Below are 181,319 nucleotides of genomic sequence, written 5' to 3'. Positions count from 1 at the left end.
TTTAAAACGACGCTCATAGTTTTTACCGAAGGTAGAGAAGTGAGGAACTTTATCATAAAATCCATATCCTAAAAACCAGCGATAAGCCATGTTTGTTTTTAGTTCCTCAATGGTTTGGCGCATGGACCGAATACCGAAGGTATATTGAATAAAAGTAAGCTTTATTAAAATTACCGGGTCAATACTTGGACGACCTACTTCTGAATATGTATCTTTCACTAAATCATAAATGAAGGAGAAGTCAATTGCAGCCTCCATTTTTCGTACTAAATGGTTTTCAGGTACCAGTTGATCTAACGTAACCATTTCAAGCTGATCACGTTGAATCGAATTATGTTTGGAAAGCATCTTTCATCACCTCTAACCTTATTCTCCTTTTATTCTAAAACAAAAAAGACTGTAGGCAAACTCGATTTTCATCGAGTTTGTCTACAGTCTGGGAATCCTTTAAAAGGATTCTTTTTTTCTTTATATTTATATTGTCAAAAATAAGTTGTTTATATTGTTTGGTAGAATATCAGAGAAAAACTTCAATAAATGAAGGAAACAATATATTTAATCGCTTACACCAAACTTGTAAATTATCAATTGTATGATATGATACATATGTTTTTAACGGCCCCGACGTCGATGAGAGTTCGACGTCAACTAAATAAAAAGTAAGTGTATGTGAGAAGCACCATTTTAAGGAACTTAACTATCTTTATACTGACAGAAAGTATAATTGCAAAGCTAAACCTAATCGTTGCCTTGCAGGCTAGTCTTTATGTTCAATTTTAAAAAGCAAAAAGAGTGCTTTTAAATGGACTTAAATGCCGTGATCCTTATTATGACAGCTAATCTAACACTGAGTTTGCGAATAAAGGGTGCAGCACTTTTTTCTTCTATGAAAGGTGTTGTTATTTTGTCTGTTCGCTTTTTTTGTGCTCTTCTTTTATACACTTACAATTAAAAAAATGAGGTGGAATATTGAGAGTATTATCAATGAAAGAACAATGGTTTGGAAATGTGCGAGGAGACATTTTGTCTGGAATTGTTGTTGCGCTTGCCTTAATTCCGGAAGCAATCGCCTTTTCAATTATTGCGGGTGTTGATCCGATGGTTGGCTTGTATGCTTCTTTCTGTATCGCTGTCACCATATCGATCGTCGGAGGCAGACCTGGGATGATCTCCGCTGCTACCGGAGCAATGGCTTTATTAATGGTAACACTTGTTGCTGATCATGGTTTGCAATATTTATTTGCGGCAACGGTTTTAACAGGTGTCCTGCAAATTCTGTTTGGGGTATTTAAGCTTGCGCGGTTTATGAAGTTCATTCCCCGTTCTGTAATGATCGGTTTTGTAAATGCCCTGGCGATTTTAATTTTTATGGCTCAGCTCGAACAATTCGTAGATGCAACCTGGGTCATGTATGCTATGGTAGCAGGCGCTTTGGCTATTATTTATCTTTTCCCTAGAATGACAACGGCGATCCCTTCGCCGCTAATGGCCATTGTGGTGATTACCATTATTGCGCTTATGACAAATAGTGATGTACGTACAGTTGGTGATATGGGCGCTATTACTTCTTCACTTCCTGGTTTTCTGATTCCAGATGTGCCATTTACTTTTGAAACACTGCAAATTATTTTTCCTTACTCGATTGCATTGGCAATTGTTGGCTTGCTGGAATCTCTTCTGACGGCATCAATTGTTGATGATATGACAGATACAGCAAGTGATAAAAACCGTGAAAGCCGCGGACAGGGAATTGCCAACATTGTAACAGGCTTTTTCGGAGGCATGGCTGGCTGTGCGATGATTGGCCAATCTGTAATTAATGTAAAATCAGGGGGAAGAGGAAGACTTTCTGCCCTCGTCGCCGGGTTGTTCTTAATCTTTTTAATCCTTGTACTTGGTGATATTGTTGTACAAATTCCAATGGCGGCACTAGTAGGTGTTATGTTTATGGTTTCAATCGGAACCTTTGATTGGGCTTCACTTAAAGGGCTTGCGAAGGTACCGGTAACTGACTCGATTGTAATGGTAACAACAACTGTCACGACAGTTGTTACACATGACCTTTCAAAAGGGGTATTAGCTGGTATTATTCTAAGTGCGATTTTCTTTGTAGCAAAAATCTCAAAGGTGCAAGTAAACTCCACAGCTCAAGGTGTGAAGAAGCTGTACACTGTTACTGGCCAGGTGTTTTTTGCTTCAGTTGATGAACTAGTTGCATCCTTTGATCTATACGATGAGATGAAAGAAGTCGAGATCAATTTCAGCGGTGCTCATATATGGGATGATTCTGCGGTTGCTGCGATTGATAAAATTGTCATTAAACTGCGGGAGAATGGAAAGCAAGTACAATTAACTGGCTTGAATTCACCAAGCATGAAGTTAATGGAGCGACTTTCTATTCAGCATAATCCAGGTGCTAAACTGTCTGGACATTAAAACACGCGTCTTAGCGTGTTTTTTTGCGGTTAAAGGATAAAACGATTCATATACTGCCTGCAGGTTGAGTTCAGGTCACCGATGTTGTTCTAGTTGTAACGAAATTAACAAAAAAAACGCAAGTAGCCTTGGTGGCTTCTTGCGTTTTCTCTAAAAAGAGTATTAAGCACTCTGGGAATCGAGGCTGTTTTTCTTAGCTGATTTTCCGCTAAACTTATCTGCAAGCACCGTTAGTGCACCGTCCCCTGTCACATTACAAGCTGTACCGAAGCTGTCTTGTGTCAAATAAAGAGCGATCATTAATGCAATCATTGTTGCGTCAAAACCTAGCATGGATTCAAGCAATCCAAGCGCCGCCATAACCGCACCGCCAGGAACGCCCGGTGCAGCAATCATCGTAACACCTAGCATCAGGATAAAAGGCAAAATCTCGATAAAGGAAATGCTTTGTCCCTGAAGCATGATTACAGCAATGGCACAGCTGACAATTGTAATAGTGCTCCCTGAAAGGTGAATGGTTGCCAATAAAGGAACAGAGAAATCAGCTGTTTGTTCACGTGCCCCAATCTTTTTCACTTGCTTTAAAGTGACTGGGATTGTTGAAGCAGATGATTGGGTGCCGAGTGCTGTGAAATAGGCTGGAAGCATTTGTTTAATCATAATGAATGGATTTCTTTTTGCTGCAGTTCCGGCAGCTGTGTATTGAATGAATAAAATGATAAGATGAAGAGCGATAATCATGATAAATACTTTTGCGAACACACTCATGATTGTTCCGATTTGTCCGCCTTGTGTCATGTTTGAAAAGATTCCAAAGATATGGATCGGCAATAATGGAATGATGATTTTTTCGATTAGTTTCTCAACAATTGCTTGAAAATCGTTTAATGCATTCTGTAATGTGCTTCCCTTAATAGAGGCAAGACCTAAACCTAATGTAAAAGCAATTAGCAGGGCAGTCATTACACCCATAATTGGTGCCATTTCAACTGTGAAAATTGGCTCAAGCAAAGCTTCCTCAGGATTATCGAATTGTGTAAAGCTTTGGTTCTTTAACATCATAGGATAAAGAGAGCTTGCAGCAATATAAGCTAGAATACCTGCTGCAATGGTTGAGATATAGGCAAGGCCAGTTGTAATCCCAAGCATTTTCCCTGCCCCTTTGCCCATAGAACCAATTCCTGGGGCAATAAAACCAATAATAATAAGCGGTATGGCAAATCCAAGAAAGTTGCCAAACAAACTGTTAAAAGTGGCAAACACCCTAATTGCAATTTCTGGCAAAAAGGTGCCGGCAATAATTCCTAAAATAATAGCAATAATAATTCGCGGCAATAAGCCAAATGTCCTCATCCTTCTGTCCTCCTCTAAAATACAATTGTTTTTAATAGGAGGATTATAACGCATGATTTACAAAAAGTTAATAGAAATAAATTATTTTAGAATAATAAAATTATTCCATATATTCAGATTAATAAAATGTAACCGAAAAATAGGCTCAATGTAACTTTTCTTTAATGTTGTCATGATTTAATAGGGTAAAATGAAATAAAATCATTTAGAAAAGCTACATTTAATACTCTGGTTCATACATATACGTATAGGCGAATATTCACTTTTCAGTAATGAGCAAATAAAGTGCCATACTTGCTCTAAAACAATTGTAAGCTGACCTTCTTTAACAGCAGGTATCAGATGGAACTTTTACGCTCAAAAGTGTAAAATGATTTTGTGCGATTTAAAAATGGAGGTTCAACAAAATGAAAACTAAAATTGGCTTGTTATATGGCGGCAAATCTGCGGAGCATCAAGTTTCTATGCAAACAGCGCTGGCTGTCATTAAAGCTTTAAATCCAGATAAATTTACAATTCATCCTATTTATATAACTGAAGATGGCCGCTGGGTCAAAGGGAACGAGTTAATTGGACCTGTTGAGGAAGTGAAGGAGCTTGCGTTTGAGCAAGGAGAAGCCTTGACTCCCACAGCATTGGCACCAACCCTGTTTAAAGCATCTGATGAAGATGCAGGGCCATTTGATGTGATTTTTCCGTTATTACATGGACCAAATGGAGAAGATGGTACTGTTCAAGGAATGCTTGAATTGCTGAATCTTCCTTATGTAGGAAACGGTGTACTTGCTTCATCTGCCGGTATGGATAAAGTGATTATGAAAAACATTTTTGCCCAAGCAGGATTGCCGCAAGTAAAATATGTTTGGTTCATTCGCAGCGAGTGGAAAAAAGCCGAGGAAGCTGCATTTGAGAAGGTGGAAACAGAAATAGGATATCCTTGCTTTGTGAAACCTGCAAATCTTGGATCAAGCGTGGGAATCAGCAAGTGTGAAAACCGGGAAGAACTTTCGGCCGCATTTGAAGAAGCGTTTCAATTTGACCGGAAAATCATTATTGAAGAAGGAGTAACGGCTCGCGAGATTGAAGCGGGAGTTATGGGCAATGATGATCCCGATTGCTCTGTTGCAGGTGAAATTATTCCGAAAGCATCTTTTTATGATTATAAAGCGAAGTATCAGGATGGGGATACAGCAATGATGATCCCAGCTGAAATTACTGACTCGGAATATGCCGCGCTGAAGGAAATGGCCATAACAGCGTTTAAAGCCCTTGATTGTTCAGGATTGGTAAGAGCAGACTTCTTCTTAACAAAAGAAGGTCAATTTTATATTAACGAAGTAAACACAATGCCTGGATTTACTCCGTTTAGCATGTTCCCGCTGTTATGGAAGCATTCTGGAGTAGAGTATCCCGAGCTTATTGAACGCCTTGTTCAGCTTGCGCTGGAGCGGCATGAGGAAAAACAGCAGATTAAGCACACGATGTAATCTGGGTGTTTGTGTTTACTGAAAAAACTAATAAATAGTGAAGCATTGCGCCTCCCTAAACTGTCTACTGCACTATAGACCGATGAACAAGGCGTGTATGCTTTCTACATATGTTTATATTGATAGGCATACACAAAGTAGATGATCCATGAAAATAGGAGGCAGGCCATGATAAAGAGAACCTTACAAGAGATAGCCGGTATGATTGGGTTGGACGATTTCGAATCCCAGCATTCGAACGTGCATATTACCGGGGTAACCATAGATACAAGAAAAATTACAGCTGGAAATTTATTTGTTCCTTTTAAAGGTGAGCGTGCTGATGGGCATGCATTTGTTGAGGAAGCTATAAATCAAGGAGCAGCCGCTGCATTGTGGCAAAGTGATGTTCCTAATCCGCCAATGCATTTGCCGATTATTCTCGTAGAAGATACATTGCTCGCATTGCAGGAACTTGCCCGCAGCTATCGAAAACAGTTAAATGTAAAAACAATTGGGATCACTGGCAGCAATGGAAAAACAACAACCAAGGATATGACTGCTAGTCTATTATCGCTGAAATACAAAGTGCAAAAGACAGAAGGAAATTATAATAATCATATAGGCCTTCCATTAACCATCCTCAGCCTTGAAGAAGATACTCAGCTGGCCGTTTTAGAAATGGGGATGAGCGGAAAAGGGGAGATTGATTTTCTCAGCCGTCTTGCCCAGCCAGAGGTTGTTATGATTACAAATATCGGTGAAGCCCATCTTCAGGATTTAGGATCCAAAGAAGGGATTGCACAAGCGAAACTTGAGATCATTAATGGTCTAAAAAACGATGGATGTATTATCTATATTGGAGATGAGCCGCTCCTGCAGCAATACTTTGAACAGTATAATGGCGGAGCAGTGCTGAAGACCTTTGGTTCAAACACTTCCAACGATTTATATCCGACACATATCAGTCAAAGTGATGATGGAAGCTGCTTTAAGGTGAATATCTCAGATAGAGAATTCCAGCTCCCGGTGCTGGGTACTCATAATGTTCTTAATGCTCTTGCAGCCATGACAGCAGCCTCTTTTTATGATATTTCCTTTGAGGATATGAATGAAGGACTATCCAAAATTAAGCTGACCAATATGAGAATGGAACTTTTACAAGGAAAGAAAGGCGAGCGAATCATCAATGATGCTTACAATGCAAGCCCAACATCCACGAATGCAGCGATTGAATTGATTGCGAACCTTCCCGGATATCAAAATAAGATTCTGGTCCTAGGCGATATGCTGGAATTAGGCGATGAGGAAAAGGAATATCATATCAAGGTTGGCGAGTCTATTGATCCTGATAAAATTAGTGCTGTCTTCACATATGGAGAACTTGGACAATACATTGCAGAAGGTGCCCGCCGTGTTTTCCCGGAAGATAGAGTATATTCATTTAAGGAAAAACAGCCGCTTATTTTGCAATTGCAAAAGCTGGTGAATCAAGAAACAATCGTACTGGTAAAAGCATCAAGAGGTATGAAGCTAGAAGATGTTGTAGCAGGTCTTCAGGAATAAACTGTACTGCTGATGTTTAAGGATTCATAGCAACAGATATTGAGGCAATGTACGTAAGCTTTGGTGAGCAAGAATAACTAAATAATCTGTTCTACTGGAAAAACTACCCTGTTTCATGTGAAACAGGGTAGTTTTTTTATTATTCATAGGTTTTATTGTGAAAGTGTTTAAGTGGTAAGGAGAAAAGGGTTAAAACTGTATCCCAATCATAGAGTTAACCTGAACAAAAGTTAGAGAAGTGCATGATGAAATAAGCCTTCAAAGTATTGATTTTTAGCGCTAATACATTAGAAGTCCTTGTCGAATTTTTAAAAATCATCTTAATTGACACTAGTGTCACTTTGAATAATAATAAACTTACATTTTATATTTTAATACGATTTTCCTACCCAACTCATCCTTACCACAAAGTAGAAAACATTAAACCTAAAGGAGTTAACTATGAGAAAAAAAGTAATTGTGATTGGTGCAGGGATTGCTGGATTGGCCAGTGCCATTAGACTTCAGCATGCAGGTTATAACGTGGAAGTTATTGAAAAAGGGAAACTGCCAGGTGGGAAAATGAACAGAATTGAAAAGGACGGCTATTCATTTGATTTAGGTCCAACACTAGTCATGATGCCTGAATTGTACAGAGAAGTGTTCGAACTCGCTGGAAAAGATCCTGATGATTATATTCCGATGCAAAGGCTTGACCCTATGTATTCGGTATTCTTCGGCAATGAAAAAGAGGATCGTTATGAAATCTCATCTGACCTGACGCATTTAATGGAAACATTAGAAACAATTAGTGATCGTGACGCGCAGGGCTTCTTAACATATATTCAAAAGATTTATGAGCGTTTTATTGTTGCAAAGGAACACTTCCTTCAGCGTCCATTTCGTCATGCGAGCGATTTTTATAACCCATTTATGCTTCGGCAGGCGATGAAGTTAAGAACGTTAAGCAGTGCTGACAAATTTATTGGCAAGTATGTCAAAAATGAAAGATTAAAGCATATGCTCAGTTTTCAAACTTTATATATAGGTGTTTCACCCTATAATGGGCCATCATTGTATTCCATCATACCGATGATTGAACTTCTTTATGGTGTTTGGTTTTTAAAAGGCGGAATGCATACAATGGCAAAGGCTCTTGAAAAACTGTTTGTCGAATTAGGCGGAAAGATCACCTATCAAACGGAAGTTGAAGAAATACTGATTAAAAATGGAGCGGCAAGGGGAGTCAAACTTAGCGATCAAATCATCCACAGTGATTATGTAATGTGTAATGCTGACTTTCCCCATGCAATGAAGAACCTGGTGAAGGATCAGAAGGCAAAAGGCAAGAAATACACAGATGAAAAGATTGATAGAATGAAATATTCATGCTCTTGCTTCCTCATGTATCTGGGAATGGATAAGAAGTATGATCAGGTTGATACGATACACAATTTCTTTTTCAGTGAACATTTAAAGGAAAATATTGATCAAATCTTCTCTGGAGAACGCATCGAACACCCTTCTTTTTATGTGTATATGGGTTCAAAGATCGAGCCTTCGATGGCCCCTGAAGGCAAGGATGGTTTGTATGTTCTTGTGCCTGTATCTGATTTATCAACAGGCGATGAAAAATGGGATGAGGAAACGATCAGCTATTATCGCACAAAGGTGCTGGATACGCTAAAGACCATCGAGGGATTCGAAAATATTGAGAATGAAATAGTTTCCGAAAGTTATATGACGCCAGTGGACTTTAAAGAAAAACTGAATGCCTATAATGGAGCCTGTTTTGGGTTAAGGCCGAACTTAATGCAGAGCAATCATTTACGCCCTCAAAGCAAGGCGAAAAATTGTGAGAACCTCTACTTTACCGGAAGCAGCACCCATCCAGGAGCCGGAGTGCCAATTGTATTGCTGTCTGCCAAAATTGCAGCAGATGAGCTGATGCTTGATGATGGAACACTCGGCAGTGCTTTAACTGAAGGAGGTGCCTGAAGTGATTAGCCAAATGAAGGTACAGCTCGATCAAGATTACAACTATTGCGAGAACATTATCAGGCAATACTCGAATAGCTTTTACTATACCTTTAAACAGCTGCCGGAAGAAAAGGCGAGAGCGGTCTTTGCTATATATGCGTTTTGCAGGAGTGCAGATGATATTTTAGATCAAGCGCTTTTGACTAAGGAAGAAAAAGTACAGCAGCTGCAGCAGCTTGAGAATGATCTTCGCTCCTTTGAACACTTCGAGGAAAAAAGCACGCCATTATGGCGGGCGCTTCGTGATGTGTTTAATCGTTATCCTATGAAAATAGAACCTTTTTATCATCAAATTCAAGGTCAGAAGATGGATATCCATTTTAACGCAATGAACACCATAGATGATGTCGAGATATATAGTTATCTTGTTGCAGGATCTGTAGGATTAATGCTTCTTCCTATTCTGACAGACGAGGTAAAGCCTGAAGCGGAGAAAGCGGCAGTTCAATTAGGCATTGCCATGCAGATGACAAACATTTTAAGAGATATCGGCGAAGATTTCGATATGCTCGAGCGTGTCTATCTGCCAGTAAGTGAAATGAATCGCTTCCACTATTCAATGAGAGAATTAGAGAAGCATATTATTAATGATTCATTTATTCAGCTATGGGAAAGATTAGCGGGGAGAGCTGAGGATCAATATGATTTTTTTGAAGATCATATCTCCCTTTTCGCAGCAGATAGCCGCTTTCAGGTTTTAATGGCAGCGCGTGTTTACCGGCAATATTTATCCATTATTCGTCATAAAAACTATAATTGCTTCACTGAAAAAAGTTCAATTAAACGGTCAGATGTTGAACGAATTGCGAGTTTGACTATGATCGAGTTTGAAAGCAAGCGTGAACGGAGCGGGTCAAGATGATGAAAAAAAAGGTGATTGTCATAGGAGGCGGATTAGGGGGCTTATCCGCAGCAATTTCTCTTGCACAAAGTCATTACGATGTAACACTTCTTGAACAAAACATGCATATTGGCGGAAAGCTGAACCGTTTGGAGATGGAAGGATTCGGTTTTGACTTGGGGCCAAGTATTTTAACCATGCCGCATATTTTTGAAAGGCTTTTTAGCAGCAGCGGCAAGGATATGAAGGATTATATTACTATTCAAAAAGTTGAACATGAATGGAGAAGTTTTTTTCCGGATGGTGAAATCCTCGATTTATATGGTGATTTAAATACGATGGCAGCCGAGAATCAATTTCTAACGGAGAAAGACATCCAAGAATATAAAAGATTTTTAGATTATGCCAAGGGCTTATACGAAATGACGGAAGAAGGGTATTTTAAAGATGGACTGGATACGACACTCGAGGTAATAAAAAAGCATGGACTATTTAAGTCTATGAAAGGGTTTGATTTGTTTTCAACCATGTCAGAGGCAATTGACCGTTATATCACCAATAACAATTTAAAAACCATGCTTTCTTATTTTATTAAATATGTCGGTTCTTCACCGTATGATGCACCTGCCATTCTAAATATGATGATTTATATGCAGCATGCTCAGGGAGTCTGGTATGTGCCAGGCGGCATGCACCGTATCGCAGATGGCATGGTGAAGCTGGCGAAGGAAATAGGAGTCGATATTCAGCTTGGCAAGAAGGTCGCACAGCTCATAAAGAATTCCAACTCTATTGAAGGTCTGCTCCTAGAAGATGGAACCAAGTATAAGGCAGATTATTATATCTCCAATATGGAAGTAATTCCGGCATATGAAAAGCTATTAGGCGAGTCAAAAAGCTATATAAATAAATTAGAAGAAAAGTTTGAGCCGTCCAGTTCAGGGCTTGTTCTCCATTTAGGAGTAAGAGGGCATTATCCGCAGCTGGCACATCATAATTTTTTCTTTTCCAGTAATTTAAAAGAACAAATGGATAAGATTTTTCATCAAAAGAAACTGCCAGATGATCCAACGATCTATTTGGTCAACGTGAATAAAACAGATCCAGCCCAGACATTGCCAGATCATGAAAACCTGAAAGTGCTTCCCCATATTCCTTACATTCAGGATCAGCCTTTTACTGAGAGTGATTATAGGAATCTCCGCGAGAAGGTATTAGTGAAGCTGGAGCATATGGGGTTAACGGATTTACGGAAGAATATTGTCGTTGAAGATATGTGGACACCGCATGATATTCACAGGATGTATGGATCTCATAGAGGTTCGATTTATGGTACGGTCTCTGATAAAAAGAAGAATAAAGGCTTCAAGCATCCTAAGAAAAGCCAGTTATACGATAACCTTTATTTTGTAGGTGGAACCGTCAATCCAGGCGGTGGGATGCCGATGGTTACGTTAAGCGGCCAGCAAGTCAGAGATAAAATCATACAGGCTGATACCAGCTCGTTCTAAAGGGGTGTATGGATGCTGACAGTTCTTATGTATATTAGCCTCACTCTTGCGGTCATTAGCCTTTTAGCAGGGGCACTTATGTTATGGCGTATTCCTGCGATTCCACCTGGTCATAAAGAAAAGCAAATGCCAGCGGTTTCCCTTATTATTCCTGCCAGAAATGAAGCGGTACGGATACCGCCGCTGCTGGAAAGCATCACTAAGCAAGAAGGAGTACGCTTTGAGCTGATTGTAATTGATGATGAATCGACTGATGATACAGCAAGGATTGCGAGAGAATATGGTGCTTTCGTTTTTAACAGTTCAGAAATAGAGGGAAGCTGGAAAGGGAAATCAGCTGCCTGCTGGCAGGGTGCACAGAAAGCTGGGTTTCCTCTTCTATTATTTTTGGACGCTGATACGCAATTCGTTCATGCCAATAGTTTAAGAGATTTAGTGCAAGAATATGTGATCAAAGGGAGCAGGGGTATTTTATCCCTGCAGCCTTATCATGTTATGAAAAAAGGCTATGAACAATTATCTGCTGTCTTTAATATGATTGTTTTTGCAGGGATGAATACGTTCACTCCCTTTCAATCGAAGCTGAAAAGTGCTGGTTCGTTTGGACCGTGCATTTTAACGAATCGGGAAGATTATTTTTCTGCCGGCGGACACAAAGAAGTTGGAGATGCAGTAATGGATGATCTTGTATTAGGAGAGTTATACATGTCATCTGGTTATCCTGTAAGATGTGTAAGCGGAAAAGGAACAATCCTATTTAGAATGTATCCAGAAGGAATGCGAACGTTGGTTGACGGGTGGTCAAAAAGCTTTGCAACAGCATCTAAATCAACACATCCATTGGTAATCACGCTCATCAGTATTTGGATTGCAGGGGCGTTTGTGTCAGCAGCGTTATGGGCTTCATCACTGTTTCTTATATCATCGGCATGGATTATCATCTCAACCGTGCTGTATGTTTTGTATACTATGCTTTTATACTGGCATGCCAGAAGGATTGGATCCTTTCATTGGCTTGCGATCCTTTGCTATCCGCTCCTGTTTATCTTTTTTACATGTATTTATATTCGTTCCTTTTATTTAACGAATATAAAGCATGCTGTGGAATGGCGGGGAAGAAAAATTCGAGTGTAGGTGAGGGGACATGCCGATTGTAGAGTTACCTTTATTGTGGCTTTTGGTGATCAATATTCTTGCATGGGCGTTTATCCATATTATTCTTTCGTTATGGACCGTCACCATTCCGATTGAAAAATTTATGAAGAATAATGATTTATATAAGATTCAAAACTGGGAACGTTCTGGCGCATTTTGGGATCGCTATTTTCATGTGAAAAGGTGGAAGGATCGCATACCAGATGGTACAAAGATTATTGGACAGGGGTTTGAGAAATCAGCCATAATAGGCAAGTCAAAAAATCACCTGCGTTTATATGTTTATGAATCGCGGCGGGCAGAGTTTAATCACTGGCTTTCCATGCTTCCTGCTCTTTTGTTCTTTCTATGGAATCCTTTTTGGGTAGGAATGCTAATGATTGTATATGCATTGGTTTTTAATTTACCGATCATCATCGTACAGCGATTTAATCGTGCGAGATTAGAAAAAGTCTTAAAATTATAAGCAGAGCCGATGGCATAACCATCGGCTTTTTCTTATGTTTTTCGGCCCTTAATAAACTTCAATTTTCTAAAAATATCAAAAAGGGGGTTGATAACTGTTATTATTTTTCATATACTGTGTATATAGATATAAACAGTATAACAGTTAAAGCAAGGAGGTTTTTCGATTGGTAGAAATCAAGCAAGCTTGGTGGCTCGCAAAATTCGAGGTGAAAGAAACAGCAAAGAGGCTCTGGCTCATGCTACCCTTTGCACTTATATTTGGATTTTTTTTCACGGTAGCAATTGAGGAAGAGATGAGCTTTTTGTATGACCTATTCTTTATTATTAATTTCTGGTGTATGACCTATTGGATGAGACCGAAAGAGATTCAGTTTCAGAAAGTAGATGAAGGTGTCTATGCTGCGCCTTACTTCTTAATGCTTAATCAACTCGCGGTTAAAAGAGAAGCATTGATTATCAGCCGTTATCTGGTTTACTTCATCTTTGCGATCCCGTTTAATATCGTTGTTCTGACCATTATGCTTGTTTTCTCGGACTTTTATCAAGCTGAATTGCAAGGAGCTTCAGCTGCAGCATTTTTCATCATGTGGATTAGTTTTGGGATTATAGGAGGAGCCCTTTTTCCTGCAAGTGATGTTGGAGATACAACAACAAAAAACAAATGGTTTTATGCAGCATATACGATCCTATTCTTTGGCAGTTTGCTTGGCGCTATATTCGGAGTCCATTTTTGGGCGGGGAAGGGCATTGTGTTTTTAAGTATAGAAGCTGCGCAAAAGTGGCCAGCAGTTTCTATTATAAGCAGTGTGATCCTTTCAATCGTTTCAATCAAATATTTTAAAAACTATGCTGAAAAGCAAATTAGAAAAATGAATTACTTAAAATAATGAATGCAGATGGAAGGGGGCGAAGGAGTGCAATTACCAATTCGTCTTTCAAAAGATTCCAAAACACCGATTTATCATCAAATTGAAGAGCAGGTGAAAGCGTTAATCGCCGGCGGGCAGCTGCCTGCAGGAACACCGCTTCCCTCTATTCGAGCTTTGTCAAAAGATCTTGAAATCAGTGTGATTACAACAAGAAGAGCCTATTTAAATCTGGAGCATGGAGGCTTTATTCAAACATCACAAGGAAAAGGGACATTTGTAGCAGATGTTTCTGCTTCCATTAAAGAGGAGGTTAAGGTTTCTGCCGTGTATAAAGCAATTGAGAATAGTGTTGAAACAGCGCTTCGTCATGATTATACATTAGAACAGATTGAAGAAGTATTTAAGGAAGTCATAGCAGTTTTGAAAGAGAAAGGAGTGAGTTAGGCATGAATGATGTAAAGGTGAAGGCGGCAGTTAAAAGAATAGATGATTTTCAGCTTGGACCCATTGATCTGCAATTTGAGACAGGAACCATTACCGTTATTGCAGGTGACAATGGAGCAGGCAAAAGTACGCTATTAAAAATGCTGATGAATTTAGCACCCGCTGACAGCGGTTCGATTGAACTTGGCGGGCAGGCTGTCAGCTTTGAAAATGAAGAGTGGAAGCAGCTTGTCGCTTATCAGCCGCAGACAGTAATAGGCTGGGATCTTTTTCGGGGAAGAGAGCTTGTTTCTTTAATGGCAGGCCTTTATCCAAGCTGGGATCAGAGCTTTTTTGACAAAATCGCAAAATCTCTAAAACTTCCGCTGGATAAAAAGTTTGCAAAGCTTTCGCAGGGAGTGCAGCAAAAGCTTTGTCTTGCTCTGGCTCTTGCACGTGATACAAAATTTATTATTTTGGATGAACCAACCGCACATATTGATATCCCAGCGAAAAGAACTTTACTGAACTTCTTTATTGAATGGATGGATCGCGGAGATAAAGTCATGATCATTTCCAGTCATCAGACAGAGGATATCCGCAAGCTGGCGGATTATATAGCCGTCATGAAAAACGGCCAGCTTATCGGTCATTATGTAAAGGACGAATTAGACGGTTCATACAGACGCTACTGGCTTGAAGAGCCACTATCAAGCTATCTGCCGGGAGAAGTGAATCGCGAAAATGATAGAGTCATATGCGTCAGCGAACCGGAAAAAGCTGAGCAATATATGACGGCAAAGGGAATCAATTGGCTGCAATCAGAACCACTGGATATAGAGGAAATCATTTCGTATATACTTTCAGAGGAGGCGGAATAAAGTGACTGCAGAAACATTAAGAGTCGAAGGTGTAGGAAAATCGTTTAAAGATAAACGAATCATTAAGGACATTTCATTTGAAGTTAGAAAAGGAGAAATCCTTGCTATTCTCGGACCGAACGGTGCAGGTAAATCTACAACCATTCGAAGTATTGTAGGCATTATGTATCCTGATGAAGGCTCTGTTACGTACCAGGGAATGAAAACTGGAGAGATCCCTAAAAATAAAATTGGCTATCTGCCGGAAGAGCGCGGTTTATATAAGAAAGTGTCAATTATGGATATCATTCTTTATTTTGCAGAATTAAAGGATTATCCCAAAAAGAAGGCTAGAGAGAGAGCTTTATATTATTTAAAAAAGCTAGGTTTGGAAGGGAAAGAGAAAAGCACGATTGAGGAATTTTCTAAAGGGATGGGTCAAAAAGTTCAATTTATCGCTTCGATTATCCATGAACCTGAGCTGCTGATCCTCGATGAACCGTTCTCTGGTCTAGATCCGGTCAGCCAAGATGTGATGAAGAACGAAATTAAAGAACTGGCTAAAGCCGGTACGGCCATATTGCTGTCTGCACACCAGATGAATGTTGTTGAAGAGCTATGCGATCGCCTTTTCATGATTCACCGCGGTGAAAAAGTAGTGTATGGCAAACTTGATGAAGTTAAGGCGCAATTCGGCAGCTATAAGTGCACATTGAGAGGTCAGAATACGATCGCTAGTCTGGAAAAGCTGCCGCAGGTAAACAGAGTAGAACAAAACGGGGAAACATCTGCTCTTTATCTGCAGCAGGATATCAATCCGGCTAAGTGGCTGCGTCAATTGCCTGAAACGATAAACATTCAGGAGCTTTCCATCAGCCGTACTTCCCTTCATGAAATCTTTATTGATATTGCAACGGATAAAAACTTACTGGAAAGGAATGATCAGCATGCGTAACAGTATGAAAGTGGCTAAGTGGGAATTTAAAAAGAATGTTAAAAATAAATCCTTTATCATTTCTTTGCTGATTACTCCACTTATGTTTATCATATTTTACTCCCTTCCCAATCTATTAGATTCATTTGAATCTGAACCAGAGGCTCCAACTGTTTATATCCAGGATGATTTGCAGATTTGGGAGAGTATGGGTGCACTTGTTGAGGCACAAGGCATTGAATGGGACACTGAGATTACCTCGGAGAACCAGGAAAGCATTTTAGATGAAGTTCAAAATAATGAAAATACAGCCTATATTGTGTTTGATGAACAAGCTTTAGAAGAAGGTTTACTGACCGTTTACACGAACGAAAGCATGGAAGGCGAATTCAGCCAGGAAGTAAATATTCTGCTTCAGCCGCTCCAGCAGTTCAGGATTAGTCAGTTAGAATTATCTGATGAAGAAGCAGCTTATATTGCAAGAGATATATCGATCAATCAAACTGAAATGAGCCAAAATACAGATGAGGGAACAGATCCTATGACACGTTTAGTGCCAGGAATATTTGGCGGTGTCATCCTGTTTTCGATCGTCATGACAGGAATGATGGTTTTCCAGAGTGCTTCACAGGAAAAAAAGGAAAAAGTAGCAGAGATTATCCTTTCTTCCTTAAAGCCGACAGAGCTTATGCAAGGGAAAATCATTGGTTATTTCGCAGTTGGCATGTCACAGGTGCTTGTATGGGTGATTATTCTTCTTCCGTTCTTACTGTGGAAATCAGATTTTCCGATTGCTGAATATTTATTTGTTCCTGAGACATTGTTCTTCGTCTTTATCTCTATTCTGGGCTATCTGCTGTTTGCAGCGATTTTCGCAGGAATTGGCGCTACATTTGAAGATGTTGATACGACAAGTAATTTTCAAGGATTTGTTTTTATGCTGCCATTTGTGCCACTGCTCTTTATCGGTCCTGTATTATCAGATCCAAGCGGAATCATTGCCCAAATCGGCACGTACTTCCCGCTTTCTTCACCAGGTGTATTGCTTATGAGACTGTCCATGCTTGACAGCTGGCCTTGGGTCGAGATCGGTATTTCACTTGCCATCCTGATCGCAAGTATCTGGATTTGCATGAAGTTAGCTGGCAAGATCTTCTCCATCGGAATTCTGATCTATGGCAAAAATGCTTCATTAAAAGAAATGGTGAAATGGTTAAAATACTAGCTCGACCAAAGATCCCCTTAGGCAGGGGATTTTTTTGTGCGACTAGGAGGCTCAGCACTCGCCATGCGGGAATGTGAGTACCATGGGGTGGAAATCACTTGCAAACTTAAATGGGTTTCAGTAGTAAGAAATAGAGGAAAGAGATACAATAATAACAATTATGGAGATAGGCGGGTGGCTTAAGGTGATTGGATGTATGTGTATTCATGGATTTACAGGTGCTCCATTCGAGGTAGAACCGATTGCTGCTTACTTAAGAGAGCATACGGATTGGGAGATCGCTGTTCCTACCTTGCCTGGGCATGGAGAAAGCTTGGCGCTAAAAGGTATTGAATATAGTAAATGGATCCAGCATGCTGAAGATGAATTGGAAAGATTAAGTGCAAAATGCGACAAAGTGTATGTAATCGGTTTTTCAATGGGCGGTTTAATCGCCAGCTATCTGGCTGTAAATCATAAAGTGGACCGTCTGATTCTGCTTAGTGCAGCTGCTTATTATGTAAATCCCCGGCAGCTTTTGAAGGACGTTCGAGAAATGTTATCTGATGCATTTCAAGGAAAACTGCTTAAAAATGAAATGTTTGTCCGCTACTCCAGGAAAATAAAGGCTACACCCATAACAGCTACACTTCAGTTCCGCCGTCTTGTTGGAGCTGTAAGGCCGATCTTAAATAAAGTGCATGTTCCTACCCTAATTGCTCAAGGTGAAAGTGATGGTGTTGTTCCTCCTAAAAGCGCTGAATTTCTATATCGCCATATAGGAACAGAAACGAAAAAATTAATTTACATTAAAGACTCAAAACACCTTATATGCCATTGCAGTGAGAATGAGAAATTGTTTGAAGAAGTATTAGAGTTCTTAGAAAACAAGGGAGAAGACGTGAAAACGTCTTGATTGCGGCGACCATATCATTGCAATGAACCATTATCGGTGATAAGATTAAAGTTATAGTTTTCACAGGACTTCTCAGAAACCCGGACATACTCCAGTATTAGGAGAATGTCTTTTTTCATGAATAACGGTCTAGGATGACAAACGTCTTCGTGTTATAAGTTAGGTAAAATTGATCGGTTAAAACCGGTTTCTAAACAATAACAAAACTGATAAAAGTGCTTTCTGCATAAATTTGAAAGGACCTTCGTTTCCTCATCCTTCCTCAAGCGGGTTTCAGTGATCGGCAGCATCCACATGGGAGCGGCTGTCTTATGAGTGTTAATCCTGCATGCATCACAGAAAATATTTTTCAATTGATAGAAGGAGAATGAATATAGTGACAAAGTTTCAAGATTTGGGCATAAGCCCAGCTACAATGAAGTCTTTAAATAGAATGGGATTTGAAGAGGCGACGCCAATTCAAGCGCAAACCATTCCACTTAGCCTGGAAAATAAAGATTTAATCGGTCAAGCCCAAACGGGAACCGGGAAAACAGCTGCATTTGGAATTCCAATGATTGATAAAATTGATTATGAAAAAAATGTAATCCAAGGAATTGTCATTGCTCCAACTCGTGAACTGGCGATTCAAGTATCTGAAGAACTGTATAAGATTGGCTTTGGAAAACGCACAAGAGTTCTTTCTATATACGGCGGCCAGGATATCAACAGACAGATCCGCGCTTTAAAAAATAAGCCTCATATCATTGTAGGAACACCTGGACGTATTCTGGATCATATTAAGCGCAAAACACTTCGTTTAGACAACGTGCATACTGCGATCCTTGATGAAGCGGATGAAATGCTGAATATGGGCTTTATTGACGATATTGAAGCGATCCTATCCAGCATTCCTGAAGAACGTCAAACACTTCTATTCTCAGCTACAATGCCAGAGCCGATCCGCAAAATGGCAGCTCGCTTCATGAAAGAACCGCAAATTGTTCGTGTAAAAGCAAAAGAAATGACAGTATCACTCATCGATCAATATTACATTGAAGTGCAAGAGAAGAATAAATTCGATGTGCTGACACGACTGCTTGATATCCAGTCACCAGAGCTTGCGATTGTTTTTGGACGGACAAAGCGCCGGGTTGATGAGCTTGCAGAGGCTTTGACGCTAAGAGGCTATATGGCTGAAGGAATTCACGGTGACTTAAGCCAAGCAAAACGAATTTCCGTTCTACGCAAGTTTAAGGAAGGTTCTATTGACGTTTTAGTTGCTACAGACGTAGCTGCACGCGGCTTGGACATTTCAGGGGTTACGCATGTATATAACTTTGATATTCCTCAAGATCCAGAAAGCTATGTCCACCGTATTGGCCGTACAGGGCGTGCTGGCAAAGAAGGTGTAGCAATGACGTTCATCAACCCGCGTGAAAAATCCTATTTGCATGTGGTTGAGCGAACAACAAAGCGTAAAATGGAACGCATGGATGCTCCAACACTTGATGAAGCGTTGGAAGGCCAGCAAAAGGCTGTCGTTGAAAAAGTGGCGCAAACAATTGAAGAAAACAACCTTTCTTATTACAAGCAAACAGCAGAAGAATTACTGGCAAATCAGGATGCTGTTGCAGTTGTTCAAGCAATGCTTAAGATGCTGACGAAGGAACCGGACACAACACCTGTTAAATTAACAGAAGAAAAGCCGCTGCCAATGAAGCGCGACAGAAAGCCTTATGATCGCAGTAAAAGTTATAATGGCGGACAAAGAAACCGTTCAAATGGACAATATAAACCTCGTCAGGGGCATGCAGGCAAAAGATCTAATTATAATAACAGTAATAATAAATCAAATTCAAATTCAAATTCAAATACGTATCGTTAAAGCGGAGGGCCTTTTGGCTCTCTCTTTTTTTAGGATTTAAAAAGTAAAACGATGTTCGCATGCTTAGGATAAGAGATAGCTGCATTAAGTGATCATTCTGCCTTTTATGCGTATAATAAAATTCAATAAGAGAAATTCCACTTAAAGGAATACAACGAACTTACATGTCATGTATACTAAATGTATTAATGATCAGACTTTCAGGAGGTACCGGATGATTACAAAACCGCAAAAACGCATTTCAAAGAGAGGCTTAAAGGTTTGGCGAATTGCGGGCGCCATTCATTCCATCCTTGCTTTTTTAGCTGCCGGGGGAGCAATTGCCCTAACCATTATATTTGATTGGCCTTTTTGGATTATTGGAGCAGCGCTTATTTTTTTCGCTGCCTATGCTTATGTGTTTATTATGTTAATTCCAAGTTTAAGGTGGAAACGCTGGCGCTATGAAGTAAGGGAAAATGAAATCGAGATTCAGCATGGTGTATTCGTTATTAAAAGCACATTGATCCCAATGATCCGTGTGCAGCATGTAGATACACAGCAAGGTCCTATTCTGCGCAAATACCGATTAGCTACAGTAGCTATTTCAACTGCGGCGACTGTTCACGAAATACCTGCCCTTGATGTGGATGAAGCAGAGCAGCTGCGATTTTTCATTTCAAATTTAGCGAGGGTGGCAGCAGATGATGTCTGAACCAAAAAGACTTCATCCGGTTGCCGCAGTGGCTAATTTTTTTCAGAGTCTTAAGGAATTGCTGCTGCCCGTCTTTGTTCTTATTATATTTGGGGGTGAGGGAGGATTCTTCCAATTCATTACCTCTGGAATTGTGATTCTCCTGCTATTGCTTTCAGGTATTATTACATGGCTGCGGTTCACTTATCGAATTGAGGAAGGTGAACTGCGCATAGAATCAGGGGTTTTTGTCCGCAAGAAAAGGTATATTCCGTTTGAAAGGATCCAAAGCCTGGATACATCAGAAGGCATTCTTCAGCGTCCATTTAACTTGGTCAAAATGAAGGTGGAAACAGCAGGCTCAAGTGGAAAAGGTGATGCAGAGGCGGTTTTAACAGCCATTAACAAGCAGGAAGCTTCGCTCATACAGCAGGCTCTTCTGCATTCTAAAAGTCAAGCATCGGATGCGGATGATGACAGGGATCTGTCCGCAGAGCCTAAAGAAGATATTGTTTACAAAATTTCACCAGGTGAGCTGCTGCTGCTTTCATCTACTTCTGGCGGTGCAGGGGTAGTAATTTCGGCTGTAGTAGCATTTATCCTGCAGCTGGATGAAGTGCTTCCGTATGAACGGATTTTTGCTCAATTTGAACATTTTATTAAAAACGGAATTCTTTTTATAAGTATTGTCATTTTTATTATTTTCTTTATCGCATGGCTAATTGCACTTATCGGTTCTTTATTTAAGTATGCTGATTTTACAGTGAAGAAAGTGGATAATGATTTAATTATTACAAGAGGTTTGCTGGAAAAACGGCAATTTACAATTCCGTTTAACCGGATTCAAGCAGTTAAGATAACGGAAAACTTACTGCGGCAGCCTTTTGGATTTGCCAGTGTATATGTGGAAAGTGCAGGGGGTTCACTGCAGAATGCAAGCAGTTCAAGTGTTTTGCTTCTGCCTATTACAAAAAAAAGCCGCATTGCAGACATCTTAAAACCATACCTGACAGATTATGCTTTTGAACCTATATTAACGCCGGCGCCTCGCAGATCGTGTGTACGGTACCTTTTTCGCGGGTTCCTGACATCTATTTTGCCAATGGTTTTGCCGCTTCTTTTTTTCAGACCTTGGGGGTATTTTGCTCTTCTTTTGTTGCCGTTCTCCCTTTTTCTTTCTTATTTAAAATATAAGGATGCGGGATGGGGAATAGATGGGCAGCAATTAACATTGCGGTACCGCGGTCTCCTTAAAAATACGGTATTTATGAAGAAGAATCGTATTCAAAAGCTATCAATGGAACAGAGTTATTTTCAAGAAAGAGCCGATTTGGCAACTGCGGATGCAGCAGTCATGTCAGGTTTTGGCGGAAGCGGCGGCACTGTCGCTGACTTGGAAAAACGAGATGTACAGCAGGTATACGAATGGTATTCGTATACTGAAAAAGCGGAGGATCGATTGTAATTTACACTAAAAATGATGCTGAAACACAAAAATACCCGAGCGAATAGAAGATATTTTCAAGTCATCTCCTATCTTGCGTTCGGGTATTTTTGTGATTAAAGTGGAGCAAGTGCGCCCATTAATTAATTTGAGCTTTGCTGAACACGGCTATTTTTTTAGAGTAGCAGCGCCAATTAAAAAGCCTGCAAGCAGCCCGAATAAATGCCCGGTAATATTGATGTTTGACTGCATGAACGTCATAATGACAGCAATAACAGTGATGGTAATAATCAGCTGTTTATTTTCATTTGATAAAAGATCTTTACGGAAAGCGATGATCGATGCGAAAAAGCCAAATAAGCCAAAAATGGCTCCGCTTGCCCCAACATGTATATACGTTAAAGGCTCAATCAGCAGAGTGGCGAGGTTGGCTGCAATTCCAGCCGTCAAATATAAGAAAACAAACTTCCCTTTCCCAAGCATTCTTTCTAATACAGGTCCGAATAGAATAAGAGAAAAACTATTGAATAGGACATGAGCAAAGCCGCTATGCATAAAAATGGGTGTAAGCAGTCGCCAATATTCGCCGTTTACAATATAAAGATTTACTCCAGCAAAGCGTTCCATCAGCCAGCCGGGTGGAAAAATCGGCAATGCTGTCAGAAGATAGAGTACAATGTGAATGGCAATAATAGTTGAAATGACAGGATAGTAGCGGATAAATTCTTTAAAGCTTTCCGTTCTTACAAACATGAATAGCCCCCTTAAAATTCGTTATGAGTCCTTAAGTGATTTAGTATCATAATAGCCCGAATTGGCTGTTTCAGCACCTTTTTTGCATGAAGAACAAGGAGGAAAAAAGATGATAACAGGAATCGGCATAGATATTGTTGAATTGCATAGAATTCAAAAGCTGGTGGACAAGCAGCAAAAATTTGCACTGAGAATCCTGACCTATTCAGAATATCAGCAATTTGAGCAGCTGCACGGTAAGCGTCAGGTTGAATTTCTGGCAGGCAGATTTGCTGCTAAAGAAGCATATTCTAAGGCAATCGGAACAGGGATCGGCAGTGACCTCTCCTTTCAGGATATAGAAATAGCCAAAGATGAAAGAGGTAAACCATCCATCATGAAACCGATTCAGCATGGTGTCCACCTTTCTATTTCTCATAGTAAAGACTATGCAGTCGCACAGGTTATTATTGAAGATTAATGATGAAAATAAGGATGATCTAAAAAAGTCTCCCATTTTAAATGCTAAGTTTGAAACAAACTCCATGAAAAAATAAAAGCTTGTCATTCCTCCTAGCATATTTCCTAAGGTTGTCTCATATATTCGTAGTGCGTAGAAGAGACAAGGCCAAGGAAACGCATAAGGCGAAAAGCCGAATCGAGACAAAAGGGGTTGAAGGAATGAAGAAGAGGTTGTTGCTGCTGCTTGCCGGTCTAGGTATTGTTTTGACTTTAGCAGCCTGTGGCACGAAATCACAGGAGGATGTTACAAAAGATCTTAGCAAAAAAGTGGAAGAGGCTGAGAGCTATAAGGCAAAAGCGAAGATGACACTGCAGATGGGCACAGATCCGCAAACATATGACATTGAAGTTTGGCACAAAGATCCGTCCTATTATCGTGTGAATTTAGTCAATGCCCAAAAGGAACAAAGTCAAATGATCCTTCGCAATGATGAAGGGGTGTTTGTATTAACGCCTGCCTTGAATAAAAGTTTCAAGTTCCAAAGTGAATGGCCTGAAAACAGCAGCCAAGCGTATTTATATGAGTCACTGGTCAAGGATATTTTAGAAGATCAGGAAGCTAAATTTACGGCTAAGGAAGATCAGTATGTTTTTGAAACAAAAACAAGATATCAAAACAGCCAAATGCTTCCGACTCAGGAAATTACTCTAAAGAAGTCAGATTTATCACCAGTGAGTGTTAAAGTAATGGATACAGAAGGAAATGCCCTTGTAACAGTTGATTTCACAGAAGTGAAATTCAATGAAAAACTAGATCAAAGCGACTTTGATATGCAGAAGAATATGACTCGTGCTCAGCTTAATACGGTTCCAGTTTTAGCAGAAAATGAGTCTGATGAGTTTTCTGTTATGTATCCTGAATATGAACTTTCAGGTGTCGAGCTTCAGGAGACAGAAGTTGAAACTGAGGATGGAAAACGGGTTATCTTAACCTATAAAGGCGAGAAATCCTATACGTTAATCCAAGAAAAGGCAGTTGCTATGGAGACATCCAGCATGGCGACTTCCGTAAGTGGAGAGCCTGTTGATCTTGGCTTTACAATCGGCGCGATGACTGATAATACAATCTCCTGGACCTATCAGGGAGTTGAATATATGCTTGCTTCCAATGATTTAACGGAAGAAGAAATGCTTTCAGTTGCTCAATCCGTTCAAGGGGACGTAGTAAAATAAGAAGGCAGGCTGATTTCAGTCTGCTAAAGCAGACAGGCTGTTTAAAAGCAGCCTTTTTTTTCTGGTGCGCCCGGCATGGGTGCAATCTATAGGGTGCAAGTCCCGAGCCACGAAGGCAGTAGTAGTGGTTAGCTTAACGCAAGGGTGTCCGCGGCGACGCGGAATCTGAAGGAAGCGAGCGGCAAACCTCCGGTCTGAGGAACACGAACTTCATACAAGGCTAGGTATCATTGGATGAGTTTGCCAGACAAAACAAAGTCCTTACTGCCGAAGGTGGTACAGAGTAAATGGAGCAGATAGATGGAGGGAAAGATTGTACTCTTACCCGGGGAGGTCTGGTTGGTACGCCAAGTACACTTGGTAACCTATCTAGAAATAGATAGCTGAACAACCAGAAGTCAGCAGAGGTCATAGTACCTTACCTACTCGAGACGGTAAGGGAAGGACTGAACAATTAGGAAGAACGAGAACTAGGCATACAATTCCTGTGTAGAAGCAGACAATCCGAAAGGACTTACTTGAAGGAGGAAGTGGTGAATCCACAGGGGACTTCATGAGGGTGGAGCAGGAATAACATAATTAGACTTCTACGTTCACGTCGAAAGGAAATATCACATGTTAATGAATCTGATTCTGTCACGGGAAAACTTAATAGAAGCACTTAAACGTGTGGAGAAGAACAAAGGAAGTCACGGCATAGATGGAATGTCCGTAAAATCCCTACGAAGACATCTCTATGAAAACTGGGACACCCTATGTGACTCTTTAAGGAAGGGTACCTATCAGCCTACCCCAGTCCGTCGAGTCGAAATCCCGAAACCGAACGGTGGAGTAAGATTACTAGGAATACCGACCGTGACAGACCGGTTCATTCAACAGGCAATTGCCCAAGTTTTAACCCCACTTTTTGACCCAATCTTCTCAGAACATAGTTATGGGTTCAGGCCAAGCCGAAGAGGCCATGACGCTGTTCGTAAAGCAAGGGGATACATAAGTGAAGGTTATAGGTGGGTGATTGATATGGACTTGGAGAAGTTCTTTGACAAAGTGAATCATGATAAGTTGATGGGGATATTGGCAAGCAGAATCCAAGACCGATTGGTCTTGAAATTAATACGGAAATATCTCCAAGCAGGAATCATGATAAATGGTGTAGTCTACGATGCAGAAGAAGGAACACCACAAGGAGGCCCCCTGAGCCCTCTTCTTTCGAATATCCTTTTGGATAAGCTTGATAAAGAGTTAGAAAGGAGAGGTCACAAGTTTGTCCGCTACGCCGATGATTGTAATATCTACATGAAATCGAAGAAAGCTGGAGAACGTGTGATGAACTCGATTACATGTTTTATTGAGCAGAAATTAAAGCTCAAAGTGAACAGGGATAAATCAGCGGTTGACCGCCCGTGGAAACGAAAGTTCCTTGGCTTTAGCTTTACGATTAATAAGAAACCGAAGGTTCGAATAGCCAACGAAAGTATTAAAAGGCTTAAAGCTAAAATACGAGAGTTAACCTCCCGTTCCAAATCCATTTCCATGGAAGGTAGAATTGAGAAACTAAATCAATATCTAACGGGATGGTGTGGATATTTTGCATTAGCCGATACACCTAGCAAATTTAAAGAATTTGATGAGTGGATTAGGAGAAGACTTCGTATGATTGAATGGAAACAATGGAAGAATCCGGGGACAAGAGTAAGAAAACTCAAGGGCTTAGGTGTTCCAGACCAAAAGGCATACGAATGGGGAAACTCCAGAAAGAGATATTGGAGAATAGCCTCTAGTCCGGTTCTAAACAAAACCCTCAATAACTCTTATTGGAGTAATCGAGGGCTCAAAAGTCTATATCAAAGATATGAATTTCTACGTCAAACTTAATTGAACCGCCGTATACCGAACGGTACGTACGGTGGTGTGAGAGGTCGGGGGTTAGTCACCCCCTCCTACTCGATTGCATAAATAAGAAGATTCCTTATCATTTCTTGACATTCCCCCTGCAAGAGACTGATAATTTAACATAATATTTTAAGGGGAGAATGAGGAAGTGAAGGTATAGAAATGGATAAGAATCAATTTTTCAGAGATACTTGGGCAGAAATAAATCTTGATAAGATAACATATAATGTAGAGGCAATGAAGAAGCATGTTCAAAAAGGGACGAAAATAATGGCGGTTGTTAAAGCGAATGCCTATGGGCATGGAGATTTAGCGATCGCTAAAACAGCCTTAAAGGCAGGTGCCGAATATTTGGCTGTTGCAACACTGGATGAGGCATTTGCTCTTAGAAAATCAGGCATTACAGCACCGATCCTTGTATTAGGCGCAAGCAGGCCGGAACATGCATGTTTTGCGGCAAAGGAAAATATTGCTCTTACCATTTTCCAAAGCGACTGGCTTCAAAAAGCAAAAGCCTATTTAGATGATTGTCCTTCTCTTCGAATTCATGTCAAGTTTGATACGGGGATGGGGAGAATAGGCATCACTTCACAGGAAGAATGGGCAAAGATCGAGAGTGTGCTGATGGATGACGATCTGTTTACATTTGAAGGTATTTTCACGCACTTTGCCACGGCGGATGAACTGGAGACAGAATATTTCTCAAAGCAGCTGCAGCAATTTGATGAGATGCTCTCATGGATAAAAGATCTTCCTCCGCTGATCCACGCAAGTAATAGTGCAGCGGGATTAAGATTCGCCCGAGCTCATTTTAATGTAGCTCGATTAGGGATTGCTATGTATGGACTGACACCTTCGACAGAGATGGAAAAGGTACTGCCTTTTCCTTTAAATGAAGCATTTTCACTCCATAGCAAGCTAATTCATGTCAAAAGACTGAATAAAGGTGATAAAGTAAGCTACGGAGCGACTTACACGGCAGAGCAGGATGAGTGGATTGGCACGCTGCCAATTGGCTATGCAGACGGCTGGATCCGGAAATTACAGGGGCAGGAAGTACTTGTAAATGGGCAAAGGGTTCCAATTGTTGGAAGGATCTGCATGGATCAATGTATGGTGAGACTGCCATATCAAATGGAAGTTGGCACCACGGTCACCTTGATTGGCAAGCAGGGAGATGAAATCATTCCGGTGAATGAAATCGCTGCAAAGCTTGATACCATCAACTATGAAGTTACTTGCTTAATTTCAAGAAGAATCCCAAGAGTGTATAAGCAAGAGGGAAGCATCATAGAAATTAGAAATGATGTTTTATTGTAAGGAATGACTTTATTTTTCTATTTCCCTGAATAAAATCTTATTTTCTTAGCAGATAATACAGTAGAATTGATGAATAGTCTTTGCAACTGCCCGGAATAATGGTACTATTAGAAATGGTAGATATAAAATGGTGTAGCGATGGTGGAGGTGTATGTTTGTGTCTGAGTCCAGCACAACAACAGAGATTATGGTGGAGCTGCCGCAGCAGCTTTTGACCGAGTTAGACGGCTTTGTAAAGCAGGAAAACGTTAATCGGAGTGAACTCATTTATCAAGCGACCAAAATGTATTTGCGTGAACGGAAAAAAAGACAGATTCGCGAATCCATGAGACGCGGCTATATGGAAATGGCAAAAATAAATTTGACGATTGCATCTGAAGCATTTCAAGCGGAATATGAGGCAGAACACACAGTTGAACGTCTTGTAAGCGGAGGCTAATAAATTGATTGTCAAACGTGGTGACGTTTATTTTGCAGACCTATCCCCAGTTGTTGGTTCCGAACAAGGCGGCGTACGTCCAGTATTGGTCATCCAAAACGACATCGGGAATCGGTTTAGTCCCACAGTAATTATTGCAGCAATAACGGCCCAGATCCAAAAAGCAAAGCTGCCTACTCACGTTGAAATTGATGCGAAACGTTATGGGTTTGAAAGGGATTCAGTCATCCTCTTAGAACAGATTCGTACAATTGATAAACAGCGCTTAACCGATAAGATTACCCATCTCGATGACGAAATGATGGAGAAAGTGGATGAAGCCCTGCAAATTAGTTTAGGACTCATCGAATTTTAATTATAAAATGTGATCGCTCCATAGCAGGGGGCGATTTTTTTTTCAATGATTTAAAAATGAAGGTTTTATAATAGGAAGAAAAGAATATATGGTTAGAGATTTCTGAGCCATTTCAGTAGAATGTAAGTAGAAGAATGAGAAAAAATAGTTTGATTAAAAGCTGTTTGAGAAAATAAAACAAAATAGGTTTAACCTATAAGTAATGCGGGTATATAAAAAAGTCATATATATCATTTTTTTTATTTCTACTTACGAAATATAAGTAATAACTTTGCTATAAAAACTACATATATGTTTATTTTTTTACAAACTTTGAGTTTGTTTTACAATGCTAAGTATTGGGAATGTGCATATTCTTTATATGATAAAATGGGGAGGACATAATGAATAGCGTAATCTTAAATTATATTCAAGAAAACAAAGACCAGATTTTTAATGAATGGATAGAGTCCTTGAAGGAAAATGGCGATGAACGTGTTGTAAAAGTTGTCTCTGATCAAGTATTCAATTCAACCAGCTATGAATTTATAGATGTTATTATCGCGAGTGTAAAAAACTCGACGGAAGAATTCACTTCCAGATTATCGGATTTTTCAGAAAAAGTAGTACGTCTTGGCTGGCCGCTCAGCTTTGTAACAAAGGCCTTAAATATTTTTGGGAAAATTGTTTTCCAAAAGATGCAGGGTGACGGTTTAGTCAATAATGAAAATCAAATGGATACCGTTTTTGAATTTGATCGCTGGATGAACCCAATGGTTAACGAGATGGTTAATATGTACTCTTCGACATGGGAAAGAACGGTTTCAATGCAAAAGATAGCTCTTCAAGAGTTATCAGCTCCGCTTATTCCGGTATTTGACAATATAACGGTAATGCCTTTAGTTGGAACGATAGATACTGAAAGAGCGAAACAAATTATGGAGAATCTTCTCCAAGGAACAGTCAAGCACCGTTCAGAAGTGGTGTTAATCGATATTACGGGTGTACCTGTTGTAGATACAATGGTGGCGCATCATATTATACAGGCTGCAGATGCAGTAAGACTTGTAGGTGCAAAGTGTATGATCGTCGGCATCCGTCCTGAGATCGCCCAAACGATTGTGAATCTTGGAATTGACTTAAATCAAATTACGACTAAAAATACACTCAAAAAAGGTGTAGAAGCCGCACTTGAGATAACAAAAAGAAAAATTGTTAAGGTGGAGGAAGCAGAGTGAGAAGTCCGAGAATTCCTATTTTAAAACTGCATAACTGCCTGCTTGTATCCATTCAATGGGAGCTGGATGATAAGACAGCACTGCAATTTCAGGAAGATTTACTGAATAAAATTCATGTCACAAGCGCAAATGGGGTTGTTATTGATTTAACATCCATTGATTTTATAGACTCTTTTATTGCTAAGGTACTTGGCGATGTAATAGATATGTCCAAACTGATGGGAGCTAAAGTTGTCATAACTGGCATTCAGCCTGCTGTTGCTATTACGCTCATTGAACTGGGCATTGGATTGAATGATGTCCTGACTGCCATTGATCTAGAAAAAGGTTTGGAGAAACTACAACAGGAATTGGGGGAGTAACCATGGAAAACCAATCCTGCGTAAAGATCATAAACGAATGGGACATCGTTGCAGCAAGGCAGCTGGGACGTAATGTTGCAAAAGACCTTGGCTTTGGTACGGTCGATCAGGCGAGGATAACAACAGCAATCAGTGAGCTTGCACGGAATATTTATTTATATGCCGGCCAAGGTCAAGTGTGCATCGAAAAGATATACGACGGGGGAAAAGCAGGGTTGCAGATATTGGCAGCGGACAGCGGTCCCGGGATTAGTGATTTGCGTCAAGTTATGGAAGATGGTTATTCCACTTCAGGTGGACTTGGAGCTGGACTGCCTGGAGTAAAGCGGTTGATGGACGAATTTGTCATTGACTCAGAACCTGGAAAAGGTACAGATATAAAAGCAACCAAATGGCTCCGTTAGGGGGAGTATAAATGGATTTTCGAGAAATAATTGCGGATAAATACCGAGATATTCTCGTCAATTATCTTAAAGACCAATCGGAGCAATCATTATATAGCAGTCAAAAATTCAGCCGGAAATCAATTGAACATATGATTTCGCCTGAGGAAATAATAAGCATTCATAAGCAGCTAATCGTTGATCTATTCCCAGATATGCAGCCGGAAATTGCTCATTCATTTGATATTCTTTTAGAGGTAATGGTTGGGTATGGATTTGCGCTACGGGAGCATCAAAATTTAAAGCATATCCAGCAGGAGCTTAGAAGTGAAATGGAAATTGCTGCAAATGTGCAGAAAACACTATTGGGAACATCGATCCCAAACATTGATTGTCTTGATATCGGGGCGATTAGTGTGCCTGCCAAACATATGAATGGAGACTACCATCATTTTGTACAGGATGAAAACAATAGTGTCAGTATTGCCATTGCAGATGTTATTGGGAAAGGTCTCCCGGCTGCATTGTGTATGTCCATGATAAAGTATGCGATGGATAGTTTACCTGAAAATAGAATGAATCCAAAGGATGTCCTCGAAAATTTAAATCGCGTTGTTGAACAGAACGTTGATCTAACGATGTTTATTACCATGTTTTATGGAATATATGATACGGAAAAACATGTGTTTTCATATGCTTCTGCGGGTCATGAACCTTGTTTATTTTACAATGCTGAAAGTGCTGAGTTTACTGAGCTTCCTGCAAAGGGATTGCTGCTGGGGATTGAAAAGAAGACGAAGTACAGACAATATGAGCGAACAGTCGATGTTGGAGATATGATCATTCTTATGTCTGATGGTGTGACGGAATGCCGAACCGAGGATGGTTTTATAGAAAGAGAATCGCTGCTTGAACTCATTAAGAAATTCATCCATTTAGATGCACAGGACATTGTGACTAGTGTTTATAAAGAGCTTGAGAAAATGCAGGATTTGCAGCTGCGTGATGACTTTACTTTAATTATTTTTAAAAGAAAGGTTTAACGCAGCCCGGATCGGGGTAATTAAGAGCATGGAGAAGACATGTATAAAGGTGGGTCTAGTATGAATATTTCTATAGACGTTAAGGAAAATGAGAAGCTGGTTGAAGTAAAAGTAAGCGGAGAAATTGATGCATATACAGCACCTAAACTTCGTGAAAACCTCTTTCCGCTAGCTGAAAAGGAAGGCGTCCAAATGGTTGTGAACTTATCGGATGTTTCCTACATGGATAGTACAGGTTTAGGCGTTTTTGTTGGTGTTTTTAAAAACGTCCGTGCAAATAATGGAGAATTTAAGATCATTGGTTTATCAGATAGGCTAAAAAGACTTTTTGAGATTACTGGCTTAGCCGACATAATTGATATTAACACCCAGATTGAAGGTGGAGTACAATGAACGAACCATTCGATTATATTGAAATGAGAATCCCTGCAAAACCAGAGTTTGTTGGGATTATACGTTTGACGTTATCAGGGATTGCCAGCAGATTGGGCTTTTCCTATGATGAAATAGAAGATCTAAAGATTGCAACGAGTGAAGCCTGCACTAATGCAGTGCAGCACGCATATAAGCAATCTGACGAAGGGGAAGTCCTAATTGGATTCGGCCTATATAATGACAGGCTTGAAGTTATGGTGGCTGATAATGGAAAAAGTTTTGACTTTCAGCAGGCGAGAGAAGGGATCGGCCCTTATCATGAGACAGATTCAGTGGAATTTTTACGTGAAGGGGGACTGGGCCTATATCTGATTGAAACATTGATGGATGAAGTTCGAATTCATCATAAAGAGGGTGTTACGGTCTTTATGACTAAGTACCTAGAGGGAGAGCAGGTGGAGAGGGATGCAGAAACAATCTCAACCTAATCACAGAACCAAAGAAGAAATTAATCAGCTAATTAAATCCTATCAAGAACATCAGGATGAAGTTGCCCAGAATACACTCGTATTACAATACAAAAATTTAGTAGAGTCGATTGCCCGAAAGTATTCTAAGGGAAGATCTTATCATGAAGATATCGTACAAGTCGGTATTATTGGTCTGCTTGGTGCGATCCGCCGCTATGATGAATCTTTCGGAAAATCCTTTGAAGCTTTTGCAGTTCCAACAATTATCGGTGAAATTAAACGATTTCTCAGGGATAAAACCTGGAGTGTCCACGTACCGCGTCGTATTAAAGAATTAGGTCCAAAAATTAAAACGACAGCTGAAGAATTGACCATACAGCTTCAGCGTTCGCCAAGAGTAGATGAAATTGCTGATTATATCGGGGTTTCAGAAGAAGAAGTATTAGAAGCAATGGAGATGGGAAAAAGCTATCAGGCGTTATCAGTTGATCATTCAATTGAAGCAGATTCAGATGGCGGAACCGTTACGCTTCTTGATATTGTCGGAAACGAAGATGATGGATATGAAAAAGTGAATCAAATGCTTGTTTTAGAAAAAGTCCTTCATGTTTTATCTGAACGGGAAAAGCAAATTATTCAATTTACTTACTTGGAGAACTTAAGTCAAAAAGAAGCCGGGGACAAGCTTGGTATTTCGCAAATGCATGTATCAAGATTGCAAAGGAGAGCAATAAAAAAACTCCAAGAGGCAATTCATGCAGAAGCGGATAATTCGGAGTGCCTTTCATGACAGAAATGTTAAACGATAAGGTTGAAGTCGTTGCGTTTCAAACGGCAAAAAAAGGCAAGGATTATTGTGGTGACAGCTATTACTATGTAGCTACTGATGAATACTATATATGTGTACTGGCAGATGGCCTTGGGAGCGGACAGTATGCAAATGAAGCTTCTGCGGCTGTAACAGATATAGTAGAAAAACATCACAACTTGGATGTTGATTCATTAATGAACCTCTGTAATCAGGCACTGCTTCAAAAAAGAGGAGCAGCTGTTTCAATATTTAAGTTCTCTTTTGCAGAGAAAGAACTTACATACAGCTGTGTAGGCAACATTCGCTTCTTTTTGTATTCTCAATCCGAGAAACTCACGTATCCATTGCCAGTGACGGGGTACTTGTCAGGCAGGAAACAAACCTTTAATACGCAGCGTTTTAAATACGAAAACAAATCCAAATTTCTTGTATACTCAGATGGAATTAATATAACTGGAGTCAAAGATTTGCTCAAACCATTTGTGCCGATCTGCCATATTGCTGAAACAATAAAAAAAGAAAGTGCCACAAATGATGATGATGCAACATTTATTATTGGAAGCCTGCTCTAATGGGAGCAGGTTTTCTTGTGTAATCAGAAGGTAATGTGAAGAGTGAAATGTATGTCCAACTATGCCCAGCCATCCACTTTGCAGGTTTGTCAGCTGGCAGTAATCTGTACATTTAACTTAAAGCTATAAAGCACACGTATACAGGGAATGTATGAAATCCACTTCATCTTTTGTTAAAATAAATATTAAAAGCAAAATGTGGAGGAATGGAATTGGAAAATCGACAAGAAACCTTGCAGCAAATTGTAAAAGAAGAAGGACTAACCAATAAACAGGTCAACAGTACAATTGCCCTTCTGGAAGAGGGTAATACAGTTCCTTTCATTGCACGTTACCGTAAAGAAATGACCGGAGCCCTTGATGAGGTGCAAATCCGCAACATTATGGAACGCTGGCAATACATACAAAACCTGCAGCAGCGTAAGTCAGAGGTCATTAGATTAATTGATGAGCAAGGTAAGCTTACAGAAGAACTTTCAAAATCAATCCAAAAAGCTGCAAAGCTTCAAGAGGTAGAAGACCTTTATCGCCCCTATAAACAAAAAAGAAGAACGAAGGCAACCATCGCAAAAGAAAAAGGATTAGAGCCATTTGCGGAGTGGCTTGCTGGTTTGCCGCAAAATGTGCAAATAGAAGAGAAGGCAAATGAATTCCTGTCAGAGGAACATGAACTGCTGACAGTTGAAGATGTGCTGGCTGGTGCAAAAGAAATTATTGCAGAATGGGTTTCAGACGATGCTGAGAGCAGAAAATGGATACGGCAGGAAACGGCTAAGAACGGAAAAGTTGAATCTAAGCTTAAGAATCAGGAAAACGATGAGAAAAATGTGTTTGAAATGTACTATGAGTACGAGGAGCCGATCAGCAAGATTGTTCCCCATCGTACATTAGCGCTAAACCGCGGTGAAAAAGAAGATGTGCTGCGAATTAACGTTAAGCCGAATGATGAAGTGGTTGTCGGATATCTGTTGAAGAAGTGGATAACTGATGACCGGTCTCCTGCTGCAATCTATCTAAAAGAAGCGGTTGAGGAAAGCTATAAACGATTTATTCAGCCATCCATCGAGAGAGAAATACGTGCAGAGCTGACAGAAAAAGCAGAAGAGCAGGCAATTCGGATTTTCTCAGAGAATCTTCGCAAATTATTGCTGCAGCCGCCGCTAAAAGGAAAGGTTGTCCTGGCGGTTGATCCAGCTTATCGGACAGGATGTAAACTTGCAGTGGTCGACGAAACCGGCAAGGTATTAAAAATAGATGTCATTTATCCGCATCCGCCTGTTTCTAAAAGAAAAGAAGCAAGTTCTAAAGTCGTTGATATCTTAAAGACATTCCATGTAGAAATGGTTGCGATTGGTAATGGAACAGCTTCAAGGGAAACAGAGCAATTTATTGCCGATATTTTAAAGGAAATAGATGAAGAAATCTATTATTTAATAGTAAATGAAGCAGGGGCAAGCGTTTATTCCGCATCAGATCTTGCGAGAGAAGAGTTTCCTAATCTGCAGGTGGAAGAAAGAAGTGCAGTATCCATTGGGCGCCGCCTTCAAGACCCCCTGGCAGAGCTGGTGAAAATAGATCCGAAATCGGTTGGTGTAGGCCAGTATCAGCATGATGTTTCACAGAAGAAGTTGAGTGAATCTTTAACATTTGTAGTTGAGACAGCCGTTAACCAAGTGGGTGTTAACGTCAATACAGCCTCTTCTTCATTGCTTCAGTATGTTGCAGGTCTTTCCAAAACAGTAGCAAACAATATCATTAAAAAGCGAGAAGAAGAAGGGAAGTTCCTGCAGCGAAGCCAGCTGAAAAAAATCCCGCGTCTGGGAGCGAAAACGTATGAGCAGGCGATTGGGTTTTTGAGGATCTTAGATGGTTCTGAACCTCTTGATCGCACAAGTATTCACCCGGAATCCTATCCGGAAGTAATGAAATTACTGAAGAGCTTAGGCTTTTCAACTGCAGATCTTGGTTCAACGGAACTTGTTAATGAATTAAATGCAATAAATATTGAAAAGACTGCTGGTGAATTAGGGGTAGGTGTGCCGACACTTAAAGATATTATTGAGGCACTTGTACGTCCTGCCAGAGACCCAAGGGATGATTTGGCAAAACCATTATTGAAAAAAGATGTTCTCCAGCTTGAGGATTTGGAAACAGGGATGGAACTCCAAGGTACAGTCCGCAATGTGGTTGATTTTGGTGCATTCGTAGATATTGGTGTAAAACAGGATGGGCTTGTTCATATCTCAAAGCTCAGCAAACAGTTCGTCAAGCATCCGCTTAATGTTGTTTCTGTTGGTGATGTTGTGACGGTTTGGGTTGATTCTGTTGATAAAAATAAGGGCAGAGTTGCTTTAACAATGCTTAAGCCTTAATGAAAAGGAGGGTGATTCTGGGCGGTTTGCTTAGGATCACCCTCTTTTCTGATAGTATAAATTAGCAGTGTCGTTTTTGCTGACATAAGGGTAAAAGATATAAACGCAGCTAGTTGCTTGAATGTCTCTGCGAATGCCTATCTTATATGATGAACTTTAAAATCTATTAGTACTGTGTAAAATCGAGATAGCAAAAGAATGCAAGGTACTATTAACTGTACTTTTTCCGATAAAAGTACCAGCACTGATTTAATAACTTTATCTGGGACCGATCTTTTTCATAAAAAGCTCGCTGAATTTGATTTTGAAACCATACAGGCATGATGATTCCTCCAATATGTTTCATTCGCAGTTCTCTGGGGTCTTATAATGTATGCTATAATAGGTTGTCATGTTTACAAGTTTAAAAGGGGATTTTCAAATGGAACAAGCAGAATTGCAAAAGCTGGTTGAAACGATATCACTTGAAAGTTTTCAAAAGCCATTTCGGCATAAAGCTTTTTTTAATAACCGCCTTCGGACAACAGGCGGGAGGTATATGCTGAGGGATCATCGAATTGAATTAAATAAAAAGTATCTAGAACAATTCGGTGTCGAAGAATTAATTGGGATTATCAAACATGAACTTTGCCATTATCATTTGCATTTAGAAGGCAAAGGGTATAAACATCGAGATCAGGATTTCCGGGCATTGATGAAAAAAGTAGGAGCTCCGCGGTTTTGTTCTACTTTACCTGTGCATACTAGCAAAAGCAGAAAACAAGTTTTATACCGCTGTCAGAATTGCGGTCACTTATATGAAAGAAGACGAAAGATTGACACACGGAAATATGTTTGCGGCAAATGTAAAGGGAAGTTAAGCTTCGTTAGGGAGAATATTTTAATTGAGCAATAATACTATGAAAACAGTCAGGTGAAAGTTTCTTCAAAACATGCTTGACTTTTAAAATACCGGTCATTATAATGTAAAGAGTCGATAAGATGATATTGTTATTCCGCAGTAGCTCAGTGGTAGAGCATTCGGCTGTTAACCGAACGGTCGCAGGTTCGAGTCCTGCCTGCGGAGCCATTATGGGGAAGTACTCAAGTGGCTGAAGAGGCGCCCCTGCTAAGGGTGTAGGTCGCGTAAGCGGCGCGAGGGTTCAAATCCCTCCTTCTCCGCCAGTTTATTTTTTGGCCCGTTGGTCAAGCGGTTAAGACACCGCCCTTTCACGGCGGTAACACGGGTTCGAATCCCGTACGGGTCACTTTAATATACCTGATATATCACAGGTTCCATGGTGTAGCGGTTAACTTACCTGCTTGTCATGCAGGAGATCACGGGTTCAATTCCCGTCGGGACCGCCATTCTAATATTGGGCTATAGCCAAGCGGTAAGGCAACGGACTTTGACTCCGTCATGCGTAGGTTCGAATCCTGCTAGCCCAGCCATTATTTTTGAGCCATTAGCTCAGTCGGTAGAGCATCTGACTTTTAATCAGAGGGTCGAAGGTTCGAGTCCTTCATGGCTCACCATTTTCATTTTAATATGCGGGTGTGGCGGAATTGGCAGACGCACCAGACTTAGGATCTGGCGCCGCAAGGCGTGGGGGTTCGACTCCCTTCACCCGCACTTCTACTTTAATCTTAAAAAAGTGCTTGCGCTGGATAAAACATTGTGTTATGATTGATCTTGTCGCTCTTAATGAGCGGTCGTGGCGGAATGGCAGACGCGCTAGGTTGAGGGCCTAGTGGGAGTTAATCCCGTGGAGGTTCAAGTCCTCTCGGCCGCACCAAAAAAAGTTGTTGACAAGAACAAAACGATGTGGTAAGATATAAAAGTTGCTTTAGAAACATATGCGCCCGTAGCTCAATTGGATAGAGCGTCTGACTACGGATCAGAAGGTTATGGGTTCGACTCCTTTCGGGCGCGCCATATATACGGGGAGTAGCTCAGCTTGGTAGAGCACTTGGTTTGGGACCAAGGGGTCGCAGGTTCGAATCCTGTCTTCCCGACCATCGAGTCTTCCTAATAATATCATTATTATAATGCGGGTGTAGTTTAGTGGTAAAACCTCAGCCTTCCAAGCTGATGATGAGGGTTCGATTCCCTTCACCCGCTACAAAAATTGCTCTTTGAAAACTGAACGAACAATAAAACGTCAACGTTTAAAAAAGATTCTTCGGAATCAACAATGTACATTATGTACACAAGAGCTAATCAACTCTTTCTTGGAGAGTTTGATCCTGGCTCAGGACGAACGCTGGCGGCGTGCCTAATACATGCAAGTCGAGCGGACAGATGGGAGCTTGCTCCCTGAAGTCAGCGGCGGACGGGTGAGTAACACGTGGGCAACCTGCCTGTAAGACTGGGATAACTTCGGGAAACCGGAGCTAATACCGGATAATGCTTTTGGACTCATGTCCTTAAGCTGAAAGATGGTTTCGGCTATCACTTACAGATGGGCCCGCGGCGCATTAGCTAGTTGGTGAGGTAACGGCTCACCAAGGCAACGATGCGTAGCCGACCTGAGAGGGTGATCGGCCACACTGGGACTGAGACACGGCCCAGACTCCTACGGGAGGCAGCAGTAGGGAATCTTCCGCAATGGACGAAAGTCTGACGGAGCAACGCCGCGTGAGTGATGAAGGTTTTCGGATCGTAAAACTCTGTTGTTAGGGAAGAACAAGTACCGGAGTAACTGCCGGTACCTTGACGGTACCTAACCAGAAAGCCACGGCTAACTACGTGCCAGCAGCCGCGGTAATACGTAGGTGGCAAGCGTTGTCCGGAATTATTGGGCGTAAAGCGCGCGCAGGCGGTCCTTTAAGTCTGATGTGAAAGCCCACGGCTCAACCGTGGAGGGTCATTGGAAACTGGGGGACTTGAGTGCAGAAGAGGAGAGTGGAATTCCACGTGTAGCGGTGAAATGCGTAGAGATGTGGAGGAACACCAGTGGCGAAGGCGACTCTCTGGTCTGTAACTGACGCTGAGGCGCGAAAGCGTGGGGAGCGAACAGGATTAGATACCCTGGTAGTCCACGCCGTAAACGATGAGTGCTAAGTGTTAGAGGGTTTCCGCCCTTTAGTGCTGCAGCAAACGCATTAAGCACTCCGCCTGGGGAGTACGGCCGCAAGGCTGAAACTCAAAGGAATTGACGGGGGCCCGCACAAGCGGTGGAGCATGTGGTTTAATTCGAAGCAACGCGAAGAACCTTACCAGGTCTTGACATCCTCTGACACTCCTAGAGATAGGACGTTCCCCTTCGGGGGACAGAGTGACAGGTGGTGCATGGTTGTCGTCAGCTCGTGTCGTGAGATGTTGGGTTAAGTCCCGCAACGAGCGCAACCCTTGATCTTAGTTGCCAGCATTCAGTTGGGCACTCTAAGGTGACTGCCGGTGACAAACCGGAGGAAGGTGGGGATGACGTCAAATCATCATGCCCCTTATGACCTGGGCTACACACGTGCTACAATGGATGGTACAAAGGGCTGCGAGACCGCGAGGTTTAGCCAATCCCATAAAACCATTCTCAGTTCGGATTGCAGGCTGCAACTCGCCTGCATGAAGCCGGAATCGCTAGTAATCGCGGATCAGCATGCCGCGGTGAATACGTTCCCGGGCCTTGTACACACCGCCCGTCACACCACGAGAGTTTGTAACACCCGAAGTCGGTGGGGTAACCTTTTGGAGCCAGCCGCCTAAGGTGGGACAGATGATTGGGGTGAAGTCGTAACAAGGTAGCCGTATCGGAAGGTGCGGCTGGATCACCTCCTTTCTAAGGATGAAATGAAGTTTATCTTCATTAAAAGACGTCTTTATTTGTTCGTTCAGTTTTGAGAGAGCAATCTCTCGTTATAACTTGTTCCTTGAAAACTAGATAATGCAATAGAAGAAGATTACCAAGTAATCGCCATCTTAGTTTTTTCTCTCTTATTTATTTTAAGTAAGAGTAATAACCACGAGCGTAAAAAGTATGTGTTACCAACTCATCTTTTTACCAAACCGTGAGGGAAGCGAGAAGCAAGTATATCAAGGAAGCGACCGAACGAGCACCGGAACGTACGAAGTTGGTACGTGAGGAGCACAGTGAGAGAGCTGACGCAGAGATACGCCGCTTATCGATTTCCGAACATTGGTTAAGTTAGAAAGGGCGCACGGTGAATGCCTTGGCACTAGGAGCCGATGAAGGACGGTACTAACACCGATATGCTTCGGGGAGCTGTAAGTAAGCTTTGATCCGGAGATTTCCGAATGGGGGAACCCATCATCCGTAATGGGATGATATCTTTACCTGAATACATAGGGTATTGAAGGCAGACCCGGGGAACTGAAACATCTAAGTACCCGGAGGAAGAGAAAGCAAACGCGATTCCCTGAGTAGCGGCGAGCGAAACGGGATTAGCCCAAACCAAGAGGCTTGCCTCTTGGGGTTGTAGGACACTCTACACGGAGTTACAAAGGAACGAGGTAAGTGAACAGGTCTGGAAAGGCCGGCCAGAGAAGGTAAAAGCCCTGTAGTTGAAACTTCGTTCCCTCCAGAGTGGATCCTGAGTACGGCGGGACACGAGAAATCCCGTCGGAAGCAGGGAGGACCATCTCCCAAGGCTAAATACTCCCTAGTGACCGATAGTGAACCAGTACCGTGAGGGAAAGGTGAAAAGCACCCCGGAAGGGGAGTGAAATAGTTCCTGAAACCGTGTGCCTACAAGTAGTCAGAGCCCATTTACGGGTGATGGCGTGCCTTTTGTAGAATGAACCGGCGAGTTACGATTACATGCAAGGTTAAGTTGATAAGACGGAGCCGCAGCGAAAGCGAGTCTGAATAGGGCGAATGAGTATGTGGTCGTAGACCCGAAACCAGGTGATCTACCCATGTCCAGGTTGAAGTTCAGGTAACACTGAATGGAGGACCGAACCCACGCACGTTGAAAAGTGCGGGGATGAGGTGTGGGTAGCGGAGAAATTCCAATCGAACTTGGAGATAGCTGGTTCTCTCCGAAATAGCTTTAGGGCTAGCCTCATGTAGTAAGAGTCTTGGAGGTAGAGCACTGTTTGGACTAGGGGCCCTCATCGGGTTACCGAATTCAGACAAACTCCGAATGCCAAAGACTTATCCATGGGAGTCAGACTGCGAGTGATAAGATCCGTAGTCAAGAGGGAAACAGCCCAGACCACCAGCTAAGGTCCCAAAGTATACGTTAAGTGGAAAAGGATGTGGAGTTGCTTAGACAACCAGGATGTTGGCTTAGAAGCAGCCACCATTTAAAGAGTGCGTAATAGCTCACTGGTCGAGTGACTCCGCGCCGAAAATGTACCGGGGCTAAACGTATCACCGAAGCTGTGGATGGACACCATTAGGTGTCCGTGGTAGGAGAGCGTTCTAAGGGCGTTGAAGCTAGACCGTAAGGACTGGTGGAGCGCTTAGAAGTGAGAATGCCGGTATGAGTAGCGAAAGATGGGTGAGAATCCCATCCACCGAATGCCTAAGGTTTCCTGAGGAAGGCTCGTCCGCTCAGGGTTAGTCGGGACCTAAGCCGAGGCTGAAAAGCGTAGGCGATGGACAACAGGTTGATATTCCTGTACCACCAAAATCCGTTTGAGTGATGGGGGGACGCAGGAGGATAGGGTAAGCGCGCTGTTGGATTAGCGCGTCCAAGCAGTTAGGCTGCAAGTGAGGCAAATCCCGCTTGCATACGGCTGAGCTGTGACGGCGAGGGAAATATAGTACCGAAGTTCTTGATTCCACACTGCCAAGAAAAGCCTCTAGCGAGGATTAGGTGCCCGTACCGCAAACCGACACAGGTAGGCGAGGAGAGAATCCTAAGGTGAGCGAGAGAACTCTCGTTAAGGAACTCGGCAAAATGACCCCGTAACTTCGGGAGAAGGGGTGCTCATTAGGGTGTTAAAGCCTTGATGAGCCGCAGTGAATAGGCCCAGGCGACTGTTTAGCAAAAACACAGGTCTCTGCGAAGCCGCAAGGCGAAGTATAGGGGCTGACGCCTGCCCGGTGCTGGAAGGTTAAGAGGAGGGGTTAGCGCAAGCGAAGCTCTGAATCGAAGCCCCAGTAAACGGCGGCCGTAACTATAACGGTCCTAAGGTAGCGAAATTCCTTGTCGGGTAAGTTCCGACCCGCACGAAAGGCGTAACGATCTGGGCACTGTCTCAACGAGAGACTCGGTGAAATTATAGTACCTGTGAAGATGCAGGTTACCCGCGACAGGACGGAAAGACCCCGTGGAGCTTTACTGTAGCCTGATATTGAATTTTGGTACAGCTTGTACAGGATAGGTAGGAGCCTGAGAAACCGGAGCACAAGCTTCGGTGGAGGCGTCGGTGGGATACTACCCTGGCTGTATTGAAATTCTAACCCGCGCCCCTGATCGGGGCGGGAGACAGTGTCAGGTGGGCAGTTTGACTGGGGCGGTCGCCTCCTAAAAAGTAACGGAGGCGCCCAAAGGTTCCCTCAGAATGGTTGGAAATCATTCGTAGAGTGTAAAGGCACAAGGGAGCTTGACTGCGAGACCTACAAGTCGAGCAGGGACGAAAGTCGGGCTTAGTGATCCGGTGGTTCCGCATGGAAGGGCCATCGCTCAACGGATAAAAGCTACCCCGGGGATAACAGGCTTATCTCCCCCAAGAGTCCACATCGACGGGGAGGTTTGGCACCTCGATGTCGGCTCATCGCATCCTGGGGCTGTAGTCGGTCCCAAGGGTTGGGCTGTTCGCCCATTAAAGCGGTACGCGAGCTGGGTTCAGAACGTCGTGAGACAGTTCGGTCCCTATCCGTCGTGGGCGCAGGAAATTTGAGAGGAGCTGTCCTTAGTACGAGAGGACCGGGATGGACGCACCGCTGGTGTACCAGTTGTTCTGCCAAGGGCATCGCTGGGTAGCTATGTGCGGAAGGGATAAGTGCTGAAAGCATCTAAGCATGAAGCCCCCCTCGAGATGAGATTTCCCATAGCGTCAAGCTAGTAAGAACCCTGAAAGATGATCAGGTTGATAGGTCAGAGGTGGAAGCGTGGCGACACGTGCAGCTGACTGATACTAATCGTTCGAGGACTTAACCACACAATGGCATTACTGTTTTCTTCTTCTAACATTATCTAGTTTTGAAGGAATAACTTTTCTTCAATTAAATAGTCCGGTGGCGATAGCGAGAAGGTCACACCCGTTCCCATCCCGAACACGGAAGTTAAGCTTCTCAGCGCCAATGGTAGTTAGGGGCTGTCCCCTTGTGAGAGTAGGACGTTGCCGGGCTGTTTATTTTAATAAATGTAGTTAATAATATTATCGCGGGGTGGAGCAGTCTGGTAGCTCGTCGGGCTCATAACCCGAAGGTCGCAGGTTCAAATCCTGCCCCCGCAATCGTTAAATGGTCCGGTAGTTCAGTTGGTTAGAATGCCTGCCTGTCACGCAGGAGGTCGCGGGTTCGAGTCCCGTCCGGACCGCCATTTTTCATAGATTCAAAGTGAAAGATCGAAACAGTGTTTCGGCTTTTTTTATTTTATACAGATTTGATCATTAACATAAAAAGTGAATGTTTTTTAACACCTTTAGTTGTTTTTGCCCAATGACTGTAAATCATGTACACTACATATAAAGAGTAATCCTTAGGATCAATCCTAAGGATTTTTTTAAGAGAATAAATAGAGTACAGCCAGCTATTCCGCTGCTGTACCAAAAGATAAAGACTGAAAATGTTAGTAGGTGCTGAAATAGATATGAATCAATTTCAATTAAGCTCTCTTAAACCGGAAGATACAAACAGATTGGCCATAAAGCTTGCAGAAATTCTTCAGCCTGGTGATGTCATAGCATTAGAAGGTGATTTAGGAGCAGGTAAAACCACTTTTACTAAAGGATTGGCAGTAGGATTGGGCATCACGAAAACCGTTAGCAGCCCGACCTTTACCATAATAAAAGAGTATCGAGGCAGATTGCCTTTATACCATATGGATGTCTATAGAGTTCAAGACTCATTTGAGGATTTAGGTTTTGACGAGTATTTTTATGGAGACGGTGTGACCGTTGTGGAGTGGGCTCACTTAATAAAAGATCAGCTTCCAGACGAGCTGCTTACAATCAACTTGTATCATAGCGGGGATGAAGAGAGAAGAGTTGAATTCTCTCCAGCCGGAAAAAGATACGAAGTTTTATGCAAGGAGTTACTAACATGAAAATATTAGCGATAGACACTTCAAATTATCCTTTAGGTATTGCATTGCTTGAAGATGATAAAGTACTGGGAGAGTATATAACAAATATCAAGAAGAATCATTCCATCCGGGTTATGCCGGCCATTGAAGCACTGCTGAAGGATTGTGATACAAAGCCCGCTGATCTGACTAAAATTGTTGTCGCAAAAGGGCCAGGATCTTATACTGGAGTTCGTATTGGCGTTACGATTGCTAAAACTTTAGCCTGGTCATTAAATATTCCTCTAACAGGAATTTCAAGTTTGGCTGTGCAAGCTGCTTCAGCAGGGAAATACTTTAATGGGTATCTTTCCCCTTTATTTGATGCCAGAAGAGGACAAGTGTATACTGGCTTATATCGTTATGATAATGGAAAGTTAATGAATATTAGAGAAGATCAGCTGCTGCTATCGAAAAATTGGGCTGAGGAACTGACTCAGCAGCCAGAAAAGATTCTATTCCTAGGAAACGATGCATCTATTCACCGTCAGCAGATAGAGGACATCATGGGTGAACAGGCAATCTTTAGTGGTATAACGGAAATGAATCCGCGTCCTGCTGAATTAGCATTGATAGGGAAAGATATGGAGCCTGAAGATGTTCATACCTTTGTACCGAATTATATTCGCCTGGCAGAAGCAGAAACAAAATGGCTGGAAGAGAATAAGAAGCAGAAGCTTTGAATAAATGGGGAAGTGTCAAAATGAATAAGTCGTTAACATTTCGGTTTATGAAGGAAGAAGACATAGAGGATGTTTTACAGATTGAACAGGCCTCCTTTACAACCCCATGGACGCGAGAGGCTTTTTATCATGAAATGACTCAAAATCGTTTTGCGGTATATGTTGTACTCGAAGAAGATGGAAAGATCATTGGCTACTGCGGCTCCTGGGTGGTTGTGGATGAAGTGCATATCACCAATGTTGCCATTCATCCTGATTACCGCGGCCAAAAGCTTGGAGAGGCATTAATGAGAAACATGATTGAAGTGGCGATTGAACTTGGTGCCGTATCAATGACACTTGAAGTGCGTGTCTCCAACCATATTGCACAAGCACTTTACCGCAAACTTGGTTTCCAAGATGGAGGCATTCGCAAAAATTATTATACAGATCTTCAAGAAGATGCTTTAGTAATGTGGGTGAACTTATGAGTGAGCAAAATCAATGGATAATGGGAATTGAAACAAGCTGTGATGAAACAGCTGTAGCAATTGTGAAAAATGGAAAAGAGATCGTTTCGAATATCGTCTCTTCTCAAATAGAAAGTCATAAAAGATTTGGCGGCGTAGTTCCGGAAATTGCCTCCAGACATCATGTTGAACAAATGACAATTGTCATTGAAGAGGCGATGAAGGAAGCAGATATTACGTTCTCTGACTTAACAGCCATTGCTGTCACGGAAGGGCCTGGGCTGGTGGGTGCTCTGTTGGTAGGAGTTAATGCGGCAAAAGCTCTGGCATTTGCACATAATATTCCGCTTGTTGGTGTTCACCACATAGCAGGTCATATTTATGCGAACCGCTTATTGACAGAGATGAAGTTTCCACTGCTGTCACTAGTCGTTTCTGGAGGACATACAGAGCTTGTTTATATGAAAGAGCACGGTCATTTCGAAGTAATCGGTGAAACACGAGATGATGCTGCTGGTGAAGCCTATGATAAGGTAGCGAGAACATTGGATCTGCCTTACCCAGGCGGACCTCATATTGACAGGCTTGCACAATTAGGCGAGCCAACAATTCCGCTGCCGCGTGCATGGCTGGAAGAGGATTCATATGATTTTAGCTTTAGCGGTTTAAAATCAGCAGTTATCAACACTGTCCACAATGCAGAACAGCGGGGAGAAAAAATAGAACCGGAAGCATTAGCTGCCAGTTTTCAGCAAAGTGTGATTGATGTACTTGTCACAAAAGCAGCAAAGGCAGCAAAGGCCTATAAGGTTAACCAAGTTTTATTAGCTGGGGGAGTAGCTGCTAATAAAGGCCTGCGTGCAGCCTTACAGGAAACCTTTGAACCTCTTGAAGAGATTGAACTGGTCATCCCTCCTTTATCATTATGTACGGATAATGCAGCAATGATTGCAGCTGCTGGCAGTATTTATTATGAAAAAGGGATAAGATCACAGTTAAATCTCAATGCTAATCCTGGTCTCGATATATCTATCCACAATTCTTAAACAGTAGGAAAAAGTCCCTGTTCATACAGGGGCTATTTTTTGTGGATAAATAAATTAATTTTCAGAAAAATATAGTGGATATGTGGATAAGTGAACAACTTTTTGTGGATATTGTGGAAAAGTGTGTGGGATACTTATTTTTCAAGGGTTGATTTGTTAATAAAATTGTGGATAAAAAAGAACCGAGATGACAATAGTCCCGGTTCTTTTTTAGAGAATATAAATGTCTAAAGGGGGTACGATAATTAATCTGCTAGCTCAGTCCATTCTTCAAGAAGGGTCTCAAGCTCAAGTTTTGCCAGATCATTATCTGTTGTTATCTTTAGTACCCTCTCATGGTCCTGATAAACCTCAGGATCACATAAAAGTTGATCGAATTCTTCTATTTTGAGCTCAAGCTGCTCGATTTGTTTTTCGATCTCTTCTATTCTTCTTTTTCGCTGCCGTTCCAGTTTCTTGGCTTCTTTATCTAATTGATAATTATTTTTTTCAGTCGAAGATACAGATTCAGCAGCTGCAGAAACAGCATCAAACTTTTCAAGCTCTTCCTGCTCCTTCTTTTTATCCACATAATAATCGTAATCCCCGAGAAACTCCTCCGCACCCTCTTTTGACAGTTCAATTACTTTTGATGTAATGCGGTTAATGAAATAGCGGTCATGAGAGACAAATAAGATGGTACCGGGATAATCAATTAAAGCATTTTCCAGAATCTCTTTACTGTCTAGGTCCAGGTGATTGGTAGGCTCGTCCAGTATTAGAAAATTAGATTTTTGCAGCATTAATTTGGCTAAAGCAAGACGCGCTTTTTCGCCGCCGCTTAACGTAGACACGGTTTTTAATACATCATCTCCTGAAAAAAGAAAGTTACCTAAAACGGTTCGGACGTCTTTTTCCAGCATTTGCGGATAATCGTCCCAAAGTTCATTTAAAACACGCTTATTGGATGTAAGCTCGGCCTGCTGCTGATCATAATAGCCAATCGTTACATTGGAACCGTGCAGGATCTTCCCTTGTAAGGCTGGAAGGTTTTCAATAATCGTCTTCAGCAAAGTCGATTTTCCAATCCCATTGGGTCCCACTAAAGCGACACTATCTCCTCTAGTAATCCGGAATGAAAGGTTTTCAGAAACTGCTTCACCTGCATAGCCAATAGCGAGATCCATAACCTGCAGCACATCATTGCCTGACTGCCTGTCAATTTGAAAGCCAAAAGATGCTGATTTCTCATCGCCAAGGGGACGATCCATTACATCCATTCGTTCTAATTGTTTACGGCGGCTCTGTGCTCTTTTAGTCGTAGAGGCACGTGCAAGGTTCCGCTGAATAAAGTCCTGTAGCTTTGAGATCTCTTCCTGCTGCTTTTCATACTGCTTCATATCACGTTCAAAATCTGCAGCTTTCTGATCTAAGTAGCGGCTGTAGTTTCCGGTAAACTTTTTGATCTGATGACGGGAGATTTCGTAAACCTGCGTAACAACCTTGTCAAGGAAGTACCGGTCATGCGAAACAATTAAAATAGCTCCTTCATAGCTCTGCAGGTAAAATTCGAGCCATGAAAGGGTCTCGATGTCCAAATGGTTTGTTGGCTCATCAAGAATGAGCAGATCAGGTTTTGTTAAGAGCAGCTTACCGAGTGCTAGCCGTGTTTTCTGTCCGCCACTTAAAGATGATATTTTCGCATCATATCCTATGGTGTGAAAGTTCAGGCCGTGTAAAATCGAGCGGATATCTGCTTCATACTGGTAGCCGCCATTCTCTTTAAAGCTGACCTGAAGGCGATCATACTCTTTTAAAATGCGGTTATACATTTCTTCATTGCTCATTGCGTTAGGATCAGACATTTTCACTTCCAATGAACGCAATTCTTTTTCCTGCTGCTGCAGAGAAGCAAAAACGGTCAGCATTTCATCCCAAATTGTCAGCTCAGACTCAAGTCCAGTATTTTGCGCCAAATAGCCGATTTCTACTTCCTTTGGCTTCATGATTTCTCCGCTGTCATAAGAAATATGGCCAGCGATTATTTTTAATAAAGTCGATTTGCCTGCCCCGTTTCGTCCAACGAGCGCAATGCGGTCTCTTGTTTGCACTTCCATTTTTATATTCGTTAAAATTGGATCAGCACCAAAGCTTTTATTGAGCTGATTAACTTGTAATAGTATCATGATTTTCACCTCTGCAATATAAGACAAGTGTATCGTATTCCGCTTAGGTTCGGCAATAAACCGACGTTATTTGAAGAAATTTGCAAATAAATATGTGAATATCAATACAAACTATACACAAATGCACCTAAAATAGTGTATGATTCTGTTGTGAGGTGTTAGTATATGGGAGATTTAACGCATTTTAATGAAGAAGGCAGAGCTAAGATGGTTGATATTGGCGAAAAAGCCGAAACCGTTCGCACAGCTATTGCCCATTCAAGCATAAAAGTAAATGAGGTCATATACGACAAGATTACGTCTAACAGTATGAAAAAAGGAGACGTATTAGCCGTTGCACAAGTTGCCGGAATTATGGCAAGTAAAAAAACATCTGACATTATTCCAATGTGCCACCCAATTATGCTTACAAGTGTGGACATTTCTTTTGAATGGAAGCTGACAGATTCTGATCATATTCTGCAAATTACGGCTACTGCCAAAACAAAAGGAAGCACAGGTGTTGAAATGGAAGCGTTAACAGCTGCTTCAGCTTGTGCGCTGACTGTATATGATATGTGCAAGGCCGTCGATAAAGGGATGATCATAGGGGAAACCTACTTATTAGAAAAAACAGGCGGCAAAAATGGGGATTTTAAAAGAACGGAGTAGGACGGAGAATACGGAGGTACAATGATGTCAACAGAACAAACCAAAATTCCGCAGGCTACTGCAAAGCGATTACCGCTGTATTATCGATTTTTAAAAAATCTGCATGCATCAGGTAAGCTTCGGGTTTCGTCTGCGGAATTAAGTGATGCTGTAAAAGTTGATTCTGCCACGATCAGAAGGGATTTTTCTTACTTTGGAGCACTTGGAAAAAAAGGCTATGGCTACAATGTGAATTATCTGCTGTCCTTTTTTAGAAAAACGCTCGACCAAGATGAAGTAACAAAGGTTGGTTTAATTGGTGTTGGTAATCTGGGGACTGCTTTATTAAACTATAACTTCTTAAAAAACAACAATACAAAAATTGAAGTGGGCTTTGATGTTTCGCCCGATAAAGTTAATCAAAAAATTGGGGATGTATCCGTTTATCATATGGACGATCTTGAGAAGGTCATTGAAGAAAATGACATCCAAGTTGTGATCTTAACTGTACCTTCACAGCATGCCCAAACGATTACAGATAGAATTTCACAAAGCACAGTAAAAGGAATTTTAAACTTTACTCCTGCTAGATTAACTGTGCCTCCAGCAATCAGGGTTCACCATATCGACTTAGCCGTGGAATTGCAATCATTAATATATTTCTTAAAACATTACCCGGCAGATATGTAGGAGATCCCTCCAGGAAAGCATGTCTTATTCAAAATAAAAATGAGCCCTAATAAAGGCTCATTTTTTGTTTTCAAGATTTTTAAGCTTAAAGTGGAAGCTGATCATTTTGAGGCCAGCTCCAATGTCAAAGGTAGCAATGATAATGAGAAGGTTTGTTATGAATCCCCACTCTCCGTTTTGCTGAAGACTTTGAATAGCGATGTAGACAAATAGTATTCCAAGGATCAAATAAATGATGCCTGAAAACAGAGGAGTTCTTCTCATAGTACCCCTCCAATAAATGCGGCCACTTGTTCCATTTCCTCCAGCCATTTTTCGATTTCTTCCATATTAAGCTGCATGACGACTACAAGAGAATTCATGGCCACGTGAGCAAAGATCGGCACAAGGATCCGCTTTGTTTTTACATATAGAAAGGCAAACGTGAACCCCATCGCTGAATAGAGAAGCAGATGTTCAAATTCAGTATGTGCTGCCGCGAAGATGACAGAGCTAAGGAGCGCTGATATGAAAAAGTTAAAGCGTTTATGCAGGCTGCCGAAAATAATCTTCCGGAAAATGATTTCTTCCAAAATCGGTCCAATAATCGACACAACAATGATAACAATTGAAGACGTTTCAATGATACTCATGATTTGCTGTGTGTTCTCTGACCCCATTTCGATGCCAATCATATATTCAATATTTGCAGCAACAGATTGTGCAATCAGTGCTAAAAACACCCCGCCAATGGCCCAGGCAATCGATTTTACAACGGATGATTGCTCAGATAAACTCCGTTCCACTTTCATATCTTTTCTCAGCAGGAAAAGAATGATGATGAGCGCTAGCGAAAAGCTAATCACAAGCCAAGAAGACACGGCCGCCCCTTCATCCATTCGAGTGCCAGTTATAAGCTCACTTCCAAATACCATAAGCGGCAAGCCGACAATGGAGGAAAGCTGCATGGCAATATACACAATTAAAATAATCCAGTATTCTTTTTTCAAATGATGATCTCCCTTATGACATAGAATCAAGCAAATGCTCTTTTAACCATTTTACTCATAAAGAGGGGCTTCTTTCAAATAGAAGGATACCTTGAACAGCCTTTATGCATAAAAAGAATGGGAATGTATATAATGAAGAGGTTGCCAGAAATAGATCTCTCTGGACTCTGGCGCAGGCAATAATAGACTTCCTTTTTAAGACTAAAATTTTTTATGAAAAATACAGCATCATGCTTGCAAATAAAAGTCAGAACTATTAATATAATAAATGTGTTAGCACTCAAGTCGATAGAGTGCTAATAAATAAATCACTACATAATGATTGAGGAGGTTGTTTCACTTGTTAAAGCCACTAGGTGATCGAATTATTATCGAGCTTGTTGAAACTGAAGAAAAAACTGCAAGCGGTATCGTGCTTCCAGACTCTGCAAAGGAAAAGCCGCAGGAAGGCAAAGTCGTAGCGGTTGGTACTGGACGCGTGCTTGAAAATGGTGAGCGTGTTGCATTGGAAGTTGCTGATGGCGACCGCATTATCTTCTCAAAATATGCTGGAACTGAAGTTAAATACGAAGGCAAAGAATATTTAATTCTTCGTGAAAACGATATTCTTGCAGTAATCGGATAAATCAAAAATAGACTTAGACTTATATTACTTAAAATCTTTGAGGAGGTTATTACAAATGGCAAAAGAGATTAAATTCAGTGAAGAAGCTCGCCGCTCTATGCTGCGCGGGGTTGATACACTTGCAGATGCAGTAAAAGTAACTCTTGGACCAAAAGGACGCAACGTGGTTCTTGAGAAAAAATTCGGTTCTCCGTTAATTACAAATGACGGTGTGACAATCGCGAAAGAAATCGAACTTGAAGATGCATTCGAAAATATGGGTGCAAAACTTGTTGCAGAAGTAGCAAGCAAAACAAATGATGTTGCTGGTGACGGTACGACAACTGCAACGGTTCTTGCTCAAGCAATGATCCGCGAAGGTCTTAAAAACGTAACAGCTGGTGCAAACCCAATGGGGATCCGCAAAGGAATGGAAAAAGCGGTTCTTACAGCTGTTGAAGAGTTAAAAGCTATTTCTAAGCCAATCGAAGGCAAAGAGTCCATTGCACAGGTTGCTGCAATCTCTGCTGCTGACGAAGAAGTTGGCCAATTAATCGCTGAAGCAATGGAGCGCGTTGGCAACGACGGCGTGATCACAATTGAAGAATCTAAAGGCTTCACAACTGAGCTTGATGTGGTTGAAGGTATGCAATTTGACCGCGGATATGCATCAGCATACATGGTAACTGACACAGATAAAATGGAAGCTGTTTTAGAAAATCCATATATCTTAATCACTGACAAGAAAATCTCCAGCATTCAAGAGGTTCTTCCTGTACTTGAGCAAGTTGTACAGCAAGGCAAGCCATTATTACTAGTTGCTGAAGATGTAGAAGGAGAAGCACTTTCTACTCTTGTAGTAAACAAACTTCGCGGCACATTCAACGCAGTTGCTGTTAAAGCTCCTGGCTTCGGTGACCGCCGTAAAGCAATGCTTGAAGATATCGCAATTCTAACTGGCGGTGAAGTGATCACTGAAGAGCTTGGCCGTGATCTGAAATCTGCTGGTATTGAAGCTTTAGGACGCGCTTCTAAAGTAGTTGTAACAAAAGAAAACACAACAATCGTGGAAGGTGCTGGAGACAGCGCGCAAATCCTTGGCCGCGTAAACCAAATTCGCACTCAAATGGACGAAACAACGTCTGAATTTGACCGCGAAAAATTACAAGAGCGCCTTGCTAAATTAGCTGGCGGTGTAGCAGTCGTGAAAGTCGGCGCTGCAACTGAAACTGAACTAAAAGAACGCAAACTTCGCATCGAAGACGCCCTAAACTCTACGCGTGCAGCAGTAGAAGAAGGTATCGTTTCCGGTGGTGGTGTTGCCCTTCTAAACGTATACAACAAAGTGGCTCAGCTTCAAGCTGAAGGCGACGAAGCAACAGGCATCAACATCGTTCTTCGCGCTATGGAAGAACCAGTTCGCACAATCGCACACAACGCAGGTCTTGAAGGCTCTGTTATCGTTGACCGCTTAAAGCGCGAAGACGTAGGCACAGGCTTTAACGCAGCAACAGGCGCTTGGGTTAACATGATCGAAGCTGGTATCGTAGACCCAACGAAAGTAACTCGTTCTGCACTTCAAAACGCAGCATCTGTTGCAGCTATGTTCTTAACAACTGAAGCTGTAGTTGCTGACAAGCCAGAAGAAAACGCTGGCGGCGGAATGCCTGATATGGGCGGCATGGGTGGAATGGGCGGCATGATGTAAGGTTTTAAGCCTTCATCTTGAGAAATAAGTTAATACTATTTCTCACCCATTATGACTAGTCATGTAAATGATTATTTTTTAAAGTATAGACTACTTCCTGATATTTAGGAGGTAGTCTTTTTGTGTTGAGAAATATGCCTTTCAGGTTCATGAACGATAGACATTTAAAACAGACTTTACTTGGGGAGTTTTGTAATAATAAAAGAAGTGTGGAGAAGATTTACTTGTGTTTTCCGTCCTCTGACATTTCAAAATAGGTCTCACTAAGCATTAGTATAGAAAAGAATTGTTATGCAGCAGTTTAGCTCATTGTTCTGGCATTGGTAAAGTAGGTTTACTAGAATAAGACGCTTTTTTTAGTAAATTAATGAGCAGCAGGAAGGACAAAAACCATCTCGTGTATAATTAAACCATAATACAGGAAAAGTGAACGCGTACCTTACTATAACCAAGGGGGAAATAGAATGCGGAAAATCATCTTATCGACCGAAAGTGGTGCTGACATCCCGGGTGATTTAGCTGAAAAGTACGATATTCAAGTAGTTCCGATGCACATCATTATGGATGGAAAAGATTATTTAGATGGTGATCTGCCGGTCCAGGAGATTTATGAATACTACGGACGTACGAAGAAAATACCCTCTACTACCTCCACAAATGCTCATGAGTATCAAGAATTCTTTACAAAGATTAGAGAGAATTTCCCTGATTGCATCATTGTACATATTGGTTATACATCAAAAGCTTCTTCTTCTTTCCAAAATGCTGTCATTGCTGTTGAAGAATTTGAAGATATTTTTCTAATTGATGCCTTGAACGTTACTGGAGGATTAGCGGCGATTGTACTGTATGCTGCTGAGTTATTAGAAAAAGAACCACACATTGACCCGGAGCATTTAGTTGAAAAAATAGAGTCAATTGTTCCTAAGTCAAGACTGGCTTTCATCCCAGGCAGTCTTGAGTTCCTTAAAGCGGGAGGACGAGTAAGCAATATGGCTTCTCTGATTGGAACTTTGTTGAAAATAAAGCCATGTATAGAGTTGAAGGATGGAAAGCTGATGTCGACCAAAAAGTACCGCGGGAAAATGGGTGGAGCTGCTGAAAAACTCTTGAGTGATTACTTAACTCATTTCAACATCGATAGAAAGCAGCTTTATTTTATTTACTCAGTAGGGCTTGAAGATAGCATTAAGCAGCGGATGGATGAGCTTGCCAAAGAAAATGGATTCCACAATATAAGATGGATTCAAGCGGGCGGAATGATTTCCACTCATTCTGGAGCTGGGGGATTTGGGGTAGCAGGATTAGAGCAATAGTACAGGGAAGAATATAGATTAAAGGTTTTAAAATGAAAACGCAGATGTAGAAAAAAGTGGAGAGAGGCCTATTCCCTTTCTTATTTTACGAGCGGTATTTCCCTCGGGCATTAGTTGGAATGAGTAAAATAAAAAACGAATTTCCAAAAAGGAATTCGTTTTTTATTGTTCTTCTTTTATGTTTACTTCGCAAGTACCCATTTCACTCTAAAGAATAAAACGCGTCCAATGATAAAGATGATGAGTGCTACTAATAGGTTTGATGTGATCGCTGTTAGTATATGTTCGATATTGACGATGCCGAAAAATAGTTCTTTAAAGACGGCGAAAATATTCATTACAGGTACCGCGAAATGTGTAAATGTTAACTCGTTGATGCCGACATTGTACATGAGCATGGACGGAAGAAGAGTTAGCATGGTAATCGGTGTACTATAGGTTTGTGCTTCTTTTATGGTTTTTGCGAAAATGCTTGTGACCATTAATGCAGAGGCCAAAATAGCTGAGTAGCTAATAATGACGGATACTGAAACAAGTGCAATAGGAAGCGCGTTGCTGCCAAATGAGATGCCCGCTTTTAAGGTTTCTGTAAAGAAATGAATTTCAACAAAAACGATGGTTAATGTAATGATTCCTGTCATACTTGCAATGATCACCATTGTTAACCATTTTGCCACTAACAGTGAACGATGATTTACAGGTGTCATTAATAGGGCTTCCATTGTTCGGCGTTCCTTTTCACCAGCAATTAAATCAGCGGCAGAAGTGGAAAGACCTAGGCCGACAGATAGGGTGAGCATTAAAGGGATTAAAAAAGCAAGCATGATGATGGTTAGATCACCTTCCACAATTTGCACCTGTTCGAGAGTAAACGGTGTAAGAATAGCTGTGTCGATGCTTTGTGCTGCTAATTGCTCTGTGACAATCCTCTGGCTATATTGCATGAAAGAAGCCTCAATGGCACTTGTAGCAAGGGTACTATTTTGACTATTGAGATCGTTTAAGATTTGTACAGAGGGTGTTGCTCCTGCTGCCATTTTTTCTTCAAAATCAGCGGGGATGACAATCCCTGCCACAGCATTTCCTTCTTCAATGGTTTCTTTCACATTGTCCACTGCAGATATATGTAAGTTTTCGTTGTCTGCTAATAGCTTTTGTACAAGTGGATATTGTGCATCCTGTACAGCAACTTCGTATACGTCTTCTTCGTATGGTGATAATAAATTTTCATTGAAAAACACTAGTCCGGACATTAAAACAAGTGGTAATAATACGGTAAGCAGCAATGTCCGCTGGTCGCGGAAGCTATCCTTTAATTCCTTTTTTAGTATATTAAGCATACTCATTTTCCCCCCGTGCTAATTTGCTCATAAAAATGTAATTTAAGTCTGTTGAACCTTCTTCCTCATATAATTTTTCAAGTGTTCCTTCGTAAACAAGCTCACCTTGGTGAATCATTGCCACGCGATCACATAGCATCTTCACTTCTTCAACGATATGACTGGAGAAAATAATCGTTTTGCCTTCTCGTTTTAATTGATGTACAAGCTGACGGAATACATTTGATGAGGTAATATCAAGGCCTGTTGTTGGTTCATCGAATAAAATAATGTCAGGATCATGCAGGATTGTGCGAGCAATTGCCACCTTTTGACGCATTCCTTTTGAAAAGCCGCCAACACGGCGATCTAAATAATCCCTCATGCCAAACATTTTGGCCAGCTTATCAATTCGCACCTTTGTTTCATGCTTGCCTAACTTGTAAAGTGAAGCGAAATACTCTAAATTTTCCCGTGCAGTTAAGCGGTCATAAAGACCTGTTTCACTGCCGAATAATACACCAAGTCGCTTTTTTACATCTTCTGCTTCTTGCACCGTGTTAAATCCGGCTACTTCAATGGTGCCGCTTGATGGTTCAAGTAAAGTGGCAATGGAACGAAGCAAGGTTGTTTTGCCGGCACCATTTTCCCCGAGTAAGCCAATGACTTCTCCTTCGTGAATATTTAATGAAACATGCTTTAGGGCAGTTATATATTTTTTCTTATCCTTAAATTGCTTTGTCACTTCATGAATGGTAATCATGTCTGTCACTCCTTCGCGTTAATTGCTGTCTTAATAGTACAAAGAGAGCGGCAAACTGTCTGCCATATTGTCGCGAAAATGCCCTTTTCTGTTGTGAAAAGGGAAGATGATTGTCTATCTACTCAGAAAACCTGAAATGCTGTACACTTGTATGTATATAGAGGTGAATGAATTGATCAGAGTAGGGCTTGTGGATGATAGACAAATAGATTTAGATAAGTTAATCGCCATCATTGAGAAGATCGAGCAGCTTGAGCTTGTATTTTCTACAACAAATGCAAATGTGGCATATGAAGAAATTAAGAAGCAGTCGATTGATTTACTGATTGCGGATATTGAAATGCCCAATTTATCGGGATATGAGTTAGCAGATATTATTTATACTCATGCATTGCAAATAAGGGTGATCTTTGTAACAGGAAATAGCGGCTATGCTGTTCATGCTTTTGAGTTAAATGTGCATGATTATATAATGAAGCCTTATTCAAAGGAGCGTTTAGTATCATCCGTGGAACGGCTGCTTGCCAAGTATCAAAAAGCGGAGTTAAATGGTCGATTATTTATTAAGCAAAAAGCAGATATACATATTGTGCAAAAGAAGGATATTATTTTCATTGAACGGTCTGGGAGATCAACAACTATTTACACAAAAAACGGTCCGATCCAAATCTACCAAACATTAAATGAGCTAGAAGGGGAGTTGCGTGAGCGATTATTTATTCGTTCGCATCGCTCGTTTATTATTAATATCCACTACATTACAAATTTCTCCTTATACTCAAAAAATTCTTATCTTGTATTTTTTGAAGGCATTGAGGAGAAAGCGATGATTACAAAGGAAAATTTAGATTATATTCAACAACATTACTTCTGAGGTGACGTTTTTGCGGACAAGAATCGTATATACAGGCTTGTGCATAACCCATATTATGCTGGCAACAAACGGGCTGCTGCCATTTTTGCTATCTAGTATTCTAGCCATTGCGGCAGCAGTAGGTACATGGAAGTTTGTAAAGCTTGATCAAAGCATATGGATTCAGTTACTCATTATAGTAGTTTATCTAATCAATGGTCCCAAAATAGAAAATATCGTTTTGTTAATAGGCGGTGCACTCCTTTTTATCTATAGTACAACAATGCAAAAACGATTAATCATCCGTACTTTAAATCCAGATATGAACAAGCAGCTGCATCAATTCAACGAAACGTTTCAAATGGTTCGGAAAGAGCGACATGATTATTTGAAACATGTTGCTGCCATACAGTATTTACTGGAAAAAGAGCAGTTTAAGGAAGCGAAAAGTTATATGGCCAATCTGTTAAATCGCTATGAGGAGACGAACTTATCCATTAAAGGGGAGCATGGTGCTATTGCGTCGGTTCTTCATACCCATTACAAAGAAGCACGATCAGAAAACATGGCGATCAATTATCAGCTTGACGTTCCAATCTCTCAATTACCGATTGAATCAGCAGATCTGGTAGAGTTAGTTGGCAATATTCTTGAAAATGCAATTTTTGCCTGCCGTGAATGGCAATGTGAACGGGGAGAACAGGGCTTTGTAGAGCTTAGTTTACAAAAGCGCAGCGGGTTGTTTCTGCTAACATGCAAAAATAGTACACTTCCTTTAGAAAGAGAAGTTGCGGATCAGCTGTTTGTAACTTCGGGAATTTCAACCAAAGAACATCATACGGGGCTTGGGACAGCAATTATTCAAGAGATTGTTCATAACCACAAAGGGTTTTTAGATTTTAATACAGAGAAAAATACATTTGTTATCACATGTAAAATTCCAAGTGTTGTTTGAGATTTTAAAACCGCCTCACCTAAAGGCATCTTCCGGGCGTAGATACTAAGGTAACCCATTCTATTTTTAGAAGCATGAATAAGGTTTTATTCCTTTTTTATAGAAGGATATTACTTCTAATCTATTGAATATAAAAAGTTTAGAAAGGTTAATAGATCTTCCTATCTTTATGATTATTTTCAATATGGAGTGGTTCACTTGAAATGGACAGATTTTACAAATGAATGGCAGGAATGTTTTCAAATAGCATGGGAGTCGTTCCAAGAAGGTTCTAAACCGGTCGGGGCAATAGTTCTTGATGACAAAGGGAATATTGTTTCAAGAGGGAAATGTGCGACGTTCAATCAATTATCGAATACGGTTATATCCCATAATGAATTGGCACATGCAGAGGTAAATGCATTATTAGAACTAGACAACAGAATACATAAGAATGTTAACGCTTATGTATTATACTCAACCTTAGAGCCGTGTCCATTATGTTTTAGTGCATTCTATATGAGTGGAATCCGCAATCTTAAATATGCTGCGAAGGATAAATATGGCGGCAGTACAAATTTAAAAGATACAACACCATATCTAAGCAGAAAGCCAATAAATATAGAGGGACCAATCATGTATCTTGAACAATTATCAATCCTCCTTAATGTGTACTTTGATTTAAGTATTGATTACGAAAAAGCGAAGCCTGTTCACCAATTAATGTCAGAGGATTACCCGCAGATCATTAAAATGGCGGAAGAGTGGGTGGAGGCAGAAAAATTAAAGAACGCACGGAATTTAAAAATTGAAGATGTTTTCAATATGTTTATAAAAGACTTCCATCAAATCATGCAAGTCTAGTTTATGTTTGAAGAGGTTAAATTAATTAGGAAGCTTCCCATGAGTTTAATAGATTTGTGGCAGGCTTCTTTTTTTTGCGCAAGTTCATCATCAAAATGTTATTAGCAAACCCCTCGTAATTGCCAGCTCTAACAACTAGTTCCCCTTATGCTTCTCTCTCCTTTTCAATTATTTTTCTCGCCCTTACGGAAATACAGCTCAAGTCGTAGTAAACAATCAGTCTTAAACATCTGTACCCAATAAATACCATTTCGTATGATTACTACAGCATTATGAATTATCATCATGGAACCTAAGAGAACAGTTAGAAGAAAAAGTGTTGAAGGGGAAAGCTCGAATCCAGACAAAGGTGAAGGAGGGAGAAAAGTTAATGTTTCTAAAAATGATCAAGAACGATTTCAACCGAAATAAGCTGGTTACGATCACGGTCTTCTTATTTATTACAATGGCTGTTATTTTGGCAGCCAGTGCAACTAATAACATTGCCAATCTGATTCAGGGGATATCAAGTTTTCAGGAACGTGCAGTGCCAGCAGACATTACGGTGATGCATGCCGGGGATTTTGATCAGGCAGAGATCGATCGATTCACCGAACTATATCGTGACCATATTGCAATGCAGGAAACAATGGTGCTTCAGAATATTGATGGAAGCAATATTCATTTCGGTCAAAATCAAACGATGGCCGGAACGATACAGGATATTTCTTTTGTGGTGCAAAATAAGCATTTTGATTTTATCTTGGATCTTGATAATGAAAAGCTGGATGTAAAGCAAGGTTCCGCAGCTGTTCCGATCTATTTTATGGAACAATATGATTTAGAAATTGGTGATCATATTGCAGTGAAAAGCGGCGGGTATGAGAAAGAGTTTCTCATTTCAGATTATGCAAGGGATTTTGAGATGAATTCTCCTCTTACTTCTTCGAAAAGATTTGTGATTCATCAGGATGACTATAATGAAATGCTGAAAATGCAGGCTGGGGAATTGGAATTTCTGATTGAATTTAAGCTGAATGAAACTGGTGATTCTGCTGCTATTCAAAATGCCTATCAGGAGGCTGGCCTTCCGGCAAACGGTCCGATCATTGAAGGAAAGATCTTTATGTTGTTTAATGCCATGTCGGATATGATTATTGCGCTTGTTATTATATTGATCAGTATTCTTCTTATCGTGATTGCTTCACTTTGCATCCGGCTTACATTTCTGGCAACGGTTGATGAGGATATTAGAGAAATCGGTGTGATGAAAGCCATAGGGCTAGCCAAAAAAAATATTCAAAAGGTCTATCTTAACAAATACAGATTCATTTCCGCAGCTGCCGGTATGGCTGGGTATCTCATTTCCTTTGCTGTCGTAAATCTATTAAACAGTCATATGAGACTCTATATTTCCTCTGATTTAACAGGGAGTTTAAAATACATCCTTTCGCTTATAGCTCCATTGCTTGTCTATTTCATGATTGTGATGTACTGCAAATCAATACTGAAAAGAATCGATAAGATCTCGGCAGTGGAGGCGTTGCGTGGAGATATCACGGAGTCCGGAAAGACTCGGAAATACAGCTTTCCGCTGCTAAATAACAAGTTCTTCAGCACGAATATTTACATGGGACTGAGGGATATAGCAAAGCGCTTCAGGCTATATAGGCTGCTGTTGGTTATTTTTATTACATTATTATCATACTCCCTGTAAATATTTATAACACGATCCATTCACCTCAGTTCTCCACCTATATGGGGATCGGAAAACAGGACGTGAGAATCGATCTTCGCAGAACAGATACCATTACAGAAGACTTTATCAAGCTGCAGGAAGAGTTGAAAAATGATCATGATATAGAAAAGTTTGCACCCTATATGACAAGCTCTTACCAGGTGAAAAACGCAGACGGTTCCTGGAACTCTATGAATATTGAAACAGGGGATTTTTCTTTGTTTCCATTAACATTTCTGGAAGGCAGGGCACCGGAGAGAGAAGGAGAAATAGCGTTATCATTTGCAAATGCTGCAAAAGACGGATTAAACAAGAAAGTGGGAGATGAAGTAACTGTCAGGACTGGCGGGAAGGAGCAGATGCTAACCGTTACGGGGATCTATCAGGATATTACGAACGGAGGAAAAACGGCAAAGGCGCATAGCAGTCTTGGCGTAAATGAAGAAGCTGTTCTTTGGTATATTGTCAGTCTGGATTTGGCTGAAGGCGTTAATATACAGGAGAAAATGGACTACTACCAAAATGCTTATAGCTCAGCACAGGTAAATGATATTGAAGAATATACGCAGCAGACGCTTGGGAATATCATCGATCAGTTGGGTATCGTGGTAATCGGCGGAATATCCATCGCTATGATCATAGCTGTTTTAATTACGGCATTATTCCTTCGAATGCTCTTATCAAAAGATATGTCTCAGATTGCCATTATGCGAAGTGTGGGAATAACGCTGAAACAAATTCGCCATCAGTACATGGCAGGAACTTTAATGGTACTGCTATTGGGGATCACAATAGGTGTTCTCGCTTCGGATTTCCTAGGTGAATGGCTTGTAAGTTTGGCTATGTCTACTATGGGAGCGGCAAGAATTGAATTTGTTCAGGTATTATGGCAGACGTGGCTTCTTTGTCCTTTAGCACTGCTTATAGCCGTTGGATTTACAATATATGTATCTTGTAGGGTTGCTGTAAAAGGTGATTTATCGGTTGTTTTAAGAGGTTGATATTGCTAGCAGAGAAGATGGGGAGGAGAGAGGTAGGTCTTTTACACTTTGCGTTTGGAAGATGTGGTCGCGAGGAGGGCGGGAACACCTCTTTATAATCCGGATTCTGGAAAATGGAGTCGCGAAAAGGGGAGAAACACCCCCGTGTAATCCAGAAACTGGAAAATGGAGTCGCGGAAAGCGGAGAAACACCCCCGTGTAATCCAGAATCTAGAAAATAGAGTCGCGAAAAGGGGAGAAACACCCCCGTGGAATCCAGAATCTAGAAAATAGAGTCGCGAAAAGGGGAGAAACACCCCCGTGGAATCCAAAATCTAGAAAATAGAGTCACGGAAAGGAGAGAAACACCCCCGTGGAATCCAGAATCTAGAAAATAGTGTCGCGGAAAGGAGAGAAACACCCCCGTAGAATCCAGAATTTAGAAAATAGAGTCGCGAAAAGCGGAGAAACCCCCCGCGAAATCTAGAATCTACAAAATAGCATCACAAAAAGGAGAGAAACACCCCACAATAATTACAGGACTCGCAGGAAAAATGGCATAGGAGGAATAGTAAATGACCAATATACTTGAAGCAAGCGAGATGACCAAAAATGTAGAGTTAGGAAAGGGAAATGAGATTCATATCTTAAAGGATATAAATCTGGAGGTAGAAGAAGGCGAGTTTGTATCGGTTATGGGGCCATCCGGAAGCGGGAAGTCAACACTGTTATACAATATAAGCGGAATGGATCGTATTTCGTCTGGCAGTGTGAGGTTTAAAGGCCGGGAAATCAGCAGTCTTAAAGAAGAAGAATTGGCAAAGATCCGACTGAAAAAAATGGGATTTATCTTTCAGGATATTAACCTATTAAAGAACTTGTCCCTGATTGACAACATTATGTTTCATGCACTTGTAGCAAAAGGGGCTGATAAAAATGCAATAAATCAAAAAGCAAAAAAACTGATGGAGATGACTGGGATAGAAAAACTTGTAGACCATACGATTACACAAGGCTCGGGCGGACAGCTGCAGAGGGCAGGTATATGCAGGGCATTAATCAATAATCCGGATATCCTTTTTGGAGACGAACCGACCGGAGCATTAGACAGCAAATCAACTGACGAGATTATGGCCATTTTGGCTGAGATTAATCATAATGGAACAACGATCATGCTCGTTACGCACGATGTAAAGGTAGCTGCAAAAACAGAAAGGATCCTGTTTATGACAGATGGAAAGATTGTTTCTCAGAAGAAAATGCGTAAATATGACGGACAGCAAGACGATAGTAAGAGAAGAGAAGAAAGCATTATGAAATGGTTAGTGGAGAATGGGTTATGATTTTTTTATCGGAATATAGTTCTGGAAATTAACTGATCTAAGCAGATTCTATAAACAGATCATGAGATTGCTTTCCCCAATACATTAAATGAAAATGCCTCCTTTCAAAGGGAGGCATTTCTATATCTAATACGATTAGTTAAAACTCAACAACGGCTCACAGCACTTCTTATATTTTTTCATACTTCCGCAAATACAATGATCATTTCTTCCAGGCATCTTATAACCAGCATTAATAAGGTCTTGGATTCTCTTTTTCTTTACATTGGATGCGACAATTTGCATTCTTTCATGTGCATAGCGGTACACTTGTTTGTGGCTTTCACAAAAATACTCGACGCCGAATTCGTTATTGGATTTGATTCTGTTGCGAGGACAGCCTCCATGACATAAATGAAGGAATTCACAAGACTTGCATTGGTTTGGTAGGTTGGGCTTTAGATCATGAAAATTCTTCATCAATTCATTTGTAAGCAGATCTTCCAGTGAATCAACTCCAACATTTCCTAATCGGTACTCTTCATGTATAAAGAAATCACATGGGTATGCGTCACCGTTTTGTTCTAAAACAAGGTGTTTGGGACAGGTTTCAAGGTGAGAGCATAGGCCGGCATGCTGATTCAGGTACACTGCTAACATGTCATCAAAGAAACGGATGGATGTCTGAGGCATACCATCGTTATACCACACGTCAAAAATATCGCATAAAAAATCACCATATTGTTTAGGAATAATCAGAAAAACACCTGGTTTATTAATTTCCTGTGCACGAAAATCCATGCAGGGAATGAACTGAACAAAAGGGAAATTTTGTTGCTGATAAAATTTCATTAGATCAGCTGCTCTTGTAATATTATTCTCATGTAAAACGGTTAGGATATTAAAGTCTGCATTTGCTTCTTTAAGATACTCAATTCCGCGCATTATTCTTTTATAGCTTCCTTTACCAGAACCCGTGACCCGTCTGGCATCATTAATGTCTTCTGGTCCATCCAAGCTTACGCCGACCAGAAAATTATATTCCTTAAAGAATGAAGCCCATTCTTCATTTATTAACGTACCATTTGTTTGAATGGAATTACTGATAATTGTGTTTCTTGGTGCATATTTTGCTTGTAAGTGAACCACTTTTTTGAAGAAGTCTAATCCTGCTAATAATGGCTCCCCGCCTTGCCATACAAACGATACATACCCTTTTGATATATTCATATATTCAATAATGAATTTTTCTAATACAGTGTCATCTATACGATCAATATTCTGCGGCATCCCATTGCACTGACTGTAGTAACAATAGTCACATGCTAGGTTACATGCTTCAGAAACGGTTTTCCACATTACGGATGTTAATGCAGGTTTGAGTGTTGCAGTTCCTCCATAAGCCATCATCTTCTTCTCCTTTATAAAATCAGGTTAAGAAAAAGGTTAGGTGAAAGGAGGGAGTTTGTCTGTGATATTAATCATATGGCTATTGATGAGGTTAAATTTATAAAGTTAAATACGAGTATAAAACAAAGAGACAGGCGCATAAACAACCTGTCTTTTTTGGAGCTTTGTTTGCGAGGTATTTAAGTACAGTATGATTTGTTACATTCGCAAACCGCTATCTATAACGGAATATCCAATCACTTATTCTTATACAGCTCAATAATCTGATACATCTGCTCAGCCATAACATCTTGAGCAGCGGTCATTAAATTGCTTAAATGAATTTGCGGCTGAGCCTGCAGCTGAGTTGCCATTTCAGTCACAGCAGCTAATGATACTTCTGTATTCACATTGATTTTTCGTATACCTAGATTGATCGCTTTTAATAATTGATCCTCAGGTGTTCCAGAACCTCCATGCAGAACGAATGGGATTTGAATGGATTCTGCAATCGTTTTCAGCAGCTGGTGGTCTAATTTCGGCTCGCCTTTATACATGCCGTGTACAGTTCCGATGGATGCGGCTAGGAAATCTACATTGGTTTCTTTTACAAACGAAATTGCTTCGTCGGGATCCGTTAATCTTCCGTCTCCTTCTTCCTCATCGGAAAAATCTCCTTTTGCCATTGATCCGATCTCAGCTTCAACAAATACGCCTGCAGCGTGTGCCATCTCAACAACATGTTTGGTTGTTTTCACATTTTCTTCTAAAGAGAGAGCTGATCCATCGTACATAACAGAAGAAAAGTCTGAAGCAATAGCACGTTCAATTGTAGAAATTTCATAGCTGTGATCAAGGTGAAGTGCGACTGGAATTGACGCTTGATCTGCCAGCGATTTTGTAAATGCGGCAAAGGCTTCCAGATTCATATAATCCTTGTATCGTTCACCGTAGGCAATGATAACCCCTTTGTTTGCTCGTTCGCCAGCCTGAATGGCTGCTTGAACAGTTTCAGCATTATAGCAATTAAAAGCGGCAATTGCGCTATTTGTTTCTTCTGCTAATTGAAGTAACTTTTTAGTTGTAGTAAACATTACAAATCTCCTTATTATGTAGTTTAATTACAAGAATATCGTAATATATTACTCTATTTTTGTCGATATTTTGAACAAAAAGTGATAAAAATCACTTTTTTCTATTGTGAAAGCGTTTTTTATGTAGTATTATTACTACAAACTTATATGGAGGTGTGTGGATGTTAAGTTTTCAAGAGCGAATTCTTCAAAAAGAAGATTCCCTTACTGCCTCAGAAATAAAAATTATCGATCAACTTAAGAAACACGATAAACCATTTTTATTATCAATGAATGAGCTTTCTTTATTAAGTAATGTAAGCGAACCCAGTATCATCCGCTTATATCGAAAGCTTGGATATACGAGTTATCAAGAGCTGAAGGTTACCTTGGCTCAAGAACTTGCCAATCAGCACTCTAATTTAGCAGGAAATGAAACCGCAATCTTGGAGGAAGATTTAGCTGACACCGTGTTTACGAAAATAGGGGATCAGTTTTCGGCGGCGATGTCGATGACAAGAGAAAAGATTGTAGTAGAAGAAATGGAAGAGGCTGTTAAGCTCATCGCTGAAGCTGGACGAATTTTCTTCTTCGGCCAAGGGCTCTCAGGTACGATTGCTGAAGATGGCGCTCATAAGTTTATGAGAATTGGCGGCACTGTTTTGGCAGAGAAAGATCCGCATTATCAGGCGATATATGCAAGCCAAATGACAGAGAATGATGTTGTCATTGCTATTTCGCACTCTGGTGAAACCGTCAACATTATTGAGGTGGTTCATATGGCTAAGTCAAGTGGTGCGACTGTCATTATGATTACGTCAAATGAAAATACGACACTAGCAAAAATGGCGGATATTTTACTTTTGACACAGGCACAAGAAACAGCAACGCGATCGGATGCGATGACAAGCAGACTCGTGCAGCTTGCCTTTTTAGATACTCTTTATACAAGAGTTGTAGCGGTTGGGGGAGACACCATAAAGAAAGCGGTTAATAAATCAAGATTAGCTGTTACGAAAATGAAAAAATAAAAAAGTGAAACAATTGAAAACGCTATCTGTTCAATGTATTCACTAAAGGGGAAACGTATATGTTAACAGGAAATGCTTTAATTATTGCCTTTATTATTGCTTTAGCTGCATTGTTTTTACTCATTATTAAATTCAAGTGGGATGCATTTGTCTCTCTTTTAGTTGTTGCTTTAGGTCTTGGATTTGTATCCAGTATACCTGTTCGTGATGTAGCGGGTATTATGGCAAGCGGATTCGGGAGTACTTTAACGGGTGTTGGTATTCTAATTGGTCTCGGAATTATATTTGGTCAGTACTTAGCTGCTTCCGGGGCAATTAGTAAAATTGCTTCGGGGATGCTTAAAGCATTTGGAATTAAAAAATCTCCTTACGCTTTAGCGGCAACATCCATTACCGTATCCATTCCTGTATTTTTTGATGCAGCATTTATTATCTTACACAAATTAATTCAGAGTCTTTCAGTGAAAACAAAGATTTCACTTTCTGCTTTTGTGGCAATCTTAGCAATTGGACTTATTACAGCACATAGCTTAATTATCCCAACTCCAGGTCCATTGGTTGTAGCAGACCAAACAGGTTCTGATATTGGAGTATTCTTCTTATACGGACTTCTTGTTTCAATCCCGGCGGTTCTTGTTGGAGGAGTGATCTATGGGAAGTTTATCGGGAAGCGCATTACAAATGAAGGACGCCTTCATGATTCAGAAGTTTCTGATGATATAGTTACAGAAGACAACACTGGAAGAAAAGAAATCTCAACAGGTCTTTCTTTTGCTATGCTGGCTCTTCCGATTGTCTTAATCTTATCAAATACGGTTGTGAATCTGTTCTTTGCTGATAATCCTGAGCATGCTGTTCCAACGTTCTTTGCCATTATCGGTGATAAAAACGTCGCGTTGTTAATTAGTGTGATTGCCGCTATGTTTGTTCTAAAACCTTATATTAAAGAAGATACAAAAACGATTTTTTCAGATGCGTTTGATCAAAGTGGTATGGTTCTTCTTATTACAGGTGCCGGTGGTGCATTTGGACGTATTGTACAAGAAACAGGGTTAGGCGATTTAATTATTGATCTAATGCAAGGACTAAGTATTCCAGCATTATTGCTTGCTTTCTTATTCTCACAAATTCTTCGAGCATCCCTTGGTTCTGCAACGGTGGCCCTTGTAACCACATCAGCAATCTTAGGGCCAATGGCAGTAGAGCTTGGTGTATCGCCAGTTTTACTAGGATTAGCAATTTGCGCAGGCGGAATTGGATTATCAATGCCAAATGACTCTGGTTTCTGGGTAGTAAGTAAATTCGGGCGCTTATCAATGACAGAAACATTAATGGTATGGAGCTTAGGCGGATTCCTGTCAGGTGTAACTGCATTAACAGCTGTTTATATTTTAAGTATGTTCCAAGGGTTTTTACCAGGACTATAAGACTTTTAGATACTATTTGATTAACTAGAAATGGAGATGACTAGAATGACAAATAAAGTTGGATTTATCGGATTAGGAATTATGGGATTGCCTATGGTGCGCAACCTTTTGAAAAACGGAAACACTGTAACGGTTTTTGATATAAACAAAGCAGCGGTAGATACTCTAGCGGCAGAAGGAGCTCAGCCAGCTTCTTCAGGCAAAGAAGTAGCAGCGGCAAGTGATGTTGTGATTACGATGCTTCCAAAAGGAGAACATGTTCGTCAAGCGGTATTCGGAGAAAACGGAGTAATGGAAGGCGCACGTGAAGGAGCGATTATCATTGATATGAGCTCTGTCTCACCTGTCGAGTCAAAGGAAATGGCAGACATGGCTGCAAAAGGTGGAGCACGGTTCCTTGATGCGCCAGTGAGTGGCGGAGAACCAAAAGCAATTGATGGAACACTGTCCATTATGGTTGGCGGAGACGAAGAAGCCTTTGAATCTGTGAAAAATGTACTTCTTGCAATGGGTACAGATATCGTACGTGTAGGAGATTCAGGCTGCGGAACAACTGCGAAGCTGGCGAATCAAATTATCGTAAACTTAAATATTGCAGCCGTGTCCGAAGCGTTGATTTTAGCAGCAAAAGCGGGAATTGATCTTGAAAAGATGTACCAGGCAATCCGCGGAGGACTTGCTGGAAGTACGGTTATGGATGCAAAAATTCCAATGATTTTAGAACGTAATTTTAAAGCGGGCGGCCGTGTGGATATCAACATGAAAGACTTAACAAATGTAATGAATACAGCTCATGAACTGGCTGTTCCGCTCCCTCTTTCCAGCCAGCTGCTTGAAATTTTCCATAGCTTAAAAGCGGATGGCAAAGAAGCACTAGACCATGCAAGCATTGTTCAGCATTATGAAAAGCTTGCGAACATCGAAGTTTCTAAAGAGGTGAAATAACAATGGATACAGTAAAGGCTTCAGCATTACTATCGAATCTTAAAGAACTTAATCGAACTGACATCCAGGCACGCTTAGAAGCTGAACAAACGAATTTTAAGCACAAAGTTGTTGTACTGGACGATGATCCAACAGGCGTGCAAACAGTGCATGGAATCTCAGTTTATACAGATTGGACAAAAGAAAGCATTGTAAAAGGCTTTCGAGAAGAAAATCGTATGTTTTTCCTGCTGACTAATTCTCGTGGTTTCACATCGAAGGAAACGAAGATCGCCCACGAGGAGATTGCCCAGCGTGTTCAGGAAGTTTCCGAAGAAGAAGGTATTCCTTATATCCTTATTAGCCGTGGCGATTCAACGTTACGCGGTCACTATCCATTAGAAACAGAAACGCTGAAAACAACGATTGAGCAGCAATCAAGCACTGTATTTGATGGAGAAATTATTATGCCATTTTTCAAAGAAGGCGGCCGTTTAACGATTAATAACATCCATTATGTCCAGTACGGAGATGATCTTATTCCTGCTGGAGAAACAGAGTTTGCTAAAGACCGGACATTCGGCTTTCAGTCCTCGCATTTAGGTGAGTGGATTGAAGAAAAAACAGAAGGTGCGTATACAAAAGAAAACACCATCTACATCAGCCTAGACGATCTTCGCTCAGGCAATAGTGATGCTGTAAAACAGCAATTAATGAGTGCGGCAAACTTCCAAAAGATTGTTGTGAATGCTGTTGACTATGTGGATGCTGAAGTGTTTGTCACTGCGTTATTACAAGCATTAAAAGAAGGAAAAACCTTCTTATGCCGCAGTGCTGCTGCTCTCACAAAAGTTATAGGCGGAGTATCAGATAAGCCATTATTATCGAGAGATGAGCTAATCACAGAAGATACAAACCATGGTGGCTTAATTGCTGTAGGATCGCATGTACAAAAAACAACAGAACAGCTGAACGAACTATTGGCAAGCGGACTAGTAACACCTGTTGAATTTGATGTGCATCTTGTCCTTGAACCAGAAAAGTTTGAAACAGAAATTAAACGGGTTCGTACAACATGTGAAGATTTAATTAAACAAGGAAAATCAGTTGTGTATTACACACGCAGAGAACGACTTGATTTAGGCGAAAACAAGAAAGAAGAAGAACTGCAGCTTTCTGTTAAAATATCCGATGCGGTCACAAGCATTGTTCGTGACTTAGAAGTCCGTCCGAATTACATCGTGGCAAAAGGCGGAATTACGTCATCCAGCATTGGCACGGTTGGGCTTTCTGTGAAACGAGCGGAAGTTGCCGGCCAAATCAAAAAGGGAATTCCTGTTTGGAAAACAGGCGCAGAAAGTAAATTCCCAGGCGTAGCTTATATCGTTTTCCCAGGGAATGTGGGAACAAAAGATACATTAAAAGAAGCTGTTGAAGTATTAGAAGGAAGTAATGTAATATATAAGAATAAATGAAGGAGAGGCTTCTCAATTGAGAAGCCTCTCCTTTTTCCATCCTACAAAAATGCAACCTTTACAATATTAAACAAGTTAATAAATATAATAATAAGAATGGCGATATTAAATATCTTTTCGACCTGGCTATTTGTGATTTTGGTGACAATGTTAGATCCGATCCAGCCGCCTAATATACCTCCTGGAATCATCACATAAAGCATGGATAAATCGTAATCTCCAAAGCCGCCTGAAAAAGCAATTAGCAATAAAGCTGACAGCTGTGAAAAGAAAATGATAAAAATAGAATTAACACCGGCATTCTTTGTGCTCATTGAGAATAGAATGCATAAGATCGCTACATTTAATGGTCCTCCGCCAATTCCCAGAAAGGCTGAGAGAAAGCCGAGAGAACCGCCAACAAGAAAAATAATGACCCCATTCTTTAGTAAGTAAGATTTTAGATTATGTTTCTTTTTAAAATAAATAAGAATTAGGGTAAGTAAAATGGCTAATAAAGTGGATTGGATAATCGCTGTGATGGTTGGAACGTTCAGAGAGATAGCGATAACGTTAAAAACGGCCTTACCTGCAAGTCCGCCTAAAATGGATCCTGCCGCGAGGATCGAGCTTGTTCCTTTATCAATCTTTACTTCCTTATTTCTCAGTTTAATCAATGACACAGCAGCCATTGATAATACGGTAGCGGCTGATAATACACCTATCGTTGGCAAGTCAAAGTCACCGAATAGGTCAAGCACAGGCTTGATAATCACTCCGCCCCCGAGTCCAGCAACAGCACCAAATACTGTAGCAATAAGACCAATAGCAAAATATAAAATAAACATAATCTTTCAGCCCCTAGTTTTTTCTTATGTCAGGATAACGTTCATGTATATATAGGATAGCAGACATCCTTTACTTTAAAAAATTCCATTATAGAATGAGGTATAACGAGAAGTTATACATAAACTAACCGTCCGGTAAAGTGGGATACAGATGATATAATAAAACAATAAAATGGAATCGTTTGGGAGGATCAGAATTGAACATTGATAATTTAAAAATGTTCTGTGCAGTGGTGGAAGAAGGAAGTATTACACAAGCTGCTAAGAAGGGTTATGTCTCACAGCCAGCTGTGACGAAACAAATCCGCCAGCTTGAAAACGTATATGGTGCAGCATTATTTGACCGATCAGAAAATAAGTTAATTCTTACTGAAGCTGGAAAGGTATTATATCCGTACGCAAAAGAAATGGTCTTACATTATCAGAAATCGAAGGATGCCATCCACTACTTGATGGAAGAGCAGGATATTAAGCTTAATGTTGGCGCAAGCTTAACAATAGGAGAGTATATCCTCCCTGAGTTGCTGAAGCGTTATTTACATAGCCATGAGAACATCAAGTTTCATTTGGCGTTGAGCAACACACCTGATATCTTAGCGAAGCTTAAGATGAATGAGATTGATGTGGCATTAGTGGAAGGCATGCTGGAAAAGGATAAAGAAGATCAGGAACTGCTGACTGAAAAGTTTTCAGAAGATGATTTAGTGTTAGTCACCTCGTACGACCATCGCTGGAAAGATCGAACTGAGATCAATTTAGAAGAGTTAACTGAGGAAAAGATGATTTGGCGGGAAGCAATATCAGGCACTAGGGGTTTAGTGGAGCAATATCTTCACGAACGGGGAGTTTTAGTCAATATCCAGGCTTCCATTGAATTAGGCAGTTTGCAAGCGATTAAAAGCTCGGTTGAAGCAGGGCTCGGGATCAGCATATTGCCGAAATTAACAATTGCAAAAGAATTAAAATACAGCTTATTGAGAGAAGTGAAGCTTAAAGATTTTCACCTTAAAAGAGACTTGTATGTAGTAAGGAAGAAGACACGTTTCAGCCAAGCGGGATTGGATCCGTTTGTTGACTTTATTAAAAAAAGTTCGGATATTCCGAAATGACGAATGTTCCATTAGTTTTCTGCAAGAGGCGTTCTATCAGTTGAAACAGCTGATCGGATAGCCTCTATTTTTGATTGCCACACCCTCTATATTTTAGCTGGAATATTCTGTTGTATTAATCATGTTCAACTCTAGAAAAGAAGATCAATCATTTCAAGTAAACCTTAATAGTGAGTATTTTTCTTACACATTGCAGCCAAATAGCGCTGTTACATTTAAATGGGATTCTTAAATAGGATTATTCAACTATTATTTAGGTATAGTAATATGGCAGATAGGAAATCGATCTTTTCAGAATAATATATTTGTATTTATAACAGGAAGTTACAAAGACCTTTTATCAATTTTTAAGGCTATAAGAAAACTTTCTTTATCCTTAGATATGATCTGTACTCGCCACACCTTTAAATTTCTTTAACAATGTAATGAACTTTTAACATTTGAAATACAATCAAATCTATAACTTTTCTTTGATGAAAATTTAGTATTACAGAAATGCAGACTTTCTTTAACGGCCCTATTTAGCTGTAAACTTAAGTCATATTTTAATATATATTTTCTTTAAAATGATCTCTTAAACAATTATAAATTAGGAAAAAATGGTTAATTTGGCCTATTAATACCAATAGATCATACTGTTATATTGGTAATGAAAAAGTCAAAAATGTAAGAAATATTGAAAAATTGAAAAAATAAGGGAGGCGAAATCCATTTTGATGTTAGAAATTCAAGATATTAAAAAACGTTTCGGTAAAAAAGAGGTTCTTAAGGGTGTTTCTTTTCAAGTTGAGAAGGGTGACTTCCTCGCGATTATTGGAAAGAATGGAGCGGGCAAAACGACTCTAGTTAATATTATTTGCAAACTTCTTAAGCAAGACAGCGGGACAATATCTTATAGCTTTCACGAAGGGCAATTATACAATAAAATTGGTGTTCAAACACAAAGTGGAGACTTTGATGACCGTTTAAAGGTTCAGGATATGTGTGAATTATGGAGAAAAATACATAAAGTTGAAAAAGAGCAAGTAGATCAGCTGCTGGAAAAGTTCGATTTGGCAGAAGTGAAAAAGCAATATATTAAAACATTGTCGGGAGGACAAAAGCAGAAATTAAATATTCTTCTAAGCCTAATCAATGACCCAGAGCTTTTAATATTAGATGAGCTGACAACCTCATTAGATGCAATTAGCAGACATGAGATGAGGAAATATTTAAAAATGCTTAACAGCCAAGGGAAAACAATTATCATGGTTAGTCACTATATGGATGAGGTAGAGGAATTATGCAATAAGGTTGTGCTGATGCGTGACGGGATGGTTGAGAGCACCTCTACGCCAAATGAGCTTGTGGGGAACAGCTATAGTAATTTACAAGAATATTTCGTTAAAAGTGTATAAAAGAGGAGGAAAATATGAATACAGTAAATGCCTTGTTTGAATTAGAAGTAAAGAAGCTATTAAGAACATGGATTATATTAGGGTTTGGAGTAATTGCGCCTATCTTTTTCTTAGTTATGCAAACAGAAATAAGCAATAATACTTTAGAACTTTATGGAATGGAAGTTGCTGCTATAGATTTCACGTTTCCCATGTTTGCGTTCCTGAGTATTGTGGTTCTGGCAATAGGAAATGTTGGAATTGGTTTTTCCTATATGAGAAGTATTTACTTTTTCAGAAGGTTGCGATTAGCCTCAGTGAAAAGCATACAGTTCATTACGGCTAATTTTTTTGTGCAATTTCTCTGTGCATTATTTACATTAATTGTATTAATTACCGTTGCGGCAACTAGATACTCACTCACACTTGAAGGCAAAAACCTTTTAAGTTTTGGATTAATTCTCGTCTTATCTTTTATGATGTGCTATTTTATTGGCGTATTTATCGGGAACCTGACAACAGACCCAAAAACGAGCCAAACTCTGTCAATGGCTGTATACTTTGTGATCATCTTCTTAGGCGGTGTTACTTACCCTGTCGAGCTAATGCCTGATTTTATGCAAAGCATCGCAAATATTTTGCCAACAACACATGCTGTAAAAGTGCTTCAAATCTCGTGGAATGGCGGCGATATTTGGGAAGAGATTCATCTAATCTATATTATGGTGACGACAGCTATATTCGCATTACTGTCTGTCAAATTCTTTAAGTATGACTAAAACGATCAGAAAAGAGACTGTTGATTTGTTTCAGCCTTCCTTACATGGAGCTGAACAAATGAGATTTGATAAACTGCCAGTGTTTTTAGTTAGAAAGAATAATATTCCGATTCGCTATATACAGAAATTTAGCTCCCCAGGACTACACCGCAAGATTCAAATCCACCAGGAATCTCAGAATAAATTAAAAGGTTATATTGATCACTTTATTAAAAATATTGAAGTTGTAATAAAGGAAGTTCACGATAATCAAGAGCGTAAAAAGCTAATTAATTTAAAGAGAGATATCTACAATTTAAGACCTCGTTTTGTTAATAACATTCAAAAAAACAAAGAAATTCTTTTGCAAACCAGCTTATTTGAACAAGCAGATGCGATACAGCAAGAATATCAGCTCTGCCATTCTTTACTTGAAGAAATAAGAGAGTATTTCGAAGACAAGAAACAAGCGGAACGCTCTGCTCTTTATGAGGCATTTTCCAAAGAGTCTACATTAATGAACACACTTAAATTTATTCAGCCGACAATCATGGAAAAGGCAAGGAGCTACTTTGATCTGCCGGTTGAAAAACATGGCGTTAAACAAAGAAAACTGGATTATACCCTTTTAAAACTATTAACTCGAGCCACTCTGAAAACCAGCCCTTTTAGTACCCTTACAAAAGTTGGCTCAGGTGAGTTTAGTGATCGTTTACCCATGTCTAAAGAGATTTCAGAAGGGCGGCAGTATACGGTAACCAATTTAAATATTACTTATATGCTGCGCTTATTTGAAAAAGTACTCTTAAGGCCAAGTGTTATAAAGAAACTATCATTTCGATTTAATGAGACTTTAACGGTATTGGAGAATCATTTTTACTGGACCACATTGGCTGATTATCCGCAAAAGAGGAAGAAAATATATCGAACAGCAGATACCTTAATTAAGATTAAATATAATCCTTTAATGGGTTCTATTCATGAGAGGCTAAAAGACGAGGAACTTGTTTCATATGAAGAGCTGGAAAGTGTCTTTGCTGATTTAGGAATTAATAAACACCAAGCCCTGCAATACATTACGAAGCTTGCAAGTAATGATTTTTTACAGCCTGCAAGAATGTTAAAGGAACAAAGCAATCACGTTTTAGCTGACTTTCTAAAACAGATAGATGAGTTAGAAGTCAAAGGTGAAGATGAAACAGTGTTTAAAGTGTATCAGGCGCTATCTCAAATAAAAAATGAGTTAGAGGCGTTTGATCAGTTAGATGTAAAACAAAGCTATATCAGCTACCAGAAAATAAATCAGTTATTTAAAGACGTTTCAGCAGAATTGCAAATGCCGCTGCTGGATGAAAAATTACTGATTTATCAGGACTTTTTATCAGAGGAAAAACAGTACATAAATCAGGAAGATTGGACAGAACGGGATCAACAATTAGTAACCTTTCAGCATCTTACTGTCCTATTTGATGCTGTCTTAAGACTGCAATATATATTAGGCAGAAGTGTATTCGAAAAATATGGTGATATGCGGGTTTCTCTCAAAAGCAATGAGCAGGAGGATGTCATTGAGGAATTGCTAAATGCCATATTAGAGCATGCCGGAGAAATATGGGGCAGTCAGTTTACCGAGACCGCTCTTAATTCTGACATTGAAGAAATCAATGAGCTGGATCGGGCAAAAAATAATTTTATCCAATATTTGAAAAGGCAGGCAATAGAGGAGGATCAGGAAGGCATTATCATTACGAATAGGTTCGTTCAGGAATTAATTGAGAGTATCTCTGCGGATTTAAGCAACTATGTACAGTCCAATAGCTTTTTTATACAAGAAGAAGGCCCAAAAGGACAAATGGTCATTAATAATATGTATGGCGGTTATCTTTCGTACTTTTTAAGATTCTTTCATAACATGGAGGGAATTGCAGATTCTCCTAAAGTATCTCAATATATCAAAAAGAATGTTCATGCCAGGAATATAATCGACATTTATAAATCGTATGGCTTCAATGCAAATGTTAGGCCAAAAATCACCGAATATAGCATTGATGTGCCAAATAGCAGGGTTTCTGACGTGGAAGGATTTACAGGCATCTTCAGCTGGAAAGACCTTGAGATTCAATACAACCAGAAAACAAAGAAAGCGGATATTTTTGCAAAAGGGCAGCAAGTCAATATTTTATTCCTGGGTTCATTAATGACTAGGCTCATTCCGTCTATAAGTGCAATGCTGCATGCTTTTTCTGCAAATGGCGTTTTGTTTAGGGATGTTGGATCTATTTTATTAGATGATTTTCTGCTAAATACAGATGGAAGTTTTACAGTTAAGGTGTTTCCGAGAATTACACTCGAAGAAAGCACGGTTTTAAGCAGAAAAAGCTGGCTTGTAAATACAAATGCAATAGCAAACCACTCTGATGATGATATGGAAAACTATCTCAATTTTATTAAATTTATTGACTATTATCAAATTCCTCATAGAGTATTTCTGCGCAAAAAGATCGGACAAGCTGATGAATCAGGTGAGAACGAAGAAAATGCAGATGGAGCATTTGAAAAACCGCAATATATTGATTTTACTAGTCCGCTGTTATGGAATTTATTTAAAAAGGAAATTGAAGGGTCACCCTATTTTCTGTTAACGGAAGTATTTCCGGATTTTAAAGACAAAGAGAATGAATTTGTTGAAGAATATTTAGTTGAATATACATCAAAAGGAGTTAATTGATGAAAGAAAAAGAATTTCAGCTATTAAAAATTTATATTTATGAATCGCCCAATCTAAGGAAGTTATTTTATGAGCTATTAGAAATACTTCATAATGAAAATCACCTGTTCCGTCAATGCATCCTGTTAAAAAGCTGGGTTCAAGGACAGCACTTTCAGCTTTATTATCAGGTTCCAAGTGAGGAATATCCAGAACGAGTGAATAGCAGAATAGAAGAGTTAATACGCAAAAAACTTTCAAGCTATGAAGATACATACACAGACGAGCATTATGAGAAATATGGGCAGATTTCAGAACGTCTTGCTTTAGCAGAGCGCTACACTGGTGATTATCTGCCGCTCATGAAAAATCATACAATTGAACAAAGTACAAGTGATTTATCTCATATTCATTCTGTATACGACCTTGATCTATACAAACAAATTGAAATACTGAAAACAGCATTCTTTATTTCAAACTACAGTGAACTATCAAAGCTTAATGATGAGCAGAGAGAATTGCTGTGTTTCAAGTTTATGATCATAACTGCAGATCAATATGAAATTTCATTTGGAGATGAAACATATAAAGGAACAAAGTACGGATATTTATCCTTTAAGTCACATTATGAAGGATTCTTAGCTCAGCTGCAAAATGTGGATGAAGTTAAAAAAGACGCTATTTTACAAAAGATAAATGACCGATCAGCCATAATGGATCAGTTTCTTACTGAAGAGTTTTCTTCCTTTGTAAAAGACGTTGAGGCAGGATTACCACATGATAATCTTGCAGATTTCCATGTTTTGAACGAATGGAATGAATTGGTAATTAAGCTGAAAGAAAGTATTAAAATCGCCTTAAATTCTAACAAGGTGAAATTAGAGGAATATCATGATATTGCCTCATTTTTAAATAGTTCTAAGGAGATAAGTCAATTTCATGATGAATTTGTAAAAGATGATGCGTTTAGATCTTTCTCTCAGTCAAAAGGATTTTTAACATATCGGCTGCTCGTTAACTTTTTGTATCAATTGTTTCCATTTTTTAATATATCACCATTACAGAAAAATAAGCTCTGTAAGCTTATAAGTGAGAATGCACAAAATCATTACGATTTCTCATGGCAGGACTTAAAGAAACTTAGAGGCGATTCATACGAAGGTGATGATATTTACCAAAATATCGGAAGTGAGGAAGGGTAGGAGGCGAGAGATAATGACTCAGCTTATTAAGGGGGATATTTGGCTAACAGGCCATAGTGACAAAATAGATATTAAGACAAAAAACAAACGATTTCAGATAAGTGATGCAAAAGCCGTCACTGCTTTAAATAAAGTGTTTCCAGATATGAATAAGATGATACTTTCACGGAGGGATATCGCTAATCTGGAGCATGATCAAATAAATCTTTTCATGAATAAGTTTCTAAGTGCTAAGGGAACAGACTCGCCGATGCAGCCTGCAGATTATGAATATATCAATATGTTGGAACAGGCATCAGATCATGAGAATGCGTTAGAGGCTATTCATAAAGCAGATGGGACTAGTGATCTTATAGTGGTGCTGCCGATACAGAATGTCCCATATATCTTTATTGGAACGAAACAATCAATTATAAGTTTTATTTTGAGCAAAGATTTGCAGATAAGAAGCGGAAATATTCAGCCGATTCATTCTATGAATTTAAAAAACTCTATAGACTATTGTTTATTAGGTCAGATTGATCAATCGAAACTGCATGTATTTACTGTGAATGATGATGATTCTGATCGATTTACCCCGGTGAATATAGTAGATGATCTTGTCAGTGTGGGGGAAATGGAGAATCAGCAAGAACTGCTTCATTTTAAAGAGAACAAATTTTTACATGAACCTATAAAAGAATTAGTGAATTTTATAAAGCAAACTCCCTATTTGTTCGGGGGCTTTGGATATGGTGATTTAAAGCAGGTGCCGTTTAATATTGCACAATTTACATACATGAAGGAGCACAAAGAAGTCTCTCATTTATACAGTGATACTTATCCTCTCCATGCATTGTTCCATGTATTTAAAGAGGGGATGAGCAAAATGTTAAGTGAAGCTGAACCTGACGGTGAAGATTGTCATTGGCTATGCTGCTCTAATGCGGAAGAACTATATAGTAAAGGAGTTATTCCTTTAATCTTCCATTATTATAGAAATCACTTCCCGGCTCAACTAGAGAGTGTTCATACTAAGTTAAATGAACAGGAACTGGATTCTGAAATATTAAATATGATTCTTAATGTTCATAAAGATCATGCTGCGGCACAGGATGTTCAAATCGTACTGGAACATATACAAGGTACAAATTTTTATTGTATACAGATGACTGCAAATGGGTACGTCCTGCTGACCGATTATGATGTGAACGCTAATAGGTTATTGAATAACGGTGTACAGCAATTTTATGCAAAATTTATTCAGAACAAAATGAGCATCAAGGAAGATAATCGAAAATTCGATTTTAATCACGGTGCCATTATAAAAAATATTATGGCAGAATTCAGTGTTCCTGATCATTCCGAGGATGTAGGAACAGAGACAGAAAATTTCCTGCGGGCGAACAACTTAACGATTCATCTATCACCTTGGATATATAACCATTACCTTGAAAAAGCAAATCTTAAATGTTTGAAAATAAAGCTGGGCAGCTTTCAAAATGCTTATGGGGAAGCGGGAGGTGAATAGAAGTGCAGCTTTTTATATTAGACCGCGAGTCTGTACTGCAAAATGAGTTCCTCTATCAGTTTAGGATGCAAAACGATCTTCATGTTGTGAAAAATGTAAAGGATGTTAATCCCAATAGTATTCTGATCGGGCTATATGACTTTTTTGACTATGATTATGAAAAAGAAGCTGTAAAGTACTGTCAGGAGCATGGGATTAGCTACCTGCGGGCAAATTTATTATTTGAAACAGCAACAATTGGTCCCTTTTATACGGAAAATAGCAGCTGTATTGATTGTTTGTATGAACGCTTGTCTGTCAACCAGCCAGAAGAGCTGATAGTTTTATATCGCAATTATGATTATAGTGCAGATTTTCTTGGTGAAAAGCACTTAATCTGGAGAAAGGAATTCATCACCTTTGTATGTCAGGAACTGATCTCTTGGCTGCAGATTTTTCTCCAGAGCCCAAAAGAGATCACAAATAAAATCGTTGTCATTAATGATGACAAGAAAAGTATTCAAGAGCATCAAATAAATAAAAATGAATATTGTGATTCATGTTTTCATCTGCCGGACGATTCCGAGGAGCTTGGAGCCATTCACTTAAAAAGCCGCTTAAAGCCTGCGAAAGACAAATATCGATTACGGGAAGACTTTGATCCAAAGGTCTTTAAGGAAAGAATGGTCGATTTAAAAACAGGTAAAACGATGCATAGTTACTTTGAAGTAGAGTCTAAATATGTTCCGATGGTGGGAACTGAAAATTATATTGAACAAGGTGCAAATGAAGGAGCATTTGGACGTACCTTTGATTTTCAAAGCTCAGAGTTATCCGCCTATTTAGAGGCTTTAGAGCGATATTCAAATGTAGTAAACCGGAAATCCTTCAGCACAATTTATGCTTCTTATAATGAAGTAAAAGAATATGCTATAAATCCTCATGAATTTACATTGCATGATGATGTGTTAAAAAATGAATACTTCAGGCTGCACGATTATACTGACGATTTAAAGTTCCACTGGGTATGGGGATACTCATTTAAGAAAAAGAAGTCTGTTCTGATGCCAGAGCAAATGGTGTTTTATAAGGATGAATTAGTAAGAGATAAACCGAAGCGTTTTGTGTATGAAACATCGAATGGGTGTGCTTTAGGATCAACGATTGAAGAGGCAGTCCTTTATGGGTTGTTTGAAGTAATTGAAAGAGATAATTTTCTGGTTTCCTGGTATAACCGATTAGATCTTACTGAAATAGACATTAGCGGGTTAGACGAAGATTTTCAAATCTTACATGGACTTATTGAGGCAGATGGCTATAGAGTGAGATTTTATGATACGACGATGGAGCTGGGCATTCCTTCTGTGTGGGCTTTTATGGTGAATGAAAATGAAGATGCAGTTGTTAAGACGTATTCAGCTGCAGGGTGTCATTTTAATCCCGAAAAAGCTTTAATGAGTGCATTTATTGAAGTCGTTTCGTCAGTGCCTGTGTACAATAAAGTGTTTGGGGAAGAGCATTTAGTTGAAAGGAAGAATATGATCTTTTCGAATGGAGACAAAGCGACTGAATTTCAGGATCATGTATTGCTCTATTCACACCCTGAAGCATTGGAGCGGCTAGACTTTTTATTAAATAGTACACAAAAGAAAACATTAAATGAATTATATCCAGAATGGTATACAGCAGATCATTTTAAAAATGCTGATTTAACAGCTGATTTAAATGAGCTGATGGATCGTTTATTTGAGCATTATGATGATGTATATGCAGTTGATATTTCGGGTGATTTTATCAAATCATTTGATCTTCGATGTGTAAAAGTATTTGTTCCTGGCATGTTAACAATGACTTTTGGACATCAATATCGCCGTTTGAACATGGATCGAATCATCCAGGGTCCTGTAATGGCAGGACGAGTACATCAGCCAATTGATGAGAGGGATGTTAATCCATTTCCGCATCCATTCCCTTAAAAGGAGGATTGTATGAATAACAAATGGGTTTCCTTGCATATTTTTGACCATGATATGAGAAATTATGATCCTTTCATTCTATCAATATATGAAAAAATGACGGATAACAAAAATTCTGGACTGGTACAGAAATGGTTTTTTATAAGATATTGGGAAGGCGGACCACATCTCCGCCTCCGATTTATAACGGAACAGCAGGATTTGCTGATTGGGCAAATCGAAAATCATGTAAGGTTATACTGGGCAAACACACCTGATGAAAAGCCTTTAACTAAAGCAAATTACTATCAGAACCATCAATTTGACGGTGAAACCATTTCGATGGAAGAACTGCCCTGGTATGATCATCGGAGCGTGCAAAACATCCCGTACATGCCGGAAATTTCCCGGTATGGCGGAAAAGAGGTTATGAGTTATTCAGAGTCCATATTTATGCACTCAAGCGAGTTAATTTGCTGCTTGCTGAAAACATTAAGGCCAGACCCTGCTAAAAAGTTTATCGCAGGACTTGCGATGACAAGGATCTTAATAGAAGAACTGCTGGAGTTCGAGGACATGGAAGATAATAAACAATTTACGATCTTCTATAAGAAATATTGGGAATCATTTGCCGCTGGCAATGAAACAAATGATGTGATGGAACTTTTTACTGCTAATGAAAATAGTATATCCAAATTTTACAATGCACTAAATAATAATGGCACTGTAAAAACATATATTCACCTAATGAAAAAAGAACTGGCACAAGTAAGAGAAGCTGTAGATGATGAATTATATATTCATAGAATTGCTGCTTCCCATATACATATGACAAATAACCGCTTTGGGATTTCTCCGTTTATTGAATACTGTATCAGTGATTATTTAAGTCAGCATTTTAGCAGTAATCAGTCCGGGATAGGAGGGGCTGTCCTTGAAAACCCTGCGGGAATATAAATCTAAAATACATTACTCTTTCTTTGACTCTGAACTTTTTCAGCAGATGGAGCAGCAAAGTAAAATCATCCATGATCTCTGGGAAGAGCAAAGGCCAAACCACCACTATGATTTTCCGGCACATCAATTACAAAGGGAATCAGCTGACATAATCGAAATACCCCTGCTGAAAAAAGAGAATGTGGAAGAAAACGCTAGAGTTTTCTTCGAACGGCGCACGCATTCACTAGCTGAATTTGACTGCCAATGGTCGGAGGATGAATTGTTTAAATGGATGAGCCTCTCTTTTGGTGTATCGGGAGAAAAAGAAATTCCCTATTTAAATAAAAATGGAGAGCCAGCACATAAAACATTAAAGCTTAGAACATATCCATCAGGCGGATCGATGCTGCCGATTGAGATATACCTATATTTAAAGGATGTTGAAGGAATAGAAGAGGGTTTGTATAAATATCATGGCGACGATCACTTCATACAGCGTTTGAAAGGGAAATCATCACTGGAGCAGCTTGAAGAGCTCTCACCAATAACGAACTTAGACCTTGAATTTCCTTTTTCATTTAAGGACACGAAAATATTAACTTTCATGGTTGCTAATTATAAATGGATATTTGCAAAGTATGGACTCTTAAGTAAACGGCTGGCGACTATTGAGGCTGGGCATATTGGACAAAACATTCAATTAGCTGCGACGATTTTACAAAAAAAATCTTTGCCAATGTGCGGCTTTTATGAAGATAAGGTAGAAGAATTTTTAGAAATTGATCATCGGGAGAACAGTTGTATTTATATGGTTGCGTTAGGATAGATAAAGGAGGGGTTCATTTGGCTGCAGCACAATTAGCAGATAATCTTATTTCCATTAATCATAGAATTGACCCATATTATGATCTGCAGCTAAAGGATAATCATTTACTCATCATAAACAAAAGCTCCAAACTTCCAAAGTATAAAATACCTGTAAATACTTGGCATTCTGAAGAGCTCGTTATCATTCAAAAATGGTCCAGCGGTTTAGCCGTTGAGCACCAGCTGAGGGAGATTGAATTAGCGGGCAGGCAGTCTAATTTACTGGCTCTGATCAGACATTTAAAGGACAAGATCTTCATTGAGCTTAAAAACTATAAGATTAGGAATTGGCTTTATAATGGTTTATCCCGATATCAAGACATGATCAGCCCTCGGGAGCATTATCATTTATATCAGAATCTAATGAAAAAAACAGAGAACGATCATTTTCATTTCATATTCTCCCAAGAATTTATAGATCTTCCATTTACAAAAAGGCTGATGGAAATTGGCAGCTTCTCAAAGTTGAATGAGGATGTATTCCATCAAGAAATAAAAAACCGATGGGTCATTATAGCAGCTAAACAAGAGCTGAGCTATTTTCAGAAGGAGCAGATATATAGACTGGGTGAATGGAATCCATTTATTTTGGCCTTTACCTTAGACTTGAAAAAACAAAGAATGTTAATGGGGCCAAGACTAAATCAAAAAATTCATGGGTGCCTCCATTGTATTGATTCAATTGATGAAAAATTAATTGAACATAGTGCCAGCTCTGATAAAACAGATGATGAATTAAAAGATTATTTTTTTAGAACAATTGAATCTGAGATGCTGGATTTAATGATCGATGAATCTTATCAGTACAATAGCGGCTTCTCAAGTATTATAGGAAAGCAATTTATTTTTGATTTACATAAAAATTATGTTGCATACAAAGAGATCAGAAAAAATATAGCTTGTCCGGTTTGTATGAATATGACTTGAAGGGAGGTGAAAAAGATGAAAAACGAATTAAATTTAGATTTGGATTTTGAAGTAATTGAGCTTGATGATGTAACTGCTCTTCCAGAAACAGCTGCATCAAGCGGTAGCTCAGGAGACAATGTGTACTCAACATGCGGCTCCAGCTCTTGCTGCTCTTCTTGCTGTACTTGATAAACGCACCAGAACAATTAAGGAGGTGAAAAAAGTGAAGGTGGATGTGAACTTAGATTTAGATTTTGAAGTAATCGAACTTGATGATGTAACTGCTCTTCCAGAAACAGCTGCATCAAGCGGAAGTTCAGGAGACAATGTGTACTCAACATGCGGCTCCAGCTCTTGCTGCTCTTCTTGCTGTACTTAATGAAGGAATCGAATCATCACATCAAATTTTAGGAGGTGAAAAAGATGAAAAACGAATTGAATTTAGATTTAGATTTTGAAGTAATCGAACTTGATGATGTAACTGCCCTTCCAGAAACAGCTGCATCAAGCGGAAGTTCAGGAGACAATGTGTATTCAACATGCGGCTCCAGCTCTTGCTGCTCTTCTTGCTGTACTTGATGATTTGACTGATCAATGGACACTGGGAATGTTCATTGATCAGTCTCCTCTTTCAGAGAGTATCAATTACTGCTTAATGATGTAACTGCCCTTCCAGAAGCAGCTGCTTCGTAATCCGCTATTCACATTATATGCAAAGCGGATTATGATCATACATCTTAAATAGGTCATCATACGTCTCATAAAAGTAATCTTATCATAAATCTGCAAAAACAAAAATCTAATGTGGATTATATGCGAGCTATAAGAGAGTCTCTAAAAATATCGTTATCTTTTTTATTTACTTATTATGAAGGAGTTAAACCATGGGGAAATACTTGGTAAATATTAATCAAGAGGCCAGCGGATTATTTGACATTAATTTAACATATAAAGAACACCTTCTTTTAAGTAAGGAAGAAAGGAAAATAAAACTTCACTCGTATCAGCAGCTGATCACATTTCTTACCAAAGACAGATTTAGTGAATACATCTTTTATAAAAACAAAGCAAATGGAAGAATAATCGATAGGATATTACAGCTTGCAGAAGATAGAAGTTCCTCTTTAGGCAATATCCATGTTATCGAGCAAACAGTTGAGCCAGCCGATGAAAGTCAGCTCATAAACTCTCTGTTAAATGGCTTCAAAACCTTTATTACAGGTATGTATCCGCCGAATTTTCGTTATACAAAATTAAAGCATCTTTTCTTAGAAACAGCAGATATAATAACGCATCACGAGACACAGCAGCGCTTATTGCACTCTAGTAATATTAACTCTTCAATCATTTTCCGCGCCGAAGAACGAACCCATCATCCTGATTGGTTTGGTATTGCACAATTGCATATTCAAGAGATTGATGATGGTTTCTCTGTCAAAATACATACTCAAAACCAAATATATAACCAGAATTTTACCGTCCTTGGCTTTAACGAATATTTCAGCAGCCAAACAAAACTTAACCATACCGGCGAGCCAATATTCTTAACAATGGATACAAACGAAGACTTTGAGATATTTTCGAATCTTTTGAACGATTTCTATAATGGCGGTTTAATGTCAGTGAAAGAAATACTGCCGCATATAAAAGATGAATGCATGTGGGCACAAAAATCGATGTGCTCCTTAAAAACAGGAACGAGAATGGCTTTAGGAGACGGAGAGAAGGTTTTACATTCACCTGTTTGTTATACCGTTCAGCCTGATCAAATCATTCACCAATCAATAAGTGATTTATTTGAGGAAAGTTATTCAAAAGCCTTTATTTTATCTAATTGCAGCAGATGCCCCGTGGCTCATCACTGTCCAAGCTGTGTCAAAATGACGGCTGAAACAGAACTAAAGGAAAAATACTGTCAGATCCGCCAGCAGCAAGCCTTTGTTCCAGATTACATAAGAATCAGAAATATATTAAAAAGTTTTGTGAATAGCAGATTAAATCAATTAGCAGAATCAGATATGATTCAATTTTCCACCAAAGAAAAAAAGTTATTTTACCAAGGAGATCATATTCAAGACCTGCCTGTTGGTTATCAAAATTTTTTTCTATTTTTAGTAAATAATGAAGTTTATGTATTTATAAATCACTCTATGAAATTCTATAAAATAAATAGCCCGCTTGCTGTTATCCTAGAAGGATCTCTTTTTGAAGAGAGCAGAGAAGATATTGAAGCATATATGGCGAAAACGTACGGGTTCAACGGAAACTCATTTGAAAAGCTTTTATCCATGGCTAACTTATTTGGTGAAAAGGCTGGAATTAGGATAGACGTTAAAAGAGTGGAGGAGCATGCAAATGGACGATTATAGAATCATACATCCAATACTGCCTCGTAAAGATTATGGAAAAATAGAGAATGTGATAAAAGCAGAGGGTGTCTATGTATATAGCAAAGACAAAGAACTATTGGACGGGATTGGCGGCTTATGGAATGTGATTTTAGGACATGGAAATAAAGAGATCGAGCAAGCGATAGCAGAACAAATGGCGGAAGTTGGCTTCATTAATCCTTGGACATGCTGTACAGATGTTGTGTATAAGTTAGCAGACAGATTAATACACTTTGCAGATGGTGATTTTGCTAAAACCATGTTTACATGTACAGGTTCAGAAGCTGTAGAACTAGCTATTAAACTGGCTAGAAGGCATCAGGCTTCAAAGGAGAAGCATGAGAAAAAATACATTGCCGTATTTGAAACCTCCTATCATGGAACACATTACGGTTCAATGACCGCAACGGGTGTTGATCGGGAATATTATGGACCTTATGGGCCGATGCTGCAGGGTTTCGCTTATCTGCCAATTCCGTTTGAGTCAAAGCAGACAACACAGGCTGCTATACAATCTTTAGAAAAGTTCTTCACTAAGTACGGAGAAAAGTTAGGAGGGTTTCTGCTTGAACCGATCCTTGGGGTATCCGGGGTTGTGAAATTACCTCAGTCGTATGTTAAGAGGTTAAAAGAATTGTGCCGAGAGTATGAAGTACTGCTGATTTTTGATGAAATTAGCACGGGTTTTTACCGCACCGGACCTAAGTTTGCTTATCAGGAAATGAACATAAAGCCTGATATATTATGCTTATCAAAAGGGATGAACAATGGCGTTTTGCCGCTTGGGGCAGTCCTGATTGGCAATGAAGTGTCACAAATGATCAAAGACCATGACTTTATTAACCATTTTTCGACGCAGAATGCAAACCCTCTTTGCTGTGCAGCAGGTGTTAAAACAATCGAAATCTTAGAGAGAGAAAATTATGGTGAAATTGTTAACCGCAAGGGAGCTTATTTTAAACAAAGGCTAGAGGCATTGAAAAAGGAAGTTTCCTTTATTAAAGAAGTAAGAATACACGGTCTGATGATTGGAATTGAATTAGAGATGGAAAATGATTTTTCCAAGGTCCTTGAGTTTGTTACAGACTTAAAGGAAGATGGCTTGCTGTCTTATCCCTATAATAATAAATATTCAACAGGCATTATGCTGCTTCCGCCTTATATTGTAACCTTGGACCAAATCGACTCAATGGTCACTATTTTAAAAAATACCATCGTAAAACAAATTCAATACAGTTAAAATGGGTGAAAAGACTATGGCTAAGACTGTTTTAATCACAGGGGCGGCGAGCGAAATTGGGCAAGAAATTCTTTCAGTGTTTTTAAATAGGAATTATAAAATAATAGCTACTGAGATCTCCAGCGAAATGGCTTCTCTAAAAGAAATGATTAAGCATGAAGAAGGAAGGGTCAAAACATTTGTACTTGATTTAGAAAATGATGAAGACATAACAGCTTTCACTAAGTCGGTTCTCGCCAATTATCCTATCCATGACTTAGTAAACGTTGCCGGAATCAATATTTTAAGAAACTTCTTTGAGTGGACCGCTGATGATTTAAGGAAAGTCATGAATATTAATTGGGTGGGGACATTTTTGCTGTCGAAGGCTGTCGCAGAAAATATGATTCTTCATTCTATTAAAGGATCCATTACAACCATTTCATCGCAGCATGCTGTTGCTGCCAACAAAGAGAGAGTGCCATATTGCGTAAGTAAAGCCGGCCTGGTTCAACTGACAAAAGTTCTTGGATTAGAGCTGGCACCATATAAAATAAGAGCCAATTGCGTTTCTCCTACATTTGTTCTTACAGAGAAAAATAAACATTTATTGTATAGTAATCAATTTTTGGATCAGGAATTAACAAAAATCCCATTAGGTTCTTATGCTGAACCAAAAGATGTTGCGAATGCAGTTGAATTTTTGAGCTCTGATTCCTCCAGTATGATTACCGGGCATAATTTAATTGTTGATGGAGGCTGGACAATTCAATAGTCCACATACTTTAATAAGGGAGTTAATTGGATGAGGAAAATAAGTTCTTATGTATTTTTAGCTGCCGCTGCCTTTATATTAACTGGCTGCCAGCCGTTTGAAGGTGAGAAAATCTCCCAATCCTATCAATATAGCGAAGAGGAAATTAAAGATATTCATACCATCAATATCGATGCACCAAGTACAAAATTAATTGTAGATACAGTGGATGATAATAAGATTTCGGTTCATTTAAATGGGACCTATGCTGGGAAAGAGGAAGATAAGGACGGTATTCTCGAAACGGGGATAGAAGAAAGCACATTCCATGCTGCACTTGCAGAACAAATCAGTACGAAATGGGTTGAATCTGGCCTCGAGCTTACTGTACAAATACCGGAAAAGCAATATGAACAAGTAAACATCAATGTAACTAGCAAGGAACTTAGCACGTCTCCCATTGAGGCGAAATCCTTCAATTTAATCTCAACATCAGGTAATCATAATATTGGCGGATTTATGGGAGAGAAGTTTACTGTTCAGGCTACCTCCGGGGACATCAAAATGTATAATATCAGCGGTCAAGGTGACATAGAAATGACTTCTGGCAATCTTATGATGGAAATGGGAGAATTGAAAGATAACCTTTCTATATCCAATACTTCTGGAGATATAACGATCCTGTCACCACAGGATGCATCCTTTTTTATTGAGACAAATGTAAATACCGATACATCCAGTGTTGATGATCAGTTTGATCTTCAGCTGGACGATGGAGATATTTTATCCGGGCGGATTAATAACCCAGAAGAAACATCTCCGATAATAAAAATGGATACTAACTCTGGTAAAGTGAAAATTGAAACTTATTAATAATCTTATTCTAAAAATTGGTTTACCAGTTAAGTAGATGAGAACTAATTTATTTGCCGTTTAAAGAGTTAATAAAGTATTTTTTCGAAGTATGACATTAATTAGACATGTATAGTATGAATTCAATAAAAAAAGAAGTCTATTTTAAGTTACTCGAGCTTTGGAAGGCTGCTTTTATTAATTTATGTATTATAAATCTGAATGTTAGTGAGATATTAGATGGAAATGTTAGTGAAAAGGCTGCTAAAAATGCAATTTCCTAGTTCATTTATCTCCCCTAGTATCTGTTATAATAATCCTATTGGTTTAACACTATAGGATGGTGCACAATGGAAAATCTATCTAAAGAGAAAGCGCATTTTTGGACTGACGAAGCAACATTAGATACAGAAGGAAATAGTCTATATTACAACCCGGCAGCACGCAGAATGCTGGGAATCAGTGAAGAACAATCGGGCAGTAAAACAGCGAAACAAAGATGGGTAAATGAGACAATTAAACATAATGGAATTCCAGCTGCCATGGCGAATGGGCATTGGAAAGGAGAAACCTCCATTCTTAGAAGTGACGGGGAACAGGTACCGGTGTCACAAATGATTGTGGCACATAAATCTGACAATGGAAAGGTCGAATTTCTTTCTACAATTGCGCATGATATAACAGAAAGAAAAGAACTTGAAAGAGTGATTGAATACCAGGCGTATTATGATGTATTGACGAATTTGCCGAACAGGCGCTCTCTCTATAAAAAAGTATCGGAATTAATGAATGAGATGATGGAACACAAAAATGCAGCTGTATTGTTTATTGACCTTGATAACTTTAAAGATTTTAATGATCAGTTTGGTCATGAAACAGGAGACCTCATTTTAGTAAGAACAGCAGAACAAATTAAAAAGTGTGTTGGGAAAACCACTTTTGTTTGCCGCTATGGAGGCGACGAGTTCATTGTTATTCTAGAGGATCCAGACAATGAATTGGCAGTAAAGGCAGAGGCAGTGCGAATCTTAGATTCACTGCGGCAGCCTATTGTGCTTAATGGTCATGCGTTTCAAGTGACTGGGAGTATCGGCATCAGTATGTATCCAGACGATGGCACAGATGTGGCCACATTAATCAGTAAAGCAGATCATGCTATGTATGAGGTTAAAAGAGATGGAAAAAACAATTATACAGGCAGCTTTTAAAAAAGACCTGTGCTGTTTTTCCATTTGTTGAGATCTTTTTATAGTACATTAGCTATGATTTGATCATAACTGGTGCATGCTAATTTTTGGATGAACATTAAAAAGGTTATCAAAATCAAATTTTTTAAGTCCTACCATTATAGGAGGTAATAAGATGCTGTATGAAAAAGGGTTTCCAGAACATTTTCTATGGGGTGGAGCCACTGCGGCTAATCAAATAGAAGGCGGCTATCTTGAGGGAGGAAGAGGTCTGAATCTCGCGGATGTCCTGCCTGGCGGACCAGCTCGATTGAAGCTTTTGTCGCAGGCTGGTTTTGACTTTGAAATGGATAAAGAGAAATACTCCTATCCCAACCATGAGGCAATTGATTTTTACCACCGATATAAGGAAGATATTGCTTTGTTTGCGGAAATGGGTTTTAAGGTATTTCGTCTGAGTATTGCTTGGAGCCGCATTTTTCCGAAAGGTGTGGAACAGGAGCCAAATGAAGAAGGTTTAGCCTTTTATGACCGTGTATTTGATGAACTTGAAAGGTATGGCATTGAGCCGCTGGTAACCATTGCCCATTATGAAACACCTTTACATTTGATTAAAGAATATGGCGGGTGGAAGAACCGAAAGCTAATTGAATATTTCGAGCGCTATGTTACGGTTATATTGAACCGCTATAAGAATAAAGTGAAGTATTGGTTAACGTTTAATGAGATCAATAGTGCTACACATTTTCCGCTCTTTGGTCTGGGTTTTTCTGCAACAAGTGATGAAACCCGTTTACAAGAAAGCTTTCAAGGTCTTCATCATCAATTTGTGGCAAGTGCGATCGCCGTAAAACTTGCCCATAAAATAATTCCAGATTCACAAATTGGCTGTATGCTTCTTTACGCACCGACCTATTCCTATGATAGTAATCCGGAAAACGTTATGTACGCACTAGAAGAAGGAAGAGTCTTTAATTTCTTTTGTGGAGACGTACAAGTCCGCGGGGAATATCCGACATTTATTCAGCGGTATTTCAAGGAAAATGATATAAAAATTGATATGCAGCAGGGTGACTTAGAATTAATTAAAGAAGGGACAGTTGATTTTATTTCCCTTAGCTATTATATGTCCAGAACAGAGAAGAAAGAAAAGAAAGCAGAAGAGATTGGGGAAGGAAACCTAATTGGCGGTGTGAAAAATCCATTCCTTCAATCAAGTGATTGGGGCTGGGAAATCGACCCAGCTGGACTGCGGATCGGGTTAAATGAGTTATATGACCGTTATCAGAAACCTCTAATGGTAGTTGAAAATGGGCTGGGAGCATACGATAAGGTTGAAGAGGATGGCAGTATTAACGACGATTATCGCATTGACTACCTGCGGGATCATATAAAAGCAATGGCAGAAGCAATTGAAGATGGTGTCAACCTAATTGGTTATACTACTTGGGGCTGTATTGACTTAGTGAGCAATTCTTCCGGACAATATTCAAAAAGATATGGCTTCATTTATGTGGACAAGCATGATGATGGAAGTGGTACGCTAGAGAGAAAAAGAAAGAAATCTTTCTATTGGTATAAAGATGTTATCAGCTCCAATGGGAAAAATCTTTAATTTTTTATAGGAGATATGGGACCGTAAAGTAACTTTAAAAATGGCCATATGTTATAAAAGCCCGGCTGAAATGCCGGGCTAATTGTATTTATAGTAAATTTATTCAATTTCATCAGCAGGTCCAAAGAATTCAAAATGCATTTGTTCTGATGGCACTCCCCATTCTTTAAGAGCAGCATAGATCATTTTCATAAAAGGCACAGGGCCGCAGAAATAAAAGTCGGCCTGAGAAGTTCCGGCGATTGATTTAAGCCACTCTGAATCTATGAAACCTTCTTTATCATAATTCTGACTTTTTCGATCCTGTTCAGATGGATTGGAATACGCAACATAACTTTTCACATGCTTTGATTTACTTGCAGCCTCTGTCACTTCATCTCTTAAAGCATGGACATTACCGTTCAAGGCACCATGAATAAACGTAACCTCTCTGTTAGGTTGTTTTTGTATAATGGTGTGCAGCATGCTGACCATTGGAGTCAATCCGACACCGCCGCTGATTAAAACTGCTGGAAGTTCGTTTTGTTCCAGCATAAATTCACCAGCCGGAGCACTAACTTCCAAAACATCTCCTTCCTGAACATCCAGATGAAGATAAGAAGACACCGCACCTTGTTCTTCACGCTTAACACTTATGCGGTAATAGTCTTTTTCGGGTGCAGCAGATAAGCTATAATGACGGATATGGGTATATGGATCTCCGTCAGGCTGAACTCTTACAGTAAGATACTGGCCGGCTTGGTAAGAGGCAATGTCCAAGCCATCCTCAGGCTTTAAATAAAACGAAGTGATGACATCACTTTCTTTTACTTTGCGCTCAACAATGAAGTTTCTAAATCCAGCCCATCCGCCTGGCTGTTCCTTCGCTTCTTTATACATTTCTGCTTCAATGCCAATAAACGCATCAGCAATCACTCCATAGGCTTCTGCCCACGCATGGATGATCTCATCGGTAGCTGCATCTCCTAATACAGCTTTAATGGCAGCTAATAAATTTTCTCCTACAATTGGATAATGTTCTGGCAGTACGCCAAGTGCTCTATGTTTTTGTCCGATTTGCTTAACAACAGGAATAATTGCGCCTAAGTTATCAATATTTGCAGCGGCTGCATAAACAGTATTTGCTAAAGCAGTCTGCTGACGGCCTTCCCTTTGGTTAGCATGATTAAAAATGTTCAGTAATTCAGGGTGTTTAGATAACATTTGACTGTAAAAATGAGTTGTAATTGCTTTGCCGTGTTTTTCAAGAACAGGAACTGTACTTTTAATGATTTTAATCGTTTCTTGGCTTAACATAATAACATCCCCTCTGGGTTAACATGTATTTTATATGCATGTTTATAATATAATAATAGTGGCAATAAAAGATATATTTTATATACATCTTTTGAAAAGTTGTCACATTTAAGAAGGGAATTTGAAATATTATACTGGTTTGAAGTATGAAGAACCATTGCTTCTGCGATCAGAAATATTGGGAAACCAGACAAATATCAGATTCGCTGCGCTTGCCACTTGTCTGCTTTTCTAGATATAATACTAGGAAACGAATTAAGGAGCATTAACAAGGATGAGACTAACAAACTATACGGATTATTCTCTCCGTGTTTTAATATTTTTAGCTCTAAAGGGATCTGAGAAATTAAGCACCATTCAAGAAATAGCGGATTCTTATAATATCTCCAAAAATCATTTAATGAAGATTATTCATCACTTAGGGCAATTAGGATATGTCGAAACTATACGCGGACGAAATGGCGGAATTCGTCTTGCTAAAGACCCAAAGGATATTAATATTGGAAAGGTAGTCTACGAAACAGAAGAAGACTTTCACATTGTTGGCTGTTTTAAACAGGGAGAAGGCTATTGCTCCATTTCACCGGCTTGTAAATTGAAAAACGCCCTATACGAGGCATTGCAAGCTTTCCTGAATGTTTTGTACGGATATACATTAGAAGATTTTGTTTTAAATAGAATAGAATTAAATCATTTATTTGGAAATAGAGATGTCTGACCATGTAGCTGCTGCTTTTGGGAGGCATTTTTTTTACGCGTTGGATAGGTATGATTACCTAAATTAGAGGAGAAACCTGTCTCTCTAAGCAACGCCAAACCGGGTCTATGGACCTGTCCCTAAAACCCACAACCCCTTCTGCACTCGAATTTGTGTAAAGATTGTTAATCTATAGTTACAATTATCGACAAAACTTGCCAGTTTCTATATAATAAAGTAGGATATTTTCATCATGATATAAGTACTATTTTCTGAATATGATAAAGGCAAACTTATCGAAAGGTAAGGACGCAAAGCTACGAGTCTAACATCCGTATGGATAATGATAGTCGGGTTGCCAAAATTAATGTAAAGTGATTAATTGGCTATCCTTGTCTAGGATAGCCTTTTTTATACTTATAAAAAGTATAAATGAGCAGCGCAGAAGAAGGCTCGATGCAGTGGCTGGTTTTAGGACTGTAGTATAAGTGCAACTAAGCCTCTGTCTGTGTCCTTTTAGGACTTGTCACTCGGCAAGTTTTCTTTATGTTTATTAGGCTCAGGTTGGAAAAGAGTGCAGTACACAGCAAAGTAGAAAACGACAACATAAAAAGGAGATTTAGAGGATGATTGTAGTAGATAAAAAGAAATATATGATGGCCATTAATGAGAATCAGAAGGAAGTTCATGTCCAGGTGCGTGCAGGCGCAATGAGAGAAGAAGATGCAGCAGAGTATATGGGAGATTTGCAGGAAACAATTAATCGGGTGCCAAGACAAGAGTACACATTTGTTATTGATGCAACGTATCAAAAGCCGACTCCATCAAAGGTTGTTCCACAGATGGAACAAACGATGAAGTTTTATAATTCCCTAGGATTTAAAGATTTCCTCGTTCTTAAGCCAACTTCTAAAATTGCTCAGGTTCAAATTAGAAATGTTTTAGAGAGAATTGAATTTACCGGTACTTTTGTGGATCAATTACCTCATTCGATTAAAAGGTAATTCAGCAAACAGCAATCAATCTGAATAAAGGGAGATAGCATATGCAAACGACACAATCACTATATACATACCGTATAGTAGAGCAGGAACAGACAGATTTGATTTCAAAGACAGCTGAATGTTTGGCACGCTCTTTTTTGGGTGTTGATGTTTCAGGGAAATGGGTGCAGGAGCCTATGGTTGGCCAGCTGAATTTTGAATATGAAGACCTTTACGATTTTATTCATGGCTATTTAACTTCTGTTGCTGATCAAGGATATTGTGCAGTGGCTATGGATGAGCAGGACCAAGTAGTAGGAGCTCTTGTTGGCGATACGAATGCACCTGAAATTATCGGAGAAGATATTTTCGAAGGATCTTTTTCTGATATGAATATTCTTCTTAGTGTGCTCGAAGATGTGGACAAGCGTTTTATGGAAGATTTTCAAGCGCGCCATGGCAGAGAGATAGCAGATGGTGAACTGTTGCACCTTTTTATGTTAGGAGTCAGAGCTGAACATGGGCGCCATGACATTATTAAGCAGTTAGGTGCTATGCTGATCGATAAGGCAAGTACAGAAGGATTAAATTTTGTCCTTGGTGAAGCGACAAATCCTAAATCCATTCGTGTGATGGAAAAGTATCATAATATGACCAGATACAAAGATCTTGGCGGAAATTATATTGTTTATGAATATAAAAACCATGATCGATTAAAGGGAATTCCTTCAGAGGTAGCAGACGGAACATATATCCTTGTGAAGGAACTTTAGGATTTCATCTTAGCATACAAGCTCCTTGTAAAATTTATTGTTAAATAGTAAACAAACTTGCATAAGAACTTATTAAATATAGAGTCAGGAGAATTAATTGATTATGGAAGCTATTTTAATTGGAATTATTGTGGTCTTATTGGTAACAACCGTTTATTTTGCTTTCCGCTATTTTTCACTGAAACGCCACTCGCATATTCATAGTGAAATTACAAAGGGCATGAAGGAACTATCAGCTGGAAAGATGATCAGCAAAGTGGATGAAAAAAGTGAAACTCATGCTCACTTTAACCAGCTGATTGAGTTTTTAGCTCATGCCAGAGAAAAGTTTTCTGTGTTTGCAAAAGATGTTCATACGACTTCGGAAACCCTTGTTGAAAGTGGTGAATACGCTGCTGAAAAAGCTGATATTGTACGAGCGGCCATTGATGAGGTAGGCAGAGGACTTCAAAAACAATTAATTTCTACAGAAGAAAGCTCTGTTTCCATGGAAGATATGGCACAAGCTATTGAAGATTTATCAATCCGCTCTAACCATATCTCTGAACAATCAAACACTACCGTGGAATTAACGCAAGAAGGCAATGAGAAGCTAAAAGATTCATTAAAGAAGATGGAAAAATTCAATCAAACGGTCAACGTTACCTATGATGCCATCCAAAAGCTTGGTGAAAAATCGTATGAAATCGGCACCATTGTAAAAGTAATTACAGGTATATCTGAGCAAATCAATTTGCTGGCTCTAAATGCAGCAATTGAAGCAGCACGTGCAGGAGAGCATGGTAAAGGATTTGCGGTTGTGGCCGATGAAGTCAGAAAGCTTGCTGAACAATCCCGCCAGTCTTCATCAGAAGTATCAGACATCGTGAAAAATATTCAGGAAGAAACCACTATTGTTGTAAAATCAATGGAACAGGGAACTTCTGAATTCACAGATACGAACTCTACGATTATCGAAGTTGGAAACATGTTCGAGAAAATTTTAGAAACGACAAAAATTATTGCTGATAATAATGTCAATTCTTCAGCGAGCACAGAAGAGATCTCATCCAGTTCACATCAGATCATGTCAACGATTAGAGAAATCGCAGCTATTTCACGTGAATCTGTTGAAATGTTTGAAGAGCTCATTGAAATCAGTGATGATGAACTGCAAACAATGCAAATTCTTGTGCACGAAGCAAATAATATTAAAGAGTTAAAAAACGAAGTTGAAGAAATTATAGCTGCCTGGAATCAACGTGGTGAAGAGACAGCAGCAGAAAACATAAAAGAAACTGCAGGGAATGTAAGTGCAGCGGCAGTGTGATTTATAAAAGGAGCATCCATCAATGAACAGATGGATGCTCCTTTTACTATGTTGTTCAGGACCCAAGCTCCTTTTCATCTGTTCCTAAAGCTGCGCCAATACAATTGATGTATTAAGAGAAAAATTCATGCAGTTTTCAGGATGCATACCATGCTGTCTAATGGTTAAGCTAACTGAAAAAAAGGAATTAGCACTTATGTCTAATTTTTTGTCATTTCTCATATTAAGATTAATTATTGTGCCCATTTTGGCTTATTGTCTGAATGCTTTTACTTTTTTATTTCTGTTGAGCTAATAGATCAAACCTATTAAGATACTTTCGAGATCCATTTCTTCTTGCTACTTTTAAATGAAATTAGTTAACTTATTGTTTTCTAATCTCTTACTGAAATATCACTAAAATAGTGTTTCTTCTATAATATATGTGCAGAAAAGGCAACTGAATACACGGCCTTCAAGCAAAGAAAACTTCAGGACACGCTATAACTATTCATGAGCTTATAACAAGGCTCATGTTCTTTATATCAATTTCATATTTAAGAATTAACAGAATCTCATAATTAATCTATTTTATAAAATAGATCATTTATGAGACAGTAAGATGTCTCTAGCAGATAAAAATTTGTGCTAAATTCTCCACATTCTTCCTTCCTGCTACATGCTATTCTATAAATGTAATGGTTTGCATTTGCAGATTAGGAGGAGACAGTATGAGGAAAAAGGCAATCATATTGGGAATGGCCTTAGTGGCAGCTGCTATTATTTTTTTAGTTTCTAATGTTGAGTATGAAGTGAAAGAGGAAACGATAGACATAAAAGAACTGGTAAAAGATTATAGCACAAGTGATATGGGGAAAGATTCGGCTTCGATTACTTCACATGATTTAATTGTTGCGAAAAGTGATGGAAGTGAGCATAGTTATGAGCTGCCGAAAGATGAGTTCTTTGTATCAATTGCTCCATATTTAAATGAAACACATCCATGTTCTCTTCATAATTTAACCGGATGCCAAGGCGAAATGGCGAATGAAGAATTTGCTGTATATATCGAAGATGAGGAAGGAAATGCGGTTGTAGATGAAGTAATGAAATCTCAAGATAACGGCTTCATTGACTTATGGATTCCAAGAGATCAGACATATAAAATTTCTATTGCATATAAAGGCAAAAAAGCAGACTCAACCATTTCCTCTTTTAAAGGAGACGATACTTGTATTACTACCATGCAGCTTTCATGATTTTAGGTATATTAAGAGCTCTTCCGCCCAATGGCAGGAGAGTTTTTTTGTAGATAACCATAGATTGGTGAGTAGTTAGTAAGATTCAGAGTTGATAATGATCTTCTAGATATGCAGTGTTTCTTGAATATAAAAAAAGAGCTAATATGTTATAATTTTCTATATATCCTTAAGCGTTTTCATGAAGATGCTAATAGGATTAGAGAGGCGGGGGATAAGGGTGAAACCAAAAGTTTTTATCACAAGGCAAATACCTGAAGCAGTTATACGAAAATTGGAAGAAACATGTGAAGTGGCAGTTTGGAAATATGAAGATACTCCTGTGCCCAGAGATGTTTTGGAAAAAGAAATTACTGAAGCTCATGGATTATTTTGCATGCTTACAGACAGCATTGATGCTGCCTTAATTCAGAAAGCGAACAAACTTAAAGTCATCAGCAATCTAGCTGTTGGCTACAATAATATTGATATAGAAGCTGCGAGTGAGAAGGGGATTAAGGTAACGAATACTCCTGGTGTTCTAACAGAGACCACTGCAGACTTAACGTTTGCCCTTCTTATGGCGACAGCGCGAAGAATAACGGAAGCATCTGACTTTCTAAGAGCTGGAGATTGGAAAACATGGTCGCCAATGCTGTTGACAGGTCAGGATATCTATAATCGTACATTAGGGATCATTGGACTTGGAAGAATTGGAGAAGCAATTGCAAGAAGAGCAAAAGGATTCAATATGAATGTAGTGTATCATAATAGAAGCAGGAAGCCAGATGCGGAAGAGTCGATTGGTTTGACCTATGTATCAATGGATGAACTTCTTCAGACTTCCGATTATGTTTGTATTATGACGCCATATACAAACGAAACGAAAAATCTCATTCATGCTGAACACTTTAAAATGATGAAAGAAAATGCAATTTTAATTAATACAGCACGCGGTGGAATTGTAAATGAAAAGGATTTGTATGACGCCCTTAAAAATGGAGAGATATGGGCTGCTGGCTTGGATGTATTTGAAGAAGAGCCTGTTCCGCTAGATCATCCATTACTGACATTGCCAAACGTTGTCACACTGCCCCACATTGGAAGTGCTAGTATAAGTACGAGAAATATCATGGCAGAAGTTGCAGCGTCCGATCTTCTAAAAGCCGTGAATGGAGAAACGCCTGTTCATTTAGTGAATCCATAAGATAAAAGAAAGAGCCAGGGATGCAGATAACAGCATCCCTGGCTCTTTTAAATTCTCTATTTAAGCAAAACTCTTCTTCACCTTTTCTGCACTTTCCGCGGTGTTTCTCATATAAGAAGCAACCAAATGCTGATCTTCGGTAAGTGTTTCTATAGATGCTCCCACTTGTTGAAGACTGGCTGTTGCCTGTTCAATGAGAGCGGCAAATTCATTTGTAGAAGATTCTACCTCTTCGCTATTTTTCCCTACAACGCCAGCCAGCTTTGCAAACTCCATGAATTTTCCATTGATGCTTTTTAACATGACATTAAGCTCACTAAAGGTTGTGCTGACTTCATTTGCAGATTGAACACTCTTAAGCAAGCTGCTGCTGCTTGTTTTCATATTCTTTTGGGCTAATTCGTTTGAATGGTTAACATCTCTTAAGTTATCAGTAATTTTAATAGTTGTTTCTTTGGTGATATCTGCAAGCTTTCGGATTTCCTCTGCTACTACAGAGAAGCCTTTCCCAGCTTCGCCGGCACGTGCCGCTTCAATAGAAGCATTAAGAGCAAGCAAGTTGGTCTGTTCTGTAATTTGCCCGATATCATTAGCAAATTGATTTGTTTCTGCTATTTTTTGTGCCAAGGTTGTAAAGTTTTCCTGTAAATCTGTAATTACGCTTTGGAGCTGATGCATTTCCTGTGATAATTGTTCAGCTAGATTGTGGCCACTTTCAGCAAAAGCACTCGATTGAAGTGAATCTTGTATCAGCTGATCAGTAGCTTGATTCATTTCGGTAATCGTTCGAACATTTCTATGTGCATTATCCGCAATCGAAGAAATCTGTTCACTCTGTGCAGCACTGCCGGATGAAACTTCATTAATAGCAGTTCGCATTTCATCCTGAGCATGTACGCTATATTGTACCTTTTCGTTTACCTTTTGTATGCTCTCCACAATCGTTGACATTTCTTTTTCTAACTGAAGTTTTTGCTTTTCTTTTAAGTCTGCTTCTGTACTTGCATTCTCCAAGAATAGTTGAAGCTGTTTAAATTGTTTTTGATTCATATAGATTAAAACCGCTAAAATGATGCCTGATAATAAGAATAAAATAAAGAACCCAATAAATTCGTCTTTTAGATAAGAGTAACCCTCTGCTGGAAAAAAGCAGTTGAGGCTAATGGTGATCAGGCCGAAAAATAGCCCAATAGCATAAAGGATTTTTTGAAAGGGAATTGCTGCAAATACTAGAAATAGGAATACCGTAATAACTCCTGTTAAATTCCCTTTTTCAATCATGAAAGTAAAGAGGTTAAAGATATTCATTCCTATTATAATAATATATGGAAAAAGAAGATCTTTTTTTACTTTTTTCGTTATAAAGTAAGCTAAAGCATAAGCGAAAATTTGAAAGAGTGTAAAATAAGTCAATAAAGTAAAACTGCTCAATGCGATTAGGCTAATAATGACTAAAGATGAAGAGCCTAAATAGCTGAAAAGCATAAGCTTGTTCTTGCCTTGTAAATCTTCAAGCCTCATTTGATCAATTGCGTTCATAATTCTTCCCCCGTGTTATTCATTCTCTTAAATATATCGGTTGTTTTTCCGCAGAATGAATAGGTTTTAAGGGGGATTAAAAATATTTATTTATTATATGTTTACAGCCTCAGAACCCGGGTATGTAATTGGAAGAGTTATTATAATTGAAGTGCCCTTTGCATCGCTGGAAAGATGAAAGCGGCCGCTGTGATTTTCAATAATTTGCTTGCTGATCATTAAACCTAATCCAGTGCCCTTTTCTTTTGTCGTAAAAAAAGGTTCTTGCACACGATTGAGTAAATGATCTGGAATTCCTGGTCCATTATCACGGAAGGCAATTTGGATAGAACCCTGTATAACCTCCAGACCAATGATGATTTTTCCGCCATCCGGCATTGCTTCAATACTATTTTTTAGTAAGTTGATAAAAACTTGTTTTAGCTGGTTTTCGTCACATTCAATAGAAGGTGTACAGGAACTCATATTTGTTATAATTTCAACATTGTTTAGGATGGCCTGTGTCTCTATTAAGGTAGTTACATCTTCAAGCAGCTCCTTCACCTTGTTAATAATTTTAAACTTCATTTCTTTTGGCTTCGCCAAAGTTAACAACTCAGACAGTATTAATTCGATTCTGTCTATTTCTGCGTGAATAATTTCAAAATATGGCTTTGAATCGTTATGCTGATCTTCAGTTAATTGAAGAAACCCTTTTATGGCTGTTAATGGATTGCGTATTTCGTGAGCAATGCCAGCAGCCAGCTGACCAGCGGCCATTAGTTTTTCCGTTTGCAGTAAAAGTTCTTCTGTTTTCTTTCGTTCTTTTGTGTCTCTAATTAGGAGATAAACAGCTTTTTCTTCTTGGAATATTACGGGAATTGCTTTAACCTCTGCTTCAAAGCAATCTCCTTCATGCCGGTAAAATATAAATTCTTCAAAATTAACGGTGCTCGCTTGTTTCTGGTTCAAAAGCAATTGTTGAAACGGGAGCAGCGAAGCAGGTGATACAGACATAAAAATATTGCTGGCCACCAGTGCGTTTTTGTGGAGAAATCCAAACAAATCCGCAGCATGTTGATTGTTATAAATAATCATTCCGTCCCGTAACAGCATGACCGGATCAGGAGAATGATCCACGAGACTTTTAATCACTTCTTCTCCTATTTTGATTACCCCCTTATATTTGCTTACTATCTGTGGTTATTTGCACATCAACTCAAAAGATTCCTTTATAGGAAAAATAGGGAAACGGTATTACCCCTTACCCCGCACTTATTTAAGTTAAACCTCTTTTTTATAAGTTTTATAAAAAATATTTTATTTTAACGCCTGCAAATATTTCAGTATTTCTAAAACAATAAGAAGCTTGTCCGCCTAATTTCTCATAAACTTTCCGTTCTTTAATAAGAACAAATACCCTAGAAGTGAAATATTACTCTTAATTCAAACTATTTATCCACGAACAATCACATTTCAAAACACTTGATTAAAAGGAAAATAAGAAAAAATAACTACTATTTGTAACATTTGTAATATAAGAAAAGGAAAATTTAAAATTGTCTTTAAAAAAATATCAATGCTCCTATTATTTGCTGGGGAAATGGTACCAAGTAAAAATCTCGATTTTGAGAGAATAATAGGGAATATTTATCAGACATATTTCGACATTGTCCCAGAGAGTTTGACGGAAATGTGAACGCGTGTTAGTTAATATATAGCATCAAAGAAGAAAAATTTTCTAAAAGCATAGGTTTATTTGATCTTAACCGAGGTATAAGGTAGGGAAAAGTTTTCCAATATTTCTTATGTTTTGAAAATGAAAACAGCTGAACAAACGATATAGAGAACAAGAGCTATTTTCTTCTCAAAATATAAGAGCTGCTGACCAGCTTAACGCGTGGGCAGCTGAATTGCTTTCTAAAAAAACAAAAGAACTACTGTGGGAGAGAAGAAACAGGATGTTAGAGTCGAAGAGAAGAGCCGCCATATTTTTATTGCTTGCCTTTCTGTTAGCAGCTGGAGCGGGATATCTTGTTCTGGATAAGGTAAGAGATCTGAATGCTGAATTGGGAGGGATGACGAAAATATATATTGCGAATGGCAATATCCCTGTTAGGACATTAATTGAGGGCAGTCAAATTAGAACGATGGACATCCCGAATAAGTTTCTGAATGATGCGCACATAACAGATAAAGATGAAATTATCAATAATGTTTCTGTAGTGCCATTAGCAGAAGGAGAAATCATTACTAATAATATGTTAAAGCCGTTTACTGAATTGCGGGATGAAAACAATCGTCTTGTCGCTATGTATCCTTCTGAAAAGGTTCAGTTTGATCAAGTGGTTGAGACATTGGATCGTGTCGATATCGTTGTTTCAACAGACAATAATGGTGAGCAAAAGACAGAAGTGTTCATGAGAGATGTACCTGTTGCCTTTGCACAGGGAACGGAAGAGGACTTCGCTGGTGTGGCGCTTGAAGTTAGTATAGAAGACGCTCCTAGACTCATACATATGCAAAATTACGCCGACAAGGTAAGAGTCTTAAAGGCCAATGTAGGAAAAGAGGATATATCTCCAGCTCAGCTGCCAGATCAGCCAGATCAAGACACTGTGGAGGAAGAACAGCCGCCAGAGAAGGAAGAGGAAGCAGTGAATGAAGAAGCTGAAGCCGAAGATGGTGCAGCTGATTCATCCGAAGAGAGTGAAACAGAAGCCGATCAAAATAATAACTAAGAGGGAATCGTATGGAGTCGAATCTAAAAGTATTATTAGTCAGTGATGATGAGGTCATTCATAATCAGATTTTAAATGCCATGTCAGGAAGCTACTCGGTTCAGCTGATTGAATCAAGGGATGTTGTCAGAGAAATGAACCGTGAAGATCGGGACATTGTCATTTTTGTACAGCCTGACAGTGATATTGCGGTTGAAAGTATTGAATATATAAAATCGGTAAGCCCGACGACATTAGTCATGTTTATTGCAAAAAGTTCCGACTTTAGCCAGCTCCGCAGTATTACGAAGGCGGGTGCTTCTGAGTTCTTTGTTTACCCGGAAGAACATAGTTTATTCATCAGCAGAATACCTACTATTTTTCAAAGCTATGAAGCTAATAAATCAAAACAAACCGAAACGTTATCTTCTTTTACAAGAGGAAGAGGGCAAATCTTTTCGATTTTCAGCGGAAATGGCGGAAGCGGCAAATCTAACTTGGCATCCGCATTTGCTCAGACGATTAAGGTCGAGTCAACAGCAGAGGTAATTCTGATTGATTTGAATTTACAATTTGGCGGACTTGAAACATTAATGGCCATTGAGTCTAACCGCTCTATAGCAGATCTTATGCCGGTTGTAAGTGAACTTAATGAAAGTCATATCCGGAATGTCTCACAAAAGCTTGAAAGCTCTAAGCTAGAGGTGCTGATCAGTCCTTGTGATGCTGAGACTGCAGAGAAAATAACAGAGGATTTTGTAGCTAAATTGTTGAGAACATGCAGACGAAGCTTTGATTTTGTCATCGTTGATCTGCCTTCTTATATGAATAACCATGTTGTAACAGCACTTGAAGAATCTGATCGTATTTTTTATGTGTTAACACCAGATACACCATCTTTAAAGGTGCTAAAGCAATTTGAAGAGCTTGCAGTGAGACTGGGAATTGAATTGCCGTCACGCACTTCCATTATTTTGAATAAAACAAGCAAAGATAATGAGGTGCAGGTAAAGGATATTAAAAATGTACTAAGATTTCCGCTCGCAGCAACTGTCAGATTGGATAATAAAGGACTACAGCCTTTCTTGAATAAAGGAGAGCCAATTAGAAAAACAGCGAAGGAAAGAAGGCTCATTCCATTTGCAAAAGATGTGAAGAAATGGGGACTTTCTGTACTGGAATAGGAGGTTTGGCGAATGGCATCCTTATTTGATAAAAGAAAAGAGAAAATCATCAGCTCAGCCAAACTGCAATCCTACCAATATGAAAATCACTTAGTGGACGAATTGGTTGAGCATTACAAGTCCAGGCTGCTTCGAGATACGAATTTAGAGGCGCTGACCAAGCTGTCCCAAGGGGAAATGCGTCTTAGCATTGAACAGTTTGTGAGCCAATTCATGGCAGAGGAGAAAGTGATTATTTCCCGCCATGATAAAGAGATATTAATTACAAGAATACTAGATGAATCGGTGGGTTATGGACCGCTGGAGCCTTTAATAAATGATTCATCCATTACAGAGGTCTTAATCAATGGCTTTGAAGAGGTTTATGTTGAACGCTTAGGGAAGCTGGAACTGACGGATGTAAAATTTCGCGATGATGACCATGTCAGACATATTGTTGACCGAATCGTAGCTCCAATCGGGAGAAGAATTGATGAAAGCTCTCCAATGGTTGATGCCAGACTGCCGGACGGAAGCCGTGTCAATGCCGTAATACCGCCAATAAGTCTGAATGGCACATTGGTATCGATCCGTAAGTTCCGGAAAGAGCCGTTTACAATGGATGATCTATTAAACTTCAATGCTCTTAATTCTGCTATGTCCAAATTTTTAGATGGTGTTGTAAAGGCAAAAATGAATACGTTAATTTCCGGAGGTACGGGAAGCGGGAAAACAACGATCCTAAACGTATTAGCAGCATCAATCCCGCATGGAGAAAGAGTTGTAACCATTGAGGATTCAGCCGAATTAAGGCTGAACCGCCCAAATGTAGCTGGTCTTGAAGCACGTCCGGCCAATGTGGAAGGAAGCGGAGAGGTAAGTATTCGTCAGCTTGTGAAAAACGCACTCCGGATGAGACCGGATCGTATTATTGTCGGTGAGGTCAGAAGCGGTGAGGCTTTCGACATGCTCCAGGCAATGAACACGGGACATGAAGGCTCGCTAACGACTGTACACGCCAATTCACCGGATGACGCTTTAAGAAGGGTAGAAGCAATGGTTGTTATGGCCGGAATGGAGCTGCCAAGTCATATTGTCCGGGAATATATCGTCGGTGCACTCGATATCATTATTCAAGCAACCCGACTAACTGATGGAACTAGAAAAATTATCTCTATTTCTGAAGTGGTGGAAGAACAGAATGGTTCACATTCTGTAAAAGAAATATTCCATTTTAAAAGAACAGGCATGTCATCAGATGGAGCAATTGAAGGCTTTTATACACCGACAGGTTACATTCCAGCATCACTTGATAAGTTAAAGGTCTTTGGAATAAACATCCCTGAATCTTCCTTTACGCCTGTTTATGAGGAGGTGAAATAATGGCCGAGTTTTTTCTATCCATGTTTGCTGCTCTTATGTTGATTATCTCCATCTATTTCATACTCGATTACCGGATGAAAAAACGGGAGTGGCGCAAGGATGTTCATGAGTTTTACAACGATGGAGTGAAGAGAAAAAGTGTTATTGTTCTGCTCGGCACGAAGTTTGATCAAACGGAAACAGCGCAGCCGATCTATGAAAAGCTTCGCAGTGCCAATATTCCTTTAACACCGTCTGAATACCTTGGAGCACATGTTGTTATTTTTATGGGAATTATTATCGCCTTGCAGAACTTCTTCGGCATTGGGTTTCCAGTCAATCTTCTTGTTGCTGCATTAGTGCTTGAAGGAGGCAAAAGGCTGCTGTTTTTAATACGAAAAAATTATATGAAGCAGCGTATTGTTGAGCAGCTTCCTGAGATTTGCAGAACATTGGCCAACTCCAGCCGGTCAGGTATGACATTGACGCAAGGAATTAACCTCGTTGCACAGGAAGTGAGTGAGCCAGCTAAAAGTGAATTTCGCAGACTGGCTCAGGAGCTGTCACTAGGAATCGATTTTAATGCAGGTCTTAAAGCAATGGAGAAACGTATTGACAGCAGAGAGTTTCAGCTCTTTGTCGCCACTATGCTGATCCAAAAGAAGGCTGGAGGCAATCTCTATGCTGTTCTTGATGAAATGAGTCAGACGCTGGAAGATCGAAAAATCCTGCAGCAGGAGATCAAAACAATGACTGCTGAACAGAGATATGTTTCTTATATTGTTCCAGTGATTCCTATATTTCTAGTGTTAATGATGAATAATGTCATCGATGGATTTTTAGATCCGTTATTTTCTGGATTGGGACTCTTCCTGCTCGCATTTTTCGTAGCTGGAACCGTATTAACGTTCATTCTAGTCCGAAAAGTGACGAATATTAGGGTGTGAAAAGATGGATGGATTAATCCTTATTGTTGTTAGCTTATGTTTAATCTTTGTTGCCCTTTCTTTAAGAAGCTTTTATAAATATCTCACCTCAAAAGAGAGACTTAAAGAGGAAATAAAAGAGAAAACATTTATCTATAATTCATTTGAAAAAAAGATCACAAGAAAAGAAAAAATGATTTCGAAAATGCTGCAATATGCTGATGACTTTTCTGGCATTGGTCAGAGAATCAATTTCTTTAGTGAAAATGAAGAAATAAAAAAACAGCTAATGCAGGCTGGCTTTCCATATGGATTGACAGTAGAACGATTTCAAGGTTTGAAAATCTTTTTACTTATTATTGGTGTTATTGCAGGTGGAGTATCACTTGTACTCCGACTGCCCTTTGCGGAGGTTTCCCTCATTCTGCTGCCTGTAGCCGCCTATATGCTGACGATATTTTGGCTTAAGAAAAAGGCAAAGCAGCGCCAGGCGGAGCTTTCCTATCAGCTTCCGGATTTTCTCGATACGATGAGTGTAACTCTGCAGGCAGGTGTCGGCTTAGATCAAGCTCTTAGAGATATCGTTCCATACTTTGAAGGACCTGTTAAAGATGAATTTGGCCGATTTATACAAGAAACAGATGTAGGAGTGCCAAGGGCTGATGCCTATCGAGAACTCTTAAAGCGTAATGAAAGCAGAGAGTTCCAGATGCTGATTAAATCATTAATCCAAGGTGAACGACTAGGTGTTCCGATTTCTAAGACCTTTAAACAGCAATCCGAAGAAATGCGGAAGATCAAGAAGGAAAAAATTAAAGAGGAGGCAGCAAAAGCCTCGCCGAAAGTCACCTTGATTACCACTTTTATTGTTATGCCGTCTGCCATCATTTTAATTGGCGGCCTGATGGCTATCAATATGTTTAAAGATAGCAGTAATTTATTCAACTTATTTAACTAAAAAAGGAGAGATTTACAATGAAAAACATGATGATTAAAGCATGGACAAAAGTTATGAATCCAGTGAAGAACGAAAAAGGAGCACAATCACTCGAGTGGTTAGGAATTGCAGCTTTACTTATTCTTGTATTAGGGATTGTTTCAACAGCGGTTAGTGATCAGAGTGAAGGAATTGGATCCATCATCTCAGGAATTATTGATCAGATTTCACAAATGGTAGGCGGCTGATTCGTCACATACAAACTGGCGTCTTGCCTGAGACGGCAGGACGCTCTCTTTGCTTAAGTTTTATAGAAATAAACGTTTTGAAACTCTAGGGGTATTCTTATTTGTAAGGTGGTTAAAAAATTGACATATACCAAAAGGATCCTTCCCATTCTCATAATCTTTATCCTTTTTTTGGCTGCCTGCAGCAACAATCAAGATGAGCCAGATCAGGTTAATTCCGATAATGATGATGCGCAAGTTTCTGCTAATGCAGAAGATGACGAGAAAGATGATGCATCAAATAAGTCTGATGAAGAAGAACCTGAATTAGATATTGAACCTCTTCCTGAAACATATGAAGAGTTAGCTGCAAAGCCAGTCGGTGAACATCATGATTTCACATTTAATTTAAATGATGAAGATATTCAAAGAATGCTAGATACATTCAATGACCTTCCGGAACTGCCAGAAGATGCATCGAATGAAGAGTTAGATTATTACTATCAAGAGCTTCTGAAAAAGGTTCAGCAAGAATACAAAGGTCCAGAAGAAGCGATTAAACAGTTGCGTTTTCAGTCTATAGGAAATCCAGAGCAGGCAGATTCAAGATATCAGTTTAAAGAGAATCTAAATGTTGAAATTCTTCTGGATGCTTCGGGGAGTATGGCAGCAGAGGTTAATGGAGATGTAAAGATGGACGCAGCTAAAGAATCAATTCTGCAGTTTGTTGAGTCACTTCCTGAAGATGCAAAAGTAGGTATTAGAGTTTATGGTCATGAAGGAAGCAGCAAAGAAGCAGATAAGCCATTATCATGCAGCAGCAGCGAGATTATTTATCCGATTTCATCTTATGAAGAATCCTCATTTCAAACAGCTTTGGATGGAGTTACTCCAAGTGGATGGACACCAATCGAATTAGCGTTAACAGAAGCACAGAAAGATCTATCAGAGTTTGATGGAGCAAATAACACAAATATTGTTTATTTGGTCAGTGATGGTGTGTCTACATGTGAAGACCAGCCAGTAGAAGCAGCAAAGCAGCTATACGATTCTAATATTGAACCAATTGTGAATGTCATTGGGTTCGATGTTGATAATGAAGGTCAAAATCAGCTTAGAGAAATTGCTGATGTGACGGAGGGTATTTACACTTATGCTGCTGATGGAAATGAGTTAAGCGATGAGCTTGCGAAAGTAAGTGATTTGGCAGAGACATGGGAAAAGTGGAAAGAGCAGGGTGAGCAAAGCCTTGATTACAAAAGGGTGAATAATAGTCTTGATATATTTGTGTATATCACTGAGGAAAAATCCAAAACAACAAGAGAGAAATCCATTATAAATCTTATTGTTTCACAGATGGCGCAAAATGAAAAAATAAGCAATGAAGCAAGAGATTATTTACAGCAGAAAAACACGGAATATCATGATTGGATCAGAGAAGAAATTGATCAGTTTAATGAGGAGCTCAAAGCCTTAAACGAAAAAAGCTATAGTGAAGCATTACAAACACTAGAGGAAAAATATCAGACTAATGCTCAATAAGTGAGGTGAGTATTTTTGGGAGAAAGAGTGTTTAATCGTGTTGCCGCATTGCTTATGATTGGTGTACTCATCTTTTGGAGCGCCTTTCCGGCAGTTGCAGGAGCAGCTGGCTTTATCTCACCTGGAACGCCGATTTCACCAGGGAAAAGTATTTCTCCAGGTAAGCCAATTTCAGGAGGGACTTTTATTATTCCCGGTAAGGCATATGATCCAGGAGATCCAGTAAATGGTGGAAATGCTGGTGGAGTATCAGGGCAGCCTATTTTACCGGGTTCACCACTGAATCTTGGGTCATTTATGATCCCGAATGCACCTCCAGCACCGCCAAGTTCATTTTATTGGCAGGGAAACCCAATTAACGCTGGTAATGCCGTTCAAGGTGGCAACGCCATTGCAGGAGGCGACCCAGCGAACGGTGGCGACGCGGCGAATGGCGGAAATGCAGCCAACGGAGGCGACGCAGCGAACGGCGGAAATGCCGCTAACGGAGGCAACGCAGTAAATGGCGGAAATGCCGCTAACGGAGGCGATGCAGCCAATGGTGGAAATGCCGCTAACGGAGGCAACGCAGCCAATGGTGGAAATGCCGCTAACGGAGGCAACGCAGCCAATGGCGGAAATGCCGCTAACGGAGGCGACGCGGCGAACGGCGGAAATGCCGCTAACGGTGGCGATGCCGCTAACGGAGGCGACGCAGCGAATGGCGGGGATGCCGCTAACGGAGGCGACGCAGCGAATGGTGGAAATGCAGCCAATGGTGGCGACGCAGCGAATGGCGGAAATGCCGCTAATGGTGGCGACGCAGCCAACGGAGGAAATGGTGCTAATGGTAACGCAGGTAATGGCGGAAACGCGCCAATGGGGAATTCTTCTGATGCAGGTGATGTTCCTCCTTGGTATAATGTCATATTTAAATCAACTGATGGCTCTAAAGGAGTTTTTAGTCATGTGACTGGAGCGATTGGTGACTTTAAATCATTTGGCTTAGGTTTTCTGAATCGGGATGTAGCTGGTGCAGTATTATCTATGGCTGCTGGATTTAAATATGCTCCGATTCCGGGAACTTCTAACTATGCGATCTATGGGAAAAATGGCTATAACAATAGCTTGCTTGATAATTTATATCAGAGATATAAAAATTACACCTTTAATGGGGAAGAGAGAAATCTCGGTCCAAACTCAAGAAGAATTAGTGAAACAAGACTGAATGCTTTTTTGGATAGCAAAAAACTGAGACCGACTGATAGAGGCTTTTGGAGCCATGTTGGAAATTCAGTCAAAAATTCGATTAAAAACAGCTGGAGCCCGTTCAGCAGCAAAGTTTTCAATCCAAAAAACTGGCTGAGCACAAGTGTGTTTAATAAAGATTTCTTTGCCAAGAGCAATATGCTAAAGCTGAGCGGTCCTGTCGGCTATATTACTACAGCTGCAAGCAGTGTATATGATTATGGCTGGGGATCTAAGAGTGATATTGGTCTTGCTTCTACCAACTTTGCTGCCGATTTAACTACAGATGTGGCTGTTGGTGTTGTATCAACTGGTATCGGAAGTGTGGCTTCCAGTATGGCAGCTGGTGCAGTCGCTGGATCGGTTGTCCCAGGACTTGGAACAATTGTTGGAGCAGGAGCTGGTTTACTGGCAGGTATAGGAACCACTTATTTAATTAATGGAACAGCTACCGGCCGAAAGGTAAAGAAAGCTGTTTCAGATGGAATTAAAAAAGCCTACGATTGGGTTGGCGGTGGCTTGAAGAAACTGGGTGGTTTATTTGGTTAAAGATGTAGAGAGAACAGCAAAGAAATTCTTTGATGGAAATGGCATGTATTTATTAGGCTCAAACCTCTTAATGGGGACTATTTTGAGCCTAATCCCCTCGGGGTCACTTAATATCTTTTTGTTATTCATGCTGATTACAGCGATTGAGACTGTGATCGCCTGGACTTGGTGGAAGAAGGATATGGAGATTGTCCGGTTTAATTCCTTAACAGCTTTTTTACTCGTAGCTACATTGGGATTATTTGCGGTGTTCCCTTTATTCCGTTTAACAGAGGGCGTACCATTTTGGCTAATCTTGATCGCATACTTGCTTGTAGTCGCATATGCGCTTTATAGGAAAGAAGTTATTTTTCAAGCCTTCTATAATCCGCAGAAGTCCAAATTATATCTCGGTGTCATGCTTGTGCTGGTGATCTTTTTGATTGTTGGGGCTTTCTCCTTCCGATATGGCCAGGAGATGGTTATTTTAGCGAGCATGAATGATCATTCGGGCGCCTTTTTTGTTGCAACATTTGCTTATTTGCTGGGTTTATTACTGACTTTTGTGTCAACAGCATTATTAAAAAAGCCAGCTGAATTAAAATAGGTGCTATTAAAATCAAAACCTGGAAAAGGAGTGGTGTTTAAGGCGTAATCGAGACATGAAACACCAACACCTGGGAATTGGAGTCATGTTTAAGGCGTAATCGATACAGGAAACACCAAAACTTGGGAATTGGAGTCGTGTTTAAGGCGTAATCGAGACATGAAAAACCAAAACTTGGGAATTGGAGTGGTGTTTAAGGCGTAATCGAGACACGAAACACCAACACCTGGGAATTGGAGTCATGTTTAAGGCGTAACCGAGACACGAAACACCAAAACCTGGAAAAGGGAGTCGTGTTTAAGGCGTAATCGAGACACGAAACACCAAAACCTAGAAAAGGGAGTCGTGTTTAAGGCGTAATCGAGACACGAAACACTAAAACTTGGAAAAGAGAGTCATGTTTAAGCGGTAATCACGCCTCGAAACACCATAAAATGGAAAATAGAGTCATATTTAAATCGTAATAAGCTGCAATAATTAGGTGCAGCCAGCTGTTAGGTGAAAATTTCTTTGAATACGGGGGTGTAAGAGATGTTTAGTTTCTCCGGTTTTTTAAAAACGTTAGGCATTGTTTTACTTGTGTTTATCGCCCTTTCCTTTGTTTTGGGTTTCGTGGGACTTAATCATATGGGAGCTTTGCTGGCTATAATGTATTTCTTTTGTTATCTGTTAGCCGGAGTATTGGCACCTATGTGGAATAAAAAAACGCCGTATTTTTCAAGTTTTATGCTAAGTGTCACGTTAACAGTTTTAAACTTAGTTGCCGCCATCTATTTGCTGGATGTTATGGTTTTGGCTGACCCAGCTGAAATCAACAGCAGCCTGGTTTACAACACAGCATTGTCACTGCTGGCAACATTCGTAACGGTAAAAATAATGGAGAAGAGAGGGGGAGAAACCTATGCTTAGAGATGTAGCGGACCTATACAATCGAAATATCATCAATATACTGCTGATATGTTTAATCTTAGTTGTGCCAATTACGTTCTTTAACTATGCTGCGATTGTTTACATAATGAATTTAAATACACTGGAATATGCAAACATTCCTGCTTTAGCATTATGGGTTTTAAACTTCACTATTTTATTCCCTCCCTTTTTTCTCATAGCTAAAATGGATCGAACTGAACAAGAGGTGAATTTAAAGCAAATTCTGTCTTTTTTTATCATGAAATTCGGATTTGTGGCTGCCATTACGATTGTATTTTTCGCAATTGGAATGTTCGGATCCCTACTCCTCTTTATTCCAAGTTTAATAGCAGTGCTGATTATTCTACTTTTTCCATTATATGCGGATCGCGAAAGTATTAAGGATGCGATGCAAGGGGTTTGGGAGATTATTAAAAGAGAGCATATATTTTTATTTATCGATGTTCTCATTATTGTTTCCTTGAATGTGCTCGTTTGGTCAGGATCGTTATACTTGCTTGGAGGCTTTGAGAATAACACACTGGTCTTTATTGTTCTTCGTGCCTTAATTAATTCACTCATTTTTCCGGTAGTATATTTCTATTTAACGTTTAAATATCGAAAAGATTTTGCGTAAAGAAGGTGAAGAAAATGACAGAAACAGAACAAACAGAAACCGGGTTTAAACAAGTGCATGTTGCGTTAGTTGTATTATTTTCAATTTTAACTCTAGGTGTGTATTTAGCCTACTGGTTCTTAAGCAGACGCCACGCCATAAGAGAGTATGAAGGTTCTGGGTATATCCCGTTTAAGTGGTGGGGAGTCTTTCTTGTTCTTCTCTCATTATCCTTTTTATATAAGTTTATTGGTCCAATTTTTCTGACACCATATGGAGTAGCCCTTTTTGATTCAATTGATATGATATTTTCCTATTATTTCTTAGGAATACTCTATTATTCTGTCTTTCGTTTAAAAACAATTATAGAAGATGCATATGAGGAAAAATTATTTGCCTCTTGGCTTCTTGTATTATTTCATGTTTGGTATATCCAGTATAAATTGAACAGGTTAGGGGACGTTGATATCAATGAAAAAGCTCTTGCGCCCCAAATGGCAAAATGAGGATGGGGCAATTAGTTTAGAATTCTTAGGGATTTTGCCGTTTTTCTTTCTATTCTTCTTGCTCCTTTGGCAAGTGGTTGGCACAGGTTATGCAGTCTTCACCGCTAAAACGGCAGCGAATGACGCAGCGAAGACCTATGCAGCTACCAATGATCTTCAGGAAGCAATTCAAACAGCGCAGGAATCAATTGGATCCAGCAGTGTTTTATCCTATAAAAATTTAATTCGGGAATATTCGAATAACGGTGATTTCAAGCTTGTTCTGTACACAGAGCACAAATTAAGCTTTGTACCGGATCGGTGGAGGGAGCAGGCAACCTTCGACCTAAATGAAGAAGCATTTGGAAAGGTTTTGTATACAGAATGAAGTGGCTGAATAATGAAAGAGGAAATGCCGCGATTTTCATGCTGTGGCTCCTTGGGATCGTGGCAATCATATTTGTCCTGACGATTAATATAGTAAAAGTCTATATTGTAAAAGAGCATAGCAGTCTTTCCGCAGAGCAGGCCGCTTTAGCAGGAACGGCAGTACTCATAGAAAATACAGCACAAGCCATTGAGAACTATGAAAGAAATCCGAACTACTTGTTAATAAGAGAATTGCATGAAAATGAATTAGCAGATGGAAAGCCGATCTCCGCCTTAATTGAAGAGAAAAAGAATGAATATGTAAACAGCGGCCGTGATGAGTCGGCTGCCTATATTGAAGCGGCAAACGATATTTTGACAAAAAGCAGGTTAAATTGGAATGGTTTTTTAAAACAAGAATTAAGAAGAGAATTATCAGAAACGAAAGTTGGTGCAGAAGCTTTAGTTCGTTCGGCTGTCATGAATGTTATTAACAGTAATCATGCCAGAACAGAGGACACAGTGATCTCATTTTCTCTTGATAAATGGCGTGTTGAGGTGGAATCAACGGTTCGATTTGAATCTGTTTCGGATAATAAGTATATTTCCAGATTTATAGAAGATATTCCGCAAAAAGGGTATGGACCAACTCTTGCTTATATGGAAAATGTATATGCAAGCGGCATGAGCTTCCCAGAAATCCCTGAAGAAGAATCAGAATAAGATCAAACGGAAGAACTGACCTTTATTTGCAGCAGGTTCAGTTCTTTTTTCACATTCAGTGTCCTTTCTATTAGCGGATCGCTAAACAGTCTGGCTGTCTTTTTTAAGAAAATAGAGGTGTTTATAGTGAACTTAGGAGCATTCCGTGAGGTTCCGCTGGCTGATAATATAATCTATCTATGGATCTTACCAAGTTTAGCGATTTTAGGTTTTATGTTCTATCCAGAAGCAGAGCCCCTTGCCGTGGTTATTGGCAGTGCAGTGATCTTTTTGATGATTGTATTATCAGTTTTGATGAAGATAAAAAAGTGGCATTATTATTTAGGGTTTAGAGGATTGGCTGCAGTAATTTATCTTGACCTTACTTCTGTGTTTATGGCTTTGACGATCATAAGAGCCGGCGGTGGCGTCGTGATTTCAAGCATGTTGCTCGTGATGTTAATCTTAACCATTTTTATTGCACTTAGATTCCCGAATTTTGTCCTAACAGAAGCAAATGAACCTCGTACGAAGATTGGGAAGACGATTGTTTCCTTTGCCTATTTGGGAAGCGCGGCGGCTGCGGCGATTGGGTATTGGTCTGTAAATGGTTTCGGGGCAAGCCTTGTATTAACTATTGTGTTTGTTTTGTTTCTTATTGTGATTGCTTTAGCTCACGCAAGTTTTCGTTTGACATTGAAACGGTCAGAGTAAAAGCAGGAGTTTATATTATAGAATTTTAATCTTCTATAATATAACTGTGTTTGGTGCGGCAGCTTAATCAAAGAGATAAACTTTGAAAAAAAGTAGGTCATTTAATGAAAAAAAGAACTTTACTAATCATTTCAATTATTTATAACGCGGTTATTTGGCTTGGGATTATGCTCCCTCTTTATTTCGAGGAAAAAGCAAATGGCGAAATATCCAGAGAATCAGCTCTATATATAGCCTTTCCTACAATTCCGTTTATGATAATTGGTGTTATTATGACTGGGGTAGCTATATCTCCTAATAGGAATGGCGATGATAGGGTGAATAAAAAGTCTGTATTGTTTGGAATCGTATTGACGATTGGATTCCTGGGATATCGAGTGGGGATGTCATTCATTAATGATTAAATTAAATCTGTGTAAATAAGGTGCGGAAGAATTTATAATTTCGAACATATTATCTTATGGATTAGGGATGGCGGTGATTAATTCATCTTTTATAAAAGAGACCTTTGTGAAAGCGAGGTTATTAAATGACAAAACGAACTTTATTAATCTTATCAATTTTATATAATCTTGCAATCTATGGGATCTCCCTTGGAGGACTTTACCTAGAGGAACAAAAAGAAGGAAAAATGACTGGGGATATGTTCCTTTTACATGTTGGTGTTGCATTTCCTTTTATGATCATTGGTCTCATTATGATCGGAACCGCGGTGTAACCTGATGCTGAAGGGAAAAAGAGGGTAAACAGAAAGTCTGTTATTTTTGGGATTGTGCTGGGAATTGGGTTTATATCCTATCGATTAGGAATGTCTTTAATTGGAGAATAGACTAAGTTTTTCACCATGCCAGCCTGCTAATCATTTAGTTCACGTGATAAAACCGGGATTAGTTAATTTTACCCAGAAACCTTTCTACTGAAATTCCGTAAACATACATAAGAAATAAGCGCAAAGGGAGGAAAAACATGATTAAAAAAGCACCATGGTTATTCATGCTCTTTTTATCGGCGTGTTTGCTTCTTTTAGCTGGCTGTGCTGATAAAACTGATAGCACTAATAACCAAGAAGAAGAGGAGACAGAGAAGGCTGATCAATATGACCAGTTAGCACAAGAGAAAAATGAGGAACTGGAGCTCGAACCGCTTGAGCTAACTTCTTATAGCGAAGAAGTAGGAGCGAAGATTGCCGAGCCTGCATATAAGCATTTTGCTGCAAACGGCAAGGTAACCGTTGAAGGCACAATTGAAAAGCATGCTGAGTTGAAGTCAGACTACGTTTGGATAAAAATTTATGCAGACGAGGAAGGCCCTGCGGGTGATAAGCATGAGTATTATGCACCGATTGCTGATGGGGAATTTAAACAGGATATTCGCTTCTTTAACGGTGAAGGAGAGTATCGTGTCGAGGTTCAGGTGCCGAGTATGGATCGTGATAACTATTATTATGATACAGCTAAATTTACAGTTGAAAATGTGAATCCAGATATGAATAGGGATATCAGCTATACGCCTTTTGGATTTGAAGCCGGATTGAACCTTGAAGGCGACACAAGTTATTTGCAGGAAGATGAGATATTCTCCTTAAAAGGAGCAGTGACGGAATTAACAGATGATGACACCTTAATGCTTGTGCTGCGGAAAGACAGCGAGACATGGAAGCATGTAATCCCGCTCGATGGCGGCGAGTTTTCATATGACGTTCCTCTTTTCTATGGAGCAGGCCTTCACGAGCTTGAAGTGCTTGTGCCAGATGAAGAGCGGGAAAATTATTACCAAACGGCAACAACGCTTTTAATAGATAACGAGTCAGATCAGATAATGGAGCCGATTGAATACTCAAAGACATATATGGAGCGTGGAGTAACTCTTGATTTTCCTCAATATGGAGGAGAAGAGACAGATGGAGTCTATGAGGTAAAAGGAACGATTGACCCTAACGCAGAATTTGGTCCTGAAACAGATCATATCTATATCACAACCAAAAAAGGGGAAGATGAAGCGTTGGATGTCATACCTGTTGAGGATTACCAATTTAATGATTCCTTTCATCTAAGATTTGGTCCGGGCACATATGAAGTGAAGGTGAGTGTTCCTGAGATAAAAGAGGAGAATAGTGACTATTTCCGATACTTTGGCTTCGCGAAGTTCCATGTTGATTCCACTGCACCAGATGAGCGGGATCTTCTGCCATCAAGAGGTGTGCAGTCCGATGACCCGCAAATCATCAGCTTGGCAGAGGAAGTAACCGGCGGCATTGCTGGTGAGCGGGAAAAAGTAAAAGCTGTCTATGAATATGTAGCTAAAAATATTGCATATGATGTTGAAAAATATGAAACAGATAATTTTAATTGGGATGACAGTGCATTGAAAGTTCTGGATCTAAAAAAAGGCGTTTGTCAGGATTATGCGTATTTAGCGATCGCCATGCTGCGTGCTGCTGATATTGAAGCTAGATTTATAGAAGGTAAGGCGAAAGGAAGCGGCATATTGCCTGGCAATCATGCATGGGTAGAAGCGAAGGTGGATGGAAACTGGCTGACAATGGATCCGACATGGGGTTCTGGCTATGTGGACGATGGCGTTTTTACAGCAAAATACAATGAAGACTATTTTGAACCAAATCCAGATGAGTTTGCTAAGACGCACACTCGCACTGGTGTTGCATATTAGATTAGTAGTTTGCGGACTGACCTATGAGGGCAGTCCGCATTGTTACATAGGAGGCATTTATGTTTAAGGGAAAAATTACTGATCTTTTTTAGGGACAATATAAGGTAGAGTAAAAGAGTTGAATCATAGACAAAGATTAGTCTGAAGAAAAAGGCCCAGAATTTTCTTCCCATCTTCAAGACTGTTTCGCAAGCAGTTTTTTCCCAGTTCCTGTTATAATAAAGAAGTGTTATTTCAACTGATTATTCACAACGTTTTGAATTTACAACAGGACTTTGTTCATTTAGGTAGAATTTATTAGGTAGAGGATTCATTTCGACAATTTTCCTTGCTGAGGTGAGGACTAGGAGGTAATTATGGGGAGAGAAAATATGCATCCAGCCATTGAGCGGGTGCTCAAGAATATAGAGAAGGTTATTATTGGAAAACGTCAGGTTGCAGAGCTTAGTCTTGTTGCACTGCTGGCGGAAGGTCATGTATTGCTCGAGGATGTTCCAGGTGTGGGAAAGACCATGATGGTTAGAACGCTGGCGAAATCAGTAGGAGCGCAATTTCGCAGAATTCAATTTACACCAGACCTTCTTCCGTCTGATGTGACAGGTGTTTCTATTTATAATCCAAAAGAAATGGAATTTCAATTCCGTCCAGGTCCAATTATGGGGAATATTATTTTGGCTGATGAAATTAACCGTACTTCTCCCAAGACACAATCCGCATTGCTGGAAGGTTTGGAGGAAGGCAGTGTCACGATTGATGGTGTTACACATCGTTTAGAGAAACCTTTCTTTGTTATGGCTACACAGAACCCAATTGAATATGAAGGAACCTATCCGCTTCCAGAAGCACAGCTGGACCGTTTTTTATTAAAAATGAAAATGGGATACCCTGATGCAGCCGAAGAGCTTGAGGTGCTGAATAGTGTTCAAAGGCTTTCACCACTTGAGGAATTAGAGCCGGCAATTGATTTGGCGGAGCTAAAGGACTTGCAAATGCAGGTGAAAGAAGTGCATGTAGATGAAACGATTAAAAGATATATCGTTGAAATTGCTGAACGAACTAGAAGTCATGGAAATGTCTATCTTGGGGTAAGTCCCCGCGGATCCATCGCATTAATGAAGGCTGCTCAGGCGTATGCCTTCTTAAATGGAAGAGACTTTGTGCTGCCGGACGATATTCAATATTTGGCTCCAGCTGTTTTTGAGCACCGGTTAATACTTAAATCTGAAGCAAAATTTGAAGGGATAACATCGGGGGATGTCATTGATCGTATTCTTGCCAGGACTCCTGTTCCAGTTCAAAGGGCTGTGAAATAAATGAAGCAATCTCTTAAGGTATTAAAGGGTGTTTGGAAATTAGTTGTGCTCTTTTTCTTGATCATCCTTACATTTTCATATGCCATGTTTCAAGGCGGGTTTGTCAGCTGGTTTTTATTTTACAGCTTCCTGCCTTTCGCCTTATATGGGTTATTCCTCGTTTTCTATCCATTTCAGCGGATTGAAGCCGTGCGTTCATTATCGAAACACGAGTTTAATGCAGGGGAGCAGCTGAAGGTATCGATTGAGCTTGAAAGATCTATTCAGTTTCCGCTTTTCTTTCTTGTGGTTGAAGATTGTATCGATGAAAAGTTAAATCAGTTTGGAATGGTCAATAAATCAAAAACGCTCATGTTCCCTGGCTTTCAAAAAAAATTATCCTATGAATATGTGCTTGAAAGTCTGCCAAGAGGCGAGCATATTATTCCTGCTATTCGGTTGAAAACAGGGGATCCGCTCGGTTTAATTGAAAAAGAGATCATTGTAAAAACAGAAGCGAGATTTGTTGTTTATCCATCTTATGAAGAATTAATTTATAAACCTTTTGAAAATCATTACGATCAAGGAATGACTGCTTCAAGAGAGCGAGTGCAGAGAGATACATCGATGGCGATTGGCATTAGAGAATATCAGCCGGGCGATCGTTTTTCCTGGATAAATTGGAAGGCGACGGCAAAGCGCAATGATATTATGACAAAGGAATTTGAGCAGCGTCAATCTCATGATGTTTATATTATGATGGACTGTTCGCCGCATCGTTCCTTTGAAGCAATTGTATCGTTTTCGGCCTCTATTATGAGAGCCATTTTGCGCAAAGGTGCTCAAGTTGGCTTTTTGACTTCTTCGGCTGATCGGGCTGCTTTTCCGATTCGCGGAGGAGAAACGCAGCAGCAGCAGCTCTTTTATCACCTTGCGAAAGTGAGAGACGAGAGCGCTGTGTCGTTTGATCGTGTATTGGAAACTGAAAAATTTCTCGCACAGCAAAACTTCAATTTAATGCTTGTGACAGGGGAGTTAACAAAGGCATTAATTGAGAAAGCTGGTTACTTCTCTTCCCGCAAAGGAATCGTAACGATTTTCTTAATAAAAGGAAAAAATGATTCTTCGACAGAATTGGAGCTTGCTTTGAAGTCTGAAAGCTCGGCGAGAGGTATTCGTGTTGTGATGATTCATGATGGCAACTTCTCCGAAGCTTTTTCGGAGGTGAGAAAAGCTTGAAAATACGTGATGTGAAAAGAGATTTAACAACACTGATCTTATACGCAATTGGATTTCTGCTGCTGTGGGAATGGTTAAGGCCAGTTGAACAGCTGACAGACACCTCAAATATATGGCTATTTATAATGTTTGCAGGAGTATCGTTACTATTAGCCTACTTAGGTACACCGATTATATTGAGCGGTATTGTTAAGATCGTATTTATTTTATATGCCCTTCACTTTTTATATGGAGAAGGTTCGTTTCTGTCGCTCTCATGGGCAGGTTCGTTTTTGGAGGATATCTTCACTAATTCCGAGACGATCCTTAACCGGGATTGGCCAGGTCTTACAAATCATTTTCGCAGTCTGTTATTTTTTGTGCTTTTGTGGCTGATGACCTATCTGGTTCATTATTGGCTGATGAACAGAAGGCAAATCTTTATTTTCTTCTTTATGACGATGATCTATATCACCGTTTTAGATACGTTTACACCGTATGAAGCGGATATGGCGATCGTTCGAACCATCATTTTAGGATTCGCTGCCATGGGGATCTTAACCTACTATCGATACCTGGAAAAGGAAGGGGTAAAAGCCTCTCTTCATTTCTCGCGCAAGTGGATGCTCCCGCTTGCCATTATGATCGCTTTAAGTGTTGGGGTTGGACTAGCTGCTCCAAAGGCCGATCCTATTTGGCCAGATCCTGTGCCGTTTATTCAATCGTATAGCGAGGATAGCGGAGGTCCTGGTCCTGGAATTAAAAAGATTGGATATGGAGAAAATGATTCTCAGCTAGGCGGGCCGTTTATTGGTGATGACACACTAGTGATGAGAACGGAAATGCAATCACGTCATTATTGGAAGATCGAAACGAAGGATATTTATACTGGAAAAGGCTGGATACGGTCGGAAGATGATGAAGGTGAAGTGTTCTTTGGGGCAGATGAGATCGTGCCTATTCCAGAGCTTACAGAAGATGTGACTTCTGAAAAGACAGAAAGAACCAGCTCTGTTTTAAATGTTATGAATTATGATCATATTGCTTACCCGCTAGGTGTTCAAACGATTACAACGAATCCTGAGCTGACCTATTCACTTGATTCAGAAATTGAAAAAATCAGCACTCAAAATCAAACAGGCAGAAGTACACCAGCAGCGGAATATGAGGTCACATATCAATCCTCTCAATATAGTGTGACAACACTTCAGTCATCAAATAGGGAAACAGAGCTCCCGGCTGAGATAATCGAAAGATACACACAGTTGCCGGAAAGTCTGCCGCAGCGTGTCCGAGATCTAGCTGTTGAGATCACACAGGATGAGGACAATTGGTTTGATATGGCTCGTGAACTGGAGTCCTATTTTAATAGCTCTGGTTTTACCTATGACCAGCAAAATGTGGCAGTTCCTGGAGAAGATGAAGATTATGTTGATCAATTTTTATTTGATACAAAAATTGGATATTGTGATAACTTTTCAACTGCTATGGTCGTGCTTGCAAGATCTCTTGACATGCCTGCCCGCTGGGTGAAGGGTTTTACAGAAGGAGACTATATAGAAGGATCAGGCAGCGGCGTGAGTGTATATGAAGTGACAAATAATAATGCCCATTCCTGGGTGGAAATCTTCTTCCCTGAGGTTGGATGGGTACCATTTGAGCCTACACAAGGCTTCACTAATAATATACAGTACAACTTCGATACAGAAACAGATACACCAGCACAGCAGCCTGAGACTTCAGAGCAGCCTGAAACTCCTGAGCTTGAGGAGGATGTGACAGAAACAGCATCGAATTCAGAAGGATTTTCTATGACAACAATGTGGAATTCATTTAAAAGCTTTGTCGACAGAAATACTTTATGGATTATTCTGGGGGTACTAATCGCTGCCGTTATAGGATGGGTATTCTATCTGAAAAGAGGACGCTGGCTTCCTCGTTATTATGTCTGGAAAATGAAAAACAACAGCAGCAATCAAGATTTTACAAAGGCATATTTTATCCTTCTTAAAGAGCTGGAACGCTATGGCCTAAAGCGTAAGGAAGGACAGACTTTAAGAGACTATGCTGCATATATTGATCAATTCTTTTCTTCCAATGAAATGGGTGAGCTTACGTCTAACTATGAGCTTTTATTATACAGAGGCAAGCTTGATGAAGATAGTTTCAAAAAGACGAAGGAATTGTGGGAAAATTTAATTAAAAAGACAATAGCTTGACCGTAAAAATAACCTGTTGTTAAAATAGGTTAAGTGAAAAAAATGATTTAATAACATTGGTTCAAAATTAAATATAGCAACCCTTCATATATCCTCGATAATATGGTTCGAAAGTCTCTACCGGATCGCCGTAAATGATCTGACTATGAAGGCAGTAATTCTCTTTAGCATATAAAGCCGGAATTCTGCCTTCAGTTTTTTTGAAGAGCAGAATTGCGGTTTTTTCTTTTTATCGAAAATGACTGGTGCTATAAATTGAACCAATGAACAACCATATAGGTCTTAACACTACTTGAAGAGGTGAACAGCGTGACGGGGAAAACAGAATTGCAAAACCAAGAAATGATCATTGTGCTGGATTTCGGCAGTCAATATAACCAGCTCATTACACGCCGTATTAGAGAATTAGGTGTATATAGTGAATTGCATCCTCACACGATTACAGCTGAGGAAATCCAAAAAATAAATCCAAAGGGCATCATCTTTTCCGGCGGTCCAAACAGTGTGTATGGCGAAGGTTCTTTCCGCTGTGATGAACGTATTTTTGATCTTGGTTTACCGATCTTTGGTATTTGCTATGGTATGCAGCTGATGACTATGCACTTTGGCGGTAAAGTTGAACAGGCAAAGCATCGTGAGTATGGCAAAGCTGTCTTAAATGTACAAAATGAATCAAAGCTATTTGCTGATCTGCCAAGTGAACAAGTCGTTTGGATGAGCCATGGAGATCTTGTTGTAGAAGCTCCACCAGGATTTACTGTTGATGGCACAAATCCATCTTGTCCAATTGCAGCAATGAGCAATGAAGAAAAAGGATTATATGCCGTACAATTCCACCCAGAGGTTCGCCATTCTGTACACGGAAATGATATGCTGAAGAACTTTGTCTTTAATGTTTGCGACTGTACTGGTGATTGGTCCATGGAGAATTTCATTGAAATTGAGATGGAGAAAATTCGTCAAGCTGTTGGCGATAAAAAAGTGCTCTGCGCTTTAAGCGGCGGAGTAGATTCATCCGTTGTTGCCGTTCTTATTCATAAGGCAATTGGTGATCAGCTGACATGTATCTTTGTTGACCATGGTCTTCTTCGCAAAGGCGAGGCGGATAGTGTAATGAAGACTTTTGCAGATGGCTTCAATATGAATGTCATTAAGGTTGATGCGAAAGAAAGATTTTTAAGCAAGCTGAAAGGTGTCAGCGATCCGGAGCAAAAACGTAAAATCATCGGCAACGAATTCATTTATGTATTTGATGATGAAGCGGTTAAGCTTGAAGGAATTGACTTTTTAGCTCAAGGGACGTTATATACAGATATTATTGAAAGCGGCACAGCTACTGCGCAAACGATTAAGTCTCACCACAATGTGGGCGGTCTGCCAGAAGACATGCAGTTCAAATTAATTGAACCTTTAAACACACTATTTAAAGATGAAGTACGTGCACTGGGGACTGAGCTTGGCATTTCCGATGAAGTGGTTTGGAGACAGCCTTTCCCAGGACCAGGTCTGGGAATCCGTGTTCTAGGTGAAATTTCTGAAGAAAAGCTTGAAATCGTAAGAGAATCTGATGCGATTTTAAGAGAAGAAATTAAAAAAGCTGGACTTGATCGTGATATTTGGCAATACTTCACTGTGCTTCCGGACATTCGCAGTGTCGGAGTAATGGGAGATGCAAGAACGTACGATTATACAATCGGAATTCGTGCTGTTACATCCATTGATGGCATGACATCTGACTGGGCTCGTATTCCATGGGATGTGCTTGAATTGATTTCCACTAGAATTGTAAACGAGGTAAATCATATTAACCGTGTTGTATATGATATCACTAGTAAGCCGCCTGCGACGATTGAGTGGGAATAACTGAAAAATACGAACGTTTTAAAAAACGAACATGAAAATGTTCGTTTTTTTTATTGACTCAAAAGTCCTATACTGCTAAAATAAAAAAGAATTAAATATTTGTCGTAATACGTCGTATAATTTTGGGGATATGGCCCAAGAGTTTCTACCAAGCTGCCGTAAATAGCTGGACTACGAGGTAAGTGTTATGCACAGTTTCGGGTATGATCAGCTATTATTCTTTATTCTTATTAGCCCGCAGCTTTCATAATCTCGCCTTAAAGTCTTAGCTCCGGTTGCTTGCCGGAGCTTTTTTGTTTTAAAAAAAGAGATTCATAGGAGGAGAAACAATGAAGAAGTATTTCCAGTTCGAAGAGCTTGGAACAAACTATCGCCGTGAAATTCTTGGCGGTCTGACTACGTTCTTATCAATGGCTTATATTTTAGCTGTAAATCCATTTACATTATCACTTGGGGATGTGCCAGATCTGCCAGAATCAATGAGAATGGACCAAGGAGCTGTTTTTGTAGCAACTGCGCTTGCTGCAGCAATTGGATCATTAATAATGGGGCTGCTTGCCAGATACCCAGTTGCGCTTGCACCAGGTATGGGCTTAAATGCATTCTTTGCTTATACGGTTGTCCTGACAATGGGGATTCCTTGGGAGCATGCATTAGGCGGAGTAATGATCTCTGGTCTGATATTTATTGTTTTATCACTATCAGGTATTCGGGAAAAAATCATCAATGCCATTCCTGCTGAGCTTAAATATGCAGTTTCTGCAGGTATCGGTTTGTTTATTACCTTTGTTGGTGCTCAAAATGCAAATATTATCGTGAATGATGATGCTGTTTTATTAGGCTTTGGTGATTTAAGTGATGGCAATGTCTTGCTTGCTATATTTGGTATTGTGATTACGGTTATATTAATGACAAGAGGAGTTAAAGGCGGAATCTTTATCGGAATGGTGATCACTGCGGTCGCTGGGATGATTTTTGGATTGGTTGGGAAACCTGACGCAATTGTTGGCAGTATTCCTGACGTTAGCCCAACATTCGGAGCTGCTTTTAGTGCTTTTGGTGATAGCTCATTCTTTTCAACACAAATGCTGGTAGTGATCTTAACGTTCTTGTTTGTTGATTTCTTTGACACTGCAGGTACATTAGTTGGGGTAGCCAACCAAGCGGGATTAATGAAGGATAACAAACTTCCTCGTGCAGGAAAAGCGCTTCTTGCTGACTCGACAGCAACGGTTGCTGGAGCAGTGCTTGGAACATCAACGACTACTTCATATATTGAATCAACTGCTGGTGTTGCAGCTGGAGCTAGAACTGGTTTAGCTGCTGTTGTTACAGGTGTGTTATTTTTAATTGCATTATTCTTCTCACCGCTTTTATCGGTGGTTACTTCTGCGGTAACAGCACCTGCTTTAATTATTGTTGGGGTTCTTATGGTAGCTTCATTAGGAAAGATTGATTGGACAAAATTTGAAATTGCAGTTCCTGCCTTTTTAACGATTTTGGCAATGCCTTTAACATATAGTATTGCAACTGGTATTGCGATCGGGTTTATCTTCTATCCGATTACGATGATTGTAAAAGGTAAGATAAAAGAAATCCATCCAATCATGTACTTCTTATTCGTTGTATTTGTTCTATATTTTATTTTCTTAAAATAATAATGGCTGGAGACCTGTCGTGAAATGGCAGGTCTCTTTTTAAATGATTGACTTGTAAATTACAATTGACTTCATATTGATGCTCTTATAACATAAAGTACATAATGCTGGACGGAGAGAGCGTATGAATAATTATCGAATAAAAAAGGCTTTAAATAATAATGTAATTATAGGCACGCATGATGATTTTGGAGAAGTTGTCATTATTGGCAAGGGTGTTGGTTTTAATCGAAATAAAGATGATATCATATCAGACGAAGCGATAGAGAAATTATTTATTTTAAAAAATGAAAAAGAAAAAGAGAATTATATCAAGCTATTGCCCTTTGTTGAGGATGAACTTCATCAAGCTATTATTTCTTCGATTGACTATATCAAGAAGCGCACCAAAAACTCTCTAAATGAACATATTCATGTTGCACTGACAGACCATTTGATGTTTGCCGTTTCCCGGCTGGCGAATGGAATGGAAATGAAGAACCCGTTTCTGATTGAAACGAAAACGCTTTACCCTTTTGAATATGATATTGCAAGGGAAGTTGTGGCGATCATTGAGCGTAAAACAGATATTCACCTGCCAGAGGGTGAAATAGGGTTTGTGGCTCTGCACATTCATAGTGCCATGCTTAATAAGGATTTGTCAGAGGTTAATCAGCATTCACAGCTTGTAAGTCATATTGTTAACATGATTGAAGACCAGCTCGATATTGAAATTGATAAGGATAGTATTGATTATATGCGTCTAGTCCGCCATATCAGATTTACAATTGAAAGGGTTAACACAGGGGAAAAAGTGGAAGAGCCGATAAAAATATCTTCCCTCTTGAAAGAAGAATATCCTGTGTGTTACAATCTTTCGTGGAAGCTCATTAAGATTATGCAGCAGCAATTGAAAAAGCCTATCTTTAGTGCAGAAGCAGTCTACTTGACGATGCATTTGCAAAGGCTGCAAAATAAAATTAAATGACTAATGAAATTATGCGTTCTACACGTGTTACTGATTCGATCAGGCATGAGTGAAGAAGGATGATTGATTTGGGTTTTTTAGGGTAACCTACCCTATAGAATCCAATTATAATCCCTTTTTCCCTCATGCCTTTTTTGTTGTTATCGGTATTTTTATTCTTATTGAAAACGCTTAATGAGCTAAAAAAATATTGTTTGGAGGGTTTACACATGTTTAAAAAGCTTTTCGGTGTCCTGCAAAAGGTAGGGAAGGCACTAATGCTTCCGGTTGCACTCTTGCCGGCAGCCGGTATTTTACTAGCACTGGGTTCAGCTTTAAATAACCCGACGTTATTAGAACTGGCACCGTTTCTTGATAATAGTACGGTTGAATTAATCGCATCCGTAATGCAAAAGGCCGGAGATATTGTTTTTGCTAACTTGCCGGTATTGTTTGCAGTTGGTGTTGCTGTGGGGCTTGCTGGCGGAGAAGGTGTAGCCGGATTAGCGGCGATCATCGGATACTTAATTATGAATGTGACAATGGGAACAGCAGCAGGGATTACTGCTGAAGATGTCAATGGATTGAATTATGCAAACGTACTAGGGATTCCAACACTGCAAACAGGTGTGTTTGGCGGTATAATTGTCGGGATCATTGCAGCTACTCTTTATAATAAATTTTTTGAAATTGAGCTTCCTTCTTACTTAGGATTTTTCGCAGGTAAACGATTTGTGCCGATTGTAACTGCAGGAGCTTCTGTCATACTTGGGGTTGTGATGTTATTTATCTGGCCTCCAATTCAAGACGCATTAAATGCATTTTCACAAAATATGGTTCATGCAAATTTAACAATTTCTGCTTTCGTGTTTGGTTTAATAGAACGTTCTCTCATTCCTTTTGGATTGCACCATATATTCTATTCTCCATTCTGGTATGAATTTGGCGAATACTTAACAAATGCTGGTGAAGTAGTTCGAGGAGATCAGCGTATCTTCATGGCACAGATCACAGATAATGTACAAAACCTAACGGCTGGAACGTTTATGACTGGTAAATTCCCATTCATGATGTTTGGTCTTCCAGCAGCTGCTTTAGCGATTTATCATGAAGCACGTCCAGAGAAAAAAGTGCTTGTTGGGGGCTTAATGGCTTCCGCAGCGCTTACTTCTTTCTTAACAGGTATCACAGAACCGCTTGAGTTCTCATTCCTATTTGTTGCACCAGTTCTTTTTGCAATACATGCAGTCTTTGCTGGACTTTCCTTTATGACCATGCATTTATTGGATGTAAAAATCGGTATGACATTCTCTGGCGGACTCATTGACTATATCTTATTCGGTTTAATTAACCCGCAGACAAATGCGTGGATCGTGATCCCGGTTGGGTTAGTGTTTGCTGTTATTTACTATTTCGGATTCAGATTTGCAATTCGCAAGTTTAATCTAAAAACACCTGGCCGTGAATTGGTTGAGGATGATGAGGAAGAAGCAACAGCCGGTTCAGGAAAAGGCGGAGATCTTCCGTATGATGTTTTAGAAGCAATGGGTGGCAAAGAAAATATCTCGCATTTAGATGCTTGTATCACTCGTCTCCGTGTATCGGTAAATGACATCGGATCTGTTGATAAAAATCGTCTTAAAAAGCTTGGTGCTTCAGGTGTACTCGAAGTTGGAAATAATATTCAAGCTATCTTTGGCCCGCGTTCTGAAACAATAAAAGGTCAAATGAAAGATATTATGAACGGTAAAAGACCGCGTGTTGTTGAAAAGGCTCCTGAAGGCGGAGTGGAGCAGCAAATCGAAGAAGTGAACCCAGAGGCATTGCAAACAGAACATAAAGAAGATTCTTTTGTATCGCCGATTAAAGGTGAAATTAAACCAATAACAGAAGTTCCAGATGCTGTATTCTCTGGAAAAATGATGGGTGATGGATTTGCAATTGTTCCTTCAAATGGAAAAATCGTTTCGCCGGTAGATGGAAAGATCGTTAATCTGTTCCCGACTAAACATGCAATTGGCATACTGTCTGACAGTGGAAGAGAAATTTTAATCCACGTTGGTATTGATACAGTTAAGTTAAAAGGACAAGGCTTTGAAACATTTGTCAAAGAAGGAGATGCCATTAAAGCAGGTCAGCAGCTGCTGCAGGTAGATCTTAAGTATATTAAACAAAATGCTCCTTCTATCATGACTCCGATTGTATTTACAAATCTGCAATCAGGAGAAAAAGTGGTTATCAATAAACCTGGCAATGTTGATCTAAATGACAAAGAAATCATCAAGATCGAAAAATAATATATATATAGAAGAAAGTGGTCAGCTTCCCTGGTGGAAAGCTGGCCATTTTGTTTTTCTAAACATTAATGAAGGAATAAGAGATATATGGTGTATTTCCTTAAGAATACTGGTGCGTTTCCTTCATGCGGCGCCAATCTGCTGGAGTGCTTGTTCAATGAACGATGGTGGTGGAGTATTATAAGAAGCATATTTTGGGGATATAGAATTTAAGCAGTAAGGATATCTGATGAGGAAGGGGTTTAAAATTCATTAATAAGGGTATATAGATTATTAACCCTTTTTATAATAACTCTTGCAGCGCTATTACAATTATAATAAGGTAATTATAGTTGCTTAAATAAGAGAATACTTTACTGAAATATTTTTTTAAAAAAATATTAAAATTCTATTGACCTATTTGGGTGTCTGATGTTATTATATTTTAGCAGTCGTTATTCAGAAGTCATTAAAACAGCTGAGAAAAAAGTTGTTGACTTACATGAAAATAACTGATATGATAAGAAAGTCGCTAATGAAGCGGCTAAAATTGCTCTTTGAAAACTGAACGAACAATAAAACGTCAACGTTTAAAAAAGATTCTTCGGAATCAACAATGTACATTATGTACACAAGAGCTAATCAACTCTTTCTTGGAGAGTTTGATCCTGGCTCAGGACGAACGCTGGCGGCGTGCCTAATACATGCAAGTCGAGCGGACAGATGGGAGCTTGCTCCCTGAAGTCAGCGGCGGACGGGTGAGTAACACGTGGGCAACCTGCCTGTAAGACTGGGATAACTTCGGGAAACCGGAGCTAATACCGGATAATGCTTTTGGACTCATGTCCTTAAGCTGAAAGATGGTTTCGGCTATCACTTACAGATGGGCCCGCGGCGCATTAGCTAGTTGGTGAGGTAACGGCTCACCAAGGCAACGATGCGTAGCCGACCTGAGAGGGTGATCGGCCACACTGGGACTGAGACACGGCCCAGACTCCTACGGGAGGCAGCAGTAGGGAATCTTCCGCAATGGACGAAAGTCTGACGGAGCAACGCCGCGTGAGTGATGAAGGTTTTCGGATCGTAAAACTCTGTTGTTAGGGAAGAACAAGTACCGGAGTAACTGCCGGTACCTTGACGGTACCTAACCAGAAAGCCACGGCTAACTACGTGCCAGCAGCCGCGGTAATACGTAGGTGGCAAGCGTTGTCCGGAATTATTGGGCGTAAAGCGCGCGCAGGCGGTCCTTTAAGTCTGATGTGAAAGCCCACGGCTCAACCGTGGAGGGTCATTGGAAACTGGGGGACTTGAGTGCAGAAGAGGAGAGTGGAATTCCACGTGTAGCGGTGAAATGCGTAGAGATGTGGAGGAACACCAGTGGCGAAGGCGACTCTCTGGTCTGTAACTGACGCTGAGGCGCGAAAGCGTGGGGAGCGAACAGGATTAGATACCCTGGTAGTCCACGCCGTAAACGATGAGTGCTAAGTGTTAGAGGGTTTCCGCCCTTTAGTGCTGCAGCAAACGCATTAAGCACTCCGCCTGGGGAGTACGGCCGCAAGGCTGAAACTCAAAGGAATTGACGGGGGCCCGCACAAGCGGTGGAGCATGTGGTTTAATTCGAAGCAACGCGAAGAACCTTACCAGGTCTTGACATCCTCTGACACTCCTAGAGATAGGACGTTCCCCTTCGGGGGACAGAGTGACAGGTGGTGCATGGTTGTCGTCAGCTCGTGTCGTGAGATGTTGGGTTAAGTCCCGCAACGAGCGCAACCCTTGATCTTAGTTGCCAGCATTCAGTTGGGCACTCTAAGGTGACTGCCGGTGACAAACCGGAGGAAGGTGGGGATGACGTCAAATCATCATGCCCCTTATGACCTGGGCTACACACGTGCTACAATGGATGGTACAAAGGGCTGCAAGACCGCGAGGTTTAGCCAATCCCATAAAACCATTCTCAGTTCGGATTGCAGGCTGCAACTCGCCTGCATGAAGCCGGAATCGCTAGTAATCGCGGATCAGCATGCCGCGGTGAATACGTTCCCGGGCCTTGTACACACCGCCCGTCACACCACGAGAGTTTGTAACACCCGAAGTCGGTGGGGTAACCTTTTGGAGCCAGCCGCCTAAGGTGGGACAGATGATTGGGGTGAAGTCGTAACAAGGTAGCCGTATCGGAAGGTGCGGCTGGATCACCTCCTTTCTAAGGATGAAATGAAGTTTATCTTCATTAAAAGACGTCTTTATTTGTTCGTTCAGTTTTGAGAGAGCAATCTCTCATTATAACTTGTTCCTTGAAAACTAGATAATGCAATAGAAGAAGATTACCAAGTAATCGCCATCTTAGTTTTTTCTCTCTTATTTATTTTAAGTAAGAGTAATAACCACGAGCGTAAAAAGTATGTGTTACCAACTCATCTTTTTACCAAACCGTGAGGGAAGCGAGAAGCAAGTAGATCAAGGAAGCGACCGAACGAGCACCGGAACGTACGAAGTTGGTACGTGAGGAGCACAGTGAGAGAGCTGACGCAGAGATACGCCGCTTATCGATTTCCGAACATTGGTTAAGTTAGAAAGGGCGCACGGTGAATGCCTTGGCACTAGGAGCCGATGAAGGACGGTACTAACACCGATATGCTTCGGGGAGCTGTAAGTAAGCTTTGATCCGGAGATTTCCGAATGGGGGAACCCATCATCCGTAATGGGATGATATCTTTACCTGAATACATAGGGTATTGAAGGCAGACCCGGGGAACTGAAACATCTAAGTACCCGGAGGAAGAGAAAGCAAACGCGATTCCCTGAGTAGCGGCGAGCGAAACGGGATTAGCCCAAACCAAGAGGCTTGCCTCTTGGGGTTGTAGGACACTCTACACGGAGTTACAAAGGAACGAGGTAAGTGAACAGGTCTGGAAAGGCCGGCCAGAGAAGGTAAAAGCCCTGTAGTTGAAACTTCGTTCCCTCCAGAGTGGATCCTGAGTACGGCGGGACACGAGAAATCCCGTCGGAAGCAGGGAGGACCATCTCCCAAGGCTAAATACTCCCTAGTGACCGATAGTGAACCAGTACCGTGAGGGAAAGGTGAAAAGCACCCCGGAAGGGGAGTGAAATAGTTCCTGAAACCGTGTGCCTACAAGTAGTCAGAGCCCATTTACGGGTGATGGCGTGCCTTTTGTAGAATGAACCGGCGAGTTACGATTACATGCAAGGTTAAGTTGATAAGACGGAGCCGCAGCGAAAGCGAGTCTGAATAGGGCGAATGAGTATGTGGTCGTAGACCCGAAACCAGGTGATCTACCCATGTCCAGGTTGAAGTTCAGGTAACACTGAATGGAGGACCGAACCCACGCACGTTGAAAAGTGCGGGGATGAGGTGTGGGTAGCGGAGAAATTCCAATCGAACTTGGAGATAGCTGGTTCTCTCCGAAATAGCTTTAGGGCTAGCCTCATGTAGTAAGAGTCTTGGAGGTAGAGCACTGTTTGGACTAGGGGCCCTCATCGGGTTACCGAATTCAGACAAACTCCGAATGCCAAAGACTTATCCATGGGAGTCAGACTGCGAGTGATAAGATCCGTAGTCAAGAGGGAAACAGCCCAGACCACCAGCTAAGGTCCCAAAGTATACGTTAAGTGGAAAAGGATGTGGAGTTGCTTAGACAACCAGGATGTTGGCTTAGAAGCAGCCACCATTTAAAGAGTGCGTAATAGCTCACTGGTCGAGTGACTCCGCGCCGAAAATGTACCGGGGCTAAACGTATCACCGAAGCTGTGGATGGACACCATTAGGTGTCCGTGGTAGGAGAGCGTTCTAAGGGCGTTGAAGCTAGACCGTAAGGACTGGTGGAGCGCTTAGAAGTGAGAATGCCGGTATGAGTAGCGAAAGATGGGTGAGAATCCCATCCACCGAATGCCTAAGGTTTCCTGAGGAAGGCTCGTCCGCTCAGGGTTAGTCGGGACCTAAGCCGAGGCTGAAAAGCGTAGGCGATGGACAACAGGTTGATATTCCTGTACCACCAAAATCCGTTTGAGTGATGGGGGGACGCAGGAGGATAGGGTAAGCGCGCTGTTGGATTAGCGCGTCCAAGCAGTTAGGCTGCAAGTGAGGCAAATCCCGCTTGCATACGGCTGAGCTGTGACGGCGAGGGAAATATAGTACCGAAGTTCTTGATTCCACACTGCCAAGAAAAGCCTCTAGCGAGGATTAGGTGCCCGTACCGCAAACCGACACAGGTAGGCGAGGAGAGAATCCTAAGGTGAGCGAGAGAACTCTCGTTAAGGAACTCGGCAAAATGACCCCGTAACTTCGGGAGAAGGGGTGCTCATTAGGGTGTTAAAGCCTTGATGAGCCGCAGTGAATAGGCCCAGGCGACTGTTTAGCAAAAACACAGGTCTCTGCGAAGCCGCAAGGCGAAGTATAGGGGCTGACGCCTGCCCGGTGCTGGAAGGTTAAGAGGAGGGGTTAGCGCAAGCGAAGCTCTGAATCGAAGCCCCAGTAAACGGCGGCCGTAACTATAACGGTCCTAAGGTAGCGAAATTCCTTGTCGGGTAAGTTCCGACCCGCACGAAAGGCGTAACGATCTGGGCACTGTCTCAACGAGAGACTCGGTGAAATTATAGTACCTGTGAAGATGCAGGTTACCCGCGACAGGACGGAAAGACCCCGTGGAGCTTTACTGTAGCCTGATATTGAATTTTGGTACAGCTTGTACAGGATAGGTAGGAGCCTGAGAAACCGGAGCACAAGCTTCGGTGGAGGCGTCGGTGGGATACTACCCTGGCTGTATTGAAATTCTAACCCGCGCCCCTGATCGGGGCGGGAGACAGTGTCAGGTGGGCAGTTTGACTGGGGCGGTCGCCTCCTAAAAAGTAACGGAGGCGCCCAAAGGTTCCCTCAGAATGGTTGGAAATCATTCGTAGAGTGTAAAGGCACAAGGGAGCTTGACTGCGAGACCTACAAGTCGAGCAGGGACGAAAGTCGGGCTTAGTGATCCGGTGGTTCCGCATGGAAGGGCCATCGCTCAACGGATAAAAGCTACCCCGGGGATAACAGGCTTATCTCCCCCAAGAGTCCACATCGACGGGGAGGTTTGGCACCTCGATGTCGGCTCATCGCATCCTGGGGCTGTAGTCGGTCCCAAGGGTTGGGCTGTTCGCCCATTAAAGCGGTACGCGAGCTGGGTTCAGAACGTCGTGAGACAGTTCGGTCCCTATCCGTCGTGGGCGCAGGAAATTTGAGAGGAGCTGTCCTTAGTACGAGAGGACCGGGATGGACGCACCGCTGGTGTACCAGTTGTTCTGCCAAGGGCATCGCTGGGTAGCTATGTGCGGAAGGGATAAGTGCTGAAAGCATCTAAGCATGAAGCCCCCCTCGAGATGAGATTTCCCATAGCGTCAAGCTAGTAAGAACCCTGAAAGATGATCAGGTTGATAGGTCAGAGGTGGAAGCGTGGCGACACGTGCAGCTGACTGATACTAATCGTTCGAGGACTTAACCACACAATGGCATTACTGTTTTCTTCTTCTAACATTATCTAGTTTTGAAGGAATAACTTTTCTTCAATTAAATAGTCCGGTGGCGATAGCGAGAAGGTCACACCCGTTCCCATCCCGAACACGGAAGTTAAGCTTCTCAGCGCCAATGGTAGTTAGGGGCTGTCCCCTTGTGAGAGTAGGACGTTGCCGGGCAATATGAAAAAAGTACATCTTTATGGATGTGCTTTTTTTGTCGTTGGAATTCTAAATTGAAGACGATGCTGTTGGAGGACTAGTCATTCAAAATCTTATACTTGAAGCTGGAGTAATGGACCTAAACGACCGTATGGTCTAGTTTTAAAAATGTAAGCTTGCTCAACTGATCTTTTTACCAAACCATAAGGGAAAATATTGATGTTAATGATTTATCCAAAGCAAGCCACCGAGTTTGAATCGTTAAAAATAGGTTAACATAATAAAGAATACATAAATAGTCTTCGCAAAACAGTTATTCTCCTGTAAAATAGGGACTTAACGAAAGACCTCATTGATAAAAGCGCTATTCTGCTAAAGGATTTACCTGCATACTAGACGGTGAATCTTATAAAATGCAGAAAATATTAATAAGGTTAAGTGAATAAGAAATACAAGGAGGGCTTCATTTGCTCGAAAATAGTCTTATGATGGTTGCCATCATTTTAGTGATTAACATTGTGTATGTTTCCTTTTTTACAATCCGTATGATATTAACGTTAAAAGGTCAGCGTTATTTAGCTGCTTTAATAAGTATGATCGAAATTATTATTTATGTAATCGGTTTGGACTTGGTTTTAGACAATGTAGATGAAATACAAAACTTGATCGCTTATGCAGTTGGATACGGGATCGGTGTCATTGTCGGCATGAAAATTGAAGAGAAGTTAGCGCTTGGCTATATCACAGTAAATGTGATCACAAAGGAATATGATCGTGATTTACCTAAAGATCTGCGTGAAAAAGGCTATGGTGTCACAAGCTGGGCTGCAAATGGGTTAGAAGGAGACCGGATGGCGCTGCAGATTTTAACACCTAGAAAATATGAATTAAAGCTGTATCAGACAATTAAAGAGCTTGACCCAAAAGCATTTATTATTGCTTATGAACCAAAAACGATACATGGCGGCTTCTGGGTGAAGTCGGTTAAGAAAGGAAAACTATTTTCATGAGTAAAGGAAAACAGAAATTTGAGGTGCTGGAAAACGAAAGTATTGATGAGTGCCTTGAAAGAATGAAAAAAGAAGGCTATATGGCAGTTAAAAGAACGGAAAAACCAATATTTAAAGAAGTAAAAGATGGGGGAACCGTAACATATGAACCTGCTGGACGGCAAATTATCTTTGAAGGAATTCAAATGAACTAGTAAAACACGAACATTAATTGTCTGACTTTTTATATTGTTCGAGATTTCCGTTGACATACTCTTTCACAAGTTGTTAAGATAAATGTGACAGAAACAGAAGAAAACGAATGTAATCAGTTAATGACGATAAACGAATATTTAACCCTCGTATAATGTTGGGAATATGGCCCAGAAGTTTCTACCCGGTAACCGTAAATTACTGGACTATGAGGGAGAGTTAATATGACCGGCGTTTGGTGCTTCCACATTTGAATTGTCGATGGAATTATTGGCACCTCATATATTTTAGCCTGGGCAGATAACTTTCTCTCATGAGAAGGCATCTGCCTGGGCTTTTTTTATGCAACATGAGTGTTTAGTATGTAAGAGATGTTTGGAGTTTAATAGAATCAAAAAAATAGAAAGTCACACTGCTGGAGGAGAGACATGGGAACAAGAGTAGCAGTCATTATGGGCAGTAAATCAGATTGGGAAACAATGCAGCATGCTTGCGACGTTTTAGAAGAATTGGAAATTGCTTATGAAAAGAAGGTTGTTTCCGCACATCGCACTCCAGATTTAATGTTTGAATATGCCGAAAAAGCCCGGAATAACGATATAAAGGTCATCATTGCCGGAGCGGGCGGTGCAGCACATTTGCCTGGCATGGTAGCAGCAAAAACGACTTTGCCTGTCATTGGGGTTCCTGTTCAGTCAAAGGCTTTAAATGGGTTAGATTCTTTACTATCCATTGTACAGATGCCAGGCGGTGTTCCGGTTGCAACAGTTGCAATTGGGAAGGCAGGTGCTGTAAACGCAGGTTTACTGGCAGCTCAAATGCTTGGAGCGTTTGATGAAAATATAGCTCAAAGATTAGAACAAAGGCGGGAAAGAATAAAGAAAGAAGTATTGGAGAGCAGTGATGAGCTTGTCTAACAAAGTAATTTTACCAGGACAAACAATTGGTATTATTGGCGGCGGACAGCTGGGGAAAATGATGGCCCTCTCGGCAAAGGCTATGGGATATAGAGTAGCTGTTCTAGACCCTGCTGAAGATTCGCCATGCGGACAGGTGGCAGATATTACGATCGTCGACGCTTATGATAGTTTTGAGGGCATCAAAGAGCTGGAAGCTGTAAGTGATGTAATCACATATGAATTTGAAAATATCAGTGCAGAAGCACTTGATTGGCTCTGCAGCCATGCCTATGTTCCACAAGGGAAAGAGCTGCTGGAAATTACCCAAAATCGTATTACGGAAAAAGCAGCAATATCAGCTTCAGGCTCTGCTGTAGCTCCATACGCAGTGATACAAACAGAAAACGACATTTATGATAATATAGAAAAGCTTGGTCTTCCAGCCGTTTTAAAGAATGCCAGAGGAGGATATGATGGTAAAGGGCAATATGTTCTAAAAGATGAAAGCGATATTGCTGAAGCAGCAAAACTTCTTCAAAACGGTCCGTGTGTGCTGGAGCAATTCATTTCTTTTCATAAAGAAATCAGCGTGATCATTTTTAGAAGTCCATCAGGAGAAAAGGCAGTTCTTCCGGTTGCTGAAAATGTCCATAAAGACAATATTCTGCATCAGACAATTGTGCCAGCAAGGATTTCAGGCAAAGCAGCGGAAAAGGCGATTATGGCTGCAGAACATCTGGCTGAGAAGCTGAATCTGACTGGTACGCTTGCTGTTGAAATGTTCTTAACGGATGAGGACGAAATATTTATTAATGAGTTGGCACCTAGACCGCATAATTCCGGTCATTATTCGATTGAAGCATGTGAAACGTCACAGTTTGAGCAGCATATTCGGGCTGTTTGTAATTTGCCCCTGGGAAGCATGAGCTTATTAAAGCCAGCTGTCATGGTGAACATCCTAGGTGAGCATCAGGAGCCATTGCTTGCAAGAATCCCCGCTCTTTATAACTGGAAAGTGCATCTGTACGGCAAGAAGGAAGCTAAGTTTAAAAGAAAAATGGGACATATTACATTATTAAGAGACCATGTCGAAGAAGCGCTTGCTGAGGCGGAGCATACTGGCATCTGGTCTTGCAGTAAGGAAAGAATCGGAGGATAAAAAGATGATTGAACGTTATACTCGCCCAGAAATGGGAGCCATTTGGACGGAAGAAAACCGCTTCCAGGCATGGCTGGAAGTTGAAATTTTAGCATGTGAAGCATGGGCAGAGCTTGGTGACATCCCAAAGGCGGATGTTCAAAAGATTCGCGAAAATGCTTCCTTTAATATCGATCGCATTAAAGAAATTGAAGAAGAAACAAGACATGATGTTGTTGCATTTACACGTGCGGTTTCTGAAACATTGGGCGATGAAAGAAAATGGGTACATTACGGCTTAACATCAACAGATGTAGTAGATACCGCACTTTCATACTTAATTAAACAGGCTAATGATATTTTATTAAAAGATTTAGAACGCTTTGTGGAGATTTTGAAAAATAAAGCACAAGAGCATAAATACACAGTTATGATGGGCCGTACACATGGCGTGCATGCAGAGCCGACTACATTTGGCTTAAAGCTTGCCCTATGGCACGAAGAAATGAAAAGAAATCTAGATCGTTTCAAAGAAGCGGCAGCTGGCGTGGAGTTCGGGAAAATTTCTGGCGCTGTTGGAACATATGCCAATATCAATCCGTTTGTTGAAAGCTATGTATGTGAAAAGCTTGGAATTCAGCCAGCACCAATCTCTACACAAACTTTACAGCGTGACCGCCACGCTCATTATATGAGCAGCATTGCTTTGATTGCAACTTCCATTGAAAAATTTGCAACAGAAGTACGCGGTCTGCAAAAAAGCGAAACGCGCGAAGTAGAAGAGTTTTTCGCAAAAGGGCAAAAAGGCTCCTCTGCGATGCCTCATAAGCGCAACCCAATAGGTTCAGAAAATATGACAGGCTTAGCAAGAGTGATTCGCGGTTATATGATGACAGCTTATGAGAATGTTTCACTTTGGCATGAAAGGGATATTTCTCACTCTTCTGCTGAAAGAATCATTCTTCCTGATGCCACCATCGCATTAAACTATATGTTAAACCGTTTTGGCAATATCGTGAAAAACTTAACGGTATTCCCTGAAAACATGAAACGCAATATGGATCGAACTCTTGGATTAATTTATTCACAGCGTGTTCTGTTAGCATTGATTGATAAAGGCCTGCCGCGTGAAGAAGCATATGATACTGTGCAGCCGCGTGCAATGGAAGCATGGGAGAAGCAAGTGCCTTTCCGCAGTCTTATTGAAGCGGATGAGACTATTATAGCGAAACTTTCTCCAGAGGAAATTGAAGATTGTTTTGACTATAACTACCATATCAAACATGTAGATACAATATTCGACCGTTTAGGTCTGTAAAGACGATGCCGTCTAAGGTGCGATCATATAACTGAACGCATCTTAGATAGGCAAGCTTTTGAATGATAGGTCTGAAAATTCATTTGGATCTGACTACCTGGATTATTCCTACTATTTCGTTAAAGGGGGCTCTCCTGTTATGGAAAAAGGAACACTGTTATACGAGGGCAAGGCGAAGAAAATATATAGCACTGAAGAAAAAGAAATCGTCTGGATTGAATATAAAGATTCTGCTACTGCCTACAACGGGGAGAAAAAAGCAAGCATTGCCGGCAAAGGAAGACTAAACAATGAAATTACCAGTTTACTATTTTTAAAGCTTCAAGAGCTTGGCATAGGTTCACATTTTGTGAAGCGCATTTCTCCAACAGAGCAGCTTGTGAAAAGAGTAGACATTATCCCTCTTGAAACAGTCGTTCGCAATTACTCCGCAGGAAGCTTCTCCAAGCGATTAGGAATGGAAGAAGGACTTCTGCTTTCTCGGCCAATTGTTGAATTTTATTATAAGGATGACGATCTGGGAGATCCGATTTTAACTGAGGATCATATTGAAATTTTAGCATTGGCCAGTGTTGAAGAAATTGAGGAATTAAAGGTAAAAGCACTGCAGGTAAACAAAGTATTATCTCAATTTTTCAAAGAGTTAGGCATTGTGCTTATTGATTTTAAGCTTGAGTTTGGGAAAGATGCAAACGGAGATATTATCCTTGCAGATGAAATATCTCCAGATACTTGCAGGCTTTGGGATGAAAAGACAAAGGAAAAGCTTGATAAAGATGTCTTTAGAAGAGATTTAGGAGATTTAACAGAAGCATATGAAACTATTTTAGCCAGATTGGGAGGCCAAACAGCATGTACAAAGTAAAAGTCTTCATCACATTAAGAGAGAGTGTATTAGATCCTCAAGGCTCAGTTGTAAAGAATTCTCTGCATTCACTAAATTATAACGAAGTATCAGATGTCCGCATTGGGAAGTATATGGAGCTGACTGTGGAAAAAACGGAGCGGAATATTGAAGAAGTCGTTAAGGAAATGTGTGAGAGATTGCTTGCTAATGTTGTGATTGAAGACTATCGCTTTGAAATTGAGGAGGCTGTTGCACAGTGAAGTTTGCCGTTATTGTTTTCCCAGGGTCAAACTGCGATATCGACATGTTTCATGCCATAAAGGATGAGCTTGGTGCAGAAGCAGAGTATGTGTGGCATGATACGGAAAGTCTTGATGAGTTTGATGGTATTTTGCTGCCGGGCGGGTTCTCCTATGGTGACTACCTGCGGTCTGGAGCAATTGCACGCTTCAGCAATGTAATGAAAGAGGTTGTGAAGGCAGCAGAAGCAGGAAAGCCAATCTTAGGCGTTTGCAACGGATTCCAAGTATTATTAGAGGCTGGCCTGCTGCCGGGAGCAATGAGACGGAATGAAACACTAAAGTTCATTTGCCGCCCAGTCCAGCTAAAGGTTGAAAATCGTGAAACGATGTTTACATCTTCTTATCAAGAGCAAGAAGAAATCATGATTCCAATTGCGCATGGTGAAGGAAACTATTATTGTGACGAGCAAACATTAGCTCAGCTAAAAGAAAACAAGCAAATTGTGTTCACATACAGCGGAACAAATCCCAATGGCAGCCTGGAAGACATTGCTGGCATTGTGAATAAGAAGGGCAATGTTCTTGGAATGATGCCCCACCCAGAAAGAGCAGTAGATGAACTTTTGGGCGGAGCAGATGGTCTGAAACTTTTTCAATCGATCGTAAAAAATTGGAGGGAAGCACATGTCGTTAATGCTTGAACCTAGTCCGGAAGAATTAAAACAGCAAAAGGTATATGCAGAAATGGGATTGACGGATGAAGAATTTGCGATGGTTGAAAAGATTCTCGGACGTCTGCCAAATTACACCGAAATCGGCCTCTTCTCTGTTATGTGGTCAGAGCATTGCAGCTATAAAAATAGTAAACCAGTGTTAAAAAAATTCCCTACAAGCGGTGAGAGGGTACTGCAGGGACCAGGTGAAGGTGCAGGGATTGTAGACATTGGAGATGAGCAGGCGGTTGTATTTAAAATCGAAAGCCATAACCACCCTTCTGCCATTGAACCATATCAAGGTGCCGCAACTGGTGTAGGCGGAATTATCCGTGATGTTTTCTCAATGGGTGCCAGACCGATTGCTCTATTAAACTCTCTTCGATTTGGAGAGCTTGAAACAGCTCGAGTGAAGTATTTGTTTAAAGAAGTGGTTGCTGGAATTGCCGGATATGGCAACTGTATTGGCATTCCGACTGTTGGAGGCGAAATTCAGTTCGAATCCTCTTATGAAGGAAATCCGCTTGTTAATGCGATGTGTGTTGGTCTCATTGATCATAAGGATATTAAAAAAGGGCAGGCGCATGGAGTGGGCAACACAGTTATGTATGTTGGAGCGAAGACAGGACGTGACGGCATTCATGGTGCAACTTTTGCTTCAGAGGAATTAACTGAGCAATCAGAAGAAAAACGACCTGCTGTACAGGTTGGCGATCCATTCATGGAAAAGCTTCTTCTGGAAGCTTGTTTAGAGCTGGTTCAATCAGATGCATTAGTCGGCATTCAGGACATGGGAGCGGCAGGATTAACAAGCTCATCAGCAGAAATGGCGAGCAAGGCTGGTTCAGGGATTGAAATGAACCTTGATCTTGTGCCGCAGCGTGAAAGAGGCATGACTGCTTATGAAATGATGCTATCTGAATCACAGGAGCGCATGCTCATCGTAGTAAAAAAGGGAAGAGAGCAGGAAATTGTTGATCTATTTTCAAAATATGAGCTTGAAGCTGTAGCTATTGGAACGGTAACAGATGATAAAATGCTTCGTTTGCTTCATAACGGTGAAGTTGTGGCGGATGTGCCAGCAGATGCCTTAGCAGAAGAGGCTCCTGTTTATCATAAGCCTTCTAAAGAGCCGGAATATTTCCGTGAATTTCAAGCGATGGAGAATCAAATTCCTTCAGTGGAAGACTATCGTGAGACATTAATCAATCTATTGAAGCAGCCGACAATTGCAAGCAAAGAATGGGTTTACGATCAATACGACTATATGGTGCGCACAAGCACTGTTGTTGCGCCTGGTTCAGACGCAGCGGTTGTCCGTATTCGCGGCACAGAAAAAGGCTTAGCGATGACAACAGACTGCAATTCGAGATATATGTATCTTGATCCGGAAACAGGCGGGAAAATTGCTGTTGCCGAAGCAGCACGAAATATCGTTTGCTCAGGCGGAGAACCGCTGGCAATTACCGATAACCTTAACTTTGGAAATCCCGAAAAACCAGAGATTTTCTGGCAGATCGAAAAGGCAGCCGACGGGATAAGTGAAGCATGCCGCACCTTAAATACACCGGTCATTGGCGGAAATGTTTCATTATACAACGAAACAAATGGGACTGCGATCTATCCAACTCCAGTCATTGGGATGGTTGGACTCGTGCAGGACATTAAACATACAACCACACAGCATTTCAAAGCAGCTGGAGATCTTATTTATCTTTTAGGAGATTCAAAGGATGAGTTTGGCGGCAGTGAATTGCAAAAGCTCACGTACGGAAAAATCTTTGGAAAAGCACCCGAGCTTCATTTAGAGACAGAAGAAAAGCATCAAAGCCAAGTATTGGGTGCTATTCGTTCTGGGTTAGTGGCATCTGCTCATGATGTTGCAGAGGGCGGACTTGCTGTAGCAGCAGCTGAAAGCTTATTCGGCACAGCAGAGCTTGGGGCAAAAATCAAGGTCACAGGAAATGAAGTATCTGCTCTTTTTGGAGAGTCTCAATCACGTTTCTTGCTTTCCGTTAAAAAGGAAAATCAAGAAGCATTTGAAGCATTAACAGATGCTGTATTGATTGGTGAAGTAACTGATGTTCCAGAATTACAACTATCTTCTGAGAACGGGCTTCTGCTGTCTGAACAAACAGCCATTCTTAAAGAAGCTTGGAAAGGGGCAATCCCATGCTTGCTGAAATAAAGGGACTAAACGAGGAATGTGGCATTTTTGGTGTTTGGGGTCACCCGGAATCAGCACAAATTACCTATTATGGCCTTCACAGTCTGCAGCATCGCGGACAGGAAGGTACAGGCATCGTTGTTACTGACGGCGCAAAGCTCAAAGGAGTAAAAGGTGAGGGACTTGTAACAGAAGTTTTTACCGCAGAAGCTATAGAGGAGCTTGATGGAAAAGCAGCTATTGGTCACGTGAGATATGCTACGGCAGGAGGCGGAGGATATGAAAATGTTCAGCCGCTTCTCTTTCACTCCCAAAGCGGAAGCTTAGCATTATGCCATAATGGCAATTTGACGAATGCAACTGCTCTGAAGCATCAGCTGGAGGCACAGGGAAGTATTTTTCAAACAAGCTCAGATACAGAGGTGCTTGCTCATTTAATCAAGCGCGGCGGTTTTTCGTCTTTTAAAGACCGTGTGAAAAATGCGCTATCCATGGTAAAGGGCGCTTATGCTTTTCTGATCATGACCGAGACAGAAATGATGGTGGCACTTGATCCAAACGGCATGCGTCCCCTTTCACTTGGGAAGCTTGGCGATGCGTATGTCGTTGCTTCGGAAACATGTGCGTTTGATATCGTTGGAGCTGAATTTATAAGGGATGTTTTGCCGGGAGAGCTTTTGATTATCGATGATAACGGTTTCCGTTCTGAAATGTTTGCAATGGCTTCAAATATCGCGATGTGCATGATGGAATATGTTTATTTTTCCCGTCCGGACAGCAATATTAACGGAATCAATGTTCATACTGCGCGTAAAAACCTTGGCAAGCAGCTGGCCGTTGAAGTTCCAATTGAAGCGGATGTTGTCACAGGTGTTCCTGATTCAAGTATCTCTGTTGCGATTGGGTATGCAGAAGCTACGGGGATTCCATACGAAATGGGCTTAATTAAAAATAAATATGTTGGCCGTACGTTTATACAGCCGTCTCAATCACTGAGGGAACAAGGGGTGAAGATGAAGCTTTCTCCAGTTCGCGGTGTTGTAGAGGGAAAACGAGTTGTGATGGTCGATGACTCGATTGTACGCGGAACAACTAGCAGAAGAATTGTTGCCATGCTGAAGGAAGCTGGTGCTACAGAGGTTCATGTTGTCATTAGCTCTCCTCCAATTAAAAATCCTTGCTTCTACGGAATCGACACATCCACGAAGGAAGAACTGATCGCGGGCAATCATAATGTAGAAGAAATTAGAGAAATCATTGGTGCAGATACACTTACCTTCCTATCAGTAGAAGGAATGGTCAAGGCAGTCGGCAGAAAAGACGGTCAATGTCTAGCCTGCTTCACAGGACAATACCCGACTGAAATCTATCCAAGCACATTACATCCGTATGAAAAGGTATAAAGCGGCACGCATTAGCCGCTTTTTTTAAAGAGACTATTTAATAAGAGAATGTATTTTGTTTAACCTTTTTTAAAGTGGTCATTTTAGCAATACGCTTGTTAATTGGAACGGAATGGTGCGAGACTCCTGCGGGACGAGTGGGAAGGTGAGACCCCGCAGGTGCGACAGCGCCGAGGAGGCTCACCACCCGCCCCGCCGGAAAGCGAGTACCATGGAGTGGAAATAACAGTAAACTTTACGAAAAATTGAAATGAAATATCATAGACGAGGTGAAAAGCATGGCAAATGCTTATAAGCAAGCTGGAGTAAATATTGAAGCAGGCTATGAAGCAGTCACTCGCATGAAAAAGCATGTGGAAAAAACGGTTCGTCCAGGTGTAATGGGAGGGCTAGGCGGATTTGGCGGTATGTTTGATCTGTCTTCATTGAATCTAAAAGAGCCTGTGCTTGTTTCTGGGACGGATGGAGTAGGAACCAAGCTCATGCTTGCCTTTATGATGAATCAGCATGATACAATCGGAATTGATGCTGTGGCCATGTGTGTGAACGATATAGTCGTTCAGGGAGCCGAGCCGCTATATTTCTTAGACTATATTGCATGCGGCAAGGCAGAGCCTGAGAAGATTGAAAACATTGTAAAAGGGATTGCTGAAGGCTGCGAACAGGCAGGATGTGCTCTTATTGGCGGAGAAACAGCTGAAATGCCTGGAATGTACAGTGAAGAAGAATATGACCTTGCTGGATTTTCTGTAGGTGCTGCTGAAAAATCGAACTTGATTACAGGACAGAACATTCAGGCGGGCGATGTATTAATAGGATTAGCTTCAAGTGGTATTCACAGCAACGGCTATTCTCTTGTAAGAAAGCTGTTTTTTGAACAAGCCAATATGAAGCTCGAGGATTATGTTGAAGAGTTGGGTTGTACTTTAGGGGAAGAACTGCTCCGCCCAACAAAAATTTATGTAAAACCGCTTTTAGCTGCTATGAAAAAGTTTGAACTAAAAGGTCTTTCGCATATTACCGGAGGCGGCTTTATTGAAAACATTCCGCGGATGCTCCCGGCAGGTTTAGGTGCTGAAATTAAGAAAGATTCAATCGAACTTCCGGCTGTCTTTAAGCTTATGCAGGAGATTGGCGGTCTTGAGCAGCACGAAATGTATAATATTTTTAATATGGGAATTGGAATGGTTGCTGCTGTTAACAAAGAAATAGCAGTGGAGATCGTTCAGTACTTCAATGAAATGGGAGAAAAGGCAGCTGTCATTGGTGTTGTCACAGAGCAAGAAGGAATCAGCATCACGTAATGAACAATCCGTGGAGGAAAAAAATGAAAAATATTGCAGTGTTTGCTTCCGGCAGCGGAACGAACTTTCAAGCGATCATAGATGCCGTTCAGACAGGTTCTCTGGAAGCTAAGATTAATTTGTTTGTCTCTGACAAGCCAAACGCATACAGCATTGAAAGAGCGGCCCATAATAAAATTCCAGCCTTTGTTTTTCAAGCAAAAAACTATGAGAGTAAGGAAGAATATGAAACAGAAATTCTTCATGAATTGAAAGCGAAAAACATTGACCTTATTGTATTAGCTGGGTATATGAGATTGATTGGAAACGTCCTTCTCCGTGAATTTGAAGGGGAAATTATTAATATTCATCCTTCCTTGCTGCCGGCTTTTCCGGGAAAAGATGCGATTGGCCAGGCATTGAGAGCAGGAGCGGAATTCACTGGTGTGACTGTTCATTATGTTGACGAAGGAATGGATACTGGACCGATCATCCAGCAAAAAAAAGTACCCGTCGACAAAACCGACACAATGGAAACTCTTCAAGAAAAGATTCATCGAGTGGAACATATTCTTTATCCAAAAGTACTGCAAACATTATGCAAAGATGAACTGTCAGTGAAATAATCGAATGAAACGGTCCTACAGACGGCAAATAAACTTAGGGGGAAGATGAATGAACAAACGAGCGCTTATTAGTGTATCAGATAAAAGCGGGATTGCGGAATTTGCGAAAAGCCTGCATGAACTTGGTTTTGAAATTTTATCAACAGGCGGAACAAAGAAGGCGTTGGAGGAGCAAGGAATTCCTGTCATTAGTGTCAGTGAAGTCACTGGTTTTCCGGAAATTCTGGAAGGACGTGTAAAAACACTAAATCCAATGATACATGGCGGTCTATTAGCTAAATTTGGCGAGCCATCGCATAAAGCACAGCTGGATGAGCATGGAATCAGCCCTATTGAAGTTGTTTGCGTGAATTTATATCCTTTTCAGCAGACGATTGCTAAGCCGGATGTAACGGTAGAGGATGCTATTGAAAATATTGATATAGGCGGACCGGCGATGCTGCGGGCATCAGCAAAAAATCATGAATATGTAACAGTAGTTGTGGATCCTTCTGATTATGAAACAGTTTTAACACAGCTAAAACAAGAAGGTTCGGTCACAAGTGAAACAAAACGAACACTTGCAGCCAAAGTTTTCCGCCATACAGCTGCGTATGATAGCATGATTGCACAGTATATGACAGATTTAACAGGTGAAGCAGCACCTGAAAAATTAACGGTAACGTATGAATTGAATCAGGGTCTCCGTTATGGAGAAAACCCGCATCAGAAGGCTGCATTTTATCGAAAGCCGCTTGGCTCTGAGTTTTCTATTGCCAATGCAAAGCAATTACACGGCAAGGAGCTTTCGTATAACAATATCAATGATGCAGAAGCAGCTATTCAAATTATTAAGGAATTTGCTGAACCTGCTGCAGTGGCGGTTAAGCATATGAATCCGTGCGGAGTTGGTACGGGCGATACAGTAAATGCTGCCTTTTCAAAAGCATTTGAAGCAGATCCGATTTCTATTTTCGGCGGAATCATTGCGCTTAATAGAGAGGTAGATGGTGATACAGCGCAGAAGCTGCATGAAATTTTCTTAGAGATTGTCATTGCTCCTGCTTTCTCACAAGAAGCGCTAACGATTTTACAAGGAAAGAAAAACATTCGTTTATTGACCATACCTTTTACGAATGGAAATCACGAGCAAAAGTACACGTCTATTGAAGGCGGATTGCTTGTTCAGGATTTTGATGGTCATAGTCTGGAGAATGCGGAGATTTCCATTCCTACAAAGCGTGAGCCAACAGAGGAAGAATGGAATGCCTTGAAACTTGGCTGGAAAGTCGTTAAGCACGTCAAGTCCAATGCCATTGTTGTAAGCAGTGATGCAATGACTCTTGGCGTGGGAGCTGGTCAGATGAATCGTGTTGGAGCAGCAAAAATTGCGCTTGAACAAGCAGGTGAGCGAGCAGAAGGAGCTGCGCTTGCATCAGACGCATTCTTCCCAATGGATGATACCGTTGAGGCGGCTGCGAAAGCTGGGATTACAGCAATCATTCAGCCGGGCGGCTCGATCAAGGATGCTGATTCCATTAAAAAAGCAGACGAATACGGCATTGCGATGGTATTCACAGGTGTAAGACATTTCAAACATTAATCACTGTGAAGGAAGGATTGGGAAAATGAATGTTTTAGTCATTGGCAGAGGCGGAAGAGAACATGCCATTTGCTATAAAATGAATGAAAGTGAAAGTGTGGAGACCGTTTTTGCTGCACCTGGCAATAAAGGCATGGAGGATGTTGCACAGCTTATCAATATAGACGAGCACGATCATGAGCAGCTTCTTCAATTTGCACGGGAAAACCAAATCGGATTAACGGTAATCGGACCTGAGGTGCCTCTTTTGGCGGGTTTGGCTGATCTTTTCAATAAAGAAGGGCTGGCTGTTTTTGGACCAGAAAAAGCAGCTGCAGAAATTGAAGGCAGTAAATCCTTTGCGAAAGAGCTAATGAAAAAATATCATATCCCAACGGCAGAATATGAAGTGTTCTCGGATTATTCAGCTGCAAAAGAATACATTGAAAAAAAGGGTGCTCCAATTGTCATTAAAGCCGATGGACTTGCTGCCGGCAAAGGCGTCACTGTGGCTATGACAAATGAAGATGCCTTTGCAGCCATCGAGGATATGCTGGTAGGTGCCAAATTTGGAGAAGCTTCCTCTACAGTTGTAATTGAAGAATTCCTGGAGGGTGAAGAATTTTCACTTATGGCATTCGTAAATGGAGAGAATGTCATTCCGCTTGAAATTGCTCAAGATCATAAACGTGCTTTTGATGGAGATCAAGGACCAAATACAGGCGGTATGGGGGCATATTCACCTGTGCCGCATATTGGAGACGAAACTGTCACTGTCGGTGTTGAAGCGATATTGAAGCCAGCAGCTGCCGCACTTGTTAAAGAAGGGCGGAGTTTCTGCGGCATTTTATACGCAGGATTAATCAAAACAGAACAGGGTCCAAAGGTAATCGAATTTAATGCTCGCTTTGGCGATCCGGAAACACAGGTTGTCCTGCCAAGAATGAAATCAGATTTGGCTATGGTTATGCTTGATGTTATAAATGGTGAAAAACCTGCAATAGAATGGGATCATGATATGATGCTTGGTGTTGTTGCTGCGGCTAAAGGCTATCCGGATCACTATGAAAAGGGAGCGGTTTTGACTGGTTTAGGTGCAATAGATGATTCAGTGACTGTGTTTCATGCCGGGACAGAACGCAATGAACAAGGAGAGTTTACGGCAAATGGCGGACGCATCCTGCTTGCAGCGGCTAAAGCAGGGACTTTGAAGGAAGCGCAAGAAAAGGTTTATAGCCAATTAGATAAATTAAAATCAGAAGCTATTTTTTACAGAAATGATATTGGACATAAAGCGATCAAACACGCTTTTTCCTAATATTTCTGATAAAGACAAATAACAGGGCAATAATGCTGCCGATTATAGCAATCAGTACAAAAGACATATCTGTTAGATACTCCCAGAACATTTTGTACCCTCCTTATAGATGCCCCCTGATTAGGGGGCAATTTTTTTATATAATCAATCTGACAATTATTCGTTTATTGGATTGTGAGGAAGCATTTGCTGAATAGAATCTTCATCTTTATTCCCTTTTCGTTCATGCATCATTTCCTGACCTTTGTCATATAATGCTACGATTGGGCAATAGCGGACAATTCCTTCTGCAACCTTCATAGCACCAAGCATGGATGCAACTAAATAGGAATCACGCCATGGAAACTTAACAAGCTTAGCTGTACTCCAGGATAAAATCGTCAGTCCGCAAGTGATCCGAAGCAGCGCGCTTAAAATGCCGATATTGGGTGTTATTTTCAAATTTAACAGCTCCTTCATAAAATTTTTACATTTTTAACCTAATTCTTTAATGCGTTAAAAAGGCAAATATGTTATGATAAATTAAAGATGTAAGGGTTTTCTGAAATTAAAAACTACTTGTCATTATAAAAATTCACTATTTCACATAGGCTGTAAAATTCATACAAAACAAAAGGAGGGAGTAGCGTGCTGGAACAGAGATATCGCTGGAAAAACAAGCATCTGCGACAACATGTTTCCATTTTAGATGGAAAGACTGCACCAACTATATTGCTTAAGAATGCCCGTTACTTAAATCAGATTTTGAGAAAATGGGTGAATGCAAATATATGGATATATGGAGATCGTATTGTTTATGTTGGCGACAAACTGCCTGAAAAAACAGATGGCTGCCAAGTGGTTGACTGCTCGGAATATGTCCTTGTTCCAGGATATATTGAACCACATGCTCATCCGTTTCAATTATATAATCCCCACTCACTTGCAAGTTATGCATCGCAATTCGGAACGACAACATTGATCAATGACAACATGATGCTTGCATTGCAGTTAAATAAAAAGGAAGCGTTTTCATTTCTTCGTGAAATGCGTAACATTCCTTCAACAATGTATTGGTGGTGCCGCTTTGATCCGCAAACAGAGCTGCAAAATGAGGAATATCTTTTCTCTCACAGCAATGTGAAGGCATGGCTTGAGCATGATGCTGTACTGCAGGGCGGAGAATTAACCGGATGGCCAAAGCTTCTTGATGGCGACGATATGATGCTGCATTGGATGCAGGAAACGAAACGCATGCGTAAACAAATAGAGGGACATTTCCCCGGGGCATCTGAAAAAACATTGGCTAAGCTCATGCTTCTTGGTGCGGACTGTGATCATGAAGCCATGACCGGCAAAGAAGTATATGACCGGTTATTGCAGGGCTATACCGTTTCTTTAAGATATTCGTCTATTCGTCCTGATTTGCCAAAGCTTCTCGATGAAATCCATGAGCTTGGGATAGAGCATTATGATCAATTTTTCTTTACAACCGATGGATCATCATCTACCTTTTCAGAGAGCGGAATTACTGACGAAATGATCCGGATTGCTATCGAAAAAGGGGTTCCTGTTATAGATGCTTATAATATGGGCACGATTAATATTGCCAAATATTATAATATTCAATACCTGCATGGCAATATCGCAACAGGACGTGTGGCTAATATCAACTTCCTCAAGGATGAAAAAGATCCAACGCCTGTATCTGTCCTTGCCAAAGGGAAGTGGGTAAAGCTTGATGGCGAAGATCAGAACATGTATGAAGAGATTGCCTGGGATGAGTTTGGGTTAGAGCCTCTTGAAATCGATTGGGAGTTATCAATGGATGATATGCAATTCTCTATGCCGTTTGGCATTAAGATGGAGAATTCAGTCCTTACGAAACCATATTCTGTTGCCATCGATGTTTCAAATAATGATCTTGATTACTCACATGATGAATGTTTCTTTATGCTTGTAGACCGCAATGGCAAATGGCGCGTTAACACAGTCCTAAAAGGATTTGCAACAAAGCTGGATGGGCTGGCAAGCTCTTTTTCAAATACTGGCGATATTATTGTGATCGGAAAAAATAAAGAAGATATGCTGAATGCATTTTTAAGAATGAAGGAAATTGGCGGAGGAATTGTTATTTCTGAGCAAGGAGAAGTTGTGCTTGAAGTTCAATTAAAGCTAAAAGGATTAATGTCTCATAAGAAAGTTGAAGATCTAATCGAGGATGAGAAGAAGCTCCTGGCTTATCTGAAAGATAAAGGATATCAATTTGCAGATCCAATTTATACCCTGTTATTTTTCTCATCTACCCATCTTCCTTATATTAGAGTTACACAAAGAGGCATATATGATGTTATGAATAAAACTGTACTCTTTCCAACGATAATGCGTTAAAATATAAAAGAGAGTATGATATAAACATTAAGTTTATGAACAGTGGCTAGCTCCAAAAGCCCCGTCCTCCGAGATGTTACGTCTAGGTGGATAGCAGCAGGCAGGGATTGCCTTCTGCTAGCTGATCGCGCCGGAGATGCCAGTTCTTTTCTTGTAAGGAGTGTATGATGTCAAAAATATGGATGGCAGTTTTTGCTGCAGGTATTCTTTTACTATCAGGATGCAGCGGGGATCAGACAGAAATTGATGAGACAGATCATTCGAATAATGAACAGCAGCCAGAAGAAGTGGCTCAAGAACAAAATGAGCCTGAATTTATTTACCCGCTTACAGGAATCTCGGCAGAAGCAGAAGTAAATGGACGGGCAGTGGCCGTTATGATTAATAATCACCCGCTGGCTCGTCAGCAGTCTGGTTTGCATGAAGCGGATATTGTGTATGAATTGCTTGCCGAAGGAGAGGTTACAAGGTTTTTAGCGATTTATCAAAGTCAAAAGCCTGCACAAATTGGACCGATTCGGAGTGCACGCGACTATTATATTGAACTTGCCAAAGGATATGACAGTTTATATGTTGCTCACGGCAACAGTCCTGATGCAAAAAAATTAATGGATAGCGGCTATATTGACAGTTTGAATGGCCTCTATTATGATGGCACACTATTTAATAGGGTCAGCTTTAGAAAAGCGCCGCATAATTCCTATATCTCTTTTGAAAATATTGAAAAGGGTGCACAAGAGCAGAGGTATGATATGAACAATGCTCCATCTCCTTTAGTGTACTTGAATGAGGAAGAAATAGAGCAACTGGACGGAGACGAAGCTGCTAATGTCGAAGTTTCTTATTTTTCAAGGGAGACATTTAATTCGGTCTACGAATATGATGCTGTCCAAGAGAAGTATAAGCGTTATTCAAATGGTGAGCTGACTGCAGATTATGAAACGGATTCACCGGTTCTGCTCGATAACATATTCATTGTTGAAACAGAACATCAAATCGTCGATAATGCCGGGAGACGGAACATTGATTTAATGTCAGGCGGAAGAGCTTATCTGCTTCAAAAAGGAACACTTCGTGAAGTAAATTGGGAAAATATTGACGGTAAGATCCTGCCGGTTGCAGATGGGGAGCAAGTTGGGCTTATTCCCGGGAAAACGTGGATTAATGTAATCCCCACAAGTGTCGGTTTAGAAGATTCCGTATCCTACGGTTCATAGAAAGTATTTATAACAAAGGAGCTTGAATATATGCAAATAAATAAATTAAAAGGAAAAGAACTCGATCAGCTTTTTAACTCGGTCTTATCTTTAAAAGATTTAGATGAATGCTATCGTTTTTTTGATGATTTATGCACTGTAAATGAGATTCAGTCTCTTGCACAGAGGCTTGAAGTTGCTCGTATGCTTCGCGAAGGAAAAACGTATCATAAAATTGAAACAGAAACTGGCGCAAGCACAGCTACTATCTCTCGTGTAAAGCGCTGCTTAAATTATGGAAATGATGCCTATGAAATGGCACTTGAACGGATTAAAGAAGATAGTCCAACAGCACAAGAATAAAATGGGGCTAAACTGCAGGGATCAACACCTGCAGTTTTTTTGTTTTATTCCCAAGTAAAATGCTGGTAATAACTGACCGCAATCCTCGTTTTGCACGTTAAATCCCATGGCAGTAAGTCTGAACAATCAACAGGTCTTTACTTTTTGATCTTATACACAAATGATATAATGTTGGATGGAATGATAGAATGGAGGCAGTATGTATGTATGATATTAACGAGTGGCGCCATGCCTTTAAACTCGATCCTAATAAATATATTTCTGATGAAGACTTAGAAAAAATCTGTGAATCTGGAACGGATGCCCTGATTATTGGAGGGACTGATGGGATTACCCTTGAAAATGTACTGGATCTAATGGCTCGTGTTCGAAGATATACGGTTCCGTGTATTTTAGAGATCTCAACGATTGAATCGGTCACACCAGGTTTTGATTTATATTTTATCCCCTCCGTTTTAAATAGTACGGAAGTAAAATGGATAACAGGACTTCATCATGAGGCTGTTAAAGAGTATGGAGACATCATGAATTGGGAAGAAATTCTCGTGCAGGGCTACTGCATATTAAATGACGAATGTAAGGCGGCAAGTGTCACAGCAGCAAATACGGATTTGACAGCTGATGATGTCAGAGCCTATGCGATGATGGCAGAAAAGATGCTTCATCTGCCTATTTTTTATCTTGAATATAGCGGCAAGTATGGTGATCCTGCAATCGTTAAAGAAGTAAAAGAAACACTTGAGACAACTGCACTTTTTTATGGAGGCGGAATCCAATCAGCACAGCAGGCAAAAGAGATGGCTGCCTATGCCGATGTAGTAGTTGTTGGCAATATCATTTATAGCGATTTAAAGGCTGCTTTACAAACAGTTGAAGCAGTGAGATAAAAGCTTGTTTATCTGAAGAAAAACAGGTACGATATAGAAAATAGAACATACGTTTGTGGTGGTGAATAGAAATGCAATATTTAACTGATAAACTGTTAAACGGATTAAATACAGAACAGCAAAATGCTGTTAAGGCGACGGATGGACCTCTACTGATAATGGCAGGTGCAGGAAGCGGAAAAACTAGAGTATTAACACATCGAATTGCCTATCTAATGGTTGAAAAACGTGTTTCGCCTTATAACATTCTTGCGATTACATTTACAAATAAAGCGGCACGGGAGATGCGTGAGCGGATCCAGAAAATGATGGGCGGAGCAGCGGATGATATCTGGATTTCGACCTTCCACTCTATGTGTGTAAGAATATTGCGCAGAGATATTGACCGGATCGGATACAATCGCAATTTCACTATTCTAGACACAACAGATCAGCAATCGGTTATTAAATCGATTTTAAAAGAACGCAATATTGATCCAAAAAAATTCGATCCCAGAGCAATTCTAGGTTCAATCAGCTCAGCCAAAAATGAACTGATCACGCCAGAGGAATATGCCAAAACTGCAGGTGATTATATTCAGCAGGTAACGAGTGATGTATATGCAGATTATCAAAAACGCCTTCGCAGAAACCAGGCACTGGATTTTGATGATCTTATTATGATTACCATTCAGCTTTTTCAGCGTGTGCCTGAAGTGCTTGAATACTATCAGCGCAAATTCCAATATATCCATGTGGATGAATATCAGGATACGAACCGTGCGCAATATATGCTTGTAAAGTTTTTGGCTAATCGCTTTAAAAACCTGTGTGTTGTTGGGGATTCTGATCAATCTATTTATAGATGGAGAGGAGCAGATATCGCCAATATCCTCTCGTTTGAAAAAGACTATCCAAATGCCAGTGTCATCCTTCTTGAGCAAAACTATCGTTCGACAAAGCGCATTCTTGCTGCGGCAAACGAAGTAATTGCGAAAAATATGAATCGCAAACCGAAAAACTTATGGACAGAAAATGACGAAGGAAACAAGCTGTTTCATTACCGTGCTGACAGTGAACAAGGGGAAGCTCAATTTGTAGTTGGAAAAGTGAAGGAGTTAATGAACTCCAGCAATCGCAAGCTCACAGATTTTGCGATTCTCTATCGAACCAATGCCCAGTCTCGTGTAATGGAGGAAGTACTGCTTAAATCCAATATTGAATACTCTATTGTAGGCGGCATTAAGTTCTATGACCGTAAAGAAATTAAGGACATTCTTGCGTATCTGCGCCTGATAGCCAATCTAGATGATGATATCAGCCTGCAGCGTGTCATCAATGTGCCTAAACGCGGCATTGGTTCAGGATCAGTCGATAAAATTGCTAATTTTGCTACCATGCACGATATGTCTATGTTTGAAGCATTAGAGTCAATTGAATTGATTGGACTAAGCCCGAAGATTACAAAAGCGGCAGCAGAATTTAGGGATCTTGTGAGAAATTATTATCAAATGCAAGAATACTTATCTGTAACAGAGCTGGTTGAAGAAGTCCTTGAAAAATCAGGCTATCGTGAGATGCTAAAGGCGGAAAAATCGATTGAGTCTCAAAGCAGACTTGAGAATATCGATGAATTCCTTTCTGTTACGAAAAATTTTGAAGATGCATCAGAGGATAAATCCCTAATTGCTTTTCTGACAGATTTGGCTCTTGTGGCAGATATTGATAAGCTAGATGATGATGGCCAAAAAAGCGATGCAGTAGTGCTGATGACCTTGCACTCTGCTAAAGGGCTTGAATTTCCTGTTGTCTTTTTAATTGGAATGGAAGAAGGCGTATTCCCGCATAGCCGTTCCTTAATGGATGAAACGGAAATGGAAGAAGAACGAAGATTAGCGTATGTAGGAATCACACGGGCAGAGCAAGAGCTTTATATTACAAACGCTCAAATGCGAACATTATTTGGCCGAACAAATATGAATCCTCCTTCCCGTTTTATTAAGGAAATACCAGAGGATTTACTGGATGGGATACAGCCGCCTGTGCAAGGAAAACGAGGAGCATCACCGTTTCAGGATTCACCAAGACAGACCATGCGCAGAAATGCGGTAGTGCGTCCGGCAGCAGCTGCAACAGGTGGAGACAGCCTGTCATGGAGTGTTGGCGATAAAGCCGTCCATGGCAAATGGGGAACAGGAACAGTTGTCAGCGTAAAAGGATCTGGTGAAGGCACAGAGCTCGACATCGCTTTTCCAAGCCCTGTTGGCATTAAAAGGCTTCTTGCAAAATTCGCACCTATCCAAAAAGGGTAACCGAAAGGCAGACTCAGAAAATGATCAGTGTATAGCCCAGAGCAGTCCAATAAAATCGGGGCTGCATAAGGAGCTTGCGCTTTAAGAATTATAAAAAGTAATAATAAGAACAGTGTCTAGCTCCGGCGTCTTGCCCACGAGGTTTCTTGTTGTGGCTGAGCAAGGCGCCCTGAGCTTTTCTATGAAAGGGCTGGGTTAATGGACATTCAATCAGCTGAAAGAAAAATAAAGGACCTGCAAAATATCCTCAATCAATATAACTACGAATATCATGTGCTGGATACACCATCTGTCCCAGATTCAGAATATGACAAACTAATGAATGAGTTGACCGCTCTTGAAGTACAGTTTCCGCAGCTGAAAACAGAAGATTCGCCAACACAGCGTGTCGGCGGAGAAATACTAGATATGTTTGAAAAAGTTGAACATGAAACGTCAATGCTGAGCTTGGGCAATGCGTTTAACGAACAGGATTTAAGGGATTTTGACCGCCGTGTCCGTCAAAATGCCGGCGAAGATGTGACTTATGTATGTGAACTAAAAATTGATGGGCTCGCTGTTTCATTGCGTTATCAAAATGGCTTATTTTCAATAGGTGCAACACGCGGCGATGGCACCATTGGTGAAAACATTACAGCGAACCTGCGCACCATCCGCTCTATCCCACTTCGCTTAAAGGAAGAGGTTTCTATTGAGGTTCGCGGTGAGGCATTTATGCCGAGAAAGTCATTTGAAGCCTTAAACCAAGCAAAAGAGGAAAGAGGAGAAGAAGCATTTGCAAACCCGCGTAATGCGGCTGCGGGTTCATTAAGACAGCTTGATCCAAAAATAGCTGCCTCGAGAAATCTCGATATTTATGTTTATGGTCTGGCAAACGCTGATGAACTTGGAATTGGCGCTCACAGTGAGGGATTGGATTATCTCGAAAAACTTGGATTTAAAACAAATAAGGAACGAAAAAAATGTGCTTCGATTGAAGAGGTTATCGAGTATGTAACAGATTGGACAGAAAAGAGACCTCAATTATCATACGATATTGATGGTATTGTAATAAAGGTGGATGGCTACGAGCAGCAGGAACAGCTTGGAACTACAGCTAAAAGTCCAAGATGGGCAATCGCTTATAAATTTCCAGCTGAAGAAGTTATAACGATATTAAAAGACATTGAACTCAGCATTGGACGCACTGGTGTATTAACGCCAACAGCTATTTTAGAACCAGTACGGGTAGCAGGTACCACAGTCCAGCGTGCTTCCCTGCATAATGAAGACCTGATCCGTGAAAAAGATATTAAGATCGGGGACCATGTGGTCGTCAAAAAAGCAGGAGATATCATCCCGGAAGTTGTCAATGTTCTGCCTGAGCGCAGGACAGGAGATGAAGTCGACTTCCAAATGCCTTCCGTCTGTCCTGAATGCGGCAGCGAGCTTGTCAGACTTGAAGGAGAAGTGGCTCTTCGCTGCATCAACCCAAAATGTCCAGCTCAAATCCGTGAGGGACTCATCCATTTTGTTTCAAGAAATGCGATGAACATTGACGGATTAGGTGAAAAGGTGGTCAGCCAATTATTTTCAGAGCAGTTAATTGAAGATGTTGCTGACTTGTATAAGTTAACCTTTGAGCAGCTTATTCAGCTGGAAAGAATGGGTGAAAAATCAGTTCAAAATCTATTAAGTGCAATTGAAGCATCTAAAAAGAACTCGCTGGAAAAGCTTTTATTCGGACTGGGAATACGGCATGTCGGAGCGAAGGCAGCCAAAACACTAGCAATGACTTTCCATTCAATGGAACAGTTAAGCAGTGCTTCTCGCGAGCAGCTGATTGAAATTAATGAAATTGGCGACAAAATGGCTGATGCAATTGTATCTTATTTTGAGCAGGAAGAAGCTCTTGAACTGATACAAGAACTGAAGAGTGCTGGCGTCAATATGGAATATTTAGGTCCAAAGCGGGTTTCAGCTGAAAATATCGATTCTGTATTTGTAGGTAAAACAATTGTTTTAACAGGGAAATTAGAGCTGTTCTCCAGAAATGAAGCAAAAGAAAAAATTGAAGCCCTAGGCGGAAATGTATCAGGAAGCGTTAGTAAAAAAACAGATATTGTCATTGCTGGTGAGGATGCAGGTTCAAAGCTGAAGAAGGCAGAGGAACTTGGCATCACGGTATGGAATGAGGAGAGACTGGCTGAGGAACTAAACAAGTAAGAGGTGGAGAATCGTGAAGAAAACATTAATGATGGCTGTTTCTCTTTTGCTCGTGCTGACGGGGTGTGCTCCTAACTTCAGCAAGCAGGAGGAAGTCATTCAGGATGATGAAAACTCAAATGAAACGGCGATTATTCCGAACTATAAAATATCGGATGATTATTATAAAACGCTGCTTCCTTTTGAGCCGAGTGAAGCAAGGGGGCTTGTGGTTAATAACATTAACACCAAATATGATTTGACCGAATTTGAAACGGGCTTAATGCGTGTTGCACAAAATAGTTTTGACACCGACAGTTACTTCTTTCAGGAAGGTCAATTCTTAGATAGTGCGACTGTCCGCTCGTGGCTCAATCGCAAGTTTACACCTGCACAGCTTGCTGAACGTAATTTAGAGGAAGCGGATAATGTAGGGTTGAATCCTCTTGATGATGAAAAAGGGGATATTGACGAACGCAATACAAAGAGTCCGATCTACCTCGCTCATATTTTAGAGCATAATTATCGAATTAAGGGTGAGGGAGACACGGTTACACTTGGCGGGGTAGTGATTGGTCTGGCTTTAAACTCTGTCCATTACTATCAGAAGGAACAGTACGGAGCAACTTACGAAACAGATATTAAACGAAGTGTTTTAGAAGCAGAAGGTAAAAAGATGGCAGCCGAAGTGCTTACTCGTCTTCGCGGCATGGATGAGCTTAAAGATGTGCCAATTACCATTGCCCTATTTGAACAAGCCAGCAGAACCTCCGTTGTACCAGGAAACTTTATTGCCTATGCGGAAGCTGGAAAAGGAAGCGGCAAGTTAAGCGAATGGAAGAATGTTGCTGAAAAATATGTGCTATTTCCATCATCAGATGCTGAAACGAATCATCGTGATGACAATACAGCCTTCAAAAATTTTAAACAGGATATAGAAGCGTATTTTCCAAACTTTAATGGAGTCATCGGCAAAGCGTTTTATGCCGGAGATCAGCTGCAGGACCTTAATATTGATATTCCAATTCAATTCTATGGAAAAGCAGAATCAATCGGATTTGCACAGTATACGGCAAGTTTAATCATGAAGCATTTTCCGGAGTATATTTCTGTTCAGGTAAATATTACGTCCGTGAATGGCCCTGAAGCGCTGATTGTGAGAAAACCAGATGATACAGAACCATTTGTTCATATTTATGATTAAAGGCAAAGATTGATGAATTTTAACTAAACATGTTAAAATAAACATTGAGAAAATTCTATAAAAGTAGCTGCTGTATTAGGGATGAACTGTAAAATATTACATGCATCATCCCTTCCATTCTTATACAGTGCAATAGTACATAGGAGGCGTTAACGATGGTACAACCTTACAAGCATGAGCCTTTCACAGATTTTAAAAATGAAGAAAATCGTGAAGCATATTTACAAGGGTTAAAAACAGTTGAAAGCTATTTAGGTCAAGATTATGATCTTTTAATTGCTGGCGAACGTGTATCAACTGAAGATAAAATTGTATCGATTAATCCGTCTAATAAAGAGGAAGTAATTGGTCGCGTTTCTAAAGCTAATCAGGAGCTTGCTGAAAAAGCAATGCAAGGTGCAGTAGAAGCATTTAAAACGTGGAGAAAAGTAAAGCCTGAAACACGTGCTGATGTATTATTTAAAGCAGCTGCGATTATTCGCCGCCGCAAGCATGAGTTTTCTGCATTGCTTACAAAAGAGGCTGGAAAGCCTTGGAATGAAGCAGATGCTGATACAGCAGAAGCAATTGACTTCCTTGAGTATTATGCTCGTCAAATCTTAAGTATTAAAGATGGCGTACCTGTTAATAGCCGTCCAAATGAATACAACCGTTATGACTATATTCCATTAGGCGTTGGAATCATCATTTCTCCTTGGAACTTCCCGCTTGCGATTATGGCTGGTACAACGGTAGCGGCTATTGTAGCTGGAAATACAGTACTATTAAAGCCAGCATCTACAACTCCGGTAGTTGCTGCAAAATTTGTTGAAGTAATGGAAGAAGCAGGTCTTCCTGCTGGTGTATTAAACTTTGTACCAGGCAGCGGTGCTGAAGTAGGCGACTACTTAGTTGACCATAAGGATACTCGCTTCATTTCATTCACTGGATCTCGTGATGTAGGCTTACGCATTAATGAGCGTGCTTCTAAATTAAACGATGGACAAATTTGGCTGAAACGCGTAATCGCAGAAATGGGCGGTAAAGATACAATCGTAGTTGATAAAGAAGCTGATCTAGAATTAGCGGCTCAATCAATCGTTGCATCTGCATTTGGCTTCTCTGGTCAAAAATGTTCTGCATGTTCCCGTGCAGTTATTGTAGAAGATGTTTACGATCAAGTGTTGAATCGTGCAGTTGAATTAACAAATGAATTAACAGCAGGCAACCCTGAAGATCAAACTCACTTTATGGGACCAGTGATCGACCAGGCTGCATTTGATAAAATTATGAGCTATGTTGAAATTGGAAAACAAGAAGGCAAGCTGATGACTGGCGGAGAAGGAGACAGTTCAAAAGGATTCTTCATTAAGCCAACTATTTTTGCTGATCTTGCAGCTGATGCTCGTCTAATGCAAGAAGAAATTTTCGGGCCGGTTGTTGGCTTCACAAAAGCGAAGGATTTCGATCACGCTATTGAAATTGCAAACAACACAGAATACGGCTTAACTGGAGCTGTAATCACGAAGAACCGTGAGCACATCCAAAAAGCACGTGAAGATTTCCACGTTGGTAACCTTTACTTCAACCGTGGATGTACAGGCGCAATCGTTGGATACCAGCCATTTGGCGGATTCAACATGTCAGGTACAGACTCTAAAGCTGGCGGTCCTGACTATATTCAGCTTCATATGCAAGCTAAGACTACATCTGAAATGTACTAATATAAGCAGGCAAATAACTCCCTCTGCAACTTATGCAGAGGGAGTTTCTTTTTTGGATATAGAATTCAAGCATCCCAGCAAGAGGACCCGGCAGTCAAACTACAGCTTACCTTTATAGGTGATATACTCCTCCTGTATTTGTTTACTGGGAGTTCTGTCCGTCAGACTGAAAATAATAATAGCGATGACACCTAGTAAGAATCCAGGTGCAAGCTCATAGAGTTCAAAGATGCCTCCTTCAATTTGCGACCAAATAATAACGGTTAGAGATCCAGTAATGATCCCTGCCAAGGCGCCATTGCGAGTCATTCGTTTCCAGAAGAGGCTCAGTACGATAACTGGACCAAATGCAGCACCGAAACCTGCCCATGCATAACTAACAAGCTCAAGAACTTTGCTATCAGGATTATAACCTAGCAATATAGCAATGACTGCAATTCCGATAACAGCGATTCTGCCAACAATCATCTCTTCTTTTTGGGAAGCATTTCTTCTGAAAATAGCTTTGTAAAAATCATTAGCAAGTGCACTTGAAGAAACGAGCAACTGTGAATCAACAGTACTCATGATTGCTGAGAGAATGGCTGCAAGTAAAAAGCCGGCAACAACTGGGTTAAATAAAACCTGCGATAACATAATAAAAACCGTTTCTGAGTTTTCAAGCGGAGAATCTGCAAAATAAGCAATTCCGGTAAATCCAATAAAAATAGCACCAAACAAGGATAACACCATCCATCCCATTCCAATGAATCTGGCTTTTGGTATATCTTCTTTAGCTCGGATGCCCATAAAACGCACAAGTATATGCGGCTGGCCAAAATAGCCTAACCCCCATGCAAGCAAGGAGACTACTCCAATAACCGTTGTCCCAGAATACACATTTAAATAAGAAGGATCTATACTGCCAATTGTATTAATCGTTTCACTCCAGCCCCCAAGCTCAAAAATGACAACAATGGGAATGATAATAAGAGCAAGAAACATGAGAATTCCTTGGATAAAGTCCGTCCAGCTTGCTGCCAGAAAGCCTCCGAAAAATGTATAAGATACAATGACCAAAGCACCAATCCATATTGCAGCAATATAATCCATGCCAAAAGAATTCTCTAGTAAAATAGCTCCTCCAACCAAACTTGAGGAAGTATAAAAGGTGAAAAATACTAGAATAACAATTGCTGAAATTACACGAAGAATTTTGGAATCATCTTTAAAGCGATTTTCAAAGAAATCAGGTAATGTAATTGAATTGTTGGCAACTTCCGTATACACCCGCAAAGGCTTAGCGATAAACTGCCAATTAAGATATGCACCAATTGCCAAACCAATTGGAAGCCAAATCTCACTCATACCTCCAACATACATTGCGCCGGGAAGTCCCAGCATAAGCCAGCTGCTCATATCAGAGGCTCCTGCACTTAACGCAGCTACTCCAGGTCCCAGTCCTCTTCCGCCGAGCACATAATCGGTTAAATCCTTCGTTTTTCTTGCGGCCAGATAGCCGATAATGATCATACCAACTAAATAAATGATAATAGAAACGAGTGTAGGTATATTAATGTCCATTGTATTATTCTCTCCTCTTTTCAAAGTAATAGGTAAACGCAGATAAGATGACTAATAAAGGCATTGGCACAAGCAGCCAAAACCAAGTAGCAGTAGTTAACCCCATAGTTGATCCTCCTTTTTTTATAATTTATTCAGGTTTATACAAAAATAATAGAATACCAATTTGTTTCCACCTGAGAAAATGCACTATCAATGATAACATAGGTGTATAATTCTGTCTTTTTGAAAATTCAAATTCCTTTGTCGAAATGTATAAAAATGCATTAATAGTTATGATCTCCTTGCTAATCTTTAAGAAGAAACATATCTATACAATCAAATTAATAATATTAAGTCTGTCACCCATGCAAATGTCATGATATGCCGAATGATTATGGACGTCATTTAATCATAATTAAATTTAATATGAATACGGTTGAATAAAATTGACTCTTTTGGGTTAAATCATACATATTAATGGTTTTATGAAGCATCTCATGGAGAAAGAGGGGACTGAAGGCTGTTTACATGAAAAACACTGACCATATGTTATAATTTTCATAACATATACGAACATACATATTAATCAAACGTTTGATTAAATAAAAAAGGGACAGGTAAAATCAAGCTGGAGGTGCAATATGGCCGATCATGTGGATGACTATTTGCAAAAAGGCATGTACGGAGAAAAACAGACAAAGCCAGATGAGCGAAGGAAGTTTTTAGGCACGTTAAGAGAAAGAATTGTGTTGGCTTTAACTCAGCCTCAAGTTCGAAAAAACGGAATTAACCATGAAGCAGAAAAAGCGATGAAGGAAAATTCACAGGCACATCTCTACTTAAATGGAAATATGAATTATGAATACTTATCAAAGTATATCAAATCAGCTACGAAGTATAAGGTTGAATATACGATTGTCACCAATAAAGAGCATAACTCTGATATTGGTCTAGTGCTTGCATATGACTATGCTATTGATAAAGAGAACATTTTTGTGGATGATGAAAAACCGCACATACAGCCAGAAATTAAAAAACAGAAGACCGGATTTTTTGCCAAGTTATTTGGAGGCAAATAAAGAGGGGCGGATATACCGCTTCTTTTTTTAGGCCATTTTTTTAAATAAGTGGTGTGTTTAAGAAGTTGGTCAGGAAGCATGTCATTGTTTATATTCGATCTACTGGTGGAGAGAATAAAAAAAGAAAGTGCTGCGCCTGTCACTTCAAAAGTGGCAATGTGAAGGAGAATGCCCACACTCACCTTCTTATAATAGAAGAAAGTATACGAAAACAGTATAAAAAATTGACAGAACAAACCATAACATAAGGTGATTTTTTCATATATTTTTTGTAAATAAAAATAGGTAAAAGGAACTATTACGTTATAAATATTTCTAAAAATTGATACATAAATCCTATGCTATGATTAAGGAAACTTACTTCTAACATCTGATGAAGAAGAATATCAGTGAATAATGAAGTAAACAGCTTATACATATGTAAAACTACGTGAAATGGAAGGAAGAAAAGAATGGCGCAGAATGAACAGTGGACTTCGAAAATAGGTTTTATTTTAGCTGCGGCTGGTTCTGCAATTGGTTTAGGGGCGATTTGGAAATTCCCTTATATTGCTGGAACAGGAGGCGGCGGAGCGTTTTTCCTTGTGTTTTTACTTTTTGCCTTATTAATTGGCTACCCATTACTTGTAGGAGAATTTATAGTAGGCAGAAAAGGGCAGGATGATGCCATTTCTATTTATAAAAAGATGGCTCCTGGATCTATGTGGCATTTATTAGGACGAGTTGGGGTGTTAATTGGCATTTTAGTGCTTTCCTTTTACAGCGTTATTGGCGGCTGGATCATCCTATACTTGTTTGAAGCTTTGACAGGCGGTTTAAATGGCTTATCAATGGATCAATATGTGCAATTGTTTGAGCGGATTATTTCTGATCCTGCAGCAACACTGATTGGACAGTTTGTCTTTATTGCTCTAACGGTAGTGGTGGTTGCTAAAGGTGTGCAACAGGGCATTGAAAAGGTCAGTAAAATCCTCATGCCTGTTTTGTTTGTATTATTTCTTATAATTGTTGTTCGCTCACTTACTCTGGAAGGTGCGGCAGAGGGAATGAAATTCCTGCTGATTCCGGATTTTGGTCAATTAACCTCTGAATCTATATTATTTGCACTTGGGCAAGCCTTTTTTACCATCACTTTAGGTTCTTCTGTAATGGTGACATATGCATCCTATTTACCCAAAACACAGAATCTGCCCCGCTCGGCATTTTCTATTATTATGATGAATTTATTTGTGTGCTTGCTCGCCGGGCTTGCTATCTTTCCCGGAGTGTTTACGTTTGGCATTGAGCCAAGCGCAGGACCGCCGCTTGTATTTATTGCGCTTCCAGCAGTATTTGGCCAGATGGGATTTGGGTTGTTCTTTTTTATTGCCTTCCTGATCCTTTTCTTGTTTGCTGCCTTAACTTCAGCATTCTCTATGATTGAAATAGCTGTTGCGGTCACGGCAAAAAAGGATCCTGTGAAAAGGCAAAGATATACTTGGATGTTTGGGCTTCTCATTTTTGTCATTGGAATTCCATCTGCACTTTCTTACGGTCTTATGGCAGATGTAAAGCTTTTTGATAAGACGGTATTTGACTTAGTCGATTATGCGGCGAGCAATGTCTTAATGCCGCTAGGAGCACTTTTTACGTCTTTATTTATCTCACGAAAATTAAAGAAAAGTGACTTAATGAGAGAGATGAAGCAAGGAGCAAACGTTCCGGTTCCTTTTTTTCATACATGGTACTTCCTGTTAAAATATGCTGCACCAGCTGCGATCGTGGTTGTTTTTTTAGATGTGCTTGGGGTGCTTGATTTTATTTTCTAGAACAAACGTGTTTGCTTTTTATAATCTATTAATTATAAGAAAAGTCGGAGGATGAAAGAACATGACAGTAATGGAGCAATTACAGCAATTATTCCCGAGTGCGGATGGCAATCAGCAGCAGCGTGATGAACTGTTGGGGTACTTTCGTAAAGTGCTGACAAGAATGGATGAATTAAAGGATCCTTCTAAGCTGACCCTAGGTGATATGCCTGATTATAGTGAGGATTATTACAATAAAATCATTCAAGGTTCATTTGTGCCGGAACATGGAGTTTCAGTGGATGAAACCATTGATAAGTTGATGGAGCTTGTCGAAGGTCATCGTTTCTTGAATAGCAATTATGTGGCAAACGCAACACCGCTTCCTAACATTGCCAGTATATTAGGGAATCTAGTAATGGTTCTTTTAAACGGAAATAATTTATGGGATGTGGATGGATCGGCCGCTGCGAATGCTGAAGTGCGGATCACAAGTATGCTTTCTAAAATGATTGGCTATGATCAAAACGAAAGCGCAGGCTATACAACCTGGGGCGGACAAGGTGCGGTATTTAATTCACTGCGCATAGCGATTGCACGCAGATTCCCACAGTCAAATAAGAGCGGAATCCCTAATAACCTTTATTGTTTCTGCTCGGAACTGTCTCACTTCAGTTTGTATAAGTCAGCAGAAGCAACTGGCATCGGTGTGGATCATATGATTCGGGTGAAAGTAAATGAAGATCATTCTATGAATCTGGAAGATTTAAAAGAGAAAATGGAAATGGTTATTGAAAAGGGCGGAATTCCCGTTTATGTATTAGCTACAATGGGAACAACAGATACGTTTGGGATTGATGATTTATATGGTATGAAGCAGCTGCTGACAGAAATTGAAGCAGCATACGATTTAGAGCCTATTTATGTTCATGCAGATTCTGCGATGGGCGGAATGTATACGTTCTTTAATGATTATAACTTTAGTGCAAATCCGCTGAACTTTGAAGAGGATGTGCTCAACGTCCTGTCTGATTATCATATGCGATTTAAACATATGAATCTTGCGGATAGTATGGTCTTTGATTTTCATAAATTAGGACAGACCCCTTATATTACTAGTTTATTTTTAATTAAAGATAGACGCCTGCTGGAGTATGTGGATTTGGATGCAGCTGAAACCCCTTATGTAGGAAACCGCGGATATGGAAGCTATCATACAAGCTATACATTAGAATGCTCCAGGATGGGCAGTTCAATAGCCATTTATGCATCACTTCTGGCTTTTGGCATAGAAGGCTACCAGCAGCTGCTTGCCAATTACTTGAGTGTCAACATTGCTTTCCGTAACAGGCTGCTTGCAGAGTTTCCAAATGCCGCAGTAACAAATGAAGTATCCCCTGTCACAACTTTTAGGTTTTATCCGGAAGCACCGAACTGGAGACAGGAGTTAGCGGGTCATTGTCAAGCGGAAGAGATCCGCGAAGTGAACAATTATAATGAAGAATATGCAGAATTGATCGGCTTGGATCGAGATGTTATTTTTTTCGGAAACACAAAAAAGCAGCGTTACATTTCTGCAAAGGATTCAGAACAGCGGCTGCCTGTCTATGTTCATAAATTCTATACAACTTCTCCTTATTCAACTATTGAAGAGGTTGATCGGTATATTGAATTCTTGAAGTCACATATGGAAATACATCAAAAAAGCTTAATGCTTGTATAAGATTGAAATCGAGTACATCACTTTTAAGAGGGTGATGTACTTTTTTAGGTTTTGTGCGGGATTTGGAGAGTATGTTATTGGAAGATAACTGGACAAGCTTCATTCATAAGGAAAACTCCGTAACAAACAGGAATTTCATGATAAAATATGTAGGTACAAAAAGGGCGGATATTGCTTTAACGCGTGAACGTTTGATATGATCAATAGTAATGTACATACGAATAAAATGTTTTGGAGGTGCAAGAAATGACAAGAATTTCATCAGATCAAGTAAAACATGTAGCCAATTTGGCGAGACTGCAGCTATCGGAAGAAGAAACAGAATCCTTCCGCAATCAGCTTGAGGCGATGATTACGTTTGCTGAGCAGCTTAATGAGCTTGATACAGACGGAGTCGAACCAACTTCACATGTTCTTGATATGAAAAACGTGATGCGGGAGGATGTGGCTAAGCAAGGCTTGCCGCAGGCTGAGGTTATGAAAAATGCCCCAGATCATCAGGATGGCTATATTAAAGTACCGCCTATTATGACTGAAGATTAAAAGAGATTGCTCAATGCTTGATATAAGATAGAGAGAATTGGAGGGAAACATATGAGCTTATTTGATGATGGAGTAAAAGCATTGCAAGAAAAGCTTCATAGAAAAGAAATTTCCGTCTCTGACCTCGTTTCATATTCTTTTAAAAGAATTTCAGAGGTAGACGATAAAGTTCAGGCCTTTTTAACATTAGATGAGGAAAAGGCGCTTCAAAAAGCAAAGGAATTAGATGCCAAGCTAACAGCTGGAGAAACCAGAGGCATGCTGTTTGGGATGCCAATTGGTGTGAAAGATAACATTGTCACTCAAGGCTTGCGAACAACTTGCGCAAGTAAAATTTTGGACAACTTTGATCCAATTTACGATGCTACGGTTGTGAATAAATTACATAGTGCTGAGACGGTGACGGTTGGAAAGTTAAATATGGATGAATTTGCAATGGGTTCTTCTAACGAGAACTCGGGCTTCAAACCAGTACGCAACCCATGGAATATTGACCATGTTCCCGGCGGTTCTTCAGGTGGATCTGCTGCATCGGTTGCTGCGGGAGAGGTTCTTTTTTCATTGGGATCAGACACAGGCGGTTCCATTAGACAGCCGGCATCCTTTTGTGGAGTGGTCGGTTTAAAGCCTACGTATGGACGTGTTTCTCGCTTTGGACTTGTTGCGTTTGCATCTTCCCTTGATCAAATTGGTCCTATTACTAGAAATGTTGAGGACAATGCCTACTTGCTGCAGGCGATAGCTGGAATTGATCCAATGGATTCCACTTCAGCCAATATTGAAGTGCCAAACTTCTCGGAAGCTCTAACTGGGGATGTAAAGGGACTGAGAATAGCTGTGCCAAAGGAATACTTAGGAGAAGGTGTAACAGAAGAAGTGCGTGCTTCTGTTTTAAAATCGCTAAGTATTCTTGAAAAATTAGGAGCAACATGGGAAGAGGTTTCATTGCCTCATTCAAAATATGCCTTAGCTGCTTACTACCTATTATCCTCATCTGAAGCATCTGCCAACCTAGCGCGCTTTGATGGCGTACGGTATGGCTATCGAACGGAAAATCCTGAAAATCTGTTAGAACTATACAAAAAGACACGAGCTGAAGGGTTTGGAGACGAAGTAAAACGCAGAATTATGTTAGGTACATTTGCATTAAGCTCAGGCTATTATGATGCTTATTATAAAAAGGCACAAAAGGTGCGCACATTAATTAAACAAGACTTTGAACAAGTGTTTGAAAACTATGATGTCATTATTGGACCAACAACACCAACACCAGCCTTTAAGCTTGGTGAAAAAGTGGATGATCCGTTAACGATGTACGCAAATGATATTTTAACCATTCCAGTGAATCTTGCAGGTGTGCCAGGCATTTCAGTTCCGTGCGGATTATCAAATGATGGCCTGCCGCTGGGGCTGCAGATTATTGGGAAACATTTTGACGAAAGCACAATTTATCGTGTTGCTCATGCGTTTGAGCAGGAAACAGATCATCATAAACAAAAACCGGTATTGTAAGGGGGGAACGACATGAACTTTGAAACGGTCATAGGACTAGAGGTACACGTTGAGTTAAAAACAGACTCAAAGATTTTTTCATCAAGCCCAAACCATTTTGGTGCTGATCCAAATACAAATACAACGGTCATTGACTTAGGTTATCCAGGTGTGCTGCCTGTTGTGAATAAAAAAGTAATCGATTATGGCATGAAGGCTGCAATGGCATTAAACTGTGAAATTGCACCAGTCACGAAATTCGACCGCAAGAATTATTTTTATCCAGACAATCCGAAGGCTTACCAAATCTCTCAGTTTGATAAGCCAATTGGGGAGAATGGCTGGGTCGAAATTGAAGTAGACGGCTATAAAAAGAAGATTGGGATTACGCGTATTCATTTAGAAGAGGACGCAGGAAAGCTTACACATGGAAAAGGGTACTCCCTAGTTGATTATAACCGTCAAGGAACTCCGCTGATTGAAATCGTATCGGAGCCGGATATCCGTACGCCAAATGAAGCATATGCCTACTTAGAAAAATTAAAATCCATCGTTCAATACACTGGAGTGTCTGATTGTAAGATGGAAGAAGGCTCTCTCCGCTGTGATGCTAATATATCCTTGCGTCCTGTTGGACAAGAGGAGTTTGGAACGAAGACAGAGCTGAAAAACCTAAACTCATTTAACTTTGTGCGCAGAGGACTTGAGTTTGAGGAAAAGCGCCAGGCAGAGGTTTTAAGTGGCGGCGGTATAATTGAACAGGAAACAAGAAGGTTCGATGAATCAACAGGTGCAACATTGCTGATGCGTGTAAAAGAAGGATCTGATGATTATCGCTATTTCCCAGAGCCTGATCTTCTGGACATTCATATTGATGATGAGTGGAAGGAAAGAATTAAAGCTGAAATTCCAGAACTTCCGGATGCCAGACAAAAGCGTTATATTGAGCAATTTGGCCTGCCGGTTTACGATGCTGCTGTATTAACGGTTACAAAGGAAACGGCAGATTTCTTTGAGGGTGCTGTAGAAGCGGGTGCAGAGGCAAAACAAGCATCTAACTGGGTGATGGGCGAACTTTCGGCATACTTAAACGCAGAACAAAAAGAACTTCATGAGACAAAACTTTCACCAGAAGGTCTTGCTGGAATGATCAAGCTGATCGAAGATGGAACAATTTCTTCAAAAATGGCAAAAACTGTATTTAAAGAATTAGTCGAGAACGGCGGAACGGCTCAGCAAATCGTTAAAGACAAAGGACTTGTACAAATTTCCGATGAATCTGCGCTGCTGAAGATTATTTCCGAAACTTTGGACAACAATCCGCAGTCGATTGAGGATTATAAAAATGGAAAACAAAAAGCGGTTGGCTTCCTTGTTGGCCAAATGATGAAGGCAACCAAGGGACAAGCAAACCCACAGCTTTTAAACAAGCTACTAATGCAGGAAATACAAAAAAGGTAATTAGAAAAGCGGAGGGCGCTCGCCCAGGGACGACAAGCTTAAGACAAGATGGCATAAAGGTTGTCCTTTAACCTTTAGGAAAGATTGGCTTAAGACCTCGAGTCCCTAGCGCCAGAAGCTAGACAATTAGAAAAGTGGAGGCGGCTTGCCCAGCCGCGGCAAGCATAAGGCGAGCCGGGCGGAAGGTTGTTCTTTAACCTTCTGAACGGATTGACTTATGACCTCGAGCGGCTAGCCGCTGGAACTAGACAATAGAAAAGCGGAGGGCGCTTGCCTTCTAACTTAAGAGGCTGGGACATAGTATTTAACACAACCACAGAACCGAATGATTAGGAATCTTTCTAATCATCCGGTTTTTTGTTTGTTTTTAAACATTTAATATTTCTAAACTCGAGTGAAATGGAGCGGAGGACACTCGACTCCTGCGGGCAATAGAGGAAAGGCTGAGACCCCGCAGGAGCGGAAGCGACGAGGAGGCTCAGCTTCCTCCCCGTGGAAAGCGAGGGTCCGCAGCGCAATGTAACGGGCTTATTTTTTATTACCATATTCCATGCTAGGATTTTTCATATTGTAATATGAATATTTTAGTTTTGTAGCAGTGTTTTTTTCGCAAGTATGTCTATAAATTTCGACATGTTTTCTTTTTATTTCCCAGGAAAAGATGATTATTCTCAAAATTAGACAAGTTTTCCCATGGTAAATTCATGTATAATGATCAAAGATACTAGATATATAGCAGAAAAAGGCGGTAGGAACGTGACAATTTTATCATTTAACAATATTGAAAAACATGATGGCCATACGATTGTATTTCCCTCTTTTCAGCTTTCCATTGAATCTGGAGAAATTGTCGGTCTGATGACAAGCATAAATGTGAGAACCGTTCTTCTTGAAATGTTAAGAAGAAAGATACCCGTTCCTGATCAGGCTATAGCTATAGATGGGAAAAGTATTCAGCAGCTGGGGAAGAGTTACCATCAGCGAGTAGGTATACTGTCTATTGATGATGGACTTTACGAGCGCCTAACGGTTAAGGAAAGTCTGTTGTTTTATCATAGACTATTCGATTCTAAACTGCCGATAGACGGAATTCTTCAACTAACCCAGCTTGAGGCAAAAAGAAATGTCCGAATTAGCAAGTTGACATTCTCAGAAAAAAGAAGAGTCCATTATGCTCAGTTGCTTCTAAGCGATCCTGATATTTATATATTGGAGGAAGCGGATCAAAATGTTGATCTGGAGACAAAGCGAGTTTTAATGAAGGTAGTCCAGGAACTGCAAAAAAATAATAAGGCGGTTTTTGTGCTGACGAGTAATATGGACAGTGCTCTCGCTGTTACAAACACGATTTATCGGCTAGATGAACATGGGTTACATAAGCTGGACGTTATGCAGCAGGAAATGGAACCGGAGGATGAGGCAGTCGAAGAGGAACCAATTGTACAGCCGGTCCGCTTTGAAAAAATACCAACTAAAGTGAATGAAAAGATCATTCTATTTGATCCGCCTGAGATTGATTATATTGAAAGCAGTGAAGGAAGCTCACAGCTATACATAAAAGGTGACATGTATCAAAGCATGTTTACGTTAAATGAATTGGAACAAAGACTTCTTCCTTATGGATTTTATCGCTGCCATCGTTCGTACATTGTTAACCTTCAAAAGGTTAGGGAGGTTATTACCTGGACAAGAAATAGCTATTCACTTGTCCTTCATGATCAGTCATCCATTCCGCTTTCAAAAACAAAAATGGCGGAATTAAAGGAGATGCTTGGGCTTAAATAATGCTCCATTCACCCTTTATATGGTCTATTCAACCTCTAAATTGCTCTTTTCATTGAATATATACTGCATGAACCTGTGGACTGCCATATGATGGAGTCAGCAAAACAAATGCAGGAGGATGACAATGGAAAATATCATTGAGGTTCAATCGTTAGCGAAATTATTTGCCAATCAAACAGCACTTGAGGATGTTTCATTTCAAATTAAGAAAGGTGAAACATTTGGTTTCCTTGGTCCAAGTGGTTCAGGTAAAACAACTACTATTAAAATCTTAACAGCTCAAATGGCGCAGACAGATGGGGAAGCATATGTGTTTGGTCGCCCTGCTCATCTTTTGAAGGATCCGGCTCAGCGTGGAAGAATCGGTGTGCTGACAGATAACAGCGGATTATATGAACGATTATCAATCTACGATAATTTAAAATTATACTGCGGATTATACAATGTACCTCATTCCAGAATTGACGAAGTATTAGAGATGGTTAATTTAAAGGATGAGAGAAAGAAAGTTGTTTCGAAGCTCTCAAAAGGGATGACACAGCGTGTAACATTGGCAAGAGCATTCTTGCACAAACCAGATTTGCTCTTTCTGGATGAGCCAACTTCTGCTCTTGATCCAGTCAACTCTCGTCATATTTACCGTGGTCTTGATCAATTGAAAGAAAATGGTACAACGATTTTCTTAACAACTCATGATATGAATGAAGCAGAATTGCTTTGTGATCGCGTTGCTTTTTTAAATAAAGGAAAAATCCAGTTAATCGGGCCGCCTAAGCAGCTCCGCAAACAATATGCAGATAATACGATATCTGTTGAACTGGATAATGGGCAGATTGAGGTGCTTGAGAAAGGTGATAAAGGAGCACAGCGCATGTATCAATTGATGTCTGAAAATAAAGTTGTTTCTGTTAACTCGAACGAGCCAACACTTGGAGATATATTTGTAGAAATTACAGGGAGGAAGCTATCATGACATTTTCATTAAAACGTACTTTAGCTATTTTTCAAAAAGATTATAAAGATGTTAGTAAAAATATGTATGTATCATTTACCGTTATTGTTCCGCTATTAATGGCCTTTCTTTATGGCATGCAGGGTGATATGGGTGTTGACATGGTCTACACTGTAATTAATATGTCATTATCTCTTGTTGGAGCCTATATTCAATGTTCCTTAATTGCTGAAGAAAAAGAGAAAAATACATTGCGCGGACTTATGCTTTCACCTGCTAGTACATTGGAAATCCTGGCTGGCAAAAGCTTACTGACATTCGTTACAACTATTCTAGTTATCGTATTTTCTGCTATGATCATTGATTATCAGCCAGAGAATATCGTTATTGTAGGTGTTGCGATTGCTTTATCTACTCTTTTCTACATCGGTCTAGGAACAATTTTAGGATTAGTAACAAAGTCAGTGATGGAAGCATCTGTCGTGATCATGCCATTTTTCTTCCTTTTCACTTTCGGGTCATACGCAACTCTTTTAGCAGAGCGCTTCCCTGTGTTAAAGGCGGCAGAATATATGCCGAATACTCAATTGATTGAATTAGCGAAAGAAGTTCAAACCGGAGCGGGCTTTGGTGATATATGGAGTTATCTTGCTGTTATATGTGTATGGATTGCTGCGGTATTTATCTTATCCTACGTTACATTTAAAAAACGAATGATGGATTAATGAAAAATCACGCAATTTGTAATTCTTCCCTTTCCCTTATAAAATATAGGTATGAAATCAACAAAGGGGCGATAGGGAATGACTTTACAAGAGTGGTTTAATAAGGGACTTACAACAGAAGAATATCTGGCTGGAATGAACGTGAACAAAGATGAAATGATGGGGATTTACAGCAAATATACTTTATCCTCAGAAGAAAAAGAAAAACTGCAGCCTGTTAAAGATCAAGGGCTTAAAGTAATCGTGCTAACAGAGGACTGGTGTGGAGATGCGATGCTCAACAATCCAGTCCTTCTAAAGATTGCCGAGGAAATCGGCATGGAAGTTCGCTTTATATTGCGAGATTCTAACTTAGAATTAATGGATCAATACTTAACAAACGGAACATCAAGAGCCATTCCAATCTTCGTTTTCCTTAACAGTGAAGGAGAAGAAGTGGCTGTTTGGGGACCGCGTGCTCCAAAACTTCAAGAGCTTGTTATATCTGAAAGAAGCAAGCTGCCAAATGCTGAGGCTGATGACTTTAAGGACGAGCAAGCGGCAATGTATAAGCGTTTAACTGCTTCATACCAAGAAGATGAGAACCATTGGCACACAGTGGCTGACAGTATTATAGAAAAGTTGGTTTAGACTGGCGGGAGAGATCCCCCGGTCTTTTCTCTTGTTATAATTAACTGAATGTTTTGTTAATAATTTATAATTCTTTATAAGGAGCTGTACCAATGAGCCGGTATAGAAATCAATTGACAGAACTTCTCCAAATCCGTTATCCCATTTTACAGGCGGGAATGGCAGGAGGAGTGACGACAGATCACCTTGTAGGCGCTGTTTCTGAATTTGGCGGTCTTGGTCAAATCGGAGCAGGATATATGCAGCCGGAAGAGATCACTCTAATGATTAATAGGGTTAGAGAACGGACAGCCAAACCGTTTGCTGTAAATTTATTTGTAATGGAGAATTTCCCAATGCCTATCCTTGAAGAGATGGAAGTGGCAGCGAAAGCACTGGAAACCATTGAGTCGGAACTAAATGTGGAGCAGTTACTAAGAAAGATGGAAGTGAACAGCAAGTCGGTGTTTGAAAATCAAGTTGAAGTAGTACTTAAGGAAAAAGTTCCGATCGTTAGCTTTACATTTGGGATTCCCGGGGAGGAGATCGTTCGGGAGCTTAAGAAAAATGCTGCTGTATTAATTGGGACCGCAACTACTGTAAAAGATGCATTAAGGCTAGAAGCTAGTGGAATGGATGCAATCGTTATTCAAGGAGAAGAAGCCGGAGGGCACCGCGGAACATTTCATGGAGAACAAGATGAATTAATCCCTGTACATGATTTAGTGGCACAAATTGTTCCGAAGCTTCGTATTCCAATCATAGCAGCTGGAGGAATAATGAATGGGGAATCCATTCAGAACGTTTTGGGCTCAGGTGCTCAGGGAGTTCAACTCGGAACAGCATTTTTAACATGTGAGGAAAGTGGAGCAGCATCTGCTTATAAAGATATATTAATAAATGGAAAGGAAGAAACTGTTTTAACGAGAGCTTTTTCAGGTAAGCTGGCACGGGGCATTCATAATCAATTTATCGCTGAAATGAATGGAAAACCGACCTTACCGTTTCCTTATCAGAACACACTCACCGGAGGGTTAAGAAAAAAGGCAGCTGCGCAAGGGAATGCCCAGTTTATGTCGCTATGGGCCGGAAGTAATTATGGAATGGCCAAGAGGCAGACGGTGAGTGAATTAATGGGAAGGCTAGTATATGAGATAGATGGAATGTAAGAATAATGGGAAAAATGATATATGCCAAAAAAACATCCCGTAATTTTTCACGGGATGTTTTTAAATATTATTTCGCTGCCAATACATTCGTTAAAGGCGGAACAATCTGCTTCTTACGGGAAACTACACCTTTTAACACAGCTTTATTGTTTTCAAGACTTACGCCAAATGCTTCTGCAACGGAAGGGCTTTGGTTTCCGATTGCAAGTGCAACAGAATCGTTGTTTAAGATGTCTGTTACAACTAAAAGGAAGAGGTCTAAGTTTTTAGACTCAACAATTAGTGAAATAGCACTTTCAAGCTCATCTTGACGGTTCATTACGTCGTTTACATCAACAGCGTTTACTTGTGCAACTTCTGTTTTATAGCTGCCCATTTGGAATTCTTTCGCATCAATTGTCAGCAGGTCTTCGATTGTTTTATCGCTTAGGTCTGCACCAGCTTTTAACATTTCAAGACCATATGCTTCCGCATCAACTCCAGCAATTTCAGCAAGTTCTTTTGCTGCTGCCACATCTTGATCTGTGCATGTTGGAGATTTAAACAGCAGGGAGTCTGAGATAATAGCCGATAGCATTAAACCGGCCATTTCCTTTGTGATTTCAATGCTGTTTTCTTTGTAGATTTTCTTCAAAATCGTTGCAGTACAGCCAACAGGCTCAGCACGATAATATAGAGGATCGCTTGTCTCAAAGTTTGCGATACGGTGATGATCAATAACCTCAAGGATTCTCACATCTTTGATATCGTTGGCACTTTGCTGAAACTCATTATGGTCAACAAGGATGACTTCCTCTGCCTCAGATGCTACAGCTGTTACTAGACGAGGTGCATCTACGTTGAAGTAGTTTAAAGCATACTGTGTTTCTGCGTTTACTTCGCCTAGACGGATTGCTTCGGCATTCATGCCTAGTTTGTTTTTTAATTCTGCATATACAAGCGCTGAACAAATTGTGTCTGTGTCAGGGTTTTTGTGTCCGAATACAAGAACTTTTGACATAACTCTTCTCCTTAATATTAAAAGAATCAGGCATCACTTGCCCTACCCGTTATTTTAACATATATTTTTTATAATCAAAATCAGCATGCTAAAATTAAAGGAAAAGCTTTCCTGCATAGAGAATGAAATGGATAAAAGGGGGGATCACGATGGATAAAATTGCAGTAATATCAGATATCCACGGTAATCTTACGGCGCTTGAGGCGGTTTTAGACGATATAGAAAGAAGAGATATTCATACGATCCTATGCTTAGGTGATCTAATTGGAAAAGGGCCGAATTCGAAAAAAGTATTGGAGCTGATTCGTGAAAAATGTGAGGTTGTGGTGCTTGGCAACTGGGATGATTTTATTCGAAAGCCGATTGACTCCTCGGAGATTGTCTGGCAGCAGAACCAGCTTGATGAAGGGGATATGGCGTATTTAGGGAGTTTGCCGTACCATTATGATTTTTATATGAGCGGTAAATATGTAAGATTATTTCACGCTTCCGCTAAGAGCGTCTACCATCGGGTATTTCCAATGGGAGCATCAATCGAGGAACTGCAGGATATGTTTGCTAATACAGAATGGATTGTTCCACTGGAAGACGGTGCAGCTCCTGATGTTGTCGGCTATGGAGATATTCATGCTGCACTTATACAGCCGATCTATCCGCAGCGAATGCTTTTCAATGCAGGAAGTGTTGGAAACTCACTTGATATGAGAGGGGCAACCTATTGTATCCTGCATGGTGTCTATCAATCCAAAGAAGCTGCACCTTTTTCGATTGAGCTTGTCAGGCTGCCATATGATATTGAAAAGGAATTACTGATTGCAAAAGAGATGGGACTGCCAGGGTTAGAGGCGTACGAACTTGAATTGCGTGAATGCAGATATCGAGGGAGACCAAAATCAGAGTAAGGGGGAAGCAATATGGAATACAAAGGATCATCTGTATATGAACATAAAGATTTTTTTGAGAATTATATGAACCGCCGCCATCGCAAAGAGAGTCCGAATATAGTGATTGAACTGCCTGCTCTTCTAAGCATGATAGGGAACATTGAAAATCAAAAAATTTTAGATGTAGGCTGTGGAGATGCCTCGCTTGGCGAAATGCTTCTTCAAAATAAAGGGAATACATATACAGGCGTGGATGGATCTGAAAGCATGTGCCAGAAAGCAAAAGAGTTACTTGGAGATCATCCTGGCTGCACCATTTTGCATTCGTCCATAGAAGACTTTGATTTTGATACTGAAGTCTATGATCTTGTTGTATCACAGCTTGCTCTTCACTATGTTGAAGATTTGCAAAGTGCAGTTAACCGGATTTTTTCATGCTTAAAGCAGGGCGGCCGCTTTATCTTTAGTGTACAGCATCCGCTCCTGACGAGCTCATCTAAAAGTGTGCAAGGCGGTGGCCGGCGCTCTGATTGGATTGTTGATGATTACTATCACACAGGGAAAAGAGTTGAACCTTGGATCGGTGCACATGTCGTCAAATATCATCGGACAATAGAAGACTATTTTTCTATTCTTCAGCAAGCTGGGTTTAAGATCACCGGATTAAGTGAAGCCCGTCCGCTTAAAGAGAATTTTGTTGAAGAAGCTGAATATGAAAGACGAATGAGGATTCCGCTGTTTTTGCTGTTTTCTTGTGTAAAATAATCAAATAAAACTTGCTGTTATTCTGCTTTTTGTACTATTTCAAGAGGTTCTCTGATTAATAAGGTGGATTATTTTAGATCTTTTTTGCGTATTAAGCGGTAACACATTCTTAAGCGGGTGGGGATTCTATTGAATAAAAATCAACCGATGGCAAAGGTTACATGGGCGATCATCGGCGGAATATTTGGTCTCAGTATTGGAGGAATAGCAGGATTCATTGCTTATTATGTCATAACTGGCTAGCTTTGAAGTCACTATTTAAAGATACAAGCAAAAGGTGTTGTCTTGATTAAAGATAACATCTTTTTGTTGTTTGAA

General features: G+C 40.2%; 157 protein-coding genes, 13 tRNA genes, 6 rRNA genes and 4 riboswitches. Of the genes, 157 read left to right on the top strand and 19 right to left on the bottom strand.

What is annotated here, in order from left to right:
• A partial coding sequence (locus A6754_RS21320) for a transposase (RefSeq protein ID WP_180320258.1) occupies positions 1–348 on the bottom strand: 348 nt, incomplete at its 3' end.
• 621 nt (positions 349–969) lie between these two features.
• On the opposite strand from A6754_RS21320, the gene A6754_RS21315 reads away from it, so the two are divergent.
• Positions 970–2,436 carry a SulP family inorganic anion transporter gene (locus A6754_RS21315; RefSeq protein WP_066450732.1) on the top strand — a complete coding sequence of 489 codons (1,467 nt, stop codon included), beginning with the start codon at positions 970–972 and terminating at the stop codon, positions 2,434–2,436.
• Between the two features lie 162 nt (positions 2,437–2,598).
• Here A6754_RS21315 and A6754_RS21310 read toward each other — a convergent pair whose 3' ends face one another.
• Positions 2,599–3,789, bottom strand: a complete 1,191-nt coding sequence (locus A6754_RS21310) for a dicarboxylate/amino acid:cation symporter (RefSeq protein ID WP_066450730.1) — start codon at positions 3,787–3,789, stop codon at positions 2,599–2,601.
• Between the two features lie 407 nt (positions 3,790–4,196).
• Here A6754_RS21310 and A6754_RS21305 point away from each other — a divergent pair, with 407 nt between their 5' ends.
• The 16 genes from A6754_RS21305 (at position 4,197) to A6754_RS21230 (ending at position 22,026) form a co-directional block, all read left to right on the top strand.
• The gene (locus A6754_RS21305) at positions 4,197–5,276 is read left to right on the top strand and encodes a D-alanine--D-alanine ligase (protein WP_066450725.1); all 1,080 of its coding nucleotides are present in this window, start codon (positions 4,197–4,199) and stop codon (positions 5,274–5,276) included.
• A gap of 168 nt (positions 5,277–5,444) precedes the next feature.
• Entirely contained in the window at positions 5,445–6,821 is a 1,377-nt protein-coding gene (locus A6754_RS21300) for a UDP-N-acetylmuramoyl-tripeptide--D-alanyl-D-alanine ligase (RefSeq protein ID WP_066450710.1), read from the top strand.
• A gap of 441 nt (positions 6,822–7,262) precedes the next feature.
• On the top strand, positions 7,263–8,798 hold the full coding sequence (locus tag A6754_RS21295) for a phytoene desaturase family protein (RefSeq protein ID WP_066450707.1): 1,536 nt from the start codon (positions 7,263–7,265) through the stop codon (positions 8,796–8,798).
• A 1-nt stretch (position 8,799) separates the two neighbouring features.
• A complete protein-coding gene (locus A6754_RS21290; RefSeq protein ID WP_218971005.1) occupies positions 8,800–9,702 on the top strand; it encodes a phytoene/squalene synthase family protein in 903 nt (300 codons plus the stop codon).
• Complete coding sequence (locus A6754_RS21285) at positions 9,699–11,192, top strand: phytoene desaturase family protein (RefSeq protein WP_066450704.1); 1,494 nt, start codon at positions 9,699–9,701, stop codon at positions 11,190–11,192. Before A6754_RS21290 ends, A6754_RS21285 begins: the two co-directional genes overlap by 4 nt.
• A 12-nt stretch (positions 11,193–11,204) precedes the next feature.
• Positions 11,205–12,326: a glycosyltransferase family 2 protein gene (locus A6754_RS21280; protein ID WP_066450701.1), complete on the top strand. Its 1,122-nt coding sequence runs from the start codon at positions 11,205–11,207 to the stop codon at positions 12,324–12,326.
• Between the two features lie 10 nt (positions 12,327–12,336).
• Positions 12,337–12,813, top strand: a complete 477-nt coding sequence (locus A6754_RS21275; protein WP_066450700.1) for a glycosyl-4,4'-diaponeurosporenoate acyltransferase CrtO family protein — start codon at positions 12,337–12,339, stop codon at positions 12,811–12,813.
• A 166-nt stretch (positions 12,814–12,979) separates the two neighbouring features.
• Entirely contained in the window at positions 12,980–13,702 is a 723-nt protein-coding gene (locus A6754_RS21270; RefSeq protein ID WP_066450690.1) for a hypothetical protein, read from the top strand.
• 27 nt (positions 13,703–13,729) lie between these two features.
• Entirely contained in the window at positions 13,730–14,128 is a 399-nt protein-coding gene (locus A6754_RS21265; RefSeq protein WP_066450688.1) for a GntR family transcriptional regulator, read from the top strand.
• 2 nt (positions 14,129–14,130) lie between these two features.
• Positions 14,131–14,988: an ABC transporter ATP-binding protein gene (locus tag A6754_RS21260; protein WP_066450680.1), complete on the top strand. Its 858-nt coding sequence runs from the start codon at positions 14,131–14,133 to the stop codon at positions 14,986–14,988.
• Position 14,989: 1 nt separating this feature from the next.
• Positions 14,990–15,922, top strand: a complete 933-nt coding sequence (locus tag A6754_RS21255) for an ABC transporter ATP-binding protein (RefSeq protein WP_066450677.1) — start codon at positions 14,990–14,992, stop codon at positions 15,920–15,922.
• Positions 15,915–17,126, top strand: coding sequence for an ABC transporter permease (locus A6754_RS21250; protein ID WP_066450671.1), 1,212 nt, complete (start codon positions 15,915–15,917; stop codon positions 17,124–17,126). Before A6754_RS21255 ends, A6754_RS21250 begins: the two co-directional genes overlap by 8 nt.
• Before the next feature lie 184 nt (positions 17,127–17,310).
• Positions 17,311–18,021, top strand: coding sequence for an alpha/beta hydrolase (locus A6754_RS21245; RefSeq protein ID WP_156495835.1), 711 nt, complete (start codon positions 17,311–17,313; stop codon positions 18,019–18,021).
• A gap of 376 nt (positions 18,022–18,397) precedes the next feature.
• Positions 18,398–19,888 (top strand): degradosome RNA helicase CshA, encoded by a 1,491-nt coding sequence (gene cshA, locus A6754_RS21240; protein ID WP_066450664.1) that lies wholly within the window; start codon positions 18,398–18,400, stop codon positions 19,886–19,888.
• 214 nt (positions 19,889–20,102) lie between these two features.
• Positions 20,103–20,582, top strand: coding sequence for a PH domain-containing protein (locus tag A6754_RS21235; protein WP_066450662.1), 480 nt, complete (start codon positions 20,103–20,105; stop codon positions 20,580–20,582).
• Complete coding sequence (locus tag A6754_RS21230; protein ID WP_066450660.1) at positions 20,575–22,026, top strand: PH domain-containing protein; 1,452 nt, start codon at positions 20,575–20,577, stop codon at positions 22,024–22,026. The genes A6754_RS21235 and A6754_RS21230 overlap by 8 nt, the downstream gene beginning before the upstream one ends.
• A gap of 147 nt (positions 22,027–22,173) precedes the next feature.
• On the opposite strand, the gene A6754_RS21225 is transcribed toward A6754_RS21230, so the two are convergent.
• Positions 22,174–22,758, bottom strand: coding sequence for a rhomboid family intramembrane serine protease (locus A6754_RS21225; protein WP_066450658.1), 585 nt, complete (start codon positions 22,756–22,758; stop codon positions 22,174–22,176).
• Between the two features lie 109 nt (positions 22,759–22,867).
• Between A6754_RS21225 and acpS the strand changes: the two genes are divergently transcribed.
• The 15 genes from acpS to A6754_RS21150 all read left to right on the top strand — a co-directional run bounded on the left by acpS (position 22,868) and on the right by A6754_RS21150 (position 36,044).
• Entirely contained in the window at positions 22,868–23,218 is a 351-nt protein-coding gene (gene acpS / locus A6754_RS21220) for a holo-ACP synthase (protein ID WP_066450655.1), read from the top strand.
• 200 nt (positions 23,219–23,418) lie between these two features.
• Entirely contained in the window at positions 23,419–24,432 is a 1,014-nt protein-coding gene (locus A6754_RS21215; RefSeq protein ID WP_066450653.1) for a LolA family protein, read from the top strand.
• 615 nt (positions 24,433–25,047) lie between these two features.
• Positions 25,048–26,307, top strand: coding sequence for a group II intron reverse transcriptase/maturase (gene ltrA / locus A6754_RS21210; protein ID WP_066442364.1), 1,260 nt, complete (start codon positions 25,048–25,050; stop codon positions 26,305–26,307).
• A gap of 180 nt (positions 26,308–26,487) precedes the next feature.
• Positions 26,488–27,645 carry an alanine racemase gene (gene alr, locus A6754_RS21205; RefSeq protein ID WP_066450650.1) on the top strand — a complete coding sequence of 386 codons (1,158 nt, stop codon included), beginning with the start codon at positions 26,488–26,490 and terminating at the stop codon, positions 27,643–27,645.
• Positions 27,646–27,802: 157 nt separating this feature from the next.
• The gene (locus A6754_RS21200; protein ID WP_066451796.1) at positions 27,803–28,084 is read left to right on the top strand and encodes a CopG family ribbon-helix-helix protein; all 282 of its coding nucleotides are present in this window, start codon (positions 27,803–27,805) and stop codon (positions 28,082–28,084) included.
• Positions 28,085–28,088: 4 nt separating this feature from the next.
• Positions 28,089–28,439 carry a type II toxin-antitoxin system endoribonuclease NdoA gene (gene ndoA / locus A6754_RS21195; protein WP_019156408.1) on the top strand — a complete coding sequence of 117 codons (351 nt, stop codon included), beginning with the start codon at positions 28,089–28,091 and terminating at the stop codon, positions 28,437–28,439.
• 383 nt (positions 28,440–28,822) lie between these two features.
• The gene (rsbRA, locus tag A6754_RS21190) at positions 28,823–29,656 is read left to right on the top strand and encodes an RsbT co-antagonist protein RsbRA (protein WP_066450649.1); all 834 of its coding nucleotides are present in this window, start codon (positions 28,823–28,825) and stop codon (positions 29,654–29,656) included.
• Entirely contained in the window at positions 29,653–30,018 is a 366-nt protein-coding gene (locus tag A6754_RS21185; RefSeq protein WP_066450646.1) for an STAS domain-containing protein, read from the top strand. Before rsbRA ends, A6754_RS21185 begins: the two co-directional genes overlap by 4 nt.
• A gap of 2 nt (positions 30,019–30,020) precedes the next feature.
• On the top strand, positions 30,021–30,422 hold the full coding sequence (locus A6754_RS21180; protein ID WP_066450636.1) for an anti-sigma regulatory factor: 402 nt from the start codon (positions 30,021–30,023) through the stop codon (positions 30,420–30,422).
• Between the two features lie 11 nt (positions 30,423–30,433).
• Entirely contained in the window at positions 30,434–31,444 is a 1,011-nt protein-coding gene (locus A6754_RS21175) for a PP2C family protein-serine/threonine phosphatase (protein WP_066450634.1), read from the top strand.
• 60 nt (positions 31,445–31,504) lie between these two features.
• Positions 31,505–31,837 (top strand): anti-sigma factor antagonist, encoded by a 333-nt coding sequence (locus tag A6754_RS21170; RefSeq protein WP_066450632.1) that lies wholly within the window; start codon positions 31,505–31,507, stop codon positions 31,835–31,837.
• Positions 31,834–32,307, top strand: coding sequence for an anti-sigma B factor RsbW (gene rsbW, locus A6754_RS21165; RefSeq protein ID WP_066450627.1), 474 nt, complete (start codon positions 31,834–31,836; stop codon positions 32,305–32,307). Before A6754_RS21170 ends, rsbW begins: the two co-directional genes overlap by 4 nt.
• Entirely contained in the window at positions 32,285–33,079 is a 795-nt protein-coding gene (sigB, locus tag A6754_RS21160; protein ID WP_066450624.1) for an RNA polymerase sigma factor SigB, read from the top strand. Before rsbW ends, sigB begins: the two co-directional genes overlap by 23 nt.
• Positions 33,076–33,672, top strand: a complete 597-nt coding sequence (locus tag A6754_RS21155) for a PP2C family serine/threonine-protein phosphatase (protein ID WP_066450620.1) — start codon at positions 33,076–33,078, stop codon at positions 33,670–33,672. The genes sigB and A6754_RS21155 overlap by 4 nt, the downstream gene beginning before the upstream one ends.
• A 206-nt stretch (positions 33,673–33,878) precedes the next feature.
• The gene (locus tag A6754_RS21150; RefSeq protein WP_066450617.1) at positions 33,879–36,044 is read left to right on the top strand and encodes a Tex family protein; all 2,166 of its coding nucleotides are present in this window, start codon (positions 33,879–33,881) and stop codon (positions 36,042–36,044) included.
• Positions 36,045–36,255: 211 nt separating this feature from the next.
• On the opposite strand, the gene cmpA is transcribed toward A6754_RS21150, so the two are convergent.
• Positions 36,256–36,366 (bottom strand): cortex morphogenetic protein CmpA, encoded by a 111-nt coding sequence (cmpA, locus tag A6754_RS22870; RefSeq protein WP_156495834.1) that lies wholly within the window; start codon positions 36,364–36,366, stop codon positions 36,256–36,258.
• A 99-nt stretch (positions 36,367–36,465) separates the two neighbouring features.
• Between cmpA and A6754_RS21145 the strand changes: the two genes are divergently transcribed.
• The 21 genes from A6754_RS21145 to tsaD all read left to right on the top strand — a co-directional run bounded on the left by A6754_RS21145 (position 36,466) and on the right by tsaD (position 46,400).
• Positions 36,466–36,939, top strand: a complete 474-nt coding sequence (locus A6754_RS21145; RefSeq protein ID WP_066450615.1) for a SprT family protein — start codon at positions 36,466–36,468, stop codon at positions 36,937–36,939.
• 99 nt (positions 36,940–37,038) lie between these two features.
• Positions 37,039–37,113 (top strand) — tRNA-Asn (locus A6754_RS21140).
• 4 nt (positions 37,114–37,117) lie between these two features.
• Positions 37,118–37,208 (top strand) — tRNA-Ser (locus tag A6754_RS21135).
• Between the two features lie 11 nt (positions 37,209–37,219).
• Positions 37,220–37,291 (top strand) — tRNA-Glu (locus A6754_RS21130).
• Between the two features lie 24 nt (positions 37,292–37,315).
• Positions 37,316–37,391, top strand: a tRNA-Asp gene (locus A6754_RS21125).
• 9 nt (positions 37,392–37,400) lie between these two features.
• Positions 37,401–37,475: transfer RNA gene (locus tag A6754_RS21120), tRNA-Gln, on the top strand.
• A gap of 8 nt (positions 37,476–37,483) precedes the next feature.
• Positions 37,484–37,559 (top strand) — tRNA-Lys (locus A6754_RS21115).
• Positions 37,560–37,574: 15 nt separating this feature from the next.
• A tRNA-Leu gene (locus A6754_RS21110) sits at positions 37,575–37,656 on the top strand.
• Between the two features lie 76 nt (positions 37,657–37,732).
• Positions 37,733–37,819: transfer RNA gene (locus tag A6754_RS21105), tRNA-Leu, on the top strand.
• Between the two features lie 63 nt (positions 37,820–37,882).
• A tRNA-Arg gene (locus tag A6754_RS21100) sits at positions 37,883–37,959 on the top strand.
• Positions 37,960–37,965: 6 nt separating this feature from the next.
• Positions 37,966–38,042, top strand: a tRNA-Pro gene (locus A6754_RS21095).
• A gap of 32 nt (positions 38,043–38,074) precedes the next feature.
• A tRNA-Gly gene (locus A6754_RS21090) sits at positions 38,075–38,145 on the top strand.
• 107 nt (positions 38,146–38,252) lie between these two features.
• Positions 38,253–39,802: ribosomal RNA gene (locus tag A6754_RS21085) — 16S ribosomal RNA — on the top strand.
• A 359-nt stretch (positions 39,803–40,161) separates the two neighbouring features.
• Positions 40,162–43,095, top strand: a 23S ribosomal RNA gene (locus A6754_RS21080).
• A gap of 72 nt (positions 43,096–43,167) precedes the next feature.
• Positions 43,168–43,284, top strand: a 5S ribosomal RNA gene (gene rrf, locus A6754_RS21075).
• The 16S, 23S and 5S rRNA genes sit together here with 13 tRNA genes alongside, the layout of an rRNA operon.
• Before the next feature lie 34 nt (positions 43,285–43,318).
• Positions 43,319–43,392 (top strand) — tRNA-Met (locus A6754_RS21070).
• Positions 43,393–43,401: 9 nt separating this feature from the next.
• Positions 43,402–43,478, top strand: a tRNA-Asp gene (locus A6754_RS21065).
• Between the two features lie 270 nt (positions 43,479–43,748).
• A complete protein-coding gene (tsaE, locus tag A6754_RS21060) occupies positions 43,749–44,204 on the top strand; it encodes a tRNA (adenosine(37)-N6)-threonylcarbamoyltransferase complex ATPase subunit type 1 TsaE (protein WP_066450614.1) in 456 nt (151 codons plus the stop codon).
• The gene (gene tsaB / locus A6754_RS21055) at positions 44,201–44,905 is read left to right on the top strand and encodes a tRNA (adenosine(37)-N6)-threonylcarbamoyltransferase complex dimerization subunit type 1 TsaB (RefSeq protein WP_066450612.1); all 705 of its coding nucleotides are present in this window, start codon (positions 44,201–44,203) and stop codon (positions 44,903–44,905) included. Before tsaE ends, tsaB begins: the two co-directional genes overlap by 4 nt.
• Positions 44,906–44,925: 20 nt before the next feature.
• Positions 44,926–45,375, top strand: a complete 450-nt coding sequence (rimI, locus tag A6754_RS21050) for a ribosomal protein S18-alanine N-acetyltransferase (RefSeq protein WP_066450609.1) — start codon at positions 44,926–44,928, stop codon at positions 45,373–45,375.
• Positions 45,372–46,400 (top strand): tRNA (adenosine(37)-N6)-threonylcarbamoyltransferase complex transferase subunit TsaD, encoded by a 1,029-nt coding sequence (gene tsaD / locus A6754_RS21045; RefSeq protein ID WP_066450606.1) that lies wholly within the window; start codon positions 45,372–45,374, stop codon positions 46,398–46,400. The genes rimI and tsaD overlap by 4 nt, the downstream gene beginning before the upstream one ends.
• A 245-nt stretch (positions 46,401–46,645) precedes the next feature.
• Here tsaD and A6754_RS21040 read toward each other — a convergent pair whose 3' ends face one another.
• Positions 46,646–48,565: an ABC-F family ATP-binding cassette domain-containing protein gene (locus A6754_RS21040; RefSeq protein WP_066450603.1), complete on the bottom strand. Its 1,920-nt coding sequence runs from the start codon at positions 48,563–48,565 to the stop codon at positions 46,646–46,648.
• Between the two features lie 165 nt (positions 48,566–48,730).
• Between A6754_RS21040 and moaC the strand changes: the two genes are divergently transcribed.
• A complete protein-coding gene (moaC, locus tag A6754_RS21035) occupies positions 48,731–49,216 on the top strand; it encodes a cyclic pyranopterin monophosphate synthase MoaC (RefSeq protein WP_066450600.1) in 486 nt (161 codons plus the stop codon).
• Positions 49,217–49,240: 24 nt separating this feature from the next.
• Positions 49,241–49,885 (top strand): redox-sensing transcriptional repressor Rex, encoded by a 645-nt coding sequence (locus tag A6754_RS21030; RefSeq protein WP_066450597.1) that lies wholly within the window; start codon positions 49,241–49,243, stop codon positions 49,883–49,885.
• A 57-nt stretch (positions 49,886–49,942) separates the two neighbouring features.
• Here the strand turns inward: A6754_RS21030 and A6754_RS21025 are convergent, their stop codons facing one another.
• Both A6754_RS21025 and A6754_RS21020 read right to left on the bottom strand, forming a co-directional pair.
• Positions 49,943–50,149: a YdiK family protein gene (locus tag A6754_RS21025; protein ID WP_066450595.1), complete on the bottom strand. Its 207-nt coding sequence runs from the start codon at positions 50,147–50,149 to the stop codon at positions 49,943–49,945.
• Complete coding sequence (locus tag A6754_RS21020; protein WP_066450592.1) at positions 50,146–50,874, bottom strand: CPBP family intramembrane glutamic endopeptidase; 729 nt, start codon at positions 50,872–50,874, stop codon at positions 50,146–50,148. The genes A6754_RS21025 and A6754_RS21020 overlap by 4 nt, the downstream gene beginning before the upstream one ends.
• 340 nt (positions 50,875–51,214) lie before the next feature.
• Between A6754_RS21020 and groES the strand changes: the two genes are divergently transcribed.
• The 3 genes from groES (at position 51,215) to A6754_RS21005 (ending at position 54,502) form a co-directional block, all read left to right on the top strand.
• Positions 51,215–51,499, top strand: a complete 285-nt coding sequence (groES, locus tag A6754_RS21015) for a co-chaperone GroES (protein WP_066450589.1) — start codon at positions 51,215–51,217, stop codon at positions 51,497–51,499.
• 55 nt (positions 51,500–51,554) lie between these two features.
• On the top strand, positions 51,555–53,186 hold the full coding sequence (gene groL / locus A6754_RS21010) for a chaperonin GroEL (protein WP_066450588.1): 1,632 nt from the start codon (positions 51,555–51,557) through the stop codon (positions 53,184–53,186).
• A 464-nt stretch (positions 53,187–53,650) separates the two neighbouring features.
• A complete protein-coding gene (locus A6754_RS21005; protein ID WP_066450586.1) occupies positions 53,651–54,502 on the top strand; it encodes a DegV family protein in 852 nt (283 codons plus the stop codon).
• A 182-nt stretch (positions 54,503–54,684) separates the two neighbouring features.
• On the opposite strand, the gene A6754_RS21000 is transcribed toward A6754_RS21005, so the two are convergent.
• Positions 54,685–55,842: an ABC transporter permease gene (locus A6754_RS21000; protein ID WP_066450583.1), complete on the bottom strand. Its 1,158-nt coding sequence runs from the start codon at positions 55,840–55,842 to the stop codon at positions 54,685–54,687.
• Positions 55,835–56,584, bottom strand: a complete 750-nt coding sequence (locus tag A6754_RS20995; protein WP_066450580.1) for an ATP-binding cassette domain-containing protein — start codon at positions 56,582–56,584, stop codon at positions 55,835–55,837. The genes A6754_RS21000 and A6754_RS20995 overlap by 8 nt, the downstream gene beginning before the upstream one ends.
• A 172-nt stretch (positions 56,585–56,756) precedes the next feature.
• On the opposite strand from A6754_RS20995, the gene A6754_RS20990 reads away from it, so the two are divergent.
• The 6 genes from A6754_RS20990 (at position 56,757) to A6754_RS20970 (ending at position 63,275) form a co-directional block, all read left to right on the top strand.
• Positions 56,757–57,458: a LytR/AlgR family response regulator transcription factor gene (locus tag A6754_RS20990; RefSeq protein ID WP_066450578.1), complete on the top strand. Its 702-nt coding sequence runs from the start codon at positions 56,757–56,759 to the stop codon at positions 57,456–57,458.
• Between the two features lie 10 nt (positions 57,459–57,468).
• On the top strand, positions 57,469–58,392 hold the full coding sequence (locus A6754_RS20985) for a sensor histidine kinase (RefSeq protein ID WP_066450576.1): 924 nt from the start codon (positions 57,469–57,471) through the stop codon (positions 58,390–58,392).
• Positions 58,393–58,590: 198 nt separating this feature from the next.
• A complete protein-coding gene (locus A6754_RS20980) occupies positions 58,591–59,235 on the top strand; it encodes a nucleoside deaminase (protein WP_066450569.1) in 645 nt (214 codons plus the stop codon).
• A 370-nt stretch (positions 59,236–59,605) separates the two neighbouring features.
• Positions 59,606–60,931 carry an FtsX-like permease family protein gene (locus A6754_RS23310; RefSeq protein ID WP_257298865.1) on the top strand — a complete coding sequence of 442 codons (1,326 nt, stop codon included), beginning with the start codon at positions 59,606–59,608 and terminating at the stop codon, positions 60,929–60,931.
• Positions 60,932–60,993: 62 nt separating this feature from the next.
• Positions 60,994–61,953, top strand: coding sequence for an ABC transporter permease (locus A6754_RS23305; RefSeq protein ID WP_257298863.1), 960 nt, complete (start codon positions 60,994–60,996; stop codon positions 61,951–61,953).
• A 554-nt stretch (positions 61,954–62,507) separates the two neighbouring features.
• Complete coding sequence (locus tag A6754_RS20970) at positions 62,508–63,275, top strand: ABC transporter ATP-binding protein (protein WP_066450568.1); 768 nt, start codon at positions 62,508–62,510, stop codon at positions 63,273–63,275.
• A 135-nt stretch (positions 63,276–63,410) separates the two neighbouring features.
• Here the strand turns inward: A6754_RS20970 and A6754_RS20965 are convergent, their stop codons facing one another.
• Positions 63,411–64,664 (bottom strand): anaerobic sulfatase maturase, encoded by a 1,254-nt coding sequence (locus A6754_RS20965; protein WP_257298860.1) that lies wholly within the window; start codon positions 64,662–64,664, stop codon positions 63,411–63,413.
• Positions 64,665–64,900: 236 nt separating this feature from the next.
• Positions 64,901–65,737: a class II fructose-bisphosphate aldolase gene (locus A6754_RS20960; RefSeq protein ID WP_066450563.1), complete on the bottom strand. Its 837-nt coding sequence runs from the start codon at positions 65,735–65,737 to the stop codon at positions 64,901–64,903.
• Between the two features lie 161 nt (positions 65,738–65,898).
• Between A6754_RS20960 and A6754_RS20955 the strand changes: the two genes are divergently transcribed.
• The 4 genes from A6754_RS20955 to A6754_RS20940 are packed head-to-tail and all read left to right on the top strand — an operon-like array spanning position 65,899 to position 70,573.
• The gene (locus A6754_RS20955; RefSeq protein WP_066450561.1) at positions 65,899–66,747 is read left to right on the top strand and encodes a MurR/RpiR family transcriptional regulator; all 849 of its coding nucleotides are present in this window, start codon (positions 65,899–65,901) and stop codon (positions 66,745–66,747) included.
• Positions 66,748–66,806: 59 nt separating this feature from the next.
• Positions 66,807–68,174 carry a GntP family permease gene (locus tag A6754_RS20950; protein ID WP_066450555.1) on the top strand — a complete coding sequence of 456 codons (1,368 nt, stop codon included), beginning with the start codon at positions 66,807–66,809 and terminating at the stop codon, positions 68,172–68,174.
• A 45-nt stretch (positions 68,175–68,219) separates the two neighbouring features.
• Positions 68,220–69,119 carry a 2-hydroxy-3-oxopropionate reductase gene (gene garR / locus A6754_RS20945; protein WP_066450554.1) on the top strand — a complete coding sequence of 300 codons (900 nt, stop codon included), beginning with the start codon at positions 68,220–68,222 and terminating at the stop codon, positions 69,117–69,119.
• Between the two features lie 2 nt (positions 69,120–69,121).
• On the top strand, positions 69,122–70,573 hold the full coding sequence (locus tag A6754_RS20940) for a four-carbon acid sugar kinase family protein (RefSeq protein WP_066450547.1): 1,452 nt from the start codon (positions 69,122–69,124) through the stop codon (positions 70,571–70,573).
• A 41-nt stretch (positions 70,574–70,614) separates the two neighbouring features.
• Here A6754_RS20940 and A6754_RS20935 read toward each other — a convergent pair whose 3' ends face one another.
• Positions 70,615–71,400 carry a sulfite exporter TauE/SafE family protein gene (locus A6754_RS20935; RefSeq protein WP_066450546.1) on the bottom strand — a complete coding sequence of 262 codons (786 nt, stop codon included), beginning with the start codon at positions 71,398–71,400 and terminating at the stop codon, positions 70,615–70,617.
• 197 nt (positions 71,401–71,597) lie between these two features.
• On the opposite strand from A6754_RS20935, the gene A6754_RS20930 reads away from it, so the two are divergent.
• The 20 genes from A6754_RS20930 (at position 71,598) to A6754_RS20850 (ending at position 92,728) form a co-directional block, all read left to right on the top strand.
• The gene (locus A6754_RS20930; RefSeq protein WP_066450545.1) at positions 71,598–72,509 is read left to right on the top strand and encodes a LysR family transcriptional regulator; all 912 of its coding nucleotides are present in this window, start codon (positions 71,598–71,600) and stop codon (positions 72,507–72,509) included.
• A 97-nt stretch (positions 72,510–72,606) separates the two neighbouring features.
• A complete protein-coding gene (locus A6754_RS23420) occupies positions 72,607–72,741 on the top strand; it encodes a glycoside hydrolase family 30 beta sandwich domain-containing protein (RefSeq protein ID WP_371806983.1) in 135 nt (44 codons plus the stop codon).
• Positions 72,742–73,225: 484 nt separating this feature from the next.
• On the top strand, positions 73,226–73,906 hold the full coding sequence (locus A6754_RS20925) for an ABC transporter ATP-binding protein (protein ID WP_066450543.1): 681 nt from the start codon (positions 73,226–73,228) through the stop codon (positions 73,904–73,906).
• Positions 73,907–73,920: 14 nt separating this feature from the next.
• Positions 73,921–74,664, top strand: coding sequence for an ABC transporter permease (locus A6754_RS20920; RefSeq protein ID WP_066450540.1), 744 nt, complete (start codon positions 73,921–73,923; stop codon positions 74,662–74,664).
• A 58-nt stretch (positions 74,665–74,722) separates the two neighbouring features.
• Entirely contained in the window at positions 74,723–77,371 is a 2,649-nt protein-coding gene (locus tag A6754_RS20915; protein ID WP_180320256.1) for a lantibiotic dehydratase, read from the top strand.
• Entirely contained in the window at positions 77,371–78,552 is a 1,182-nt protein-coding gene (locus tag A6754_RS20910; protein WP_066450536.1) for a hypothetical protein, read from the top strand. The genes A6754_RS20915 and A6754_RS20910 overlap by 1 nt, the downstream gene beginning before the upstream one ends.
• 13 nt (positions 78,553–78,565) lie before the next feature.
• Complete coding sequence (locus A6754_RS20905; protein ID WP_066450534.1) at positions 78,566–80,062, top strand: hypothetical protein; 1,497 nt, start codon at positions 78,566–78,568, stop codon at positions 80,060–80,062.
• A gap of 2 nt (positions 80,063–80,064) precedes the next feature.
• Complete coding sequence (locus tag A6754_RS20900) at positions 80,065–82,017, top strand: TOMM precursor leader peptide-binding protein (RefSeq protein ID WP_066450530.1); 1,953 nt, start codon at positions 80,065–80,067, stop codon at positions 82,015–82,017.
• A 12-nt stretch (positions 82,018–82,029) separates the two neighbouring features.
• Positions 82,030–82,953, top strand: coding sequence for a thiopeptide-type bacteriocin biosynthesis protein (locus tag A6754_RS20895; RefSeq protein ID WP_066450528.1), 924 nt, complete (start codon positions 82,030–82,032; stop codon positions 82,951–82,953).
• Positions 82,931–83,761 (top strand): SagB/ThcOx family dehydrogenase, encoded by an 831-nt coding sequence (locus A6754_RS20890; RefSeq protein WP_066450526.1) that lies wholly within the window; start codon positions 82,931–82,933, stop codon positions 83,759–83,761. The genes A6754_RS20895 and A6754_RS20890 overlap by 23 nt, the downstream gene beginning before the upstream one ends.
• Before the next feature lie 17 nt (positions 83,762–83,778).
• Entirely contained in the window at positions 83,779–84,729 is a 951-nt protein-coding gene (locus A6754_RS20885) for a hypothetical protein (protein ID WP_066450518.1), read from the top strand.
• 15 nt (positions 84,730–84,744) lie between these two features.
• Positions 84,745–84,900 carry a thiazolylpeptide-type bacteriocin gene (locus A6754_RS22565; RefSeq protein WP_082851772.1) on the top strand — a complete coding sequence of 52 codons (156 nt, stop codon included), beginning with the start codon at positions 84,745–84,747 and terminating at the stop codon, positions 84,898–84,900.
• A 34-nt stretch (positions 84,901–84,934) separates the two neighbouring features.
• The gene (locus A6754_RS23300; protein WP_151575816.1) at positions 84,935–85,090 is read left to right on the top strand and encodes a thiazolylpeptide-type bacteriocin; all 156 of its coding nucleotides are present in this window, start codon (positions 84,935–84,937) and stop codon (positions 85,088–85,090) included.
• 44 nt (positions 85,091–85,134) lie between these two features.
• A complete protein-coding gene (locus tag A6754_RS22560) occupies positions 85,135–85,290 on the top strand; it encodes a thiazolylpeptide-type bacteriocin (protein WP_082851772.1) in 156 nt (51 codons plus the stop codon).
• Positions 85,291–85,595: 305 nt separating this feature from the next.
• On the top strand, positions 85,596–87,080 hold the full coding sequence (locus A6754_RS20875; protein ID WP_066450512.1) for a hypothetical protein: 1,485 nt from the start codon (positions 85,596–85,598) through the stop codon (positions 87,078–87,080).
• The gene (locus A6754_RS20870; protein ID WP_180320255.1) at positions 87,067–88,341 is read left to right on the top strand and encodes an aminotransferase family protein; all 1,275 of its coding nucleotides are present in this window, start codon (positions 87,067–87,069) and stop codon (positions 88,339–88,341) included. The genes A6754_RS20875 and A6754_RS20870 overlap by 14 nt, the downstream gene beginning before the upstream one ends.
• A 16-nt stretch (positions 88,342–88,357) precedes the next feature.
• Positions 88,358–89,095 (top strand): SDR family NAD(P)-dependent oxidoreductase, encoded by a 738-nt coding sequence (locus tag A6754_RS20865; protein ID WP_180320254.1) that lies wholly within the window; start codon positions 88,358–88,360, stop codon positions 89,093–89,095.
• A 30-nt stretch (positions 89,096–89,125) separates the two neighbouring features.
• Positions 89,126–89,947: a DUF4097 family beta strand repeat-containing protein gene (locus tag A6754_RS20860; RefSeq protein ID WP_066450504.1), complete on the top strand. Its 822-nt coding sequence runs from the start codon at positions 89,126–89,128 to the stop codon at positions 89,945–89,947.
• Positions 89,948–90,276: 329 nt separating this feature from the next.
• The gene (locus A6754_RS20855) at positions 90,277–91,134 is read left to right on the top strand and encodes a sensor domain-containing protein (RefSeq protein WP_066450501.1); all 858 of its coding nucleotides are present in this window, start codon (positions 90,277–90,279) and stop codon (positions 91,132–91,134) included.
• Between the two features lie 154 nt (positions 91,135–91,288).
• Positions 91,289–92,728 (top strand): glycoside hydrolase family 1 protein, encoded by a 1,440-nt coding sequence (locus A6754_RS20850; RefSeq protein ID WP_180320253.1) that lies wholly within the window; start codon positions 91,289–91,291, stop codon positions 92,726–92,728.
• Positions 92,729–92,827: 99 nt separating this feature from the next.
• Here the strand turns inward: A6754_RS20850 and hmpA are convergent, their stop codons facing one another.
• Positions 92,828–94,024 carry an NO-inducible flavohemoprotein gene (gene hmpA, locus A6754_RS20845; RefSeq protein ID WP_066450498.1) on the bottom strand — a complete coding sequence of 399 codons (1,197 nt, stop codon included), beginning with the start codon at positions 94,022–94,024 and terminating at the stop codon, positions 92,828–92,830.
• Between the two features lie 274 nt (positions 94,025–94,298).
• On the opposite strand from hmpA, the gene A6754_RS20840 reads away from it, so the two are divergent.
• The 6 genes from A6754_RS20840 (at position 94,299) to A6754_RS20815 (ending at position 100,210) form a co-directional block, all read left to right on the top strand.
• Entirely contained in the window at positions 94,299–94,742 is a 444-nt protein-coding gene (locus A6754_RS20840; protein ID WP_066450495.1) for an Rrf2 family transcriptional regulator, read from the top strand.
• Between the two features lie 255 nt (positions 94,743–94,997).
• Positions 94,998–95,084, top strand: a riboswitch (cyclic di-GMP riboswitch).
• Positions 95,085–95,347: 263 nt separating this feature from the next.
• Positions 95,348–95,725 (top strand): hypothetical protein, encoded by a 378-nt coding sequence (locus tag A6754_RS20835; protein WP_066450492.1) that lies wholly within the window; start codon positions 95,348–95,350, stop codon positions 95,723–95,725.
• A gap of 41 nt (positions 95,726–95,766) precedes the next feature.
• Entirely contained in the window at positions 95,767–96,477 is a 711-nt protein-coding gene (locus A6754_RS20830) for a hypothetical protein (RefSeq protein WP_066450489.1), read from the top strand.
• A gap of 103 nt (positions 96,478–96,580) precedes the next feature.
• The gene (locus A6754_RS20825) at positions 96,581–97,786 is read left to right on the top strand and encodes a methyl-accepting chemotaxis protein (RefSeq protein WP_066450487.1); all 1,206 of its coding nucleotides are present in this window, start codon (positions 96,581–96,583) and stop codon (positions 97,784–97,786) included.
• A gap of 737 nt (positions 97,787–98,523) precedes the next feature.
• On the top strand, positions 98,524–99,024 hold the full coding sequence (locus tag A6754_RS20820; protein ID WP_257299256.1) for a CueP family metal-binding protein: 501 nt from the start codon (positions 98,524–98,526) through the stop codon (positions 99,022–99,024).
• A 220-nt stretch (positions 99,025–99,244) separates the two neighbouring features.
• Complete coding sequence (locus tag A6754_RS20815) at positions 99,245–100,210, top strand: 2-hydroxyacid dehydrogenase (RefSeq protein WP_066450481.1); 966 nt, start codon at positions 99,245–99,247, stop codon at positions 100,208–100,210.
• A 60-nt stretch (positions 100,211–100,270) separates the two neighbouring features.
• Here A6754_RS20815 and A6754_RS20810 read toward each other — a convergent pair whose 3' ends face one another.
• The gene (locus A6754_RS20810; protein ID WP_066450478.1) at positions 100,271–101,749 is read right to left on the bottom strand and encodes a methyl-accepting chemotaxis protein; all 1,479 of its coding nucleotides are present in this window, start codon (positions 101,747–101,749) and stop codon (positions 100,271–100,273) included.
• Positions 101,750–101,842: 93 nt separating this feature from the next.
• On the bottom strand, positions 101,843–102,883 hold the full coding sequence (locus A6754_RS20805) for an ATP-binding protein (protein WP_066450475.1): 1,041 nt from the start codon (positions 102,881–102,883) through the stop codon (positions 101,843–101,845).
• 806 nt (positions 102,884–103,689) lie between these two features.
• On the opposite strand from A6754_RS20805, the gene A6754_RS20800 reads away from it, so the two are divergent.
• From A6754_RS20800 to purD, 42 genes are all read left to right on the top strand, one after another.
• Complete coding sequence (locus A6754_RS20800; protein WP_066450471.1) at positions 103,690–104,469, top strand: SAF domain-containing protein; 780 nt, start codon at positions 103,690–103,692, stop codon at positions 104,467–104,469.
• Positions 104,470–104,480: 11 nt separating this feature from the next.
• Positions 104,481–105,632, top strand: coding sequence for a CpaE/TadZ family protein (locus A6754_RS20795; protein ID WP_066450468.1), 1,152 nt, complete (start codon positions 104,481–104,483; stop codon positions 105,630–105,632).
• A gap of 12 nt (positions 105,633–105,644) precedes the next feature.
• A complete protein-coding gene (locus A6754_RS20790; RefSeq protein ID WP_066450464.1) occupies positions 105,645–106,994 on the top strand; it encodes a TadA family conjugal transfer-associated ATPase in 1,350 nt (449 codons plus the stop codon).
• Positions 106,994–107,920 carry a type II secretion system F family protein gene (locus A6754_RS20785; protein ID WP_066450460.1) on the top strand — a complete coding sequence of 309 codons (927 nt, stop codon included), beginning with the start codon at positions 106,994–106,996 and terminating at the stop codon, positions 107,918–107,920. Before A6754_RS20790 ends, A6754_RS20785 begins: the two co-directional genes overlap by 1 nt.
• 4 nt (positions 107,921–107,924) lie before the next feature.
• A complete protein-coding gene (locus tag A6754_RS20780; RefSeq protein WP_066450457.1) occupies positions 107,925–108,857 on the top strand; it encodes a type II secretion system F family protein in 933 nt (310 codons plus the stop codon).
• Positions 108,858–108,874: 17 nt separating this feature from the next.
• Positions 108,875–109,084: a hypothetical protein gene (locus A6754_RS20775; protein WP_066450454.1), complete on the top strand. Its 210-nt coding sequence runs from the start codon at positions 108,875–108,877 to the stop codon at positions 109,082–109,084.
• A 120-nt stretch (positions 109,085–109,204) separates the two neighbouring features.
• Positions 109,205–110,605 carry a vWA domain-containing protein gene (locus A6754_RS20770; RefSeq protein WP_066450450.1) on the top strand — a complete coding sequence of 467 codons (1,401 nt, stop codon included), beginning with the start codon at positions 109,205–109,207 and terminating at the stop codon, positions 110,603–110,605.
• Between the two features lie 15 nt (positions 110,606–110,620).
• A complete protein-coding gene (locus A6754_RS20765) occupies positions 110,621–112,381 on the top strand; it encodes a hypothetical protein (RefSeq protein ID WP_066450446.1) in 1,761 nt (586 codons plus the stop codon).
• Positions 112,374–112,967, top strand: coding sequence for a hypothetical protein (locus A6754_RS20760; protein ID WP_066450444.1), 594 nt, complete (start codon positions 112,374–112,376; stop codon positions 112,965–112,967). The genes A6754_RS20765 and A6754_RS20760 overlap by 8 nt, the downstream gene beginning before the upstream one ends.
• 531 nt (positions 112,968–113,498) lie before the next feature.
• Positions 113,499–113,876 carry a hypothetical protein gene (locus A6754_RS20755; RefSeq protein WP_066450442.1) on the top strand — a complete coding sequence of 126 codons (378 nt, stop codon included), beginning with the start codon at positions 113,499–113,501 and terminating at the stop codon, positions 113,874–113,876.
• Positions 113,869–114,513, top strand: coding sequence for a hypothetical protein (locus tag A6754_RS20750; RefSeq protein ID WP_066450440.1), 645 nt, complete (start codon positions 113,869–113,871; stop codon positions 114,511–114,513). Before A6754_RS20755 ends, A6754_RS20750 begins: the two co-directional genes overlap by 8 nt.
• A gap of 14 nt (positions 114,514–114,527) precedes the next feature.
• Positions 114,528–114,998, top strand: coding sequence for a hypothetical protein (locus A6754_RS20745; protein WP_066450438.1), 471 nt, complete (start codon positions 114,528–114,530; stop codon positions 114,996–114,998).
• The gene (locus A6754_RS20740; protein ID WP_066450436.1) at positions 114,964–115,365 is read left to right on the top strand and encodes a hypothetical protein; all 402 of its coding nucleotides are present in this window, start codon (positions 114,964–114,966) and stop codon (positions 115,363–115,365) included. The genes A6754_RS20745 and A6754_RS20740 overlap by 35 nt, the downstream gene beginning before the upstream one ends.
• Positions 115,362–116,069, top strand: coding sequence for a hypothetical protein (locus tag A6754_RS20735; RefSeq protein WP_066450433.1), 708 nt, complete (start codon positions 115,362–115,364; stop codon positions 116,067–116,069). The genes A6754_RS20740 and A6754_RS20735 overlap by 4 nt, the downstream gene beginning before the upstream one ends.
• 126 nt (positions 116,070–116,195) lie before the next feature.
• Positions 116,196–116,762, top strand: coding sequence for a hypothetical protein (locus A6754_RS20730; protein ID WP_066450429.1), 567 nt, complete (start codon positions 116,196–116,198; stop codon positions 116,760–116,762).
• Positions 116,763–116,866: 104 nt separating this feature from the next.
• On the top strand, positions 116,867–117,166 hold the full coding sequence (locus A6754_RS20725; RefSeq protein WP_066450423.1) for a hypothetical protein: 300 nt from the start codon (positions 116,867–116,869) through the stop codon (positions 117,164–117,166).
• A gap of 125 nt (positions 117,167–117,291) precedes the next feature.
• Positions 117,292–117,480, top strand: coding sequence for a hypothetical protein (locus A6754_RS20720; protein ID WP_066450422.1), 189 nt, complete (start codon positions 117,292–117,294; stop codon positions 117,478–117,480).
• A gap of 248 nt (positions 117,481–117,728) precedes the next feature.
• Positions 117,729–119,432: a transglutaminase domain-containing protein gene (locus A6754_RS20715; protein ID WP_066450421.1), complete on the top strand. Its 1,704-nt coding sequence runs from the start codon at positions 117,729–117,731 to the stop codon at positions 119,430–119,432.
• 356 nt (positions 119,433–119,788) lie between these two features.
• The gene (locus A6754_RS20710; RefSeq protein WP_066450420.1) at positions 119,789–120,745 is read left to right on the top strand and encodes an AAA family ATPase; all 957 of its coding nucleotides are present in this window, start codon (positions 119,789–119,791) and stop codon (positions 120,743–120,745) included.
• Positions 120,746–121,963 (top strand): DUF58 domain-containing protein, encoded by a 1,218-nt coding sequence (locus A6754_RS20705; protein ID WP_066450418.1) that lies wholly within the window; start codon positions 120,746–120,748, stop codon positions 121,961–121,963.
• Positions 121,960–124,161, top strand: coding sequence for a transglutaminaseTgpA domain-containing protein (locus tag A6754_RS20700; protein WP_066450417.1), 2,202 nt, complete (start codon positions 121,960–121,962; stop codon positions 124,159–124,161). Before A6754_RS20705 ends, A6754_RS20700 begins: the two co-directional genes overlap by 4 nt.
• Before the next feature lie 64 nt (positions 124,162–124,225).
• Positions 124,226–124,327, top strand: a riboswitch (purine riboswitch).
• Positions 124,328–124,470: 143 nt separating this feature from the next.
• Positions 124,471–126,024 carry a glutamine-hydrolyzing GMP synthase gene (gene guaA / locus A6754_RS20695; RefSeq protein ID WP_066450414.1) on the top strand — a complete coding sequence of 518 codons (1,554 nt, stop codon included), beginning with the start codon at positions 124,471–124,473 and terminating at the stop codon, positions 126,022–126,024.
• Positions 126,025–126,116: 92 nt separating this feature from the next.
• A riboswitch (purine riboswitch) is annotated at positions 126,117–126,218 on the top strand.
• Positions 126,219–126,353: 135 nt separating this feature from the next.
• The gene (locus A6754_RS20690) at positions 126,354–127,682 is read left to right on the top strand and encodes an NCS2 family permease (RefSeq protein WP_066450399.1); all 1,329 of its coding nucleotides are present in this window, start codon (positions 126,354–126,356) and stop codon (positions 127,680–127,682) included.
• A 124-nt stretch (positions 127,683–127,806) separates the two neighbouring features.
• Entirely contained in the window at positions 127,807–128,649 is an 843-nt protein-coding gene (glcT, locus tag A6754_RS20685; protein WP_066450396.1) for a glucose PTS transporter transcription antiterminator GlcT, read from the top strand.
• 209 nt (positions 128,650–128,858) lie between these two features.
• A complete protein-coding gene (gene ptsG, locus A6754_RS20680) occupies positions 128,859–130,925 on the top strand; it encodes a glucose-specific PTS transporter subunit IIBC (RefSeq protein WP_066450394.1) in 2,067 nt (688 codons plus the stop codon).
• Positions 130,926–131,554: 629 nt separating this feature from the next.
• Positions 131,555–133,104, top strand: a 16S ribosomal RNA gene (locus A6754_RS20675).
• A gap of 359 nt (positions 133,105–133,463) precedes the next feature.
• Positions 133,464–136,397 (top strand): 23S ribosomal RNA (locus A6754_RS20670).
• Between the two features lie 72 nt (positions 136,398–136,469).
• Positions 136,470–136,586: ribosomal RNA gene (gene rrf, locus A6754_RS20665) — 5S ribosomal RNA — on the top strand.
• 467 nt (positions 136,587–137,053) lie between these two features.
• Complete coding sequence (locus tag A6754_RS20660; protein WP_180320300.1) at positions 137,054–137,578, top strand: DUF2179 domain-containing protein; 525 nt, start codon at positions 137,054–137,056, stop codon at positions 137,576–137,578.
• The gene (locus A6754_RS20655; RefSeq protein ID WP_066450385.1) at positions 137,575–137,772 is read left to right on the top strand and encodes an NETI motif-containing protein; all 198 of its coding nucleotides are present in this window, start codon (positions 137,575–137,577) and stop codon (positions 137,770–137,772) included. Before A6754_RS20660 ends, A6754_RS20655 begins: the two co-directional genes overlap by 4 nt.
• A gap of 125 nt (positions 137,773–137,897) precedes the next feature.
• Positions 137,898–137,999, top strand: a riboswitch (purine riboswitch).
• A gap of 199 nt (positions 138,000–138,198) precedes the next feature.
• Entirely contained in the window at positions 138,199–138,687 is a 489-nt protein-coding gene (gene purE, locus A6754_RS20650; protein ID WP_066450384.1) for a 5-(carboxyamino)imidazole ribonucleotide mutase, read from the top strand.
• Positions 138,674–139,828 (top strand): 5-(carboxyamino)imidazole ribonucleotide synthase, encoded by a 1,155-nt coding sequence (gene purK / locus A6754_RS20645; RefSeq protein WP_180320252.1) that lies wholly within the window; start codon positions 138,674–138,676, stop codon positions 139,826–139,828. Before purE ends, purK begins: the two co-directional genes overlap by 14 nt.
• Before the next feature lie 4 nt (positions 139,829–139,832).
• Positions 139,833–141,125, top strand: coding sequence for an adenylosuccinate lyase (gene purB / locus A6754_RS20640; protein ID WP_066450383.1), 1,293 nt, complete (start codon positions 139,833–139,835; stop codon positions 141,123–141,125).
• A gap of 139 nt (positions 141,126–141,264) precedes the next feature.
• Positions 141,265–141,990, top strand: a complete 726-nt coding sequence (purC, locus tag A6754_RS20635) for a phosphoribosylaminoimidazolesuccinocarboxamide synthase (RefSeq protein ID WP_066450381.1) — start codon at positions 141,265–141,267, stop codon at positions 141,988–141,990.
• The gene (gene purS / locus A6754_RS20630; RefSeq protein ID WP_066450378.1) at positions 141,978–142,232 is read left to right on the top strand and encodes a phosphoribosylformylglycinamidine synthase subunit PurS; all 255 of its coding nucleotides are present in this window, start codon (positions 141,978–141,980) and stop codon (positions 142,230–142,232) included. The genes purC and purS overlap by 13 nt, the downstream gene beginning before the upstream one ends.
• On the top strand, positions 142,229–142,915 hold the full coding sequence (purQ, locus tag A6754_RS20625) for a phosphoribosylformylglycinamidine synthase subunit PurQ (RefSeq protein ID WP_066450375.1): 687 nt from the start codon (positions 142,229–142,231) through the stop codon (positions 142,913–142,915). Before purS ends, purQ begins: the two co-directional genes overlap by 4 nt.
• On the top strand, positions 142,899–145,115 hold the full coding sequence (gene purL, locus A6754_RS20620; RefSeq protein ID WP_066450371.1) for a phosphoribosylformylglycinamidine synthase subunit PurL: 2,217 nt from the start codon (positions 142,899–142,901) through the stop codon (positions 145,113–145,115). Before purQ ends, purL begins: the two co-directional genes overlap by 17 nt.
• Positions 145,100–146,497 (top strand): amidophosphoribosyltransferase, encoded by a 1,398-nt coding sequence (purF, locus tag A6754_RS20615; RefSeq protein WP_066450365.1) that lies wholly within the window; start codon positions 145,100–145,102, stop codon positions 146,495–146,497. Before purL ends, purF begins: the two co-directional genes overlap by 16 nt.
• 278 nt (positions 146,498–146,775) lie before the next feature.
• Complete coding sequence (gene purM / locus A6754_RS20610) at positions 146,776–147,801, top strand: phosphoribosylformylglycinamidine cyclo-ligase (RefSeq protein WP_066450363.1); 1,026 nt, start codon at positions 146,776–146,778, stop codon at positions 147,799–147,801.
• A 23-nt stretch (positions 147,802–147,824) separates the two neighbouring features.
• Positions 147,825–148,406 carry a phosphoribosylglycinamide formyltransferase gene (gene purN, locus A6754_RS20605; RefSeq protein ID WP_066450361.1) on the top strand — a complete coding sequence of 194 codons (582 nt, stop codon included), beginning with the start codon at positions 147,825–147,827 and terminating at the stop codon, positions 148,404–148,406.
• A 49-nt stretch (positions 148,407–148,455) separates the two neighbouring features.
• On the top strand, positions 148,456–149,988 hold the full coding sequence (gene purH / locus A6754_RS20600; protein ID WP_066450359.1) for a bifunctional phosphoribosylaminoimidazolecarboxamide formyltransferase/IMP cyclohydrolase: 1,533 nt from the start codon (positions 148,456–148,458) through the stop codon (positions 149,986–149,988).
• A 25-nt stretch (positions 149,989–150,013) separates the two neighbouring features.
• On the top strand, positions 150,014–151,285 hold the full coding sequence (purD, locus tag A6754_RS20595) for a phosphoribosylamine--glycine ligase (RefSeq protein WP_066450354.1): 1,272 nt from the start codon (positions 150,014–150,016) through the stop codon (positions 151,283–151,285).
• On the opposite strand, the gene A6754_RS23415 is transcribed toward purD, so the two are convergent.
• Positions 151,266–151,376 carry an EYxxD motif small membrane protein gene (locus A6754_RS23415; protein WP_371806970.1) on the bottom strand — a complete coding sequence of 37 codons (111 nt, stop codon included), beginning with the start codon at positions 151,374–151,376 and terminating at the stop codon, positions 151,266–151,268. The two genes, purD and A6754_RS23415, sit on opposite strands and share 20 nt — an antisense overlap.
• Positions 151,377–151,441: 65 nt before the next feature.
• A complete protein-coding gene (locus A6754_RS20590) occupies positions 151,442–151,726 on the bottom strand; it encodes a YgaP family membrane protein (RefSeq protein WP_066450344.1) in 285 nt (94 codons plus the stop codon).
• A 186-nt stretch (positions 151,727–151,912) separates the two neighbouring features.
• Here A6754_RS20590 and A6754_RS20585 point away from each other — a divergent pair, with 186 nt between their 5' ends.
• The 8 genes from A6754_RS20585 (at position 151,913) to pruA (ending at position 163,483) form a co-directional block, all read left to right on the top strand.
• Positions 151,913–153,655 carry an adenine deaminase C-terminal domain-containing protein gene (locus A6754_RS20585; protein WP_066450341.1) on the top strand — a complete coding sequence of 581 codons (1,743 nt, stop codon included), beginning with the start codon at positions 151,913–151,915 and terminating at the stop codon, positions 153,653–153,655.
• A gap of 167 nt (positions 153,656–153,822) precedes the next feature.
• Positions 153,823–154,872, top strand: coding sequence for a DUF3048 domain-containing protein (locus tag A6754_RS20580; RefSeq protein WP_066450338.1), 1,050 nt, complete (start codon positions 153,823–153,825; stop codon positions 154,870–154,872).
• 30 nt (positions 154,873–154,902) lie between these two features.
• A complete protein-coding gene (locus tag A6754_RS20575; RefSeq protein ID WP_066450336.1) occupies positions 154,903–155,214 on the top strand; it encodes a YerC/YecD family TrpR-related protein in 312 nt (103 codons plus the stop codon).
• Between the two features lie 203 nt (positions 155,215–155,417).
• Positions 155,418–156,101 (top strand): heptaprenylglyceryl phosphate synthase, encoded by a 684-nt coding sequence (gene pcrB / locus A6754_RS20570; protein ID WP_066450329.1) that lies wholly within the window; start codon positions 155,418–155,420, stop codon positions 156,099–156,101.
• A gap of 71 nt (positions 156,102–156,172) precedes the next feature.
• Positions 156,173–158,392, top strand: a complete 2,220-nt coding sequence (gene pcrA, locus A6754_RS20565) for a DNA helicase PcrA (RefSeq protein WP_066450327.1) — start codon at positions 156,173–156,175, stop codon at positions 158,390–158,392.
• A gap of 198 nt (positions 158,393–158,590) precedes the next feature.
• Complete coding sequence (gene ligA / locus A6754_RS20560; RefSeq protein WP_066450326.1) at positions 158,591–160,597, top strand: NAD-dependent DNA ligase LigA; 2,007 nt, start codon at positions 158,591–158,593, stop codon at positions 160,595–160,597.
• Positions 160,598–160,610: 13 nt separating this feature from the next.
• The gene (locus A6754_RS20555; RefSeq protein ID WP_066450324.1) at positions 160,611–161,780 is read left to right on the top strand and encodes a CamS family sex pheromone protein; all 1,170 of its coding nucleotides are present in this window, start codon (positions 160,611–160,613) and stop codon (positions 161,778–161,780) included.
• A gap of 155 nt (positions 161,781–161,935) precedes the next feature.
• On the top strand, positions 161,936–163,483 hold the full coding sequence (gene pruA / locus A6754_RS20550; RefSeq protein WP_066450322.1) for an L-glutamate gamma-semialdehyde dehydrogenase: 1,548 nt from the start codon (positions 161,936–161,938) through the stop codon (positions 163,481–163,483).
• A 99-nt stretch (positions 163,484–163,582) separates the two neighbouring features.
• Here pruA and putP read toward each other — a convergent pair whose 3' ends face one another.
• A complete protein-coding gene (gene putP, locus A6754_RS20545) occupies positions 163,583–165,046 on the bottom strand; it encodes a sodium/proline symporter PutP (RefSeq protein WP_066450317.1) in 1,464 nt (487 codons plus the stop codon).
• Positions 165,047–165,669: 623 nt separating this feature from the next.
• Between putP and A6754_RS20540 the strand changes: the two genes are divergently transcribed.
• The 11 genes from A6754_RS20540 (at position 165,670) to A6754_RS20490 (ending at position 178,352) form a co-directional block, all read left to right on the top strand.
• Positions 165,670–166,107, top strand: a complete 438-nt coding sequence (locus tag A6754_RS20540) for a YueI family protein (protein ID WP_066450315.1) — start codon at positions 165,670–165,672, stop codon at positions 166,105–166,107.
• A 452-nt stretch (positions 166,108–166,559) separates the two neighbouring features.
• Positions 166,560–167,915, top strand: coding sequence for a sodium-dependent transporter (locus A6754_RS20535; RefSeq protein WP_066450314.1), 1,356 nt, complete (start codon positions 166,560–166,562; stop codon positions 167,913–167,915).
• A gap of 70 nt (positions 167,916–167,985) precedes the next feature.
• Entirely contained in the window at positions 167,986–169,617 is a 1,632-nt protein-coding gene (locus tag A6754_RS20530) for a pyridoxal phosphate-dependent decarboxylase family protein (protein WP_066451791.1), read from the top strand.
• Between the two features lie 246 nt (positions 169,618–169,863).
• A complete protein-coding gene (gene gatC / locus A6754_RS20525; protein WP_066450312.1) occupies positions 169,864–170,160 on the top strand; it encodes an Asp-tRNA(Asn)/Glu-tRNA(Gln) amidotransferase subunit GatC in 297 nt (98 codons plus the stop codon).
• Between the two features lie 51 nt (positions 170,161–170,211).
• Positions 170,212–171,672, top strand: coding sequence for an Asp-tRNA(Asn)/Glu-tRNA(Gln) amidotransferase subunit GatA (gatA, locus tag A6754_RS20520; protein ID WP_066450306.1), 1,461 nt, complete (start codon positions 170,212–170,214; stop codon positions 171,670–171,672).
• Between the two features lie 12 nt (positions 171,673–171,684).
• A complete protein-coding gene (gatB, locus tag A6754_RS20515; protein ID WP_066450305.1) occupies positions 171,685–173,112 on the top strand; it encodes an Asp-tRNA(Asn)/Glu-tRNA(Gln) amidotransferase subunit GatB in 1,428 nt (475 codons plus the stop codon).
• A 756-nt stretch (positions 173,113–173,868) separates the two neighbouring features.
• Entirely contained in the window at positions 173,869–174,897 is a 1,029-nt protein-coding gene (locus A6754_RS20510) for a LytTR family transcriptional regulator DNA-binding domain-containing protein (RefSeq protein ID WP_066450303.1), read from the top strand.
• A 124-nt stretch (positions 174,898–175,021) separates the two neighbouring features.
• Complete coding sequence (locus tag A6754_RS20505; protein ID WP_066450302.1) at positions 175,022–175,870, top strand: ABC transporter ATP-binding protein; 849 nt, start codon at positions 175,022–175,024, stop codon at positions 175,868–175,870.
• Positions 175,867–176,574, top strand: coding sequence for an ABC transporter permease (locus A6754_RS20500; protein ID WP_066450299.1), 708 nt, complete (start codon positions 175,867–175,869; stop codon positions 176,572–176,574). Before A6754_RS20505 ends, A6754_RS20500 begins: the two co-directional genes overlap by 4 nt.
• Positions 176,575–176,652: 78 nt before the next feature.
• Positions 176,653–177,204: a thioredoxin family protein gene (locus tag A6754_RS20495; RefSeq protein ID WP_066450296.1), complete on the top strand. Its 552-nt coding sequence runs from the start codon at positions 176,653–176,655 to the stop codon at positions 177,202–177,204.
• A gap of 92 nt (positions 177,205–177,296) precedes the next feature.
• Positions 177,297–178,352 (top strand): NAD(P)H-dependent flavin oxidoreductase, encoded by a 1,056-nt coding sequence (locus A6754_RS20490; RefSeq protein ID WP_066450293.1) that lies wholly within the window; start codon positions 177,297–177,299, stop codon positions 178,350–178,352.
• 67 nt (positions 178,353–178,419) lie between these two features.
• On the opposite strand, the gene A6754_RS20485 is transcribed toward A6754_RS20490, so the two are convergent.
• Positions 178,420–179,352 carry a manganese-dependent inorganic pyrophosphatase gene (locus A6754_RS20485; protein ID WP_066450291.1) on the bottom strand — a complete coding sequence of 311 codons (933 nt, stop codon included), beginning with the start codon at positions 179,350–179,352 and terminating at the stop codon, positions 178,420–178,422.
• 149 nt (positions 179,353–179,501) lie between these two features.
• Here A6754_RS20485 and A6754_RS20480 point away from each other — a divergent pair, with 149 nt between their 5' ends.
• Together A6754_RS20480 and A6754_RS20475 are read left to right on the top strand one after the other, a co-directional pair.
• On the top strand, positions 179,502–180,254 hold the full coding sequence (locus A6754_RS20480) for a metallophosphoesterase family protein (protein WP_066450286.1): 753 nt from the start codon (positions 179,502–179,504) through the stop codon (positions 180,252–180,254).
• Between the two features lie 12 nt (positions 180,255–180,266).
• Positions 180,267–181,001, top strand: coding sequence for a class I SAM-dependent methyltransferase (locus tag A6754_RS20475; RefSeq protein ID WP_066450283.1), 735 nt, complete (start codon positions 180,267–180,269; stop codon positions 180,999–181,001).
• Positions 181,002–181,319: the final 318 nt, after the last annotated feature.

Origin of the sequence: Cytobacillus gottheilii (assembly GCF_001636345.1) — a bacterium.
Taxonomy (GTDB): domain Bacteria; phylum Bacillota; class Bacilli; order Bacillales; family Cytobacillaceae; genus Cytobacillus; species Cytobacillus gottheilii.
This window is presented reverse-complemented; position numbering and strand designations above follow the sequence as displayed.

Bases quoted from the DNA above. Each gene is read 5' to 3' on its own strand.
- A6754_RS20745 (WP_066450438.1), top strand. From the start codon at position 114,528: ATGACAGAAACAGAACAAACAGAAACCGGGTTTAAACAAGTGCATGTT.
- A6754_RS21000 (WP_066450583.1), bottom strand. From the start codon at position 55,842: ATGCTTAATATACTAAAAAAGGAATTAAAGGATAGCTTCCGCGACCAG.
- purB (WP_066450383.1), top strand. From the start codon at position 139,833: ATGATTGAACGTTATACTCGCCCAGAAATGGGAGCCATTTGGACGGAA.
- A6754_RS21300 (WP_066450710.1), top strand. From the start codon at position 5,445: ATGATAAAGAGAACCTTACAAGAGATAGCCGGTATGATTGGGTTGGAC.
- A6754_RS20940 (WP_066450547.1), top strand. From the start codon at position 69,122: ATGGATACAGTAAAGGCTTCAGCATTACTATCGAATCTTAAAGAACTT.
- A6754_RS20920 (WP_066450540.1), top strand. From the start codon at position 73,921: ATGAATACAGTAAATGCCTTGTTTGAATTAGAAGTAAAGAAGCTATTA.
- A6754_RS21155 (WP_066450620.1), top strand. From the start codon at position 33,076: ATGACAGAAATGTTAAACGATAAGGTTGAAGTCGTTGCGTTTCAAACG.
- A6754_RS20935 (WP_066450546.1), bottom strand. From the start codon at position 71,400: ATGTTTATTTTATATTTTGCTATTGGTCTTATTGCTACAGTATTTGGT.
- rimI (WP_066450609.1), top strand. From the start codon at position 44,926: ATGAATAAGTCGTTAACATTTCGGTTTATGAAGGAAGAAGACATAGAG.
- A6754_RS21170 (WP_066450632.1), top strand. From the start codon at position 31,505: ATGAATATTTCTATAGACGTTAAGGAAAATGAGAAGCTGGTTGAAGTA.
- rsbRA (WP_066450649.1), top strand. From the start codon at position 28,823: ATGAATAGCGTAATCTTAAATTATATTCAAGAAAACAAAGACCAGATT.
- purK (WP_180320252.1), top strand. From the start codon at position 138,674: ATGAGCTTGTCTAACAAAGTAATTTTACCAGGACAAACAATTGGTATT.
- A6754_RS20655 (WP_066450385.1), top strand. From the start codon at position 137,575: ATGAGTAAAGGAAAACAGAAATTTGAGGTGCTGGAAAACGAAAGTATT.
- A6754_RS23415 (WP_371806970.1), bottom strand. From the start codon at position 151,376: ATGTTCTGGGAGTATCTAACAGATATGTCTTTTGTACTGATTGCTATA.
- A6754_RS20530 (WP_066451791.1), top strand. From the start codon at position 167,986: ATGGAGCAATTACAGCAATTATTCCCGAGTGCGGATGGCAATCAGCAG.
- sigB (WP_066450624.1), top strand. From the start codon at position 32,285: ATGCAGAAACAATCTCAACCTAATCACAGAACCAAAGAAGAAATTAAT.
- A6754_RS20720 (WP_066450422.1), top strand. From the start codon at position 117,292: ATGACAAAACGAACTTTATTAATCTTATCAATTTTATATAATCTTGCA.
- A6754_RS20960 (WP_066450563.1), bottom strand. From the start codon at position 65,737: ATGTTTACTACAACTAAAAAGTTACTTCAATTAGCAGAAGAAACAAAT.
- ltrA (WP_066442364.1), top strand. From the start codon at position 25,048: ATGTTAATGAATCTGATTCTGTCACGGGAAAACTTAATAGAAGCACTT.
- tsaD (WP_066450606.1), top strand. From the start codon at position 45,372: ATGAGTGAGCAAAATCAATGGATAATGGGAATTGAAACAAGCTGTGAT.
- A6754_RS20850 (WP_180320253.1), top strand. From the start codon at position 91,289: ATGCTGTATGAAAAAGGGTTTCCAGAACATTTTCTATGGGGTGGAGCC.
- hmpA (WP_066450498.1), bottom strand. From the start codon at position 94,024: ATGTTAAGCCAAGAAACGATTAAAATCATTAAAAGTACAGTTCCTGTT.
- A6754_RS21250 (WP_066450671.1), top strand. From the start codon at position 15,915: ATGCGTAACAGTATGAAAGTGGCTAAGTGGGAATTTAAAAAGAATGTT.
- A6754_RS20690 (WP_066450399.1), top strand. From the start codon at position 126,354: ATGAAGAAGTATTTCCAGTTCGAAGAGCTTGGAACAAACTATCGCCGT.
- purN (WP_066450361.1), top strand. From the start codon at position 147,825: ATGAAAAATATTGCAGTGTTTGCTTCCGGCAGCGGAACGAACTTTCAA.
- A6754_RS20955 (WP_066450561.1), top strand. From the start codon at position 65,899: ATGTTAAGTTTTCAAGAGCGAATTCTTCAAAAAGAAGATTCCCTTACT.
- A6754_RS21275 (WP_066450700.1), top strand. From the start codon at position 12,337: ATGCCGATTGTAGAGTTACCTTTATTGTGGCTTTTGGTGATCAATATT.
- A6754_RS20825 (WP_066450487.1), top strand. From the start codon at position 96,581: ATGGAAGCTATTTTAATTGGAATTATTGTGGTCTTATTGGTAACAACC.
- purF (WP_066450365.1), top strand. From the start codon at position 145,100: ATGCTTGCTGAAATAAAGGGACTAAACGAGGAATGTGGCATTTTTGGT.
- A6754_RS20780 (WP_066450457.1), top strand. From the start codon at position 107,925: ATGGATGGATTAATCCTTATTGTTGTTAGCTTATGTTTAATCTTTGTT.
- tsaB (WP_066450612.1), top strand. From the start codon at position 44,201: ATGAAAATATTAGCGATAGACACTTCAAATTATCCTTTAGGTATTGCA.
- purL (WP_066450371.1), top strand. From the start codon at position 142,899: ATGTCGTTAATGCTTGAACCTAGTCCGGAAGAATTAAAACAGCAAAAG.
- A6754_RS20855 (WP_066450501.1), top strand. From the start codon at position 90,277: ATGGAAAATCTATCTAAAGAGAAAGCGCATTTTTGGACTGACGAAGCA.
- A6754_RS21180 (WP_066450636.1), top strand. From the start codon at position 30,021: ATGGAAAACCAATCCTGCGTAAAGATCATAAACGAATGGGACATCGTT.
- A6754_RS20705 (WP_066450418.1), top strand. From the start codon at position 120,746: ATGAAGCAATCTCTTAAGGTATTAAAGGGTGTTTGGAAATTAGTTGTG.
- A6754_RS20575 (WP_066450336.1), top strand. From the start codon at position 154,903: ATGCAAATAAATAAATTAAAAGGAAAAGAACTCGATCAGCTTTTTAAC.
- acpS (WP_066450655.1), top strand. From the start codon at position 22,868: ATGATAACAGGAATCGGCATAGATATTGTTGAATTGCATAGAATTCAA.
- A6754_RS20905 (WP_066450534.1), top strand. From the start codon at position 78,566: ATGACTCAGCTTATTAAGGGGGATATTTGGCTAACAGGCCATAGTGAC.
- A6754_RS21225 (WP_066450658.1), bottom strand. From the start codon at position 22,758: ATGTTTGTAAGAACGGAAAGCTTTAAAGAATTTATCCGCTACTATCCT.
- A6754_RS21150 (WP_066450617.1), top strand. From the start codon at position 33,879: ATGGAATTGGAAAATCGACAAGAAACCTTGCAGCAAATTGTAAAAGAA.
- tsaE (WP_066450614.1), top strand. From the start codon at position 43,749: ATGAATCAATTTCAATTAAGCTCTCTTAAACCGGAAGATACAAACAGA.
- A6754_RS23310 (WP_257298865.1), top strand. From the start codon at position 59,606: ATGTTTCTAAAAATGATCAAGAACGATTTCAACCGAAATAAGCTGGTT.
- A6754_RS20710 (WP_066450420.1), top strand. From the start codon at position 119,789: ATGGGGAGAGAAAATATGCATCCAGCCATTGAGCGGGTGCTCAAGAAT.
- A6754_RS20810 (WP_066450478.1), bottom strand. From the start codon at position 101,749: ATGAACGCAATTGATCAAATGAGGCTTGAAGATTTACAAGGCAAGAAC.
- gatA (WP_066450306.1), top strand. From the start codon at position 170,212: ATGAGCTTATTTGATGATGGAGTAAAAGCATTGCAAGAAAAGCTTCAT.
- purE (WP_066450384.1), top strand. From the start codon at position 138,199: ATGGGAACAAGAGTAGCAGTCATTATGGGCAGTAAATCAGATTGGGAA.
- A6754_RS20735 (WP_066450433.1), top strand. From the start codon at position 115,362: ATGAAGTGGCTGAATAATGAAAGAGGAAATGCCGCGATTTTCATGCTG.
- A6754_RS20540 (WP_066450315.1), top strand. From the start codon at position 165,670: ATGGCCGATCATGTGGATGACTATTTGCAAAAAGGCATGTACGGAGAA.
- alr (WP_066450650.1), top strand. From the start codon at position 26,488: ATGGATAAGAATCAATTTTTCAGAGATACTTGGGCAGAAATAAATCTT.
- A6754_RS20505 (WP_066450302.1), top strand. From the start codon at position 175,022: ATGGAAAATATCATTGAGGTTCAATCGTTAGCGAAATTATTTGCCAAT.
- A6754_RS20495 (WP_066450296.1), top strand. From the start codon at position 176,653: ATGACTTTACAAGAGTGGTTTAATAAGGGACTTACAACAGAAGAATAT.
- A6754_RS20925 (WP_066450543.1), top strand. From the start codon at position 73,226: ATGTTAGAAATTCAAGATATTAAAAAACGTTTCGGTAAAAAAGAGGTT.
- gatC (WP_066450312.1), top strand. From the start codon at position 169,864: ATGACAAGAATTTCATCAGATCAAGTAAAACATGTAGCCAATTTGGCG.
- A6754_RS20970 (WP_066450568.1), top strand. From the start codon at position 62,508: ATGACCAATATACTTGAAGCAAGCGAGATGACCAAAAATGTAGAGTTA.
- A6754_RS20715 (WP_066450421.1), top strand. From the start codon at position 117,729: ATGATTAAAAAAGCACCATGGTTATTCATGCTCTTTTTATCGGCGTGT.
- A6754_RS20790 (WP_066450464.1), top strand. From the start codon at position 105,645: ATGGCATCCTTATTTGATAAAAGAAAAGAGAAAATCATCAGCTCAGCC.
- A6754_RS21025 (WP_066450595.1), bottom strand. From the start codon at position 50,149: ATGAGAAGAACTCCTCTGTTTTCAGGCATCATTTATTTGATCCTTGGA.
- A6754_RS20865 (WP_180320254.1), top strand. From the start codon at position 88,358: ATGGCTAAGACTGTTTTAATCACAGGGGCGGCGAGCGAAATTGGGCAA.
- A6754_RS22560 (WP_082851772.1), top strand. From the start codon at position 85,135: ATGAAAAACGAATTGAATTTAGATTTAGATTTTGAAGTAATCGAACTT.
- A6754_RS21215 (WP_066450653.1), top strand. From the start codon at position 23,419: ATGAAGAAGAGGTTGTTGCTGCTGCTTGCCGGTCTAGGTATTGTTTTG.
- A6754_RS21040 (WP_066450603.1), bottom strand. From the start codon at position 48,565: ATGATACTATTACAAGTTAATCAGCTCAATAAAAGCTTTGGTGCTGAT.
- cmpA (WP_156495834.1), bottom strand. From the start codon at position 36,366: ATGCCTGTATGGTTTCAAAATCAAATTCAGCGAGCTTTTTATGAAAAA.
- A6754_RS20820 (WP_257299256.1), top strand. From the start codon at position 98,524: ATGGCCTTAGTGGCAGCTGCTATTATTTTTTTAGTTTCTAATGTTGAG.
- A6754_RS20950 (WP_066450555.1), top strand. From the start codon at position 66,807: ATGTTAACAGGAAATGCTTTAATTATTGCCTTTATTATTGCTTTAGCT.
- A6754_RS20485 (WP_066450291.1), bottom strand. From the start codon at position 179,352: ATGTCAAAAGTTCTTGTATTCGGACACAAAAACCCTGACACAGACACA.
- purC (WP_066450381.1), top strand. From the start codon at position 141,265: ATGGAAAAAGGAACACTGTTATACGAGGGCAAGGCGAAGAAAATATAT.
- A6754_RS20775 (WP_066450454.1), top strand. From the start codon at position 108,875: ATGAAAAACATGATGATTAAAGCATGGACAAAAGTTATGAATCCAGTG.
- A6754_RS21305 (WP_066450725.1), top strand. From the start codon at position 4,197: ATGAAAACTAAAATTGGCTTGTTATATGGCGGCAAATCTGCGGAGCAT.
- ligA (WP_066450326.1), top strand. From the start codon at position 158,591: ATGGACATTCAATCAGCTGAAAGAAAAATAAAGGACCTGCAAAATATC.
- purD (WP_066450354.1), top strand. From the start codon at position 150,014: ATGAATGTTTTAGTCATTGGCAGAGGCGGAAGAGAACATGCCATTTGC.
- A6754_RS21230 (WP_066450660.1), top strand. From the start codon at position 20,575: ATGTCTGAACCAAAAAGACTTCATCCGGTTGCCGCAGTGGCTAATTTT.
- pruA (WP_066450322.1), top strand. From the start codon at position 161,936: ATGGTACAACCTTACAAGCATGAGCCTTTCACAGATTTTAAAAATGAA.
- A6754_RS20480 (WP_066450286.1), top strand. From the start codon at position 179,502: ATGGATAAAATTGCAGTAATATCAGATATCCACGGTAATCTTACGGCG.
- A6754_RS20860 (WP_066450504.1), top strand. From the start codon at position 89,126: ATGAGGAAAATAAGTTCTTATGTATTTTTAGCTGCCGCTGCCTTTATA.
- purS (WP_066450378.1), top strand. From the start codon at position 141,978: ATGTACAAAGTAAAAGTCTTCATCACATTAAGAGAGAGTGTATTAGAT.
- A6754_RS21145 (WP_066450615.1), top strand. From the start codon at position 36,466: ATGGAACAAGCAGAATTGCAAAAGCTGGTTGAAACGATATCACTTGAA.
- ptsG (WP_066450394.1), top strand. From the start codon at position 128,859: ATGTTTAAAAAGCTTTTCGGTGTCCTGCAAAAGGTAGGGAAGGCACTA.
- rsbW (WP_066450627.1), top strand. From the start codon at position 31,834: ATGAACGAACCATTCGATTATATTGAAATGAGAATCCCTGCAAAACCA.
- A6754_RS22565 (WP_082851772.1), top strand. From the start codon at position 84,745: ATGAAAAACGAATTAAATTTAGATTTGGATTTTGAAGTAATTGAGCTT.
- A6754_RS20870 (WP_180320255.1), top strand. From the start codon at position 87,067: ATGGACGATTATAGAATCATACATCCAATACTGCCTCGTAAAGATTAT.
- A6754_RS20910 (WP_066450536.1), top strand. From the start codon at position 77,371: ATGAAAGAAAAAGAATTTCAGCTATTAAAAATTTATATTTATGAATCG.
- A6754_RS21280 (WP_066450701.1), top strand. From the start codon at position 11,205: ATGCTGACAGTTCTTATGTATATTAGCCTCACTCTTGCGGTCATTAGC.
- A6754_RS21310 (WP_066450730.1), bottom strand. From the start codon at position 3,789: ATGAGGACATTTGGCTTATTGCCGCGAATTATTATTGCTATTATTTTA.
- A6754_RS20830 (WP_066450489.1), top strand. From the start codon at position 95,767: ATGCAAACGACACAATCACTATATACATACCGTATAGTAGAGCAGGAA.
- A6754_RS20660 (WP_180320300.1), top strand. From the start codon at position 137,054: ATGATGGTTGCCATCATTTTAGTGATTAACATTGTGTATGTTTCCTTT.
- purM (WP_066450363.1), top strand. From the start codon at position 146,776: ATGGCAAATGCTTATAAGCAAGCTGGAGTAAATATTGAAGCAGGCTAT.
- pcrA (WP_066450327.1), top strand. From the start codon at position 156,173: ATGCAATATTTAACTGATAAACTGTTAAACGGATTAAATACAGAACAG.
- A6754_RS20580 (WP_066450338.1), top strand. From the start codon at position 153,823: ATGTCAAAAATATGGATGGCAGTTTTTGCTGCAGGTATTCTTTTACTA.
- A6754_RS20725 (WP_066450423.1), top strand. From the start codon at position 116,867: ATGAAAAAAAGAACTTTACTAATCATTTCAATTATTTATAACGCGGTT.
- groL (WP_066450588.1), top strand. From the start codon at position 51,555: ATGGCAAAAGAGATTAAATTCAGTGAAGAAGCTCGCCGCTCTATGCTG.
- A6754_RS21005 (WP_066450586.1), top strand. From the start codon at position 53,651: ATGCGGAAAATCATCTTATCGACCGAAAGTGGTGCTGACATCCCGGGT.
- A6754_RS21235 (WP_066450662.1), top strand. From the start codon at position 20,103: ATGATTACAAAACCGCAAAAACGCATTTCAAAGAGAGGCTTAAAGGTT.
- A6754_RS20535 (WP_066450314.1), top strand. From the start codon at position 166,560: ATGGCGCAGAATGAACAGTGGACTTCGAAAATAGGTTTTATTTTAGCT.
- A6754_RS21260 (WP_066450680.1), top strand. From the start codon at position 14,131: ATGAATGATGTAAAGGTGAAGGCGGCAGTTAAAAGAATAGATGATTTT.
- A6754_RS20755 (WP_066450442.1), top strand. From the start codon at position 113,499: ATGTTTAGTTTCTCCGGTTTTTTAAAAACGTTAGGCATTGTTTTACTT.
- A6754_RS20875 (WP_066450512.1), top strand. From the start codon at position 85,596: ATGGGGAAATACTTGGTAAATATTAATCAAGAGGCCAGCGGATTATTT.
- A6754_RS20500 (WP_066450299.1), top strand. From the start codon at position 175,867: ATGACATTTTCATTAAAACGTACTTTAGCTATTTTTCAAAAAGATTAT.
- A6754_RS20475 (WP_066450283.1), top strand. From the start codon at position 180,267: ATGGAATACAAAGGATCATCTGTATATGAACATAAAGATTTTTTTGAG.
- garR (WP_066450554.1), top strand. From the start codon at position 68,220: ATGACAAATAAAGTTGGATTTATCGGATTAGGAATTATGGGATTGCCT.
- purH (WP_066450359.1), top strand. From the start codon at position 148,456: ATGAACAAACGAGCGCTTATTAGTGTATCAGATAAAAGCGGGATTGCG.
- A6754_RS20965 (WP_257298860.1), bottom strand. From the start codon at position 64,664: ATGATGGCTTATGGAGGAACTGCAACACTCAAACCTGCATTAACATCC.
- gatB (WP_066450305.1), top strand. From the start codon at position 171,685: ATGAACTTTGAAACGGTCATAGGACTAGAGGTACACGTTGAGTTAAAA.
- A6754_RS20490 (WP_066450293.1), top strand. From the start codon at position 177,297: ATGAGCCGGTATAGAAATCAATTGACAGAACTTCTCCAAATCCGTTAT.
- putP (WP_066450317.1), bottom strand. From the start codon at position 165,046: ATGGACATTAATATACCTACACTCGTTTCTATTATCATTTATTTAGTT.
- A6754_RS20995 (WP_066450580.1), bottom strand. From the start codon at position 56,584: ATGATTACCATTCATGAAGTGACAAAGCAATTTAAGGATAAGAAAAAA.
- A6754_RS20835 (WP_066450492.1), top strand. From the start codon at position 95,348: ATGATTGTAGTAGATAAAAAGAAATATATGATGGCCATTAATGAGAAT.
- A6754_RS20800 (WP_066450471.1), top strand. From the start codon at position 103,690: ATGTTAGAGTCGAAGAGAAGAGCCGCCATATTTTTATTGCTTGCCTTT.
- A6754_RS20740 (WP_066450436.1), top strand. From the start codon at position 114,964: ATGAAAAAGCTCTTGCGCCCCAAATGGCAAAATGAGGATGGGGCAATT.
- A6754_RS21175 (WP_066450634.1), top strand. From the start codon at position 30,434: ATGGATTTTCGAGAAATAATTGCGGATAAATACCGAGATATTCTCGTC.
- A6754_RS20795 (WP_066450468.1), top strand. From the start codon at position 104,481: ATGGAGTCGAATCTAAAAGTATTATTAGTCAGTGATGATGAGGTCATT.
- A6754_RS21285 (WP_066450704.1), top strand. From the start codon at position 9,699: ATGATGAAAAAAAAGGTGATTGTCATAGGAGGCGGATTAGGGGGCTTA.
- pcrB (WP_066450329.1), top strand. From the start codon at position 155,418: ATGTATGATATTAACGAGTGGCGCCATGCCTTTAAACTCGATCCTAAT.
- A6754_RS21030 (WP_066450597.1), top strand. From the start codon at position 49,241: ATGTCAACAGAACAAACCAAAATTCCGCAGGCTACTGCAAAGCGATTA.
- moaC (WP_066450600.1), top strand. From the start codon at position 48,731: ATGGGAGATTTAACGCATTTTAATGAAGAAGGCAGAGCTAAGATGGTT.
- A6754_RS20840 (WP_066450495.1), top strand. From the start codon at position 94,299: ATGAGACTAACAAACTATACGGATTATTCTCTCCGTGTTTTAATATTT.
- glcT (WP_066450396.1), top strand. From the start codon at position 127,807: ATGAATAATTATCGAATAAAAAAGGCTTTAAATAATAATGTAATTATA.
- A6754_RS21295 (WP_066450707.1), top strand. From the start codon at position 7,263: ATGAGAAAAAAAGTAATTGTGATTGGTGCAGGGATTGCTGGATTGGCC.
- A6754_RS20895 (WP_066450528.1), top strand. From the start codon at position 82,030: ATGAATAACAAATGGGTTTCCTTGCATATTTTTGACCATGATATGAGA.
- A6754_RS20750 (WP_066450440.1), top strand. From the start codon at position 113,869: ATGCTTAGAGATGTAGCGGACCTATACAATCGAAATATCATCAATATA.
- A6754_RS20785 (WP_066450460.1), top strand. From the start codon at position 106,994: ATGGCCGAGTTTTTTCTATCCATGTTTGCTGCTCTTATGTTGATTATC.
- A6754_RS20915 (WP_180320256.1), top strand. From the start codon at position 74,723: ATGAGATTTGATAAACTGCCAGTGTTTTTAGTTAGAAAGAATAATATT.